The organism is Aminiphilus circumscriptus DSM 16581 (assembly GCF_000526375.1).
GTDB classification, from domain to species: domain Bacteria; phylum Synergistota; class Synergistia; order Synergistales; family Aminiphilaceae; genus Aminiphilus; species Aminiphilus circumscriptus.
Genome location: NZ_JAFY01000007.1, coordinates 458,617 through 689,302, shown reverse-complemented (window position 1 = coordinate 689,302; position 230,686 = coordinate 458,617). Strand labels below are relative to the sequence as shown.

Here is a 230,686-nt window from a genome sequence, read left to right as displayed (position 1 = left end):
CGGGCACGACGGCAAGAAGCGTCCCCAGAAGTACAAGAAGGCCGAGGAAACCGGTTTTTCCCACCATTTGCCACACGGGAATCCCCACAAAAGATTCCAGATTGAAAGGTTCGCCGGGCATGCCCGTTCTGTAGGCGATCCAAGCGAGAGTACAGATGACCGTTGCAAGAGGGGCCTCGTAACTCATCATGAGGACCATTTCTCGCTGGGCACCTACGTTCGCGTAGGGAGAACCGCTGGAGAAGCCGCCCACCACCATAGCGACGGCGGAGAGGGCGAACAGATAGAGAATCAACACAAGATCACCCTCCCCTCCAAGAATGGGAGGAAGGGATCCTACGGGGATATAAAGGAAAATCATCATGGCGGACACGCAGGCCACCCACGGAGCTCCGTTGAAAAGCCACGCCAATGCGGCTCGAGGAACGATGTTTTCTTTTCCCATGAGTTTCAGCAGGTCGTAGAAAGGCTGAAAGACAGGTGGTCCGAGTCGATTCTGCATTCGGGCATGAACGATTCTGTCCACACCGTCGAATACCAGTGCCACCACGGAGGCGAGAAGGATCAACGCCGTTCCCGAGACGGTTTTCATCAAGAAAAGGGTCATTGCCGCATCAGCCTCCTCGTCTTTTCCCGACAGCGTTCGGTCAATTCCTGTTTAACCAACACTTCCTCGCGTTCTGCGGCACGGTCGGTGACGAGAACCCTCTCCATACAGGAAATACAGGGATCGACACTGTTGAGAATCAGGGGTGCATCAGCCAGTTCCTGTTCCCGGAACATCAGGGGCCAGGAGATGGCATTTGAGTAGGTGGGAGCCCGCACTTTCCACCACGTGATCGTTTCCGTGCCTTTGGTAAGGCGTACGACATGCGTGTCGTCTCCTCTAGGCGCCTCGATGGACCCGATTCCTTCCCCATCGGCCTGCTTCAGATAGTTCAGTAGCTTCGGCAGTTTTGGTTCCCACATAAGTTCACCGGATGGAAGACCATCGAGGCAGCGTTCGATAAGATCCAGAGACTGGTGAATCTCCGTGGCGCGGACAAAAAAGCGATCGTAGACATCCCCATGGCTCTTTCCGAGATAATCCTGGGGAACGATGGGAATCACGTCCAAATCTCCGTAGGCCTCGTAGGGAGCGGACCAGCGGAGATCAATCCTGAGCCCGGATCCTCGGGCCGTCGGCCCCAGAGCGCAATACCGCATCGCCTCCTGGAGAGAGAGAGTCCCAACATGGCGCATGCGTGCAAGCGCCACGGGGTCGTCGAACACAACATCGGTGAAAGTGGCGATGTTGCTCCGGTAATAGTCCAACATGTCCCGAATGGCTCTTGCCACTTCGGGTGTGATATCGCGGCGCACACCACCCACTGTTCCCACACCATAGTTCACGCGGTTGCCGGTCAAGGCTTCAAGGACATCCATCACCTTTTCCCGGAGCTGCATCCCCAAATGAAAGGCGGAATCGTACCCGATGGTATAACAGGCGACTCCCGCCCAGAGGATGTGGGAATGCACCCGTTCTAACTCCAGAAGAAGAGACCGGATGTACTGGGCACGGCGAGGTACGGGGATCTTCGCCGCATCCTCCACGGCGCGAACGAAGCAGGTGATGTGTGAAAATGAACAAATGCCGCACACACGTTCCGCCAGATAGATCACCTGAATCGGGTTCCGATCCCGGGCCATGAATTCGATGCCGCGATGAATAGCACCCGGTCTGATTGTTGCCTGGATGATGCGCTCTCCGTCGACATCAAGCCATGCCGTGATGGGTTCTTTGAGTCCGACATGCACGGGGCCGATGGGAACCCGATAGGTCGTCTTTCCTTGTGCCATAGGCTATTCCCCTCCCCCTGCTACGACAGATGGCGGATGTGTTCTTCCCTGGGGCCGGTCTCATCGCGCCGCATGGGCTTGATCGATGTATCCCAGTTCTCGGGAAGGAGAAGCGGCGATTGATTCGGAAGGCCCTCAAACGCCACACCCAGTATCTCCCTCGCCTCTCGTTCGCTGTATTCGACTCCTGGAATTCGTTCCCAGAGTGAGGGCATGGTGAGATCTTCTTTGGGAATGCGGACGCGTACATTGACTCCAAGGTGTTTCCCTCGCCCTGCACTGCGGAAAAGGGAAAAATGGTAGACGAAAAGAATGTGATCTCCCGAGTCGTCTGTGGAAAGCACGTGAAAGTGGGGAAAATCAAAAAAGAACAGTTCGTCCACAAGGGACAAAAATGCATCCTTTCGTACCGTGATCCAGATGTCGTGGATCAGAGGGTGCTCTTCTCTTCCGGCTTCCTTTTTCGGCCGTAGTTCGAACGCTTCGAGGCGATCCTGAAGTTTTTCCTTGAGAATGCCCAGGACATCTTCAGGGGAACGACTTTCTTCGCTGTGTGAAGTCCACGATTTACGCGTCATGAATGTACTCCTCCTCCGGTTCCGCGGAAACGACCGGAGTCTCCTTCGGAACCGTAAGCGTTTCCCGTATCTTCTCCAGCTTGAGAACGGCCTTTGCAACACCCTCGATGATCGCTTCCGGTCGTGGTGGGCATCCGTTGACATAGACATCGACGGGGATGATGTTGTCCACGGGGCCGTCCAGATTGTAGGATTTGTAAAAGACATCCCCGGAGCAGCCGCAGTTTCCAACAACGATGACAACCTTCGGGTCGGGAATTTGAGCGTAGATACGACGCAGACGATCGGTCATGTATTTCGTCACCGGTCCCGTGACGAGGAGTGCATCGGCGTGACGAGGCGTTCCGACAAGTTTCATGCCGAAACGTTCAATATCATAACGGGGTGAGATGGTCGCAACAATTTCAATGTCGCAACCATTACAGGAGCCGCTGTTGCAGTGAAAAACCCAGATTGACTTTGGCAACACTTCGAGATGTTTTTCAGGTTTCATTGCCGACCTCCTACAAGAGCGCCAAAGAAAGCATCAGCGCGGTGAAGACAACGAGGTAGCCCGTGTACTCGGTGGCAATGCCACTGTGCCACGCCGTGAGCAGTTCGTAGAATCCGGACAGCGCTTTGGTGAACCCCCAATAGGCTCCACTTGCAGGAACCGCATAATCCTCCCCTTTTTCCGGGACGTCATTGCCGCAGAAAAAGATGTCGTCTTGCTCCGTTCCCTCCTTGTAGTCCGAGCGTCCCTGGGATCGAAACCACAACACGAAGACCGAGACGATGAAAAAGAACGCCAGCCAACTCACGACATCCCAATACCCGAATCCGGAATGGATCTTGGGCCACATCAGAGACCACCCCCCATAACTGCCCGAATGTAGCCGGCTTGATCAACGAGGGCTTTGGCTGCCGGCTCGATGATATGGGCCATGGACCAGGTCGGAAAAAGAGAGAGCCCGAGGACGACGAGCGTCAGGGAGAACATCCCGAGCAGCATTGTACCCGGTACTTCCTCCACCTCGGCGAGCCGACTTCTCCGTGGTCCCAGGAACGCCGTCTGAAAGACCTTCACGAAAGACGCGAGGGTCAGCACGGAGGTGACCATGGCCACTACAGGAAGAAATGGGTGCACGGCGAAGGTGGATTCGTAGATGAGCAGTTTGGATACGAATCCGTTGAAAGGAGGAAGACCGGCAATGGCCGCGGCAGCGATGATGAACATGAACGTGGTATGTGGCATGGCGTGGGCGAGTCCACCCAGCTCGTTGAGATTCCTGCTCTTGGCTGCATAAGCGAGTGCGCCCGCCACAAGGAAGAGGAGTCCCTTGTACATGGTGTAGTTCATGAGATGAAAGATTCCACCTTGAATGGCGGTGAACCCGTAGTCCGCCATGGCTTTCGCATCTTTCAGGGCCAACAGGCCCACTCCCAATCCGAGCAGAATGTAACCGACCTGGGAGACGGAATGATATGCCATGAGTCGCTTGACATCCTTCTGTATCACCGCCATGGTCACGCCGATGAACATGGAGAGAAGCCCCAGAACGATGATGGTCCAGGGAACGACGCTACTGCCAATGCTCATGCCATAAATGGAAAAGCAAACCCGGAAAAGGCCGTAGAGCGATGCCTGGCTCACGGCAACGAGAAGGCAAGTGACACCCGCCGGAGCTTCCGCGTAGGCGTCGGGGGTCCACATGTGCATGGGTACGGAACCGCACTTCATGGCGAGCGCTGCCACGAGAAGAGCCAGCGCAGCTTTTTCCGGGAGTCCCAAATGGAGCATCTGTCCTACCGCGGCCATGTTCACCGCGTTGTATCTTCCGTAGAAGAGCCCGACAGCCAGAAGGACGAAGAGTGCTCCCACCGTGGAGATCAGCATGTACTTGAAGCTGGCCTCCACCGCTTCCGGGCGGTCCCTCCAGAAAGCCACGAGACCGAACGAGGCAACGGAGGCAATCTCGAGAAAGACGAAGAAATTGAAAAGATCACCCGTGAGTTCCATACCCAACATGCCTGTTGTAAGCAGAAAATAAAGGGCAACGAACTTGTCCAGCCCAGAAAAACGCTCCATGAAGCGAAGGGAAAAGAGTGTCCCCGCGAAAGACGCGATGCTGCCGATAACAGCCATGAGCGCACTGAATGAATCTACTTCCAGAATGATCCGGATCGGCAAGCTCATCCCCGATGGCAGAGCGAGTTTCCAGCTCTCTGCTCCGAGAACGTAGACAAACACGCCGTTCATGGATGCTTTTTGCCAGAGCAGCAGCGCAAGTGCCGCTGTACAGGCGGAGATGAGGACAAACCATGCGTTGCGGGCGTATCGACCGCTCAGTCCCAGAACAGGTGCGCCGAAGGCTCCCAGAAGGGGAACGGCAAGCACCAGAGCGGGGAGATGATCGTACCAGTTCATCCTCGCAGCCTCCTTATCTCCCTGACGTCGAGTGTTCCGTAATGACGATAGAGAACCATGATGAGCGACAGCATGAGCGCCGTGGTGGCCATGCCGATGACGATAGCCGTCAGTGTCAGCGCCTGTGGTGTTGGGAGTACGAGAACCTTGCTCTCTCCCGCAAGAGTGAAGACGGGAATCCGCCCGCCCGTTCGATAGCCGAGAACGATAAGAAACATGTTCGTCGCTGCCTCGATCACGGAGATACCGATGGCGATTTTTATCAGATTTCTTTCGAAAACCACCGCATAAAGACCGAACAGAAAAAGGAGACCCACGATGAGATAGGGAAGGCTACCGATCATGACCGGCCTCCTTTCCCTGCGTCTCTTCTTTCGGAGAAGAAAGCGACGCCTTGCTCATGTAGAGAAGGATGAGCGAGAGTCCCCCCACAACCTCAAGCCCCACTGCGATGTTCGCCAGGGCAATCGTTCCGGAACTGTTGAGAACGCCCGCATTGGGTCCGAGCGGTACCGTCGCTCCAAACAGCCCTCCCCGCTTTGCGAGGACATTGTAGAAGAAGGTCGTTCCGATTCCGAGAAACCCCGCACCGATGAAGAGCAGCAGTCCGGTTTGCTCCAGAGCGGTGTACACTCCCTTGCGTACCCATCCGAAGACCTTGCCGCCGCCATGGGCGACGAGAAGAAACGCAATGAAGGTAGCGACGACGGCACCGCCTTGAAATCCGCCTCCGGGAGAAAGATGCCCGTGGACGATGATATAGGTCCCGTACACTACCATGAACCACGCAAAGACATTACAGACGGTTCGTACGATGACGGAAAGAGGGCGCATTCAGTGTTCCCCTTTCCCCCGAAACAGGATCGCGATGGAACAGACCGCCGTGAAGAGGACAGCCGCCTCTCCGAGAGTGTCGAATCCCCTGTAGTCAAACACGATGGCCGTCACTACATTGTTGACTGCCCGCTCAGATTGTGCCGAGCCGAGGAAATAGTCGTCCATGAGAGGAGCGTTGGGTTCTCCGAAGGGATGAACGGCATCCATGGCACCCCACAGCACTCCGGAAATGACGAGCACCGCTACGAGAAAAACGATGCGATATCTCATCGAGAATCCTCCCTTCGCTGCACTGTCGTCTTTCGGATCACCCGAAGCGCGAGAACATAAATGGCCATGCTGAGCCCTGCACCGATCCCCGCCTCGGCGATAGCGACATCAGGAGCTTGAAGAATGTAAAATTCCACCGAGAGCAAGAGGCTCAAAACGGAGAGAGAAATGACCGAAGAGAGCAGGTCCCGAAACCATATGGCGAAAAAACCGGAAAGACCGATGAGACACAACACGGAGAGGTGCACGATGCTGTCGAGATGTTCGCTCACGACAGGGCACCTCCATTTCTTCCATCCTCACGAAGCCTGTCCACAACGGCGCACACAGGCCTTACACCGCTCCGATAGGCTGAGCGTGCAATGGCATGGGCTCCTGTGGCATTCGTGACCAGCAGTGCGAGGATGGTGATGATCACGTGAACACCAAGGGTCAGGAAACGCCGTTCTCCCGTTGTCGCGTATCGCAGAAACCCATAGAGGAGAACCGACAGAGACGTAAAGATCGTGCCGAAGGTAGTACACTTCGTTGTTCCGTGAAGACGGGAATAGACGTCGGGAAAACGATACAACGCGACCGTCGCGAGAAAGTTAAAAACGATACCGATGCCGAGGAGAAGGCCAATCAAAGTGTTCACGTCTACTGCCCCCCTTCGATATAGCGGGCCAGAAACAGGGTACTCACAAAGGAAAGGGCCGCATAGACGATGGCGACATCCACCATGACGACCGAATCGTACACCACGGAGAGAACGATCATAATGGCAATGGCCAAGGTGTTCATGGCGTCAAGAGCTACAACGCGATCAGGAAGCGTGGGACCGGCGATCAGCCTTCCGAACATGAAAAGGGCCATGATTCCTAAGAGGGCCGCTCCCCACGTGAACAGGACGGTACTCATTCCGCAATCCTCCTTGCCCATTTTCCAAAAGATCCGTAGAGTTCTTCCTCTGAAGGCGACGTATTCGAGACGTCAAGCCAATGAATGTAGAGATAGCCATCGCTCTCGTTCACGTCCACAGTCAGTGTGCCCGGCGTGAGCGTGATGGAATTGGCCAAAAGTGTCAACGCTCCAGGAGTTTTCAGCCTTGGGTTGACCTTGACGATCCCAGGCCTGATCTTCCCGGTGATGACGAGTTTGGCCACCTCTAGATTTGCCTTGGTCAAACCGAGGAGAAAGGGGCCGAAGAAGTAGACTAAAAAATGTCCCCAACGGAGGGGGTTCAAGCTCTGCGAAGCCCACTCGCTTTTGGAGATCCATGTGCGACTTGCAGCGAACATAACCGCCCCAAGAGCGACGGCAATGAGAATTTCTGCAACATCAATGCCATCTCCACTCCAGGCAAGAAAAAGATAGACCACGGCGGACATGAAAAATATTCCCACCTCTGTTCACCTCCTCACATATATTGTATACGCGTCAATCACCGTTGCCTTGTTATTGTACTCTTCTTTCGCTTGTGAAGGAAATCTTTATTTTTGTTTGGTGGAGAACAGAGACGCATCTTTCTTCCCAGGGCGAGGAAATCTGCGTTGCTTTCTCCAGAAGGTCAATGATGTTCCCGGCGCTGTTGCAAGGCGAAAGCCGCTTAACCTCCGCCGACGACGGGGAAAAAACGAACGTTGGCGCCATCCGGCAAAAGAAATGTTTCTGTTTCCTTTCCCGCCAGAAGTTTTCCGTCAACCCACACGGAAACCATCGGGGGGGCCGGCGCTTTCGCTCTCAAGAGATCGCCGACGGTCATTCCTTCATACCACGGCAAAGGCTCGTTGTTGACAACAATCACACCGTTCCACCTCCTCACACCGGAGAGCGGTGACTTACCGAAAAAGAGAACGTCACGAACTCGTCAGTTATTCTACACGTCTTTTTCGGGACATGCCAGAAAAACGCCGTTCTTTCGGGCTCGCTGGAGTCCTTGTGCGGGAAGTGTTCTCTTGCGGAAGGTTCGTTTTTCGCCGCTGCGCGGCAAAATCCGGCGCTCCGTCGGCTCGCCTCCGGGGAGTCGCCGGAATGAGGCACTTCGGACTATCACCGATGAGGTCAGCACGTCCGGCTTTCATGAGCGCCTCCTTCACAAGATCGTAGTTGCGAGGATTTGTATATTGGAGAAGAGCCCTTTGCATTGCTTTCTCATGGGGAGATTTTGCCACATAGACCGATTCGCCTGTGAACGGATGGATCTCGGTGTAGTACATACATGTTGAAAGGCTTCCCGGAGTCGGTATGAAATCCTGCACCTGCTCCGGAATATGACGGATGTCACGGAGAAACTCCGCCAGTTCCACAGCGGCTTCCAGATCTGATCCGGGGTGACTGGAGAGGAAATAGGGCACGAGGAATTGTCGTTTCCCAAGTTTACGATTCATGTGCTCGTATGCTTCCTTGAACCGGAGAAAGACTTCTTTGCCCGGTTTTCCCATGAGACGGAGTACTTTCGAAGAAACATGTTCCGGGGCTACTTTCAGTTGGCCGCTCACGTGGTGGGCGCAAAGCTCCCTGAGGAATGTTCCGTCGGAATCGGCCATGACATAGTCGTAGCGAATCCCCGAGCGTATGAAGACCTTTTTTACTCCGGGAAGCGCACGAAGGGCGCGAAGCAGGTCAAGATAGTCTCCATGCTCGACGAGGAGATTCGAACACGGAGACGGCGCGAGACATTTTCTTTTGCCGCAGGTACCCGAGGGTTGCGGGAGTCTGCAGGGGGAGTGTCGGAAATTGGCTGTGGGACCACCCACGTCGTGAATATATCCCTTGAATGTTTTGTGCTTGATGAGCTTTCCCGCCTCTTTCAGCAGGGAGGCATGGCTTCGTGTCTGAATGATCGAGCCTTGATGGGAGACAAGAGCACAAAAAGCGCATTCGCCGTAGCATCCTCGATGTCCGACCAGACTGAACCGCACCTCCTCAATGGCGGGAACACCTCCTGCAGGCTCGTAAACAGGATGGGGTTCTCGTGTGTAGGGCAGTTCATAGACGGCATCCAGCTCTTTTGTCGTCAGGGGAACGGCCGGAGGATTTTGCACGACGAGCCGACCTCCTCCGTGGGGCTGAACAAGACGCCTGCCTTCCAGAGGATTTCGTTCTCCATACTGCAAAGCAAAAGCCTTCGCAAAAGCTTTTTTGTCGCAACGCACCTCTTCAAAAGAGGGGAGTTCAATACAGGGTTTTCCGGTTACCCTCCCGGAGGAAGGCATGGGGAAACACGTGCCTGCCACATGGTGGATTTTTGATATCGGCACTCCCCTTTCGAGAAGCGACGCGATTTCACGGATCTGCCGTTCCCCCATTCCGTAGACAAGCAAATCCGCCCGGCAATCCAGCAGGATGGATCGGCGAATCGCATCGGACCAGTAGTCATAATGAGCGAGACGTCGAAGGCTGGCTTCGATACCTCCGAGGATGAGAGGAATCTCCGGCCAGAGTTCGCGAATTCGGTTGCTGTAGACAATGGACGCCCTGTCTGGACGATATCCTGTGTGCCCGCCCGGAGAGTAGCTGTCTGTGCGACGACGTTTTTTTGCCGCGGTGTAGGCATTGAGCATGGAATCCAAATTGCCTGCCGTTACCAACACGGCGAGTCGAGGTTCTCCCATGCGAAGGAAGTCCTCCGAGGAGCGCCAATTGGGCTGGGGAAGGATACCAACGCGAAATCCGTCTTTTTCGAGAACGCGGGAGATGATGGCCCCTCCGAAACTGGGATGGTCCACATAGGCATCGCCGGAAACAAGGAGGAAATCCAATCGATCCCATCCACGGGCATCCATGTCACTCCGTGAAATAGGGAGAAAATCACACGTAGATCGACTCTCTGAAGGCAATATATATTCCCTCCCGTCTCTTGAAACAGGCATTCCGAAAACATTAAATATTTAACATGGTATACTAAAAAAGGGGTAGGACCCGCTTGAATAAGCGAGTCCTACCCCTGAAAACGTTTGAGTAGTGTGCTGGAAAAGGGGTACATTACATCAACCAGGGGAATTTTCCCTGAAGGGTCCGTCTTCCCTGTGACTCGCAACCCCTAGATACACCATTTGGTGGAGATGATCGGATTCGAACCGACGACCCCCTGCGTGCAAGGCAGGTGCTCTCCCACTGAGCTACATCCCCAAAAAGGAAGCGGATTTCCTTCGAGCAAGCCCAAAAATGGTGGGCCGGAGTGGATTCGAACCACTGACCTCACGGTTATCAGCCGTGTGCTCTAGCCACCTGAGCTACCGGCCCCAACAGAACACAGCGAAGAATGCTTCGAGAAAACCGTGCATATCTCCTTAGAAAGGAGGTGATCCAGCCGCACCTTCCGGTACGGCTACCTTGTTACGACTTCACCCCCCTCACCAGACACACCTTCGACGGCTCCTCCCTCCGAAAAGGTTAGGCCACCGGCTTCGGGTGCACCCGACTCGGGTGGTGTGACGGGCGGTGTGTACAAGGCCCGGGAACGTATTCACCGCGGCTTGGCTGATCCGCGATTACTAGCGATTCCAGCTTCATGGAGTCGGGTTGCAGACTCCAATCCGAACTGGGAACGGCTTTCTTAGGATCCGCTCAGGGTCGCCCCTTCGCTTCCCGTTGTGCCGCCCATTGTAGCACGTGTGTCGCCCTGGACATAAGGGCCATGATGACTTGACGTCATCCCCACCTTCCTCCGGCTTGTCGCCGGCAGTCCGCCGAGAGTTCCCGCCCGTAGCGTTGGCAACTCGGCGCAGGGGTTGCGCTCGTTGCGGGACTTAACCCAACATCTCACGACACGAGCTGACGACAGCCATGCAGCACCTGTGCACGCTCCCTCACCGAAATGAGGGTCCTTCACCTTTCAGTTCCGTACTACGTGCATGTCAAACCCAGGTAAGGTTCTTCGGTTTGCATCGAATTAAACCACGTGCTCCACCGCTTGTGCGGGCCCCCGTCAATTCCTTTGAGTTTCAGTCTTGCGACCGTACTCCCCAGGCGGAATGCTTATCGCGTTAACTCCGGCACGGATGCCCGACGGCACCCACACCTAGCATTCATCGTTTACGGCTGGGACTACCGGGGTATCTAATCCCGTTCGCTCCCCCAGCTTTCGCACTTGAGCGTCAGTATCCGGCCAGGAAGCCGCCTTCGCCACTGGTGTTCCTCCCGATATCTACGCATTTCACCGCTACACCGGGAATTCCACTTCCCTCTCCGGTACTCCAGTCCGACGGTTTCGTCCGCAAACAAGGGTTGAGCCCTCGCCTTTCACAAACGACCTGTCGGTCCGCCTGCGTGCCCTTTACGCCCAGTGATTCCGGACAACGCTCGCCCCCTACGTATTACCGCGGCTGCTGGCACGTAGTTTGCCGGGGCTTCCTCGTGTGGTACCGTCACTCGCTTCTTCCCACACAACAGGAGTTTACATCCCGAGGGACTTCTTCCTCCACGCGGCGTCGCTGGGTCAGGGTTGCCCCCATTGCCCAATATTCCCCACTGCTGCCTCCCGTAGGAGTCTGGACCGTATCTCAGTTCCAGTGTGGCCGGTCGCCCTCTCAGGCCGGCTTGCCGTCTTCGCCTTGGTAGGCCGTTACCCCACCAACCAGCTGATAGCCCGCGAGTCCCTCCGGAAGCGGATCGCTCCCTTTCACCTCTCGGCTTATGGGGTCTTAGCAGTCGTTTCCAACTGTTGTCCCCCTCTTCCAGATAGGTCCTCACGCGTCACTCACCCGTCCGCCACTAACATCCGGCTTCAGCAAGCTTCCACCAAATGCCCGTCCGACTTGCATGTGTTAGGCACGCCGCCAGCGTTCGTCCTGAGCCAGGATCAAACTCTCCAGAGTTTTCCTGAATTGATTTTTCGATTTTATGCGCGGTTGTGTCTCCGTTTTCTTCGCCATGTTCTGTTGACAAGGTGCGCCGCCCTTTATTGCAGACGGCAACGGGTACTATAACATGCGGACTTGTGTTGTGCAAGTCCGGTTTTGGAATGGATATGCTATAATCCCCTCCGTATCCGAGACAGAGTTCCAGCGCTATCACCATGGAGGTTATCGGTTCCGATGCGAAAAAAAGAGAATACCCGTTCCGCGTCCGACGAGCGATTGGCAGAAGTTGAGCCGAAGAAACGGCGAGGGTGTCTTGCCACGTTGTTTCTCACGTGTCTTCTGCTCGCCACTCTCGCCCTCGCGGGAGGCTCCATATGGTTTGCCCTGTACGTTCAGAAGCTGAGCGCCACGCTGCCATCCACAGAAGAAATTCTGCAACGGAGGCCGAATGTGGCCTCCGTTGTCTTCGACCGCAATGGCAAGATCATTACTCGCCTGTACCAGGAAAACAGAACTCTTGTCACGATCGATAAAATTTCGCCCATCATGCAGAAAGCCGCCGTCGCCGCCGAAGATGGCAGCTTTTACGATCATCGCGGAATCGATTTTTGGGGCATCCTCAGGGCGTTTTGGGTGAATTTCACGCAGGAGCGCGTGCGTCAAGGAGGGAGCACCATCACGCAGCAGTTGGCGCGCAACCTCTTTTTGACACAGGAAAGAACCGTCGAAAGAAAAATCAAGGAGGCCATTCTCGCCGTTCGTCTTGAACGGCTTTTCACCAAGGACCAGCTTCTGGAGATGTACATGAACACTATTTACTTCGGCCACGGCGCATGGGGAATCAGTGCCGCGGCCCGTGTCTATTTCGCCAAGACACCGCAGCAACTCAACCTGGGAGAGGCCTCAATGCTCGCGGGACTCATTGCCGCACCGGAGTATTACAGCCCGCTTCGCAACATGGAACGGGCACGAACGCGACAGGCCTACGTGCTCCGACGTCTCCGCGAGCTGGGATGGATCGCCGAGGAGGACATCGAGAAAGCAAAAAATACAGAATTTCATTTTGCATCACTCAAACAACCTGGTATTGAAGCGAGCCCCGCGCCTTATTTCGTCTCATATATTCTCTTTAAACATTTGCTTCCCCAGTATGGCAGCGATAGGGTCTATCAGGGTGGTCTCCGAATCTACACCACGGTGGATCTGGAGCTGCAACACATGGCGGAAGAAGCGGTTCGGAAATTGAAAAGCGAGGGAGCTCTCGTGGCTCTCGACCCCACCACGGGAGAAATCCTTGCCCTTGTGGGAGGAAAGGATTTCGTACAATCCAAGTTCAACCGGGCTATCCAGGCTTTCCGGCAACCTGGTTCAGCCTTCAAACCCTTTGTCTACACTGCTGCCTTGGAAGAAGCAATCCGTCCGGTAGATCGGATTGTGGATGCGCCCATTTCCTTCGACAACGGATGGGAGCCAGGAAACTATGATGGAAAATTTCACGGGGAACTTACCCTCATGGAGGCTCTCGTGCACTCTTACAACACCGCTGTGGTGCGCGTTGCGGAATTCGTAGGTCCGTCGAAGATAGCCGATCTTGCCCGGAGGATGGGAATTACGTCTCCTCATCTGCCGCTTGATCTTTCTCTCGCATTGGGAACCGCCAGCGTTACGCCCCTGGAGCTTGCCGCCTCCTATGCGCCTTTCTCGAACGGCGGATTTCGTCTTACACCTTATGCAATCAGAGAGATTCGGGGAAGCTCCGGAGAACTCCTCGAAAGTTCCGGCGCTTCTCTGGCGCCCGCACTGACGCCGGAAGTGGCGTTGACGATGCGTTCCATCATGGAATACGTAGTTCGAAGCGGAACGGGTGGTCCGGCCCGAGTGAAAGATTACCCGGTTTTCGGCAAAACCGGGACAACGAACGACTTCAGCGATGCCTGGTTTGTCGGAGGTGTTCCAGGATTGATCGTTGCCGTCTACGCTGGTAACGATGATCATAAAACGCTCGGGAAACAGGCGACGGGAGGAAGAATCGCCGGTCCCATCTGGCAGGATTTTGTCTCAAGGGCGGTGGCTTTTCTTGATCTTCCGAAGATATATCCCCAGGTGGAAAACGTGCAGGCTGACAAGGTCCGTCTTTGCAAAACGACGGGTTTTCGGGCCACGGGAAATTGTCCCACCTACGAAATCTACCTGCCTCTCGACATGATTCCCGCCGCCCTGTGTCCTCTCCATGGAGGCGATCTCATGGAAGCGGAAAACGACCCTCTTGCACCAAGACTGCTGATCGTGGAACGAGACCGGCCTCTGCTGGCCCAATATGGCCTGCAGAGACCGCAGGAAATTGCGGTTCAGGAGTTACCCGTTCCTTCGTTCATTCCGGTGTTGCCCCCGGACGTCCCATTGCCTCAGCCTGCAGCGAATCCTTACGACAAGGACCCGAGTCCAAAAGATCAAGTGGAAGCACGCTACCAGGAATTACTCAAAGAATATGGGCTCGGAGGAAATTGACCTCTCTCCGGGAAGAAACGCCTCGAAATCAGGATTCCCTGTTGTTCGAACGTCGTCCCTTTTCCAGCGGCCATGGAGAAGGGACGACGTTTTTATCAAAGAGGAACAGGGCATAGCGATCGCTCATGCCCGAGAGGAAGTCGAGAAGGGAAATAATGTGCTGTCCTTCCTCCATGGTTTGTTTCTCTCGCTTGTCCTTCAACAGCATCGTAAAGAGCGTTTTCAAAACATGTTCGACCCGAGGTTCCTCCAGCTTCGCCCGCTCGTCCGCATAGACTCGACAATAGAGGAACGATCTGAGTTCCTCGACGAGGTTCAACATGGAATCGCTCATGGCAACCCCCTCTGCACCGCTGCATGCCACGACATCTTCCACGATGCTCCCTATCCGCTGTCCGTGCGTCGCGCCGAGATCCCGGAAAACGAAAGAAGGAATGTTCTCTGGATAAAGCAATTCGGCTCGAAGCGCGTCGTCAAGATCGTGGTTCAGGTAGGCAATGGAGTCCGCAAGACGAACGACGCATCCTTCATGCGTAACAGGCATGTCCGACCACAATCCGTCCCGGAGCGAGATCTGTCCCTTGGAATGGCGAAGAATACCGTCAAGAACTTCCTGAGTGAGATTGAGACCTTTCCCGTCGTTTTCGAGATGGACGACGACGCGGAGGCTTTGAGAAGCGTGGTGAAACCCTTCTTTCACACCGTGATCTCTCGCCAATTTGTCAAGCACCCGTTCTCCCATGTGGCCGAAGGGAGTATGCCCCAAATCATGTCCCAGGGCAATTGCCTCGGTCAGGTCCTCGTTGAGGCGCAAGGCTCTGGAGAGCGTTCTCGCAATCTGGGAAACCTCGAGAGTATGGGTAAGCCGCGTTCGGAAATGATCACCTTCCGGCAAGAGCAACACTTGTGTTTTGTGCTTGAGCCTTCGAAATGCCTTGCTGTGGACAATCCTATCCCGGTCTCTCTGGTAGCAGGTGCGTAGAGGACAGGGTTCTTCCTGACGGGCTCTTCCCCTCGAGTCGGCACTTTTCGATGCCCAGGGGGCAAGGATGGATTTTTCCACATCCTCCCACCGTTTTCTGATGTTCATGGGCTTTTCTTCCTCCTTGCCTACGACAGGACCCGGGGAAATCCCCGGGTCCTGTCGTTCGGTTGTTATGCGCGAACAGGGGCAATCGCAAAACTCATTTCGCACGGCACTCTTGCCCCAAAAGCGCAACATGCCACGTTCCGCAACTCACTTCTTCGGGGCGCTATCCGCCAACGCGGCATGAGCGGCGGCGAGACGGGCTACAGGGATTCTAAAGGGAGAGCAACTCACGTAGAGAAGCCCGAGTTCATGACAGTAGGCGATGCTCTCGGGATTACCACCATGTTCGCCACAGATTCCGATTTGAATGTCCGATCGAACCCGTCTTCCGTCGTCCACGGCGATGCGCATAAGTCTGCCCACGCCGGTACGGTCGAGAACGTGAAAAGGGTTTTCCGGCAAAACATGGAGTCGCACGTATTCGGCGAGAAATTTTCCTTCCGCATCGTCCCTGGAATACCCGAAGGTCGTTTGCGTCAGATCGTTCGTCCCGAAACTGAAAAATGAGGCGTATTCCGCCAGTTTGTCCGCAATGAGTGCCGCCCGGGGGACTTCGATCATCGTCCCGACCAAGTAGTGTACGGAGGTTTTGTGCTTTTCCATGATTTCGGCGGCGAGGTCGTCCACCATCTGCTTGAGTCGTCTCATTTCCTCCTGTGTTCCGATGAGAGGAAGCATCACGTCGGGAAGAACATTCTTTCCCTGTCTGACGAGTTCGCAGGCGGCATCGAAAATGGCGCGGATTTGCATCTCGTATATTTCAGGGAAGATGATGCCGAGGCGACATCCTCGAAAACCCAGCATAGGATTGACTTCTTTCAAGGAAAGCACTTTCGCCAGGGTTTTTTGGATCTTTTCCGCTTCTGCGTCATTCTCGGGAGAGGGTGCCGCCGTGAGTTCTCGAAGACGATCTCGAAGCTCGTTTTCCTTGGGAAGAAACTCGTGAAGCGGCGGGTCCAGAAGACGTATCGTGACAGGGTATCCCTCCATCGCGTCCAGGATACCCAGAAAATCCTCGGTCTGCATGACCCGCAGTTTATCGAGGGCTCGCATGCGCTCTTCGCGGGACGCGGCGATGATCATCTCCTGCATGACCGGCAGGCGCTCTCCTGCCATGAACATGTGTTCCGTGCGGCACAACCCGATACCCTTCGCACCGAAACTCCGTGCCCTCCTGGCGTCTTCGGGCGTATCTCCATTCGCCCAGACTTGCAGGACTGCATGTTTGTCCGCCTCGGCGAGAAGTTTCCGGAAGTCCTCATCGAAGGAAGGCTGAACGAGGGGGATCTCGCCGATCATTACCCTTCCATGAGAACCGTCAACAGTGATGATATCCCCTCTGCGGACGATTTTTCCACCCACACGGAAGCAGTTCCCCGCCAAATCGATCTCCAGAGCCTCGCAACCGGAAACACAGGGTTTCCCAAGTCCTCTGGCGACGACGGCGGCGTGACTTGTCATGCCGCCGTGGCTCGTCAGAATTCCCTGCGCGGCGAACAGCCCATGGATGTCATCGGGAGTGGTCTCAGGGCGAACGAGAATGACCGCCTTGCCGTCTTTGCCGAGCTGCTCTGCCTCGTCGGCATCGAAGACGACGCTCCCCACTGCCGCTCCGGGTGATGCGGGAAGACCTTTGGCGAGAACATCGAGAACGGCATCGGGATCTACCTGACGGTGAAGCAGTTGCTCAACCTGTTCCGGTGTAACCCTTGTCACAGCCGTAGCACTGGAGATGAGCCCTTCCTCGAGCATGCTCACCGCAATGCGTACCGCTGCCTTGGCCGTGCGTTTTCCGTTCCTGGTCTGGAGCATATAGAGCTTTCCCCGCTCCACGGTGAACTCAATGTCCTGCATGTCCTTGTAGTACAGCTCCAACTGGTTGGCTATCGCTCTCAGTTCCGCTGCAATTTTGGGCATTTTGCTGTCGAGTTCCTCAATGGGCTCGGGCGTCCGAATGCCTGCGACCACATCCTCCCCCTGAGCGTTTATGAGAAATTCACCGTAGAGTTTTTTCTCCCCCGTAGAAGGATTTCGGGTGAAGCACACTCCAGTACCACAATCGTCCCCGAGGTTACCGAAGACCATGGTGACAATGCTTACGGCCGTACCGAGTGTGTCCGGAATTTTATTGATTCTCCGATAGGTGATGGCTCTCTGTGTGTTCCAGCTCTTGAAAACGGCCTCCACGGCTTTTCTGAGCTGCTCCCAGGGATCGCTCGGAAATTCGCGTCCGGTGGATTTCTTGACCACCTTCTTGTAATTTTTGATGAGTTCTTCCAAAGCATCCGCCGGAATCTGATGATCGTGTGTGAGATTCCGTTTTCGCTTGGTCTGGTTCAACAAAAACTCGAATTCGCCGATTTCAATGCCGAGAACCACGTCGGAAAACATCTGAATGAACCGTCTGTAACTGTCCAAGGCAAAACGCCTGTTGCCCGAGGCGACGGCGAGACGCTCCACCGTGTCGTCGTTGAGACCGAGGTTCAGGATGGTATCCATCATGCCGGGCATTGAAACGGGAGCACCCGAGCGAACCGAGACGAGTAACGGCATCTCTCCGCCGCCGAAGGTCTTTTGTGTCACCTTTTCCAGGCGGGCCAACGCTTCTTGCACTTCGGGCCATATAAGATCCATCAACCCTTGTTCATCGGACCAGTATTTCTTGCACGCCTCGGTAGTGATGATGAACCCTGGGGGTACAGGAAGACCAAGTTGCCACATCTGTGCCAAATTGGCCCCTTTTCCGCCGAGGAGAGCTTTCATCTCCGCGTTGCCTTCGTGGAAATCGTAGACGTATTTGCCTTGTGCATTCACCATGAACACGACCTCCTCTCGAATTTACGTCGCTTCACTCCCTCAGGTAATCGAGAATTTCCTGCGCCGTTTCCTCGATGGCCCTGTTCGTGACATCGAAAGTCCGGCAGCCGGCCTTTCGAAAAACACTCCTGGCAAAGGAAAGTTCCTCCTCCACTCGTTCCCATTGCGCATAATTGGAAACTTCTACATCGAGGCCCAGAACGCGTAACCGTTCTCTGCGAATGTTGATCAGTTTCTCCGGCTGAATCGTGAGCCCCACGATTCGTTCCGGCGGCAAAGAGAAAAGTTCTTTTGGCGGATCCGCCTCCGGGACGAGAGGAATATTGGCAACCATGACACCCTTGTGTGCCATGTACATGGAGAGAGGTGTTTTGCTGGTCCTGGAAACACCGATGATCACGAGCCCCGCGTTTGTGAGGAGTTCTGGACTTTTCCCGTCGTCACATTTGATCGCAAACTCGATGGCCTTGACCCGTTTGAAGTACTCCTCATCCATTTTTCGCAGTAACCCAGGTGTTTCCATAGGTGCGGTTCCGATTCGGCGTTGGAGAACATCGAGTATGGGACCGAGGACATCCACTACGTCCACACCGAGTTCCCCGGTCTTTTCCAGAAACAAGCGCCGCAATTGATGATCCACGAGAGTGCAGATGACCACGGCTTGCTTCTCCTGAGCGTTCCGGATGACCTCAAGCATTCGCTCTTCGGTGTTTACATAGCGAAAACGCGAGAACTCCGTCGCATCCAGGTTGAACTGCGTCGATGCAGCACGAGCGACATGTTCCGCTGTCTCTCCAGTAAAATCAGAGACCACAAACAGAGGAATCGACATCTTTTTGTCCCCTTTCCCTTGTGGCAGGAGGAAGCGGAACGCCTGTTCCGCTTCCTCCATATTGTATCAGTAACTTGCCTGAAGCACTCGAAGGCGTGACACTTCTTGTTTGTTTATTTTTTCAATCGGCTCAAATCTCCCACATGCAGGAAGAGTTCGTGGCACCGCGAGAGAAGGCAGAGCCTGTTGCGACGGAGTTCCTCGTCCTCCGCCATGACGAGCGTTTCCTCGAAGAAGGTGGTGATGGCCGGCTCCAACCGGGAAAGGACATGTGTCAACTCGTTCCATGCACATGCCGCAAGCGTGCGTTCCACCTCGGGGGCGATCTTGACAACCGCTTCGGCAAGTGCACGTTCCGCAGGTTCACGGAGAAGCGCTTCGTTCCATTCGGGAGGCATCGCGGTGGTCTTGGAGAGAATGTTTCGCACCCGCACAGCGGCGGTAACGAGCCCATCGAACCACGCTTCTTGCTCGACTGCGGCAAAACTTTCCGCGAGACGCAACGCCTGAAGCGGGCGTTGCCAGGCAACTTGCATGGCAATAGTGACCGTCGCGTGGGAAAAGCCTTTTTCACGAAGCTGCACAACGGTCCGCTGCCTCAAGAATTCGTAGACACGGTCGATGGTTTCCGGAGAAATATCCAGGCAGGAGCCCGCTTCAAGCACCATTTCTTTCATGTCCACATCGAGCCCCATTCCCCAGAGCAGTTCGTTGATGCATCTTGCGGCACGCCTGAGCCCGTAGGGATCCTGGGAACCCGTCGGTTCGAGTCCCACCTTGTGACAAGCCACGATGGTGTCCAGACGATCCCCGATTCCCAGAAGAGCTCCAAGGACATCCGTAGGCAGTCGATCTCCCGCAAAGGCTGGGAGATACTGTTCCTGAAGCGCTCTGGCTACTCTCTCGGCTTCTCCGCTGCGGCGGGCGTACTCTCTTCCCATGATACCGCGGAGTTCGGGGAACTCGTAGACCATATGTGTCACCGTATCAGCCTTGGAGATGGCCGCCGCTTTGTCGAGCAGCAGAAGATCTTCTTCTCCGAGCCCGAGGCGCCGACCGATTTCGAGTGCAAGCGCACGGGCACGTTGCACTTTGTCGTACACGGACCCGAGACGTTCCTGGTAAAGAATGGTCCGCAGTTCCTCCACACGATTTGTGAGGGGGCGTTTCTGGTCCTCTTTCCAGAAGAAGGAGGCATCGGAGAGGCGTGCGCGGAGAACACGCTCGTTTCCCTCTCGCACCACGTTCATGTTTGAGGCTCTGTTGTTGCTGACACCAATGAAGAAGGGCTTAAGCTTTCCCTCCGCGTCACGAACAGGAAAATAGCGCTGATGGTGTCCCATGGTGGTGGTGAGCGCCTCGGCGGGAATGTCCAGGTAACTCTGATCGAAAGTTCCGTAAAACGGGACGGGATACTCGACGAGAAAGAGATTTTCCTCGATGAGTTCCTGGGAGAGGTCGGCCTTTCCGCCGATCTCTTTCTCTAGAGCCGCGATTCCGCTGAGCATTTTTTCCTTGCGCTTGCGCTGGTCCACGATCACGTAATTGTCGTAGAGAATGTCCATGTACTCCTTCGCGTCAGGGACCTCCAGTGTTTTCTGCCCCATGAAGCGATGACCGTGGGTCGTTCTTCCCGCCGTGTACTTTCCGACGACAAGGGGAATCACTTCGGATCCCCAGAGGCAGAGGAGCCAGCGCACGGGACGCGCAAAACGGAAAGAGGGATCATCCCAGTACATGTTCTTGGGAAAGACGATCCGCTTCACGATATGCGGCAGGACATCGAGAAACACGTCTCTGGAAAGGCAACCTTCCGTCCTCGTCACCGCAAAAGCGTAGTCGACTCCTCCCACGTTTTTCTGAATGAGGTCCTCGACGGCAACGTTTCTGCTCCTTGCAAATCCCCGCGCTGCGTTCGTAGGATTTCCGTTGGCATCGAACGCCTGATTCCAAGCAGGTCCCCGCAGTTCCTGAACCGTATCCTGCTGACGCTCCGGAACTCTTCGGAGGAAAAGGACGATGCGTCGTGGTGTGGCAAAACTCTCCATACCTCCCACAGAGAGATGAGCGGCGTCCAATTCGGTTTCGGCGAGCCGAAGAATTTCTTCCAGAACCCAACTCGCGAAGCGTGCCGGGATCTCTTCCGTGCCTATTTCAAGCAGCAAATCGCGTTCCGCCATGGAGGACACCCCTTTCTACCGGGCAAACTTCGTCGTGAGAGGATATCCCATCTGCTCGCGCTGCACGACATAGGCTTGGCAACACTTGCTCGCCAGCGCACGAACCCGTCCGATATAACCGGTCCGCTCCGTGACGCTGATGGCGTTCCGGGCATCCAACAGATTGAACGTGTGGGAACATTTCAAGACGTAGTCATATGCGGGGAGGACGAGTCCCTTTTCTATCATGCGTCCGGATTCTTTTTCGTACATGGAGAACAGCTGAAAAAGCATGGAAGCGTCGGACTCGTCGAAGTTGTACGTGGAATGTTCGACCTCGCCCTGGTGATGCACGTCGCCATAGGTAACGTCGCCGACCCAGGTCAGGTCGTACACGCTGTCCACCTTCTGGACGAACATGGCGATTCGTTCGATGCCGTAGGTCAGCTCGGCGGGCACGAGATCCATATCGATACCGCCTACCTGCTGAAAATAGGTGAACTGAGTGATCTCCATGCCGTCGAGCCACACTTCCCAGCCCAGCCCCCATGCGCCGATAGTGGGCGACTCCCAGTCATCCTCGACAAAACGAATGTCATGTTCCGCGGGATCGATGCCCAGCGCACGGAGACTGTCCAGATAAAGATCCTGAATATTTTCCGGAGCAGGCTGGATGATCACCTGATATTGATAGTAGTGCTGCAGGCGGTTCGGGTTTTCCCCGTAGCGGCCGTCCGTGGGGCGTCGGGACGGTTCGACGTAGGCGACCCGCCACGGTTCGGGACCGAGCACACGCAAGGTGGTGGCGGGATTCATCGTACCGGCTCCAACCTCAATGTCGTAGGGTTGCTGAATGACGCACCCCTGTTCCGCCCAAAAACGTTCCAAACGCATAATGATGTCCTGAAAGTTCATGCCCTGCCCCTCCCGACTCAAAAATCCTTCGCGTGCACATTTCCCTCGTCGAGAAACATCCCGGAGATCGCACGTCAATAGGTCCGCCGAAGTATCGATTCAAGTATTCTGTTCGCGTTGTCCCATTCTTTCGGAAAATTCTGCGATAACTGTACCTGGAGAAAATCGTCTCTCGGAAGAATAGCAGCACTCCGCAACTCCTGCAAGAAGAGAGATGGAAGGAAAACTTTCATTCCCGCCGAAGCCGGACAAAGAGGACAAAGGATTCCCTGTTCCGTGAGAAGCGCGGGTGAAGACGATGACAGAGATCTTCCGCAACCGCTGCAGATCCGGAAATCGGGAGCTCTGCCCCATAAGTGTAACCAGCGCCACAAAAACCGCCACTCCAAAGGGGAAAAGAGGCGAGGCCCGCCGTCCGCGAGAATATGGAGTGTCCAGTAAAAGTGAGCAAGGAGATCGTCACAGGGATGTTGGGGGAGAACCAGTTCGGAGATGAGCCGGTTCCATGTGAGAGCGCGCCGTAACCCCCTGCCCTCCGTCCGGATCGGCCAAAGGTCGTCCTTCACGTCCATCTCGCGAAGATAATAGCGCGTGGGTCCTTTGTAGAGATGGAAAAGACCCCATACCAAAGGTTCCGTGGCGCCTCCCAATCGCGAGTGGCCTTTTCCTGCTCCCATGGCGGTTATCCAGAAGGGGCCCATGCCTTTGAGAAGAACATAGAGAGAACGGTTTCCCTCAGGGGAATCCTGTCTGCGAAGGACCACTCCCGAGGCCGAGACAAAACCCTGCATCGTCTTCGTCCGAAACGCTACGATTCATAGCCGAATCTGCGGAGGTCCTGAGGAGAACGTCGCCACTTGGGGCGGACCTTGACCCACAGATCGAGATACACCTGGAAGCCAAGACGCTTTTCGAGTTCCTTTCTTGCCAGAAGACCGATATGTTTCAGTTTTTTCCCGCGCTCGCCGATGACAATTCCCTTGTGGGTTTCCCGCTCCACATAGAGAGTGGCCTGAATGTAGGCAGTCGTCCGTTCGGGATATTCCTCGGGCGTCTTGTATTCCTCCACCACAACGGTGATTCCGTGGGGAATTTCATCCCGAAGGGCGAGAAAAGCCTTTTCCCGGATACATTCACTGGCGAGGAAGCGCTCGGACTGATCCATGAGCATGTCCTCTGGATAGAGCGGAGGCGCTTCCGGCAGGAGTGCTTCGATAGCTTCGAGCAACGCGTCGAGATTGTCTCCCCGCGTAGCGGAGACAGTTACGACTGCCTCGGGAGAAAGCGAGGACCAGGCGGAAACGATCCGGTCGAGATCTTTCTGTTCGGAGAGAAGATCGATTTTGTTCACCACAAGAATACGGGGAGTGGAAATCCCCTGAAGGACTTTCCGGAGAAGTTCCTCTTCCGCTCCCCCCTCGGGTCTTCCCGCGTCGAGAATCAAACAAACGCAATCAGCATCTTCAACGGCATCCCGTGCCCGTTGCATCATGTACTCTCCCAGGGCGTGATGGGGCTCGTGAAAACCCGGCGTGTCCACAAAGACGACCTGCGACCGTTCGGTGGTGAGAATGCAGCGTAACGAGTGCCGTGTGGTCTGAGGAACGGGGGAGACAATACTTACCTTCTCCCGGAGAAGTCGGTTGACGAGCGAGGATTTACCCACGTTCGGTCTGCCAAGAAGAGCGACGAATCCCGAGCGGAAAACCTTCTTATCGTCGAGCATCGTCGTTCCTCAGGGAAAAAGCGAAGGGGAGCAATTCCGCCAGAGAAAAGATCCGGAAGGATGCTCCTTCTTCAAGCACGACGCGAAGGGAGGGGTTGAATTCCGCGAGCACTTGCCTGCAGGCACCACAAGGCATGCAGGGAATTCCTCGGCGGCCGACCACGGCCACAGCCACGGGGAGATCGCCTCCGGCGACCCTCCAGGCGGCGATAGCCCCTCGCTCCGCGCAAATAGTCATGCCAAAACTTCCATTTTCCACATTGCACCCGAAGAAGAGACGCCCGCTTTCCGTGACGAGAGCGGCACCGACATGAAAATGTGAATATGGAGCGTAGGCTTTCTCGCCGGCTTCAGCGGCGTAGTGAAGCAGGTGCTCCGGTGTAATCGCGGAAACGGTTCGGAACGGATCTTCGGAAAAATTACCGAAGTCATGTCCGGCGATCATGCATCTTCTCCTTCCTGCTCTTTCCGACGGACGAAACGCAGCACTCGGATTCGGTGATCCTCCACTGCCAGAACATCAATGTTCCAGGGGCCGTAGGCAAGTCGTTGTCCTTCCTCGGGGAAACTCCCGGAGAGGGAGAGGACGAGTCCCGCTACACTGTCCGCATCTTCTGAATGGAACACGTAGGAAAGGCCGTCGCTCAGATCCTCCAGATTCACATGGCCCTGGACAATGTAGCTCCCGGCTCCATCCTGCTGGATTGCCGGTACTTCCTCGTCGTATTCGTCCTGGATTTCACCGACGATCTCTTCAAGGAGATCTTCCAATGTAACCAACCCGGCGGTTCCACCGTATTCATCCACCACGATAGCCATGTGGACGCGTTTTCTCTTCATGAGGTCGAAAAGCTCTGCAATACGGATGACTTCCGGAATGAACAGCGGCTCGCGTCGGATATCGAAGACGGAGATGTCTGTCTTCCCCGATGCGAGAGCATCAATGATCTCCTTGACGTAGAGAATCCCCACGATCCGGTCGAGGTTTCCCTCATAGATGGGGACCCTGGAATGACCGTTTTCCCGAAAGATCGTCACGGCCTCGGCGACACTCATTTCCTTGGGAATGGCCACCATATCCGTTCTGGGAATCATGATCTCGTAGGCCCTGGTCTCCTCGAAAGCAATGACTCCTGAGATCATGCGTCGCTCGCCTTCTTCAAGGGCGCCTGATTCCTGCCCCATGGCGATCATTTGCTCGATTTCCTCCCGTGTGACAAAGGCGTGACGCGGCGAGAGATCAATTCCCGTCATACAGCTGATGAGACCCATGATTCCCGAAACGGCCCAGACGAGGGGGCTCAGAAGAATGTATGCAATCCTGACAAGAGGGAGCACGTCGGTGAGCACTTTCTCGGAATGGCTCATGGCGAAACTTTTGGGAAGAATTTCACCGAAGACCACGATGAGAAACGTCACGGTCAGGATGACAAGCACGATTCCCCAGCCTCCGAGAAAATGCATCGACAGTACAGCGGCTACGGCACCTGCGGCGATGTTGACCAGATTGCCGGAAATGAGCGTCACCGTAAGCACGCCGTGCACGTTCTCAGCCAACCAGCGGAGGGAACGTCTTCGGCGAGGATGTCTTTCCTGCAGGGTCTGCAGCTTCGCCTTGCCTATGGAACTCGTCGCCGTTTCCGTGGCACTGAAAAGAGCAGAAAGCAGGAGGAACACGAGGAGAAGAAGCAGGCCTGCGGCCACGTTTCCGCTCACTGGAACATCAGGCCCCCTTTATGTCCGGATCGGACTCGCCGCTTCGGCTTTTCTCCAGAAGCAGCTTCAATTCGTTCGCATACCCTTCCTGAAGACTCCACATGTGACGCTCCTTTTCCTCCGTGTCATGATCGAATCCGATCAGATGGAGGAATCCATGGACAATAACGAGGATGTATTCATCCAGAAAGGAGACTCCACGATCCGCAGCATTCCTCTCCACCTGTTCCGCGCACACCAAAATATCACCGAGCGGCAGTTCCGGCCATGCCTGCAAAGGGGGAGAAAAAGCTCCGGAATCTTCCCAGAAAGGAAAAGACAAGACGTCCGTCGGGCCTTCCTCGGAGCGATACTGAACGTTAATCTCTGCCATCTCCGCCTCGGAGAGGATATTCACCGAGACCTCCACGCTTCCATGTCTGGTTAATTGGGGAGTGAATTCCGAGATGGCACGACGGAAGAGTGCACCGAGGAGTTCCCTTTCATTTCCGGAAAGACGATACCGGGAGGGAAGATGTTCTTCTCCGGCAATTTCCACTCTCACCATAAGACTAGGCCCCCTTCACGACAGACATTTTTTCTTCGGCAAGTGTTCGGACCTGGCGGGAATGGTACATGGAACGGAGCGTTGCTACAAAAACCTCCCGAATGAGTCGGAGATCTCGGAGCGTAAAGTCCACATTCATGAGTTGTTCTTCCCGAAGTTTCGAATCCATCACATCCTGAACAGTGCGTTCCAGATCGCGAACATCGGTGATACTGCCACCGGCGGCGCGCACGGCGGCCTCCACGGAGTCGGCGAACATGACGAGTCCCGTCTCTTTTGATTGAGGTCGAGGACCGGGGTAACAAAACTGTTCCCTCGGAACCGTATCGCCTTTGCTGACGGCCTTGCGGTAGAAATAGGACAGGCACGTCGTGCCGTGATGTTCCAGAATGAATCGTTTCACGAGTGCGGGCAAGTGATATTCACCGGCGAGTTCGTAACCGTCCCGCACGTGGGAGATGATGACGAGCGAAGAAAGAGAGGGGGCCATTCCATCGTGGGCATTTTCTCCGTACATTTGATTTTCGACAAAAAAATGCGGTCGTCGGAGCTTGCCGATGTCGTGATAGTATGCACCGGCTTTCACGAGGAGACTGTTCAGTCCAAGCCTATCCGCAGCAGCCTCTGCAAGCGTTCCAACCATCAGAGTATGGTGATATGTTCCGGGAGCCTCGATCTGAAGACGCTTAAGAAGCGGGCTGGAAGGATGACTTAGCTCTATCAGGCGAAGCGGCGAAAGAACGTCGAAGAGATTTTCCCAGAAAGGGAGTGTGGCAAGCACGAAAGCACTGAGGAAAGCACTTGCTCCGACAAAACGGAGAAAAAATTCCAGGGAAAACGTCTCCCGGTTGCTCCAAAAGATGAACAGTTCGATACAGGAAGCGAGTATTCCCAACAGAAACAGTTCCCGCCAGAGCTGTACCCGGTTCTGGATCTGATGAAATCGGAAGTAGCCTATGCCACTCACCACTGCGGAGACCATGACGATAAGAGCCATCTGGTTCAGCGACATGCCCGCTGCAACGAGCGCGCCCAGGGCACTTCCGCCGAGGGCGAGATGAAAGGCGAATCCCGCCGGCAAGGTAAGATACGTCCATCCTGCAAGGGCAAGCGAACTGAGACCGCCGACTCGAAAATAGACCGCAGCGATTTCTATGACCCACGCGAGAGCAAGTAGAAGGAGAACATAAAGCCATTGTTTCACATTCTCCGGGCTTCCCCTGGACTCGGGGAGTCCGGAGGAAAGCCAGAAGCTCCACAAAAACGCGACGACCACTGTGAGCAACAGGTGTCGATAGGGAAAGGCGGATTCGGTGTACCCCTGCGCCTTGAGAAGACTCGCCGTGAAAGGAGTGATGCGCTCCCCTTTCTCAACGATGACATCACCCACCAAGAGCGTTCTCTCGATGGGTTGTACCGAGTCCTCCATCTCTCGACGGAGCTTCCAGGTGAGATTGAGATCCTTCTGTTGCGTATGGAGCAGCAACTGATCCAGGACTTGGTAAACGACATTTTTCTCCGGCCATTCCAAATCCGACTCATCCAGCCTGTCCCAGATCAGCGTGGCCCGCTGTTCTTCCTGGAACGTCTCGTTGAGGAGCGCCATGCCGATTCGCCGTATTTCCTCCAGAATCTTTCCTCTCCGAGTCTCGTTGAGGGACTCCAGCACGTCGATCAGAGAAGGGGAGAGAATCTGCAGAAGCGATTCCCTGTTGACGGAAATCGCCTCGAGGTTGTGCAGCGCATCATTGAGGAGACGGGGGTTCTGGACGAAGACACCGACAACGCGCTCGGAAATTCTCTTTTTCATTGCCTCCGTGGTGACGGCATCGAAATAACGCATTGAATTTACGGCGAGAAACGTTCTCGGTGCGGGAGAACCAACGGTGAAGCCGTAGCGGCTTCCCTCGAGACGCCAATTCAGAATCGAGAGAAGAGCCGCCAGAAGCACGATCATACTCCTCACGGCCCAAAGCACGCTCGTTTTTCGCTTCAGGGAAGGCGCAAAATCTCCGCCTCGGTTATGTCCGTTCTTGTCTTTGTTGTTCGTAGTTTTCATAGGCCTGCACAATCCGCTGCACGATTTCGTGGCGAACCACATCGCAATTGGTGAGCATACAGAAGTCGATACCTGCGATGTCCCTCAAAATTCTCTGCACGCTGACGAGTCCGGACTCCTTCCCTTGAGGAAGGTCCACCTGGGTGATGTCGCCTGTGACAACCGCCTTGGAGCCGAACCCCATGCGCGTGAGAAACATCTTCATCTGCTCCGGCGTGGTGTTCTGCGCTTCATCGAGAATGATGAAACTGTCGTTCAGCGTTCTCCCGCGCATGTAGGCGAGCGGTGCTATTTCGATGACGTTCTTTTCCACGTAGCGATGAAATTTTTCCGGAGAAAGAAGTTCATAGAATGCATCATAGAGAGGACGAAGGTACGGTTCGATTTTCTCTTTCAGGTCGCCCGGGAGAAATCCAAGGCTCTCGCCCGCTTCAACGGCAGGCCGGACAAGGACGATACGGTTCACCATCTGAGCCTTCAGAGCCGCCACGGCCACGGCCACGGCGAGGTAGGTTTTCCCCGTCCCCGCCGGTCCGATTGCGAATGTCACGTGATTCTCGGCAATGACCCGGATGTACCGCTTCTGACCGAGCGTTCGGGGGCGCACAGGCTTTCCCCGGGCGGAAAAGCAGATGATATCGTCCAGGAGCGACGCAATGTCCGGGGCCTCTCCCTGGGCGAGGACATCCATGGCGTAGCGGATCTCCGAAGGAGTGATCCGCTGTCCTTTGGAAGCCGCAAGAAACAGCTCCTGCACAAGCTCCGCCACCATTCTCACCACATCCGCGTCGGGGCCCTGGACAAGAATCTGTTCGCCTCGCGAAACGAGGCGAACAGGATAGCGTTCCTCAATGAGCCGGAGGTTCTCGTCGTTTTGTCCAAGAAAACGAGTGAGAACCTCCTTCGTTGCGGAGGTGGTCCAGAGAAACGAACCATTTTGCTGGACGATGTCGGTGACCGTGCTGGCGCTCAAGAGAACGAATTCCCCCTACTCTCGCGTCACTGTCATGATTTCCGGGATTTCCTGCTTCAACACAGCCTCGACTTGCCGCCTGAGCGTTTCCTGGGCAAAAGGACATCCTCCGCACGCTCCGGTGAGCCGGACAGTGACCTGTCCGGCCGCATCGTCAAAGCCCACGAAGTCGATATCCCCACCATGACTCTGCAATGCGGGACGGATTTTCGCCCCAATGACTTCAAGAATTTTCTCCGTTGTCGTCACGTTGTTTTTCCTCCCCGAGTTGCTTTTCTATTGATTCCATGTGTGTTTAGAAAATGTTTCCTGATATTCCGCATCCAGGTTCGCTACACCGGATAAACGGCGTTCTCCACGGTTCGTTCGAATCCAAGATCGCGTTTCATTTCCCTCGCGTATTTCAACATGAGAAAGTCTTTCGCCACAGAAGGGAAAAGAACATAGCTCAACACGTCCTCTGGCTGCAAAACGAAGGGAGCGATGATTTCTCGCGCGGCGGCCATCTCCGGTTCGAGCTTTTCTCCGGGGCGACAGGTGATGGGGATTTCTTCGCCGATGACGAGTTTTTCGATTTCAGGGTCCACCGCTGCGGGAGGGCGTCCGTAATAGCCGAGAAAATACATTTTCACTTCCTTGGGAACGACCTTCCATCGTTTTCCTACGAGGACGTTCACCGTCGCCTGGGTTCCCACGATCTGGCTCGTGGGAGTCACAAGGGGAGGATAACCCATTTCCTTCCGCACGAGAGGCACTTCCCTGAGCACGTCGTCAAGCTTGTCCAGCGCGTTTTGTTCCTTGAGCTGGCTCACCAAATTAGAATACATGCCTCCGGGAATCTGGTAGAGAAGGACGTTCACGTCCACACCCTGGAGTCCCATGATAAGCTTGCTGTACTTCTGTTGCATTTCTTTGAAGTACTTCGAAACCGGAACAAGTTTCTCCAGGGTGATACCCGTATCGAGTCGGCCTCCGCTAAGGGCGGCGACCATTGTCTCGGTGGCCGGCTGACTGGTGCCCATGGCAAAAGGCGAGATGGCACAGTCCACCACATCTGCCCCGGCCTCGAGACCGGCCAGGTAAGCCATTGCAGCCATCCCACTCGTATAGTGACTGTGAAGCTGCAGGGGAAGCCCCGTCTTGGCCTTGATGGCACTCACGAGCCGCGCCGCATCCACAGGGCTGATGAGGCCGGCCATATCCTTTATGCAGAGGGAGTCTGCACCCATCTGCTGCAACGCGACGGATTGTTCGGTGAATCTCTCCAGGGAGTGGAACGGAGAGATAGTGTAGGAAAGGCAAAGCTGCAGGTGCGCACCTTCCTTTTTCACCTGGTCCGCGGCAATCTCCATGTTTCTGAGGTCGTTCAAAGCGTCGAAGATGCGGATGATGTCGAGGCCGTTTCCGACAGCCCGCTTGACGAACTCCCGAACGGTATCGTCCGCATAATGTCGGTACCCGACGAGATTCTGGCCACGGAGGAGCATCTGGAGCTTCGTCTTCTTGAAGCGCTTGCGGAGCATCCGCAACCTCTCCCAGGGATCCTCGTCGAGAAAGCGCATGCATGTGTCAAACGTTGCGCCTCCCCACACTTCAAGAGAGTGATATCCAACCTCATCCATCAGTTCCGCCACGGGGAGCATATCCTCCGTACGCAACCGTGTGGCCATGATGGATTGGTGAGCGTCACGCAGTGCAGTCTCCGTAATGCCCTTTTTCTGCGAATTCCGAACAGCGGGTTCTGGCGTTGCAGTCTTTCCTGTTCCCTCGTTCTTGTCTCTCTGTGCCTCTCGTTTTCTTGCGTCGTATCGTGGAATCCCGTTCTTGTTATACTCCAACCATCTTCCCTCCCAACTGAGTTCCCTGCGATTCGTCAACCCACATGCTGTTTCGCACGTTGCCAGAGGCTTTCCAGATCTTCGAGCGAGTAGTTTTTCCACGAACCGCCTTCTTGCGCCACCGCCTGTTCCATGCGCATAAAACGGCGGACAAACTTGTCGTTCGCCTTCTGAAGAACCATCTCGGCGTTGAACCCAAGATGCCGACCAAAGTTTACCACAGCGAAAAGGAGATCTCCCAGCTCTTCCTCTATCTCCCCGGTTTTTCCATTCCTGAAGGCGGCCAAAAGCTCTTCCGCTTCCTCACGGACTTTTTCGAGAACGGGTTCGGGGTCACCTTCGGGCCAGTCGAAACCGACTTTCGCTGCTCGTTCCTGGATCTGAAATGCCCTCAAGGCCGCAGGCAACCCCTGAGGGATTCCGGCGAGAACGGAAGCGTTGCGTTTGGAGGCTCTTCGTTCACTCGCCTTGATACTCTCCCAGTTCCGGCTCACCTCCGCACTGTCTTCCACGGTCAGCTCGCCAAACACGTGAGGATGACGACGCACCAGTTTTTCCCCGATATGACGTGCCACATCCTCTATGGTGAAAAGCCCTTTCTCTTTGGCGATCTGCGCGATGAACACAACTTGGAGAAGGACATCGCCACATTCCTCGAGAACACCCCGAACGTCTTCTCCGTCAATGGCATCGATGAGTTCGTATGCCTCCTCGACGAGATAGGGGCGCAGCGTTTTCCAGGACTGCTCGCTGTCCCAGGGACAGCCCCCGGGAGATCTCAGTTTCTCCATGATGGCGACGAGTTCGTAAAATGTACCGTCGCCACCAGTCATTTCGTTCATTTTCCGTCCCTCCCCTGTCCACTCCCATGTATCTTGCACATTGGCAAGTCATCATGCCTTGTCGTTCCCTGAGCTTCAGGCGCCGGATAGTTTCTCCAAACAAGCTTCCAGATCGAGAACGCCCTTGGGAGCTCCCGGTCCTTCGAGTTCCCCCGCCCTTCGCTTCCATCCTCTGAGTTCCGATGCCAGGCAGTCCACCGCCTCCGGATTTCCGGAGACGCTCGTCCGTTCACGGGACGAACGGACGTATTGTACCCCGAACCGAGTGCCCAGTACACGAACCTTCGCCAGGGCAAAGAGAACGCCAACGCTCTCCGGAAAAGAACCGAAACGGTCTTTGGTCTCTTCCTCGAGCGCGGAGAGATCGGACACATCTCCCGCACGGAGAAGTCGCCGATAGAGAGTGATGCGAACGCCTTCCTGGGGGATGTAGGAAGCGGGAATGCCCGGATAGTCGATCATTTCCACGCGGGTTTCTCCCTGCTCGATACCTCGGATACGGGCTATATGTTTCTCTAGCAGTGAGCAATATAGATGAAACCCGATCCGTTCGATGTGACCGTGCTGCGCAGGTCCGAACAGGTCCCCGCCGCCTCGGATCTGCAAATCCTTTTCCGCAAGCTGGTATCCCATACCCAAGGCGTCGAGGCTTCCTATGGCGTCAAGACGTTCCGTCGATTCCCTGGTCATGGCGATACCCTCGGGATGGAGAAAGAAAGCGAAGGCCTGTTCGTTTCTGCGACCGACCCTACCGCGCAACTGATAGAGCTGGGCCAAACCGAAATCCTGGGCATTGTCCACGATGAGGGTGTTGGCTCTCGGCATGTCGAGTCCGCTCTCAATAATGGTTGTGCACACGAGAATGTCCGCCTCGCCTTCCGCGAAGGCAAGCATGGTCTGTTCGAGTTCCCGATCGGGCATCCTGCCGTGTGCTACGAGAAAGCGTGCCTCCGGGAGAAGGTTACGCAGATGTCGAACGCACCTAGTGATGGTGCTTATCCGGTTGTGCACGAAAAAGACCTGCCCGCCTCGCGCAAGCTCACGAAGAATCACTTTTTTCACGAGGTCATCATTCCAGGGACTCACGATGGAAATCACGGGATGCCTAAAACGCGGTGGCGTGGTAATGAGCGAAATGCTCCGCAGGTTCTGCAGCGAAAGTTGCAGTGTTCTCGGAATGGGCGTGGCAGACAAGGTCAGAACATCCACGCAAGGGTAACGCTCTTTCAGGTTTTCCTTGTGCAATACGCCGAACCGATGTTCTTCGTCGATGACGAGGAGACCGAGATCCTTAAAGACAAGATCCTTGAGGAAAAGTCGATGAGTTCCGATGAGAATATCCACCTGGCCCTTGCGGACACCTTCGACGATCCGGCGCCCCTGGGCAGCGCCAACAAATCGGGAGAGGCAGGCCACGGAGACCGGAAATGCCTGAAAACGCGAGGTGAACGTGGCAAAGTGCTGTTGGGCCAAGACCGTGGTAGGCACGAGCACGGCCACCTGCTTTCCAGATTCCACGGCCTTCATTGCAGCCCGCAATGCCACCTCGGTCTTGCCGAATCCAACGTCACCCACAACGAGACGATCCATGCACAGAGGACTCTCCATGTCCCTCTTCACGTCCCGGATGGCCTTGAGCTGATCCGCCGTTTCGTCGAAGGGAAACGCCCGCTCGAAACGGGAGAGCATTTCTCCGTCGGGAGGAAACGAAAACCCCTTCGCGAACTCGCGTTCCGCGTAGATGCGCACAAGTTGTTCCGCCGCTTCGCGCGTTCTTTCTCTCGCCCGCTCCAGGGCCTTTTTCCACGTGCTCCCCTTGAGAGAATCGAGACGTGGAGGAGTTTCTCCCGAAAAGGCGTGGGAGGTAATTCGGGGAAAATGAGTCATCGGAACCAAGAGGCGTTTTTCGTTGGCGAACTCTAAAACCATATATTCCTGGGCATTGTCTCCGCTCCCGAGAGCCTGCATGCCCCGATAAACAGCGACACCGTATTCCTCGTGAATGACGAATTCTCCGGGAAGAAGGCGATCCTTCCATTCCCGTGGAACACTGTACCAGGCGTTCCGACGGAGTGTTGGGGAGACACCGGACAACTCCGTATCCGTCAGAACGACAAAGGCGTTTTCGTCATCCACAAATCCTCTCGAGAGAGGCTTCCTCCGTATTTCGAGCCCCCGCTCCTTCGCCCATTCCAGAACAATTTCCGAGGCCGAATAGACATGTATCCGCATGGCGTGTTCTCTCCATGCTGCAACCTGCACCTCTACGTCGTCCCATCTTCCACGGAAGGACGGCACTTCCCGAACGCGCCAGCGAAGATCACCCTGTCCGAGTATTCTGGAGAGACGAAGACGCCGGAAAGAACTTAGGCGTAAATAGACACTTTGCCACGTGGGAAGAGGCGGCAGTTGGACCTGCTCTCGAAGCCCGTCCCAAAGCCACAGGTAGGACTCTCCCTGTTTTTCAAGTTCCTTGGGCTCCACAAAGAGAACAGAGAGGTCGGAGGGAAGTTCGGAGAAGAGAGACTGGTGCTCCGCCGACGTTGAGGAAATTCCCTGGAGGAAGACAGAGGAAAGGTTTGCAACACTCCGCTGATCTTCGGGAGAAAAGTGGCGCAGGCTCTCCAGAGTGTCGTCGAACAGTTCTATGCGAACGGGAAATCTCTGTATTGGGTCGAATACGTCGATAATGCTCCCCCGCAGGGCAATCTGCCCGGGAGCCCACACCAGATCGACCCGTCGGTACCCTTCACCCAAGAGCCACTGCAAGAACTCTTCGCGATCTACAGTGTGTCCGACATGGAGTTCCCATTGGGATTCTCCGAAAAGAACCGGGCCCATAAGGCTTCCCGGTGTGGCCGCCAGGAACCCACCTTTCCTCCTCCATGTGCGCAGCAACTCGCCGCGTTGCACAAGAAAGGGACGATTCGTCGCTCCCTCCGTTGTCAGAGGAAGTTCCCGAAGATCAAAGACGGGAACATCCTCGAAAAGCGTTTCTCTGTCCTCGCAGAAATGCCCCTGCAAGCGGCTATCCGGAAGCACCACAAGGCACGCAACATTATTCGGACCGCACATCCAGGAAAGTGCCGCGTCCGCTACCGGCGCGTGAACGGAAACGCCTTTCGACCAACAGACGGCATCGAGCGAAAAAAGATCCTTCGGCGAACCGCCACGAAGACTGGACCCGTGCATCGTTGCGTCCGGGTTCTCTCAGAAAGACATCGTGGCGAGGATGACCTCGCCACGATCAAGGGAAAAGGACATCGAACCTTCGTGCATGTGTCCCTCTCAGACAAGCCTTCTCTGCATTTTCATTTCGGCGGATGAGCGTTGATGGTGCTCATCGCCTTTTCGAACCCCTTCTCGATCAGGAATTCCACCGCATCCGCCCCTTTGAGGATGAACGAAGAAAGTTCCTTGCTCTCGTCCGGACGAAATCGTTCCGTGACATACGAAACAAGGTTCGCTCCCGGAGGGAGAGGCCCCACTCCCATACGCAGTCTGGGAACATTGAGAGTTTTCAATGCCCCGAGAACCGAGGCCATGCCGTTGTGCCCTCCGGCGGATCCTCTTTCGCGAAGGCGCAATGTCCCGAAGGGCAATGCAACGTCGTCGAAGACGACGAGAAGTTTCTCCAACGGAAGCCGAAGGTAGCCTATAAGCTCACCCACAGCTTTGCCGCTCAAGTTCATGTAGGTCATGGGCTTGAAAAGCAAGACGCCTTCCCCGTGAAGTGTTCCCTTCCAAAGCGCTCCATGATGCCGTAATTGCGGCGCACCGAAATGGTGTCGGGAAACAAGCTCGTCCACAACCATCCATCCGGCGTTGTGTCTCGTGAAGGCATACTCGATTCCCGGATTGCCCAATCCTGCGACAACCCACACGAGAGATTATTCCTCTCTGGCTTTGCCCTTCTGTACGACCTCGACTTCCATGCTCCCCGGGGTTCCAGGCGCAGTCTCCTCCTCAACCCTGGGTTCCACGACAAGCACAAGGACTTCGTTTGGATCCGTCAACAGGGAAGCGCTTTCCGGCAACGCACACTGTTTCGCGGAAATGCTCTTGCCAAGCTGCAATTGTGCCACATCCACCTCGATGGCATCGGGAATTTCCCGGGGAAGAACCTCGATTTCCACTTCGCGGGCAACGACTTCCAGCACGCCCCCCGCCTTGACGCCCACACAACTTTCCTTGTTGACGAGCACCACGGGAACGACGACGCGCACCTTCTGTCCCTTGAGCATTTGGTAAAAATCGACATGAAGGATATGGTCCGTCAGCGGATCACGCTGCAGATCCCGGATGAGCGCCATTTCCACTTTCCCATCGGGCATGGTTGCGTCGATACGCAAAGTTTCCCAGTGGGAATGGCGGAGTTGCATCATGAAAGGCCGCTCCTCCAGTTTCACGGGAAGTCCCTCGGGGTAGTCGTGTCCATAGAACACGGCAGGAAGATAGCCGATCTTGCGAAGCTTTTTGTTCGTTTCTTTCCCGGTCGTTTCCCGGGTTTCCAGGTTGAGGGAGACAAAATTGGACATTGGGTTTTCCTCCTTATTTCTCGTATGTCTCTTGCCCTACGGCGCTGCAGGTGATCGACCCGCCGCTACCGGAACAAAATGCTGACGGAATGGTCGGAATGGATTCTGCTGATTGCCTCCGCCACGAGAGACGCGATGGAAAGCTGGATAATCTTATCCAACTTCTTCTCCGGTGGCAACGGTATGGTGTTCGTGAAAACGACCTGGTGGATGGGGGAATTTTTCAAGCGTTCCACCGCCGGTCCCGAAAGCACGCCATGGGTGGCACAAGCAAAAACCTTTTCAGCGCCTCTTTCCAGCAATGCCTGAGTGGCCTGTACCAGTGTTCCGGCCGTGTCCACAATGTCGTCCACCAGCACGACCACTTTATCTTTCACGTGTCCGATAATCTCGAGAACTTCGCAGTAGTTCGCCACCTCGTGGGAACGTCTTTTGTCGACAATGGCCAGGTCTGCGTTGAGGTGCAACGCAAACTGGCGGGCACGCACAACTCCTCCGATATCCGGGGAGACAACGACGACGCGATCCTCGCTCAAAGCGTCCCGGAGTGTTTCCTTGAAATAGGAGGAAAGGAGCGGGATCCCCGTAAGATGATCCACGGGAATATCGAAAAAACCCTGAATCTGTCCCGCGTGAAGATCTGTGGCCACAAGTCTGTGCGCTCCCGCAGTCTGTATAAGGTTTGCCACGAGTTTTGCCGTGATAGGCTCCCGTGCCTTGGTTTTCCTGTCCTGGCGAGCATAGCCGAAATAGGGGGTGACAACATTCACACGATAAGCGGATGCTCGTTTGAGGGCGTCCACCATGATGAGAAGTTCCATCAGATTTTCGTTCGTCGGGGAACAGACGGGCTGAATGACGAACACATCGGCCCCGCGGACGCTTTCTTCAATGGAAACTCCTATTTCTCCGTCGGAAAAACGAAAAATCTTCGAAGCGGCCACGGGAACCCGCAAATGGTCCCCAACTTCCTGTGCAAAGGCGGGGTTTGCGGAACCGGTGAGGATTTTTAGCTCCCTCAGGCGTGTGACCATCAGCTTTTACCTCCTTCCGTGGCGTCGTTTTCAGACGATCCTGCTTTGCGCGCTCTCCATCCCGGAATGTTTCGCTGACGAGCTCTGCCGATGGCCAAAGCCCCCGCGGGGACATCTTCAGTGATGACCGACCCTGCGCCTGTCATGGCTCCTTCGCCCAGTTCGACGGGAGCGACGAGCATGGTGTCACTCCCAATAAAACAGTCGTCACCGATGATGGTCCTGTTCTTTTTCACACCGTCGTAGTTGCAGGTGATGGTACCGGCTCCGATGTTCGTCCCTGCCCCCACGTGCGCGTCGCCGATGTAGGAAAGATGAGGCACTTTTGCATCGTCTCCGATGTCGCTCTTTTTGATTTCCACAAATTTGCCCACTAAGGCGCGATCCCGTATGGTCGTGTCATCCCGGAGAAACGCAAAGGGGCCTATGCGGGAATTCCCCTCGACGCGGCTATCCTGAATGACTACGTATGCCACAAGAGTACAGCATTTTCCCAACTCCGAATCCCGAACCACGGAGCCCGTACCGATTCGGCTTCCCGCTCCGATGTGCGTCTTCCCCAAAATCTGGACGTTCGGCTCGATGAGAAGATCCTCCGCAAGCGTCACTTTCGGCCCGATCCACACCGACGCAGGATCGACACAACGGACACCTCTCCGCATCCATGCACCGAGTATACGGTCGCGAAGGCGTCGCTCCGCATCCGCCAACTGCACGGGGTCGTTGACGCCGAAAAGGTCCTGGGGAATGGGCCAGCAAACCATCACTACCGGGAGCTGTGTCGCACCAAGACGATCCACCACATCCGTAAGGTAGTACTCGTTCTGGGCATTGTCCGGGCTTATCAGGGCAAGTTCCTTCTCAAGAAGAGCGGTGTCGAAGACATAGATTCCACTGTTCACGTCCCGGATCGCCTTTTCTTCCGGAAGAGCGTCCTTTTCCTCGACAATCCGTATCCGCCCATTCTTTTCTACGACACGTCCATATCCTGTCGGATCTTCGAGACGCATAGTGAGAAATGTGCACGCCGCGTTTCTGGAGATGTGTTCCCGGCAAAGGGAAGTCAACGCTTCCGGAGGAAGAAGAGGCAAATCACCGGGAAGCACGAGAAGATGACGAAACTGTTTCCACCAATCCTGCGCGACTGAAACAGCATGACCGGTTCCGCGTTGTTCTTCCTGGTGAATGCCCGTCACTTCCGGAAACGCGTTTTCCAGAAAGGCACACACACGGGAAGCTCCGTGTCCAAAAACGACACCACAGCTTTCCAATCCCGCTCCGCGGACCGCAGCAAGAGGATAGGAAAGCAACGCTTCTCCCAAAAGCGGTAAAAGAACCTTTGGGGTGTCGCTTTTCATTCTCGTTCCCTTTCCGGCAGCCAAAACAAGAGCGGCGATGTCCGGAAAGTCTTTTTCTCTCATATGCCATACCCCCATTTCAGTGTGGGGTTTTTTCTTCCGTAACAACGTTGTTAGCACACGACAACAAAAGCGCCATGCGCACACCTCGGCCCACAAAAAAAGAGGGGCCAATCCACACGGAGCCCCACGTTGCCGCCACAAAAAGACATTTCCGGAAAAAGCACCGGAATGGCTGGGGTGGCTGGATTCGAACCAGCGGTGGAGGATCCAAAGTCCCCTGCCTTACCACTTGGCTACACCCCAACACAAGCGGTAGCAATTATATCCACAACACGCGCGCCTGTGTCAAGTCCGTTGCGGAGAAATTCTTCGAGGCGTTTTGCATCAACCTGAAACACTTGCAAAAGTACTCGATAATGCGTATGATGTCAAAAAGAAAAACTTGGCATACAGGAGGTGCACCATGTGGGCCATAGAGGAAGGGATTCAGCGCCTTAAGTCGAGCGGGGGCAAGATCACGGCTCAGCGCATCGCCATTTTGAAGCTCCTGGCCGGAAGAAAGGATCACCCCTCGGCAGACGTCATCTGCAACGAACTCCGGCAATTTTTCCCCACGATTTCCTATGCGACGATCTACGGTACAGCAGAGTTGCTCGCGGATTTGGGCCTCATCAATATTCTCACGATCGACGACAAACGGATCCTTTTCGATCCGGAAACGGCGTTCCATGCACATTTTCGCTGTACCAACTGTGGTGTCATCATAGACGTTCCTTTCGATGCGGGGAACATAGGAGCCTTTTTCCCCCATCTCCATCACAAGGTCGAGAACTCGCAGGTGTACCTCTATGGAACATGCGAGCAATGTCTTTTGGGTGATACGGCACAGAAAGGCACACATCTTTCCATTCATTGACGCCAGCGGAAATGTTGGATCACCCCCGGACGAAAGCCCGAAAAGAGCGTTCTCTGCAAAATACGGGATTTTCTTGTTTGTGATTGTCTGTCAATGCTTTACAATGAGGTCCGGCTATCCCGCCGGCCCTCTTTTTTTGCGAAAAGATCGATCGTTGCATCGGGAATCACATGAGGAAATTCGAATGTTTTTGATGGGAGCAGAGAACATGTCACAATTCGTAGCCGTCGCTGTAATGTTATATGGTCCTTTCCTCTGGTGTCACGCAAGAAAAGAAGCCTATGAACAATATGGCCTTGTTCCCCGTTGCTCCCGGCGTATGTGCGGGGAAGTCGCCTTGGTGTGTGTGATGACGTTGGCACCTCTCACGGTGATCGCCCTCCATTGGCCAGGGCAGGATTTGCCTAGACACGTCGCTTTTTCCGCCTTCCTCGCTCAATTCGCAGCAGGCTCCATGGCGGCAATCACGGAAGAAATCTTTTTCCGGGGATGGCTTCAGACGCTTTTTGTCCCCTTTCTGAGTCGAACGACGCGTGTGGTGACGGTTGCCGCTCTCTTCGCTCTCTCACACATGTTGTTTCGGCCGGATCCCTTTTTTCTCACGACATTCTTTCCCGGCCTGATCATGGGAGCGCTTCGGGAACGCCACGGAAATATTTTCCCCGGCATGCTCTTTCATGGTCTCGGCAACCTCTGGTCGATCTGGTTTTTCCCCTTGCCATGACGTCTCCTCGTGCGAAAAAGCCATGAGCCCGACAAAACATGTCAGCATCATCTCGGATGATTCAAAGTTCCGAATCCTCCTCGTGTCGGCACTGAAAAACAGCGGCATTTCATGTCACGAGGGACAAAGTTTGACAGAACTCTCGCTCAGCTCGCAGGAGATGCCCGAGTCGTGCGACGCGGTCCTCTTTCCATGGCGCGGGGACACGGAAGAAGATTACGGCCAGATCATTGCAGCGATCAAGCTCAACGATGCCTTTGCCTCCGCTCGTTTTTTCGGTTTCAGTGAGGAGTGGCGCACGCTGCGTGCTCGAGTGCGAGCGCGCATGCAAGGTCTCGACGATCTCCTCGCTCTTCCTCCGAATCTCGAACAAGTTCTCCAAATTCTTTCGCCCAAAAGCCACGATGCCGAGCAACCGCAGGAAAACGCCGAAACTACGGCGGAAGTACCGACAAAAACGCTTCCAAGCGGAGAAAAAAAACCTGAAAATCGCTCCGAGACGAAACACTCTTCCGGCTCTCCGAGAGTTCTTGTTGTCGATGACGCATCGGTCATTCGCGTAGGTCTTCGTCATCTTTTGGAAAAAATAGGCTGCGTCGTTTTCGAGGCCGAAAATGGCGCGGAGGGGTTGCGCTTCATTCGATCCCAGGTTCCGCCGAATCTTGTTCTCACGGATCTTATCATGCCCGAAATGGACGGTTTTCGTCTTATGGCCCGAGTTCGGGAACTCCCTGGGGGAAAAGATATCCCTTTCATCGTCGTCTCCGGTTATGGAGATAAGGAAAAATTGATCCAAGCCTTGCGTTTCGGTGCGGTTGATTTTATCGTGAAACCTTTTCGCCCTGAAGTTGTGAAGCTCAAAACGCAACGTGCGCTGCACCGTTTTGGGTATTTTGCGCCAAACACGTGAAAAACGACTGCCAGCGTTCTCACGCCGGCAGTCGTTTTTCACGTGCGTGCGAAACCGAGTTTCATTATTCCACGGTAACGCTTTTCGCGAGGTTCCTCGGCTGATCGATTTCGCATCCGCGCAGGACTGCCGCGTGATAGGCAAACAACTGCAACGGAACAACCGCCAGAAATGGAACAAATTCTTCATCCGTCCAAGGAATCCAGAGAATGTCCTCCACGTGATGGGGCAGGAGAGCATCGCCGTCGGTCCCTACGGCGATGATGGCACTGTGTCGTGCCTTCGCCTCCTGTATGTTCGAGAGTGTTTTTTCGTAAAGACTGTTTCTGGGTACAATCACAAGGACAGGAACGTCCGGCTCCAGTAATGCGATTGGGCCGTGTTTCATCTCGCCTGCCGCGTAGGCTTCTGCATGGATGTAGGAAATTTCCTTGAGCTTGAGCGCGCCTTCGAGAGCGACGGGATACGTGTTGCCTCTTCCGAGATAGAGGAAATTACGTTTTTCCGCATATTTCCGTGCAATTTCCTTGATGGCATCCTGTCTGTTGAGAACAATTTCAACTTTATAGGGAAGGTGGAGCAGCTCTTCCGCAAGGCGTTTCGCTTCCGCGGCGGACAACGTTCTCCTCGCCTCGCCGAGAAAGAGTGCGAGAAGATACAGTGCCACCATCTGCCCCATGAAGGTTTTTGTGGCGGCAACACCGATCTCGGGCCCTGCTTTTAGCAGAAGCACATCGTGCACTTCCCTCGCCAGCGTGGAACCTCGGACGTTTGTGATCGCCAGACAGTGCGCACCTTCGCTGCGAGCTTTCCTTTGGGCTGCAAGCGTGTCTGCCGTCTCTCCCGACTGGGAGACGAACACCGCCAGCGTGCTGGGATCCGCCTTCATCCTGCGATAACGATATTCCGAGGCGACGTCCACAACGATATGACAGTCCGTCCATTGTTCCAATGCCCTTTGGGCCACAAGGGAGGCGTAGTAGGACGTTCCGCAGGCGACGATGTGCACATTCTTCCACGAGTTGATTTTGGAGGCATCCCAGTCGAGATCGTTCGAGAGATCGATACGCCCCTCGGTGATGCGTCCCTTCAGCGTAGAACGAAACACCGCTCCTTGCTCGTTGATCTCCTTCAGCATGTAGTGGGGATATCCGTCCTTTTCAGACATGGAGACGTCCCAATCGACGATCGCAACATCCCGGCACACTTCCTCGCCACACTCGTTCCATATTTCCACGCCCTTCGTGCACACTCTAGCGGTGTCTCCCTCTTCGAGGTAGACCACGTTTTTCGTGTAGGGAAGGAGTGCCGACACATCGGAGGCACAAAAACATTCCTCGACCCCAAGGCCGAGAACCAGAGGTGAGCCGCGACGCACGCAGTAGAAACACTCTGGTTCCTGAGCGTCGATGATGGCTAGGGCGAAAGAACCGTTCAGCCGCTGCTGCAGCAGCGTAAGAGCGGTGGGCATGTCATCCGTCTCGGCGCGAAGGTGCGCGAGAAGCTGTACGATCACTTCCGTATCCGTTTGAGAAAAGAAGCAAACACCCTTGGCGTGAAGCTCTTCCTGAAGATCGAGATAGTTCTCGATGATTCCATTGTGAACCAGAGCAAAACGTCCCGCTCCATCCGCATGAGGATGTGCGTTCGTCACCGTCACGCCGCCATGGGTAGCCCATCTCGTGTGTCCGATTCCCTGACACCCCGTGAGATTTCTCCCCCTCGCGACCTGTTCGAGGTCCGAGACCTTTCCGACTTCCTTGACGATCTCCAAACCCTTTTCCGTCCGTACCGCCAAACCGGCGGAATCATATCCACGGTACTCAACCCGTCGTAGTCCATCCAAAAGGACCTCGGCGGCCTTGCGAAAACCTACGTAGCCAACGATTCCACACACTTCGCACAACATCCTCTCACAACACAACGGAAACAAGGAGGATGATCCGGCTTTTGTCGCGAAAATCACTTTTCGCATTTGTACCGGATCTTGCTGGGCTCCTCCCGAGCCCACGGGGACATCCGCCGAAAATTCGATTCTTCCCCGACCTCGTCAGCCTGCAAGTCCTGAGGACAAGACGGGCTCAGGCGCTTGACACGCACAGCGTGGAAACAGAAAAATAAAAATTTTTACGCTTTACTCCTTATCGGACATTCCCCCCTTCTTCGAGCGCCGACAGAACGATCTGCCTTGTCTCGGGATCTTCCATGGCCATGATCGTCGTGGCTCGAAGCCACCCGGCTTTGGTACCGCAATCGAGGCGTTTTCCCCGATAGACGAATCCCCAGACGGATTCCTTGTCGAGAAGAGCCCGAATTGCGTCGGTGAGTTGGTACTCTCCGCCCGCCCCAGGGTTCAGGTCGTGCAGTTCTCGAAAAATCCCGGGCGAAAGGACATAACGCCCCATGATTGCAAGACGACTCGGCGCCTGGGAGAGAGGCGGTTTTTCCACCATGTTCCGTATTCTGTACACTCCCTCTCCTACGGGATCGGCATCCACGATCCCGTAGCGTGACGTGTCCTCAGGTGTGACCTCCTGCAGGGCAAGGACGGAACCACCGAATGTACGGTGTACGGAAATGAGCTGCCCGAGTACGGGTGGTGTTCCGAGCATGACATCGTCGGGAAGAATGACACCGAAGGGTTCGCCTTCACAGACCTGTTCGCCGCAGAGAACCGCGTGCCCCAGCCCGAGAGGTTCACACTGGCGGACATAGGAAAACCTGGCCATATGGCTGATATCTCGAACCATGTCCCTGAGATCGAACTTGTCTCTCGCCTCGAGAAGCTGTTCCAGTTCCCAGGACCTGTCGAAATAGTCTTCGATGGCCCGTTTCCCTCTCCCCGTGACGAACACGATGTCCTTGCAGCCGGAGCGAACAGCTTCTTCGACGCCGTAATGAATGATTGGTTTGTCGATGAGAGGAAGCATTTCTTTGGGAATTTCCTTCGTAGCCGGAAGAAAACGCGTACCGAGCCCGGCTACTGGGAAAAGGCATTTGCTGACCTGCATTTGCGTCGTCATAAACATTCCTCCAATGGCAACCGCAGTTTTCAAGGATGCTGATCGATGTTCCGGGTGCCTCTGCCCTTTGCGGCGGGACTGTTGAAACAACCTTCTCCGATTCACAGCCGCATTCTGTTGACTGTCATCCTGTCTTGTAAGGGATTTTTCTCGCACGTTCGTGAAAGAAAATACAAACGCCGTATTCCTCTCACGATTTCATCGTCATACATAAAAATTTAAGAAATCTCTGAATAAGGCTGCGTCAGCCCCGCAAGGCGCCTCGCAGAGCCTGATGCGACCCGAGTCAAGAGAAAGCGAAAGGCCTTTATTCAGAGCTTTCCTAAAACGCTGCCCGAGAGTCTTCCCGAGAAAATGATTTCCGGAGAGACTCTTTTTTCGGGAAAGGCGTCTCGTTTCATGCAGCAGAAAGAGCAAAAAAAACGGACCGCTCCCAAGGATTCCTTCTATTCGAGAGAATCAATGTGGCGAATGACTTGTTCCACACCGATACAAATGTCCTCCAGCATTCCCTTTTCCTTCGCTTCCACAAGAATACGTACAAAAGGTTCGGTCCCGGAGGATCTGACGAAAACTCTACCCAACCCACGGAGTTTCCGCTCCGCTTGGGAAAGAACGTCCTGAAGGCGCGCATCCTCCATGGTTTTCTTCTTGTCGCGAACCTTGACATTCTTCAGAAGCTGGGGATAACGGTCAAATCGGTCCACAAGGCTGGACACATCCTCGCCAAGTTCGGAAATCGCATGAAGAAAGAGAATACCCGTACAAAGTCCATCGCCTGTGGACACGTGTTCCCCCGAAATGATGTGCCCGGATTGTTCGCCTCCCAGAGCAGATCTCTGGTAACGCATTGTTTCCACCACATACTTGTCGCCGACGGGGCAACGAAAGACGGGAATTCCCTCCAGTGCCAAGTGCTCTTCAAGGGCCATGTTGCTCATCACGGTGGCGACAACACCTGCTCCGAGAGAATTCTTCGCTTTCAGCCAACGAGCCAAAACCCAAAGGAGGATGTCTCCGTCTATAGTTCTCCCGAATTTATCGACGAGCAGGACTCGGTCGGCATCACCGTCCAAGGCGATCCCGAGAGCGGCCCCCTTTTCCTTGACCGATTCCGCAAGATGCGGAAGGTACATGACGCCCACGCCATCGTTGATGTTGAGGCCATCCGGTTTCGCACCGACCAGAGTGACGGGTAGCCGGCATCGTCGGACGAACTCTTCCGCAACGGCAAAGGCTGCACCATGAGCGCAATCGAGGACGAGAGGACTTGCTCCGGATACGTTGATGCCGTTTGCCAGGGAAACGAGCCACTCCACATAGGCGTCCCCGTACCGCTCCGACTCGTGCGTGATCTCTCCAACAGAAGCACCCGTGGGACGCCATTGGTCGAGGAGATGATCCTCCAGGAATTCCTCAATGGTCGCCTCGTCGTCATCACTGAGCTTAAATCCATTCTTGTCAAAGAATTTGAGCCCATTGTATTCAGCGGGGTTGTGTGAGGCACTGATCACCGCACCCCCTTGAACACGCTGGCTTCGAATGGCAAAGCTCACCCCGGGCGTTGGAAGGATTCCAGCGACGCTCGCTTCTGCACCGGCAGAAGTCAAACCCGCCAATACGGCAGCCTCCAGCATTGAACCGGAACGACGCGTGTCCCTTCCCACAATCACGTGGGGACGCGCAAAGCCGTTTTGTGTCAACCACCATACGTAAGCCCTGGAAAGACTCATGGCCATTTCTGGGGTCATGGCACCTCTGTTGGCAACGTCTCTAACACCGTCAGTACCAAAAAGACAGCGTACTTTTCCTGATGCGGTTAACACGACATCTCATCCTTTCTCGGGAGAGAGTTTCAATCAACGATCGCATAGGCAGTAACGTTCGGAGGACGGATCTCCACGATTTCCAACGCTCCGCCTTTACTTCTGGCCCGTACGGGAACGGTGGCCCGCCTTGAAACGAGGTTCGTCACATCCACATAGGCTTCGACTTCCGGAAGATTCTCCAGCGCGGAGGGAAGCCCTTTGACAACAACCTCGACTGTTCCCGGTTCGACTCTCCAGTTCGGATAAATGCTTTTTCCACTGATGCCGACCCGCACTCCGGAAATCATACGGGTTTCACTCTTAGGAGAAATCGTGACACGAATCGTGGCCGAACGAATCGGCAATAACCCTTCATTGTCGTTTCCTACCGGGGGGACGATGTCTATGGAAAAAACTGCTGTCTCCTTCATTCCCGAAATATCGAGGGGCATCAGGTCAATTTGGTCGATCAGATCGAGCTGAGCCGATGGCCCCTGAAGAATCACGGAGGGGGGGTCAACAGTGATGGATGTCACGGAAAAATCGGGATCGACCTCACCGAGAATATGCATTCGCAAAGGAACTTCACGACGTGGAAGATCACGCTTCAAGGTGTAGGAAAAAACAACGCTCTTTGGAATCACCGAAAGATGTTCCACCCGTCCCGAGAGGGGAAGGCGAACAGGAAGTTCCAGAAAACCTTCTCCACGTATCAACTCCTGTGGTGTCGTCACCACGGTCACTTTCTGGATTTTCTGCAGCAGTGCCTCGTCTCCGCGAAGAAGCACTTCCCTCGGATCGAGATCCGACGACTCCAGAGACACTCCCTCCGGGAAAGTTCCCTCCATGTTGAGCGACACGGGGAGTGTTTTTTCGATGAGCCGAAGAACCTGCACTTCCGCGTAAGGAGGTGTCACCGTAGTGATACGTACCCCCGACGGCGCGAGGGACGTCACGGGAAGCGTATGACGTCCTGGGCCGAGATCTCGCAGATCCACCGTGGCGATGAGGTTCTGCGGAGTCATGGCGGCGAGAATATTCCTCGCTCCGGTGACCTGCACGTTGACTTTGTCGGGCGCATCCGAAAGAGTCAAGCCGACTCCGAGATTTCGGTACTCCAGGGAAACCTCGAAGGTCTTCACCGTCTCCGCATTCCGTTCCCCCGCCGCGTAAAGCCAGATTAACACCGCGATGACCACCGAGGCGATCCGAAGAAAAAGCCGCGAGTTGAGCATTGCATCAATGCGCTCAAGCATCCTCATGTTCATTTTCTCCTGACAATTGCTGCAGCAACTCCAGACGAACCCGCTCGAAAAAGGACTGTTTCTCTTTCTTGCCCCGGAAATAAGAGAAGAGAAGTTTCCGTATCTGGGGTTCCTTCATTCCCCTGGAGATGTGACCGTTGATTGCCATCGAGATTTCTCCACGCTCTTCGGAGACGACGAGAGAGATGGCATCGGAAATTTCCGTGACACCCAGCGCCGCTCTGTGCCGTGTTCCGAAGGAACGGGAAAGATCACTCTTTTCCGTTAACGGTAGATAGGAGGCGGCGGCGAGGATCCTGTCCTTGTCGAAAATCGCGGCGCCATCATGAAGTGGGTTGTTCGGCCAAAAGATGGAAACCACTTCTTCCTGGGAAATCTCCGCGTTGAGGCGCACTGCTGAGCGCCAAATGTCCCTGAGTCCCGTTCCTCGCTGGAAGACGAGCAGAGCACCGATCTTTTGGGATTGAAGATATAGCAGAGCCCGTGTCACCTCGTCCGCAAGATGTTCCGCCCGCTCTTCCGCCATGCGGCGCTGCCAGAGATTGCCTCGACCCAATTCTTCCAGAAGGCGGCGTAGCTCAGGTTGAAAGATGATGGGAATCGCGATGAAGACGACTCCCAGGAGTTTGCTCAACAGCCAGGAGAGGGCGCTCAATTGGAGAACTTTCGCCACGGCGGCTATGCCGCCGAGGATGAAGAGTCCCTTCATGAGTTGCATGGCTCTCGTGTCGAGAAGAAGTAACAAAAAACGATAGAGGATGAAACTGATGATGGCGATGTCGAGAACATCCAGCCATCTCACGAGAGAGAACATGTCATTCGCACCTTTTTCGCAAAATCCGCAGAGACCTGCGGTGGTTCATTCGAATCGCTTCACGACATAAGAAGAGGTAGCGGCGGCAAGCATCGCTCCATAGGACATTTCGAAGGAGAGCACCTCTCCGAGCCTGGGTACCGGCATCATATCCTCAACGTCCAGGAGAAGGTGATCACTGGAAGCCCCGAGAACATGAACCCCCCTGTCCGTGGGAAGAAGTCCTTCGGGAACGACATCCTGACGTCCCGCAGCCACAATTGCTCTCAACCGAAGCCCCGGTCCTCGAAAACGGGAACATTGCCGAAGGCATCGGCGCCTATCGTCCCGATGGGAACGCTCGGCTTTCTACGCAGCTCGATGATTTCCGCTTCGAAGAGAATTGCGTTACGATGCATCCCCGGAAGATATCTGTTCCTCGACACATCCCGCCCGAGAAGAATGGCCTCGCCGACCCGGAGGTGATTTATTCCGGCGGGCATGCGCTCCTCCTCGAGAAGATACAGAGAGGACGTACCTCCTCCGGAAACGAACGGCACTGGTGAGGCGAGGAGGTGTTCCAATTCACCTTTGAGTTCCACCAGCCGCGTCAGATTGAGCGGCGTGGGGAGCACGCCGCCGAAACAGCCCAGATTAGTTCCGATGCCGGTGCACTGCACCCACCGGCAACGACGGAGCACCTGGGCGAAACGTTCCATCTCATCAGGCCAGACTCCCTCTCGCAGATCGCCCACATCCACCATGAGGAGAACTTCCAGTTTGCGTCGTCGCTGTTCGCATAACAGGTCCAGCCGTTCGATGGTCTCGATCATGGAGACAAGGGTCCCATTCGCGAACTCGATCACCTCCTTCAGCTCACTGAGCATAGGGATACGAAGAAGATGCACTGGAACGGGAACGTTCGCTTCCTTGAGTCTACGAAGATTCGCCACTCTGCTGTCAAAAAGAGACGCGCATCCCCCTTCGATCATTGCAAATGCCACTTCTGGAGAGCCACACACGCCTTTCGTCACTCCCGCAAGGTGAATGCCGTGTTTCTTGCAGCGCCGCGCCACTTCCCAGGTGTTGCTCCTGATTTTTTCCAGATCGATGCGCAATGTGGGTGCCATGAAAAGGCCTCCTCGGTCAGCATGAGACGTGCCGTCACGAATCGTCACTCGCCTCGCAATTTTCGCAAGAGTTGCAGGTTTCCCGCATCCCCCCGACCGCTTTTCGGCGTTTCGAGCAGGCAGGGAGTGTTTTGCCATCTCTCGTCATTCACGATGAACGAGAAAGGCGTCAATCCCAAAGCGCCGTCGCCGAGATGCTCATGACGATCTTTCCGCTCGCCCTTGTCGTTTTTGCTGTCGTTGAAATGCCAACAAGCGACTCGCCCCGCTCCCACCAGTTTCTCCACCGCATCGAGATATCGCTTGTATGCCTCGAGACTACGTAATTCATATCCTGCGGACAGGATATGACAGGTGTCGAGGCACAGTCCGATTCTGGCATCCCAATCCAGCTCTTCAAGGAGAACACGAAAATCCTCCAACCTTCCCCCGAGGGTATTCCCCTGTCCCGACATGGTCTCCAGGAGAATCTGTACGTTGCACCGCACGCTCTTTTCGAGGACACTTTTTAGCCCATCCGCGACGGAGACGAGGCCGTCCTCTTTCGAACGGGTCTTGCTGCTGCCGGGGTGCAGGACCAGTTTCCCGATTCCCAAATGGTCACAACGTTCCATTTCAAGCAAAAGCGCGTCAACGCTGTCTTTGTGCACGCTTCCCTCCGCAGCGAGGTTGATGAGGTACGACGCATGGGCAACGACTTCCTTGATGGAACTTTTTCTCCACGCGGAGAAAAAACGTTCGCACTCCTGGAATGAAAGAGGTGAAGCCTTCCACTGGAGCTGGTTTTTGGTAAAAATTTGGATCGCTTCGCACCCTAGCGCTTCTCCGCGCTCAAGGGCACGGAACAAACCTCCGGCGATGGAGACGTGAGCTCCAATCAGTGCCACGACGAAAGGATCTCCCCGGTGCATAAAGGACGCAGGAGACTGTACAGCATTCGGGCGGAGGCTCCCCAAAGTTCTTTTTCCTCTGTGGCGGCATAAACGGGATAGAAATGCCTTCCCGATCTTCCGGATCTCCATACGAATCGCGTTGGGCGAAGACACGACGAAAGCGGAAGAAAATGCACGGTCTTCACTTCCTTTGTCGCCGGCCGAAGCGTTTTAAGGGAAGAAATCCCCGTCACCTCTCCCCAGAGAGGAACAATGACGAAATCGCTGGAATAGGCAAACTCGAAAGGAAGAACACCGTAGAGGCGGACACTGGAACGTCCGATCGCAAGCTCTTCCTCAAGTTCCCGCAATGCCGTATCCTCCGGAGAAAAATCTCCCGGGTCCTTTCTCCCTCCGGGAAAGGCAAGCTGTCCGGCGTGTGCTCGCAAACCATCGCTTCGCTCTTCAAGGAGAAGGAAAAGTTCCCCCCGGATCCGAACAAAGGGAAGCAGCACGGCACTCAGCGGAAACGGGCCGAGCGTACAAAGCTCCCAGGGAAGCGTCGACACAGGGGGATGTACCGCCCGCAGACGAGCGAGAAGATCCCCGGGAGACGCCTCCTCCGTGAAGGCACCGTTCTCGCGTGTGACACCGGCGTGGGCTTCTTGCCATCCTTGCCCCGGTGAGCGCTTCATGCCCCACAGTGTCCCGTCGTCAATGCAGTTTGACCCGCCCCTGGTAAACGACTCCTCTGGAACCGTCAACCGTGAGAAGAACATTATCCTGCAGGACTTCCATGGCTTTTTCCGCACTCACCACGCAGGGGATGTTCAGCTCCAGAGCCACGATGGCCGCGTGGCTGGTCAGCCCGCCTTCCTCGGCGATGATCGCCGAGGCTTTTTTCATGGCAGGTAGATAGTCCTTGTCGGTTTGGCGCACCACGAGCACATCCCCCGGCCGCATCTTCTCCAGGGCTTCCTTGGGCGTCGTGGCCTTGCACACGTGTCCCACAGCTTCCTTGCGGATGAGGGAAAGCCCTTTCACAAGAATGCGGCCGATGGTGTGCACCTGAACCATGTTGGTCGTTCCCGGAATGCCCACGGGAACGCCGGCGGTGACCACAACAAGGTCGCCTTCATTGACAAGGCCCTCTTCGAGTGCGGCCGCGAGCCCTGCCTCGAGAGCCTCTTCCGCCGTGGGGGCTTCCTCCTTCAGAACGGAATAGGCTCCCCAGACGAGCGCAAGCTGTCTCCACGTCCTGACGAGAGGAGTCGTGGCCAAAAGGGAACACGCGGGCCGATACTTGCTCACCATGCTCGCGGTGCTGCCGCTCCGGGTAAGACAGATAATGCTCCGGGCCTTCATGTCCTTGGCAATCTGCACGGCGGCGTGGCTCACTGCATCGGGAACAGAGGTTGTCGCCACGGGAATCGTGCTGTGGCGAGACCATTTCTCCATCTCCCGCTCGACTCTGGTGACGATTTTCGACATGGTCTCCACGGCCAGGACAGGATATTTCCCCTTCGCCGTCTCTCCCGAAAGCATCACTGCGTCGGCTCCGTCGAGAACGGCGTTGGCCACGTCGTTCGCCTCGGCTCTCGTCGGGCGGGGATTCCGGATCATGGAGTCGAGCATCTGGGTAGCGACGATGACCGGTTTTCCCTGGGAGCGGCAGATGTCGATAATGCGCTTCTGTTCGAGAGGGACATCCTCCGTGGGCATCTCCACACCCAAATCCCCCCGGGCGACCATCATGCCGTCGACGACTTGGGCGATTTCCTCCAGGTTTTGCACCGCCTGTTTTGTTTCGATCTTCGCGATGATCTTCATGTGTCCCTGAAATTCCTCAATGATCCGACGGACTTCCATGACATCAGCACGGGTGCGCACGAAAGAGACGGCGATAAATTCCATCTCGTGAGCCACGCCCCAGCGGATATCTTCGATGTCTTTTTCCGTCAGGGTCGGTACCGAGAGTTCCGCGTCCGGAATGTTGACTCCCTTTCGCTCTCCCAGCTCTCCGCCCACGAGAACAACACAGTGTACCTCCGTCTCGTCGATCTTTTCGACCCGAAGATGCAGGGTCCCGTCGTCGATGAAGAGATCCTGCCCCACCTGCAGTTCGTCCGCAAGCTTTGCATAACTGATTCCCACGCAGGACTCGTCTCCCTCCGATCCGTCGTCGGGAATCAGAAGCATTTTCTTTCCAGGGACCAGGTTCACGGATTTTCCGTTCTTCAGCCTACCCGTACGGATTTCAGGCCCCTTTGTATCCAGAAGCGTCGCTATGGGACGTTTGAGTTCCCGCTCCACATTTCTGACCTGGTCAAGGTTCAAGCCATGTCCCTCGTAGGATCCGTGACTGAAGTTGAAACGCGCCACGTTCATCCCTGCCGCCGCCATGGCACGCAAGGTATCGTAATCACCGCATGCGGGCCCAAGGGTGCAGACGATCTTGACTTTTCTCATTTTTCTCTCCCTCCGCTCGTGACGCTCCCATGTTTTGTAATGATGAGGGCCTTCCCGCGAATCTTCATGGCAGACGTGTGTTCCGTGAACTGGGAAACCCAGACTTCGCCCTTGTCCAGCTTTTCCGTATGAGTAAACCGTGTTTCCTGTCCCCGTGTCAATCCGATGACGGTAACACCGTCCTCCAGGGCATGGACAAGGACGAAATCGCTCAAGACAGACTCGGTTGCCGCACCCGTCGTCTCCTTCTCCCGCATGACACAGCCACCTCCACCAGAGAAACCCGACTCAAACTACTCTACTACACACGAACCTCCACCGCGCCGTCGAGCATTTCGCTGAGACGTGTCGCAAAGGGCTCCTGGGCAGCCACCTTCACGTCCTTCAACCTGATCAGCGTGGATCTTCCCTGCTCAGCGATTTCGAGGAGAACCGGATTTGGCCCGGGATTCCCCTTGAGTTCCCGAACCAAGTCGCGGATACGGGTCGCATCCAGACCAAAGGAATCAACGTGCAAACGCATCCACGGTGCTCTTTCCCGTTCGGCCTGATCCAGGAGGAGAACCTCGTCCGCAAGCAGATTCAAGCCACCTCTATCCTGGATTTTTCCTAGAACGAGCACGTAGTTCCCGGAAACGGCCAAAGCTTTTGCTTTCATCCAGGTTTTTGGAAAGCATACCACTTCGATCTTCGCATTCGTGTCTTCTATTTCAAGGATACCCATGGGCTCTCCCCGTTTCGTGTACTTCTCCTGGGCCGCTACGATCATACCACCCACGGTTGCGGGAACATCCGGAGACGTCCAGTGAGCAAGGTCTTCAATGGTGCAGGTGGCGTATCGGAGAAAGCGCGCCATCTCCTGCTCAAGAGGATGACCGGAAAGATAGAGCCCCAGGGTCTCCTTCTCGAATTCGAGGAGTTCGTTTCTGGAATACTCGTCGAGATTCGGAAGCGGAGGTTCTTCAGGAGCTTCGTCCTCCGGGGCGATCTCGAAGAGCGAACGCTGCGCTCCCTGCTTTTCCTGAGCCTGAACATGACGAATGAATTCCTCGAGCACCTGGAGAAGCTGCCTCCTGTTGCCTCCAAGCCCATCGAAGGCACCGGCCTTGACAAGGTTTTCGACGATGGATCTGTTGACGACGCGAAGGTCCACACGGTTGCAGAAGTTCCAGAGGGAGCGAAACGGTCCTTCCTTGAGACGTGCTGCGAGAATCGCCTCCACTGCCGTATCTCCCACCCGCGCCACCGCACTCAAACCAAACCGTATCACCTCGTCAACCACGGTGAAATTCGCTCCAGATTCGTTGACATGAGGAGGACTCACTTGCACACCTGATTCCCGCACAGCCCGGACATATCGGGCGAGCACGTCCATCTTCGACCCAATCTGGCTGGACAGAAACGCCGCGAGGAATTCCGCCCGATAGTGTGCCTTGAGATAGGCGGTCTGATAGCTGATGAGAGCGTAGGCTGCACTGTGAGATTTGTTGAATCCATATCCGGCGAAGACCAGAATGATGTCGAAGATTTCCTCCGCCTTTTCTCGGGAGACGCCCTGAGCTACACATCCCTCGACAAAAGCTCCCTTTTGTTGCAGCATAACGTCCTCTTTTTTCTTTCCCATGGCCCGTCGCAACAGATCCGCTTCGCCGAGGCTGAATCCCGCGAGTTCTGAAGCGATTTTCATGACCTGCTCCTGATAAAGGATCACCCCGTATGTTTCCCTCAGAACCTCCTCGAGACGTGGATGCAGATATTCCACTGGAGCCTGTCCGTGCTTCCGTTTGATGTACTGGTCCACCATGCCGCTCTCCAGAGGTCCCGGGCGGTAGAGGGCCAACACGGCGATGATGTCCTCAAACGTATCTGGTTTGAGCCGTTTCAGGAGTTGCCGCATGCCGCCCGATTCAAGCTGGAAGATGCCCATAGTGTCCGCCGCCTGAAGCAACCGGAATGTGGCGGCATCGTCCAGGGGTATTCGGTTCACGTCGGGAACGGTTTTCCCGTTGGACGCGATGTTCGCCAGCGTGTCCTCGATAAGGGAGAGGGTCCGGAGGCCGAGAAAGTCCATTTTGACCAGCCCGAGCTTTTCCACCGGCTCCATGGCGAACTGTGTGACCACCTGATCGTTCCCTATGCGCCGAACCGGCACGATATCCGTGATGGCTGTGGGAGCGATGACCACTCCCGCCGCGTGCTGTGAGCAATGCCGTGCAAGACCCTCGATGCTTCCCGCCACGTCGAGGAGGTTGGCCACAGCGGCATCCGCCTTCCTGAGCGCAGCCAGGTCCGGAGACTTTTCAACTGCCTCGGAAATGCTCTTCACACCGTCCGGGATCAGTTTCGCCACCTTGTCCGCCTCGGCATAGGGAATGGCGAGCGCTCTCGCCACGTCCTTGACGGCGGCCTTGCTCTTCATTCGGTCGAAAGTGATGATCTGCGATACGTTCTCTCTTCCGTATTTCTGCACCACGTATTCCAGGACCTCGTCCCGGCGTTTGTCGGAGATATCCGTGTCGATATCGGGCATGCTGATGCGCTCGGGATTGAGAAAACGCTCGAAAAGAAGTGTGTATCGTATGGGATCGAGTTCCGTGATCCGCAGTGCGTACGCGACAAGCGACCCCGCAGCGGAGCCGCGTCCGGGGCCGACGGGGATGCTTCGCTCTTTCGCCGCATTGATGAAATCGGCCACAATCAGAAAGTATCCGGCAAACCCCATCTGGTTGATGACGCCGAGTTCGTACTCCAGTCTTTTTTCGTACTCAGCTCCGGGTCCCTCGGGAAAGCGTGAAAGCAGTCCTTCCCGGGCAACGCGCTCCAAGTGGGATTCAAGCGTCTCACCTTCAGGGAGCGAAAAATGCGGCAACTGGTACTGTCCGAAGACAAAGGACACGGAACAGCGCTCGGCGATCTCCACGGTGTTCTTCAACGCATGGGGTAGCTCGTCTCCAAAGAGCATCCACATTTCCTCGGGGGATCGAAGATAGAAATCCGAAGCACCGAAACGGTACCGTCCTGGGTCGTTGATGGTGCTGTTGGTCTGTACGCACAGCAGCACCTCGTGCCAGGAAGCATCCGCCGCGTTCAGGTAATGCGCATCGTTTGTGGCGATGATGGGAATGCCCGTCCGTTCCGACACGCGCAGAAGCCCTTTGTTTGCCAGGGCCTGTTCCGAGAGGGCATTGTGCATGAGTTCCAGGTAGAAGTTTCCCTCTCCCAGAATGTCCTGATAGAGGGATGCCCTCTCGCATGCGCCCTCTTCATCGCCTTCGAGGAGAAGAGAGGGGATCTCTCCGGCCAGGCAAGCTGACGAACCGATGAGTCCTCGGGCGTATCGCGCAAGCAGTTCGTGGTCGATACGCGGCTTGAAGTAGAAACCGTCGGTGTTGGCGATGGAGACAAGCTTGACGAGATTGTGGTATCCCTCCTGGTTTGCCGCCAGGAGGAGCAGATGATGATTCCTCCCTCTTTTGTCGCGGCAAGTATACCCTTGGGGATCCACGTAGACTTCGCATCCGATGATGGGTTTGATATTCTTTTCCAGGCACTTTTCGTAGAATTCGACGGTACCGTACATTGCGCCGTGATCCGTGAGTGCCACGGCCGGGCTCTGGAATTCGGCGGTTCGCCTGGCAAGATCGGTGCACCGGATTGCCCCGTCGAGGAGGCTGTATTCACTGTGCACATGAAGATGCACGAAAGGATGCTTCACTCCTCGGTCACCTCTTCCGATTTTTCCTCTTCTTCGTTTCGAACCATCAGGATCTCTCCCTGGACCCACGCCAGGAGTTGCCGAACCGGATCATCCGCTTTCTCCTCCTGCGCCGGAGAGGAAACGTCTTTTTCCGGAGCAGGATGCGTGAGGGTCTGGGATACGGTGGACGGAACCGAGAACAGTTGCCCTGTTCCCTCCGGAGAAGAGGTTTCCGGAGACAAGGGCCTTTGTTCCAAAAACGTCTCCTTCGTGCCGCAAAGGAGTGAGATTCGGAAGTCCCCGATGAAACGGTTGATATGTCGCAACAGGGTTGCCGCACCTCGTTCGGAGGCGAGAATGGAACAGGAAAACTCCGCTTTTTCAGGAAGGCAAATCTGAAGAATGCCGTCGCCGCAACGGACAGAAGCATTTACGAGTGCCGCGGCAAGAGCGGGGTCCTTTTGCGCCAGGTGTCGCAGCAATCGCTCCCATGCCTGGGGCGAGCAGTCGGGTGGTTCGTCCGGATCTACCTCGGACAGCACGTTGTCTCCGACAAACACGGGGACGGTGTCATTTGCGTCGGATTGTCGAGAAATTACCACAGTCTCCATCTCTTCTGGAAGAAAGGGAACTCCCTCGGGGAAGTTCTCCGGCTCGACGTGTCGTTCTTCCAGAGGCAAGGATTTTGCCAGGAGTGACATGTTTTTTTCCTGTCGAGGAAGCGTAAAAGGTCGGCCCTGCTCGGATTCTGAAAAATGAGACATTTCCCCGACGAGAAGAGCCACCAGGAGATCTCCCCGAACGCCCATACGCAACCTGGGAAGCCAGCGCGCACAGAAATGCATGCCCCTCCACAGAATTTCCGCACGCCATCGGGGCGCACATTCAAGCACGAACGCAATTTCCTCTTCGGACAAGGAGTTCTTCTCCAGAGCTTTTTCCCCCCAAGAACGGACCACCCACAGATCACGAAACAGAAGAAAAAGGCTTTCAAAAAGGCGTTCCGGATTCGCTCCTCTTCCGAGGAGTCCTTCCAAAAACGACAGTGCATCTCCGGGAGTTTTCTCCAAATGGACGAGGACACGCTCCAATTCCCTTCGGCTCCCGCCACCGAGAACTCCTTCGATGGCATTCAAAGAGAGGCTTCCCTCTCCGAGGGCGATGACCTGTTCCGCAAGAGAAAGTGCATCGCGCATCGCTCCATCCGCCTGCCTGGCTATTTCCCAGAGACAGGGTTCTTCGAAGGGGACGCCCTCTGCAACGGCAACGGAACGAAGGCGCCGCACAAGGGTATTCCCATCGATCCGGTGCAGGGGAATATGTTGACAACGGGACCGGATTGTCACAGGCACCTTATGCGGCTCCGTCGTGGCCAAAATGAACAGGACAAAGGGTGGGGGCTCCTCCAGGGTCTTGAGAAGGGCGTTGAACGCCGCTTCCGTCAACATATGCACTTCGTCCACAATATATGTTTTCCGCTTTCCCCCAAAAGGAGCGAGACCGACATGAGCTTTCAGTTCACGAATCTCGTCGATCCCTCGGTTTGAAGCACCGTCGATTTCGACGACGTCAAGGCTGTCGCCTCTTGCGATTCCCCGGCAGGATTCGCACTGGCCGCAGGGTTCCGGACCAGACGAAGGATCACTGCAGTTCAGGACCTTTGCGACGATTCTGGCAAGACTCGTCTTGCCGCATCCCCTGGGACCGGAAAAGAGGTAGGCATGAGCCAACCGTCCTTCCGCAACGGAACGCTGAAGAACGCCCACAGCGGCATCTTGACCGGCCACATCAGCGAATCTCTGTGGCCGGTATCTCCGGTAGAGCGCCATGTGCGCCATGTTTATTCCCCCATTCGCGCACGAATCTCCTTTTCAGTGTAACACGGAGGGACGATCAAGCTGAAGATGCGGAAATGCTCACCTGAGATAGTTCCCGAGGGGGTGTTTTCGTTGGGCCTCCCGGAGGGCCTGAAGCAATCGTTCCCGTACCTGGGGAAGTGGATCCGCTCCTACTGGTAGGGGTTCTTTCAAAAAGAGAGAAAATCCTATTCTGAAAACGGAACTCCCATCTTCTTCGAGCAGGTGAATGTCGTACGGTGGAAGTTCGAGCTGAAGATTTTCGTCGAGCACCTCAACGAGAGCGTTCATTTCTTTTTTTGAGAGAACCCCCTCAGGAACAGACCAGATCAACGTTTGGTCGAGAAAGAGCGAGGAGCGTCCTTCCTTGTCGATCCACCGCGGACGAAGGAGACGCAGGGGAATCTTTCGCTGAAGTTTCCACCCATTGTTCCGCATGGTCTCAATGAGATAGTTCACGCGATCCTCTACATCGGGATGGCTCTGAAAAATACCCGGGTCTACGTAGGGACGCTTGAGTTTTTCCTCGGAAAGACGTTCCATGACCGTAACCATGCCGGAGGGTTCGTAGCCGGCATGGAAGAGGACGGCAAGTCCCTCCCGGTCCGCTTCTTCCTCGAGGTCCCTGCTGTAGTTGTTCATAATGGCTACCTGGGCAAGGCCGGCCATCAAAAGAGCCGCTCCTTGTCCTTTCGATGCAATGACGACGGCGAGAGAAAGCAGGTTCAATCGTTCGTTCCGGGCAACCTGAATCATTCCATGACGTCGATCGGTATGAATGAATTCATGCGCGAGAATGGCCGCCAGCTCGTGATCGCTCCGGACAAAGTCGAGCATCCCTGTAGTGACGAAAACGATGCCTCCGGGAAGAGCAAATGCGTTGGGTGTTTTGTCTTCGATAAGGCGAACCTCAAAGGGAAGAGTTCGCTCCAGATGGGGGATCAGTTTCTCCGCAATCATGGATACATGGGCAATCTTTGCGGGATCGACGATTCGGTTCCAGTGTCCCTCAATTTCCGCAGCGACTTTTTCGCCCAGTTCAAGCTCTTTCTTCACTTCCGGTCCGGATATGGAGGAGGTTCCGCCGGTGTCCGCGAACGTTACTGCGGGAAGACAGAACGCAAGAAAAACGGCGAACCACGAAAAAACGGAGCGGAACGAAGTTCGTCCGCAGGATCGCCATATAAAGGAAACATGCCGAGAGGGGAACGAAAACACCTGCGGAAAAAGGGAGACAATAAACATCTTCATCTTCACGGAAGCGTTTTTTTCGAGGCGCTATCGAAGCTGTTCCTTGGTTGTGCGATGGAGGAACCACTCTTCAGGTATCCCTGAAATGCCTGTTTGCCCTGTTGCATCTGAAGCATCCGTCTCCGCAGATCCTCAAGGTGATTCTCGAGAGTTTCCTGGACGCTGCGTTCTCGCTCAAGAGTCCCCGCGGCAAGAGAGCGAAGTTCGTGGATGAGGGCTTTGATTTCCTTATACGCACTCTCTCCGACACGCTTCGCCACGGCATCCCAAAAAGCGGGACTCTCCCGACCGCCGTGCACGTCCAAGAGAGAAGAAAACCCTTTCCAGGATTCCTGGAGGATCTCCTGACGGGAAATAATGCTCTGCTTTTCCTGCAGAACCGCAAGCAGAGCACTCCAGTTCTCTTCCTGAACGTAGTGCTCTTCCTTACCAACCATGCCGTCCAATTCTTCGTACAGCGCTTTTTCCAGGAGAAGCAATTCGTGAAGTTGCTCCTTCAATTCATCCGGCAAAGTTCACCCCTCCTTGATGTCCGCTCTGGGAACCTGCAGAAACCGGAGAGGTGCGGACTTCTTCCTGTTTCACCAAAAGCTCTTCTGCCTTCAGTTTTTCAATGGCTTCCGCCCAAGTGTTGCGCAATTCCTGGAACATTTCTCGAACGGCAATTACTAGAAGAACGTCTTTGCGTACATTCGCGTCCACAAGGCGATAATACATAAAATCATAGAGTCGCAGAAGATTCTGTGCCACTTCTCCGCCCGCTTCGACATCAAGCGTGACCATCAGTTCACGAAGAACTGCCTGAGCACGTTTGAGGCTCTCGTTCACAGTCTCTATCTCGTTTTTCCGAAGGCCCTCCTCGGCGGCTTTGCACGCATTGATACCGATGTCATAGGTTATCAGAAGCAATTGTTCCCGCGATGCGGTCTGTATTTGGTTGGCCCTATACGCTTCCTGAGCCTTCTGTACCTTTTTTTCATCGTTCATGCCCCATCCCTCCCTTGTTCATTATCGGTGGTTCCAGGGGCACGAATTACCGTGGTCAAACCCCTCACACAGATCATTTCCCGTCTGCCATGAGCCGTTCCAAAAGATCCGCCCTGTTCGCCACACCGACAAGGATTCCCTCACGGAGCACGGGAGCCCTCTTGATGTTCTGCTGTATGAGGGTCATGGCAACGCTGAAATCACTGTCCTCTTCCTTGAAGGTAGCAACTTTTTTGACCATGAAGCGCTGGACGGGCTCGCGGCTGATGCGACGCAGACGTGTCTGAAACTGGTCGAAATCGGGGATGAAGGAAGAGTCCTGGAGATACTCGAAGTACCCCGGCAAAGCCGCTTTGATGATGTCCTTTTCACTGATGAAACCGAGAACGTGTCCCTCCTCATCGACTACGGGAACTCCCGTCAGTCGATGTCGCGACAGTACTTCGATGGCTTCGGAAACCGGAGAATCCGGTGCGATAGCGGTGAGATCTCGATCCATCACATCGCCGATCCGCATGATGTCCCTCCTCGTGACGTTCCCGTCCGGACTAGCACGTCAAGAAAGCTTTTCCACTTCGATTCTGTCCATGAGAACCTCCACAGCCTCACGGCTCCGAACCCCTTTTTCCACGTGTAGAGAATCCTCGTAGGCGCAGGCCATGCTGAAGCGCACACACTCCTCCGCGGACATCCTTTCGTCGTAGGCGACGACAAGTCCTGCCATAAGCGCATCGCCCGCGCCGAACATGGAGACGAAATTCCTTCGATCCAGTGCCGCCAGGTAGATGCCTTCCGGTGTGAAGAACACGTCACCGTAGCTTCGGTACGAGGTAACCGCGTACTCCACCCCTTGGTCGTGCACCTTCGACACGATCTCGATCAGGTTGTCGATGGAGGTCAGGGGGATACCCGCCACACGGGCCATGAATCGGTGGTCTATCTTGGCAACGGTCGGCCCAGCTTCGAGAGCCGCCATGAGCGGCGCGCCCGCCGCGTCGATGAAGGTGGGAATTCCCTTACCCTTCGCGTTTCTGACGAGTTCCCGGTAGAAATCCTGAGGAACTCCCGGTGGAAGGGAACCGCCTATCGAGACAAGGTGAGCGCGATGAAGCATTCTGTCGAAATTCGTCACCAACCGCCCCAGGGCATCTTCGGGAATATAGGGACCGAGTTCGGCGATGCCCGTCTCGATGTGGCCGATCTCGTCCACAATATAGACGTTCGTCCGCGTTTCCCCGGGAACGTGGACAAAATTCGTGGTGATTCGATGACGGCGAAGAACATCTCTGACATACTCCCCCGTGAAGCCGGCCAAAAAACCCATTGCCGCCGACTCGCAGCCGAGTTGGCTCAGGATCATGGAAACATTGATGCCTTTACCTCCGGGAGAACGATCAACATGAGTCGCTCTAGACCAACCTCCCGGTCGGAACTCCGGGAGAATGTACTCTTCGTCAACGGCGGGGTTCAACGTTACGGTCACGATCAAAACTGCACCACCTCCAAAACAGGAATCCGCGGTGTGCGATGATACTCCCCGATCTACGAGAGCACGGACCGAAGATCCGCCACGGAAGAAAACGTCCTGGAACTCGCCACGCTCCCTTTCCGCAACTCCACGAGGAGGGGCAGCTGGGCAAGTCCAAGTTTCTCTACCATTTTGGCGTTTCTGTAACCGTCCACGAAAACAATGTGTTTTCCCGATGAGGCGATCCATTTTTCCACGTCATCGACGAGTCGCATCTGCTTCTCGTCAACGCTGGAGAAAAAGAGCGCCACGACTCTCTCGGGTTCGAGAAGAAGACCGCGCAGATGTACCTGTTCGGAGATATAGGCGTAGGCAGCCATAGCGGCAACTGCACCGTCCCCCGCCGCTGTCACGACCTGCCGCAGGTATTTATCTCGGACGTCTCCCGCCGCAAAGAGCCCCTCCATAGAGGTTTCCATCTTTTCATCCGTGAGGATCCATCCCTGTTCCGTGGTTTTCACGAGTCCCTTCACACACTCCGCATTCGGCACCATACCCGTAAAAACAAATACGCCCTCAACGGGAAGTTCCGAGACCTCGCCGGATTTCACGTTCCGAATGAGGAGCTTTTCCACCATGTCCGATCCCTGAATGCTTTCCACAACGCTGTTCCAGACTGGAACGATCTTTGGATTTCCCAGTGCCCTTTCCACCGCCATCTTGTCGGCACGGAAAGAATCTCTCCGATGGATGATGTAAACCTTCGACGCAAATTGTGTGAGATACACCGCTTCTTCCACTGCAGTGTTCCCTCCGCCTACCACGGCAATCTCCACGTCCTGGAAAAAGGCTCCATCACACACGGCGCAATAACTCACGCCACGTCCGGCAAATTCCGCTTCGCCGGGACATCCGAGCTTCTTGAACGTAGCCCCCGTGGCGAGAATGATCGCCTCCGCCTCGATTTCCTCTTTTTCCGTCACAAGAACCTTCGTCCCGTTCCGAACTTCGATTCCCGTGACGGTCGCATCCCTAAATTCGGGAGCAAACTTCTCTGCATGGCGACGGAAGGATTCAGCGAGTTCCGCTCCGGTGGCGTGAATTACGCCCGGCCAATTTTCAATCTCGTCGGTTATCGCAATCTGGCCCCCGGGGATCCCCTTTTCAAGCACAAGGACATCAAGCCCGGAACGCTTCCCGTAAATGGCGGCCGTCATGCCTGCAGGACCGGCACCGAGAATGACGAGTTCACGCTTTTCCATGACAATCGACCTCCCAGTCGCTAACACAAAATGAACTGCTCTTTTCAAGCATGCAGGAAACGGAAGAACACTTTCCTGTCGCGTCTCTCACACGACAGACTACGAAGGTATTTTACGCCATCTTCTCCCCTTTACGCCATAAAAGAACGCGGATATGACCGTTCAGATCGGGTCGGCTTCCACAAAAAACAAGCCCATCCTCAAGATCGCGAAGAGGCGCCACCTGCTCCTCCCCGCCGATCTCCAGTAGAAGCCACCCCCCAGGGCGGAGAAGCCTTGACGCTACAGGCAACAAGAAACGGTAGGCGTCAAGGCCGTCCACTCCCCCATCAAGCGCCGAATGAGGTTCGAAATCGCGCACCTCTCTCATGAGAAAAGGGATTTGAGCAGTGGGAATGTAGGGAGGATTGCCGAGCACCATGTCCATGCAGGCGGAGGGAAGTGCATCGCAGGTGGAGGAATGGAGGAGTGTCACTGCCGGGAGGAGACCATGGCGCCGGAAATTGTGCCACGCCATGACCACTGCACGAGGCGAAGCCTCGAGAGCGAAGCCTCGGGCGGTGGGGCATTCGAGAAGAAGCGTCGCGGCGATACAGCCGCTTCCCGTTCCCCAGTCGAGAAATGTCCCTCGCTCGGGAAGCCGTTTCAGTGCCTCTTCCACAAGAATCTCCGTTTCCGGCCGTGGAACGAGACAGCCCGGATTCACCGCAAATGACCTTCCATAAAACCCAGCCTCTCCAAGGACATATGCCAAAGGTTCTCCTCCGGCTCGCCGCCGCGCCATGTACAGGATTCGGGCGACATGGACCTCGTCGAGCAATTCCCTGGATCGGCTCCATATCTCGGCTCTGGAATATCCCAAAAGCGCACAGAACAAACGGTCCGTATCGAGGAGAGGAGTTTCCGTCACTCCGTTTCGGAAAAGAAGCTCCGCAACCTTCCGTCGCAACGTCTCCAGAGTCTCCGCCACGCTCGCGTTCTCCCACTATTGGTTGATGTGTTGCAGTTTCGCACTCTGATCCGCCAGGATAAGTGCGTCGATCATCTCCAGTAAATTCCCCTCCAGGATCTGATCCAGTTTGTAGAGCGTCAAGCCGATGCGATGGTCGGTGACTCTGTTCTGCGGGAAATTGTAGGTGCGTATCCGCTCCGACCGATCCCCGGTCCCGACCTGTCCCTTCCGGTCCGCCGCCTGTTCCACCTGCTTGCGCTGCAGCTCCGCGTCGTAAAGTTTGGCCCGCAGAAGGCGCATAGCCTTGGCGCGGTTCTTGAGCTGAGAGCGCTCATCCTGACAGCTCACGACAACCCCCGTCGGGATGTGCGTGATCCGAACCGCTGAATCGGTCATGTTGACGTACTGCCCACCGGCTCCGCTTGCACGGAACGTGTCGATGCGCAGGTCCTCCGTGCGGATCTCGATATCCACATCCTCCACCTCGGGGAGAACGGCCACGGTTGCCGTGGAGGTGTGAATTCTGCCGGAGGATTCCGTAACGGGAACACGCTGCACCCGGTGCACACCGCTTTCGTACTTGAATTTGCTGTATGCTCCAGTTCCGTCGACGCGAAAAACCACTTCTTTAATGCCTCCGATGCCCGTCTCGCTCTGGGTGAGAATTTCGACCTTCCATCCCTGCAGCTCTGCAAAACGGCAGTACATGCGCATAAGATTCGCGGCGAACAATGCCGCTTCGTCACCGCCGGCACCTCCGCGGATCTCCACGATGACACTCTTTTCGTCGTTGGGGTCCTTCGGCAGGAGAAGAACCTGCAGACGCCGTTCCAAATCCTCGATGTCCGATTCCAGCGCGTGCACTTCCTCCTTGGCCAATGCCTCTATCTCGGGGTCTCCGCTCTCGGAGAGTTCACGAGCTTCGCAAAGCTGCTGTCTCTTGGCCTTGACCTCCTTGTAAACGGCGACGACTTCTTCCATCTCGGCGTGTTTCTTCGCCATGCGCTGCAACTCCTGGAGATTGCCCGTAACTCCAGGATCGGCCATGCGCAATTCAAGCTCCTCGAAGGAGCGAACCACGTCCTCAAGTTTGCCGTTGAGATCCATGATTATTCCTCCGGCCTTTCCGGAGCGGCAACGGGAAAACTTTCCTGTTCTTCGAGAGCCGCGTGCAACGAGGCAACACCCACGGCAATCTGCTCCAGATCCGGCTCACGAGTCGTGAAATACTGCAGCAGAAGAGCTGGTTTCATGAGCAGTTCTCCTGTCCGTCCGGAACGACAGCTCCACTTGATCAGTTCGTAGGAAATACCGATGACGGGGGGCAGCAGGAACACTCTGGACAGGGCCCTCCACCACAGGGGACCGCCTCCGGCGAGAGAGAAAACCACAACGCTCACCGCGACGACGATGAGAAGAAAGGACGTGCCGCAGCGCTGATGAATGCGGGAATAACGCGCCACCACCTCCGGAACGAGGGACGCGTCGTGTTCGTAGGCGTTGATCGTCTTGTGTTCCGCCCCGTGGTACGCGAAGATCCTGGCCATGTCCTTCCAAAGACCAACGACACCCACGTATGCGATGAAGACCAGCGCTCGTACCAATCCCTCCACGAGGTGTTTCAGCAATCCCGACGCGCCGAGCAGCGGCGCGACACGGTCCGCAAGCCATACAGGAAACGCCACGAACAGGCCCACCACTGCGAGAAGCGCCACGACAACGGAAAGGATCATCTCACGGGGCGTGATTTTCTCTTCCTCGCCCAGAGCGACCTGGGCCGATTGGGATAATGCCCTCATTCCCACGGTGAGCATTTCCGCCATCGTGGCCATACCCCGAAAGACGGGATACTTCCAGATGCCGGTAGCCGTCCAGGGAAGATTTCTCCAGGACGTGCTCCAGAGTTCGCCCTCGGGACGACGTACGGAGAGTCCCCATTTATGGGGTCCTCTCATGAGAACGCCCTCGATGACGGCTTGCCCGCCCACGGGAATCCGCTCCGCACCGAGGGCGAGCAGGTTCGACAGGGTCAAGACGACGGTATTTGCAATCTTAAGCATCTTCATGTTCAAGCAACTCCTCCATCGATCCGAAGGGGTGTCCACAGGAGTGTCTTTCGCGGCAGGCTCCGTCGACGACACAGGAGGGACCCGCAAGAGTGAACAAAATCGGCGCTACGGTACGGACACACCGGAGCATTTCCCTCGCCAGGTGCCGGATCTCCCACTGAGCGCGATGGCAGAGGCGAAGGGTGAAAAAATGGTGCAGCTCCCTCGCGTTCATCGTCATGACAAGCTTCGTCTCCCATCCGTGGGGGAGTACATAGCGCGCATCCTCACGGGAAATACCCAATTCCAGGAGCCGCTCGTAGCGTCGGTACCCCTCTTCAACGGCACCACGAAACACGGACGAGGCCTCTTCGGAGGATGCCACGGAAGGAGGAACCACCACTGCAGCATCGCTCATCTTCACATACCGCTGGCTCTGCTGACTGAAGCTGGCGATGCGGTGGCGCACGAGCTGATGGGAGCAAACTCTGCTGATGCCGTCCACGGCAAAGGTGAAGTTCGCATGTTCAAAAGGCGACATGTGCCCGCTCTGCAAAAGGCTGTCCACGAGGCGAACAGCTCGGGTGCGGTCGGGAAAACCATCGATGAGTTCGACTGCGGAACATTCGCTGTAGCAAATCCTGGCAGAACCTGCCACCACCATGTCCGGAGAAGGGGTATGAGCCAAAAGCACCACGTGAATGGACACGTCCGCACCTCTTCCATTCTTTCTGCACACAAAAAAACGTCCGACCATAGAAGAACAGGGGGAGCTGAGGCTCCCCCTGTTCCCCGGATTTCGCTATTCCTGTTCGGGGGCAAGAAACTTGGCGTATTTCTTCTGGAACTTTTCCAAGCGTCCCGCCTCGACCACGCGTCCCTTTTTACCCGTGTAGAAAGGATGGCACGCGGAGCACACGGCCACGCGGAGTTCTCCCTGGGTCGATTTCGTATCGAAGCTATTACCGCACGCACACCGCACCGTGCACGCCTCATACTTGGGGTGAATATCCTTCTTCACGTCCTACACCTCCAGCCGTTATCCGTTCGTTTCCACAGAAGAGGACTTTAGCACAACATGTCTTGAAACGCAAGATCACACGTGCATGATTCCCAAACCGCATCGTTCGTGGTGGGCCACAGCATGATACGCCGAATCTCCCATCACGGCCACCGCGAGCCAGGCGCCATTCCGAACGATGGCGATCTTCGCCCCGATGCTGGCTTCGAGCATGCTCGTGGACATGAACCCGTTCATTGCCTCAAGGGCTGCATGCATGAGCGCGTGCATCTCACCGCTCCGCTTCTCCACAACGTTCGCATTGAGAGCAGCACCGACGACAGCTCGGGTGATCTTCTGCGGCAGATCGCCCGCTAGCCCTCCCACTTCGGTGGCAACGGCCCTCCATCCCCACTTTTGCAGTTGTTCCCGAAGCCGTGTTTCCTCCACAGGTGATGTGGTGGCCGCCAAGAGTAGAGCTGCTCGTCCTGCCTGACTCTCATCGGTTATGGTTAAGCTCAGATCAAGTCGCAACATCTGGCCGTTGCGTTCCACTTCTTTTGCCTGAACCGACTGGTTTTCCACATCGTCACGCCCTTCTATGCGACCTGGCTTTCGCAGTGCGAGATCGAATGGACGCACCGCATCCCTTGCATTATTATATCTCCCAAAGCGCTCGAAAGGGCACATTGTTTTGCAGACCAAATCGAATTGGGTGACTTGATCGAACGCCCTCGCCATTCTATACTTTTCCTGAAGATCGAAAGGGGGTGGGGGTCCCGGCGAAACAACGGCTGAGCGAATCAGCCTCGTGGAGAAGGCAACCATTGTCGGGTACACAGAAGAGGGGAGGAGATTGTTTCATGCGCAGGTTCGGATTTCTTGTACTTCTCGTAGTGATTCTCACGGCGGCTCTCTCCGGTATGGCCTTCGCTAAGGAGTTTCTCTCCATCGCGACCGGAGGCACCACGGGAACCTATTACCCGCTCGGCGGCGGCATTGCGGACATCATCAACCGCAACGTCCCTGAGCTTCAGGTGACATCCGAGACGGGAAACGCCTCCGCGGCGAATCTCAACCTCATCGGTACAAACCAGATTGAAATCGCCTTCGCACAAAATGACCTTGCCTATTGGGCCTGGAAGGGCGAAATGATGTTCAAGGAGCCCTTCCAGAACATCCGCGGTATTGGCTGCCTCTATCCCGAGCACATCCATTTCATCACTCTGAAAAAGAATCCCGTGAAGGACATTATGGACCTCAAGGGAAAACGCGTTTCCGTTGGAGCTCCCGGCTCGGGCGTCGAGGGTGACGTGCGGGCTATGTTCGACGTTGCTGGGTTGAAATACGATGACATGAAGGTCGATTTTCTCGACTTTGCCAACACGACCCAGCGCTTCAAGGACGACCAGCTCGACGCCGGATTCGTCGTGGCGGGATTCCCCACCTCCTCCGTCATGGATCTGGCCACCACGACTCCCATCGACCTCGTCAGTTTCAGCGAGGACTACATCAAGGCACTGCGTGAGAAATATCCTTTCTTCAAGAAGGACGTCATTCCGGCGGGGACCTATTCCGGGGTGGACCACGACACCGTGACGCCTGCCGTGGTCGCCATGCTCGTCTGCCGAGAGGATCTGAGTGAGGACCTGGTCTACACCTTCACGAAGACGCTCTGGGAGAATGTGCGTGATCTCGACGCCGTGCATGCGAAGGCGAAGCTCATCACTCTCGAAACTGCTCTGGACGGACTCTCCGTTCCTCTGCACCCCGGTGCGGCGAAATATTACAAGGAAAAGGGTATCGCCATTCCGGAGATCAAGTAGAACTGCCTCTTTGCGTGCGCAGTCAAAAACAGAAAAGGGAAAAGGCGACGGGGGCATCCCCGTCGCCTTTTCCCTTTTCTGCATCTCACCCGAGCCACTGTTTCCGGCGCAGGCGATCCAGGCGATTCGCTTCCGCGTCCAGTTCCACTCTGCTCCGTTCGACCTCGTCCCGCTCCTGTCGCAGAGAGGCCGAACTCTCTCGTTCTTCGCCTCCTGGAAGGTTTCGTCGTTCCGCATCAAGAGCAATGCCACGGGAACGTTCCGCCGCCGCCTTGCGACCGGAAACCAAGGATTCCTTCTCGCGTGCTGCGACTTCCCGCTGCTCCTCGAAGCGTTCCGTCCTCGCCCGGGCGTCCTCGAACCGCTCTTTTTTCCGCTCCGTTTCCAGGCGCCTTTTCCGATTGGCCTCCTGTCCCTTGCGAACGGTCTCGTGATGGCGGGTCATGATGTTCTCCCGTTCCTCCGCCACTGCGTCCTGGGTTTTCTCGAGAGCCCGCCGCAGGTTCTCGGCGGTCTGTGCCCGATCCGAAGCGGTTCCTTTCCGTTCCGTCTCTTTGGAAGAAGTGATATCCACAGAATCGATGCGCATGTTCATCACCTCCCTCGGAACAAAGTGTAGCACAAAATCGTGTTTTACCGAGGTGTGAAAATCTCACGGATCAACCACTCCGTTTTCTGTGAGCGCTGATCTGTTCGAGGGAAACTCTGGTCAGCTCCGACCGGGGCAACACGTGCAGAAGCTCCCATGCGAGATCCAAGGATTGTCCGATATCGCGGTCCTCGTCCTTTCCCTGGGCAAGAAAACGTTTCTCGAAAGCCTCGCCGAACTCCACGTAAGACTTGTCGATCTTCCCCAATTCGTCAGCTCCCACGACTCCGGCGAGAGCGCGGACTTCCTGAACCCGGCTGTAGGAAGCGAAAAGCTGGCTTGCCAGGTTCGGGTGGTCGTCCCTGGTGTAGTTTTTCCCGATGCCGTCCTTCATGAGCCGGGAAAGACTCGTGAGCACATCGATGGGAGGATAGACGGACTGTGCATCCAGTTCCCGGGAGAGCACGATCTGCCCCTCGGTGATGAATCCCGTCAGGTCCGGAATGGGGTGTGTGATGTCGTCATTGGGCATGGAAAGGATGGGGAGCTGCGTGAGGCTTCCCTGGGCGTCGCGAAGAACGCCCGCCCGTTCGTAAAGGGACGCGAGATCACTGTACATGTACGCTGGGTAGCCCTTCCTGCTCGGGACCTCCCCTCGGGCCACGCCCAGCTCGCGCAGAGCCTCGCAGTAGTTCGTCATGTCCGTGAGAATGACCAGGACGTGCATGCCCAGGTCGAAGGCGAGGTATTCCGCCGCGGAAAGTGCCATCCGTGGTGTCGCGATCCGCTCGATCACGGGGTCGTCGGCGAGATTGAGAAACATTACGAGGTTGTTCGTCTTACCTTTTTCCACGAGTTCACGGACAAAAAAAGCGGCGTCATCGTGTTTGATGCCAATCCCCGCGAACACGACGGCGAAGTTCTCGGCTCCAACGAGTCGCGATTGCACGGCGATCTGTACGGCAAGCTGATTGTGCGGCAGGCCGTTTCCGGAAAAAATGGGAAGTTTCTGTCCCCGAATCAGTGTGGTCAGCGTGTCGATGGCGGAGATTCCCGTGTGGATGAAATCCCTGGGATATCGGCGCGCCATGGGGTTCAGCGGAAGGCCGTTCACATCCCTGGACACGCCTCCATAGACGGGACCACAGTCGTCCCGGGGCTCCCCGAGCCCGGAAAAAGTGCGCCCGAGAATGGATGGCGCCAGGGTGAGACTCAATCCTTTTCCGAGAAAACGGGAACGGGTGGATTCGGGGACGAGTTCGTCCGTACCGGAAAAGACCTGAACCAAGGTCGCCCTCTCGTCGAGAAGGACAACACGCCCCAATCGCTCCTTGCCGGAGGGAACGATGATGCTCACAAGCTCGCCGTACCCCACTCCGGACACACTTTCGACGAGCACAAAGGGCCCCTGAATCTTCTTCAACCCCATATATTCTCTCAATGCCATGACGGTATGCCTCCACTGGTGGCCACGCGCTCGGCCCCAACCTTTTCGAGCTGCCGATCCAGCTTGTTTCGGATCTCGTCGAAGTTCCCGATTTTTTCCAGGGGAACTTCTCGAAGATGCGTCAACTGCACCACTTCTTCGAGATCACGGAACAAAGAGAGGGGAACACCGCGCTGCACAAGCTCCGAGGCTTTCTCGTGAAAATGAAGAATCAGGTCGAGCAGTGCAAAGCCGTTCTCGGGAGGATAGTAGGAATCGGTTCCGAAGGCGCTTTGCTGCAGGTACCCGTTCTTGAGAAGGAACGCCGTGAAAGCGATAAGCTTCTGATCGTCGGGGAGGACATCCTCTCCGACAAGGCGAATGACCTGCTGGATTTTCTCCTCCTCCGCGAGAAGCCTACGGGCCTCCTCGCGGCAGGCTCCCCACCTGGAATCCACATGAACGGCAAACCACTCCTCCACGTCCTCCGCGTATTCACTGTAGGATTCGAGCCATCCGATGGCGGGAAAGTGGCGTGCGTTGGCGAGACGCTTGTCGAGTGCCCAAAAGCAACGGATGAAACGCTTCGTGTGCCGAGTCACAGGCTCAGTGAAATCTCCTCCCGGCGGCGAAACGGCACCAATGATGGAAATGCTTCCTTTCTCGCCTCCCATGGTTTCGACACTTCCCGCCCGCTCGTAGAATTCGGCGAGTCGGGTAGGAAGGTATGCGGGAAATCCCTCCTCCGCGGGAATCTCCTCCAATCTTCCTGAAATCTCGCGGAGCGCCTCGGCCCACCTCGACGTGGAGTCCGCCATAAGAGCCACATCGTACCCCATGTCCCGGAAGTACTCCGCCATGGTGATCCCCGTGTAGATAGAGGCTTCCCGAGCCGCAACGGGCATGTTGGACGTGTTGGCGATAAGAATCGTCCTTTCCATGAGGGGTCTTCCGGACCGCGGGTCCTCGAGCCGGGGAAATTCCTCCAGCACATCGGTCATCTCGTTGCCCCGTTCTCCGCAGCCGATGTAGACCACGACTTTCGCCTCACACCATTTGGCAAGCTGGTGCTGGGTCACCGTTTTTCCCGTGCCGAATCCGCCGGGAATGCACGCCACACCACCCTTCGCCAGAGGAAAGAGGCCGTCGATGACGCGCTGTCCCGTCACGAGGGGCTCCCGCGGCAAAAGTCGGGAACGCACGGGTCGGGGAGTCCGCACCGCCCAGCGCTGCAGCAGGGGGATATCCCTCTCCCACCCGAGGGGAGATTTAACCCTTGCCACCACGGCATCGGCGCGGCACATTCCCTCCTTCGCGATCCAGGAGAAGGTCCCTTCGATTCCCGGAGGAACCATGACACGATGCTCGAAGAGAGGAGTTTCCTGAATGACGCCGAGGAGCATGCCTGGAAACGCGAGGTCTCCCACGCGTGCCTGAGGGGCGAAATCCCAGGAAAGCGCCGGATCCACCTGGGGAATCGAAAGTCCTCTGCCGAGATAGAGCCCCTCCCTGTCGAGAAGGGTGCGGAGCGGTCGGGCAATGCCGTCGAAAATCTGCCCGATCAAACCAGGCCCCAGGGAGACGGAAAGCGATTCCCCCGTTCCCGTGACGGGTTCCCCCAGGCGTACTCCCTGAGTGTCCTCGTAGACCTGAATGACTGCCTCGTCATCGTCCATGCGGATGACTTCTCCGATGAATCCACCCTCTCCGACGCGAACCATCTCGCGCATGGCGAAATTGCGCATGCCCCTTCCCCGGACCACGGGGCCATTGACCGACGTGATGTATCCCCTACGTTCCATAATGGCCTCCACGGTACCTTTCTACAGGAGCGGCAGCAGACGCTGTGCCAGGGTCTCGGTCATCTCCTGCGCTTTGACGTGCCAGTCCGCGAGAACATGAACCTTGCCGTCCTCGGAAACCAGGAAAATTCCTCCCGAAATCGGGGCGGGTTCTGGATCGAAGGAAACCGTGACACCTTCGATGCCTGAAACGGCCTTCTCCAGGGCTTTCCCGTGTACCCCATCCGCTGAAGCCAAGCGGAAACGGAAGGAACCCCCGGTGCCGAGATGCTCCAGTGTTTCCTTCAAAAGTCCAAGGAGAATGCTGTCATAATCCTCCCGCTCCCGCAGGGAGGCCAACTCCTCCTCAAGCATGCCCTGGGCATCCTGGAGAAGACGATTCTGAACCCGCAGGCGCTCCCGAACCCGCTCGCGCTCCGCAGCGGCGATCTGCCGCCTTCGGATCTCCTCCGCACGGGAGCGTGCGTCCCGCAGCAGGAGATCCACCTCGGTGTCGAGCTTCTCCGCTTCCCGAGAGTACCATGTCGCGATATCCTTCTTCACGGTCTCAAGAAGAGCGTGACTTTCCATATGTGCCCTCTCCACGATGTGGTCTCGAAGACCCGTAAGTTTGTCCGCCTGCAGATCGGTCATTCCATCCTCACTCCTATGGCGTCCTTGACATATCGGGTCAGGAAATCCGCTCCCCGGTCGAAACCGTGGCGATCGGGGATTTCCACGATCAGGGGAAGACCTCCATGTTCCCGAAGCTGTTTCATCAGGTCCGGCACCGCAGCGGCTGCCTTTTCCGTGAAAACGAGAATTCCCAGGTCCCTGTCCTTCTCGATGAGTTCCCGTACGACTCGCCTCGTCTCATCACCGCTGCGAACCAGAACACCATCAATACCGGCAATGCGCATCCCCACCAGCGAATCGTGGTTGTCGCTCACGAGAAACGCACGCATGAAACCCTTACACCTTTCCAAGGATCAACAGGGAGACGATGACTCCGTAAATGGCGATCCCTTCGGCGAGGCCGAGGTAGATAAGCGTCGATCCCAACAGTTCCGGTTTCTCCCCCACGACACCGAGGGCAGCCGCTCCCACCACCGCAACGGCGATACCGGCACCGATGCAGGCCATTCCCGTCGCGAGGCTCGCTCCGAGAAAGGCCCATCCCGAGGCGGCCTGCACGGTGCCGGTTGCGCCCGCTTCCGTAGCGGCCCCGGCACCAATCGCGAGGAGGGATCCGGAAAGGAGCAGAGCAAGAGAAAAGGCCAGACAACCGAGAAGGATTCGCTTCGAGTCGGGAACCTGTCTCTTTCTCAGAAAACCTCCCACAACCAGCAGAAACGCAATTCCCGAACCCGTCAATAACAAGCCCATGATGTTCACGAAACATGTCTCCTTTCGAACTCATCTCGATGAGGAAAAGGTATTTCAGATCCTTTGAGGGGTGGAAAACCGCCTACCTCGCCTTCAAGCGCGACAGATCTCTTCCCGCCCATCCCACGGGCCGGAAGGGGCTTCCTCCGCCCCGGTAGAACTTGCTGAAAAACTCGTAGTACTCGAGTCGAAGCGTCTGGATAAAGACAATGAGTCCCTCGAGACCGACGATGAGAAGATTGCCTAGAACGAGGAGGAGCACTTTGAGAATCGGCCCCCCCGGAACGTTGTGCACCATGTCCGCAAGCATGAAGACAGCGAGGGAAAGCCCTACGTGATTCAATGCAAACGCGGCGAGCCGGACGAAAGATGCGGTATTGCTCAAAAAGGAGAGCAGACCGTGAAGCACCTCGAAGACATGCACTACCGGGGATTCCTCCACCGCAGTACTCCGTCGCCTCAGCAACGTCCTTGCGAGAACATCCCGCAGGAAGATCACGAGAAGCAAAATGAGCAGAAGCGTTCCTCCGATCCACTTCGGGAAGGGCAAAGGCGTCCCGGAGAACGCGCTGAAGGCCATGAGTGCCGCCGACCAGTAGAAGACCAGTCCGGCAAGGCCCTGACCGTCGAAAAGCAGCCTTCCGAAATCTCCCTCCCGGTAGCGGGCCACCATGTTGAGGAGCATTCCGAGGGTGACGAAACCGACACCTGCGCCGAGAGAAAGCTTGAGCAGCCTGTCCATGTGTTCCATCGGAGAAAACCAGAGCGGTGGCAGAATTCCCTCCATGCCGAAAACGCTGCCGTAGAGAAAACCGAAAAGAACTGAGGATACCCCGGCTGTTTTGATGACAGCCCCGATCGCTTTCGTCACCACACGCCGCTTCATGAGGAAGTGTCCACCCAGGGCCAGGAGCAGGCCATGTCCCACGTCTCCAAACATGAAACCGAACATGGCACAGAAACTCAGCGCCACAAGAAAGGATGGATCCATTTCTCCGTAGGAGGGAAGACTATAGATGGCCACGATCTCCTGGAAAGAGCGCACAAAGGGAAGATTCCGCAAAAGCGTGGGTACACGGAAACCAGAGGCGAGCGCGTGCGTCGTCTCCTCCACGAAGACCGCCGTTTTCGGCGCCTCCGCGGCGATGACCGAGAGGACCTCTTCCCGAATGTCCTCGGGGATCCATCCCGAGAGGAGGTACATGTCCCCGATTTCCCCACGTCCTTTGCAGAGGTCGTACACGCGTTGCATTGTGTAGATCTGATTGAAAAGAGCGACGAGTTCCTGCCGGTGATCGAAAAGAAAATTTCGTGCGGCTTTCTCCAATCCCTCGACGGCCTTCCTCCTGTTCACGATGAGCCGGTTCACGCGATTTTCCTCGGCGGAACGGAGCTTTTCGATCATTTGTGTCAAGGGGAAAACCTTGAAATTGACGGATTCGAGAAGTTTTGCCGCCCCGTCGCGATAGCCTGGGATAGCGAAACAGAGAACCCACATGTCGCCACCCTGCACTCTGAGGGGAACGGGTAGGAACGGGACATCCTCAGATGTTTCCAGAAGACGTTTCCCGTTCTCCTCGGAAATCCTTCCAAAAAAAACCGCCATGTGCCGCATCGTCGCAAGATCCTCCAGGGAATGCGACACCGCATGGAGCGCATCCAGGAGTACCTTTGCGGCTTCCAACTCCTCCACTGATTCCGCTAGTTCCCGCTTCCTGCGCTCCCAGAGATCGAGTTTTCTCACGGCGGTCTCCACCATGCAGCGAGCCTTTTCCAGGGTAAAGGAACGGTCCGACAGAATAGGCGCAGGTTCCGGCAACGCTTCCCCCGCGGCATGCCACACCGACGCAACCTTCGTCAGCAGCGTATCGTAGGGATTGTCCGTGGGCGTGCCCACTCGGGCCCGCATCTTGCGATCGGACACGAGCAAATCGAGAGGAATCGGTTGAAAACCACCCCGAAGTACCATCTGTCTGGCGACAACTTCCGTCTCCTCTTTCGGGCCGGCCAGAGTGAGGGCCAGCATCTTCACCACCGCCACGCGCGCTCACCTCCCGGAACGATCGGACGCACCATGAAGAGCAGTGCTTCTCGTCTATCGAAGTCGTACCGTACGTCCTCGATGATCGTCTTGAGATCCTGAATCTCGTACCTCCGAAGAAAAAGGTAGGCCACCAGGGAATGAAAGCCGATCCCGCTTCTCCGGAAAAGCTGCCTCGCCTGCCGCCAGAGATGTTGCTTTATCCTGGTTTCCAGTTCAAAATCCTCCTTGGGGAGCGACTCTCCGAGTGCTCCACCATAACAGGAGTGCCGAAGCAAGTCCCAAAACGCCTCTGGGCTCTCGGCACGGGAGAGTTTTCGCAAAAAAGCCAAGCCGAGTCGATAGCGCACGGGGAGCAGACGATTCAACATCTCCTCGAAATGCATGTCGAAAAAACGGGCGGATCGATGAAGCCACGACACATTCAACAAGTCCACCATGGTCCCCACGAGGGAAAGAATGCCCGCCCCGTTGCAGGAGTCTACTTTTCCTGCGGCTCGGAAAAGGGCGGACAAAACATGGAGATCCACCGCAGTTTCCGCACTGAAAAGGGAACCACCCTCGTCGGAGAGTTTGGCCAAAGGTTCCCGTAATACTCTGTAATAACCGCTCCCCGAGAGCGCTTCCAGGAATTCCTCGTAGCTTCTGGAGGACAGTAGCGTCTCACTCGAGAAGGACGGCTTCGGAATCAGAGCAAAGCGTTGACGTAATTGTTCTCGATCCTGTTTCCTGGAGAAGAGGGAACGCATGGTTCTCTTGAGCAGATCCGCCTCGTAGAGATCAATCCAGCAACGCACATACGCCCGCTGTCCCCCCGTGAGATAGCCCAAAAAAGTCAGAGTCTCTCGCAGAGGAAGCATCTCGAGGACATCCTCCAACTCCGCCCTGTGGATCTCCGGAGAAACGGAGAGGAGATATGGAGCGAATCCGGGAAGCGACTTGAGGTACTCTACAATCTCCCGTACCGTATCACAGTGCAGGAGTCTCCAATAGGACTCGTCGGTCAGCAATCTTCCGAAAAAGACATGAGCCTTAGCTCCTACGGCAGTCCGCTCTCCCAGGGAAAGAAAACCCGTCAACCGGCCTCCCTCCCTTCGCCAGATACTGGGAGGCGATCTCCGCAACAAGGGTTTTGACAACACCTCTGCCGTTCTCCTCGAAACGCCTGGTCAATGCCGCCGCCTCTTGTTGCGCCATCGAGAGAATCTGCGCGGATTCCACGTCGGCACTGCTTCGGGCGGACTCGACGATGGCCTTAGCTTGTTCTCTGGCCGCCCGAAGACGATGCTCCCGTTCCTGGGCAAATTTTTCCCGGACGCTCTTGGAAATGCGGTCCGCTTCGTCGCGCCCTTCCTCGATGAGATGGTTCGCCTCGCTTTCCGCTCCCAAAAGAACAGCGAGCACTTCCTGCAACGCGCTCAAAATCGACTCACCTCCCCGATGTTCGTGTTCGGACCGGGTAATTCCGTTGCGCCACCTCCTCGAATGGGAAAAGACGACAACGAAAACACCCTCACGAAACACCTCTCTTCCGGAACAGCGCTAGCCTGCGTTTTCGGAACGCTTGGCCATTTTCATGCGGACGAAGTCCTCCCGATCACTTTCTTCGAGTGCGTTCGAAATGGCCGCGATGCTCTCGCCATATCCGGGTATAACCATTTTTTCCAGCGCGTTGACGCGCCGGTGGGTCTTTCTGATCTGCACGGCCAGACGATACACACCGTTCTCTATTTCGGCCAGGCGGGCGAGAAGAGCGAGCACTTTGCGAAACTCCACAAATGCCCGATCCATGCTTGCCGAGGTGTCCCAAAAGGAGTAACAAGGCCTCGGCGCACCGTCCATCGGATCGATCTCGGGGATTTCCACTCCCATGACGGAACGAAGACGCACGATGAATCCCTTCTCCTCGGGAATAGCCAGAGCAATTTCCTCAACCGTCTCAATGCCCAACGTGATGTTGGCCTTCTGCAATGCTTTGTATGCACCGTCAAAGACCTCCGCGACCCTGCTCTGGAGTTCCTTGGCCTCATCGATGTGGCGGACGAGTTCCATCATGAGAACCTGTCGCTTCTGTTCAAGCAGATCGTGCCCCTTTTCCGCGAGCTTCAGGGCACGAAGAGCCTTCATCATGCTTCCTCTGGTGGGTGGCAGTTTCTCTTTCATGAAGCCGTGAAAAGAAGCGTCACCGCAAGGTCAGGAACGTCGCCGGAGGCGCCACCAGAAGGAGGTGGGGCTTTCCCGGACGATTTCCATGCCGATCTTCTGCAACACCCTGTGGGAAGGGACGTTATCCTTCGGCGTCTCCGCAATGAGTGCCGTCACGCCCGCGTTCTTGAACACCCAGGTCGCTACAACTCGCATCGCCTCGGTCATGAATCCCTTGCTACGATATGGGGACGCTGTGCTGTAGCCGACCTCGACCTCGCCCAACTCGTTCGGAGCCCCCTTAAAACAGAAGCTCCCCACTATGCTGTTCTCTTCCTTGTAGATGATCTGCCATTCCGTGTACCAGTAATATTCTTCGGGGCAACGCTTCGTTCCGGCATACATTTTCTCCCGGGCACACCGCAGTTCCTCGTTCGTTTCCACCCGGTTCGACGCGACGCCCAAACGGCGACAGAAGTCTTCAGGGTTCTCAAGTAACAACCGGAGATGTTCTCCGTCGAGAGCCACCAGACGCAAGCGTTCGGTCTGCAACTCGATCATGCGTGTCGCCTCCTCATGGTATCGTCGGAAGATAGGCCAAGGGATCGACGGATTTTCCGCCTTTCAGAACATGAAAAAACAGGACCCGCTCCTGCGTTTCCTCTCCTCGCGCCGCGGTTCCGATGCGCTGTCCCTTCGTCACGGACTCACCCGCCCTGCAGTGGAGCACTTCAAGATTGCCGTAAAACGTCGTCAATCCAGCCGCATGAGCCAGAAACACCGTATTGCCGAACCCCTTCATCCACCCCGCCTGAAGCACCTTACCTTCGGCGGCGGCGTAAACGTCGTTCCCTTCGGAGAACGCGATGGCAATGCCCGAACCGGAGGATTCCGCTCCTGCTTCCTTGAGTCCCTCTTCGAACGTGCGTACCACACGTCCTTTTGCAGGCCAGGACAGTGGTTTCACTGTAGAAGCGCTTGTCTGGCCTGTCATTCCGGAAGAGATCTCCACGCGAACCGCACCGAGCGCTCCCTTGCCGACTTCGGTTTCTCTCTTTTCCGGGGCTTCAGGGACCGGAAGTTCCGTCGCCGCCGGGGGTGTTTCCAAGGACGACGTTGTCGCATTCTGAAAATCCACCGAAATTGCCGAATCTTCCCCGGGAGGGATTCTCAGGATCAAGCCCACGGCCAACGGGACCTCGGCAACCAGAGCGTTCAGCGACGCGATCTTTTCCACCGAAACGCCATAGCGTCTTGAAAGAGCATAGAGCGTTTCACCTCGTGCAACGACATGCTCCCGCCACAGTCGAGCGCCATGAGATTGTACACCCTGATCGAGGGGAGTGCCCACTGTCGCAGTTTCTTCCTGCGAAGAAAACGACTCCGACATATCATTCCTGGACGTGAGGAGCGGTTCTTCATCTGCGGATTCTACTCGTACCGGTTCCTCCACGTCCACATCCATACCGGCACCAACGGCACTTCCCGCCATTTCACCGGGAAATACCGTCGAAGCCTGCGCTCCGTCCACTGCTGACGCTACTACGCTTCCCTCGTTTCCGGGGAACTTTTGGGAGAAAAGTTTTCTCCGCTGCACTTCCACAAGAGTTGCCACAAGCAGGGAGCGATTCCGTGGGACAAGCAGAATCATTCCTTCACCAAGAGCGGACACGGTCTCGTTCAGGTCGTTCGCCGCCAGCAGTTCCGCCGCTTCCAGACCGTACTGTTCGGCAATACTCTCCAGAGTCTCCCCGGCGTGAACCCGATGCTCCATCCAGGGCAATTCTCCGGCCCAGAGGAGTGTCGCCGCGAAAAGCACACTCACCACAGTACCCACGCATCCACGTAGCCGACGTGTCACAACGGACTTTTTCACGGTCGTACTCCTTTCAAAGACATGGCTTGTCCTGCCATTTCTTCAAGATCGCCTCCTTTGGAATCTCATACGGCGCAGAGTGCAACGGACAAGATCCATCGTCCGGAGAAAACGCGAGGACGACGAAAGGGCAAAGGAAAGGACCGGATATGCCGTGTCCTTTTCTTTGCCCTTTCAAGAGCAAGGTGTTTGTCGCTCATTCATTTCACGCTCGAATACGGCCCCTGGGGCGAACGCCGAAGAAGCATCCGCAGTGTATTCCGCGCAGCGTTCCATTCCGCGTCCCTTCTTGATGCGCCCTGTCCCTTGCCGAAGGACATCCCTCCAGCACGCACTTCCACCTCGAAAAGAGGAGCGTGCTCTGGCCCGGACATGCCGAGGAGATGGTAGCGGTGATCCATGACGCGACGTTCCGCGAAAAGGAGCTGGAGTTTCGATTTAGGATCGATGGTCTCCTCGCTTTCCAGTGTCCTCAGAACAACAAGAAAACGCCGGATCACCTGTTGTGCCGCCGCGTATTTCCCGTCAAGGAAGACGGCGCCGAAGACCGCCTCCGCAGCATCCGCACAGATGGAGGGATTCTCCCGTCCGCCCTGGCGCTGCAATCCTCTCCCGAGCCGAAGGAGATGAGGAATCCGCATCTTCATCCCCCACTGGGCGAGTGTCCTCTCACAAACGATCCGAGCACGCTCCTTCGTGAGTTCCCCTTCGTTCCACCGGGGGAACTCGTCGTACAGAATTTCGGAAACGGTCAATTCCAGCACCGCATCCCCAAGGTATTCGAGCCGCTCGTTCCAGAAAGCCATCCCCGCCTCATGGGCGAAAGAGGCATGCGTGAGCGCCTCCACAAGAAACTCCCTATTCCGGAAACGGTGGCCAAGCTGGTCCTGAAAGGCATCGAGCCCTCTCAACCACCAGTCGTCACGGGTTCCGTCGGCGTACATTCGCTTTTAGTCCATGTAGCGTGAGAAGGCAAGCACGCAGTTGTGGCCACCGAAGCCGAAACTGTTGGAGAGGAAGCGCTTCACGTCCTTTCGAACGGCATTTCTGCCAACGACGTGAACGGGACACTCCGGATCCTGTTTCTCCAGGTTGACCGTGGGATGCACGATCCCCTCAACGAGGGACTGGATGCCCGCAATGGCCTCAAGTGCCCCCGCAGCACCCAAACCGTGCCCGACCATGGACTTTGTGGAGTTGACGAGAACGTTCTCGTTCCTCTCCCCGAAAACTCGGGCGATAGCCAACGCCTCGGTTTTGTCGTTCAACGGCGTGGACGTGCCGTGGGCATTGATGAGATCCACCTGTTCCGGCGACCATCCGGCGCTTTCGAGAGCGAGCCGCATGGCCCTCACGGCTCCCTCTCCATCGGGGCTCGGCGCCGTGATGTGATAGGCGTCGCAAGATGCCCCCACACCGACGATCTCTGCCAGGATGGTGGCATTCCGTGCCTTGGCGTGTTCGAGTTCTTCCAGCACAAGGATTCCAGCGCCCTCCCCAAGAACGAACCCGTCCCGCTGCACATCGAAGGGTCTCGATGCATGTTCGGGGTCGTCGTTCTTTGTGGAGAGAGCCTTAATGGCAGCGAAGCCCGCAACACAGATGGGTGTGATGCCCGCTTCCGCACCGCCGGCGAGAATGACGTCCGCCTCGCCCCGGCGCATGGCGTGGTAGGCTTCGGCAACGGTGTTGTTTGCCGTAGCACACGCCGTGACGACACAGATGTTGGGCCCCTTGGCGCCGTAGCGGATGGCTACATATGCTGCGGGCATGTTGCTGATCATCATGGGAATGAAAAAGGGACTCACCCTGGAAGGACCTTTTTCAGTGAGATCCTTGTATCCCTCGTTGGTAGTGGTGATGCCACCCTCGGCACTTCCCACATAGACGCCGAATTTATAAGGATCCAGGCTCTTTACGTCGAGGCGTGCGTCGTTGACGGCCATTTCCGCCGCTCCGACAGCGAACTGAATGACCCGGTCCGTTCTCCGGATCTCCTTGCGCTCCATATAGAGCTCGGGATTGTAGTCCTTGACCTCCGCCGCGATACGCACGGGGAAATTTTCCCCATTGAACAGCGTGATGGGACCGACGCCGCTCTTACCCTCGCAGAGAGCCCGCCAGTAGTTTTCTCGCCCATGTCCGATAGGACTCACTACACCCAAACCGGTGACAACGACTCTCCTCAATCCGAGTCACTCCTTCGCATTCCTGTTTCCAGGATGCCCGATGTTCGTACATCCACCACAATCCCTCCGAGAGAGCGACACGACGTGTCGCTCTCTCGGAGGGATTGTTGCTCTCTATTCCTCGATTCCTAGCTTGTTCTTGATGTACTCCATTGCTTCACCGACATTGGTGAGCTTTTCTGCATCTTCATCAGGGATTTCGATGTCGAACTCCTCCTCGATACCCATGATCAGTTCGACAATATCGAGGGAATCCGCTCCAAGATCCTCCACAAAAGAGGCCTCGGGAGTAATCTGCCCTTCTTCGCAGTCCAGGCGATCTACGACGATTTCCTTGAGACGGGTTCTGACTTCCTCCATGTTCATTTCGTTCACCTCCTTTTTTACCATCTCAGCACATAGTCATTCCGCCGTCAACGGCGATGACCTGTCCGGTAACGTACGCGGCATCCTCGGAGGCGAGAAACGCCACCACTCTCGCCACATCCTCCGGCGTTCCCGCCCTTCCGAGAGGAATACGCTGCAGCATTTCCCGCTTGACATCTTCCCCCAAGGACGCAGTCATATCCGTCCCGATAAATCCGGGTGCCACGGCATTCACCGTGATGTTTCTTCCCCCGTATTCCCGGGCGACGCTTTTCGTAAACCCCAGGATCGCCGCCTTGGAGGCGGCATAATTCGCCTGTCCAATGTTGCCGACAAGTCCGATGACGGAACTGATGGAGATGATCCTTCCCCAGCGGTTTCTGCTCATGTCCCGAAGGGCTTCGCGGGTACACAGAAAGACGGAGCGAAGGTTCGTCTCGAGAACTGCATCCCAGTCTTCATCCTTCATGCGCAGAAGAAGCGTGTCCCTGGTGATGCCCGCATTGTTCACGAGGACGTCCACAGGTCCGAGATCGGCCTTGATCTCCGCGAAGAGTTTTTTCGCCTGCGTCGCGTCAGTGACGTTTGCCTGGTAGGCGGCAATGCGCACTCCCACCTCGTCGGCGTTTCGAACAAGCTCTTCCGCAGGTCCTGCGGAGGTATTATAGTTGATCGCCACGGAAAAGCCGCGGCGGGCCATCTCCAGGGAGATCGCCTTGCCTATGCCACGGGCACCTCCCGTGACGAGGACAACCTTCGGGGACGCTCCAGAAGAAAACGATTCCGACCGTTTTCCCACGTCATCGCCCTCCCTTCAGAAGCTCGGCGAGGGCACGGCACTCGCCTGAGTTCCGCACATTCAGAGTAACCGCGTTTTCAAGGGTCCGCTTGACGAGGCCCGAGAGCACATTTCCCGGACCGAATTCAATGAAGGTTTCCACACCAAGACGTTCCATCGTATAAATTGATGCGACCCATCTCACGGGGTTGAAGGTTTGCCGATACAGAGCATCTCTTATGGCGTGCAGCTCCTCCACAGGTTCGGCATTCACGTTAGCCACAACGGGACAGGAAGGACGATGCCAGGAAACTTCCTTGAACGCGCTCTGAAGCATGCGCGCCATAGGTTTCATCAAAGAGCAGTGGAACGGAGCACTCACTTTGAGAGGAATCGCTTTTTTTGCCCCCCTCTCTTTTGCCCGCTTCACCGCCTCGTCTACCGCTTCCCGGTGTCCGGAGATCACCGTCTGGCTCGGTGCGTTGTAGTTCGCGGCCTCACAGATCCGACCCTCTTCGGAGACCTCGCGACAGACGGCTTCCGTTTCCTCCGCAGAAAGGCCCATAATGGCCGCCATGGCACCCACACCGAGAGGTACCGCTTCCTGCATGAGCTTTCCTCGAAGATGCACGAGCCTCACCGCATCCTCAAGGGTGAGCGTTCCCGCGGCGACGTGCGCGGTATATTCGCCGAGACTGTGTCCCGCAGAGCAGACCGGAGCCGGTGTGACACCTAATTCCTCGACGAGAACGGAATGCAGAGCGATTCCAACGGTCATGATGGCAGGCTGCGTAAACTCCGTCTTCTGCAGTTCGCTTTCCGGGCCGTTGAGGATCATGTCGCTCAGAGGAAAACCCAGGGCTCCATCGACAACCTCGAATACCCGGCGTGCCGCGGCGAATTCCTCCAAGAGCGTTTTCCCCATGCCGACCTCCTGTGCGCCTTGCCCGGGGAAAAGAAACGCGTATTTCATGATCGACCTCCCGTCTCTCCTTTAAAACCTCACAACATCAGCGAGCCAGACGCCCCAAAATCTCACGAGCCTGTTCGAACATTTCTTCAATAATCTGCCCGGCAGGCTTCACATCTTTCACCAGACCCGCGATCTGCCCGGCCATGACGGATCCCCATTCCACGTCACCTTCCACGACGGCCTTGCGCAGGCGTCCCGCCCCAAGACGCTCAAATTCCTCCAAACTGGCGGACGCCCTCTCCAATTCCTCGAACGCCTGGGAAAGTTTGTTCTTCAGGCAGCGGACGGGATGCCCCGTGGGACGCCCTGTCACCGTCGTGCTCCGGTCTCCCGCCTTGAGAATCATCTCCTTGTAGTTGCGGTGAGCCGTGCATTCAGCGGCGCAGACAAATCGAGTTCCCACCTGCACACCCTCCGCGCCAAGGGCCAACGCAGCGACGATTCCGCGGCCGTCCGCGATTCCCCCCGCGGCAATCACGGGAACAGAAACGGCGTCCACCACCTGCGGCACCAGGGACATGGTGGAGGTTTCGCCGATGTGCCCCCCCGATTCCAAGCCTTCCGCGACCACCGCGTCCGCACCTTGCTTGACTACTCTCTTCGCGTGCGCCACCGAGGCGATCACGGGAATGACAACGGTTCCCAACGGTTTCAGGCGATCGATGATTTTCCCGGGAGCGCCTGCTCCGGTGGTGACCACGGGCACCTTGTGTCGTTCTGCGAGAAGCAGTGCGTCCTCGGCCGTCGGAGAGAGGAGCATGATATTCAGTCCGAAGGGTTTGTCCGTGAGTGTGCGAACCTTGGCGAGTTCCTGGTCCAGGATCTCCGGCGGCACGTTCGCCGCGGCAATGATGCCGAGACCGCCTCCGTTGCTCACCGCAGCCGCAAGCTGAGCATCCGCGACCCAGGCCATTCCACCCTGGAGAATGGGATAGTCAATACGAAGCAGCTCGTTCAGTTTCGTGGAGAATCGCATCACCCTTCACCTCACACTTCAAGGAGAATCGCACCGTAGGTCATGCCCGCTCCGAAGCTGTTGATGACCATCTTTTGTCCTTTCCGGATCCGACCGTCGTCGAGGGCTTCGCAAAGAGCCAGAAAAACCGACGCGGCCGAGGTGTTTCCGTACCGGTCCAGATTCACCACGGCACGCTCCGGGGAAACGCCGAAGCGCCTGAGAATGCCATCCATAATACGCCAGTTCGCCTGGTGAAAGATCCACCAGTCCACGTGTCCCGGCTCGACCCCCGAACTCTCGCAGAAGGACTGAAGGAACGGAGGCAATTCCCTGTTGACGAACTTGAAGACCTCGTTACCTTTCATATGCACAAAATGAGCTCCCTCTTCGAGGGTCTCCTTCGAGGCGGGTCTTTCCGAACCACCGGCAGGAAGACTGATGAGGTCATGTTTCGTTCCGTCCGCCCGAAGCGACGCGGCAATGAATCGGCCGTCTCCTTCCCGGCGGGGGCCGAGTACGCACGCTCCGGCTCCATCCCCGAAAAGAACGCAGGTGTTTCTGTCCTGCCAGTTGATGAGACGGGAAAGCGCTTCAGCCCCGATGACCAGAACATGCCTCCAAACGCCTGCGGCGATTCCAGAGACGGCAACGGTCAAGGCGTACACGCACCCGGTGCAGCCCGACTGCACATCGAAAGCGCCCGCCTTTTTCGCTCCAAGCTTCCCCTGAACCTTCGCGGCGGTACAAGGGAAAATCGTGTCGGGGGAATTCGTGGCCACAATGACCATGTCCAACTCTTCCGGAGCGAGTCCCGCCCGTTCGAGAGCGATTCTGCCTGCCTCGACAGCCAAATCGCTCGTCTGTTTCTCCGGAGCGACGATATGCCGCTCTCGGATTCCTGTGCGTTCCAGAATCCATTCGTTCGACGTGTCCACCATTTGCTCCAGTTCCTGATTCGTCAGAATGCGTTCGGGAACATGCATGCCGATTCCCCAAAGGCTCACTGCTTTCCCGGAGAACAAACTCATGGAGCATCTCCTCTCTGGAGCAATTCCTCCCGAATCATGGCAACGCCTTTTCTCTGGGCAAAATCCCTGGCAACCCGGAGAGCGCTCGAAATCGCCATGGCTTTCGACCTGCCGTGAGCTTTCACAACTGCACCATCCACCCCGAGCAACGGAGTACCGCCGTACTGTTCGTAATCGAAACGACGCCACATATCCTTGAACATCGGAATCATGAAGACCATTCCGATCTTGGGCAACAAACGTCTGCTGAGTTCTTCCCGGAGAAGATCGTACACGCCATGAACAATTCCTTCGCCAAACTTGAGAAGAATGTTTCCGGTGAACCCGTCACAAACGACCACATCCGCCGCGCCTTTTGGGACGTCTTTTCCCTCCACGTAGCCGACAAAGCTGTGGAAAGAGTTCTTCCGCAGGAGTTCCCGGGCCTCCATGACGACCTCGTCTCCCTTGATCTCCTCCTCACCGTTGGAGAGCAGGGCGATTTCAGGACGTTGTACGCCCATGATGCATCGCATGTAAACTTCGCCCATGACGGCGAATTGATAGAGATGTATGGGTTTGCACCGCACGGTGGCTCCCACGTCGAGCAACAGGGACACCCGGTTCAGAACCGGAAGAGGTGCGCCAAGTGCAGGTCGTTCGATTCCTGGGATACGCCCCACCACAAGAACGCCGCCGGCAACGATGGCTCCGGTGTTCCCCGCGGAGACACATCCCTCCGCCTCCCTGGAACGCACCATTTCCATGGCGATCCGCATGCTCGACTGCCGCTTCTTGCGTATTGCCACCGAGGGAGATTCGTCCATGCCGATGGTCTCTTCCGCATGAACGATATGAAGCCTCTTCTCATCCTTGTGACCAATTTCCTCCAGGGTTCTTTCCACCACAGGCCCCTGCCCGACGAGGGCGATTTCCAGATCCTGAAACTCTCGACAGGCCAGAACGGCACCCCGACAGATTTCCGTCGGAGCGTGGTCTCCCCCCATCACATCAAGAGCCAGATGCATACTCTCCACCTCTCTCCGGCTAAGGCTCCGACATTGTTTGCGTTTCAGAGGGAATCACCGGGTTTCGTGGTCTCCGCCTCGGGAACGACCACAACAATGAAACGCCCGAGAAATTTCTCCACCTCGTCGACACGAATGCGCACGCTCACGACGAATTTATTCCCCTTGAATGTGCCTACCTTCGCACGAGCCACAAGTTTGTCTCCGACATAAACAGGCGCTCTGTACCTGACCCTGGCGGAACCCATGATAACCATGTCCGCCCCGATGACCGCAATGGCCAGGGAACTTGCCATCGCATAAATATGATGATCACTCAGGAGGGAAGTGTGCCGGAAAGCCATGGACCCATCGGTCTGAAGAATGGAAAGTCCCCATACGTTGGGTTCGAGGTCGACAAGTTCACCCACGACCTCATCATACCGAAGGGATCTGAGACGACTGGTGGCCTTTTCCGCCATCAGTCGCGTCCGCTCCCGGAGTTCGGGAATGCCGAGCAGGGCTCTGTCCAGCCGTATCGTGCTCACGCTGGCTCTCAAAAGACCTGCGAGTTCCTCGTCGGTGCGAAGAGGATCCGAATCCAAAAGGGAGAGAAGCTTCTGATGTCGAAGCTTTCGGTACACCGACCGAACCAGTGCGACCCCCTCCTTTTAGCATCAGGTATTAACAGTAACCGCCACTGAGAAAGTATATGGGGGAACCCGCTTTTTGGTCAAGATGGGGAATGTGATTTCCAGCAAAGTGGCGCATTCTTCCTTGGAATACCTTGGAGCCCCGACACGCTGGACCCATTTTCGTGGCTCCATGAACCATAAGGCTCTTCGCAAAGGAGCATCGCTGCAACGAGGATTTTTCCGGGGAGTTTTTCGAACGGAGGTGTTTCACAGAAGCTCTTCTCAGGAGGAGCACTTTTTACGATAAAGATGCTCGACAGACCGGGGAAAGGACCAAAGGAATTCTTTCTCGGAGGGATAATGGTTTTTCGGAAGAATCACTTTTGTAGTGCAGAGATACCTCGCGAACCAGCTCCGGGAAAACAAAACAGCCCGAAACAGAGAACAAAAGCGACGCACTGTCCATATCACGTCCGCTCTCTGTTCCGGGCTCAGAAAAAAGAAGTGCGTCTTACGCTTCTTCCTTGCCTTCTGCCACTTTGCGTCCTCTGTAGTGGCCGCAGGCACGGCAGGCGCGATAGCTCAGCACGGGCTCCCCGCAATGGGGACAGGTTCCCGTGGAGGGCATACTCAGATCTCCCAGCCAATGGGCCTTCCGGTTATGGGTGCGCGCGTGCGACACCCTCCTTTTCGGTACCGCCATCAGTGTTCTCCTCCTTCGGTTTCGTTCTTCTCCTGCAACGGAAACAACGCGGCAAGCCGGGGATCCATATCGCGAACACACGCACACGACCTCTCGTTCAGGTCGGCACCGCACCGAGGACAGATCCCGAGGCATCCTTCGTCACAAAGGGCCTTGGCGGGCAACGATTCGAGAAGTGTCTCCCAGACCTGCTCCCGAATATCAATGACATCGGTCGTCTCACGGAGGATGACAAAGCGCTCCTGGTCCGTATCGTCCTCTTCTTCGCTTTGATCACCTTCAGGCCGCAGTTTATAAAAATACACGAAATTTTCGTTTATGGCAAGAGAAACGAGACGAAGACACCGAGCACATGGAACATATGCGGCCCCCTCGACATGGAGGTCCACTTGCGTTGCGTCGTCCAGCCGGAAGACCAACGCCCTCACGGAAAATCCCTCTGGGAAACGATATTCCTGCCCCCAATAGAAAATCTCCATGGGGTTTCTCAAATCCCAGGAATAGTGTTTTTCTTCTCCCGGGGTCTTTTGCCCTGAGGAAACACGAAAATTCCATGATTCCGGCATGGCCTCCCACATCATCGCGCATACCACCTCGCCGATGTCACGTCGGCTTTTTTCAGGAAACCAACGACAGGGTGTCTCTCGCGATGACAAGTTCCTCGTTCGTGGGAACGACGAGAAGCGCCACCCTGGAATCGGGCTTGCAGATGAAAGCTTCTTTCCCTCGCACAGCATTCTTGGATTTGTCGAAGAGGGCTCCGAGGAATTCCAATCCCTCGCACACCATCTCCCGGACAAGAACCGAGTTCTCCCCGACTCCGGCGGTGAAGACCACCGCATCCAGTCCTCCCATAGCCGCCGCATAGGCGCCGATATATTTCTTCACGCCATAGCAGAGGATATCGAGCGCGAGTTTCGCCCGGCGGTTTCCGCCCGCCGCGGCGTCCTCAACATCACGGAGGTCACTGCTGATGCCGGAGATTCCCAGCACACCGCTATCCTTGTGAAGCACGTGACTCATGGCCTTGGAGTCCAGTCCTTCTTCCTGCATGAGGTGAAGCACTGCCACGGGATCAACGTCACCGCACCGGGTTCCCATGAGCACCCCCGAGACGGTGCCGAACCCGAGCGTCGTGTCCACCGATCTGCCCCCGTCCACGGCGGCGATGGAACTGCCGTTGCCGAGATGGCAAGTGACGATCTTCAGATTTTCGAGAGGTTTTCCAAGCATCTCCGCCGCGCGGTGCGCCACGTACAGGTGACTCGTTCCGTGAAAACCGAATCGCCGCACGCGATACGTCTCGTAGTAGTGATAGGGAACCCCGTAGATAAAGGACCGCTCCGGCATGGTCTGATGGAAAGCCGTGTCGAAAACGGCGATCTGCGGAACCTTGGGAAGGATTTCCATCATGGACTTGATGCCGAGGAGATTCGCGGGGTTGTGCAGAGGCGCGAAGGGCGTGCATTCGTCGATGGTCCTGAGGACATCCGCCGTGACGACCACGGATTTGGCGAATTTTTCACCGCCGTGAACGACCCGATGTCCGACGGCACGAAGCTCTTCAAGGCTCTGGAGGGAACCGTGTTCGCCATGGAGCAGGCAGTCGAGAACCGCCTTAATGGCGACTTTGTGGTTCGGGAAATCACTGTCGGAAACCACTGAATCCATACCGGTCTTGGTATGCTTGATGCGTCCACCCTCGATACCGATACGCTCCACAAGCCCCTTTGCCATAACCTCCTCACCAGTCATGTCAAAGAGCTGGTACTTGAGGGAAGAGCTGCCGCAGTTCAAAACGAGGACTTTCACGCGATTACCTCCCTTGACCTGAGTAACCCCGGACACGTATGGTTTCTCCGGGGGGAATGGATATGAAAAAGAACGTCGTGGGCATTATCGCCGAATACAATCCGTTGCACAATGGCCACACCTATCATTTGACGACAGCAAGAGACATGAGCGCCGCCGATGCAGTTGTGGTAGCTCTTTCCTCTCATTTCGTGCAGCGGGGAGAGCCGGCTTTTCTTGACAAGTGGCAACGCACACGCATGGCCCTGAGCTGTGGCGCGGACCTCGTTCTCGAGCTGCCTTGCCTTTTTTCCTGCGCGAACGCCGGAATCTTCGCCAATGCGGGCGTGGACATTCTCGCCCGCACAGGACTCGTGACGCATCTGTCCTTCGGCATGGAAAATCCCTGTTCGGAATTGGATACTATCGCAGCCATTTTAGTTCAGGAACCCCCGCTCTTCAAGGAGAAGCTGCGGTTCTTCCTCGACGCAGGATATTCCTTCGTCGAAGCACGAAGCAGGGCGGTGGAGGCACTTCTCCCCCAGGGGAAAGGCTTTCTCGGAGGCGCAAACAATTCCCTCGCCGTAGCCTATTCCTGTCGCGTCCTCTCCGGACAGTACGGGCTGGTCCTCGTTCCCGTGCTTCGCAAAGGCAAAGGATACCACGATCCCACACCGGACGCTCTGGCCAGCGCGACAGCGCTTCGGGAGATGGCACGGCGCGACGACCGGGAAGCGCTTCGCCGGGCCATGCCCGCACCCTCCGCGACCCTTTTGCTGCAGTCCCTGGACGAGGGACGGACCACCGCGGACCGCACCGCTCTCTGGCGCATTCTCCGGTCCCTCCTTCTCCGGAGCGGAGCGGGAGGAATCGCTTCCTCAGCGGAATTACGGGAAGGACTGGAGCACAGAATCCTCGACGCGGCACAACACAGCACGTCCTGGGAGGAGCTGGTGAACGCCTGCGTCACCAAGCGTTATCCCCGGGGGCGCATTCAAAGACACCTCATGCACATCCTGTTGGGGGTGGATCACTGGGAATACAAGGCGGCACAACGCCTCGGCCCCGCCTACATCAGAGTTCTCGGAGCAAACCGCACGGGACGGGCGCTCCTTCGGCGTATGCGAGATTCCGCCTCGCTTCCGGTGCTCTCGCGAGCTTCCGCTCCCGGCACGGCCTATGCCCGAAGAATCATGAATTTCGAACACCGTGCGGCGGAAATTTGGGAAAATCTAATCCCAAATCCACAAATCAGAACGGAAGCGACATCCCGCACCATCCTCCTCTGAGCGTCGGAGGACCGGTGTGGGAGCGCCGCTACCGCATGTCCAACCCGGGCGGAGGAAAACGCTCGCGAAGGCGCCTGTAGACCCCCGGAGGCACCATACCCTGGATCGACCCCCCAAAATGAAAGACCTCCTTGACGGATCGGCTGGACAGATAGGAATATTGGGCTTCCGTGACGATGAAGAACGTCTCGATCTCCGGAGCAAGCTGGCGGTTCATCTGGGCGAGTTGAAATTCGTATTCGAAATCCGAAAGGGCTCGAAGCCCCCGGATGATGATTCGACTCCGCTCCTGGCGCATGAAATCCACGAGCAATCCCTCAAAGGAAGAGACGTGCACGTTCGGGATATGGATCAGGGCTTCCCTCGCCATGGCTTTCCGTTCCTCGATGTTGAACGTTCCTTGTTTCTGAGTGTTAAAGAGAACCGCCACCACCAACTCGTCGAACAACGCAGCGGACCTCTCGGCAATGTACACATGCCCGTTCGTGATGGGATCGAAGGATCCCGGATACACGGCTTTTCTCATCGTCTCTCAACTCGTTTCCGACTCGTCCCGCCGCAGAAAGGTGAGCACGGTCTCGCCGTAGGTGCGACTTTCCGCGCTCCACCCGGGGGAAGTTTCAGGATAAGGTTCTCTCGCCGAATGCTCCACCACGAACAATCCACCGGGAAGGAGCAGTTTCGTGATCTGTGCCTGGAGCTCGAAAAGGACGGGCATCCATCCGTTTCCGTAGGGCGGATCGGCGAAAACAACGGCGAAGAGACTCTTCCTTTTCGCAAGGAAAACAAGTGCTCTCCGAACGTCCATGCAAAGAACTCCCAGTTCCGTTTCGCCTCCCAGGTTTTCCCGGAGACGTTCGCATCGGTTCCTGAGCACCTCCACGGCCACGACGGGACGGGCTCCACGCCGCCAGGCTTCGAGAGCAATCTGTCCCGTACCGGCAAAGAGGTCGAGGAAGCCTCCTGCCGAGACTTTATCTCCGAGAATGTTGAACAGCGCCTGCAGGACTTTCCCCGACGTAGGCCTGACCTCCTTCACCGGTCCAGTCCCCTTTCCCGATCGTGTCAAGGGAGATTCTTCGTCAGAAATCTCGCCGCCTCTTCGAGGGAAAAGCGGACTGCGGGCGTTCTGAAGGGCGTCGCCGTGTCGTCGATCTTCATGAGAACACGGTCGTTTCGACGGACGGCGCGAAGGAAAAACCGCTGTTCAAATCCGTCGTCATTGGCGATGACCTGCACCAGCACACTGCTATCGTTTCCCAGAAAAACTTCCCTAAAGATCCAATGAGCTTCGTTTTGGTGCCCCTCCCTCCCTTCGAGCGCACGGAGACATTGCCAAAGATCGCCTTCGAACACAACTTCGACGTGCAGCGCTCTCCCCTCCTCCACGAGACGCTCCCCTCTCCAGGGAGCGGTTTTCTCCACCACCACGGACAGAATGTCCTTGCCCAGGGCCCGCCACTTTCTTTCGTATTTGGTCGCCACGGGCCGATCGGACGCTTCAGCGTCCTCAAGTCGGCCACACAGGGCCGGATGTTCTCCGAGGAAAGCCATGGCCTCCCGGGCATACCATGCCTCGTCCGTGACGAGATGGAACGTTCCTCCTACGCAAAGGACAGCCGCAAGCGCATCGGCGAACCTCTTGGATGTGACGCGCCTCCGAGCGTGCCGACTTTTCGGCCAGGGGCAGGGGAAATTCATGAAAACCCTTTCTACTCCATTGTCCTCGAAGCATTCCCGTAACAGGAAACGTGCGTCTCCCAACAGAAGCCGGACATTTTCCGCTCCCAGGCGATGGAGACGCCTTGCGGCCTTGTCAAGGCATGTCAAGGACACTTCCATGCCCACCATCGGCTGGTGCGGACACGCCCCGGCAAGGTGTTCGAGAAATTCGCCGTTGCCGAATCCGATCTCGACCCAGGGCAGACGCCCTTGAAGCTTTTCGGGCCAATCGAAATACGGCTGCTCCGAAAGCATACGATAAAAACCACTCAGATAGAAACCCACGACGCCACCTCCCCATTCCGGAGCCGCTCACATTATACCCGGCTTTTTTCAGGAAACCACACGGACATGTCGTTGCATCCTCCGAAGACCACGGGGAACTTCACCCGTATCCTGTTTCAGGGATGACCTTATCATCCCTGTCCCACCGCAAGAGGCAATTCGGTGGCTTGACCGAACTGGATTCGTGCGCTAGAATAGCTCGCGTTTCGGGATGTAGCGCAGCCTGGCTAGCGCACCTGCATGGGGTGCAGGGTGTCGGAGGTTCAAATCCTCTCATCCCGACCACTGAAAAGAAAGGGGGAGCCGAAAGGTTCCCCCTTTTTCTTTCCGTATGGAAGCGGAATGGCGGGACAAAAGTCTCCCATTTCCGGAGGAGTGACGGGGAAGGTGGAAATGTGCTCGTGAAAGGCAAAGGAAAGAGAGTTTCGTCTTTCGTTCCGAATACGGACATAGGCCAGAATTTCCTCAAGGACCGGAATATCCTCCGCATTCTCGCCGAGGAAGCACAGCTTGCCCCGGAGGATCTCGTTCTGGAAATCGGTCCCGGGATGGGAGTGCTCACGGAAGAACTGCTCGCCGGACCATGTCGGGAGGTCATTGCCATCGAACTGGACCGGAGGCTGGCCCCCTATCTGGAACCCCTGGCGCAGCGCCACCCCAGGCTCCGTCTCCACTGGGGCGACGCTCTCCGCTTTCCCTACGGAGAGCTGCCCGAAGGACCAAACAAGGTCATCGCCAACGTCCCCTACTACATCACGACACCCCTTCTCTGGACACTCCTCGAGTGCCTGAGCGGACGTGGATTGCGGACACTGCTCCTCATGGTCCAGAAAGAAGCGGCGGAACGCCTCGTCGCCTCTCCGGGCACAAAGGCACGGACACCCCTCGGTATCACGCTCGAAGCTATGGGACATGTGGCACTCCTTCGGAACATCCCTCCTACGGCATTCTTTCCGCGTCCCTCGGTGGACTCCAGCCTGGTCCGGATCGTTCTGGAAAAAGAGTACGCATGGCTTCCCGGCGATTCCCTCTGGAGGTCCCTTCTTCGCAACGCCTTTGCCCAACGGAGGAAAATGTTGCGCACCACGCTCCTTGGCATTGCCGGCAAGGACCGCGCACACGCCGAGGAGCGCCTCTCGTCCCTGGCGATAGCCCCCACCGCAAGAGCGGAGGAATTGGAAACCGGCCAGTGGCTGGCTTTGCACAACGACCTTAAGAAAAGGCATCTCGCCATGTAAGGAAGCTCTGAGAAAACTCTGAATAAAGACCTTTGGTTTTTCCTTGACTCGGGTCGCATCAGGCTCTGCGAGGCGCTCTGCGGGGCTGACGCAGCCTTATTCAGAGATTCCATAAAATAAAAAACGGCAGGCGAACCTGCCGTCACGGACAGTATGCGCGCACAGCCGGATAAGAAAGGCGAAAAAGGACTATTTCTTCTTCGCAGCCTTCGCGGCCTTGGCATCCACCGCGTCTTTCAAGGCCTTCCCGGGACGGAATGCGGGAACGTTCTTCGCGGGAATCTTGATGACCTTCTTGGGATCCTGGGGATTTCTTCCCTGTCTCGGGGCACGGTGACGAACCTCGAAGGTTCCAAAGCCCACGAGCTGCACCTTGTCGCCCTTCGCGAGAGCGCCCTGAACGGCCTTGAAGACCGCCTCCACCGCTTCGGCTGCCGCTTTCTTGCTCACATTCGTCGCTTTGGCAACCTCCTGCACCAGGTCATTCTTCGTCACCGCGCAACACCTCCTGTACAAATTGACAGGAACCTTTGCGAACACCGCAACGGCTCCTGTTCCCGCCTATTATTACCAGCTTCTTTGCTGATGGTCAAGAGGTTATTATTCCTTTCTCTCGCTTTTTCGCCAGTGAATTCGAAGAGGAACGCCATCGAAGCAGGCAAGCTGGCGCAACTGTTTCTCCACGTGCCGGTGAAATTGCTGGGTGACGATATTCGGATCGTTGACGAAAAAGGCGAAGGTAGGCGGTGCTGTCCGTACCTGGGCACAGTAATAGATCTTGAGAAATCGCCCAGACCCGTCGCTGGGAAGGCGTTCGAACGCCATCAGGTCCCGAAGAAGTCGGTTCAGCTCGGATGTGGAAATGCGGCGACGCCGGTTTGCGTGCACGACCGCTACGTGCTCCGGAATCTTGTGGAGGTTCCTTCCGGTCTTCGCGGAGACAAACACCGTGGGTGCATGCGCCGCAAAGGTAAATTCGTTTTTCAGAAATTTGCGCATTTCGTCTCCCAGAGCTTCCCGTTTCGGCGCCAGATCCCATTTGTTCACCACGAGAACGAGCCCTTTGCCTCGGTCCAGCACCCGGCCGGCAAGCCGTTTGTCCTGATCCGTCGCCGTCTCTCCTCCTTCCATGACCAGCACCGCCACGTGGCACCGGTCGATGGCCTCGAAACTGCGGAGGTTCGAGTAATATTCCACGTCGGAATCGACGCGACTCTTTCGCCGCAAGCCTGCGGTGTCTATGAAGCGATAGAGGACACCACCGATATCCACGAGAGAATCAATGGCATCCCTCGTCGTTCCCGGAATGGGACTCACGAGGGAACGCTCCTCTCCGAGCAAAGCATTGAGGATACTCGATTTTCCGACGTTCGGACGCCCTATGAGCGCAACGGAGATCTCCGGTTCCTCGACCTCCTCCTCGCTTCCCGGTTCGGGCAGAAGCGAGACCACCGCATCGAGAAGGTCCTCGACATTCCGCCCGTGCATGGCGCTGACGGGGAAAACTTGTTCGAAGCCGAGTCCGTAGGCTTCGTACATTTCCTTCTCGTGAACGGGGTCGTCGATTTTGTTGCACACCACGAGAATCGGAACCCGGCTCTTCCGGAGGAGCGAGGCGATCTCCCCGTCCACGGAATTCGGCCCGTTCCTGCCATCGATGACAAAAAGAATGACATCGCTCTCCTCAATGGCCGAACGGACCTGGGCAAACACGCCCGGAGCAAAGGGGAGATCCTCCTCGAAGACGATGCCGCCCGTATCGACCACGTAGAACCGGCGTCCGTTCCACTCGGTCTCTCCATAGAGTCTGTCCCGGGTCACGCCGGGAAGATCGTCGACAATGGCGGCACGCCTTCCGACGATCCTGTTGAAAAGCGATGATTTCCCTACGTTCGGGCGCCCTACGACAGTTACGACAGCCATGTGTTTTCCTACCTCTCGTTTCTACGTTTTCTGTTGCCTTTTCGGCATATCGGTACGTTCATTCACGCCACAGGGTGATTCTCGGAAAGTCGCCTTGACGCGACTGAAGGTGGAAGAGCGGAAAGAGGGCGCGAAAGAGGCGATGTCCTTCCTGCACGCGAAGCCACACCATCCGCCCCGATGGATCCGGGTCGAGAGGGGCAAACCCTTCGGCCTCCAATCGATCCACCAGGCGCTCCTTCTCCATCGTCTCGGGCAGCTCGAGACAGAGCAAGGTTGTCCACGGGGGAAGGTTTAAATCCTTTCGTTCCTGAAGCTCCCGTCTCCAGAAGACATCCCAGCCGACCTTCAGAGCCCCCAGCCATGGAAGGGAAACGTTCCTGCTCTGGACGACAACGAGACGGTGCTCCGCTCCTTCTCCTCTCCAGCAGGACTCCCAAACCATCTTGAAGGCCTGGAAGCGCGCATCATAAAAGGGACGACGCGCCTCTCCGTCCGCGTCTATCCAGGAAACGCACCCGACTGGGAGTGCATCGCAAAGCTGCAGCGCATAGCGAGTGCCCACCACGAGTCCCCCGCGGCGCATTTCCTCCAGAAGAGCGCGCAAGTGGCGCTTCTCTCCCGAAAGCCCGCTGTGCCAGAGCCGGACAGGAAAAGCTCCCTTCCACAGTCGTTCCGCAATGGGCAACAACGCCTCCAGGCCGGGACGTTTCCCCACCAGGAGAAGGTTGCGGCATGCCGGACATTCCCGAGGAAAGAGTTGCTTCTCTCCACACAGGGAACAATGGAGGCTCTCGCCCTCCACTCTGCACACAGTACCGCATCGGGGACAGTGAAAGGAGCGGCCGCATTGGTCGCAGACGACTTCTCCGGCATATCCCTTCCGGTCGAGGAGCCAGAGAACCACCTTGCCCGCGGAGACGGCTTCGAAGGTTCTGCGCACGAGAGTTCCGCTGAGACGGAGTCCTCCTTCCACCCCTGTCACGTCATGGCGCTTTGCACGTCCCACATCCACGAAAATGAGCCGTTTTCCGGGTTTGGAGGAACAAGAGAGCCTTCCGCGAAGAAACACTCTGGACGAAGGCATCCTTCCCCCCAGAAGGAAAAGGGATTTCCAGAGCTGAGCACGCCGAAAGGCGACGGTCCTGACATGAAAGGCGGGAGTGCCGGGGCCAATGTGGCCGCCGCTCGCCTCCTCATCAACGAGAATGACCTCCGGCCGGAAAAGGGGTGCGAACACAGCCCCCCGCGCTCCCACGACAAACGTCGTCTCGCCGCTCCGGACCTTCCGCCATGTTTCCGCGAGGCGCTTTCCACCCAACGAAGGCCACAGGACGCCCTTTTCGCGCATCGATTCGGGAAGAGCCGTCCAGAAATCTCGTGCCTCTCCTTCCTCGGAAAAAAGAGCGAGCCCCGAGGGTCCTGCGGGATTTCTGCCCAGAATCTCTATGTAGCGTTCGAACCGGAAACGTTTTTTCTCCCGGTAGACGAATTCCTCTCCACCCGTCCGAGTATTCTCCGGCAGAGGCATTTCCGGAAAAGAGAAGATCTCTCGTTTCATGAGAAACGCCGGAGAGACCACGGACAGGGCAAGAGGCATACCGCAAAAAAAGGCCGTTCCCATCCATGCGGTGAGGTGCCAGAGCTCCCACCCCAGGGACGGAACATCATCGAGAACGGCTTCGACGGACCGGAGGCGCACTTTTCCGGGAAGAGGGCCGTCTCCGAAGACGGACGTCTCTTTTCCGACGAAGCCGATCCGTTTCCCTCGTCCTACGGGGACAAGAACGCGCAGCCCCTCCCGGAGGGGCGTTTCATGCAGATAGGAAAGCGCATGCCACCAGGGGCCGGGTACGTGGACGGAAAGGGTGGCGGTCATGCCCCTTTTCCGCGAAGTCGTTTTCCGACCTCGTCCCACAGGGAATCCGCCACGGATTCCTTGTTTCCGGAGAATTCGGCGACAACGCCGCTTTTGTCGATGACAACCACGCTGTTGTCCTCCGCGCCGAAGGCGTTACGCTGTCCCGAAACGGGGTTGGCGACGATCATGTCCAACCCTTTTCTGCGCATCTTGGACTGCGCATGGGCGATGAGGTCGTCCGTCTCCGCGGCGAACCCCAGCAGAAACTGGTCCGCCCGCTTGCGGCTCCCCACGGCGGCGGCGATGTCCGGGTTCTGTTCTAGGTCCAGGCAGAGGCGCTCCCGCGATTCGCGCTTGATCTTCCGCGTCTCCTGCTGTGCCGCCCGGTAGTCTCCCACCGCCGCGGCCTTCACGATCACCGTCGCCCACTCGAGCTTTCGCAAGACCGCATCGTGCATTTCCAGGGCGGAGGTGACGCGAACGCATTCCACTCCCGGCGGAGGATCGAGCGGAACGGGCCCCGTCACCAAACAGACTTCCGCGCCACGATACCAGGCTGTGCGCGCCATGGCATACCCCATCTTTCCGGAACTCGGGTTGCTGAGGAAACGGACGGGATCCAGAAATTCGAGGGTTGGTCCCGCCGTCACGAGAACACGCACGCCCTCCAGGTCGCACTTGGGAGAGAGCGCACGCCACAGCTCCTCCAGGATGACCTCCTTGGAGGGAAGTCGTCCACGTCCCTCGTAACCGCAGGCCAAATACCCCTCCTCCGGCTCGATCACCCGGTATCCCAATTCGCGACAGCGGGTAACGGAGGCCTGTGTGGCCGGATGATCCCACATGTGCACGTTCATAGCCGGAAAAAGGACCACCGGGGCGCGCAGCGCGAGAAGCGTCGCTCCGAGGAGCGTTCCCGCCTCTCCCTGGGCTATCTTGCGCAGTGTATCCGCCGTGCAGGGGACGACGCCGCAGGCCTCAGCCCGTTCGGCAAGGCGGATATGGGGAATTTGCGGCCCCCCGTCGTCACTCAAAAAATCGCGCTCGAGCCATACCCGCCGTTCCGACAGAGTGGCGAGCACCATGGGGCTCACAAAACGCTCCGCCGCTTCCGTGAGGATACAGTCCACCTCGTTGCCTCCGTGCCGCAGGGCACGAACGAAATCCGGGACTTTGTAGGCGGAAATGCCCCCGCTCACCCCGAGAAGAATCCGCCGCTTCTCTTTCCACGCCGTCACGACCTCGCCCCCTTCACGCAGTCGAACGCTCCCGTGCCGTCTCAGGCGGACGGCGACTTGTCGGCGCTCCGAGGTGCGCTTTCCTCCTCGGGAGAAAAGGAAAGAACAAGCGAGCCCGCAGCGAGCTCCCGTATAGCCGAAGAGATGTACTTCTCTCCTGACTCCTCCAGAATATTGCGTCCCTTGCTCTCGCTGAGTTGTCTCGCCCGCTGGGCGAGGACGCGAGTGAGCAGGTATTTGTTCTCGATGGGCAATTTACTGAAAAGCTCGTCCAAATCGCAAAAAATCATGACTGAACCTCCTTGGAATTTCTGTAACTCTCCACGAGAGCAATGAGTTCCTCCGCAGCACGTTCGACATTGTCGTTCAAAATCACGTGATCGTACTTCGAGGCCATTTCCATCTCCGTCATGGCGTTTCTCAAGCGAAGGGAAAGGTCTTCGGGCGTCTCGGTACCCCGCTCCCGGAGTCGATCGGAAAGCTCATCCACAGAGGGGGGAGCGATGAAGATGAGCACCGCATCCGGACAGGCGTCACGTATGGAAAGCGCCCCCTGAACGTCGATCTCGAGCACCACGTCGCGACCACGCTCCAGCTCGCGTCGCACATCCTCGGCACGGGTTCCGTAGTGATGGTCGTGCACTAAAGCCCACTCGAGAAATTCTCCGCGATCGCGGGCTCGGTTGAACGCCTCTTCCGTGACGAACCAGTAGTCGATGCCGTCCCGCTCGCCTTCTCGGGGATGTCGTGTCGTGCAGGAGACGGAATAGGCAAGTCCGGGAACCCGGTCGAAAAGGATTTTCCGAAGGGTTCCCTTTCCGGCGCCGCTCGGCCCGGAGATGACGAAAAGTATCCCTCTATTCCTCCTCGCCATCGTCCCCTCCCACTTCGAAGCGATGGGAGAGGGTTTCTGGCTGAAGCGCGGACAGGATCACATGATTGCTGTCCGTCACGATGACCGCCCGGGTCTTTCTCCCCTGCGTGGCGTCAACGAGCCTGCCCGCTTCTCTCGCTTCCTCTTTTAGACGCTTGATCGGGGCGGAGGCGGGACTGATGATGCCGACAATGCGTTCACCCACCACCATATTGCCGAAACCGATGTGAACCAGACGATATCCCATGTCTCTCACTCCGCGTTCTGAATCTGTTCTCTCAGGCGCTCGAGATCACTCTTCGCCTCGACCGCAACCCATCGCAACTCCGCGTCCGCGACCTTGGACGCAATGGTGTTGATCTCTCTGTTCATTTCCTGCAGGAGGAAGTCGAGCTTCTTGCCGCTCCCCTCCTCGCCATCGAGAATCTGCCGAAATTTTTCGAGGTGGCTTCGGGAGCGGGAGATCTCTTCGGCGATGTCCCATCGATCGGAGAGAAGAGCCATCTCCTGAAGCAAACGTCCCTGATCGGGAAGAGGACCACACTCCACCGCAAGGAGCGTCACCCGCTCCACCATGGACCGGAAGGCATTGTCCCTCATTTCCGGCCAGCGTCGCTCGATGAGATCAATCCGTTCCTCGAAGAGGCGCAAATGGCCCCTCACATCCTCCTCGAGGTGTTCGCCCTCGGTTCGTCGCATGGCATTCCATTGTGCAAGGGCATCGTCGAGGGTGGAACGCAGGGCTTCCTGGATGGCCTCGTCCGAAGTGTCCTGAGAATCCACCGCGCTACCCACAACACCGGGAAGGGCGAGAAGGCTCTCCCAGCGAAACTCCCCAGGAAGGTCCAGAGACGTGCGCAAAGCATTAATCTTGCGGACGTAGACTTCGAAAACCTCCTCGTTGACGAGGGCGCTCTTTGCGGTCAAGGCGAGGCGAAGCTCCACGCGAAGCTGGGCTTTCCCCCGGCGGAACGCCTGACGTACCCTTTGTTGCAGCGCATGTTCGGCATGCGCCACTTCCCGGGGAAGGCGAACGCTCACTTCCTGGAACCGATGATTGACGCTGGATATTTCGACGGCAAGGGATCCCCATTCCCCCTCGCATTGGGCACGCCCGAATCCTGTCATGCTGCGCAGCACACTACACACTCTCCTCCCAGGGCTTCTCGTTCAAACGTGCAGCAATCCTTCGGAGAAGAACGTCGAGACCGTCTCCCCGGAGAGCGCTCACGGAAACCACCGTCTCTCCTGCTCCGACAAGCCTCTCCTGAATTCTTTCCAAAAACACGGAATCGACGAGGTCGACCTTGTTGAGCACCAGTATTCTGGGCACCGTTCCAGCGCCGATGTCGAAGAGCATCTGCTGTACCGTCTGGAGCGTCTCCGTCACGTCCGGGGAAGCCACCTCCAGTACGAGCAGCACAAGATCCGCCGATGCAACTTCTTCGAGGGTCGCACGAAACGCTGCCACCAACGCCGGTGGCAGCTTCCGAATGAATCCCACCGTATCTGCCATCAGGATTTCCCGCCCTCCGGGGAGCGTCACGCGACGCACCGCCGTGTCCAGGGTGGAAAAAAGCTGATCCCGAGCGAGAATGGAACCATCTCCAGAAAGAGTTCGTAACAAGGTAGACTTTCCACTGTTCGTGTATCCCACAAGGGCGACTGTGGGAAATCCGGAGCGGGAACGTCGTTTCCGCTGATATTCCCGGCGCTGCCGCACCACTTGGAGTTTTTTGTCGATATCCCGAATGCGCCTCTCCAGTTTGCGTCGATGCCGCTCGAATTCCGTCTCTCCGGGACCCCTGGTCCCGATGCCTCCACCCGTCCGGGACATCTGCTGTCCAAGCCCCTTCAGAAGGGGAACCTCGTAACGGCACCGGGCGAGTTCCACCTGAAGTTTCGCCTCCGCGGTGTGCGCCCTGGCCTGAAAGATCGTGACGATGACGCCGGGACGGTCCTGGATCTCCAGACCGGTTCGCTTCTTCAGGTTGAGCACCTGACCGGGCGTGAGAGCATCGTCGAAGACGAGGACACCCGCATCAAGAGAGCGCGCCATCAGTGCCGCCTCCTCCGCTTTCCCCTGACCGATAAAAAAGGCGGGATCGGGAGCCGCTCGCCTCTGGACCACCGTTCCCACCACGCTGATTCCCACATTTTCCAGGAGAAGTTGGAGTTCTTTTTCGAGAAGCACTCGCAGATCTTCTTCTCCGGGGCGTTCGAGAAAGACTGTGAGCGCTCTCCGCTTGGAGAGGGAACTATCCTCCGGCACGGGAATCCGCCTCCATGGAGCGCAGGCGCCGCTCGAGCTCCTCCAGTATCCACTGACGCCGCTCCTTCTCGGAACACCCCTCCGGCGCCTGATCGGGATAGATCGTCTCTCCGTACACGACCCTGAGCTTGCCCGGTCTGGGGAATCCCGCTCCGGGGGGCATAGCATGAAATCCCCCGTCCACGAAGACGGGAAGCACCGGCGTCATGGTCCTGCTCGCAAGCAATGCCACACCGCCCTCCAATTTCTGCAGCCGACCATCCTTGGAACGGTGGCCTTCGGGAAAGAGGACCACACTTTCTCCGGCCTCGAGAAGCTCCAGAAGAATTTTCAACACGACCCCCGCACGCTGGCTGTCCTCCCTCGCCACCGGAACCGCTCCCACGGCGGAGACGACGAAACCGATGAAGGGAACCCGAAAAAGTTCCTCCTTCGCGAGAAACCGGAGCCTTTCCGGATAGGAAACGCCGACGGCGATCGGATCGAGATGACTGCAGTGATTCGAAGCGATGATGAGAGGTCGCCTCTGCGGCACACCCTCGAGACCCGAAACACTGCACCGATGATACAGGAGAAGATAGAGCTTGCAGAAAAAACGAACGAGAAAATACTTGATGGTTTTCATGGAGAGGACCTCACGTGTTTCGTCGTGCGGCGATCATATCGAGGAGGCGCTGTACCACTTCTTCAATCGAAAGACCGTCCGTATCCAGGATCACCGCATCGGGCGCCGCTCGCAGCGGCGCCACCTCCCGCTCCGAATCGATCCGGTCCCGACGGCGGACCTCCTCGAGGACCTCCTCAAGGGTACAGGACTCCCCTCGTTCCCGAAGTTCTTTCCATCGGCGCAATGCCCGCTCCTCCTGGGAGGCGGTGAGAAAGATCTTCAGCGTCGCCCAGGGAAAGACCACCGTTCCCATGTCTCTTCCGTCGGCGATGAGACCCAGCTCGCCCGCTTGGTCGCGCTGCAGGTCCAGGAGCTTCCGCCGTAGGGACGGCAGGGCCGCATAAGCCGAGACGACCGCATCGACCCTGGGCGAACGGATGAACTGCGTCACATCCTCTCCGTTAACCAAAACCGCGCTCGTCTTCAGTTTCACCGTCACCGCCGCCAGCTCGGCGTCGAGGACAGGCCCCTCCATGGAAGGAACGTTCTTGCGATGCAGAAAAAACGCGAGGGCACGATAAAGCGCCCCCGTGTCGAGAAAGGGAATTCCGAGCTTCTCGGAAAGTTTTCTCGATACGGTGCTCTTGCCGGATCCAGCTGGTCCGTCGATGGTAATGAGCATTCCCATGAATGACGTCACTACTCTCCTACCTGAAATTCCTCGTCCACCTGGGAAATCAGATCGACGATCTCGGACATGAGTCCCTCCACATCGAAGATACCGAGACGTTCCAGCGCGTTCTCCGACAGATAATACTGAAGACCGTCCGCACCCACGCCGATGCCGAGCATGAGACAGAGCGCATTCGCCACGTGGATCACATCCACGATGGAACGGATGACACCCTCTTGTCCCTCGTACGCTTCCGGCTCGTGATGGTATCTGGCCGAAGCCATGTACGACTCCGGAAGGTTCCACTGTTCGAGAATGAGCCCGCCCACGAGAGCATGGTCGAACCCGAGCACCTGGCGCTCCGCGTCCATGAAGGGAACCTGCTCCTCCTCCACGAGGCGCACGATGATCCCGTAGCCGAAACGGACGAAATCGTTGAGCACGATCTTTCCCAGATCGTGCAGCATACCCGCCACATAGGCCTCTTCTTCTTCCACCTTGCACTTTCTAGCGATGTGTTTCGCCGCGAAAGCGACACTGAGGGAGTGTTTCCACAAAAGCCCCCTGTCCAAAGCGTAGCCGGAGAAGGAACTGTCCATGAACTTGTAGACCGACGCGGCGAGCACGATGCTCTTGACGGTCTTGAACCCGAGAAGCGCGATCGCTTCGGTGACGCTCACGATACGGCGGGGCAATCCATAATAAGCGGAATTGGCAAGCCGCAAGATACGGATGACGAGTCCCTCGTCCTTGGAAAGACGATCGGCGACATCCGATGCGCTGCTCTTCGGATCGTCGAGTTTCTTCAACGTGTCCACCACAAACTGGGGCAACGAGGGGATATCCTTCACCCGTTTCAGGACCCTGCGCTGAATCAGTTCGCGGGTTCGTTCGTCAAGTCCCTGCATCCTCTCCCCTCCCGGCGAATAGGCATTTCGAACTAGATCCTACCACCTAGAGCAATCATACGACACAACTCTTCCCGGGTAAACAGCCGCCATGCCCCCGATTGAAGTTCGGCGAGTTCGAGTTTGCCCACGGCGACGCGGACAAGACGCCGAATCCGCAATCCCAAGGCTCTGGCCATGACGCGGATCTCCCGCTTCTTTCCCTCCTGGAGATCGACCCGAATCCAGAAGGACTTCTCAGAACCCCAGAGTGGCTCTACGAGAACGGGCACGACGACCCTGCCCTCCATGAGGATACCTTTTCTCCACTGCTGCAGCGTTCTCGCGTCCACCGGCGCGGTCAGGCGCACGTGGTAGCGTTTGATCACACCGAAGGAGGGATGCATGATTTCCTGGGCAAAATCGCCGTCGTTCGTGAGAAGCAACAGTCCTTCGGATTCCTTGTCCAACCGCCCCACCGGAAAAAGTCCCTGTCCAACCAGAGAGGGCGGCAAAAGATCCATCACGGTTTTTTCGAAGCGATCCTTACAGGCGCAGACCACGCCAGGTGGTTTGTGAAAAACCACGTAGAGCTTTTCCGTCGGGGAGGCGACGACGCCATCCACCAAAACGAGATCCGTTCCGGGAAGCACGCTCCTTCCGGGTTCCCGCACCACCTCTCCGTTCACCCGGACTCTTCCTGCGAAAATCAGCGCGTCCGCGGTCCTTCGAGACCCTACGGCACAGGAGGCGAGATACTTGTTCAGCCGCATGGCCGTCCCATTCGAACGGAAAGAATGCACGGAGTCATTCTCCTTCGCTCTCCGCCAAAAAGGCGGACGTGCCATTAGTCGTTTCTTCGGCATTCGCGAGTTCGTCCTCGAGTTCCTCCCGGGAGGGGAGATCCGCGATGGAATTAAGCCCGAAAAGCTCCATAAAGCGGTCCGTCGTCCGGTAGAGAAGCGGGGTTCCCGTCCCCTTCTTTCTTCCCGCCACGCGGACAAGCCCGTGTCCCAGGAGGGTCTCCACCACGCGATCCGATCTCACACCCCGGATCTCCTCAATCTCCGAACGCGTCACGGGTTGATTGTAGGCGATAACCGCCAATGTTTCCAAGGCAGCCTTGCTCAGGCGTATCCTGTTGCTCCCCGCCACATCGCGGAACCGGAGAAGCTCCTCCTCAAGATCGGAAGAGGTGACCATCTGCCATCCTCCGGCCAGAGGCAGAAGGGTCAACCCGTGTCGTTCCGCTTCGTAGTGGCATCGCAGGGAGGAGAGGGCCGCTTCAACGGAAGCCGGGGAACTCCCCGTGGTCTCCGCGAGTTCCGCCGTGGAGACCGGTTCGGAGGCGACAAAGAGAATCGCCTCGACGGTGCGTTCCAGGGCTGTCAGAAAAGGCTGCACAGGCTCTCCTCCGCTACAGAGCGACGACGGTGACATGACCGAACAGTTCTTTCTGAAACATGCGAAGTTCCCCCAGACGACTCAGCTCCAGAAGTGCAAGCAGACAAAGCACCAACACCGATTTCGTCGGTGCAGGGGTGAGCAACTCCTCCAACGTCACTTCCCCGCGCTCGTCGAGAAGATCCCGAATTTCCTGCATGCGCGTCTCCACCTGGGTCTCCTCGGGAACCGCCATGGGGACGCCTTCCCAGGCAAAATCCTCGTAGCCTTCTTCATCCCCCTGAGCACCGCCCCGTTTCCGGTCGAGCAGGCGCCACCAGAGACGGGAAAGCGCATAGAGATCCCCCAGATCGTAGATGGGCGGCCCTTCGTCGGCTCCCGGGCGGGAGAAAAAGGCACTGCGCACCCGAAACCGCTCGCCGAAAACCTCCGCCGCCTTCCGGTAGGGACGGTAGCGGGAAAGGGCTCGGACTAGGTCTTCCGGAGCATCGTCCTCATCCCCGGGAAGCACCGCCGCCTTCTGCTCGGGAAGGAGCGCATGCACCTTCCCGAGCAGAAGGCGTGCCGCAAGAGAGAGGAATTCCGCCAATTCCTTGATGGTCGTACGTTCCGTCTCGGAAAGGTACTTCCCATAAAGGGAAATGACCTCCCAGACGCGAATGGTGGAAACCTCGATGGAACGGGATTCTACAAGTGCACACAACACATCCAGCGGTCCGGCGAACGAACCCGTCACCACTTCATAGAACATGGCATCCACTCCTGTCGCGTCGTTCTCGGCTCAAGAGAGTGGAGACCACTGAAATTTCCAAAAAGGCTCGCCGCACCTGTTCCTACAGGACAAGCCCCATGGCCTGCTTCACTTCGTTCATCGTCGCCGCGGCGACGAGACGGGCCTTCTTCGCTCCCTCCGCCAGGATGTCCATCACTTCGTCCCCGTGGTTCTCGTAGTGATGCCGGCGCTCCCGAATCGGATCGAGCAGAGTGTTCACGTTGTCCCGGAGCACTTTCTTACAGTCGATGCAGCCGATTCCCGCAGTGCGGCATCCCTGGGCAAGCTCCTCGCGGCAGACCGCATCGGAGGTAAACACCTTGTGCAGATCCCAGACTGGACATTTTTCCGGATCTCCCGGATCGGAGCGGCGCTCCCGGGCGGGGTCGGTCATCATGGTCCGAAGTTTCTCCCAGATGACCTCGGTAGTGTCAGAGATGTTCAGGGAGTTGTCGTAGGATTTGCTCATCTTTCTTCCATCCGTTCCCGGCACCTTGGGAAAGGGTGTGAGCAGAATGTCCGGCTCGGGGAAAACCTCGCCGAAGAAATTGTTGAACCGTCGCACGATCTCTCGGGTAATCTCCAGATGCGCGGACTGATCCTCTCCTACAGGCACCTTATGCGCCTTGTAGAGAACAATGTCTCCGGCCATGAGGACAGGATAACCGAGAAACGCATAGTTTCCCAGGTCCTTGTTTTTGAGATTGAGGATCTGGTCCTTGTAGGTGGGACACCGTTCAAGCCATCCCAAAGGCGTGATCATGGAGAGGGCCAGATGGAGTTCCGCGTGCTCCGGCACGTGGGATTGAATGAAGATAGTGCTCCGTTCGGGATCAAGGCCGGAGGCGAGCCAGTCGAGAAGAACCTCCCGGCAGTTGCTCCGCACCCTGCTCACGTCGGCATAGTCCGACATAAGGGCGTGCCAGTCCACGATACAATAGAAACACTCATAGTCGTCCTGCATGCGAACCCAGTTCGTCAGCGCTCCTGCCAGATGCCCGAGATGCAGTTTTCCCGTGGGGCGCATGCCGCTGAAAACACGTTCCTTCACTTCCGATCACCTCTTGTTTTCCGCCGATTCACAGCGGTTCTCCGATACACACATCTCTTCGAATCACCTCATGACGCTTACGCGGAAAACATCCGCCGCGGAAGAGGAAAAACCTCTGTCTCAAGGCCTGTCATCTCCCGGACCGCCATGGCGAGATGTTTCATGGACCATTCCTCCATCTCGCCATGATCGACCACGACGAGATCGAGCCCGTGCCACAGGGCGTCCAAACGATCATGATACTTGAGATCACCCGTTACGTACACGTGTGCTCCCGATGTGCACGCAGCTTTCCAGAATCCGCCGCCGGAACCTCCCAGAAGGGCCACCCTGGAAACGACACGGCGAGGATCTCCGTACGCTTGAACCCAGGAGATATCCCACGCTTTCCGGAGCCCCGCGCAAAAATCCCGCAGAGGTACTGCGGCATCAAGGGAACCGACGGCCCCATCACCCCACAGTTCGGCCTCCGTTGCCGGCAGGAGGGGCCTCACATCCCGCAGAGAAAGCGCGCTCGCCAAAGCAACGTTCACGCCGATGCGGGAGCGATCCCAGTTTGTATGAAGAGCGACGAGGGCGACGCGATGAGCCAGACTCCTTTCAATGATCCGCCCCTCCCGCGTATTGAGGAGCACGTTTTTCAAGGGGTGCAGAAAAAGGGGATGATGACTGAAAAGCAGCGAACACCCCTTTTGGGCGGCGCGCTCCACGATCTCCTCGGTGACATCCACGGCCACGGCGATTCGTTTCACGGACCAGGAAGGTGACCCGACGAGAAGCCCCACATTATCCCAGGATTCCGCTCCCGAAAAAGGTGCGATCCAATGCACTTCCTCCAGGATTTCGTCCACCCGCTTCTCCATCGTCTCCCGGCACCTCCCCGGTCATACAAAAAAAGCCACCGCTCGGTGGCTTGGCATTCATGATTCTGGTGGGCCCACCTGGACTTGAACCAGGAACCTTCCGGTTATGAGCCGGTGGCTCTAACCACTTGAGCTATGGGCCCGCAAGGGCGCACAGAAAGCGGCTTTCCCCAGGGGAGCCAGAAAAGCCGTCGATCCGTCACTTCTGCTCTATATGGATACACCCGACAGGGCAACTGTCTACAGCTTCGGTGGCACACTCCGCACCTTCGGGACGAATGACTCTCGCCTTTCCCGCGTCCTCATTCAGTTCAAACACGTCCGGGCAGATCTGAGAGCACACGCCACATCCGATGCATTCGTCCGCATCAAGCGTTACGACCATGATCATGGTCACCTCCTTCCGCGGGACGATTGTAGCGCAGGTCATGATTCGCGTCAAACCGGATCCGGACGCGCTGTAGAGCGATTCAGCGGGATGCCACGTCAACCCTTGCCACGCCCTCCACGTTGGAGAGGCGAAGCAACGCCGTGTATTCCGGAACAGCTTTCTTTTGAGGTTCCGCAGAGACCAGGAACACGCCCATCCCCGTGACCTTCGCTCCGAATTCTTGGGCAACCTGGAGCATTCCCGCAGCAGTGCTTCCTCCACGCATGAAATCGTCCACGATGAGCACCCGGGAATCGCGTTCGAGATGGCGCATTCCCATATACATGGTCCGCACATCTCCTCCTGCAGTGGGATAGTGCACCGCCACGGCGGGCCCGTCGCTCGCCCTGTTGCGGAAGCGACACACTGCCAGTGGAACCCCCAGGGCATAGGCCGTGAACATGGCCAGGGGAATCCCTTTGACCTCGGAGGTCATGACCACATCCACCTTCGTTCCCTGAAAACTTCCGGCCATGATATATCCCAGGTTCAACGCGTAGAAAGGATGAAAGATCAGGTCACTGTAGTAGATTAGTCCTCCGGGAAGCAACCGGTCCTTACCGGAGAGAATGACCGCCAGCTCTTCGAGGAAGGTTTTGCGTCGTTCCTCGCTCATCTCGGGCACGAAGGCAGCACCTCCGTTCCTGCCGCGATCCACCATCATGCGTCCGAGCCCCTCCTGACGAAAAGCCGCATCGATGATCGCCACGTCGTCGCTGACGACGGTTTTCGACACGTCGAAATCCGTAGCAACTTTCGTGAGCGACAGTTGGCGGGACGGGGAAAACAAAAAGCGGGAGGCAATACGGACGAGGCGCTCCGTGCGTTGCCCTCTCATGTCTCTCATTCCTCCAATACGATCAAGGTATGCACCCATGCCCACTCTCCGGCACGAGCACACAAACCCTTCGTCGCCTCCCTCGCCGGAAAGAGAGCGAAGGCCGTACTGCCGCTGCCGCTGACGCCCCAGGCAAAGGAGCCCGTTGCTTCCGCGACGGCAAAAAAGCGTTCGTACTCGGGGTGCCGCCTCCGCAGCGGAGCAAGAAAATCGTTTGGCAGCAATCCCACTCTCTCATGATTCCGGAGGCGCCCGCAAAGAAGATCGAGCTCCTGCCGGGCCACTCCCTCGTCAAACCACGCGCCCTCCGCTGAAGGAATCTCGCAGAGCACATCCAGCTCCCGGAACATGTCCCTCGTGTCGCAACGCCATCGGGGAAGAAGCAGAACGACAGCACATTCCGAAAGGTTCGGAAGCGGGATCAAGACCTCTCCCACGCCCTCTCCACGGGCGCACCGCGCATCCCCTGCCAAAAAGGGAACATCCGCCCCTATCCGGGCCAGTGAACCGCCGAAAGTGACGCCCTTGCGATCCCGGAGCCAGCGCACCAGCGCCACCGCATTGCCGCTGCCCGTTCCGAGGCCACTTCCGGGAGGAACCTGCTTCCAGAGGTCCATTTCCAGGGCCGGAAGATCAGGTATTTCTTGCCTCGCCTCCCGAAGAACCCGAAAAAGAATGTTCTCTTCCGCCACAACCGCATTGTGCACGCGAAGGACATCCGGGCTCTGGACATTATGATGCTTTATTTCTCGAATTGTCAAGGTTTCAAGCGGTCCGATTCGAAAAAAAGAGGTTACAAGAAAATGATATCCATCCCCTCTTTTTCCGGTGACACGCAGCGTAAAATTTATCTTTCCGTAAGAGAAAAGTTGTTCCTGCATGATCGTTCTCCTTCGTTCCCCGCATCGCTGAAAAAACGCCGAAAGGGGACGCGGATGCGGACACTTTTCATACGACGAACCCGACGCCGAGGCGTCGGGTCGGAAAAACGCTGTCGTTACAAAAAAGCACAAAAAACCCTTTCAGGGTTTCAGAGACAAAGAAAACCCCGAAGACAAAGTCGGGTTTTTGCCCACACTCCTCATTCCCTCCAGAACAAATCAGACGATCTTCTCGTGCTGGGGGAGAATCTCCAGTTCCACCTCGTGCGTCAAAAGTTCGACGTAACTGAAGGAAACCGTACTGTTCTGGGACTCCACAAACATGGTAAACAGCTTGGGATAGGTTTCGATGATGACTCCCTGGCGCTCCTCCACTTTGCGGCGTCCTTTCGAGGCCTTGTACCGAACTCGCGAACCCTTGTGCAGAGTTATCCGCTCTCGAATGCTCGAAAGGCTGCAGCCCATGTGCTTCACTCCCTAATGGAAATTTGGATCGATTTTACCATAAAATTCCAGATTACGCAAAGTTGCATGTCATTTATTACACTTGAGAAAAACCGGCTCCGCGCCGATCTCTTCTTTGGAAGCGCGCAGTGGCTTGCCATCCCGTTTCAGCCTCGTGGCATAAAGCCCACTTCCGAAGATGGCATATATAAAAAATTTATTATTATTTTCTTTTTATTTATTTTTGCCTTCTTGCCTGAGATTTTTCTTTCGAAGGATTCGTTTGTCACCCACGCGACGCGTGTACCCCTGGGCGTCGAAATGTTCGAGAATGGGAAGCACGTATTTCCGACTGCTTCCGGTGAGGTCCCGCACCGACGCGACGGTGATATCAGATTCCACCGTACCGAGCAGTCCGAGAAGGCGCTCCTCCACCACCCGGTGAAGAAGCATGCCCTCGGAAATCACCGCCACAAGCCCCTCCTGGCGCGCCACATCCATGAGAATGCGCAGGTCCTGCTCGGAGAGATGCAGTGCGTGGCGCACTTCCTCCAGAAGCGGGAGTTGAACCACACCGGAACGTGCGCACAGTTCTTCGAGATCGCGTAATTGCCGCCGTAACTCCTCAGGATCCCTGTAGATGAACCGGGGCGACCTGACCCGCCCCTCTTCCAGCAAAATCGTGCTATTTTCGAGGAAGAGGGAAAGGATCTCCTTCGCGGAACGGACATCCTCGCCGGGGAAAAGGCGTGCCACAAGCTGCTCCAGGGGCATTCCCCGCAATTGGGGCATAGTCGCATGGAATTCGTCGAGCGTCTCAAGGAGAAGCGTCTCGATCTTCTTCAGCTGAACCGTAGAGACATAGCTCTCGTCATTGCCCTTCCCCAGAACGACGATGCGTTTCCCCCGGACAAGCTCTTGCGCCAGGGCGCGCACTCCCTCTGCAGTCTGCTGGAGCAAGACCATGGCCTCCTTCAGGGAGATGCGGGTTCGCTCGTCCGCGAGAAGAGCGAACAACGTGCTTCCTCCGGGAGCGGCAAGGAGCGTTTCGATCCGTCCCGCCACGGCGGCCCTGGCCTTTCGCCCCCGGGGTTTGTTTCCGTAGGGATAGAGGATCTCGCCTCCCGCGATGGTCACGAGAGGACTGTAGAAGCGCACCACGAAACGCTGATGCAAACAGGCAACGATGCGCTCTTCGAGGACGAGCTGTGCGGGAGCTTCTTCGCCGGGTTCGATCTGGCGCCGATCCAACAAAGCCACCCGGGCGAGCGTGTCCGAGGTTCCTACGTGAAGGTGGACCCGTTGCCAGTGCTTCACCGGCTCCATTGAGGAAGCAAGCACCCGGAGGACCACGTCCAGACAGGAGGTGGGAACGAACATGCCGGGCGAGCAAAGCACGTCTCCGCGGTTGATCGCATCCACGGGCACTCCCGAAAGATTGACGGCGATCCGTTGCCCCGCCCAGGCCTCTTCCACGAGACGGCCATGCACTTGAAGAGTGCGTACCTTGCCAGCCCGTTCCGAGGGAAGAAGGACCACATCACTCCCCGAGCGCAACGTACCCGTATAGGCCGTTCCGGTCACCACTGTTCCGAATCCCGAAATGGGAAACGCCCTGTCCACGGGCAAAAAGAATCCTCCGGAACGATCCCTGGGGGGAACACGCTCCACGAGAGATTCCAGGGCCTGGGTGAGAAGGTCCAGGTTCTCGCCGGTGTGCGCCGAAACGGCGAAAACCGGTGCGCTCTCCAGAAACGTTCCCCGGAGAGCCTCCGCCACGTCCTCCCGGACGAGTTCCAACATCTCGGGGTCCACGAGGTCGGCCTTCGTAAGGGCCACCACGCCGTCCCGGACACCGAGGAGGGAGAGAATCGCCAGGTGTTCCCGCGTCTGGGGCATGACTCCTTCGTCCGCGGCAACCACGAAGAGCACCGCGTCCACGCCAGAAGCGCCCGCCACCATCTGCCGAATGAAACGCTCGTGCCCCGGCACATCCACGATGCTCACCACGGCTCCGCCGGGAAGACGCAGAGGGGCGAATCCAAGTTCGATGGTGATGCCCCGCTTCTTCTCCTCCTGAAGCCGGTCGCAGTCGATTCCCGTGAGGGCCTTCACAAGGGTGGTCTTGCCGTGGTCGATGTGCCCCGCCGTCCCTAGAACGAAGGGAACTTCCCGCTCACCGGCGTTCATGGTTCTCCACCTCCTGTAATTTCCCGGAACGCAGCGAGGAGGCACTCCTCATCCTCCCCCGAGAGCGTTCGGAGATGCAGGCAGACGAGTTCATTCTGAACGTTTGCCACGACAGGGTAAACGCAGAGGCGAAGGCGGGCCTGGAGTGCTGCGGCGCTCCAACCCGGCAGGCTCACCGCAACGGCAAAGCCGTCAATTCCCCGGGCGGGAAACGCGCCACCCCCCACGGCGTCCTCAACGGACAGTACACGGCAGGAAGCCGCCGGAATCGCCTCGCCAAGCCGAGCGGCAAGGCATTCCGCCCGCTCCCGCAAGATGTCTCCATCCACACAGAGCATGGCCAGGGAGGGAATTTCCCGCCACCGGTCCGTCAAGTAAAGGCGCAGCGTCGCCTCCAGAGCAGCCAGGGTCATTTTGTCAACTCGCAGCGCCCGAGCGAGGGGATAGCGGCGAAGTTCGTCCACGAGCTGTTTCCGTCCGACTACGGCGCCGATCTGAGGACCGCCGAGCAGTTTATCCCCCGAGAACGTGACGAGATCCACGCCTTCGGCAATACAGTGGCGCACCGTGGGTTCTCCGGAAAGACCGAAGGGGGAGAGGTCCACCAAAACGCCGCTTCCGAGATCCTCCAGAAAAACGAGTTTCTTCTCCCTCGCCAGCGTGGCGAGTTCCTCCCGTCCCACCTCGGCGGAAAAGCCCACGATGCGGTAGTTCGAAGGATGTACCTTAAGGAGCATGCGCGTTGCCTCCGAGACGGCCTCGGCATAATCCCGGAAATGAGTGCGGTTGGTCGTGCCCACCTCCCGCATTTTCGCCCCAGAGAAGGCCATGATGTCGGGAATGCGGAAGGAACCGCCGATTTCCACAAGTTCACCACGGGAAACGACCACCTCCCGATCTTTTGCCAGCGCGGCGAGACAAAGAAGCACTGCCGCCGCATTGTTGTTCACCACAAGAGCAGCGTCGGCACCGGTAAGCTGGCAGAGAAGCCACTCCACATGAGAGTCCCGGTGCCCCCGTTTTCCTCCGTCGAGATTGTATTCCAAGGTGCTGTAGCTCCGGGCAACGGCCGTCAGCGCCTCGATGGCCTCGTCGTGCAGACAGGATCTCCCCAAATTGGTGTGCACCACCACCCCTGTGGCGTTCACCACAGGGCGAAGGCTCGGTGCGCATTTCTCCAGGCATCGCCGCCGCATCTCCGCTTCGAGATCCTCCACGGAGAGCACTGTTCCCTCACCCTTTCGGAGTGCGTTGCGGTATTCACCGATCACGTCGGAGACGATGCTCTTGATGCTGTCCCTGCCCAAACCAAGGGAGGCCTCTTCTGCCCAGGGCGTCTCCAGAAAACGTTCCATGGGGGGTATGGCGCGAAGCAACTCCCGAAGTGTATCCTTCACGGTCTCACCCTCTCATCGGTTATACTCTTCTTTAGAGGTAATGATACACCAAAGCTCCACGAAGCCGTCGCCGGGAAACCATCAACGCAAGCGGCGAAGGGTTGTCTTATCGCGCTTGAAGCACTCCCCAAGGGGGAACACAGGATTTTTCTATCATAATTGAAGAAGGAGATGGGAAACACATGCAGCACATCGACGCCCGCGGCAAAGCCTGCCCTCAGCCGGTGGTTCTGACGAAGAACGCCATCGCGGCCGGTGCCACATCCCTTGAAATTTTTGTGGACAACGCCGTTGCCAAAAACAATGTCTCCCGGTTTCTCGAAAAATCGGGCTATCGGGCAGAGATACACGAAGAGGGAACGGATTTCCGCATCGTCGGCGAAGGGACACCCCCCGCAACGGCGACGGAAGTACTTCCCGAGCTTTCGGATACCTCCACCTGCGGCAATGCCTCCCTTGCAGTCCTTCTCACCTCAAAAACACTGGGAAAGCGGGATGAAGCGCTTGGAGACGTGCTGATGAAGGCGTTTCTCGGGACACTGTCCCAAGGATCCACGCTTCCGGAGACCATCGCTCTGATGAACGAGGGAGTCATGCTCGCCCTTCCAGAGAGTTCAACCTCGGAAAGCCTCGAAGAGCTCCAGGCGAAGGGAACGCAGATCCTCGTCTGCGGCACCTGCACAAAGCACTTCGGTATCACCGAGCAGATCCGGCTCGGGACGATCAGCAACATGTTCGACATCGTCGAAGCCCTACGGCAAGCGGGGAAAATCCTTTCCGTGGGTTGAGTTGACGGATTGCGTTGACCTGGCGCTCCCCGCAGCCGTTCCGACCTAAGGTCGGAACGGCACCGCGCCAATGCCGTAACTGACTGGGCGAGGCTTGCCCTCGGAGAGTAGGGAAACACGTTTCCCCTTCACGAGAAGCTCCGAGGACCCTCCGCCGTCGAGGTTCAGCGCGTAGTCCACGTGCAGCTCCCGGAGGATTTCCGAGACCTCCCGAAGAGTGAATCCCACGCTGTGGAAGGGATTTCTTCCGTCCCCCACGAAGAAAACCCACTGTCCGTTCCCGGTGAGGCCGATGACGCTCCGGGGATGGCGCCGCAGCGTCACGGAGTCAGAAAGATTTTCCGGATCGTTCTGAATTTCCCCTCCAAAAATAAGAAACGGCCCTCCCTGGATGATGTGGTCCATCTTTCCCCACAGGGGATCACCTTCGTTGAGCGTCGTCTCCACGCGCACCGCGTCTCCGGGGCGCAGGGCGGCCACCGTCGGGGCCTGGGCTCCGTACCCCGCAAGCACCCTGGCCCCTGCGGGGATGTCACCGCCGCTGCCCTGGCGGACTTCCAAGCATCGCCCGTCCCGGATCACCGCCTCCGCCGCGGGAACGCCTCCCGACGAGGGCGTCCGCCGCCCGAAATGCGGCGTGTACAGCACCAACGCGTCTCCCTTGGTGAAGCGGTTCACCGTAGCGAGCTTCCGTTCTCCGAAGGCGTCGGCGAGCACGCGCCCGGAGAAGTCCGTGGGACCGAAGGTGGCCAGATTGTCCCGGTTCCACCCGAGACAGGTCCGCCCCCGCATGGGTTCGCTCACCAGCGTGCCGTCCACCAGCAGCGTGCCGATGGGATAGCCCCGGCCATATCCCGTGGTGGTGAAGAAACCTCCGTTGATGGCGGCCACTGCGTTCCCACCCGTCATGGCGGCGAGCGGAGCGAGCGTGGAAAGTCCCTCCGGAGGAAGAAGGGGGCGTATTCCGAACAGGCCGGGATCGATGATCAGGGCAACCCAGAAGCGGGGAGAGGAGAGGTTCTCGTAGCTCGGCAGGCAGGGAACGAGCCGCGCCTCCTTTCCCGCCTTCGCCCCGGCCTTCCGGAGGCGTTCCGCGTCGAGAAAAGAGTCCAACATGTCCGACCGGAGGCGCCACTCGTAGTTGTGGTTCTCCACCTTCATCTCCGGCCCTGCTCCCACAAGGGTTTTCCGTAGCTGCTCCGCCTCGTTCTTGCCGTCGAACCCGTCGATGACCGTCCTCCAGCGCGGCGAGCGCGCCGGAGCACCCTCGCGGTGCAGAAGCAGCCGCATTCCCTCCGTCGGGGCAAGTTCGACCCGCAGCACAAAACCCTCTTCCGCCTGGGCAAGAACTTCCAGAAAGCGTTTGGCCTCGGCAGGAGAGATCTTCTGATCCGGAGAAAGCCGCTTCGCGTTCCCCTCAAGCAGCGGAGGGACCATCAGACGGGCCACCGCCACAGCACCGCGGTCGGACGGGGAGAGTCCTTTCAGGTCCTCGTAGGGAAGCGACGCCTCCGCCAGAAGTCCTGCCTCGAAGCGGAGTCCCAGACTGTGCACGAGCATACGGAGCGCCTCTCTCCGGGTCACCGCTCCTCCCGGCGGCTGGTCCGAGTAGGGAACCGCATCGATGTTTCGGGCAAAGGCCACCGCCTGGGCTGGGCTCTTCGCCTCCCCGGAGGCGAAGAGCCCCCGCGCTTCCAGGATGCCCTGCACAAAGACATCCCTCCGGACACCTCCCGATTCCGCCTCCGCCCATGCTCCCTGCAACAGCAGAAGAACCGCGAGGAGAACCGTCAGCACTCCCCGAAGCCCCGTCATTTTTTCTCCGGCACATTTTTCTCCTGACGTTTCGAAACGATGCACGATTCTCATGTCCCTTCTCGAAGTGTCACGTCAACGGCGGCAGAACCGGCCGGACAAGGAACCCTCTTCCGGAGAAGCGTCTCCTCGTCATCGGCGAGGACCTCCGTCCACAACGCATTGGCGACCCGCATTCCCCCGGGAGAAAAGGCGATCCGTCCGGACTCCCTTCGGAGAAAACGTTCTCCGAAGGGTTCGAGGCACCGGACAAGCCGTGCCGCCTCATCCGGGCCATGGCGGCGGGCGAAACTTCGGAGCCGCACGCCTCCTGCGGTCCGCAGCGCGAGCACCGCCGCCTCTCCCGCTCTTTTTCTCCCCTCCAGGCGCTCTTCCACGGACACGGCACCCTTCCTTCGGGCCTCCGCCACGTAGCGCGCCACGTCATTCCCGTTGCCGTAGCGGATCCCCTCCAGAAAGCCCCAGGCGGCGGCCCCCAGGCCAAGTACATTTCCTCCCCGCCAGTAGGCCAGATTGTGGCGGCACCATTCTCCGGAAGCGGCGAAACTGGCGATCTCATACTGCCCGTACCCCTTACGCCGCAGATACCACTGGGCGAACCGGTAGAAGGCATAGCCGTCGGGAAGGGGTTCCGAAGGAGGGCACACTCCCCAGACAGAGTCCTTCTCCAGGGAAAGCTGATACAGGGAGAGATGTCGTACCCCAGAGCGGAGAAGCTCCTGCAAGGTCCGGTGCCATCGGTGGAGGGTCTGGAAGGGCAGACCGAACATGAGGTCCACGCTGGTGCGGAACCCCGCGGCGAGACAGGCCGACAGGGCGTCTCTCGCCCGGGCCGCCGAATGAGGTCGCCGAAGCCACGCCAGATCTTCCTCGTCGAAACTCTGCACGCCCAGACTCACCCGGGAGATCCTCCAGTCCCTCCAGAGCCGGAGCGACGCTGCGGCGAGGCTCTCCGGATTCGCCTCCACGGACACCTCCGCCCCGGGAAGAAAGCGGAGCCCCCCCTCCAGGATGCCGATCAGGCGCTCCCATTGACGCGGAGCAAGGAGGGACGGAGTTCCGCCCCCGATGTAGAGAGTCTCCGCGCAGAACATCCTTCCGGCCGTTTCCGTCCAACGGGCAAGTTCGCCTTCGAGCGCCTCCAGATAGGCATCGATGATTCCCCCGGAGGCGGGCACGAGGCTTGTGAAGGCACAATAGGGACACTTGCGAACGCAGAAGGGAATATGCACATAGACGGAGAGCGGAGCATCGGAGGCGAGGGCGGCGGCGTTTCGCAGAAGAGCTTCGTCCCGGAGGGAAGAGGCGTTCCATCCGCCCCTTCCTCCGTCATCGCAGAAAGCGGATCTACTCCTCCGCATCCTCACTGACCTTGAGAAAGGCGAGAAACGCCTCCTGGGGAATGGAGACCCGCCCGATCTGCTTCATCTTTTTTTTGCCTTCCTTCTGTTTTTCCAGAAGCTTCCTCTTTCGGGTGATGTCACCACCGTAGCACTTGGAGAGAACGTCCTTGCGCAGGGGCTTGATGTTCTGCCGGACGATGACCTTCTTTCCCACGGCCGCTTGGATCGGCACCTCGAAGAGCTGCCGAGGGATGAGTTCCTTCAGCTTGCGCACCACCGCCTGCCCTCTGTGGTAGGCCGCGTCCTGGTGGCAGATGAAGGAGAAGGCGTCCACGGGCTCATCGTTGAGGAGCACGTCCACCTTCACGAGATTTCCCTGCCGGAATCCCACGTGCTCGTAGTCGAGGGAGGCGTATCCCCGGGAGACAGACTTGAGCTTGTCGTGAAAGTCGAGGATGAACTCCGCGAGGGGGAGTTCGTAGACAAGACGCACCCGCTCGGGGGTGATGTACTCCATGCTTCCGTACACACCCCGCTTGTCCTGGCAGAGCTGCATCACCTTGCCCACATAGTCCGTGGGAAGGAAAATGGAGAGCTTGATGTAGGGCTCCCGGATCTCCTCGATCTTGCCCAGGTCCGGGAAATCCGACGGACGATGGGCCTCCAGGATCTCCCCGGAAGTAAGGACCACCTGATAGCCCACGTTGGGCGTGGTGGCGACGAGATCCACGTTGAACTCCCGCTGGAGGCGCTCCTTGGCGATGTCCATGTGCAGGAGTCCGAGAAAGCCGCAGCGGAATCCGAAGCCGAGCGCAGCGGAGGTCTCGGGAGTGAAGTCGATGGCGGAATCGTTGAGCTGGAGTTTCTCCAGGGCGTCCCGGAGCTGGGGATACTCCTCGCGTTCCACGGGATAGAAGCCACAGAAGACCACGGGCTTGACCCGCTTGTACCCCGGAAGGGGTTTCGCCGCAGGGCGCCTCGCGTCGGTAATGGTGTCTCCCACGCGGGCCTCGTGAAGAGTCTTCACGTTGGCGATCACGTAGCCTACCTCGCCGGGGCCGAGTTCCTCCGAGGCGCGCATGGAGGGAGTGAAGAACCCCACCTCCTCCACCTGGTCAGAGATGCCGTTGGCCATGAAGGTGATCTGCTGGCCCGAGCGGATGCTGCCGTTCACCACCCGGACGTAGCAGATGACACCCCGGTAGTTGTCGTACACGGAGTCGAAGATGAGCGCCTGCAGGGGTGCCTCCGGGTCTCCCTCGGGAGCGGGAACCCTGCGGACCACCGCGTCGAGCACCTCGGCGATGCCGACGCCGCTCTTGGCGCTGACGAGCAGCGCCCCTTCCGTGTCGATGCCGATGACGTCCTCCAGCTCCTTGAGTGCCCGCTCGGGCTGGGCCGAGGCGAGATCGATCTTGTTCACCACGGGGAGCAGCTCCAGATCCTGCTCCACCGCAAGGTAGGCGTTGGCCACGGTCTGGGCCTCCACGCCCTGGGCGGCGTCCACCACGAGAAGCGCGCCCTCGCAGGCCGCGAGGGAACGGGAGACCTCGTAGGAAAAATCCACGTGCCCGGGGGTGTCGATCAGGTTGAGGATGTACTCGCATCCCTCGCGGTCACGGTAGTGCATCCGCACGGGAACCAGTTTGATGGTGATCCCTCGCTCGCGTTCGAGTTCGAGGGTATCCAGGTGCTGCGCTTTGAGAAAACGCATGTCCACGGTCGCCGTCAGTTCGAGCAGACGGTCCGCCAGAGTGGACTTCCCATGGTCCACGTGGGCGATGATGCAGAAATTGCGAATGCGGCCGGTCTCCAATCCTCGTCACCTCTACTTTTCAGTGCCCATCATTGTACTTGAGGGACGGAGATTCCGCCAGGGTGCCTCTCGGAGTTACCCGCGAACTTTGGCACACGCAAAAGCGACTCCCTCCACCCGGAGAGATCGAACAAAGAAGATCGGCCCTCCGAAGAAAAAGCGAAAGAAAACGGAGGGAACACAAAGGCAATCTCATTCGACGCGATTGCGTCCCCTCTGCTTCGCCGTATACATGTTCCGGTCCGCCTTCTCGACGACAGCCTCGATGGAGTCTCCGTAGTTCTCGATCTGAGAGACACCGATGCTCACGGAGACCCCCTCGGCGGAGAAATACTTCTGCTCCGCCACGGCGTTCCGGAGACGCTCCGCAAGCTCCCTCGCTTTTGCTGCGGGCGTGTCGGGAAGGAGCAGCACAAACTCGTCGCCTCCCCAGCGGGCGAAGGCGTCATAGCTGCGGATGTGCTCCCGAACCGTGGCGACGATCTTCTTGAGGATCATGTCCCCCAGATGGTGCCCGTAGGTGTCGTTGATGGTCTTGAAGTGATCCACGTCGAACATGATCAGGGAGAGGGGCGCCTTGTTCCGGGCGGCCTTCTTCAGCTCGTTCGCCGCGACCTCCGCGAAGAAATGCCGGTTGTAGGCCCCGGTGAGCCGATCCCGGGTCGCCATTTTCTCGAGTCGCCCCGACGACGCGGCCAGGAGCACCGCCGCGAAGAAGAGCAGAAGAAAGAACAGGGAGATGAACACCAGCAGGAGACGATAATACTGCCTCATGACGCTGAACTGGTACTCTCCCTCGTAGCTCATGAGATACCCCAGGGAGTTGTTCGCCTTGTCCTCCAGCGGGTAGAGCGTCAGACTGAAGCCCTGATCCGCCGCAGTCCAGTAGAGCGTGTCCGCCTCCCGTCGGGCGACGGCACTCACCAGCTCCCGGACTCGTCCCTGTCGGTCCCCCTGAAATCCCACCTCGGCGACGAGATCCGCGTATTCCTTTCCGAAACTCTCGCTGATGAGAAGGTCCGGAAAGAAGGCGACCGCACGAAAGCGCCCACCCTCGCTCTGGTGCACGCCTTCCAGGACACCTCTCCAGAGCACGAAAAAGCTCTTCGTGCCGAACATGGCCTGCATGGTCCTGGAGATGGCCGGAAGGGAAAGGCCGAAATGGACGCTTCCGAGGAAATCCGCTCCCCGGAAGAGGGGAAAGGCGAAGACATAATGCACGCCCGTCCCGGTCCGCTGGAAATCGCTCACGGGCTTCCGGTTCACGTGGAGCTTCTGTAGAAGCTCTCGCTCCCGGAGTGTCGTCTCCTCCATCGGCACGCCGCTCCCCAGAGCGAGCAGGGGCTCCCCCAGGGCATCGAAGAAGCGGAGATCGTCGAAACCCTCCTTCTGCAGCTCCCGGAAGAGCATATGCAGTGTCCGCTCCAAGGCAAGACACAGTTCCCGGCGGTTCGGCCCTCTTTTGCCGACGCGCTCCAGAAGCTCCAGAAAAGAAGCGTTCCGGATCAAGTCGCTCTCGCAGACGTGCTCCGCCAGCATCTCGTAACAGCGGAGTGCCGCCCCCGTCTGGACGGAGAGGGTGCGGACCTTCTCGAAGGTGTACTCCCGCTCCTTCACGCGCTGGTTCGACACGATGAGCGAGACGGAGAACACATAGCCGATGGCGATGCAGAGCAGTCCGAGAACCGTCCAGGTCTTTCTTCTCACGCGTTTTCCCTCCCCGGAGATCCGGCTCGGTTCCTTTTCTCCCTGGGCCGATCTACCCGGAGAAATCCTTTTTTGCTAGAATCTGCGGAAGCCCTGTCCATTCATCAGATGAAGGAGTGAGCTTCTTGAAGAGCATCCGCCCGCCCCGTCCGCTTCTTTCCGTTCTGTCCGTCCTGCTCTCCATCCTCGTGTTCGCCGCCGTCACTCCGGCCTCGGAACCCTACGAAAAACTCTATCCCCTTTTTCCGGACCTTCCCGGCTGGGAGGCCGACGCCCCCCAGGGCATGAGCATGTCCGCGAACGGCCAGAAGGCCACCACCGCCTCCCGCACCTACCAGGCCGAGGGAAAAAGCTTCACCGTCACCGTACTCAAGGGATACGGAACCGGGGCCGTGGCGGGAGCCTACCAGGACGTGCAGCTCGAAACCGACGAAGTGTCCGTCACGTCCGGAGAGATGCGAGGATTCCGCATCTTCCAGACCTGGCAGAAGAAAGAGAACTCGGGCAACCTCCTCGTCTCCCTCGCCGGGGAAAACACCGACGAGATCCTCAACTTCGACTATACCGGCATGAGCCGCGATGAGGCAATGCCCCTGATCGACCGTTTCGACTGGAAGGCCATCGCGCAAACCACGAGAGAACTCCCCTAAGGGAACGGAGAGTCGCCCTCCGAAACACCGCGCACGCAACCGTAGCCACGTTCGCCTCTCTGCGGGGCCCCTTTCCAGGCTAGGGACATGCCGAAAAAGGGCTCCTCAAAAAAATGGCTTTCGCGGAATTTCTTCTCCGTGTGACCTCCCGCTCCCGTCCGAACCCGGACCGGTGGCGCGGGCACGCACGGTTTTGCGCTGCGGACCTCCGCCGCTGCAACGCCCTCCGGAGAGCAGCACCGTTCATGCGAGGTCACACGCCGGGCTCGCGCTTTCCCCGGGGAATCTCCACGAGCCATTTCCAGGTCTTCTTCGGCATCCGATTTCGCTGGCGCTCCGGGCTCTTTCGGTTCTCCACCGCAGCAACGTCGAAATACGTTCTCCAGAGGTGCTGGTAGTGCGCCTCGCGGGGGCCGAAGTCCGTCACGCCGGGAAGGTCGCAGGGGGTGAGGTACCACTCCTCCTCGTCGTAGACGAGAGCCTCTTTTCTCCCCACATCGTGAATCATCCATTTCATGGAGGGAAAGCGGCGGGCGAAGTGATCCCCCAGAAGAGGCAGCAGGCGACACGCGGGTTCTATGGGCGCGTAGAAAAACGTTCCCGCCTCGCGGAAGCGAACAAGCCCCAGAAAACGCTCCCGTTCCCGCTCCACCCGGTTCGCCATGCGCATCACCGCAGCAACCCCGGGGTCGCCCAGATCGTCCAGAAGACGCTCCCCGAGCTGCCCGCCCCGGCGGACGAACGCGAAGAGGCGCATCTCTCCGTCGCGCTCCTCCGAGAGATGCGCCAGATAGAGCAGCCGCACCGCCCGGGGAGTCATGCGCCGTTCCATGGCTTCGTAGAGAGCGTCCGCTTTCGCAGGGTCCGCCTCCACCTCCACGGTCTCGGCAAGAAACCCCTGTGCCGCCACGCCCCGGCGATGAATGGCCAGAGGCTCTGCCTTGTCCCGGAACAGTCCGTGAAACACCGTGAGCAACCCCTCGAAACTTCCGTCGTACACATACACGCGCACGTCGCTTCTCCTCCCGAAGGTATCGCGCCCTAGACGGGCATCTCCGCAGGAGAGAAAAGTAGAAGCTGCCTCCGCCGCATCTCGTTCCGGAGCGCGGCGCGCTCCTTCGTCCTGTCGCAGAGGAGGTTCCGCAGCCGAACCGGATCCCCCACGGGCTGGGCGAGAGCGCGCCCGTTGCAGAGGAGGAAAAATCGGCCCCGTTTCAACACCACGCCGAGCCGCCGCAGGTGTTCCTCCTCAAGGCGGCGCACCTTGCGTGCCGTGAGGATGCGCTTCGCCGAGGTGACGCCGATTCCGGGAACGCGCAGCAGCATCTCGTAGGGCGCGGTGTTCACCTCCAGAGGAAACAAGTGCAGGTTGCGAAGCGCCCAGGCGACCTTCGGGTCCACCGCGGCGTCGAGCTGGGGGTTCGCCTCGTCGAGCAGTTCCTCCGGATGAAAACCGTAGAAGCGCAGCAACCAGTCCGCCTGGTAGAGACGGTGTTCCCGCAGCAGGGGCGGTGCCGCCAGGGCCGGCAGGCGCCGGTCGTCCGAAACGGGAACGTAGGCGGAGTAATAGACTCTCTTCAGGGAATAGCGGCGATAAAGTCCCTCGGAAAGGCGGAGAATCCGGAAATCGCTCTCGCCGGTGGCGCCGACGATGAGTTGGGTGCTCTGCCCCGCCGGGGCAAAGAGGAGCGAGCGGGAGGAGCCTTTTCCCGACGCGGCGGCCTCCCGAATGGATTCAGAGAGATGCGACATGGGAGCCAGCACGGAGTGTTTCGATTTCTGCGGCGCCAGAAAACGGAGGCTTTCCTCCGAGGGAAGCTCAATGTTCACGCTGACCCGGTCCGCCAGAGCACCCAAGCGACTCGCCAGTTCGAGAGAGGCACCGGGAATGACCTTGGCGTGAATGTAGCCGGAGAAGCGGTGTTCCCTCCGGAGAAGCGTGATCGTGCGGAGCATCATTTCCATGGTGTAATCCGGAGTGCGGTGCACCGCGGAACTCAGAAAGAGCCCCTCGATGTAGTTTCTCTTGTAGAACTGCATGGTCAGCTCCGCCATTTCCTCGGGAGTGAAATGGCTCCGGGGAACGTCGTTGCTGCTTCTGTTCACGCAGTAGGCACAGTCATAGACGCACTCGTTGGAGAGGAGCACCTTGAGGAGCGAAACGCAGCGACCATCCTCGGTCCAACTATGGCAGATTCCCGCTGGACCGGCGTTTCCCGTCCCCCCCGTGTTCTTCCTGGAACTTCCGCTGGAGGAACAGGAGACATCGTATTTCGCCGCACCGGCGAGAACGGTGAGTTTCTCCGAAAGTGTCATGGAAACTGTCATGGCCCCTTCCGTCCCTTCGAACTCCCCCACTGATGCAGCGAAGGTCATGAAAACCCGATGCGGAAAACGTTGTGCAACCTCTCAAAACGGGACTTTTTTCCCGTTGACCGTCGGTCATAATGTGGTAACATAAGAGAGTTTTTGTGGCATGCACTATTGACGTTTACGTTGAATCGGAGGTAGACAACTATGTCAGCAAAATGGAAAGACGCGCTCACCGATAACCTCTGCACGGCAATCCTGACCCTGAAGAACGTGGAAGAGGTCTATCAGTTCCTTACCGATGTGGCCACCATCTCGGAGATCCAGGCATTCTCCCAGCGCCTGGAAGTGGCTCGTCTCCTCAATGAAGGCAACACCTATCCCGTCATCGCCCAGAAAACCGGGGCAAGCACCGTCACGATCAGCCGGGTGAAGAAGTGCCTCGACTTCGGCGCCGACGGTTACCCCCTCGTGCTGCAGCGCATGAAAGAGGCGAACGGAGGGAAAAGCGAGAACTGAGACCTGCTCCCCCTGCGCCCCCCAAAGGAGATTCTTCCAGAAATGTTCTCTCGGAAAAGCCGGCGCAATGCCGGCTTTTCGCGTTTCCTCCGGCGATTCCTCCGCAGTGGGCATGACCATCCGGCGACTCCATTGTACTCCGAAAAGGATTTCCTTTTTCAAAAAAGGAAAAGACGCTTGATTTCCTTTTGAAAAAAGGATAATATCGCAATTATCCTCAACAAAGAAGGTGATCTCCCTGGATGGAACGGATCTCAAGATCATTGCCGCCCTCCTGGAGGACGGACGGAAGAAATGGACCGACCTCGCGGGCGCTCTGGGGCTCTCTTCCCCCAGCGTCGCCGAACGGGTCCGCAAGCTGGAGGAAGCCCGAATCATCCGGGGCTACAGCGCGCTCGTAGCCCCGCAGGCCCTTGGACTCTCCCTCTCCGCCTTCATCGAAGTGACGCTCCGCCACCCCAGGTACCGGACACTCTTCCTCGATCTGACGGCGAACACACCGGAGATCCAGGAATGCCATCACGTCGCGGGGGATTTCGATTTTCTGCTGAAAGTCCGCTGCAGGGACACGGAGCATCTGGACCGGCTCATCAGCGAGGACATCAAATCACTGCGGGGCGTCCTCCGCACCAGGACCACCATCGTCCTCTCCAGCGTCAAGGAGACCCTCGCTCTGCCGCTTCCTCCGGAGGAGCAGCCATGAGCGCCGCTCTCTTCCTCAAGACCTTTCTTCTCGGGCTCTCCATCGCCGCTCCGGTGGGCCCCATCGGACTTCTCTGCATCCAGCGAACGCTCCGAAGCGGCATGTCGGCGGGCTTCGTCTCCGGGCTCGGCGCAGCCACGGCGGACGCCTGTTACGGAGCCGTGGCCGCCTACGGCCTGGCCGCGGCGTCGCAGTTCCTTCTGGAGTATCGGCGTCTTCTCGCCTTCGGAGGAGGCGCTTTTCTCCTCTACCTCGGGCTGGGCATTCTCCGCGCCCGGAAAGTCGCCTCCGAGGAATTCGCTTCCCAAGCAGCCCCCGAAGGAGTCTTTCGCATCTGGGGCACCACGTGTCTCCTCACTCTGGCCAACCCCATGACCATCCTCTCCTTCACGGCACTGTTCTCGAGCCTCGCCGGAGAGACGAGCTGGGCCAGCGGCAACGTCCCGCTGGTCATGATCTCGGGGTTCTTCTCGGGGTCGCTCGCCTGGTGGCTTTTCCTAAGCGGTTCCGTCGCCCTGCTGCGCCGAGCGATCTCTCCCGCAACGACCCTGATCATCAACCACCTCTCCGGAGCAGTGATTCTCCTTTTCGGCGCATACGCTCTCGGCACGGCTGTGCTACAATGACCCCTTCCGAAAAGGCACCTCCGGCCGAAACAGGCCGGACGCCTTCCCGGAAGGGTGGAATATCCCGTCGGAACACCGGAACGAAACCGTCACACCCCCGTCATTCCGGTGGTCTATGCTGACGCCGCAAGGCGGACGGGACGAAGAGCGGAACAGAGAACGCTCTGCGCCTGCCCGGCGGTATTTCCCCCCACACCATATGATTCTGGAGGGCACACTCTTGAACGACATGACCCTTTTCGGCGCCGCACTGGGCTGTTTCGTCCTCGGCGACATCTTCTGCAAACACGGCATCCTGCGCCGGGCGGTGCGGACCCTTCCGCTCCCCCATCACAATTTGCTCTTCCTCGTCATGGTCCTGGCGGGCATTTCCCTTCTTCTGTGCACTCTGGCCGGAACATGGGGACAGTGACCGGGGACATCTTCTCCCGTCTCATACTGCGGAACTGCACGTAAAGAAAGAGTCCGCCGATGATGGCGCTTCCCACGTCGGCCGCCGGAACGGAGAGCCAGATACCGTCCGTCCCGAACAGTCCGGGCAGAATGAGAAGAGGCGGCACGAAGCAGATGACCTGACGGGCGATGCCCAGGAACAGGCTCTGTCGCGCCTTGCCAAGTCCCTGGAAGGTGAAGGAACTCATCACGCCGATCCCCGCAAGGGGCATGCCGAGGTAACAGAGGCGCAGCCCCCGTGTGGCGATGGCCAGCAGCTCCGGGTCGCTCGTGTTGAAGAGTTTCACCAGCGGAGCGGTGAAGAGCATGATGACCACGAAGCTCGCACAGAAAAAGGCCGTGGTTCCGACGATAGCGAGGCGTACCGTCTCGATCACCCGGCGATAGTTGCCCGCTCCGTAGTTGTATCCCACCAAGGGTTGCAACCCCTGGCCGATACCGATGGCGGGAAGGAAAAGCAGCGAATCCAGACTGAAGAAAATTCCCATGGCGGAGATGTACAGATCGCCCCCGTAATCCCGGAGAAGCCGATTGATCCACCCCACGAGGAGCGTGAAGCTCAGCTCCATGAGAAAGGGTGCTATCCCGATCTGAAAAATCCGCACCAGGGTGGCCCGCTCCGGGACGAGGTGCGCCAGGTGGACCCGCACGCTTCCCCTCCCGCTCAGAAAAAACCACACCGAGGCGACGGCCGCGAGATACTGGGAGATCACCGTCGCCCAGGCCGCCCCCTGGATGCCCATGGAGAAGCCGAAGATGAAGAGCGCGTCCAGGGCGATGTTGGCCCCGGCGCCGAGAAAGGCGACCATCATGGCGTAGGCGGGATATCCCTGGGCACGAATGCAGTGGGACAGGACGATCGTGGCGAGTGTCGCCGGCACACCGAGACTGACGATGCGCAGGTATTCCAGTCCCGGACCGATGATGTTCTCCGTGGCCCCCGAGAGCGTGAGCACGGGCTCCGCGAGAAACCGTCCCGCCACGACCAGAGGCAGTCCAAGGATGAGAACGAGGAACATGCCGTTGCCCAGGACCCGGGAGGCTATGTCCGGCTTGCCCTCGCCCAGGCTGATGGAGATCAGGGCGGAACTGCCCACGCCGATGAGCAGTGAGAAGGCGATGCCTGCAATGACGTAGGGAAAGGCCACGGCGATGCCCGCGATGCCCAGGGCCCCGACGGTCTGCCCCACGAAGATGCGGTCCACAAGATTGTACAGAGCGTTGGCGAGCAGGCCCGCCACCGCCGGCAGCGAAAAATGCAGGAGAAGCCGCGGAATGGGCTCTTCTCCCATGCGTATCGAGCGATCCATAGCGTATCAACCTCACAATTCACAGTCCCTCGGGGCGTTTCGAGCCGCATTCGCGGCACCGAACCCCGGAGGGAACACGTTCCTCCACTCAGGCGTCGGTCAACAGGTGCTTTCCCGACGTGGTGGTGTCCACCAGATACAAGGCAGGCACGCCCGCCAGGCGGGCGTCGGCCATCTTTTTTTCCGCGTCGCACTCCCTGTCGTCGAGCAACGGAGCCAGCCCCTGCTGGGACAGCTCCTGCAGAAGGCGCTCGGCGGTCTCATGGTCCTCGGGGAGCACGGGCACGATCCATGCATCGAAGGGCGCGTATCCCTCGGGCCACTTTTCTCCCCCCTGCTCGGCAAGGGCCGACAGAAGAGAGATGCCGAAGACGCACCCCGTCCACGCAAAAGGAAAGCTATGCGTTCCCGCCTGGTCCCGACAGGTCAGCGCCGTTTCCGAGGGGGAGACAGGGACGTCGAAATGCCCCAGAACGCGCCAGTTCGCCTCGGAGAGCGGCTCTCCGCACAGAGGACAGGGGGAATCCTTCTCGAAGCGCACCAGGTCCGCCACAAAGGGAGCCGAAAAATCCCGTCCCCAACAGGCACCGGTGAGATGGAAGTCCGGCTTGTTCGCTCCCACCACGAGATCACAGGCCCCCACCACGCGGGAATCCGCCACAAGCGTGACCGCCTCACCCAGTCCGATGGGGCCGAGGTACCCCGCCACGCCGGTGATGCATCGGGCAAGATCCTCCGGGGTACTGCGACGGATCTCCGACGCATTGAGGGCTCGCCGGAGCTTTTCCAGGCTGATCGCCATGTCCCCCCGAACGAGAGCCGCGGCGACCCGAAGGTTCTCCCCCATTCCCGTGGAATAACACATGGTCTTGAGCGTCCGCGAGGGAGGCACGTCGAGTTGACGGCACAGTTCCGCAATAGTGTTCGCTCCGGGGGTGTGCGCCTCTTTCAGGGGCAACTCCCCGTGTCCGGGCGCACTCTTTGCCGAAAAGGCCTCCTCCTCCGGAGCGATGGACTCGGGCAGGCCGCCCCAGCCGCAGGCGGAGCAGCAAATCCCCGGCGCGGACTCCCGCGCCTCCTTTTGCGCCGGAACCGCGATGGAGAGCCTCCAGGCATCGTCCCTCCGCTCCTCCAGAACGCGGCACCCGAGGTCGGCGAAGACCGGCTCCTCCCGCACCGCCTCTCCCAGCGCACGGACAAAGGTCTGGGCCTCGGCGAAGGTCTCGCCGTATCCCGTGAAGACCAGATTTCCCTCCCGCTCTTCAAGAAAGGCCCGGGCGACTTCGCCGAAAACCCTGACGAAACGGTCCGCGATGGAGAAGGGGCCGGCCCCGAAACACGCTGTGGGCTGCACTCCCGTCTTTGCAAAGAGCGCGAGAAGTTTTCCCAGGCTGCGGCGCAGCGCAAGCGTGCCGAAGGGCAGAAGAAGAATTTCGTCACTCTTGGCGTTGTACACGGCGAAACCACCCTGCACAAGCCGGATCAGCCCCGCGTCCCTGATCTTTCCGGGCTGCTTGTCGGACAGGGGAATCAACAACTGCGACAGTTTCATGCGCAATCCCTCCCGAAGATGGCCTTGGTACGTCTTTCCTTCCTTAACTTTCGGAGCGGGCATCTTCGCGAATGTTCATGATTTTTTTCGCGGAACAACTCCGACCGTCGGAAGAGCGCCATCATAGCATTGTGTTTCAACCGATGCAATCATGCAACTCCTCGTTGCGTGGCCGGACAGTGCTCTGATCACCCCTGAGCGGGACGATGAATATGTCGCCCATAACGAACAGAGACGACGTATTCATGGAGACGAAAAAAGCGGAAACAACGAGGTGACGGAGACACCGCTCCATCGAAGATGAAAAAACAGCGCCGGGACGGCTGTCCCGGCGCGCTTGTCTTTTGTTCGTTGTTCGTTTTCCTTTCCTCTTTTCCTTTGTGTCTTTTTTTCTCCTTCTTCTCTAGCGCCTCAGCAGCAGGGCCGTCGGAACGGCCAGAAGGAACAGTACGGGAAGCGCGCCGCCGAAGGCGCTGTTTCCGCCCCCCGCTCCGATGTCGCATCCACCACCTCTGCGTGTCCACCCCTGTCCGGAACCGCCGCTTTGTTCGTGTCCTTCAAGCTCAAGAAACACGCGTTCCTCATCATCCGCAGAGAATGACAAATGGCGTTTTTTCTCTGTCCCGTTTTAGGGATGACGTTCTTCCTGTCTCGTCGTAAAAAACAACGGCTCTGCCTTGACGACGGAGAGGATGGGGTGTAGGATCTCTTCGCAAAACAAACGTTTGTTCAATTTCGTCAGACCGAGGAGACGCCATGAGACGAACAGGAAGAACCCCAAAAAATGGCAACAAAGAAGAAGAAGAAAAGAATCGTGAAGGCGGAAACAGGAACGGATTGGACAACGATACCGGCGGAAACGGGGTCAGAAACGAGTCCGGCAGCAGAACCAGGGCACTCACAGCGAAGAAAGGGCGGAGCCAAGCCACTGTGCTTTCAGAAGGCACCACGCCGCAGGACACGGGCGCGAATGCCCGAGAGCGCATTCTCGCCACGGCGGCGGCACTTTTCGCCTCTCGGGGACATGCAGACGTGTCCATTCGGGACATCACTCGCGAGGCGGGCGTAAACAACGCCATGATTTCCTACTATTTTGGCGGCAAAGAGGGGCTCTACCGGGAGATCATCCAGGAACAGATCCGAACGGTGCGCACCGCCCTACACGGGCTCGGCGAAAAAACGCTTCTTCCGGAGGAATGCCTCCGGCGCTACGTGAACGGCCTTGTGGGCCTCCACCGGCGGACCCCAACCCTTGCGGGGCTGATGCACCATGAATTGCTCCACCCTTCGCCGGTCTTCGAAGAAGTGGTGCTCCCCTTCATCACTGAGCTTTCAAAAATCCTCACCAAGGCCGTTGCGACGGAACAGGAACGGGGAACGTATCGGAGGGACATTCTCCCTGCGGAGGGGGCGTATTTCCTCGTGGCCATGACGAACTACTATTTTCTCTTCCGCTCTTTCATCTCACGAATTTTTCCCTCCCTGGAGCACCTGGAGGAACACCTGGAGGAAGAGACACTGCGACTCTTTCTGGAAGGGATGAGAAAACGATGAAAAAATCGAGCATGGCTCTGCTGGCGATCCCGCTTGTTGCAGCGGTCTTCCTCACCGCAGGCGAGGAGCTTCGCCACGCTATGGAAACACTTTTCCTGCGCGTCGAGAAGGACAACAGCAAGCCCCTTCGAGCAACGGGCATCGTGGAGATGCAGACCGTGCACATTGCCTCAAAATTAAGCGGGACCATCGAAAAACTCTTCGTCTCAGAGGGAATGCACCTTTCCCCAGGGGATCCTGTAGCACGCCTCTCCCGACCAGATTTGGCGGCCCAAGTACAGCGAGACAAGGCAGCCCTGGCAAAAGCCAGAGCACTGCTGGAGGATCTCCTCCAAGGAACGCGCCCGGAGGAAATTGCCCAGGCCAAGGCGAGTGTGGATGCTGCCCAGTCACGCTTCGACAAAGCGAAGAGCGACTATGCTCGCTTCGAGCGACTCCACAAGGAGCAGGTTATCGCGGACAAGCAGTTCGACGAATACCAGAACACCCTGCGCGTGGCACAAAGCGACCTCGCCGCCGCCCGCGAACGCTACGCCTTGACCGTAGCGGGCCCACGGACAAAGCAGATCGAGGCGGCACGCCACGAGGTGGATCTTCTCAGTGCTGCCCTGGCCACCTCCCGTTCAATCCTGGCGGACACTCACATCGTCTCCCCCGTGGCAGGCGTGGTTCTCTCAAAGGGATTCGAGGAAGGGGAATTCGTGCTCCCCGGCGGCGTGGTGGCGGAGGTGGGCCGCTACGAAGACTGCTGGATCCGACTCTACATACCTTCTACCCTACTGGGACGAATTTCCTTGGGAGGAACTGCGGAGGTTCGGGTTGATTCTTTTCCGGAACGAATTTTCCCTGGCTTCGTCTCGGAGATCGCCCAGGAGGCGGAGTTTACACCCCGGATGAGCCTGCATCCGGATGAGCGGGCGAACCTGGTCTTTCGGGTGAAGGTCTCCGTCCCAAACGAAGACGGCGCACTCAAGTCGGGCATGCCCGCGGACGTGGTCTTTCCATGATTCGCGTCGAAGGGCTCTGCAAATCCTTCGGAGCCGTCCAGGCAGTCCGGGAGGTCACGTTCGACGCGGCGTCGGGAGAACTGCTCGGCATCGTCGGCCCCGACGGCGCGGGCAAGACCACCCTGCTGCGCCTGATGGCGGGACTCCTCGCCCCCGACGCGGGGCAGGTACACCTCGCAACTTCGGAAGAAAAGACCACTCCAATGCGGGGCTACATGCCCCAGCGTTTCGGCCTCTACGGGGAATGCACCGTGGAGGAAAACCTCCGCCTCCTGGGGAAACTCTACGGAGCCACGGAAGAGCAGATCCGGCAAAGGAGCCGGGCGATTCTGGAGCGAACCCGCCTCTTTCCCTTCCGGGATCGCCGGGCGGCGGCCCTGTCCGGGGGCATGAAACAGAAACTCGCCCTCGCGGCCTCGCTGCTGCACGATCCGGAGCTGCTCCTCCTTGACGAGCCCGGGACAGGGGTGGACCCGGTCTCGCGCCGGGAGATCTGGCGGATTCTCTACGACCTGCACGAGGAAGGAAAAACCCTGGTGCTCTCTACGCCCTATCTGGACGAAGCGCAGCTCTGCACCCGCGTGGTCTTTCTCCATCGAGGGCGGCTCGTCGCGCTGGGAACACCCGGAGAACTGTGCCGCACTGCCTCATGGCGGATTCTCCGCCTGCGGTCGCGATCCCGGCTGGTGGGGCGAGCACTCTCCAGCCTGGAGGGAGTCCGGAACGTGAATGCCTTCGGGGACGCCTATCACATCGCCGTGGAGGCAATCGGCCCGGCACGGTCGCGCATTGCCGCTGCCCTGGCCGATCTCGGTCTGGATCCCTCTTTGGAACTGGAGGAACTCTCCCCCACTCTCGAGGATGTCTTCGTGGAACTCACCGAGGGAAACACGGAGGAACGCGCCGGAGGCGCCCCGTCGTGATCGCCGTGGCGCTGGAGCACCTCACCAAGCAATTCGGCAACTTCGTCGCCGTGGACGATGTCACGCTCTCCATCGAGGAGGGATGCATCTACGGTTTCCTCGGCCCCAACGGATCCGGCAAGAGCACCACCATCCGCATGATCTGCGGGCTCCTCTCCCCCACATCGGGAACCGTACGGGTCCTCGGCACGGAACTCGCCGGAAACGGAGGAGCCGGCGGCGGGAGCGGGACGTCCTTGCGCCGCCACATGGGGTACATGTCACAGAAGTTCAGCCTGTACGGGGATCTCACCGTCCGGGAGAACCTGGACTTCTACGCAGGAATGTACAGTCTTTCGGGAACAAAACGAAAGGAACGCGTGGAGGCCATGCTCGCCATGGCCGATCTGGATGGGCAGGAGAGGGTTCTCACGTCGGCGCTCTCCACGGGGGTCCGGCAGCGCCTCGCCCTTGGGTGCGCCATGCTCCACGAACCGAAGATTCTCTTTCTCGACGAACCCACGAGCGGCGTGGACCCGGGGTCCCGGCGGCGCTTTTGGGAACGTATCTACGATCTCGCCGAGGGTGGCACCACCGTGATGGTCACCACGCACTTCATGGACGAGGCGGAGCACTGCGACCGTCTGGGGTTCATCTTTCAGGGGAGACTCATTGCGTCGGGAACGCCGGAGGAGCTGAAGCGCCTCCCCGGCGGAACGCTCTACGCCGTCCCCTCGGAGGCGCCCATGGCATTGCTGCAGGAACTGGAGCGCACCGCACCGTCGGGCCTGCTCGACGCCTATGTGTGCGGCAACTCCCTGCACGTCCTGGCGGAGGGCAGCCTTCCCGGACTGCTCGACACCCGGGAACACCAAGTGATCTCTCCATCGCTGGAAGATGTATTCGTGTTTCTCGTGAGAAAAGGGAGGTCGACCGGAGAATGAGACGTCTCGCCGCACTGCTCGTCAAGGAATTCATCCAAATGGGAAGGGACCGCATCACGCTGGCGATCATGGTGCTCATCCCGGTAGTGCAGCTCATGATCTTCGGCTTCGCCATCAATACCGAGGTGAAGCACTTGCGCACCGTCGTCTTCGACCAGAGTCGGTCACAACAAAGCCGAGACTTGCTCGACGCCTTCACCGCGTCAGGTTACTTCGATCTCACCAGCGAGGCTCAAAGCTTTGAAGATGTGGAGGACGCCATCCAGAGCGGCCGCGTCGCCGTGGGCATCATCGTGCCCCCGGATTTCGCGACCATCCGGAACAGGGGACTCCCCGCCCCCGTGCAGGTGCTCGTGGATGCCTCGGACTCTATGTCCTCCGCCTCGGCGATCAGCGCCGCCCAAATGCTCGGGATGGTGCAGCGCTCCACCCGGACATCCCTCGGCGTGGGAGGGAACACGGCCGCTCTACCCCTCTACGACGTGCGCATCCGCCCCTGGTACAACCCCGATCTGGTTTCCTCCCACTACATGGTGCCTGGTATCCTGGGAACCATCCTCACCATGACCATGATCATGCTCACCGCCATCGCCATCGTCCGAGAACGGGAGCAGGGCACGCTGGAGCAGCTCCTTGTCACCCCACTGCGAACGTGGGAACTCTTGGCGGGAAAGATCCTCCCCTACGTCATCGTGGGCTATGTACAACTCACCCTGGGGCTGCTCGTGGGCAGGCTCGTCTTCGCCGTTCCTCTGGAGGGGAGCCTGCCGTTGCTCTATCTCCTGTCCCTTCCCTTCATCGTGGCGAGCCTGGCCTGGGGCGTTTTCATCTCCACCGTGTCGAGAACGCAGATGCAGGCCATGCAGCTTTCCTTTTTCGTCATGCTTCCGAGTATCCTTCTCTCGGGGTTCATGTTTCCCCGGGAGGCCATGCCCGCCTTCTTCTTCCAAATCAGCCGTCTCCTCCCCCTTACCTATTTTCTCCAGATCGCCCGGGGAATCCTGTTGAAGGGAGTTGGCATCGAACACCTGCGGGGACAAGTACTCTCCCTGATGGGACTCATCGCTCTCTTTACCATCGGAAGCCTGCTCAAGTTCAAAAAAACGCTGGAGTAGCGGTTTTCGCAGGGAAGGTCCGACCACCGGGGGCGTCTCTCCGGGGAGGGAAGTCGCGCCGCCGGAAATGCCGGAGCGGGAGCCCCCCTCTTTCGCCTCCTCCGGTTTGATCGTACAATGCCCTCGTATGCTGTGGACATTCGCCCGGGCGAAGGGGCGAAGGAATCCGCAGCCGGGGAGGGACGCGATCCGTGCGGGCGAAACCCAGACTGGTCACCATCACCGCCACGGCGGTGCTCATACTGCTTCTGGTCCTTCTGCTCCCGGTGTTTCTTCTGGGCATCCTGCACGTGGACCTCGTGGGCATCGCCCGTACCCTCCACTCCTTCTTCCTCCGCTGGCAGGGGCTTCTTCCCCATGTCCTGACCCTCTACGCCGTGCTCATCGGCGTCATCGTTCTTCTGGAGAACCGAAATCCCGACAGGACTCTCGCGTGGATTCTCGTGCTGGTGCTCCTTCCCGTGGTCGGGCTCCTTCTGTACCTGTTCCTCGGCCCGAGGATCGGCAAGGGGAAAATCCACGAGGAATATGCCCACCGACACCCGAGTAGGCGAAGAGCGGCCATGGAGAAAAGGGCGACGGAGCAGCTCCGCTTCCTGAGGAGCCGGACCCGGCTGAAGGAAAAGCTCGAACCGCTTCCGTGGAAAACCATGACGCTCCTGCTCAACATCTCGAAGAGCCCCGTCACCATCCGCAACCACGTGACGGTGCTCACCAACGGGAACGCCACCTTCCAGGCCCTGTTCCGGGACATCGCCTCGGCAAAGCGGACGGTACACCTGGAATACTTCGCCATCAGCAACGACGGCATCGGAAGAAAGCTCAAGGAGCTGCTCGAAAGGAAAGCCCGGGAGGGCGTGACCGTGCGGCTTCTCTACGACGCCGTCGGAAGCTGGAAGCTCGGCCCCGAGTACGTGCAGGACCTTCGGGATGCGGGCGTGGCGGTGTCTCCCTTCCTTCCCGTGTCGTTCCCCGTGCTGCGCCGGCGGTTCAACTACAGAAACCACCGGAAGATCGCCGTTCTCGACGGCCGGGTGGGCTTCGTCGGAGGGCTCAACATCGGCGACACCTACCTGGGCAAGAATCGCCGCCTCGGCTTCTGGCGGGACACCCATCTGCGCATCGAGGGCGAGGGAGTGGCACAGCTCCAGACGGTCTTCGCCTCGGACTGGCTCTTCTGCCGCAAGGAGACCATCCCCGAGGAGGAACTCCACCCCGAGAGCGCCTCCTCCGCCGCTCCGGCCACCCTTCCGCGGACGTTCCTGCAGATCGTGTCCAGCGGCCCCGACACGGACTGGTCCGCCATCTTCCAGGGCTACTTCTCCCTCATCACCTCCGCCAGAAAGCGTCTGTGGATAACCACGCCCTACTTCGTTCCCGACGGAAGCATTCTCATGGCCCTGAAGACCGCCGCCCTCAACGGCGTGGACGTGCGCCTGCTGCTGCCGTCAAAACCGGACCACTTCATCGTCTACTGGGCCACCCGCTCCAACCTGGACGAGCTGCTCGCCTCGGGCGTGCGGGTGTTCTGCTACACCGGGGGATTTGTCCACGCCAAGATCGTCCTCGCCGACGGCGTCGCCTCGGTGGGCACGGCCAACATGGACATCCGCAGCCTGGAGATCAATTTCGAGGTGCAGTCCTTCATCTATGACAGGGCCATCACGGCCCGCCTGGAAAAGGACTTCCTGAACGATCTGGGGCAGTCGAAGGAACTCGATCTGCACCGGCGGCGCCACCGCCCGCTGTACGAGCGCTTCCTCGAATCGACGGGACGCCTTTTCTCCTCCCAGCTCTGACACGGTGCCCGGCGTCCGGCTCCCAGCCCGACCACTCGCCCATTTCCGATGGGAAGGTCCGCCTTTGCACCCTCGTTCCTGAGCTTGGGCACCCCCTCGCCCGCACACCCGTTTTCGGGGGAGGAAGCGCTCTCCTCCATTCTCGCCTCCTGTCCCATTCTCCGGTCCTGCGGGACACCACAGCCCCTCCGTATCTTTTCGGCCTGCCTTTGGTTTTCTCGTGCAGATCCTGTCGAAATTTCACGGCGAAGCGTGCACGAATGCACCGAACCCCCAAAAGAGAAACGCCTCCCGGCGCGAAAAACCAACCCGAGAAATACAGCATTTGCAAGTGCTGAAACTCTTTTTCTCCATCCGTGGGGTAGGGCATGGTGTGCACCAGGGGTAGGGTATGGTGTGCACCAGGGCAGGGCATGGTGTGCGCCAGGGGGTCTATCGCGTTGGTTTCGTGCGATTTCCCCCCATTCACGTGGGGAAGAAGCTTTCAATCCAGTACAGAAGGCAACGGCTCGCGGTTTACTTCCAACTTGTGTGGGGAGGCGGTCAACAAAAGAAAAAAAGCTCTCTTCGCTTGGCCGGGCCGGCATCGAGTTCACCGGGGGTCCAAGCGTTGAGAGCTTCCTTGGAGTGAATTATAAAGATCGATGTCGATCTTGACAAGATTTGGCTCGGCGATTACGGTTGCTGTATTGAAGAGCGTTGCTTGCGGGGTCCCGTACGCCGGCGGCACCAGATGCCCGGCCGACCGTCCCCACACGAGGCTCTTTTTCGTATTTATGTACAGAAGCCTTCTCCCCGGTCCGGGCACGTTCGCTGCCCGGACCGGATGAGCGACGTACTCCGTCGCCTTTTACTCCGCCTGGAGGGCAAGCTCCCCGAAGGTGACGCTCGCCTTGGAGTACTGGGGAAGCGATCCCGCGTAGAGCGCGGCGGTCTTGACGGTGGAGATGGAGACGAGGCGCGACGAGTCGCCTTTGTCCGCCCGGAGGATGAGTGTGTCGTTCAGGTAGCCCGCGACCTCGCCGGTGTTCACGTTGTAGTCCATGCGCAGGGTGAAGGGAATCTGCGGATAGGTGATGGTCTTTTTCTTCAGATAATCCACCTCGTCCCGGTTGGCGATGCCGATCTGCACGCTCCCGTTGTCCTTGCCGGTGGAGGCTTCCTGACGAATGGCGAAAAGCAGGTCGATCTCTCCGTTGCCCAGGGCGATTCCCGCGATGCCTCTTTCCTGAACGGAGGTCACTTCGGTGGAAATGGTGAAGCTGTTCCGGAAGTTGGCGTTCTTGGGAAGGGAAAAGTACTCGAACCAGTTGAAGTCCGCCCGTTTCACGAGAATGGTCATACTGCCGGAGCCGGATGTGACCAGGGCATCACCGTGGTCCTCCGCGTCCTGGTCATCCAGGGGAAAGTAGATGTCAAGGGCCTGTCTCGCCTCGGAGGGAACGAGGGGCAGCAGTCCCACGAAAAGGGCGCAGAGAAGACAGAGCATGACTCCACGTCTCATTGGTTTCGAACCTCCTTCACTCGTGTCGTCCGTCGCGGCGCTCCCCGCAGGGCACCTTGCTCCCGGAGACGAAAGGCGCTGCCTGCAGGGTCCCGCCGTGGCTCCGCCGGAGGCGGGACGGATCAGTTGGCCGTGAGAAACTCGATTTTATAGGAGTAGTTCTTGAGAACGTTCGTGAAATCGATCTGGAACGACCTGGTGCTGTTGCCCTCGAACCTATCCAGACAGAACATGAAGGTGTCCACGGTCTTGCCGTTCACGTCGAAGAGATGGAGATTGAAGCAGGCGTGCTGATAATACTCTCCCGTGGTGCTGGTGATGTTTCCGGAGCAGCGGAAGATATTGCCCGTCAGGGGCACGATGGTCACGTCGCCGTAGAGGAATCCGCCCCCCGCATCCTCCTGCGCGAAGGCGCCTCCCGCCAGCAAGAGCAGCAACAACACCGATACGAGCGATGTTCCCCATGATTTTCTCACAGTCGCCACCTCCATGTTCGCTGTTTGTCCGTCGTTTTCCCTTGAGACATCATTCCGCGGTACAGCTCTAAATCATCTAAGGGCTCCATTCTACTCTTTCTCTCGTTGGCTTGAAAGAGCCCAGGGTCCCGGGCAAAAGCGGCAAAAAGCCCGTCGGGGCGGAGGAAACGGCGCGGCAGAACACACAGGGCGGAGGAGGTTTCGTCATTCCGGGCGGCACCGTGCGCTCCGGACCAGGTTGCGCCCGCCGTTCTTCGCTTCGTAGAGCGCCGCGTCGGCTCGCCGGAGCAGCGCCCGTTCGTCCTCGTCGCCACCGAAACCGGCGACGCCGATGCTCGCCGTCACGAACACCTTCTCCGACAGAAAGGCCTCGCTCTCGAACTGTCCCCGGATCCGTTCGCAGATCTCCTCCGCGGCCTCCCGAGACGTTCCGGGGAAGAGGAGCAGAAACTCCTCGCCGCCGAGGCGGGCCGTCACGTCGTAGGAGCGGACCAGCCCGCGGAGGCGCTGTGCGGTTTCGCGGAGCACTTCGTCTCCGCCTCCATGGCCGTAGGTGTCGTTGATCTCCTTGAAGCGGTCCAGGTCGAGAACGGCCACGGAAAGGGGGGTCTTCTCCCGTCGCGACCGGGCGCACTCCTCCTCCAGGCGCTCGAGACCGGCCCGGCGATTGAGCAGCCCCGTGAGGACATCGTGGCGGGCGTTGTAGCGGAGCATCTCCTGAAGTTCCACGATGCGCCGCCCCACGTCGAGGCGGACTTTCAGCTCCTGGGGGTCGAAGGGTTTCACCACGTAGTCGTCCGCACCGGCCTCAAGCCCCCGCACCACATGTTCCTGTTCCCCCTTCACGGTAAGAAGGATCACGTAGCGATAGGGGTCCTTTTCGGAGCGGGAACTCCTCAGGCGGCGGCAGATCTCCGGCCCCTCAAGGCCCGGCATGAGCCAATCCATCAGGGCGAGGTTCGGACCATCCGCGGCCTCGAGAAGACGCAGTGCTTCCTCTCCGTCGGAGGTGCTCACCACGGCATACCCCCATTTCTTCGTCAGGCATTCCAGCATGGTACGGGTGGAAGCGTCATCCTCGGCGATCAGAATTTTCACGGCTTCCTCCTTTCGTGCCCTTCTTCTTGTTCCTGTCTCCACCCCTGGTCGGACATCCTGTCCAGAAACCGCCGCATGGCCTCGGCAGCGCGGTCGAGTTCCTCCCCGAGTTGCCGTATCGCGCTCTCCCTGAAGTCCTGTTTCTTCAAAAAATGCGTTTCTTCGATCCGTGCCGAAAGGCGCTCCACTCTCCCGGCGGCGACGTTCGCCGCCGAGCCGCGAATGGCATGGACGAGGGCATGCAGGACCGCCGGCTCCCCCGATGCCGCGGCTTCGCCGAGGGCGATCCGGAAGCGGGCCGCATCCCCGAGAAACACCCGGATCACCTGCTCCGCAAGAACGCCGTCCCCCTCCACCCGGGCGAGCAGGATCTCCGGATCGAAACGCTCCGAGTCCGGGGCATTTTCCACGGCATCCGTGCCCTGCAGCAAATCCACGCCGGCGTCGCCCGAGTGCACCGAAAGCCCTTCTCCGCTCGTCGTGCTCCTCCGGGGCACAGTCCCGTCACCTCCAAAAAGGAGCTCCCGGGCGAACACCCGGCGGAGCGACTCCCCCAGTTCCCTGGAAGAGACGGGCTTGACGAGGTAGTCGTCGATGCCCAGCGCCAGATGGCGCTCCCGGTCCCCTTTCATGGCCTGGGCCGTGACGGCGATGACGGGAAGGCGCCGCAGATGAGCCGGCGAGGCGGGATCGCGCAGGCGGCGCACCACCTCTGTTCCGTCCATGCCGGGCATGCGCATGTCCAGGAGCACCGCGTCGAACGCTTTCTCCGACAGCGCCCGGAGCGCCCCCGGCCCGTCCTCCGCGGCGACGCTTCCACACCCCAGTTTCCGGAGCAGCCCCTGGAGCACCACTCGATTGGTGGCGTTGTCGTCCACCACGAGAAGGAGCCGCCCTTCCCCGTGAAAAAGAGGGGGAACACTCGCAGCCCAGGCCTCCGCCTCTTCTCTTTCCGACGCCGTTTCGCCTTTCCGCTCCGGCGGGAGCGCGGAGGACGGGCCGGGAACCCGGAGAGGCAGGGAAACGCTGAACACCGACCCTTGTCCGACGCGGCTCTCCACGCGAATCTCGCCTCCCATGAGCTCCACGAGCTTCCGGGAGATGGCGAGCCCGAGTCCCGTACCGCCGTACCTGCGCGCCGTGGAGGCATCCGCCTGAACGAAGGCCTCGAAAAGATGTTTCCGGTTTTCCTCGGAGATGCCGATGCCCGTGTCCCGCACCGCGAAATCGAGACGGGAGCTATGGCCGTTTCCTCCCGGTACGGCGGCGGGGCTTTCGAGTGACACCTCCAGGGCAATTTCCCCACGCTCGGTGAACTTGAGGGCGTTGCCGAGAAGATTCCGCAGCACCTGAGCAAGGCGCAGGCGGTCTCCCAGAAGACGCTCGGGAAGGAAGGGGTCGGCGAGGACGCGAAACGCGAGCCCCTTGGCCTTCGCCAGGGAGGCGGTACTCCGCACCAGCTCACGGAGGAAGCCCCGAAAATCGAAGGGGGCCTCCTCCAGCTCCATCCGCCCCGCCTCGATCTTGGAGATGTCCAGCAGGTCGTTGAGAAGTCCCAACAGAGAGATGGCCTCACCGCGGACGGTCTCGACCATGGCGCGCTGCTCCGTATCGAGGAGCGTGTCGTCCAGCAGCTCCGCCATACCGAGGATGCCGTTCAGCGGCGTGCGGATCTCGTGGCTCATGTTCGCGAGAAAGAGATCCTTGGTACGGTTCAGACTCTCCGCAAGGCCGTAGAGTTCCGCGTCCTGGAGCTGACTCGCCGTGGCGTTGCACACCACCGTCAGAAAGGCCCGGGCGATGTCGGGAATGCCCGCGGGGTCCTCGCCGAGAACGCCGAAGAGAAGCCCCACGGTCCGATGGTTGGGGGTCATCATGGTGTGGAGCAGAAGCGGCTGCTCGCCTTCGGAGGAGGTGACGATGACGGGCTTGTTGCGGTCGATGGACCACGCCACGGTGCCGTCGTCGATGAGGAGCTGCAGTTCCCTTTCGAGAAACGGCAAGGTATCGCCGGGATCGCAGTAGGTGCAGGTCATGTCGAGACCGTCGCTGCTGACGAGGTGAAAAGAGACCGCGTCGAGGCGGACGAAGGAGCGCACTTTCTGGGACGCCTCGTGCAGCACCGCCGCCGGGTCCAGGGCCTTGTCCACCGGCAGCAGCGGGCCGCCGGAGCTAAGGGCCGCGTCGAGAATACGCAGGGTGGTGCGGCGCTCCTGTTGGAGGGAGCGCACCTGCTCCTCCAGGGACGCCGCCTGTTCCGAAACGCGGCGAAGCTGTTCCCGAAGCTCCCGGATCGTCTCTTCCGGCGAATCCCGAACCGTGTCGTCCGTCATGATCCGCTCCTTACGCCCCCGCCTCGCGCTGGGGGAAGAAGATGTTCATCGTCTCCTGCATCTGCCGTTCGCCCTGGACGAGAAGGGATTCGAGGGACGCCGGGGAGAGTTCCAGGGTCTTCCAGGCCTCTTTCTCCAGCATGGGAACGAACCAGGAGCCGCTCGTCCCCATGCGGAGGGCCAGGGCGAACACATCCGCCGCGTGAATCACCGCCGCGTCCTCGGGATGCTCGCAGGCGAAGGGATCGTGATGGCCGCCCACCAGATGTCCGATGGTCTCGGGAATACGCCACTCCCGAAGCAGAAGCTGACCCAGGTGGGCGTGGTCGAAGCCGAAGAGACGTTTCTCGATGCGGAAGAGAGGGATGCGGGCGTAGACGGCGAGCCGGAGCGCAAAGGTCATGAGCTCTGGCATCTTGCGGTAGAGCACCAGCCTGCCGATGTCGTGAAGAAGCCCCGCAAGGAAGTAGCGCTCCTCCGAGGGCTTGCGTTTGGCGTAGGCGAGGATGCGCGAGAAGACGCCGCAGGCGAGAGAGTGCTCCCAGAAGGAGCGCATGTCCACGTACCTCTCGGGGACATGGCGGAAGAAGTTGATGGTGGACACCGCCAGGGCGAGGGTGGTGAGTTCGTTCACGCCGATGATGGCGATGGCCCTCGGAATGGATTCGATGGGTGTGGGAAAACCGTAGAAGGAGCTGTTCACCAGGCGGAGAAGCCGGGCGGAAAGGCTGGGGTCCTTGCTCACCACCTCGCCGATGTGCGCGGCGGAGCTGACCGGCGACTCCAGCACTTCCTTGATCTTGAAGTAGATATCGGGATAGGAGACGAGCCGGACCTCGTTCCGGACCAGCGTGTAGGGAGAGATGGGCTCCAGGGGAAGCCCATCCCGCAGGGGCATCTGGGGAGGACGGTCACCCCGCTCCGGAAGCTCCGGGAGGGAGATGCCTTCCTTCAGCTTGCGGGCCGTTCGGAGTACGCAGAGCCGCCGCAGCTCCCGCATGCAGTCGTCCCCGTAGGCCGCGGGGGGAAAGTAACTGTCAACGATCTCGTCGCTCCGGCGGCGCAGTTCCTCCTCGTTCAGGGCGAACTCCTCCGGAAGGGTGATTTCCTCCCCGCCCTTCTCCACATCCACCTCCGACACGCCCCAGACCTTGAGCATGCGGACATGGGCACTCCTCACCACGGCGCCCCTGGCGAGAATCATCCGCCCGTTCGGCGCGTGGAGATCGTTCGCGAGGACCATGCCCTCCGCAAGGGCGTTGACGGTGATCAGCGCCACGGACACCGCCGCCCTTCCATGGGGGCTTTCATTTCGGATCCTCCGGCGCTTTCGAGGCCGACGCTTCCGGATCCTCCGGCTCCACTCCCTCCAGCAGGGGAACGTAGCGGCAGAAATCGTACCACTCGTCCTCGTGGAGATTTCCGCTTTTTCGCCGCACCAGGAGGCGCTCGCCGAAGAACGGCCCGGCGAGGGGGACGACGAGAACCCCTGTCCCGGAAAGCTGTTCCATCCAGGCAGGTTCCACCTCCTCCGCCGCGGCGGAGACGACGATGCCGTCGTAGGGCGCGCCGGGCGCCCATCCGAAGCGTCCATCCGCTGTGCGGATCTCTCCGGCGAGCCCCAGGGAATCGAGCCGCTTTCGCGCCACAAGGGCCAGGGCTTCGATGCGTTCAAGACCGATCACCCGCATGCCCATGGCGGCGAGCACCGCCGTTTGGTAGCCCGACCCGGCACCGACTTCGAGCACATTGCCTCCCTCGGGAAGGCAAAGAAGTTCCGTGACCCGGGCCACCATGTAGGGCTGGGAGATGGTCTGCCCGTACCCGATGGAAAGCGGCCGGTCCTCATAGGCGGCTCCGGCGACAGCCTCGGGCACGAAAACATGCCGCGGCACGGAACGCATGGCGGCGCACACCCGCGGATCCGCGATACCCCGTGCCTCTATCTGCCTCCGGACCATGAGGTCCGCGGCCTTTTGCCACCCGGCTTCGTCGCGGTGCATTCCGGACCCCCCTTCCCGGAGTCCTTTATCCCACATTTTTTCAGGCTTGTCGCAAACTTTTCCCCAACGCATCCCATGCATTCCCGAACACCCGGCACCGCCGAAGGCACTGCCCCCCGCGGGGGAACGCCGCGCCGTTCGCTCCTTCTAGAAAAAGCGCGCCGCGCCCGTCGCATCGGCGGACGCCTCGATCCATGCGGAAACGCGTCCCATGCGGAAGTCCAGGAGCGTCTCCACGAAGTCTCGTTGCAGCAGGGGATTTTCCGTCCACCCGAAGAGATGGCTCGGGCAAGCGCAGTCCGACGACCCGAAACCGGGAACGCGCCACGCCGCGAGCGGAGCCAACGCCTCCGCCAGAGCGCACTCCAGGTCCTCCCCGGTACGGACGGGAAGCGCCGCGACGAACGCCGCATGTTCCCGAAGCCAGTCGATGTGCCAGTGCAGCGTCTTGCGGCGCCGACGGTGCCGCGCCGTCCGCGCCGCAAGGTGCCGCACCGCGGAGCCGACGTACACGTAATATCCTTCCCGGAAGAGCAGCGCGCCGAGTCGGCCCGTCTCGATCTCCCGCGCCTCGGGAAGGTGCAGCACCAGGAGGTAGGCCCCGCCGTCCCGGCACTCCGCCTCGGCGACATCCCAGGGAATGGCGAGCTGCCGCACGGGACCATCCCGGTCGAGGGCGGGAATGCCCCCGCGCTCCCGCCAGTCCACTCCGACCGCCGTGATGTCGAGGGCGTGCCGCGCCTCCAGAAGCGCCTTGGAAAAGGCGTAGTCCGTGTGGTAGTCCGGCAGAAAGAAGCGCACGTCCCCGGACTGAACGACGAAAAGAACGCCGCAGCGGTATCCCTCCCGGGTGAGTTCCGTGAGTTCCTCCACATGTTTTCGCCCCCGGGCGGTCTCCGCGTCCGGAAACATGGCGAGTTCCCGGTGAAACAGGGTGCAGGACTTGACCTCCAGAAGAAAGGGTACCCCGTCCTTGCGCAGAAGAAAATCGAAGCGACTGTTTCCGAGGGAATACTCCGCCTGGAGCACCTCCGCCCCTTCCAGGCCGGGAACGAGGTTGTTCCGCAGAAGATACGCCGCCAGGGCGTTGGTGCGGATGGTGTCCACCATGACCCAGCTCTCTCCCCTAGCCACGGCTAGAACGCGACAGGCCAACTTACCCCCCTGGCGCGGAGCCAAGAGAAGCGGTGCCCCGGGAAGGAGAAGCTCGCGGAGTTTTCCCGGATTCGGCAGGTGAGCCCGCAGGGGAAGTCCTTCCACAAGACACTCCACCTCGAAACGATTGTGCCGCCGGAGAAAAGCTCCCTCCACACCGTGCCCCTGTGACACAAGGAGAAAAGGTTCCGCGCCGTCGTCGCGGAACCTGCGGAACCGTTCCTCCCGGAAGGGAACATTCCCGGGAAACTTCCCCATGAAGTCAGGCATGTTCCGGCGCCTCTTCAAAAGATGAGGTTGAGCAGCATGACCAGGCCGAAGAGAATACCCATGAACCAGAGAAGCGCCCTGGAGAGCACCCGGGAAAGGACGTTCAGCGGCCACGGAGCGATCTTCGCCCAGTCGGCGCACTTGGCCTCCAGAGAGAGACTCGGCACGGCGAGGAGAACGAACAGGTACATGACCAGAGTGTTCACCAGGCCGAAGATGCTCACCACGAGGGCGAGCAGCAGGATGAGGAAAATCGCCAGGGCGTTCCCCACCCCGCGGAGATATCGGGAAGTTTCCGAGAGAGATGCCACTGCGTCGCGCTCCTTCCGCCGGAACGGACAGGGATTTCTGTCCGGATAAAGCCGCCATGCCGTAGACCTACGGCCCCCGGAGACAATTCGTCCGCGAAACCGGAAAGATCCGGCTGGATGCGTTTTGTCCGCGCCAGCGACATTTCCAGGGCGGCGAAATTGCCCCCTGATGCACTGTACCTTGCCGCCGCCCGACACGTTCCGAGGACGTGCGTAGTGCTGCTCATATGTTGATCATACCCCGTTCTTTTCGTAACGATTGTAGTCCCCGCAAGAACCGTGCGTCAAGGCGCACGAGGCGTTCCACGAAACCGGACAACGCGAGCGTTACTTTTCACGTTCACGGGAGCAAGAGATGCAACACGTCACCCGGAACACCCACGGGTGGTCTCCATTCATGGTTGCATGCGTCAGTCGTACAAAAGAGGTGCGAAAGATGGAACATGTCGTTGCAGAAATTTCGGCGGTACGGACGGCGACGGGTGACGCATCGCTTCGATTCGGAGCGACACCGGGTGTTGCGGTTTGAACGACGCCATGGGAGGAACGTGCGCAAGGACCTTTACCTTTATGCGGAGCACGAAAAACGGGGGACAGCGCAGGCCGCCGAGCCGGAGTGCCGTCACGCTCCGGGATGTTTTTTTCCTCACGCACCACACCCCTCGACCGGGTTGACGAAAGGGCAGTGCTTTCGTACAGTCTCGCTGAGAGGCGAAATCAGACGGAACATTCCGCACCCTTGGAGAGATCGCACCACGCCGGAAGGAGGAGCGCTCATGACAGAAAGAGCAGGCACGCCGGTTTCCCGGGATTCGCTCGTCAACATACCGCGTCTCATCGCCGCCTACTACACGAGACGTCCGGATCCGGACAACCCCGCGCACCGGGTCGTCTTCGGCACCTCGGGTCACCGGGGATCGTCGTTCACCAACAGCTTTAACGAGGGACACGTGGCGGCCATCTGTCGCGCCATCTGCGAGCTTCGGAGAGATCGCGGCATCACCGGACCGCTCTTTCTCGGAATGGACACCCACGCCCTCTCCGAGGCGGCGTTCGTCACCGCCGTGGAGGTATTCGCCGCGGAAGGGACGGACATCATGATCCAGGCCGGCTTCGGTGCCACACCCACGCCGGTGATCTCCCACGCCATCCTCACCTTCAACAGGGGACGGCGGGACGGGTTCGCCGACGGCGTGGTCATCACCCCTTCGCACAACCCGCCCGAAGACGGAGGAATCAAGTACAACCCACCATCGGGCGGCCCCGCGGACACAGAGACCACGAAACGCATCCAGGACAGGGCTAACGAACTCCTCGGCTCGGAAAAGACCCGGGGCATTCCCATCGAACGGGCACTTAAAGCCGATACCACGCACGTGCACGACTACATCATCCACTACGTGAGGGACCTGAGAAATGTAGTGGATCTCGACGCAATCGCCCACTCGGGGCTGCATCTGGGCGTGGACCCCATGGGCGGCTCGGGACTCGCCTTCTGGGAGCCCATCGCAGATCTCTACGGCCTGCACCTCGACGTGGTGAACCCCTTCCTGGACCCAACCTTCTCCTTCATGACCCTCGACAGGGACGGAAAAATCCGCATGGACTGCTCTTCCCCCTGGGCCATGGCGCGGCTCGTAGAGATGAAGGACGACTTCGACATCGCCTTCGGCAACGATCCTGACTACGACCGCCACGGCATCGTCACTCCCGACGGAGGGTTGCTGAACCCCAACCACTATCTCGCCTCCGCGGTGTGGTATCTCTTCCGGAACCGGGAGCAATGGAACCCCGCGTGCCGAATCGGCAAGACTCTCGTGACCAGCTCCATGCTCGACCGCGTCGCGGCGGCTCTCGGAAGGACGGTTCTCGAAGTTCCCGTGGGGTTCAAGTGGTTCGTGGACGGCCTGCTGGAGGGCACCTGCGCCTTCGGCGGCGAGGAGAGCGCGGGGGCGTCCTTCCTGCGGAGGGACGGAACGGTCTGGACCACCGACAAGGACGGGTTCATCATGGACCTTCTCGCGGCGGAAATTACCGCCCGGAGCGGAAAAACCCCCTCCGAACTCTACGGCAAGCTGGAAGAGCGCTTCGGCGCGTCCCGTTACGAACGGCAGGACATCCCTGCCACGGCGGAACAGAAGAAGCGTCTCGCCGCGCTCGATCCCTCGGCGATCAACGTGGCATACCTCGCGGGCGAGCCCATCACCGCCGTCCTGTCGAAAGCGCCGGGAAACGGCGCACCCATCGGCGGCATCAAGGTGACAACCGAAAACGGCTGGTTTGCCGCCCGCCCCTCCGGAACGGAGGACCTCTACAAGATCTACGCGGAGAGCTTCCTCGGCGAAGAACACCTGCAACGCCTTCTCGAGGAAGCCCGGGCGGTGGTGGCGCGGGCCTTTTCCGGCGCCTGACGCCCCGGTACGGAAGGACGCACCGAAAAAATCCTTCCGTGACCATTTGTCGGGACCTTTGCCGGGGCACTTCCGGCGCGTCATTGTCCGGGTCCGAACGAACGAAAGAAGCGCAATGCGGCAAGAGAAAAGGGAGGGAACACGCTTCCTTTTCTCCTGCCGCATTTCAGTGTCATCCATACGTGGCGACGAAGAGACGCCCCGTCGCTCCGGGACGTTTTCTTCTCTCCCGGGAAAAGCGCTCTTCTCTCAAGATGTCTTTTTGTCGGCTTCTCCGAAAAGATGCGGATTGTTTCCCATGACCAGGAATCGCGGTGGCATTTTCGCTATCAGCAACGCAACAAGAACGGCGCTCGCCACCTTGTCCACGAGATTGCCCGTGATGCGGGGAAGAAAGGCTGCGGTAAAGATCTTGTGCCCGCTCTGGTACAGCCAGAGGAAGAAAAAATCCGTCCCGCCGCCGGTGAGACCGCCGTAGATCCAGACGGCAATGGGCGTTCCGATGAGCGGGGCAAGGACGGCAAGACACAGCCCCACACCGACGGAGACGGGAAGAGTGAAACGGATCTTTCGGGAGACCACTCCCACGAAGAGTCCGATGGCCATGTTCACCAGCGCGAAGGGAATGTCGCGGGGATTGGTGAGAATGCCCTGGACGACGTTCGTCACCAGCCCGATGAGAACACCGTAGAACGGTCCAAACAGCACAGCGCCGAAGATGGTTCCGATCGTATCCAAAAACAGCAGCGGAATCTGGAGCGACTGCACCAGCGTTCCGAAAACGAGGTTCATGACGACACACAGGGACGCGAAGATCATTTGAAACGTACTTTTGCTCATGGTAGAAAATTCCTCCTCGGCAAACGTATCGCTGCGTCGCGGCGTCTCTTGCCCCGGAAGAACAGGACACCGATTTCCCTCCTACGCCTCGCTGGACATTCCGTCGGCATCGTGACGGAATTTCCGTCTCACCTCCCGCCACGTCGTTCCCTCCGAGGACTCCTCGTCCACTGCGGAAAAGGGAAGGAAGATTCCTCTCTCCGACAGCAGGACACGCAATTCCGCCATGAAGATCCCCTCTCCCCGGCAACGCCGCAGAGCGTTTCGGGAGCGCTCGACAAAGCCTCCGATGGAGATCTCCCCTCCCTCGTATCCCGAACAGGAGAAGAAGACGCCGCAGGATGGACTCCCGTCCACGCCGACAACTCCTTCAACGCTGTGACCGGAACGCAGGTGGCTCTCCAACTGGTCCATCGTACCGGTAAGAAGACATCGGCAGTGGCGCCGAAAGGCGGTCGTGTCATACTGTTCGCGGGTCATGCCCCAACGTGCTCCGCCCAGGAAGGTCGCTTCCGGACACGGAAGCTGTATCACGCCGACTCCTTCCTCAAAGAGGGGAAGGACGAAAGAAAGGAGCGCTCCAGGGTACTCGGCGAGACCCTTCACCTTGGCATCCGCATTCAAAAGACAGTGGGCAAGAACGACGACGGATCCGTTTCGGCGCATTTGGACATTCCTCTTTTCCTCCATCCGAATCCCGAAGAACGATGCATCCTCCGGGGTGTCTTTTCTGCGAAGTGCATTTCCCTCCGAAAGCGGAAATGTTCGCCAAGAACATAAAGGCATAGTCTTTATTCCATATACCTTGTCCTTCGTGACTTTGTCAATCACCGATATCGGACGATTCCGCAAAAGGGCGGCCCCGGATCCCGGGACCGCCCTTTTGTCCATAATCATCGCAGAGAGCGACACCGCCGCACCTCAGGTCGTCATCGCTTCTCCGCGCCGTCTTCGTCGCATCGCGGCCCTCCCGGAAGGTGCTCCAGAAAATCCCCAAGGAGCTGCTCCACCACCCACCGCTTGTACTCAGGGGTGCTGCGGGGTGCCACCTCCTCGGCGGCGCGGCGGCACGCCTCTCTGCGCGTCGCCGCATCGGCAGTGCGTCCAAGGAGAAACCGTCCGGTCCGTTCGAGGAGACGCACCGTCGGCGCGGCGCTTCCCACGGCAATCCGGGCGTGGACGATGCGCCCTTCCGCATCGGTGTCGAGGGAGGCCGCCACCGTCACTCTGGAGATGGTGAGAGCGCTTCGGGAACCCACCTTGCGGAAAGACTGGAAATTCCGATAGCGTTCCGCCTGCTCCCGTCCCATCCGGAAGGGGACGAGAATCTTCGTGAGCAGTTCGTCCCCGGCAAGAACGGTCTTCCGGTAGGAAGTGACGAACTCTTCAAGGGGGATGGTCCTCGTGCCCCTGACACTTTCAAGCACCACAGACGCGCCGAGGACGAGCAGGGCGGGCGGTGAATCCGCCGCGGTGGAGGCTCCGGCAAGGTTGCCGCCGATGGTGGCCCTGTTGCGAATGGCCGGCGCACCGAAGGAAAGCGCCGCCTCCGCGAGGGCGGGGAAAGATTTCCGAACCACCGCGTTTTTCGCCACTGCGTCCATGGATGTCCCCGCCCGGATCTCCAAAAGATCCTCCCGCTCGAAGATGCCCCGGAGATCCGGGATGTCCAGGATGTTCAGAATGCATTCCGGAACCGCCTCTCCGTTCCCAGGGACCATCAGATCCGTCCCCCCGGCGAAGAGCGTGGGAGGCGCGTCCGCATCGGCGAGCATCCGGAGGGTCTCGTCGATGCTTTGGGGAAACAGGACCCGTGGAGAGTCCCCATCGCAGGGAAACGGCGGTCCGTCGGAGCGGAAACCGCGTTTCTCTCGTGTTCCTTGCCCGTCCGGCGTCGTCGCCTCCTCCGGCGATGCGGCGGCGCACTTCTCCACCGCCGCCACGACCCGTTCGTAACCGGTGCAGCGGCAGAGGCTCCCCGAGAGACCCGCCCGGATCTCCTCCCGGTTCGGGTGGGGGTTCTCGTTCAGCAGCGCCCGGGACGCCAGAATGAGGCCAGGGGTGCAGAAACCGCACTGCACCGCCCCTTCTTCCAGAAAGGCGTTCTGGAGTGGATCGGGGTTTTCCTTCGACCCCAGCCCTTCGATGGTGACGACCTCCCGCCCGTGGAGCTGAAAAGCGGGGACAAGACAGGAATTGACGAGCATTCCGTCGAGAAAGACCGCGCAGGCGCCGCACTCTCCCTCGCCACATCCTTCCTTCGTACCCGTAAGTCCCAGGTCCTCCCGCAGGATCTTCAGAAGAGAGCGCAGCGGCGGCACCCGGAGCATCTGTTCGGTTCCATTCACCAGCAGGGAAATTCTCATGCCCCGTCTCCCTCCGATTCCTTCGCGCAGTTCCGTTTTTCCCTCGCCGCAAGCCTCTCCAGGAGTTTCGCCGGTGAAAGAGGTATTTCGTCGCAGAAGACGCCAAGGGCATCCTCCAGAGCAGCCAGAAGCGCCGGAGCGCCTCCGTCCATGGGAAGTTCCCCCAATCCCTTCGCGCCGAAGGGGCCGTGCCGGGTGGGCAGTTCCTCGAAACGCACCGAGAACTCCGGCGCATCCACTGCGGTGGGAATAAGGCAGGTGGCCATGCGGTCGTTCCGGAACCGGCCTCCGCCGTAGCCCATGTCCTCCAGATAGGCGTAGCCCAGAGCCTGGAGCGTTCCTCCTTCGGCCTGTCCCGCAGCGAGAACGGGGTTCACCGCCCGGCCGATCTCAAGCACCGTGGTAACCTTCCTCGGACGGATCTCCAGCGTCGTCGCGTCCACATCCACGCAAGCGACATCGGCCCCCCAAGAATAAGCCTTGTAGGCATCCCCGGAAAACGCCTCTTCATTCCAGGAAAATCCCTCCGGAGGAGTGTAGGTCGCCTCCGACACAAGAGGCCCACCGCTCTCGCGCACATAGCGGGAGAGGAGGGTCGCCATGTCCCCGAACCGCTCCTCCCCGGCAAAGAAATAGCCGTCCTTGGAGTAGACCTCCCGGCCCGCCGTGTCGAACCACTCCTTCGCCGCCGCTTCGAGACGCCGGAGCATGGTCCGGCAGGCGTCCAGAAGCACGCGTCCCACCACGAACACCGTCCGGGAGGCCACGGTGGGACCACTGTCCGGAACCAGCCCCGTCTCGGGAGGGACGTGGCGCACCTTGCCCAGGGGGAGCGCAAGTGCCTGGGCGACAATCTGGCAGAGCACGGTGGACGCTCCCTGTCCCATCTCCGTGCTGGAGACGAAGATTTCCACGTTTGCCTCTTCGTCCGCGGTGAGCCGCACCCGGCCGGCGATGCGTTCTTCTCCGCTTCCTGTGAACCCGCCACCGTGGAGGAAGAGGGAGAGCCCCACCCCGCGCCACACGCGCCTTCCCCGTTCGTCCCTGCAGGATTTCGGAGCGGCCTTCAGTGCCTCGTAATCGGAGAGCGCCACTGCCTTTTCAAGAACCAGGGACGCTCCTGCCTCCTCCTCGAGAACCTGACCAAAGGGAAGCGTGTCTTTTGTCCGGAGGACGTTCTTCCGTCGAATTTCAAGAGGCGAAATGCCTAGCTCCGCGGCGATGCGGTCCATCTGGCGTTCCATGGCGAAGAGGCTCTGGGGGGCACCGAATCCGCGGAAGGCTCCGTTGGGGGGAGTGTTGGTCCCGAGTGCCCATCCCCGAATTGTCGCGGCGGGAACGCGATAGGCACCGCAGGCATGGAGCATGCACCGGGAGAGCACCACAGGGCTCAGCGTGACATAGGCTCCGCCGTCCAGGTAGATGTCAATCTCCGCGCCGAGGAGCGTTCCGTCCTTCCGCACTCCCGTACGGTGAAAGATGAGCGAGGGGTGGCGCTTGGTGGTTACGCCGATGTCCGTCCGCCGGTCGAGAATCATCCGCACAGGCTTTCCCGAGGCGAGTGCCAAAAGCGCCGCCTGTACGGCAAGCACCGATGGATAGTCCTCCTTCCCTCCGAAGGCGCCTCCCGTAACGGCCTGACGGACCACCACCCGTTCGGGGGGAAGGGCAAGGGCCTTCGTCAGTGCCCCGTGCACGTAGTAGGGGCACTGCAAGGACCCCGTCACCTCCACGCCCCCACTCTCTCCGGGAAAGGCGATCATTCCCTGGGGCTCCAGATACATGTGCTCTTGGTGCCCCGTCCGGTAGACTCCTTCCACGACGAGATCGGCTTCCTCAAAGGCCGACGCAGTGTCCCCGCCGGAAAATGCGTAGGAGGCGAGCACGTGTTCCCGGGAGAGCGCAAGGCGCTCCTGGGCTTCGTCGAGAGAGAGCAGGGCGGGAAGTTCCTCCACGTCCAGATGCACCGCCGCCATCGCCGCCGCGAGAATCGCCCTGTCCGGGGCGGCCAAAAGCGCCACGGGCTCCCCGAAGAACCGGATCTCCTCCGCCGCGACGATGGGATGGTCGTCCCGGATCATGTGCACCACGTTCGGTCCGGGCAGCGTCCGGGCCGTCACGACGGCGACACGGCTCCAGTCGAAGGCGGGATCGAAGCGGATTTCCCGGAGACGCCCCCGGCAAACGGGAGAGCGCACCACATCACCAAACCATGCTCCGGGAACAGCAATGTCGTCGGTAAAACGGGCCGTCCCGGACACCTTCTCCCATCCCTCGATGCGGGAACAGGACACGCCCACCGGCGAAAACAGTCGGTCTTCCACGGGCAGACCTCCTTCTGCACTTGGTCTCGTTCGCCTTTACGAGAGCACCCCACTAAAAGGGGATACCCGAGCAGGCGTCCTTCCACGATGGTCTTGGATAGGTCGTGTCCCTTCGGGCAGCCCGGATCTTGCCTTCGTGGGCCAGGTTCCGGGCCGCCCTCCAGGTGGCCTTGTTCCTTCTCCGTTCAGTCCCGGAACCGTGGCGAAAGTTTCTAGCCGTCCGCTCCCGAGCCATCCCCGCGCCTGTCCCGGAGCGCCAGCGCGCCGGCGGGACAGAAATCCCGACAGAAACCGCAGCCGATGCAGGATGCGGCATGGATGGCCGCCTTGCTTCCGTCGAAGTAAAGCGCTCCCGACACGCACCGGAAAAGGCAGGCCCGACAGGCCACGCAGCGCTCCCGGTCCACCGCCATGACCGGAACGCCCTCGATCCGTTTCCGCTCCTTCAGGCGGCGCCCGTAAAGCCCGCGGATCTCCTCCACCGAGGCATACCCGTGCTCGTCGAGCCACGTGTCGATCTCCATCGCGATTTTTCCGTACACGCCGTGCCCCTGTCGGATCGCCGCAGAGCACACCTGTACCAGCGAAGCTCCGGCAAGGAGAAATTTCACTGCGTCTACACCCCGCTCGATCCCTCCCACGCCGATGACGGGTTTGTCCTGCACGGTGGCGAGGCGATAAACGAAATTTAGGGCGAGAGGAAGAATGGGCGGCCCCGACAGCCACCCCTGCCCGCAGGAGGAACCGAGGAGAGGTGAGACACTCTCCACATCCATGTCGAGGGCGGGGCCCAAGGAGTTGATCGCCACAAAGGCATCCACCACGGGCGAAGCCGCCTTGGCAAGGGTCTCCAGGTCCGGCACGGAGGGAGAGAGCTTCATCCAAATGGGGACCTTCGTGCTCCGTCGAAGCGCCTTTGCGACGTCGAGCAGGGGATCAAGCTCCTTTCCCACATAGTGGATGGAGAACTCCACCGCATCGGGGGCCACCTCGCGCTCGAGCAGCTCGCCGAGAAAGGCCACTTCCTCCGGGGAGTACCCCACGGAGGCAATGAGAGGAAGCCCCGCCTCCTTCGCCTTTTTCAGCTCGGGAAGCATCTCCAGGGGAGACACCTCCGCCCAGGTCTCGCAGTTGAGCAAACCGAGACCACTCCGTCTGATGGAGGGACGCGGATCCGATGCGGCGCGCACCGAAACGGTCTTCGCCACGATGCCCCCCGCACCGCCTCCCGCAGCGGCGAGCATCTGCTCCCCCGTGCGCACGTTGGGTCCCGCCGCAGGAAGCACGGGATTACGGAAGTGGAGACCGTTCACGCACTGTGCCAGATTCGCCATGAGCATTCCTCCTTCATACGATAGCCTTGCCCCGGGGAGTGACTCTTTTCCAGCACGTTCCTCATGCCGCGAATGCCGCATATCGGACGCATGCCCCGTCCGGGGAAATCCCTTGCCTCAGGCGTGGCGGGAAAAACGTTCTTCCAGCGCTCTCGCGGCGGCCATCGCCTCCGGCAGGAGCGCCTCTTCGTCCAGAATCGTCACCCGTCCGTCCCGGAAGAGGATTCGCCCGTCTCCGACGGTGAGAAAGGCCCGTCCGTTCCTGGCTCCGTAGATAAGATGCCCCGGCAGGTTCGCTTCCGTCACGGGCGTCAGGGGAAGGTACTCAGGTACGGTCAGATCCGCTCGCCTACCCGGTTCGAGCCCCCCCGAATCGGGAAAGAAGCGCCTCAGGACATCGCGGCTCTCCGCGAAAAAAATCCGTCCCAGTTCTCGGAAATCCTCCCGGGAACCTTCTCCGAGGAGGCAGGCGGAACGGAGGGTCTGAATCATGTCACAGCTCATACCATCCGTACCAAGAACATAGCGGGAAAGCTTCTTGCGGTTGAAGCGTCCCACCCCGTTGTTCGCGTTGGACTCGGGATTCCAGATCACCACGGGCTGGTTACATTCCAGGTGGGCCAAATCCACGTCGGAAACATGCACCAAATGAGCCAACAGCGATCGTGCATCCAGAAGGCCAAAACGATGGAGCCGATCCACCGGACCAGCGTACCCCAAGTCGCGACAGAAGCGCAGGTCCATCTCATCCTCGCCGCAATGGATGTGAATAGGCATATCCTCCGGCTTGACCTGCCGGACCCAGGCGAGGGTTTCCTCGCTGAGAGTGAAATTGGCGTGCAGGCCGAAGGCTCCCCGAACTAGGGGATCGTCCCGGTGCCGTCGCCAGAAATCGAGGTTCTCCTCCGCGTGCTCCCGCGTCCCGGGAGCACCAGCGTGCGCCGCGCCCGTTCCGTAGGGCTTTCTCGCGTTTACCCGGTCGGACATTTCGTAGCAGATGAGCCCTTTCATACCCAGCGAACGGAAAGCGTCGGCGAGAATGTCCAGGCTTCCCCGGACACAGCTCATGGAAGCGGAATGATCGAAGACGGTGGTCACACCGTGACGAAGGGCATCACACAGTCCCAGCAGCGCCGACAGGCGGAGCGTCGGCGCGTCCAAGACATCGTCGAGAGGCCACCAGAGGCGCTCCAGGATAGCGGCAAAATCCGGCGTGGCACCAAGCGGGGCCAATCCCACGGCGAAAAAGGAATAGAGGTGATGATGAGGATTGACGAATCCAGGCAGGATAAGCCGCCCTCCCACGTCGCAGAACTCCTCCCCCTCCAGAAGCCGGGAGCGGATGGAGGCGACATCCCCCACCTCGACGATCCTTCCATCCCGAACAAGCACCGCCCCCCGGTCGAGAAAGAGACCGCATCCATCGGCGACCACTCCATTTCCGATGGCAAATCCCCGGACAGACACAACCGACCTCTCGTCTTCGGCGGAAAACGTCGCCGTGCTCATGCTTCCTCTTCCTCCGCCCCGGGAGACATTTTCCCACCACACTTCTTTGGAGCCTTCGCCCGAAGGGCCTGCAACACTTTTTCCGGCGTGAAAGGAAGATCGAAAAGACGCACTCCCGTTGCATCGTAGATGGCGTTCGCGATGGCCGGAGCGGGACCGTTGATGCCGATCTCCGAGACGGACTTGGCACCGAAGGGCCCCGTCTCCTCGTGGGAGGAGACGACAATGGTGCGAAGGCGCGGCACATCCCCGAGGGTGGGGATCTTGTAGTCCCAGAAGGAGGGGTTCCGCATCCTTCCCGTCTCGTCGAAGCGATACTCCTCCCAAAGGGCGTAGGCGATGCCATTGAGAGTCGCTCCCTCCACCTGCCCCTCCACAAGACGGGGATGGATGGGCTGCCCGCAGTCCACTGCGGAGACGAAGTCGAGCACAACCACCTTTCCCGTCTCCAGGTCCACCTCCACCTCCGCGAACTGGGCCATGAAGGGCGGAGGCGATTCGCTCCCCACGTAGGAGGCCTGAGCCTGGATCTGGAACTGGTCGTGGCCGTAGAGGGTCTTCACCGCCACGTCCCCGAAGGCGACACGTTTGTCCGTCTGCAGATCACGGACAGAGCCGTTTTCGAGGCAGAGGTCCTCCTTCTGTGCGCCCAGCATGTCCGCCGCCACGGCCAAAATCTGGGCCGCGCAGCTCTCGGCGCACTTCGCCACAGCGTTTCCGGAGACGTAGGTCGTGGACGACGCGTAGGCCCCCACATCGAAGGGAGTCACGTCCGTGTCGCCCGAGAGGACCAGGATCTTCTCCACGGGAAGTCCGAGGACCTCCGCGGCGATCTGGGCGAGGATGGTGTCCGCACCCGTGCCGATGTCCGCCGCGCCGACGAGGAGATTGAACGAGCCGTCCTCGTTCATCTTCATGGACGCCGCCGCCATGTCGATGCCTGGAATACCCGATCCCTGCATGGACACCGCCGCGCCGACTCCGCGAACTCTTCCTGGCGCGGGCGAAAGACGTTTTCCCCGCTTTTCCCTCCATCCGATGGCCTCAGCGCCCCGATCGATGCACTCGTCGAGCTTGCAGGAGTGGATGATCTGGTCCACGCCCTCCTTGCCTTCTCCAAGGGCCCGGAAGACCGGGGAGGTCTCCCCCTCCTGGATGTGCCATCGCTTTACGTAGTCTAGGAAATCCTGGCCGACCCGCCGCGCGAGAATATCCACGTGCTGGTTGAGTCCGAAAAAGGCCTGGGTCGCCCCGTACCCGCGATAAGCACCACCCACGGGAAGCGTGGTGTACACTGACCGGCCCAGGAAATGCAGGTTCGGAATCTTGTTGAACAAGGGAAGGCTCTTGCCTCCCGCCACGGAAACCACCGTGAGGGCGTGGGAACCGTAGGCACCTGCGTTCATGAGCGCGTCCATGGAAAGGGCCGTGATGGTGCCGTCCCGCATTATCCCCGTCTTGAGGCGGATCCGCATGGCGTGGCGCGTTCGGGTGGAGAGGAAAACCTCCTTTCTGGAGCAGACATAGGTGGCGGGCCGACCCGTCCGCCAGGTCACCATTGCCACGAGGGGCTCAACGAGAACTTCCTGCTTGCTGCCGAAACCGCCGCCGAGACGAGGCTTCACCACTCGGACCATGCCGGTGGGAATGCCAAGGAGTCGCGCCGTGGTTCGCCGGGCGTGAAAGGGAACCTGAGTGGAGGAAATGATGACGAGCCGTCCTCGCTCGTCCAGATAGGCCAAGGCACAGTGCGGCTCAAGGGCGCAATGGGCGGTGATGTGGGTGTGATAGACCTGTTCCTCCACGAAATCCGCCTCGGCGAAACCCTTTTCCAAGTCCCCAATGGTGAAGGAGATCTCCCCCGCCAGATTCCGAGCCGCGTCGTAGGTGACGGGGAGCGGGGCGTAGGCCTCGTCGCCGTGGAGCCTGGGGGCATCTTCCTCCATAGCCCGCTCGGGATCGAAGAGCGGCTCCAGGGGAACATAATCGACGACGATTTTCCCGAGGGCAGCCAGGGCCGCCTCCTTCGTCTCCGCGGCGACGAGGGCCACCCGGTCGCCAACGAAACGGACCTTGCGGTCGAAAAGGAGCGTGTCGTACGGCGAGGGTTCGGGATAGCCCTGCCCCGCCGTGGTGTGGAGAACTCCGGGAACGTTGCCGTGATGGAGGATCTCCACCACGCCGGGAACCTTTTCGGCCTCGCTCGTGTCGATCCGAATGATGTCCGCGTGGGGATGCGGAGAGAGCAGCACCGCCACGGAGAGCGCGTCGGAGGCGGGGAAATCCCCGGTGAAACGCTCGGTTCCGACAGCGAGCGCCAGGGCGTCGATCTTTGCCACATTCCTTCCCACCACAGTGAAGGCGCGCTCCGACGCCGCGCTCATGCGCCACACCTCCCTCCGCCGCAAGCGCCGCTGCAGTTATCTCCAGCTCTGCGCCGCTCCGACGCGAGACGCACCGCCTCGGCGATCTTCACGTAGCCCGTGCACCGGCACAGGTTGCCATCAAGCCCAGCAGCAATCTCCTCCTCCGTCGGTTCCGAATGCTCCTCCAGCAGGGCATGAGTCGCCAGGACCATTCCGGGCGTACAGAAACCGCACTGCACCGCCCCCGCGTCCACGAAGGACTGTTGCACCGCCGAGGGAGCGCGCAGATCCCCGAGTCCGAGGGATGTGGTGATCTCCCGCTCCATGGCCGTCGCGGCGAAGACCTGACAGGAATCCACGAGCACACCTTCCAGAAGGACGACGCAGCAGCCGCAATGTCCCTCTCGACAGCCCTCCTTGACCTCCGTGACGCCGTTCTTCCGAAGAACGTCAAGGAGGGTCGCCCCGGCTTCGAAGGTCCACAAGGCCTCTTTGCCGTTCACACGAAAACGCCCTTGCATGTTCTCCCCCCTCCCGTCAGCGGTCTTTGCCGTTCCCGAGAAGCGAATTCAGACCGCGCTCCACCCACACACCCGCGATTTCCCGAAGATAGGTCGCACTGCCGTGGGGTCTCTCGGAAAAGCCCGCCTCGAATCGGCGCCCCAAACCTCCGGGAAGTTCCGTCCCCAGGGGAAAGCCCCGAAAAGTCTCCTCGATCTCGGTCATCCGGAGAAACCGATTCCTGCATCCCACGAGCACCGCCCGCAGCTCCTTCACACACTCCTCCTCCACGAGGGCGAGGAACGTGAGCGTGAAGGCGGGATAGTCAAAACGAACCCGGACCTCCCGGTGGTACCAGAAGCGCCAGAACCGGTCGGAAAAAGAGCACCCCGTGACGAGGGTTCCCCTGTGCAGGTCCGGAGTGGACACGTAGTCCTCCAAGGGCACGGTCCTTGCCACCCGTCCCCGGAGATGGACAGAACTTCCCAGGGCAAGGAGGGGGCCCATCAGGTCGGACCAGAGGGGAAAGGAGGCGATGCTGCCGCCGACGGTGATCCGGTTGCGGAGCGGCGTCGCCGCCGCGACGCCGAGGGCGTGGCTGAGCGCGGGAGCGGCGCCGCACGCTCTCAAGGCGCGAGCCGCCTCGGAAAAGGTCGTCGTCGCACCGAGGAAGAACGTGTCTCCCTCCCTGCGCAGGCCCGAGAGACCGGTTCGGGACAGATCCACCATCCCGCGGATGCGGGAAAGATCGCCACGGCAGAGCATGGTTCCTCCACCGTGGGGAACCACACCCTCCTCTTGCACACATCGTGCCGCTTCTTCAACGTCTTCGGGGAAAAACCATTCCACGGCGTCGCCTCCCTTCTTCGATGTTCCGCGCCTTCCGTCTTCTAACCCCGCCCGCCCATAGTGAGGGCCATGACGGCCTTCGCTGTGTGCAGCCGATTCTCCGCCTCGTCGAAGACCACCGAGTTCGGCCCGTCGATGACCGCGTCCTCCACTTCGTTGCCGCGGTCCGCCGGCAGAGCGTGCATGTAGAGGCACTCCGGAGAGGCGAGGTGCATCTTCTCCCGGGTGCACTTCCAGGCACGGTTCGCCTCCAGGGCGGAATCGACCACGTCGGTGCTCTCGTTCGTCACCCAGCTCCCCCAGTTCTTGGGAAACACCACGTCCGCGTCGCGATAGGCCTCGTCCTGGTCGTGAATGACCCGGAAAGTGCCGCCGGTCTGTTCCGCGTTCTTACGGGCCTCCTCGAGGACCCAGTCGGGCAGCTCCCACCCCTTGGGATGAGCCAGCGTCACGTCCATGCCGTACCGAGGGAAGAGGAGCGCCTGGCTCAGAGGAACGGAGATCGGCTTCTTGTGGCTCGTCGCGAAGGCCCAGATGATGGAGACCTTGAGGCGGCGCAGATCCTTTCCCCGCTTTTCCCGCATGGTCATGAGGTCCGCGATGGCCTGGAGGGGGTGATACAGGTCGTCCTGCATGTTGATGATGGGCACCCGGGACCACTGGGCCATCTCGCGCAGGTAGGCATTGCCTGTCTTCCAGAAGCAGTTCCGGCAGGCGATGGCGTGTCCGAACCGGGAGAGGATGATCGCCGTGTCCTTGGGCGTCTCCCCGTGGGAGATCTGCATGGTGCTCGTGTCGAGATAGTGGGCATGCCCGCCCAGTTGGGTGATTCCCGCCTCCATGGAATTGCGGGTTCTCGTGGACTGTTCGAAGAACATGAGGAACACCGTCTGATAGGGAAGGAGCGGCGTGGGAACGCCCATGGCGAAGGAACGCTTCAGCTCGCAGGAGACGTCCAGAATCGTGTCGATCTCCTCCCTGGTCCACTCGCGGAGGGTAATGAAATGTTTTCCCCGAAACAAGGTCTGCATGCTCTTTTCCTTCCTTTCTTCGCTGGAGATAAGACATGCCTCATACGGCACATCGGCGCGAAACACGGCGTTCTTCGCCGGAATCGGGCTCGACACCGTCCCCCTTCGACCGTCGTCCAATCTTTATCCGCTGCAACGTTCCACGTACAGGGTGGGAATCAGGGCGTACATGGCTGCGGCCTTCACGAGTTCGCTCTTCCAGGTCCGCTCGTTCGGGGCGTGGGCTTGGTCCTCGTGTCCGGGACCGAAGCCAACGCAGGGAATCCCGAAGCGTCCCATGATGGCGACGCCGTTGGTGGAGAAGGTCCACTTGTCCACCACTGGCTCTTCCCCGGTGAGGTGTCGATAGGCCTCGACGAGGGTCCGGGTCACCGCGTGATCCTCGTCGATGAGCCAGGTTGGGAAATAGGCCTCGGAGGGATAGACGAGCCCGCGGTAAGAAGGAGCGGCGTAGTCGTACATACTCACCGTGGCACCCGCGGCTTTCACCGCCGGCAGGTTCCGGATCTCCCGCAGAGCGGACTCCGCCGTCTCGCCCCCGGTAAGGCGTCGATCGATGGAGATGCTGCAGCCATCCGCCACAGCGCACCGGGAGGGGGAGGAAAAAAATATCTCCGAGACGGTGAGGCTCCCCTTGCCAAGGAATTCATGATCCCGAAGGTTTTCGTGAAGCGCCCGGAGTTCGAGCAGGATGGGCGCCATCTTGTAGATGGCATTGTCTCCGCGCTCCGGCGCGGAACCGTGGCAGGAGAGACCCGACACGGACACCCGGATCTCCATCCGTCCCCGCTGGCCGCGGTGGATCTTGCAGGAGGTGGGCTCCGTGGAGACCACGAACTCGGGGCGGATGCCATCCTCCTGGACGATGTACTGCCAGCAGAGGCCGTCGCAGTCCTCCTCCTGCACCGTTCCCGTCACGAGGAGTGAATAGTCCCCCTCAAGCCCCAGTTCCTTGATGATCTTCGCTCCGTAGACCATGGAGGCCATGCCGCCCTTCTGGTCCGACGCACCTCGTCCGCCGATGCACTGTTCATCCTCGTATCCCTCGTAGGGATCGAAGGTCCAGAGTTCCCGGTTGCCCACCCCCACCGTGTCGATGTGGGCATCCATGGCGATGAGGTGTCTTCCGCTTCCCACCGTGCCAAGAATGTTCCCCATGGGATCGATTTCCACCTGGTCGAAGCCGACCCTCTCCATCTCCTGCCAGATTCTCTGGATCACCCGTTCCTCGTTGCCGCTCTCGCTCGGAATCGCCACCATGTCCCGCAGAAAGCGGGTTATGTCCGGCAGGCAAGCTTCCGCCAGCCGCCGTACTTCTTCGGCTCCGACACGCATCCGTCTCGACTCCCCTTTCCGTCGTTCCCGAACGGAAACAATTCCCCACGCCCCTTCCCATTTCGCCGGAGCGTTCACTCCACTTCCTTTTCCGCAGCACGTATTGCGTCGAGATAGCGTTCTGCCATCCGTCGTCCCTCCTCGCCGGACGATTCGGCGAGAAACGCCAGGGCGGAGGCACGGCCGATCCGGCGGAACGCTTCCGTCGCCTCTGGAGAGAGCACGTCAATCCGCATCCCCGCCTCTTCAAGAAGGGCACGCTCCTTTCCGGAGGCCTCGAGAATTCGATTGAGCCCTCGTCCCGCGACGATAGCCACCCGGGCCGCCTCATCCACCACACGCCGTTCCTCCGGAGTGAGAGACCGGTAGAAATCGTCGTTCATGACCCAGAAATAGACGCTGTACAGGTGGTTCGAGAGCGTCAGATAGCGCTGTACCGTCTGGAGCCCTCCGGCGAGCAGGATGGGAACGGGGTTGTGTTGCCCGTCCACGACTCCCGTCTCAAGAGCAGTGCGCACCTCGGACCAAGGCATGACCACAGGAACGGCTCCAAAGGCTCGCATGAAATTTTCCTGTGAAGGAACCGCCATAACCCGCATACGGAGCCCCTCCATGTCCTCCGGGGAGAGGATTGGGCGCTTGTTGTTGGAAATCTGGAAGAATCCGCCGGCCTCTCCGAAGCCGAGCACGCGAAATCCGGATTTCTCCAGGATGTCCTGCCGGAGCAGTTCGCCGAAGGGACCGTCGTAGACCCTCCACGCCACGGAAAAATCCCGGATCGCGAAGGGAATGTCCAGAACGCCCACCAGCGGGTAGAAGGGGGCCATTCCTCCGGCGGAGGCGATGTAGCTCTGCAATACCCCCGCCCGCACCTGTTCCATGCACTCCCGCTCGTTTCCAGGCTCTCCCTCGGGGAGGAGCGCCACCTGAAGACTTCCGCCGCTGCCCGCCTCCACCATACTCTTGAAGACCTGGGCCATCGCGGCAGTGGCCACCTCGAAAGGGCGCTGGGGATTGAGGTGGGCAAGCCGGATCTCTCTGGCGGAGGCATCCCGGCACAGGAGAACCACACAGAGAAGAAGCACACGGAGCGTGGTGCGGCGCACGAAAACCACGATCCTATCCCCGCAGGGTGAGCAGCCTGGCATCTATGTCGGCGACCTTCGCCTGGTGGGCTTCCCACCAGGCGGGGGATCTCTGGGCATCCAGTTCGGCCACGGTCTTTCCCTGCTGTTCCACCCAGGTGTAGTACTTCAGGTTGAACCAGCGTTCCCGGTTCAACCGGGTTCCTTCCTGCACCCAGTCCGTGCGCTGCCCCAGGAAAAGTGTCTCGTGCCGCAGCTTCGCCTCTTCCCGGGTCATTCCGCCGAAGCGCTCGTCCAGTTGCCGCATCACCGAATGGTACCGGTCAATCGCGTCGGTGCAGACCGTGACGAGCATGTCATTCTTGGAAAAACCGTAGAATTTTGCCGCCTTGATAGCACCCAGGACATTGCACACGCCGGAAATGCCAAAAATGGAGGCCATGAGGCGGATGTTCTCCTCGGAGATTCCATTCTCGCGGAGCCAAGCCATCCCCACAGGGTCCGTCAGGAGTTGCAATCCCTTCTTGCACTCCATGTCGTCCACGCAAACCAGGAGGTCCATGTTGAGGACGTTGTGGATCCACGTGACGTGTTTGTCGCCGATTCCCTGGATGTCATGGTCGCCGTAGCCATTGGAATACAGGGTCGGGCACCGGGTGGGCTCGAGCCCGACAATCCGGCAGGAGGGGAAAAGCTGCTTTAGTCGGTCCCCCGCGGCGATGGTCCCCGCGGATCCCATGGAGGAGACGAAGGCGGCGCAGCGCCCATTTCCGACACCCTGCGCGCCCAGATCCCGAACCACCTCCGCGGCGGTGTTTCCCGTGACGAAGTAGTGCCAGCGGTAGTTGGCCATGACCTCGAACTGGTTGAGAATCACCGTGTTCGGCTCTCGCCGTAATTCGTGACACTTGTCAAAGATTTCCTTCACGCTCGACTCACATCCCGGCGTCTTGATGTACCGGGCCCCATAGCTCGCGATCCGGTCGAAGCGCTCCTGGCTCATGAGTTCCGGGAGGATGACCAGGGCATCGTAGCCCATGCGGGCACCTACCCAGGCGCCACCGATGCCGTAGTTCCCCGTGGAGGGATAGACCAGCGTGTCCCTACCGGGCGCGATCTTTCCTTCGAGCTGATGTTCCAGGGTCACCGAATAGGTGGCCCCCACCTTGTGCGATCCCGTGGGGAAATCCTTGCTGTAGAGCACCACCACGGGAGCGTCGATGCCGGTGAGTTCCTTTGGTAGAACCATGGAATAGGGACGGCAGTTCTCGTCCTTCCAGGTGATGTTGAAAAGGTTCACCGGATCGAGGGGATCCGTTTTCGCCGCCTCGACAGCCCGCTTCCGGACTGCGGCGGGCATCTTCTCGGGATGGAGCATTTCCTCGAAGGTGGGACCCCAGACAAGCGCGCGTTCGTTTGCAGCCACGTTTCTCTCCTCCTCTTCCGTCCTCAGCGAGCGATGTTTCCCAGTTTCCGCAGCAGATCCTCCGGGTCCGGCTCCACCAGGATGGGTTCCGGCACGGCCTTGCGGGCGCTGTCTACATCCTTCAGGCCGTTTCCGGTGACGACGATGACCACCCGTTCGTCCCTGCCGATCTTTCCCGCCAGGGCCATCTTGCGGAATCCCGCGAAGGCGGTCACCCCCGCGGGCTCTCCGAAGACCCCTGCGGTCCGGGCGAGTTCCGTCATGGCCGAGAGAATCTCCCCGTCAGTAACTCGAACCATGTCGCCCCGGCTCTCCCGGACCGCACGCAGCGCCTTCGCCCAGTTTCGCGGAGCCCCCACGGCGATGCTATCCGCCAGGGTGTCTCCGGAACGGAAGGTCACGCGCTCCGCTCCTGCGTCGAAGGCCTCCGCGACGGGAGCACACCCCTCGGCCTGGACGCCCACGAGACGCGGCAGCGTGTCGATGAGCCCCAGGTCCACAAGATCCCGGAAGGCCTTGTACAAACCGCTGATGCAGCAGCCGTCACCGACGGAGATGAAGATCCGGTGGGGCATCCGCCAGGCGAGTTGCTCGGCGATTTCGAGCCCGCAGGTCTTCTTCCCCTCCACCAGGTAGGGATTGATGGCACAGTTGCGGTTGTACCAGCCGAATCTTTCAATCGCCCAGGTGGCCAGGTCGAAGGCCACCGCGTAATTTCCCCGGACCAGGACCACCGTGGCGCCATAGACGAGGAGTTGCGCCACCTTTGCTGCGGGCGCCCTCTCGGGGACGAAGATGTAACAGGGAAGATCCGCCACGGCGGAAAAACCCGCGAGGGAACTCGCTGCGTTTCCCGTGGAGGCGCAGGCGATGGCCTTCTGTTCGAAATCCAGGGCCTTTGCGACGCCCACGGCACTGGCACGGTCTTTCAGGGACGCCGTGGGGTTGCGTCCCTCGTCCTTCACGTGCACCTCCGCCACGCCGTAGGTTTCCGCCAGTTTCGCCGACGCATAGAGGGGCGTCCATCCCACCTGGAGAGGTGGAATGGAGGTCCGCGCCGCCACGGGAAGAAGGGACTCGTAGCGCCACAGATCCCGCCGTCCCGACGCCTCGAAGGTCTCGCCGGTCACGCGTCCCCGAAGTGCGGACATGTCGTAGCACACGTCCAGCGTTCCGTCGAGACCACAACGGGGGCAGGTATAGACGCGAGCCTCCACCTTCGGAGAGGCGCCGCAGAGAACGCACCGAAGCATGTATCGTTCCGCCATGGCTTCTCGTCTCCTTCGCTTTTCGTACCCCGGCCGGCCCGGGGAAATGCTGCTATTCCTCAGGAAATATCAGGAAATCACACCTCTTTACAATACACGTTCGCCTCCGCCTTGGGAAGTGCGACAGCGAAGAAAATCCGCAGGGAAGTGCGGGAATAAAGAAACGGCCCCCGGACGAGATGTCCGGAGGCCGCAGACAAACATGGCTACAGCGGAGAGAATTCCTCGCGGAGCAGTTCCCGGAACGAATCCGGGGAGAGGCTCCCCAAGTCCCCCTTTGTCCGCTCCCGAACGGAGAGAGAACGAGTCTCCACTTCCCGGTCCCCGAGAACAATCATGTAGGGGACCTTCTGTAACTGGGCATCGCGGATCTTCTTGCCCAGCTTCTCGTCCCGGAGGTCCTTCTCGACCCGCACGTTCCAACCACGCAGCATGGTCTCCACCTCACGGGCGTAGGGAAGATGGGCGTCCTTCACCGGAAGCAGCTTCACCTGCACCGGAGCGAGCCAATAGGGAAAGGCCCCTGCGAAGTGCTCGATGAGAATGCCGAAGAAGCGCTCCAGGCTTCCGAAGACCGTCCGGTGCAGCATGACGGGACGGTGTTGTGCCCCGTCGGAGCCCACGTAGGTGATGTCGAATTTCTCGGGCATCTGGAAATCGAGCTGAATCGTTCCGCACTGCCAGGTCCTGCCGATGCAGTCCTCCAGGTGGAAGTCGATCTTCGGACCGTAGAAGGCACCGTCGCCGGGGTTGATCTTGAAGGAAACGCCCCCTTCTTCCAGCGCCTCCTGGAGAGCCTGCTCCGCCTTTTCCCACATGACGGGATCGCCCATAGCCTTCTCGGGGCGCGTGGACAGCTCCACCCGGTACTTGAAACCGAACACGTCGTTATAGACATAGTGCATCAGGTCCATGATGCCCAGGATCTCGTCCTTGATCTGCTCGGGCGTGACGTAGAGATGGGCGTCGTCCTGGGTGAAGCAGCGGACCCGCATGAGCCCATGAAGTACACCGGAGCGCTCGTGGCGGTGTACCGTTCCGAGTTCGGCCATGCGGAGGGGCAGATCCCGGTAACTCCGGAGCTGGGACTTGTAGACCAGCATCCCCCCAGGACAATTCATGGGCTTCACGGCGAAGTCCCGATCGTCGATCTTGGTGAAGTACATGTTCTCCCGGTAGTGGTCCCAGTGCCCGGAGCGGATCCACAGGTCCCGGTCGAGAATGAGAGGGGTACGGATCTCGCAATAGCCCCGGCGCAGGTGCTCTTTTCTCCAGAAGTCCACGAGAGTGTTGATGATCACCATGCCCTTGGGGTGAAAAAAGGGGAAGCCCGGCCCTTCGGGCTGGATGCTGAAGAGATCAAGTTCCTTTCCGAGCTTCTGGTGTGCCCGCCGTTTCGCCTCCTCAATCCTCTTCAGATAGTCCTCCAGTGCCTGGGCGCTCGCGAAGGCCGTGCCGTACACCCGGGTCAGCATGGCATTCTTCTCGTCGCCCCTCCAGTATGCGCCCGCGACAGAGAGGAGCTTCACGTGTCGGAGCATCTTGGTGTTCGGCACGTGGGGACCCCGGCAAAGGTCGATGAATTCCCCCTGGCGGTAGCAGGAGATCTGCTCGTCCGGCAGATCCCGGATCAGTTCCTCCTTGTAACTCTCTCCCCGTTCCTTGAAAAGCGCGAGCGCCTCCTCCCGGGGAAGAAGGACACGTTCCACCGCGAGTCCCTCGTTCACGATGCGGGCCATTTCCTTTTCGATGCGGGGCAGATCCTCTTCGGTGAGCTGTCCCGCAATCTGCATGTCATAATAGAAACCGTCCTTGATGGCTGGACCGATTCCCAGCTTCGTGCCGGGAAAGAGGCGGCACACCGCTTGAGCCATGAGATGCGAGGCGGAATGGCGCAGGACGTCAAGCCCTTCTTCGCTCTCACCCGGAACCGGCTCGACCGTCATCCCCTCGGCGAGTGCGCTCGAGAGATCGACAAGCCGCTCCTCCACCTTTGCCGCCACGGCCCCCTTCAGCAGCCCTCGTTCCGACAGAAGCTGACCGGCCGTTCTTTGGGGCAGATCCTCCGACGGATGCTGCATGGTGCATTCAGACATGAGTCTCTCCTCCTCCGGTGCTGCGTTCCGCCCTACCCTGACGAAACCGCACCCTTCATTTCAGCGGCGGATCACTCTTCCGCTGCTCGAAGAATTGTAGCACAGAAAAGCGTCTCCCCTCGCGGGAGAAAGGCCCGGCCCGTCTTGCCTCGAAAACGACGCACCTCTCGAAGCCAGAGAGGACATCCGAGAACGGAAGCCCTCTTCCCACGGAAGCTCTGATGGCAGAGAGTTCTCCCGCCCTTGAGCCTGATCGTCTCTCGTTGTTGCGAGCTTGGCTCAGCGCTCTTCAGAGGTTCCCTACGCAGAAAGGGATCTTCCCAACGCCTCCGCCTTTTCAAGCCACTCGCTCCCCTGGATTGCTCCCTTCGCGTTCACTCCGGAAGCACAGATCTCCCCCAGGTGCATCATGCCCAGATACTCCGTACCCCTAGCGAAGGAGAAACGGAGTCCTTCGAAGCAGCCGGGGTCGTCGTCTCCCGCAGTGGCCAGAAGGATCGCCCCCTTCCCAGAAAGATTCCGGGGAGCACCGTCGGCCCCATAGGGGATCAGGCGATCCCACACGGGCTTGATCTGCGCGGACCAGCTCCACCAATAGAGAGGCGACACGAACACCACGATCTCGGCCTCGTCGAGGGCGAGATAGACGGACTGCATGTCGTCGTCGATCACGCAGGGACGGCCACTGCTCCAGCACCTACGGCAATCCACGCATCCTCCGAGGCGCAGGTCCGCGAGGCGGATCGTCAGCGCCTCTCCACCGGTTCCGCCGAATCCCCGCACCAGGGAATCCGCCAGCATTTCACTGTTTCCTCCGCGTCTCGGACTTCCGAGAAGAACCGTCATCTTTTTCATTCGCACATTTTCCCCCCATCGGAAGACTGTCGTTTTCGTTTCTTCATCGCCTCGTCCAGCGCTTCCATCAACGCCACGACGCAGGCCGTGTCGGGAGTTGCGACGCCCCGGGCGATGCCCCTGCGAAGAATCGCCCCGCTGATTGCCCCGTTCTCCGTGGGAGTTCCCCGCTCCACATCCTGCAGCATGGACGTCCGGTTCGTGCCCGTGCGCTCCAGCACCAGCAGCAGCGAGGACCATAGCTCCTCCTCGTCGAAAAACATCCCCTCAACCCGGGCCACCGCCACCCCCTCGACGAGAAGGCGACGCATCAGAGAGAGGGCGGAAGCGTTTCGGAACAGCTCTCCGTTGGAGCAGCGAAGCAGGGCGCTCACGGGGTTTCCCGCGGCGTTGAGGATTACCTTCTCCCAAACCGCTCGCCAGGGTTCACGGAGGAGTTCCACCACGAATCCTCCGGCGCGGAAGAGCGCGGCGATCCGGGAAAGATCCCTCGATGGCCTCAGGGGAGCCATGCGGGTCACTCCATCCCCGCCCCAGTGGACGACTCCCGGAGCGCTGCGCCGGGCCCCGCAGGTGGTGACGCCGAGGGCAACCCGCTCCTCACCGAGGACCTGCGCAAGGGCCTCTCCGTTGCCGAGGCCGTTCTGCAGCGACAGGACGATGCCGTCCCGGGTAAGACACCGCGCCACGAGAGGGGCCACTTCCCCGGTCTGGCCGCTCTTCACGAAGACCACCGCAAGAGGACTCTCGGCGAGCTCCCCCGGATCGTCGCTCAGGGGGAAGCGCACCCGGCACTCCTCCCCCCGGGCGTCCACGTAGAGGAGCCCCCGCTCCCGGCAGACATCGAAATGCTCTCCCCGCCGCTGGAGGGCCTGAACCCGCACCCCTGCAGCGGCCAGCGAGACAGCGAAACGCCCGCCCAGGGCACCGCAGCCGACGATGGTCACCGGTCCGAAGGCCTCGACCTCCTCTCGGCAGAGCACACCTTCGGAAACGGACTCTCCCCGCCCATTACGATCCTGATTCGGGCACATGGGAGAGCACCGTGTTGTCGATGAGCCTGGTATTTCCAATTCGGGCGGCAAGGGCGAGCACCACCGGGGCGTCCGCCGCCTCTACGGGTTCCAGGGTCACCGCGTCCCGCAACTCGGCGTACTCCACCGCCACGGCGGGATCCTCCAACAGAAAGGCTCGCACGTCTCCGAGCAGTCTGTCCGCCCGCCGTTCTCCCTGGTCGAAGAGAAACCGCGCCCTTTCGAGAGCCCGGCTCAGACGAAGGGCGGAACCGCGCTGCGTTTCCGAAAGGTAGACGTTGCGGCTGCTCATCGCGAGGCCGTCGGGCTCGCGGACAATAGGGCAGGAGACGATCTCCACGGGGACATCCAAGTCGCGCACCATGCGGCGGATCACCTGAACCTGCTGAAAATCCTTCTGGCCGAAGTACGCCCGATCCGGCTGAACGAGGTTGAAAAGTTTGAGCACCACCGTACAGACGCCCCGGAAATGCCCGGGGCGTGAAGCACCGCAGAGACCCCGACTCAGAGACGTCTCCTCGACCCAGGTAGAGGCGTCCTGTGCGTACATCTCCTCCGGCTCCGGAGCAAAGACCAAATCGGCGCCCTCCGCCTCCAGAAGACGGAGATCCCTGTCGAGGCTCCGAGGATACCTGGCGAGATCCTCCTGGGGACCGAACTGTGTGGGATTCACGAAAATGGAGACGACCGTGAAGGTGTTCTCTATCCTGCATCGCCGCACCAGGGAAAGATGCCCCTCGTGAAGATATCCCATGGTGGGAACAAGTCCCAGCGTTCCACCGCTCCGGAGGCGGCGGAGTTCCTCCCGCAAGACCGAACGTTCCGTTACACGTCGCATGCGCATCACCGTCCCTGCACGAACTCGGGAAACCGTGGAAAGGCTTCCGTTTCGCTACGGTATCATAAGGCGACCGCATTTTCCATAATGGCTTCTAAAACATACGGCATCAGCATCCATGGAAGTGTTGAGAGAGCCCATTGCCTTCGATGAAGACAACACGTAAACTCTTACTGCACTTCTCAGGCATTTTGCAGCACCGATACGATGGAGAAGGTGAAACGACATCCGCCGTCGAAAGAACTCCGACGTGAAAGGGATTTCCTCGTCGTGCGAAGGCATTTTTGCCGATTTCCGGGAAAGGCTCTCCAAAGAAACGGGGGTATGGCCATGAAGGCTCTTCGCATCCCGAATGTCTTCTCTCGCCTCTCTTCGTCTCGGGCCTCCCGATACGGAGTTCTCCTCTGCGTCCTCCTGGGGCTCCTGTGTACCGGCTGGATCGCCGTCTCCCAGAGAGAACGCTCTCATGCGCTTTTCCGGGAACGTTTCGAGCGGGACGCGGCACTCCGTGCCACCGCCGTCGCGGACAACCTCCGGGAACGGCTTCTCGAAATCAGCGCGCTGCAGCGCTTCTTCGAAGGATCCGACGTCGTCACCCCCGAGGAATTCAGCACGTTCACCACCCCAGTGCTGCACGACCGCAACGGTCTCCGGGGGTTCTTCTGGGCTCCTCTCGTGGTTTCTCCACTGCCGGACCGGCAGGAACGACGCACCATCCTTCCCGAACAGGACGTTCATTCCATTAAAATTCGCGATTGGGGTGAGGATGCCGCGGGCGCTCCGGACTCCGCCTCTTCTCGTGTGCTCACCTGCCCCGTTTTGTACCTCAAGGCCGAGCCCGAGCTTTCTCGCCTGCAGAACACGGATCTTCTCACGATTCCCACCGTGCAGGGAGCTCTGGAACGCGCCTGGGAAGGCGAACGCCTCGCCGTCTCGGGACGTTTTTCCTCCGAAGGGGACGCGCCGGAACAGTTCCTGGTTTTCGGCCTGGAACCGGTTTTTCGGAACCGTCGTCATGGAAACGACGACGCGGAAACGAGAGAACTTCTCGGCTTCGTGGGAGGAATTCTCGCGCCCTACGACGTGCTCGCGACGGTCATCACCGCGACGAAACCCATCGGCCTCTCCACCTGGGTTATTGATCTCTCCGCACCCTCGGAACAACAGACGCTCGCCTTTTGGAAACCGCGTCTGGAGGATTCTGGAAACGCCGTCGTACTGTCGGAAAACCTCCAAATACTCCGGGAGTTTCCCCTCGGCGACCGCCAATGGGCCGTGAAAATCCGCACCGAGGGGCACTACATGGCGGACAACCTGCCTCTCGGATATCTCTGGATTCCTCCCCTCGGCATGCTTCTCACCGTACTCTTCGGCTCCGTTCTCTTCCTCTCGCTTTCCCGAAAGGAACACGCCGAGTCCCTGGTGCTGCTCCGAACCGCTGCCCTCCGCACGGCGGAAGATCGCCTCCACATGGCTCTCGAAGGCGCGGACGTGGGAGTATGGGACTGGGATGCCGCATCGGGCAAGATCGACATAAGCTTCCGGGGATGTAGCACGTTGGACTACACACCGGAAGATCGTTCCTCGTCCTTTTCGGCGTGGCGCGCACTCCTCCACGACGAGGACGGGGCTCGCTTCGACGACACCCTGAACCGCTGCGTGGCAGGCGACACGGACTTCTTCGACATGGAATGCCGTATGCGTTCCCGGAGCGGTTCCTGGCAGTGGATGCTCTGGAAGGGTAAGGTGGTCGAGCGGAACGACCGTGGGAGAGCGCTGCGTTTTGCGGGCGTCCTCGTGGATGTCACGCCCCGCAAGCAGGCGGAACTTGCCCTCCGGGAAGCGATGGAACGCCTCGAATTCGTCCTCGACGCAGCCCAGATAGGTGTCTGGGAATGGGAACCCGAACAGGGAACATTCCATCCGGACAGCCGATGGACATCCATGCTCGGCTATCCTTCCTCCGAGACACCATCCACCACGGAAGATTTTCTCGCGCTCGTTCACGAGAAGGACCTCCCCCGCCTCCGTCACGCCCAGGAGATGCTCCTCGCGGCAGGAACGAATCGCATCGAGACGGAAGCGCGCCTCCGTGCAAAGGACGGTTCCTGGCGCTGGATGCTCAACCGGGGACGGGCAATTGACAATGGAGGAACGAAAGGCGGAAACATGCCCCGCCGCGTGGCGGGCATTCAGCTCGACATCACGGACAGGAAGGAGATGGAGGCGCGGCTGCAACATTCTCTGCGCGAAAAGGAGGTGCTTCTCCGGGAGGTCCATCACCGGGTGAAGAACAACCTCCAGATCATCTCCAGCCTCCTGTCCCTTCAACTCCAGGAGGTCCGTGATCCCTTCGCCCGGGAACATCTCACGGAGACACTCACGAGAATCCGCTCCATGGCCCTCATTCACGAGCATCTCTACAAACAGGAATCTTTCTCGACGATCCTCATGGCCGCGTACACGGCAGACCTAGTCCTCCACATCAGAAGTCTCTATGGCAAGGTCGGACACGAACTCCGCTTCGTCCTCGCCATTCCCGAGACGCTGCTCGTCGATCTGGACCAGGCGATCTGCTGCGGTCTCATCCTCACCGAATTGTTGACGAACGCAATCCGCCACGCCTTTCCTCCGGGACACGAGCGAAAACCCGAGGTGAAGATCACCCTGCGCGAGGAACGGGAGAACTTCCTCGTCCTCGAAGTCGCCGACAACGGAGTGGGTCTGTCGGAGACCGTTCTGACGGAAAAGGAGCAATCCCTCGGATTGCGTATCGTCCATGCCCTTGCCCGGCAGCTCGACGGAACGATAACCTTCCTGAATGCCGAAGGGTGCGTTGCCCGCCTGACCTTCGTACGCACCTCCAAAGGAAACTCCACAAAAAGCCCCCTGTAGCCGACAGACGGGAAAAGGGCCGGGACAGGGGGCGTGGTGTTCTTCGTCTTTTTTTCGATGGGTCGCAACGGAAAAGACTCTCCGCTACATAGCCGCCCTGTAAAGTTCCCGAATCGTTTCGACGCTCGCCTTTCTGGGATTGGTGCGCCCAATCTCCTCCTGCTCCGCCTGGCGTGCGAGTTCCCCGAGATCCTCGCTCTTCACCCCGAGACGCGCCAGCGACGCGGGAATACCCACGTCCTCCGCGAGCCGCCCCATGGCCTGGAGCGTCGTCTCCGCATTCTCCCCTGGAGAATGCCAGGAGCGCACGATGCCCAGATGTTCTCCCAGAAGGGAAAACTTCTCGAAGCAGGTCACGGCATTATAGCGTTCCACGTGAGGAAGGAGCAGGGCGTTGAGGACACCGTGAGGAAGATTGTACTTCGCTCCCAGGGGATGAGACATGGCGTGCACCAGCCCGAGCCCCGAGTTGTTGAACGCCGCTCCGGCGAGAAAGGCCGCGTGGGTCATCATCTCCCTCGCCTCGCGGTCGCCTCCATCCCGCACCGCCCGAGGGAGGAAGTCGAAGACGAGCCGTGCCGCCTTCAGAGAGAGCGCCTCCGTGAGAGGCGAGGCGTTGAGGGACACGAGGGATTCCACCGCGTGGGAGAGCGCATCCATACCCGTGGCGGCAGTCAAGCCAGGGGGCATGGAGAGCATCAGTTCCGGATCGTTGATGGACACGTCCGGGGTAAGGCGCCAGTCCGCCAGGGTCATCTTCACGTGGCGCTCCGTGTCGGTGATGACGGCGAAGCGGGTGATTTCGCTTCCGGTTCCCGCGGTGGTGTTGATGGCCACAAAGGGAGGCAGGGCGATCCGAAGCCGATTGGTACCCTCGTAGTCCCGGATGGCCCCTCCGTTGGTCACCACGGCACCGATGGCCTTGGTGCAATCCATGGCGCTTCCGCCCCCGATGGCCACCAGCGCATCGCACCTCTCGGCTCGGTAGAGCGCGGCTCCTTCCTCCACGAGCACGTCCGTCGGATTGGGCAAAACCTTCACGAAGGGCACCGAGGCGATTCCCTCCCTGCCTAGGTGTTCCGCCGCGAGGGCAGCGTGCTCCTCCCCGGGATGGGCCGCGGCGGCGGCGATGAGAACCCTGCTCCCGCCAAGCGTACGGATCCAGCTCCCCACCTTGGCGACGGCACCGAAATCGATGAGGTTCACCGCAGGAAGATAATAGCTTCCCGGCATGGTTCTTCCTCCTTTCTCGAAACACAGGACGACAAATATGCGGCTCTTCCGCCGTATTCTGGAATCTCTAAATAAGGCTGCGTCAGCCCCGCAGGGCGCCTCGCGGAGCCTGATGCGACCCGAGTCAAGGGAAAGCGAAAGGTCTTTATTCAGAGCTTCCTTCTCTTTCCATTACGCCTTCGCGCCCGATACGAGAAGTCTTCCAGAGCGGTTCCGAGGATGCAAGCAACGGAGGTTTCGTTTTTCCATCCTCCTGACGCCTCCTCAAAGACGCCCCGGTCGGGACCGACGACGACCCGGAGCACACCGAAGGCCAAAACGCTCTCCCGGCCAGGACAAGAATGCCGAAAATCGCCCAACTCCCCAGGAGGATTCGGAAAAAGGCCTCCCGTGTGACGAGGGAGGAAGAGCGCGTGTCGTTTCAAAACCGTGATGAGCCACAAACACTCCCTCCCGCAGGGGAGCGACGGAAAAGAAGAACACATGTTGTTTCAAAACCGTCCGAGAGGCGAGCGTTTGAAAAAATTTCTCGCGAAATCCGCATCCATGTGCCCCTGTTCAAGAAAATCCAGCGGATCCGGGAATTTTAAGCCGCATTGAAGAACCGTTCCGCCGACGGCGTCCGCTCGAAAAACCAGATTGTGCCCTTTCTTCACGGAACGCTTCCCCGTCCGCTCTTCCATGCACCCTTCCGGCAACCCGAAGAGGACCCGTCCCCGGAGGCAGGCGCCTTTTCAGTCCAACTCAATTCACCGCACCTGCCATCGCTTTTCCAGGAGCTGCAGCGCTCCTCCGGCGACGCTCGTGAGCAGGAGATAGATGCCCCCCACTAGCAGAAAGGTTTCGAAGGAGGCGTAGGTCACGCTCCGGACCTGCTGTCCCACCATGGTCAGCTCCGTAATAGCCAGGGTTGAGAGCAGGGAGGATTCCTTGATGAGAGTGACGAACTCATTTCCGAAGGCGGGGAGCATGTTCCGCACCGCCTGAGGCAGAATGATGCACCGCATGGTCTGCCCGTAGGAAAGGCCGAGGACCCGAGCGGCCTCCCAATGTCCCTTGGGAACGCCCTCGATCCCTCCCCGGACGATCTCTCCCACGTAGCCTCCGGAGTTGATGCCGATGCCGATGATCCCCGCCACGAAGGCGGGAAGGTTGACGCCGAGGGAGGGCAGGCCGAAATAGATGAGAAAGAGCTGAATCAGCAGGGGTGTTCCCCGTATAACATAGATGTAGGTCGCCGCCAAAGCTCTCAGGGGGAGGATCGGGACGACCCGGAGCGCTCCCACGAGGACGCCGATGACGACTCCCATGGAGAGTCCCAAGAGTGAGGCTTTCACGGTGACGAGCAAGCCCTGGACGAACATGTGCCCGTAGGGTACCAGAACCGAGAAGTCGAGAGTCATCGCCGCCCTCTTCCTTCCTCCGCCACGAGGGCGGTGCCGAAATGCGCGGACATGCGGTGAAGAAAGCTCTTCGTGCGCGGCATGCGGGGGTTCAGGAAGAGCGCTTCCGGAGTCCCCTCCTCGACGATGTTTCCATCGGCCATGAAGATAACCCGGTGGGAGACCTCCCGGGCGAAGAGCATTTCATGGGTGATGATCAGCATGGTCATCCCCGACGCGGCGAGATCGGTCATGACCTCGAGAACTTCCCCGACGAGTTCTGGGTCAAGGGCACTCGTGGGCTCGTCGAAGAGCATGATCCTGGGTTCCATCGCGAGGGCCCTGGCGATGGCCACCCGCTGCTGCTGCCCTCCCGAGAGTTGGGCCGGACGGGCACCGAGCTTGTCCCCGAGGCCAACCCGTTCCAGGAGCGCCGATCCTCTTTCCCGTGCTGCTTCGGGAGCGAGCCCGAGCACCCGGACGGGGGCGAGACAGACGTTCTCCAGGGCAGTGAGATGCGGCCAGAGGTTAAACTGCTGAAAGATCATCCCCACGAGATGCGCCATGGCCTTGTTCCGGAGACGCCCTCCATCCACGCGTTCTCCGTGGAGGCGGACCTCCCCCTGCTGTATCTCCTCCAGACAGCAGATGCAGCGGGCCAGCGTACTCTTTCCCGAGCCGCTGGGCCCGATGACGGACACCACTTCCTTCTCCTCGATGCGCAGATCGACTCCCTGAAGCACGGTCAGGGTACCGAAGGACTTGTGCAGTCCCTTCACCTCGACGGCGGCCACCATGAAACCATTCCTCCCCTTTGACAGAACAACGTCCACATCTTATTATGATGTGCCGAATCATGCCAGAGAGTGCATTTTTTTGCTTTTCGCGCAACTCTTGTATAGCAGGGCGTCTTCGTGTTTCCGTCTCGCGTTTCGATTTCCGCAAGGTACGACCATATCATTGAGGAGGGAAAAGAACATGAAAAAAAGTCTCGCAGTCGTATTGACCACGGCATTGGTGTTCCTCTTCGCTTTCGGCCCGGCGGCGGCGGCGATCCTCGAGAAGGAGACGATCCTCGTCGGAACGGAGAGCACCTATCCACCCTATGAATTCAGGGACAAGGACAACAATCTCCAGGGATTCGACATCGACCTCACTCATGCCCTCGCGGAGAAGCTCGGCAAAAAGGTGGAGTGGGTGGACATGCCCTTCGACAGTCTCATTCCCGCCCTCCTTTCGGGCAAGATCGACCTCATCGCCGCAGGCATGAGCGCCACGGAAGAGCGCGCCAAGCGGGTTGCCTTCACCACTCCCTACGAGATCTCCCTGAGCACCTTCATCGTCAAGGCCGGACGGGAGGACATCAAGAGCCTGGAGGATTTGAAGGGCAAAACCGTCGCCGCACAGCTGGGGACAGTTCAGGACACCTATGCCGGAACCATCGAGGGCGTCGAGGTGAAGCGTTTCCAAAAGTTCGACGACTGCGTCCGTGAAGTGGCCCTCGGTCGCGTGGACGCCACCCTTATGGACCGCCCCGTGGCGGTGAAGTTCGTCGATCAGAAGGATTTCGCGGGACAAGTGCAGCTCGCCTTCGACCAGGAGATCACCGGAACAGGGAAAGCTCTGGCGACGCGCCTCGACGAGACGGCATTCCTGGAGGGACTCAACAAGGCGCTGAAGGAGATGGACGACACGGGCAAGCTCCAGGAACTTCGGGACAAGTGGATGCAGTACTGACCCCGACATTTCGCTCTTGTTCTCCGACGGATCTTTTGGGCCTTCCGACGACAAGCCCCGGGTATTCGCCCGGGGCTTGTCGTCGTCTCGCCTCCATCCTCCTCCGCGACACCCGCAGGGATCACGCCTCAGCCGGATGCCGCGAGGCATTCTTCCTTCCGCCGCATTGCCTCTCCGCAAGGCGGAGTGGTATTGTGGTCTTCGAAACACAACTCCGGGGTTCCGGCGGAGCACTACTGGGAAGAAGGCACCCGCCCTGAAGGGGCGGAAAAGAATGCCCCGCGGGAAGTTCTTTCGACGCAACGGACTGTGCGGGAAGGTTTTCCGCACGGATTCCGCCATTCTCCCATCACGAGGAGGGTCTTTCATGAATGTGGAAAGAGTGTCCATCCGAGGTTCCTTCGGAGACGAAAAGGTCCTGCTGCATCTCGTCGGGACGGATTATCCGGGGCCGCTCGTCCTTCTGTTCCACGGCGTCCACGGGTGCGCCGACATGACCGAGGGAAACAAGTACGGGGACATAGCCCGGCTCCTCCTGAAACAGCGCATCGCCTCCTGTCTCGTGGAAACAAGCCGCCTGCGCCGGGACCGGGATACCTTCGGGGAAGACCGCGACAGTTGGGCCAAAGAGGCTTTTCGGGGCAAAACCTTCTCCCAGGACCTGTGGGACATCTTCGCCGCCTTCCGCTACGTGCGGACGTGTTTTCCCGAACGCCCCCTCTGGCCCTGGGGATTTTCCCTCGGAGGAATCGAATCGCTGTTTCTTCTGGGAAGCACTCCGCCGCACGTCCCCGGCTGCGGGGAGCTTCCGAAACCGGACGTCTCCGGCACTCCATGCCTCTTTGTCTCCGGAAGCGGCGACGCCCTCAGGCCCGAGGCGCAGGAAAGCCGGAAACTTCCCATTCTGGACTCGCTCTTCGCCCAGGAAAACCTGCACGAAGCCGCCCGGAGGACACGGGTGCAGCATCTCACGGTGTTCTACGGCAGCGAGGATGCCACGTTCCCCGAGGAATCCTGCCGGAGGCTCGCGAACCTGGTGCACTGCGAGGGCGAGAACAGACGCTTTCTAGTCCTCGATGGGTGCGACCACTCCTTCCGCACGCTCCGAGGCGTCCCGTCCCAGGAACCGATCCGGCACATGTGCGCTGTCGTCACGGCGCTTCGGGACACGCTCTCTCCGGAACTGCGCCTTCCGCCTCAAACGTAGATGTTGAAACTCTCCCCCGTGTCGAGGGGGTGAATATCCCGGAGACGCCCTTCGTCCACCACGACGGAAATGACGTATCCCGCCCGTTCCCCGTTGGTGTCGATGCGCCCGAAGGCTCCCAAGGGAACGGGCGTGGAGGCGATACTGCCGATGAGTTCCGCGAACAGGGGAAGAAACTCCAGAGCATTCATCGAAAATTCCTCCTCACGGCGGTGCTCGCAGGGAAAGAAACTTCCTCGGAGAGCGGCGTCACTCCTTCCGCTCCGTGCGGACCCGAAAGAGAGTCCGCTCCAGAAGCTCGCGGAGCGCCGCGAATGTGAACGGTTTGGCCAGATAATCGTCCATTCCGGCGGCAAGACAGCGATTACGGTCGTCTTCCATGGCGTTGGCGGTCACGGCTACGATGGGGGTGTGCATCGCTGCTCCCTGGCGGCGGCGCATCTCCCGGGTCGCCTGGTAGCCGTCCATGACGGGCATGGAACAATCCATGAACACCAGGTCGAAGAACTCCTTCTCGAACCGCTCCAGCGCTTCGACCCCATTCGCCGCGACCGTCACCTCGCACCCCATTTTCCGGAGCATTCCCTGGGCAACCGCCTGGTTTACCCGGTTGTCCTCCACGAGAAGCACCCTGGCCTTGAGTTCCGGAACGGGAGGAAGGGCACTCCGGCGCCTTCTCCGATGGCCTCCGCTTCGTTCCGCACTTCCACCGCTCTCTGTATCGGCTCTGTTTCGCAAAAGCCGTACCAGAGTGCTGTGGAGCAGGGAGGAACGAACGGGTTTGACGAGACAGACCCGGGTGTTCTCCTGCTCCCGGGTCATCCGGATTTTGTAGGCCATGGAGGCGAGCAGGATCACCGCAGGAGGCGCAGAGAGTGCAGTCTCCTGAAGTGCCCTCACCAGCGCGTCGCCTCCCGAAGGGGGGATGTCCTGGTCCACCACGAGCACGTCGACGGGAAGCCCCTTCTTCTCCGCCTCCCGGAGAGCCGCGCTCGCCTCATCCGCCGAGAACGCACTTTCACAGGACATTCCCCACCATCGCAGATACTCCTCCAGGACGAACACACCGAGGAAATCGGGGCGCACCACGAGCGCCCGCTTTCCGAGGAGTTCCGGCGTTTCTTTCTTCGCGTCGTCGCTCCTTTCATCCAGAGGGAGGGGAAGGAGCACTGTGAAGACACTCCCCTCCCTCTCCCGGCTCGACACGAAGATGGTTCCTCCCATCTGCTCCACGAGATTTCGGCTGATCGACAGTCCGAGCCCAGTGCCGGAGTGGCTTTTCGAGGCAGAGGAGTCTCCCTGAATAAATTTTTCGAAGACGTGACGCTGCGCCTCCATGGACATGCCGATGCCCGTGTCGGAAACGGTGAGACGGAACACGCCGTGTCCCTCGCTCCGCTCCGGACAGCTCACATGGAGGAACACGTACCCTTTTTCAGTGAACTTGATGGCGTTTCCGAGCAGATTGACCAGTACTTGGCGGATACGTCCCGGATCTCCCTGAACACGGCGTGGCGCAGCGGGATCGAAGAAGACGAAGAGGCCGAGGCGCTTCTCCTCCGCTTTCGCGGAGAAGAGCTGTCCAACCCCTTCGACAAGGACGGAAAAATCGAAGGGAAAACGGTGGAGTTCCATCTTTCCCGCCTCGATCTTCGACAGGTCGAGAATATCGTTCAGAATCTCCTGGAGGGAAGCGGCGGATTCCCGAATGGTCTCGATCTGATCGCGCTGCTCCACATCGAGTTCGGACATGAGCACCAGTTCCGCCATCCCAATGATACCGTTCATGGGAGTGCGGATTTCGTGGGACATGTTCGCCAGAAATTCGTCCTTCGCCCGATTCGCCGCCTCCGCCTCGGAGGCGAGACGTCTCGCCAGCGCCTCCGCGCGCTTACGCTCCGCGATTTCCTGGAGAAGCACTCGGTTCGCCCGGGCAAGATCTTCAGTCCGCTCCGTCACTCGCATCTCAAGCTGGTCCCGATACTCCGAAAGTGCCGCTTCGGAGCATTCGAGATTGTCGATCTTTCTCCGAAGTTCCTCGTTCAAGTTCCGGACCATTTGGTACAGCTCCAGGTTTTGCAGTACGCTTGCCGTACTGTTGAGCACTCCTAAAAAAAACGCGAGGGACATGTCCAGCGCCTCTTCCGGCATCGCTTCCAGAACGCCCATGAAAACACCCATGGTACGGTTCGCCGCCGAGACGGCGGAAAGGAGCAGGAGAGTTTTGCCGTCCTCGGCGGCCACGATGAGCGGCTTCCTCCGGTCCACGAGCCAGGCGAAGGTACGGTTCTCGATGAGACATTCCTTTTCCCGTTCCAGAAAGGTCATCGCGTCCGGAGGATCCGCAAAGGCACAAACGATCTCCGAACCACCCTCGGCGAAAAGGAAAAAGGCGACGGCCCTAAGAGGCAGAAGCGCTCGGATCCGCGAGACCGCCTCGGAGAGTACCGCCTCCGCACCGCCCTCCCTGTCCACGATCATAGAGTAGTCCGTGATCCTCGTGGCCGCTCCGAGAACGTTGAGAACGGCCTTCCGCTCCTTTTCGAGCCTCCGGACCCGCTCCCTCAGATGGGATACCCGTCTCCACCTCGGAGAAGTTCTTCTTTCGGACATGCTTCATTCCTCCCCGGGAAAGCCTCTCCGGGCACTCCTCACCGCACCCTCGGACGGGATCACATCAAATGCGGCGACGCTCCGAAGGAATCACCCGATCCGTTCCCAACCATCGAGATCACCCCAGGTACACGCTCCTCCCGCAAAGGTGAAACGGACCTTGACGTGCAGAAGCTCTTCCTGAGGCATGGCGAAGAGATCGTCCTCGAGAACGGCAAAATCCGCCAGGCACCCCGGCGCGAGCCGCCCCAGGTCCTTTTCGCGACCGACCGCCCGGGCAGGGGTGGTGGTGAACATGTGGAGCGTCTGGTCCAGACCAAGCTTCTGGTCCGGCAGGAAACCACCCTCGGGATTGCCCGCGTCGTCGGTGCGGTTCACCGCAGCCCAGACGCCTCGCCAGGGATTCAGGGATTCCACCGGGCTGTCGCTGGATGCGGAAAGCGGAATTCCCGCCTCCAGGAGCGTGCGCCAGGCATAGCTCCAATTTACCCGGACAAGACCGAGACGGAGGGGAGCAATGCCCAGATCACTCGGTACGAAGGAGGGTTGCACGTCCCCGAAGACGGGCAGCGCGGCGAGGCGCGCCACCTGATCCGGACGACACACCTGAAGATGGTTGATGCGGTAGGGATAAGGTAGAGGGGGCCACGAAGCGGATTCCACCGCCGCCAGAGCATCCAGGGCCTGGTCCAGAGCGGCGTCCCCAATGGTGTGGATCAGGGTCTGCAATCCCCGAGCCCGAGCCTCCCGAAGCAGCCCGATGAGATGTTCCAGGCTGTGGTTCAGAAGCCCTCTGTTGTCCGGATCGTCCGCGTAAGGCTCGGAGAGCGCCGCCGTGCGGGCGCCGATGGTACCGTCGAGATAGAGCTTGTACCCCTGAAAGGTGACCCATCCGTCGCCGAAGCCGCTCCGCAGAGGAGGCACGGGAAACTTGTCGTGATAGGAGAAGACCCGCACGGGGAGCTTGTTCTTTCGGAAGAGTCCCTGATAGAGGTCAAGTCCCTCTTCCATGCCGTAGTAGTCCGCGCCGCAGGGATGGATAGAGGTGACGCCATAGCTCGCGAGTTCCCTGCAAGCGTCGCCCAGGAGTTCCTCCATGCGCCCGCCGCCGAAGAGCTCCGCCTTCATGGTCTCCAGGAGGGGAAAGGCCGCTTCCTCGAGCAGGACGCCATCGTGGTCGCTCTCCGGAGAGCCGATGAGCCCGCCCCGCAGAAGAGCCCTGCCGTTCGCCACGTTCACGTGGGTGCATATCCGCTGCAACACCACGGGCTGGGAAAGTCCGAGGCCGTCCAAGTCCCAACGATTCGGCATGCGGGGATCGTTCCACCGGGCGTTGTTGAACTTCACTCCGTAGATCCACCTGTCGGGGGGACAGGTGGCGGCGGCGTTCCTGATCCGCTCCAGAAGATCTCTCAACGAAACCGCATCCTCGAGATCGAGGGCGAAGCGTTGTTTGGCGTACATGTTCAAGTGCAGGTGCCCGTCGGTTATTCCCGGGACGACCGACTCCCCCGACAGGTCGAGGGAACGCGCATCCCTCGCGGAGGGATGTCGCTCGATCTCATCGGTGGTACCCACCGCAACAATTCTCTCCCCGAGGACGAGCATCTCCTCCGCCCGGGGGCATCCGGCCTCGCCGGTCCATAGTCTTCCTCCCCGGATCCGTAAAGCGCGCATCGTTCTTCCTCCCTCTCCGTCGCTGTTTTTGAAAGACTTGTGCGGCATTTTCGGAAGAAATATGTTCTTCTTTACGCTCCATGGTGCCTCAAAAGAGGCAGCACCGCAAGCACTTCCGCAAAAAAGGCCATGGCGAGAGACACGCTCTTTTCGAAGCCCTCATCCCCCTTTGCATCTCCTCTCAAAATCTCCTCCGGAACCGTGGTTGTGCTCGCCTTCTTCAGAAACAGGAAGCAGCCGCTCCTTTCCATTCACAGGGACGAACCGGCCCTTCCCCCACCATTCTCTCTCCTTTCGCAGCGCTGTCCGGAACTGCCGTTTTGTCCACCTCTGCCGGATTGAGACAACAACCGCTTCTACTCTGTACTTTGTTCCAGAGAAAAACCACGCTGCGCGTGACCGAGGACATTTTCCCTATCCCGTTCCAGGGGTGACATTATCACTGTCTCGTAACAAGCAAAAAAACCGGCATTGACTTTCTCGCGATTTTTTGATAAATTTCAGCACCATAAATGTTGATCATTTCTGCACCGTACAAGAGAGGGGTTGTGTACGTGTTTCGTCTTTCCGCAGGACAAGGAAACGCGTCTTTTTATTTTTACTTTTGGTACGCCACCTGAGGGCTCCCACCTGAAACGGTCGGTGCAAAGGCGGACGTGCCGAACGAAACTCAGGCCGGGTAGCCCGAAGGAAAGGGCTCCCGGCCTTCCTTTTTTCTCGGCCCCACACCACACGGAAGAAGAAGGAGACGACGTGATGTCCACAGAACACATTTCCGAAAAAAGAGCCTACGGACAACTCACCGAAGAGGTGCTGGAGGAGATCAGGGGAATCCTCGGCGAGAAGAACGTCTCCCTGGATCCGGAGAAACGGCAAACCTACTCCTTCGACCAGGTACCGAGGGGACATTGGGAGAACACATTTCTCTCCGACGTAGTGGTTTTTCCCGAGACGACGGAGCAGATTGCGGCCCTGCTCGCCCTCGCAAATCGCCTGCGCATTCCCGTGACACCCCGGGGAGCCGGCACGGGGCTCTCGGGAGGCGCCATTCCCCTGCACGGAGGCATCGTCCTCTCCACGGAGAAGATGAATCGCATCCTGGAGCTGGACGAGGACAACCTCACCATCACGGTCGAACCCGGGGTGGTGACCGCGGAGATCACGAAGGCCGCCCGCACTGCGGGGCTTCTCTACGCGGGAGATCCCTGCAGCGGTGATGCCTCTTTCATCGGAGGCAACGTGGCGGAGAACGCCGGAGGCAACAAGGTGGTGAAGTACGGCTCCACGGGAGCCTCGGTGCTGGCCCTCGAAGTGGTTCTCGCCGACGGTTCCGTCACCTGGTTCGGCGGCAAACGCCGCAAGGACGTGACAGGCTACGACTTCGTCCATCTCCTCGCCGGTTCCGAGGGAACCCTCGGGATCATCACGAAGATCATCCTCCGCCTCCTTCCCCTGCCGACGAAAGTAGTGGATCTTCTCGTTCCCTTTCCCGACACCGACACGGCGGTCGCTTTCGTCCCACGGATCATGATCGAGGGAAAGGTCATCCCCGCCTCCATCGAGTTTCTGGACCGCAGCGCCATCCGTCTCGTGGAGGACTATCTCAGTACCCGTCTTCCCCACGGTAATGCGGGAGCCCATCTCATCATCCAGCTCGAGGGCAACGACCCCGAAACACTCGCGGACGAATACGAGCGCATCGGAGAACTCTGCTTCCGCCACGGTGCGATGGAGGTCTTCGTGGCAGACAACCGGAACGTGCGGGACAAGCTCTGGAAGGCCAGGAAGGCCGTCGGCGAGGCCATGGTGGCGGGATTCGTCCAGAGCGCCCTGGAGGATGTGGTGGTTCCCACGAGCGCGGTTCCGGAGCTGATGCGCGAGGCGACGCGCATCACGGAGACGCACGGCGTGGAGGGAATCAATTTCGGCCACATCGGAGACGGAAACATGCACGTCAACTTCGTCATCCGAAAACCCCGTTCGGACTGGCACGAGGTGATGGACCGGGCACTCCGCGACCTTTACCGCACGGTGCGCCGCCTTGGAGGGACCCTGTCGGGAGAACACGGCATCGGCCTGAAACGGAGGAAATACATGGAGGAGGTGATGGATACGGCCCAGATCGCACTGATCCGTCGCGTGAAACAGGCGTTCGATCCCAACAACATCCTCAATCCGGGAAAGATCGTGCCCGACGTGTAGAAAAAAGGCGAGTCGAGCGGAGTATGCGGAGCAACACCGTTCAAAAGTCCTCCGCGGTGCGGGAAACGGGGTTCTCTTCCGAGGCTGCGACAACCGTCGTTTTTTCGAGGAAGAGAAGTGAAAAGGATTCCAAGTTCGAGAAGAGAGCGGGAGGTTTCAAGATGAGCGTGCAGTTGACCATTCTCGTAGGCTACGTCATTCTTCTTTCATTCATATCCTGGATCGCCACGCGGATCCAGCGAAGCGGCAAGGGCGGTGCGCTGGACTATCTCCTGGCGGGACGACACCTCCCCACTCCTCTCGTGGCGGCCATGCTGACCGGCCTTGCCATCGGCGGTGCCTCCACCGTGGGCGTCGCGGAAAACGCCTACGTGCGCGGCCTTTCCGCCGGCTGGTATAACGCGGCCTGGGGAGCCGCGGGTATCCTCGCGGGGCTCTTCGCGGCAAAACATTTCCGGAAGATGAACGTCAGAACCGTTCCGGAAATGATGGGGCGCATGTTCGGGCAGGGAGCGCGCACCGTCGGCGTGATCGCCCAGCTCCTCATCCTCATGGTCATCACGGCCCTGCAGTACGTGGCGGGCGGAGCAATCCTCACGGCCCTCCTGCCGGACATCTTCACCTTCCAGACGGGTATGTTCGCCTCGGCCCTCATCTTCATCTTCATCACCGTGGTCGGCGGCTACTGGGCCGGAGGGCTCACCAACGTGGTCAACGTCATCGTCATCTACGTGGGCATCTTCGCCGCACTTCACGGCAGCAGCGCCTCCTTCGGCGGATGGGACACCATCATCGCCGCGCTCCCCGCGGGCAAACCCTGGTTCGACTGGACCTCCGGCGTCGGCACCGCGGTAGTCACCGCCTGGATGGTGGTCATGATCACCCAGGGCTTCTCCGTCCAGGCCATCAACCAGATCGCCTTCGCCGCCAAGGACGAAAAGACCGCCCGCAACGGCTTCATTCTCGGCGGCATTCTCATTCTCCCCGCGGGCTTCCTCTGCGCTCTCTTCGGCATCATCGCCGCGTCCCAGTTCCCGGGCCTCGAAAAACCGGCCCTCGCCCTTCCCTCCATCGCGGCACACATCAGCCCTCTCGTGGGAGGACTCTTCCTCGCCTCTCTCTGGGCGGCGGACATCTCCACCGCGGTGGGACTCCTTCTCGGAAGCTCCACGCTGATCGTGGAGGACATCTGGAAACGCTTCTTCCCGGGAACGATCGCCCCCGATCGGGAAGTGTTCGTCTCCCGCATGGTCGTCCTCGCCGTGAGCATCTGCACCTTCCTCATGGCCCTCACGGTCCGGGGCATTCTCGTCACCATCACCACCGCGCTGGCCATCACCGCCTCCTTCACGCTGCTCATTCTCGCCGGCATCTACACGCCTGGTCTCTGCAAGCGCATTGCGGGCTTCTGGACCATTTCGGCCTCCATTCTCGTGTGGCTCGCATGGACCTTCGTTCCCGCCATCCGGGTGGTTCCCCACCTGGCCTACCTCGAATGGCCCGTCTGTCTCGCCGTGTTCCTCCTCTGCGCGGTCCTCGGCAAGGAACCCGCCAAGAGCCTTCTCGTATCCGAGACGGCCTAACGGCGAAACCGACCCGAACGAAGTCGCTCTTCCGAACGCCGCCCCGGGGGGCCAGCGGGAACCGCCCGCACACCTCCGGGGCGGCATGCGGTACGCCCCCGCCGGGATCCGGGAGAAGGCTTTGCGGAAAACCCGGAAAGACGCTACCATCCTGAATGGACCCGATCCGAATCGACGACAGAAAGCGAGATGTAGTCCATGAGTGTTCGCATCACCTACAAAGAACTGCTGCAGTATACCCGGGAGGTCCTCAGGGCCTTCGGCTACTCCGAGGAGAGGGCAGAGCTCACCGCCCGCATCCTGGTGGAGGCGGACGCCCGGGGCGTCGCATCCCACGGCGTGGCGAGGCTCGCCTTCTACGAGGCCAATCTCCGGGGAGGACACGCAAAGCTCGACGCGGAACCGGTCATCGTGCACGAAACACCGGTTTCGCTCGTGGTGGACGGAAATCAGGGAATCGGAGCCTACGTGGCGGACTTTTCCATGCAACACGTGCTCCGGAAGGCCGAGGCGACGGGGACCTGCTTCTGCGCCGTGCGCAACTCCAACCACTACGGGATGGCCGGGCTCTGGGCGGAAATGGCGGCGGAGCGCAACATGGTGGGCATGGCTTTCACGAACACGAGACCCTGTGCCATCGCCACTTTTGGGAAACAGCACGTCCTCGGGACGAACCCCATCGCCGTGGCCATCCCCGCCGGAAAGGGAAGGCCCTGCTTCCTGCTCGACATGGCCACCACCGTGGTGGCTCACGGCAAGGTCGAGGTCTGCCACCGCAGAAACAAACCCATGCCTCTGGGGTGGGCCGTGGACGCCGAGGGGAAGGGTACCACCGACGCCACCGCCGTGGTGAATCTCTTCCGGCAAGAGGGAGAAGACATGCTTGGGGGACATCTGCTGCTCGGCGGCGAGGGGGAGGAACTGGGAGGCCACAAGGGATACGGGCTGGCGCTTCTGGTGGAACTCCTCTGCTCAGGGCTCTCCATGGGCACCTGGAGCGCCCACACCTTCAACGACCAGGGAGCCTGCATCACCCATTTCTTCGGTGCCTTCCGGCTGGACCTCTTCGGAAACGGGGACAGCATCGCGGAACACGTGGGAGGCATTCTCGAGGAAATCCGAAGGGGAAAACGGGTGGAGGGACAGGATCGGATCTACATCCACGGGGAGAAGGAGACGGAACGCCGGGCCAAGGCACTCGCCGAGGGATTCGAGCTGGACGACGCGACGGAAACCCTGCTCGGCACGTACGCGGAGCGTTACGGACTGACACCGCCTCGCTTCCTTTCCTGAAAAATCGTTTTCCGCGCCGGGAGTTCGCGGCGGGATCCCGGCGCGGAGACGTCTTTCGCGCATGCCCGGGGCATCTTTCCGCGCTCCCCCTGGAGTGTCCGACCAGCGTGGAAAAGAACCGCCCTTTCAGCCTCCGGAACACGTCGGCGGTATCACCCCCGGATGACCTTTTTCACGCCCCGGGCGGTAAACCACGCGGCACTCCGCTCCACCTGATCCCCCTGAAGCACGACCACTCCCTCCTCGACCCTGGATCCGCATCCCAACCCCTTTCGGAGCGCACAGGCGAGCCCTTCCGCGAGAGGAACGGGAACTCCCTCGACCACGGTCACGGTCTTACCTCCCCGCCCCTTCCGCTCCCGGCGAAGGACAACTCTGGGGAGGGTGCTCAGATCGGAAAACCCGCCCTCGTCACCGCGGACGGAGGACACGCCGTTTTTCGAAGAAACCGCGCCATCGGCGGTACAGGAGGCGTCCTCCCCCGGAGGGTCGGTCCGGGAACCGCCCGGCTCGCCGAAGGCGAGAGCAAAGGGATTCGGAAGGGGTTCGTCATGACCGGCAGAAGATTTGTCCGTTCTCTTCGACATGGCTGTCTCCCTCCTGCGTTGCTTCCGCGTCCGGCTCAGGACAGGTCGAGGCATCTGGCGATGTAGAGACCGGCCGCCTGAAGATCGACGATGCGGCAATTCCCTCCGCTCTCTTTCACCAGCACCTTCGGCTGCAGAAGATTTCCATCGCCCGTGAGCGCCACGGTCCCCACGGTGCCGTCGGAGAGTTCCACCACCGTGCTGGGCGGATAGATGCCCACGCCGGAGAGCAGAACGTTGCAGATCCCGGGATCGAATCCGGTTCCGCTGTTCGCCAGAATGATGCTCAGCGCCTTTTTGGCCGATACGGGCTCCTTGTAGACCCGCTTCGTGGTGAGGGCGTCGAAGACGTCGGCGACACCGACGAGCCGTGCGAGAAGGGGGATCTTTTCCCCCTTCAGCCCCTGGGGGTAACCCGACCCGTCCCAGCGTTCGTGATGACTCAGAATGCCCGAGAGCACAAGGGAATCCTCGACACCGGATTCCTTCGCGAGAGTGAAGCTCAGCTCCGCGTGGGTCTTGACGAGATCGAACTCTTCGTCGGTGAGGCGCTCCGGCTTGTTCAGAATCTCCCGGGGAATCCTCGCCTTTCCGATGTCGTGGAGAAGTCCCGTCGTGACAGCGGTCTTCGTGATGTCGTAGGCCAGCCCCCTGGAGCGCTGAACGCATTTCGCCAGATAGCCCGCGAGAAGCCCCACGTTCAGCGAATGGACATAGGTGTACTCGTCCGCGTCGTGGGCGACGCCGAGGGAGAGAAGCACCTGAGAAGATTTGTGAATCTCCTCGCTGAGCATGCGTCCCGCATCCTCGATCTCCTCCCGGGGAAAGGTCTTGGCATCGTTTCCCGAGAGCGCCCGATGCACGCCGGAGAGGCGATCCAAGACCTTGCCGCTCACTTCCCGGTCGATCTGGCGCACCGACGGATCGATGTGATCGAGGAGCGTGGTCATCTCCTCCACGGTGACCTGGGCTTCGAATTCGAGCTTGATCTCCCGGACGCCCCAGGAACGCAGTGCTCCCGTGATAATCTCCGCCTTTCTGGCGAAATTCTTCAGGGGGCGTCCTCGGGAGACGATGAGAATGCCGTCCTCGGGAGAGACGATATCGTTCACGAGCACCGCCTCGGGATAGCGGAACATCTCCTCTACAGGAACCGTTTTGGCATAGGTATTTCGTTCTTTCACGACCTTCACCTCCGCGCAAGCCCGCTCCTGGTGACGGAAAGCCGGCCTGATGGGAAGGCGCAGGAATGCTCCCCCGCGTCTTTTGCCCGCAAGCATATCGCATTGCTGCATCCTTCGCAAACACGGTAAGCGTTGGTTTTTTCGGCGCGCCTCGGAGAAAGTCTACAATGCCGCAGGAGTACCATGGGCCGATGGACTGTTTCCGAGCCTGCCCGAGCGACAAAAAGCGGACAAGCACCTTCCGGGTGCATGGACGAGATTTTTTCCGGCGGGCTTGGCGGATGTCGAGAGGAATTCCGCGGCACTAGAGGTGCGGGAGCAAACGATGTAGGATACATACATATGGGAAGCTCTGAAAAAACACCACGTCGCCCTCGGGAAAACGCGATGCGATCGAAAATCGAGAGAGGGCGATTCCTACTTGATCAGGGTTTCCTATGATTTTCCCCGATAGAGGAGGAACTTCCATGACATCCGCAACGACCCGACGTCCCCCTCTACCCCTTCTCCTCGCCGCCTATGCGGCCATCTATCTTATCTGGGGCTCCACCTATCTGGCCATCCGTTTCGCCGTGGAGACCATCCCCCCCTTCCTGGGAGGAGGCGTCCGCTTTCTCGCCGCTGGAGGACTTCTTTACCTGTTCGCGCTCACCAGGACCCCCGAGAGACCGACACGGCACGGCTGGAAACAGGCCTTCAAGGTGGGAGGGATCATGCTCGTCGGTGGATACGGAGGAGTGATGTGGGCGGAACAGGTGGTCCCCTCGGGGCTGACGGCGCTCATTATCACCGTGGAACCTCTGTGGTTCGTCCTGTTCGACTGGCTCATCTTCAAATCCGGGCGTCCGGGAAAGATCGAAAGCCTGGGGCTTCTCCTCGGCTTCGCCGGCACCATCGCCCTCGTCCTTTCCGAGGGCGGCGGGACTTCGGCGGCTTCCGGAGACGGAGACCTGCTTCTCGGCATGGCAGTCATTCTGGGAAGCACCGTGTGCTGGACCTTCGGCTCCCTCTACTCCCGAAAGGCCCGGATCGCCACGTCGGATCTTCTGGGCATCGCGATGGAAATGCTCGCCGGAGGCGTGTCGCTTTCCGCCATCGGCTTTCTCGCGGGAGAAGCCTTCCGGGTTCGTCCTGAGGCAATGACGGCGAAATCTCTCTGGGCGCTGCTCTACCTCGTGATCTTCGGCTCCCTCGTGGCCTTCACCGCCTTTCTCTGGCTGATGAAAGTGGAGAAAGCCTCCCGCGTCGCCACACACACCTTCGTGAATCCTCTGGTGGCGCTCTTTCTCGGCTGGCTCCTCGCAGGCGAGAGCATCACGGGAACGATGCTCATCGCCGCCGGAGCGATCATCCTTTCGGTGGTGCTCATCACCACCGCTCGAACGCGCAAGGAAAGTCCCCCGGATGCGGACGAGGTCGTCGCGGCACCTCTCGCCGCGGTCTCGTCAGAAGAGGGGAACGCCGCCGGATGACGTCGCGTCCCGAAGAATCTCCGAGATGACCGCGTCCGACGCCCCGGGAAAGCCCGCTTCGAGCGCCTTTTCCCGCATGCGGTCGAGACGCCCCTCCTCCCGGACCAGGTCGGTCAGAAGGCGCATCACGTCCTCGGACGTGGCGGCGAGAACGCCCGCGCCACATCGCTCGAGATACGTGGCATTGTAGACTTCCTGGTAGGGAATCGGGCTGACGAGGATCATGGGGACCCCGACGCTCAGGGCTTCACTCACTGTAAGCCCTCCGGGCTTCGTGACGAGAAGATCCGCCTCCGCCAGATACTCCTCCAGATTCTCCACGAAACCGAACGCACGGAACGAACACCCCTCTCGGGGACGGTATCCTTCGAGTCTCCCCATGAGGTCCCTGTTCCTCCCCGCCACGACAGTGACATCCGCGGGCGTTCCCAACCGGCGGAGGTCGTCAAGGATGTTCAACGCCAGGGAATCGGAGATGCCGCTCGTCACGAAGAGAATCGAGAGGGGGGAACCTGCGTCGCGGCGGAGCTGCCGCGACGCAGCGGCGCGCTCCCGGGCTTCCCGGTATTTTTTGAGGACGGGAATGCCCGTCAGGGAAATGCGCTCTCGTGGAACACCAAGCCCGCACAGATCCTCGACGACGATGGGGCTGGCTGCGAAATAGCGGTCCACGCCGGGACTCATCCACATCCTGTGCAGAGCGAAATCGGTGACCACCGTGTAGATCCGCCCCAGGTAGAGCCCTTCTTCCTTCATGCGGGAGAGCACATTTGCCGGGAAGAAGTGCGTGCACACGCAGATCTCGGGCTCGTTCTCCCGGACATAGCCGAGAAAACGCTTCACGTTCTCCAGGCTGATCCGCTCCACGAAACGGAGCATGAGACTCTTGTCCCGATCCTGATCCGTGAGTTCATACATGATTTTACAGGCCAAGTGAGCGTGTTCGCTGATAAACTTGTAGACATCGCTGTAGGACCACTTGAACAGGTCGTTGGAAAAATCAATGAGATCCAGAACGACGTTGGGAATCCGCCTGTCGTCGAGAGCTTCCCGGAGTGCCCTCGCGGCCATGCGGTGTCCGTTTCCCGCCGTCACGTGAAGCAAGTGAACGGGTTTCATGGACCTTCCTCCAAAAGAGATCCCGGCGCCCAAACGTCAGTGCTGCCGCCGGGCTCCGGGAAGAATCAAAACAGCTCCCGCAATGGTGCACAACACCATCAGGGTCGTGAGAATCAGCATAAGCCTCATTATCCATCCTCCCCCTTCGAGGTCAAGTTTCAGAAAGGTAACGGCAGAACGGGGCGCCCCCGCCGGGGAAAGCCTTCGATAACTCCGAACGTCCCCTCCGGATCCGTCACCACCCTGTGCGGAAGAAGGACGGAGATGAGGACGGCCCGGCCGAAAACAAACATACCATGCTCCCGTCGTGACGTGATGGGAGACCAAACGGAACGTGTGCCTTTTTCCATCACACCGCAAAGGCGTTTCTCCAGCGGAAATGCATCCGGGAAAAGACATCCCCTATGACATGGACCATACGCCTCGCAGACGTTTTCCGCATACGGAAGTCTCCCTAGCCTCTCCTACGTATTTTCACCGATTTCTCCAGGTGACTTTCGAAAGCGCGGCAAAAGGGCGATTTATGCTTGACTTTTTTCTTCACGAGATAAATAATGTCAGTATAAAATGCAACCCTGGAGGTGCATGCAGTGGATAAGTCTCGTTTTCTCTACGAGGGCAAGGCAAAGAAAATGTACCTGACGGACGATCCGGAAACGCTCCTTCTCGAATACAAGAACGACCTCACCGCGTTCAACGCTCTGAAAAAGGACTCTCTCGAAGGCAAGGGAACCTACACCAACCGGATCAGCGCCCATCTTCTCCGCTACCTCTCCGAAAAGGGCATCCCCAACCACTTCATCGAACTTCTCGACGACAGACACCAGCTCGTGCGACGAGTGACCATCCTCCCCCTGGAGGTAGTGGTGCGCAACGTCACCACGGGCTCCCTCTGCAAGCGCCTCGGCATCGCCGAGGGCATGACGCTTCCCCGGCCCCTCATCGAGTTCTACCTCAAGGACGACGCTCTGGGCGATCCCCTGGTCACCGAGGATCACGCCCTTCTCTTCGGCTGGGCGTCGGAAGAGGATCTGAGAAAGATCAAGGAGACCGCCACCCGGGTGAACGAACTTCTGAAGGCACTCTTCGAGAGCAGAGGAATTCTCCTGGTGGACTTCAAGCTCGAGTTCGGAAAGACCGCGGACGGAACGCTCATCCTCGCCGACGAGATCTCCCCCGACACTTGCCGCTTCTGGGACCGCGCTTCGGGAGATCGCCTCGACAAGGACCGCTTCCGCAAGGACCTCGGCAACGTTCTCGAAGCCTACGAGACCATCTGGAACCGCCTCTCGGGAGAGGGGAGGGCCTGATGCGCCACCGTGCCGAAATCATCGTGACGCTGAAAAGCGGCGTCCTGGACATCCAGGGCAAGGCGGTCTTCCAGTCCCTGCAACAGCTCGGCTATGGAGAACTGGAGGACGTCCGGGTGGGCAAGGTGATCCACCTCCTCCTTGACGCCCCAACCCCCGAAAAGGCACGGGAACTCGCCCGAGGCATGTGCGAAGACCTCCTCGTGAACGAACTCATCGAGGAATATCGGATCTCCCTGGAGGCGGCGGAGCAATGAACGTCTCCGTCGTCGTCTTTCCCGGAAGCAACTGCGACCAGGACGCGGTGAGGGCCCTCGCGTCCTTCACGGGGCGCCCCGTCGCGCAGGTTTGGCACGGAGATCCGGCACTTCCCGCCGCGACGGACCTGGTTATCCTTCCGGGAGGATTCTCCTACGGGGACTATCTCCGCACCGGCGCCATGGCCGCCCGCTCGCCCATCATGGAGGCCGTCCGCCGCTACGCCTATGCGGGCGGGCTGGTGCTCGGCATCTGCAACGGTTTCCAGATCCTCACCGAGGCACGCCTCCTTCCGGGGGCACTCCTGCCGAACAAGACGCTGACCTTCGTCTGCAAGCCCTGCACACTCCGGGTGGAGCGGACGGACACGCCTTTCACCGGAGCGTTCCGCCCGAAGCAGGTGGTGCAGTTTCCCATCGCCCACCACGAGGGACTCTTCTATCTTCCCGAAGAGGAGCTGAACGGACTGGAACAGCGCGGACAGGTGGTCTTCCGCTACGCCTCGCCGGAGGGATCCGTCGCGCCCGAGGCGAGCCCCAACGGCTCGCTCCGCAACATCGCGGGTATCGTCAACGAGCGGGGCAACGTGCTCGGGCTCATGCCCCATCCGGAGCGTGCGAGCGACCCGGTTCTGGGAGGACGGGACGGCCTCCTCGTGTGGCAGTCCGTCGCGAACTGGATCGAAGGGGGTCATTGACGTGGATTTCCGTACCGTCGGCTTGACGGAGAACGAATACAAGACGATTCTTCGGGAACTGGGGCGCACTCCCAACGAGACAGAGCTGCGCCTCTTCGGCGTCATGTGGTCCGAACACTGCAGCTACAAATCCACCCGCCCCCTGCTGCGCCTCTTCCCCACCGAGGGGAAGGCAGTCGTCCAGGGGCCGGGGGAGAACGCGGGCGTCGTGGACCTCGGAGAGGGCTTCGGGCTCGCCTTCAAGGTAGAGAGCCACAACCACCCCTCCGCGGTGGAGCCTTACCAGGGCGCCGCAACGGGCGTGGGGGGCATCATCCGGGACATTCTCGCCATGGGGGCGCGCCCCGTGGCATCCATGGACGGTCTCTTCTTCGGTGATCCGGAGTTGCGGAAGACCAAAGCGCTCCGGCAGGGCATCGTGGCGGGCATCGGCGGCTACGGCAACGCCGTGGGCGTTCCCACCGTGGGAGGCAAGACGGTCTACGACGAGGCCTACACGGAAAATCCCCTCGTGAACGCCTTCTGCGCCGGAGTCGTCCGCCTGGAGGACATGGTGCGCTCCGACACGGCGCAACCGGGCAGGCTCGTGGTGCTTCTGGGGGCAAAGACAGGAAGGGACGGCATCGCCGGAGCGGCCTTCGCGTCGGTGGAACTGGCGGAGGACACCAGCGCCAGTCGCCCCCAGGTACAGATCGGAGACCCCTTCGCGGAGAAGCTCCTCATCGAATGCTGCCTGGAGCTTCTGGAGAAACGCCTCATCGATTCCATGCAGGACATGGGCGCCGCGGGAATCATCTCCTCCTCCAGCGAGATCGCCGCCAAGAGCGGCGTGGGCATGGTGCTGGACCTGGACCGCGTCCCCCTTCGGGAAAAGGGCATGACCCCCTGGGAGATCGCCCTTTCGGAATCCCAGGAGCGAATGCTTCTCGTCGTAAATCCGGACCGCATGGAACAGGTTTTTCAGGTAGCGGCAAAATGGGGACTGGACTGCACGGTCTTCGGTGAGACCACCGGGGACGGCCGCTTCGTCATGAAGGCCGGAGGCGTGACGGTGGTGGATCTTCCTCCAGCCTTCATCGGAGGCAACGCCCCCATCATCCACTGGCCCTCCCGCGAACCACGAGACCTGGAGGAGCGGCAGCGGCTCAAGGTGGAGGAACTTTCCCCGCCGAAGGATCTCGGCGCCGTTCTCCGCTCGCTTCTGGAAGACCCCAATCTGGGGAACAAGGCCTGGATCAGCGAGCAGTACGACTCCATGGTCCAGACCAACACGGTGCTCGGGCCGGGAGGCCCGGTGAGCGTTCTTCGCGTTCTCCGCGGAGACAGATCTCCGGTCTTCGTCGCCTTCTCCATGGAGGCCGACCCCTGGAAGTGCCGCACCGATCCCAGAGGCGGCGGCGCGGAGACGCTGGCCCGCTCCCTGCGCTCCCTCTCGGTCTGCGGAGCGGACCTCCTTGGATGGACGAACTGCCTCAACTTCCCTTCGCCCCAGGATCCGGAGGTCTTCTGGGAGATGCGGGAGTGCGTCCAGGGCATGGCGGACGCCGCAAGGGCGTTTTCCTGCCCGGTTGTCTCGGGGAACGTGAGCCTCTACAACGAAACCCCCCAGAGGAAAATCCTTCCCACTCCTCTCGTGGTCGCCGCAGGACTCCTTTCCGATCTCGACGGATTTCTTCCGTGGAGCCGCTGGCGTGAGGGGGACCACCTCTTTCTCGCGGGAATGCCCAGTGCCGCTCTGGGGGCGAGCCGCTACCTCCTGCGCACCTTCGGCCTGCTGCGAGGAAAGACGCTTTCCTTCGACGCCGGGGCGGAACAGGATTTCGCCGCTCGGGCACGCCGCACCGCAAAAGAAGGGGCCGCCCGGAGTGCCCGCGCCCTTGCGGGAGGAGGCCTCGCCGTGGCCCTCGCCAAGGAGGCTATGGAGTCCGGCATCGGCGCTCGCCTGGATGTGCAGATTCCCACGCGGCCCGATGTCTTCCTCTTCGGAGAGGGAGGTCCCAGAGCACTCTACGCGGTGCCATCCGTGTCCCTTCCACTCTTCCGCAACATCTGGCGCGGCTTCCCTCTCACGGAACTGGGCGTGGCCACGGGGAACATCCTCGACGTGAAGCGGGGTTTCTCCCTCTCTCTCGCGGAACTTCGCGACAGCTGGAGGCGATGAGCCGTGTGCGGCGTCTTCGGAGCCTTTTCCACCACATCGAGACCCGTTCTGGAGGACATCTATCTCGGCCTCTACGCGCTGCAGCACCGCGGCCAGGAATCGGCGGGCATCGCCTGGTTCGATGGCCGTGAACTCTCCACCGCGAAGGGCATGGGGCTCGTCCACGAGGCCCTTCGCCAGGAGGAACTCGCCAGAACTCCCGCCTCGGTCGGGGTGGGACACGTGCGCTATTCCACCGCGGGAGGATCCTTCTTCGCCAACGCCCAACCCTTGACCGCCACCTACGCCAGGGGGCACGTGGCCATCGCCCACAACGGCAATCTCACCAACGCGGACGGAATCCGGGCGTATCTCCAGGGACGGGGAGCGATCTTTCACTCCACGTCGGACACGGAGGTCATCCTCCATCTCATGGCACACCAGGCGCACAAACCCTCGTTGGATGCGCTCCTCTCAGCCCTGCTCCGCCTTCGGGGGGCCTACAGCCTGGCGGTTCTCCTGGACGGTCGCCTCGTTGCCGCCCGGGATCCCTGGGGATTCCGTCCTCTCGTGCTGGGCCGACGGGAGGACGTCTTCTACGTCGCGTCGGAGAGCTGCGCTCTGGACATCGTGGGCGCCGAGTTCGTCCGGGACGTCGCTCCCGGAGAGGTGGTGCTCATCGGCGACGAGGGGTTCCGCTCCCTCTCAATCTCGCACAAGGCGAAGCGTTGCTACTCCTGCGCCTTCGAATACGTCTACTTCGCCCGCCCGGACAGCGTCATCGACGGCATCTCCGTCTACGAGACACGAAAGCGCCTCGGCAACTATCTGGCGAGACGGACTCCCGTCGCGAAGGCGGATTTCGTGGTGGGCATGCCCGACAGCGGTACCCCCGCAGCCATCGGCTTCGCCCAGGAGGCGGGCATTCCCTACGAGAAGGCCATCACCAGAAACCGCTACGTGGGGCGCACCTTCATCCAGCCCACCCAACGGGTTCGGGAACTCGGCGTTCGGATCAAACTGAACCCCATCGAGGCCTGCATCGCCGGAAGAGAGTTGGTGGTGGTGGACGATTCCCTCGTGCGGGGCACCACCTCCCAGCGGATCATCTCCATGATCCGCGAGGCATCTCCGAAGGGAGTGCACCTCCGCATCGCCTCCCCACCCGTGCGTTTCCCCTGCTACTACGGCATCGACACTCCCACCAGCGAGGAACTCGCCGCGGCCAGACTGGACAGACAGGCCCTGGAGCGTCTCGTCGGCGCGGACACGCTGGCCTATCTCTCCCGAGAGGACCTGCTCGCCGCCATCGGCAAGCCCGAGAATTCCGTCTGCACCGCCTGTTTCTGCGGCGACTACATGGACGAGGAGAACGGCCTCGACCTGGAGATCTCCTGAACAGAGCAGGGACCGACTTCGCAAGGAAGGGAAGGACGAACATGGACGACTACGCGTTCCCCCGCTCCCGCGTCGCGGGGGAGGAAACGTCCGGCAAGGAGAGTGCTCTGCGCTACGAGAGCGCTGGCGTGAGCATCGACAGAGGAAACGCCTGGGTAGGCGTGATCCGCTCCCTCGTGGAGCGCGGGGGAAAGGATCCCCGCGTCGCCGGAGGCATCGGAGGCTTCTCCGGGCTGTTCCGCATCGGCGGAGGAAAACTTCTCGCGGCCTGCTGCGACGGAGTGGGAACAAAGCTGGAAATCGCCCGGGAGGTCGGCAACCTCCGCGGACTCGGCCAGGACCTGGTGGCCATGAACGTGAACGACCTCGTCACCTGCGGCGCCGTGCCGCTCTTCTTTCTCGACTACATCGCCTGCGGCTTTCTCGATTCAGAGCGCTACGCCGAAGTGGTCGAGGATATCGTGAACGCCTGCGCCGCCTCGGACTGTGTTCTTCTGGGCGGCGAGACGGCGGAGATGCCCGGCGTCTATCCCCGGGAGGGATTTGACCTGGCGGGATTCGCCGTGGGCATGGTGGAGGAGGAGCGCCTGGTGGACGGCTCAGGCGTGGCATCCGGCGATCTTCTCGTGGCGCTGCCGAGTTCCGGGCTGCACAGCAACGGCTTCAGCCTCGTCCGCAGGGCCGTCGAAAAAGCGGGACTCTCTCTCGCCGCAACTCCTCCTGGACTCGATGAACCGCTGGGACAGGCGTTGCTTCGCCCCACCAAGCTCTACGTCCGGGAGGCCCTCGCTGCGGCCCGTACCGGTGTGGTGAAGGCCATGGCTCATATCACGGGAGGCGGCCTGGAGGAGAACGTGAACAGGGTCCTCGGGAAATACCGAGCCGCCGTGGACTACGGCTCCTGGAAGCGGCCGGCGGTGTTTTCCCTTCTCGCCTCCCTCGGCATCGCCGAGGAGGAGATGCGCCGGGTCTTCAACCTCGGTGCGGGATTCGTCTTCGTCGTCTCCCCCGATGATGAGGCGGATCTCCGGAAGACCCTCGCCTCCTTCCGGACCTCCGCGGGAGATCCCTTCGTCCTCGGCGAGGTCGTCCAGCAAGGTGCGGCGTGATGATGCCCTCGCGGATCGCCCTCTTCATCTCCGGAAGGGGATCGAACATGACCGCCATCGCTGAACACATCCGGGACGGCAGCCTTTCCGCGGAGATCGCCTTCGTCGCCGCCGACCGGGAGGGAGCGCCGGGCATCGAGACGGCCCGAACCCTCGGCCTTCCCACCGTTGTCTGCTCCTATGCCGAACTGGGCCGGGAGCGGGCCGAGCGAGCGCTCGCCGCGGCAGTGCACGAACACCTCGCCTCGTGGATCGTCCTCGCGGGTTTCATGCGGGTCCTCTCCGCATCCTTCGTCCACGAGTTCGCGGAGAGAATCGTGAACATCCACCCTTCCCTCCTTCCCGCCTTTCCGGGGAGCGAGGCCATTCGCCAGGCCTGGGACTACGGCGTGAAGGTCACGGGAGTGACGGTCCATCTCGTGGACGAACGAGTCGATCACGGCCCCATTCTCGCCCAGGCGGCGGTACCCATAGAGGAGAACGACACTCCGGCCCGCCTCGAGGAGCGCATCCACTGCGTGGAGCACGATCTGTACTGGCGCTGCCTTAAAGATCTCCTGGAAGGACGTTTCACAAAGACAGGAAGGAGGCGCATGCGCCGTGAACACCCGTAGAGCACTTCTCTCTGTATGGAACAAGGAAGGGATCGTCCCCTTCGCACGAACCCTCGCCGACATGGGCTGGGAGATCGTCTCCAGCTCAGGAACCGCAAAGGCCCTCGCCGAAGCGGGCATCGCCTGTACCGAAGTGGCGGATCTCACCGGTTATCCCCATCTTCTCGGCGGACGCGTGAAGACCCTGCACCCCGCCATCGCCGGAGGCATCCTCGCCCGGAGGAACCTTCCCGCGGACATGGCGGACGTGAACGCCCACGGAATCCCCCTTCTGGACATGGTGGTCTGCAATCTCTATCCCTTCGAGGAGGTGGCCCGGAGCGGCGCCGACCTGGCGGAACTTCTGGAGCACATCGACATCGGAGGCATCACCCTCCTCCGGGCGGCGGCGAAAAACTATCTCCACGTGGTGGTCGTCCCCTGCCCCGGCGACTACGAGACCGTGCTCAACGAACTCCGCGCCGAGGGAAACGTGACCTCCGCCACAAGGCAGCGCCTCGCCCTGTCGGCCTTTGCCGCCACATCCCTCTACGACGCTACCATCGTCCAGGGGCTCCAGGCGGAACTCGGCACAGCGAGCGGCCCGGAGGAACCGGTGCGCGTCCTCGGTCTTCGCGCCGCCCAGGAACTCCGTTACGGCGAAAACCCTCACCAGCGGGCAACCCTGCTTCTGCCGCCCCTGTCGGACCTTCCCTGGGAGCAATTGGGAGGAAAGCCGTTGTCGTACAACAACATCCTCGACCTCGACGCAGCTCTCCGGGGCAGCGCTCTTCTCGCGGACACCTGTGCCGCTCTCGTGGTGAAGCACACTACCCCCTGCGGAGCCGCCACCGGAAAAACGCCCTCCGAAGCCTTCCTCAGAGCCCGGGAGTGCGATCCCGTCTCCGCCTTCGGTGGCATCGTGGGCTTCACTCGTAGGGCGGACCTGGCCACGTGCCACACTCTTGCGGAACAGTTCCTGGAGATCGTCGTGGCCCCCGACTACGACGAGGAGGGGCTGGACCTTCTCAGAAAGAGCCGCCCCAATCTCCGCGTGCTCCGCTGGAAGGGCGGCCGAGTCTTCCCCGTGGAGTTCCGGAGCACCTGGAGCGGCATGCTGCTTCAGGACGACGCGCTTCCCGAACTGCCCACGCCCTCGGGCGGCGAATGGATCGGTACCCCCCGCCCAGACCTCTGGGAGGACCTGCTCTTCGGCTGGAAAATCGCGGCGCTGAGCAAGAGCAACGCCATCGCCATCGTCTCGGGCGGCTGCACCCTCGGCATCGGACGGGGCTTCACCAGCCGTGTGGACGCAGTGGACTGGGCGGTGAAACAGGCGGGAGAGCAAAGCCGGGGAGCGGTTCTCGCCTCAGACGCCTTCTTCCCCTTTCCGGACGGTGTGGAGCACGCCGCCGCCGCGGGTATCGCGGCGATCATCCAACCCGGAGGCTCCCTGCGAGACGAGGACGTGGCCGAGGCCGCCCGCAAGGCCGGAGTCTCCATGTTCCTCAGCGGACGGCGAACCTTCCGCCATTGAGTTTCAAACCCATCCAAGGAGGACGACCATGAAGATATTACTTCTCGGTGGCGGGGCCAGGGAACATGCGCTGGCAATGGCCCTGCGGGCAAGCCCTCTCACGGAGGCGCTTCACTGCGCACCAGGCAACGCGGGCATTGCCTCCCTCGCGACGCTTCACGGCGTGGACATCACGGATGCCGAAGGAGTCACGGCCCTCGCGGAGGCACTTTCCGCCGACCTCGTCGTCATCGGTCCCGAGGCACCCCTCGTGGCGGGAGTGGCGGACGCCCTCCGGAAAAAGGAGTTCGCCGTCTTCGGTCCCGGAGCAGCGGGGGCGCGTCTCGAAGGAAGCAAGGTCTTCGCCAAGCGTTTCATGGAGCGCCACGGCATTCCCACGGCACCATTCGCGGTCTGCACCACCCTCGACGAGGCGAAAAAGGCCCTCGCGGCACGCAGGGCGCCCTTCGTCGTCAAGGCGGACGGACTCGCCGCAGGAAAGGGCGCATTCCTCCCCGATTCGGCGGGAGAGGCCGAGCGGATCTGCCGGGCGCTTCTCGAAGAGCGTGTCCTCGGCGACGCGGGAGCACAAATCGTGGTGGAGGACCATCTGCCGGGATGGGAGGTCACGGTCCTCGCCGTGACGGACGGCAAAACGATCCGCATCCTTCCTCTCAGCCAGGACCACAAACGCGCCTGCGACGGAGACCGGGGACCGAACACGGGGGGCATGGGCGCCTACACGCCGGTCCCCCAGGCAACGCCGGCCCTGCTCGAGAAAATCCGGACCCAGGTCCTCGAACCCACGGTGAGGGGGCTCGCCGAGGAGGGCATTCCCTTTTGCGGCGTCCTCTACGCGGGCATCATGGTCGTGCAGGGGAATCCCCTGCTTCTGGAGTACAACGTACGCTTCGGCGATCCCGAGGCACAGGTGGTGCTTCCCGCACTTCGGGTGGACTGGGCGAAGGTCTTCGCCGCCTGTTGCCGGGGCGAGCTGCACCGCATCGCCTGGCCCGGGGAGCAGAAGGCCGCCGTGGGCGTCGTCCTCGCCTCGGGGGGCTACCCCGACGCCTACACGAAGGGCTATCCCATCTCGGGCATCGACGCGGCAGAACGGGAAGGCGTCACGGTCTTTCACGCGGGAACAGTCTTCGGAAACGCGGGCGTCGAGACCGCGGGAGGACGGGTGCTCACCGTGGTGGGCGTGGCGGAGTCGCTCCGCGAGGCCCGGCAGCGCGCCTATGCGGGGGTGGAGAAGATCTTCTTCAAGGATGTCCACTTCCGGCGGGACATCGCCTCCAAGGCGCTTTCCGCACCTCTCGTCGGCATCGTCCTGGGCTCGGCTTCGGACGCGCCCCTCGCGAAGGAGATCGCCAAGACTTTCGACGAGCTTCACATCGACTACGAGGTCACCGTCTCCTCCGCCCACCGGACTCCCGACGCCGTCGCCGCCTACGCACGAAACGCCGCTCCCCGGGGTTTGAAGGCGATCATCGCCGTGGCGGGACTTTCCGCAGCTTTGCCGGGAGTACTTGCGGCCCACACCGCACTTCCCGTGGTGGGGGTCCCCGTTGCGTCGGGAACCCTCGGCGGCATGGACGCGCTCCTCGCAGTGGCTCAGATGCCTCCGGGCGTCCCCGTGGCCTCCATGGGCATCAACGGTGGACGCAACGCGGCGCTCTTCACCGTGAGAATACTGGCCCTGCAGGACCGCGACACGGCGACGCGCCTCGACGCATGGATCGCCGAGGCGGCACGGGGAGTGGCCTTCTCGCGGGAGAAGCTCGCGCCCCTGCCGCTGGCGCCGGAGGCGGCCTTTTCTTCGGACGGAGAGGACGCGTAGACAGTGTCCGTACATCACCCCTGGCACATGTGGTCCACCGTCCTCCGGGAGACCTACGGCGCCAGGGTGCACAAGATCTCCCTCGATCTCGGAGCCGGCTGTCCCCACCGAGAGGGGCTCCAACGGAAGGGGTGCATCTTCTGTGATGCCCGGGGCGGCGGAAGCGGCGCCGCCCTCTCGGGAATCTCCCTGGCGGAACAGGTCCGAAAAGGGGCCGAGACTTGTCTGCGCCGCTTCGGTGCCACCAGGGCGATCCTCTACTTTCAGAGCTATTCCGCCACATTCCTCCCCCTGGAGGAGCTGCGCCGTCGCGTGGAGGAGGCACTGGCGGAGGCGTCCCGGGCCATCACCGTTGTGGGCGTGGCCGTGGGCACACGCCCCGACCTCGTTCCCGAGAGCGTGCTCGATTTTCTGGCCTCCCTTGCGGAGCGCCCCGTCCTCCAAAAGGACACCGTCCGGGGCAACACGGAAGGAACCTGTCCTCCCTTCCCGGAAACGCTTCAAATCTGGCTCGAACTGGGAGTCCAGACCACCGACCCCGCAGGGCTCGCCTGGCTCAACCGCGGACACGACCTAGGGGCCGTCGAAGACGCCTTTTCCCGCGCCCGACAAAGAGGACTACACCTCTGCGCCCACCTCGTCGCGGGCATCCCCGGCGAGGCACAAGACCAGCTCGAACGTTCCGCTCGTTTCGTGACCCGCCTCGGCGCGGAGGCCGTCAAGTTCCATCCGCTGCACGTCCTCCGGGACACCGAACTGGAGCGGCTCTACCGCGAGGGGACCTTCACCCCACTCTCCCTTGACGACTACTGCCGATGCCTCGTCGGCGCCCTCTTCGCCCTTCCCGAGGGGACAATCGTCCAGCGCCTCACCGCCGATGCCCACCCACCCCGGCTCATCGCCCCGGAATGGATCGCCCGCAAGAACGACGTCCTCGCCCGGCTGGAGGACATGATCGCCCGAAGGACACCGCAGCCGTAGATGGGAATTGCACAATTTCTTCCTTCGTGATACTTCTTTCGTGATGCTTCTTTTCCGGAAGAGAGACCGTGCCCGTCGGCTCGGAGTTCCACGGGACCGCCTCTTTCAAGACCTGTGACGCTCCCGATGTTCCGGTACAGGTTTCGGTCCGGCGGCATATCGGCTCCTTCTTTCGCCGAAGGAAGCACACGCTCGCAGAGGGAGGGAACGAAAGATGACCATCAAAGTTTTTGTATCCGGCGCATCGGGCAACGTGGGGCGCAGTCTCGTCCGCGCCCTGGCGGTCTCGGAGGATCTGCGACTCGCGGGAGGATGGTGTCGCGAGGCGGGGAAGGATCTGGGCACGCTGGCGGGCATCGAGCCCCTGGGCATCACCGCGTCGGGGGATCTCGCAAAGGGGCTGGAGACGGCAAAACCAGACCTCGTCATCGACTTCACCTCTGCGACGATTCTCATGAAAAATCTGGAGTGCTACGCCGAGCGAGGGCTCATCGCAGTGGTAGGCACCACGGGGCTCGACGACGAGAACATGGCCCGGGTGGAACGCCTTGTCGCGGAGAAACGCCTCCGCTGGGCGGTGATCCCCAACTTCGGCCTCGGCATCAACCTGGTCCTGGACTTCCTCGAAAAGGCCCGGAAGTTCTACCCCTACGTGACCATCCTGGATCGTCATCCGGCGACTATGGCCAACGCCCCGAGCGGCACGGCGGCCATGCTGGCGAAACACGCCGCCGCCACGGGATCCCTGGGAGAGGTTCAGAGCCGCGAGATCTTCAAGAGCGTGCTCGGCGGCAACATCGACGGCGTTCCCGTCCACTCCGAGCGCCTTCCCGTTCCGGGAGGCCATTCGGAACACGAGATCACCCTCGCCCGCAAGGATGAGATCATCCGCATTGAGGTTCGGGACTTCTCGAGCGACGTCTACGTGGACGGCGTTTTTCTCGTGGCGCGCACGCTCCCGACCCTGCCCCCGGGAACACTGCTCCGCAGCCTACGCGAGGTGAGCTGACCGAACACATCGCCCACGAAAGGGGTTGCCGCCGGAGCACTTCTTCTCCGGAACATTCCGGAAACCCCCGTAAAACGAAAAATGAGCAGACGCTCCCGGGCACAATCCCGGGAGCGTCTGCGTTCGTTCCGGAGGTGACTGTGAAGAGTATCCTGTCCGTTCCTCCCGAATCCAGGCCTTCTTCGATTCTCCGGTGCCTGAGACCTCGATTCTTTCGGAAGCTCTTTCGCAACGGGAAACCTGTGCCGTTCGGACCTCTAAGATATCGGAGGCGTCTCCGGAGATTGCCTCCAGAGATGGTTCCGACATCTTCTCCGACAGGAAAGACGGAGGCGGGACTCTCCTATTTGCCCCCCACAGCGTTGTTCAGAGGAACAGTCTCCTCGGCGGAGACCTTCATCCCCGGGAGCAGCTGCAGCGCGCCGAGGTCGGCGGGATGCTCCTGTCGCCAGGTCACCACGGGCAGCCCCCAGATCTTGATGAAGCCCACCGCGGCATCGTGGTCGAAGGCATCTCCCTCGGAATAGGTGGCGAGATCTTCCTTGTAGAGGGCGTTCGGCGACTTGACCCCCACCACCACGGCCTGCCCTTTGTAGAGGCGCAGCCGCACGACGCCGTTCACGTACTGGTTCACGTGGTCGAAGAAGACGTCCAGGGCTTCTTTGTAGGGGGAGAACCAGTTCGCCTCGTAGGTCATCTTGGCATACTGCTGTTCCATGGCGACCTTCCCCTGGAGCACGTCTTTCGAGAGCGTAAGCGTTTCGAGAGCCTTGTGGGCGGAGATCAGAACATGGGCGCCGGGGCATTCGTACACTTCACGGCTCTTGAAGCCCACGAGGCGATCCTCGAGCATGTCGATCCGTCCCACGCCGTAGTCACCGGCGATCTTGTTGAGCTTTTTGATGAGGGTGGGACCGTCGAGCGTTTCTCCATCCAGCGCCACGGGAATTCCCTTCTCGAAGGTCACCTCCAGATATAGGGGCGTGTCCGGAGTATCCCAAGGATCCTTGGTGAGGGTGAAGGCGTCGGAGGGAGGCTCGTTCCAGGGGTTTTCGAGAATACCGCACTCGATGGAACGACCCCAGAGGTTCTCGTCGATGCTGTACACACCGGACCCCTCCGCGGGAACGGGAATGCCGTGCTCCGCCGCGTAGGCAATCTCCGCGTCCCGGGAGAAATGCCAGTCCCGGACGGGGGCGATGACCTTCAGGTCGGGATGGTTCGCCTTGGCGCACACCTCGAAGCGGACCTGATCCTGCCCCTTGCCAGTACAGCCGTGAGCGACCGCAACAGCATTTTCTTCCTTGGCGATCCAGGCCAGGTACTTGGCGATGAGAGGACGGGAGAGTGCGGAGTTGAGGGGGTAGGTCCCCTGGTACATGGCATTCGCCTTCAGGGCGGGCCAGACAAAATCAGAGACGAACTCGGAGGTGAGATCCATCACGTAGGCGTTACACGCACCGGTCTTGAGGGCCTTGTCCTTTGCTACCTCGAGGTTCACGCTCTGACCGACGTCCGCCGTGAAGGTCACCACGTCGTATCCCTGGTCCTTGAGCCATGCGATTGCCACGGAGGTGTCGAGCCCTCCACTGTAGGCCAGAACGACCTTTCCCTTGTATTCCTCACATTTGGGCATTGCCATTGCCTTTTTGCTGCACGTCATTGTCGTCTCCTCCTTTGTAATTGTTGGGCACATCGTCCCGAATTCCGTTTTTTCGACTCGAAGTTCGCCAGGATAAAAAAAATGCCCGTCCCTCATAACAAGGGACGGGCATTAACCCGCGGTACCACCCTACTTGGAAGAAGCGTTGCCGATTCTTCCCTCTCGACGCCCTATAACGGAGGCTTCCGTGCTCCTACTTGGACTTTCGTCCTTTCTTCGGAGCGGGCTCGGAGGTTCTCTTCAGCCGTGTTCGCCGGGAAACGCTCTCAGCCTAAGGCGCTTCCTCTCTGGCGACGAGACGACGACCTACTCTCCCCGTCATCACCCGATTCTGGGAAATGAAGGCGGTCACAGGTCTTATGCGTCTAGCTCGCCGGAAGCCATGCAGAGCGTTCACAGCAATCCTCCTCGAAACTAAGTTGTGGAAGATTGTATCACGGAAGCGGCAATTGTCAACCCTGATTTTTCCTCGCGCCTACGGATACGAAGGCGGGCGTCATGGAGGAGGGAGGGCGTTTCGCGATTTCTCCTCGCGCCTACGGATACGAAACATGTCACGGGCTTTCCGGAAAAGGGCGGTTTCGGTGCAACCATGGGTTCTTTTCTCTCGTCTTTTCTCTCGGGGGACATGGCTGCCCCGGAGACAAAGCGCGTTGCACACATGCTTCGGAGGGCTCCCGCACAATCCGGCAGAAGGGGCGTGGTCGCCCCGGAGACAAAACGCGTTGCGCTTCCAGGGAACGGGAAAACATTCTCCGCTTCATTGCCCCATACTCGGATGACATTTTAACGAGGACGGAGGAAGCGCACAAAAGTCCAAAGCAGCGGAACGGGGTGTCACAGAAATACCAACGGTACGAGGACGGCTCGCCCCGACACTCTCGGACGTTGCGCAGTGTCTGAGATGCGATCTCTCCGGCTGATCGCCCCCCCGACGCCTCTGGGCATTACCGGGAGAGCTTCATGTCTCCGTCGCGAATGAGACCCCGTCGCCGGAGAACGGCGGCGAAGACCAGGGTGAGAACCGTGGGAAAAAGAAAATGAAGCAGGAGAATGCCAGGCCAGGCCCCGGCACCCATGACGTCCAGCGTCGCGAGCTGTCCCACGAGGCCGCTGGTGCCCATGCCCGCTCCGATACGGCTGTTCTCCATGTGGAAGAGCACCGTCGCAACGGGACCGAGGCACGCTCCGGCCAGTGTAGGCGGCACCCAGATCCAGGGGTTGCGCACGATGTTGGGCATCTGTAGCATGGATGTGCCGAGCCCCTGGGAAAGAAGCCCTCCCACGCCGTTCTCGCGGTAACTCTGCACTGCGAAGCCGATCATCTGGCAGGCGCACCCCACGGTAGCAGCGCCCGCGGCGAGCCCGGAAAGGCCGAGGGAGATGGAGAGAGCGGCGCTGCTGATGGGAAGCGTGAGAATCATGCCCATGAGAACCGCCACGAGAATGCCCATGGGAAGAGGATGGAGCTGGGTGGCCAGATTGACCGCATCGCCGAGAAGCGCCATGCCCTTTGCCACGACAGGACCGGCGGTGATGCCCACCAGTCCTCCGACAAGGATGGTGCAGGCGGGAACGAGGACGATGTCCACCCCGGTCCGCCCGGCGATACGACGGGCGAACTCAGCGCCGGCAAGGGACGCCACGAGAGCTCCCACGGGCTCCCCGATCTGGAAGACGATTCCGGATGCTCCCGGCGTCACTGTTCCAGCGCCGATCGCTCCCGCCGCGATGGCCGCGAAGAGCCCGAGAGGAGGCACCTTGACGCTGAAGGCGACCCCGGCGCCGATGGCCGGTCCCATGAGGTATTGGGCCACCGTGCCGAAACGCAGAAGCTGCTCCACCCCGAGAAGTGTGCCAAGCTGCTTGAGAATCAGCCCGATGATGAGGGACGAGAACAACCCCAGGGCCATTCCGTTCAACACGTTCACCAGGTACTCCCGAAACGCGACTGTTCTCTCTTTGGGCCGGTTCATGGCAACGCATCCTCTCGTGGACAGGGTTCGCAAAATGACTTTACAAGTGTCTTGTCACCTAGCGTTCCGCCACTATACCAGCCTCGTCGCTTTCGATCAAGTATCCCGCCTTGCGCAGGGCGGCGCGGATCCGTTCGAAGATCTTTCCGTCCCGGACCTCCACATGGTGCAGATGGAGCCCGTCCGTGAGCGCGGAGAGGGGCGTGACGCCCTCCCCGCGAACCTTCTCCATGAACTCCGCCACGTCCGCCCGGGAGGCGAGCATGAGGGCGCCCGTCATCTCACCGTAAAGAGGGTGCTCCACCACCACATCGAGGACCTTGCCTCCGTTGTCCACGATGAGGCAGAGTTCCTCCTCCATGGCGTCGTTCGTCCTGTGGCGCGTCACGAGAAGGCGCACCTCTCCTTGTGGCGCCGCGTCGCCGAGAAGCGCGTACCCCTGGGGCGTCGAGAGGACAGGAACGCCCGCGGCGCGGAGGATCGCCATGTCCTGCACGATGACCTGACGGCTCACACCGAAACGGAGGGCCAGATCGCTTCCCTTGTGGTTGGACGCATCCCGGAACAGGAGAGCCAGGATCTCCTTGCGGCGGTCCTCCCCCCTGAGAGGCATGGTCAACGCCCTCCTTCCGATCCTGCATCGTGCAGCAGCGCATCCACAGCCCGGAGCTCCTCCGTGATGGCTCTTCGGGAGACCGCGTGAGCCAGACCGTCGAGCGGTGTCGGTTCGGCGTTCACGATGGCGAGAAAGGCTCCGGAGGCCCTGGCGAGACGGGGGTACCAGTTGGCGGGGGACACCGTGAGGGACGAGCCAAGGACCAGGAAGAGCCCTCCCGAAGCAGCCGCTTCCTCCGCCTCCTCCATGGCCCGTTCGGGCAGGTTCTCGCCGAAGAGGACTACGTTGGGCCGGAGCGCTCCGCCGCAGTCGGGGCACTCGTGTCGCTTCAGAAAGAGTTCCGCCCCGTATTCCTGCCGGCACCGGGAACAGCGAAGACTGCGCAGGTCGCCGTGCAAAGGAATGACGTTCCGCGAACCGGCCATTCCATGCAGGCCGTCCACGTTTTGGGTAATGACGCACCGAACGATGCCCCGCCGCTCCCATTCCGCCAGGATATGGTGCCCCCGGTTGGGTTGCACCGCGAGGAGCGTTTCGATGCGCCACCGGTAAAATTCTCGGAACGCCTCGGGATTTCGCTCCAGAGCCCACAGCGTGGCGAACTCCCTCGGATCCCGGTCCTTCCACAGCCCCTGGGGAGACCGGAAATCCGGCAGGCCCGACTCGGTGCTCATGCCAGCTCCGGTGAAGACCGTGATGCCCTCGCCCCGAAGAATCCGCTCCGCCAGCACCGTCGCGAAGGTCCGTTCCGAATCGCCCTGTTTCTGTTCCCGTTCCTGTCGCGCATTCGCCATACGGAACCTCCCTTCTTTCGGGGCGCTTCCGAAACAGATCCGACAAGAGGAAATTGGCCGGAACCGCACGGAGGGAATTGCCCCTCGAAAAACCCTCTGCCTCAGCGTATTATGTTATACAAAGAATACTCGTAACACGTCCATATTCATTCCCGCTCGCGCAGTCCGAAACACTCGACGCGGCTCTGGAGGCCGACACATGACCTGGTTTATCGAGATCGCCAAACTCTTCGCCTTCGGGATTCCTGGCTGGTTTCTCCTTGAAAGGCTGCGGATGCCTGCCGCTCCCATCGTGGGAGCCATGTTCTCCGCGGGAGCGCTCACCATGCTCGGCGCGGGACATGTCGTCGCTCCACCGCTCTTCAACGTTCTCCTCCAGATCCTTCTGGGGCTTTTCATCGGCTTTCGGGTTACCCCGGAAACACGTCAGGTGCTCCGCATCATGGGAAAACCAGCCATGCTCGTGAGCATCTGGTGGCTTGTCGCCGCACTGCTCACGGGAGCGCTGCTCTACCGGTTTACTTCCCTCGACCTCGCAACGGCACTGCTCTCCTCCGTTCCGGGGGGTGTGGCGGAAATGAGTCTCCTCTCCCTCTCTCTGGGAGGCAATCCCGCCATGGTGGCGCTGCTCCAATCCCTGCGCCTCGCCTCGGTGCTCTTCTGCGTTCCCCTTCTGACACCCTACGTACAGCGCCGCTTCGGCGGCGGAGCGAATACCTCGCACTGTTCCCCGGAAAAGAAACCTGCGAGGCGGGAAGCGAAAGGGGCATCCACGAGAAACGGCGGAACGACACCCCCTCTCGCTGCGGGCGGTCGTCTCCTCTCGGTGTCGGTGGCCGCGGCGGGGGGAGCGCTCTTCTCCTTCCTCCACGTCCCCGCCGGAGCGTTTCTCGGAGCCTTTCTCTCCACGGGAATTCTGGGATTCTTCGGCATTCGCCTTGCGGAATTACCCCCGAAGCTCCGCACGGTCGCCCAAATCGGCCTCGGAGCGATCATCGGAAGCCGCTTCGACATGCAGATGCTCCGCTCCCTGGGAAATCTGCTCCTGCCCATCCTTTTCACCACAGTGTTCATGCTCCTCTGGGGGTTCGTGCTGGCCTTCCTCCTGTACAGACTCACCCGCTGGAACATCATGACCTGCTTCGTCTCCACCTGCGCGGGTGGGCTCTCCCAGATGGGCATCATCGCCGAGGATATCGGCGCGGATCCCGTGGCCGTGAGCATCCTCCACCTGATCCGCCTCTTCACGATTCTGATCGTCATGCCCCCGCTTTTCAAGTGGCTGCTGCTCTCCTAGCGCTCAGCCTCCCAAAACTCGTCGCGGAAACGCCCGCATCCGGGGCGATCCCGCTCAGAACCGCACTGCCAGAAAACGTCCCCTTCCAGCATGTCCCAGAAATGTCCCGTCGGCGAAGACGAGTTCTCCCCGGGAGAGAGTGGCGCAGACCTTTCCCGTTACGGCAAGCCCTTCGTAGGGGGAGAAATCGGTCCGCATGTGCAGCGTCTTCGCGGAGAGGGTCCATGTCTCGTGGGGGTCGAGGACGACCAGGTCCGCGTCGGCTCCGGGGAGAAGGGACCCCTTGTGCGGATAAAGGCCGTTGATGCGTGCGGGCGCCTCCGCGAGAAGCCGGACCAGCGCCGGAAGAGAAAGGTGTCCTTTGACGACGCCTTCGGAGTGAAGCAGGGGAAGGAGCGTCTCCACGCCGGGAAGACCATAGGGAAGGTTCCGGAACGATCCTTTCCAGCACTTCTGCTCCCGGGTGAAGGGACAGTGATCGGTGGCGACCATGTCCAGCTCTCCCGACGCCAGGGCCTTCCAGAGCGCCTCTCGGTCCATCGCCGTCCTCAGGGCGGGCGCGGCGGAGTAGAGGTGCCCCTCCTCCGTTGCATAAACCTTCTCCGTAAGGAGCAGATACTGAGGACAGGTCTCGGCGGTGAGAGAAACGCCGCGCCGCCGGGCCTGCCGCACCTCCTCCACGCCGTCCCGGGAACTCACGTGGACGATGTGCACCCGTGTCCCCGTCCGGGCGGCGATCCAGGCCACGTCATGGATCGCCGCGGCTTCGCACGAGGCAGGACGAGTCCGGGCGAGAGAGACCATGCACTCCTCCTCCGGCGAAAGTTCCTCCTGGAGGGAGGTCACGATCTCCTCGTCCTCCGCGTGAACCAGGGCGAGAGCGTTCACGCCGGAGAGGACGCCGAAGGCGTCGAGCAGGCGCCCCCTGTCGGTGCGCCGCCCCGAGGCACCGTAGGCGGTGAAAAACTTGAAGCTCCGGACGCCCATTTCCAGGGCCTCCCGGATTTCTCCGGCCCTGGAGCGTTGCCATCCGACGATCTCTCCGTGCAGCGCGTAATCCGTCACGGAGGCGCGGGCCGCCTCCAGGCGGACCCGGATGTCCTCGGCAAGAGTGGTCTCGGCACTCCCCACGGTGAAATCCACCAGGGTGGTCACACCACCGCAGAGCGCCGCCCGCGTTCCCGAGGCGAAATCGTCGCTCGACCGGAATTTTCCCACGGGAAGATCGAGGTGGACGTGGGCGTCGATACAGCCGGGAAGGACGAGTCTGTCCTCCGCGTCAAGAACCCGCCGCCCCTCCAGTCCCTCTCCGACGGCGGCGATGGATTCGCCGCAAATCGCCACGTCGGCCCGAAAGCAGTGCCGAGACGTGACCACCGTACCACCCTTGACGACCAGATCGAACATGAGGACACCTCCCGAGAATCGTTGCCTTTCCGGCGCCTCCCACTGCCTCCCTCTCTTCCGAGGCAAGGACGTTACGACGTTGGAATCTCCCGAAACACCGCAAAACCTGTCTTTCCTCCCAAAGTTGTGACTGCGACACCTGGACTTTACCGAGGCACCACAGAAATGGAACATGCTTCCTTCACCCCAAGCCATGGGAGCGTTGGTTCTCAGGTGCGCCACAATCACGAACAGAGACGAGCGCAGCCCCTCCGTCCATTCTACGTGCCCCTTGTCCAAGGTCCGTGGTCCCGAGAGTTCGGAAAAACCCAAACCCCGAAAAAAGGGTGAGGAACGGAGAGGAACATGAACGCGAGGGAAAAACGCTAGATTCCCATGACCTTCACGATCACCCGCTTCTTCCGCTGCCCATCGCACTCGAGATAGAAGAGGCTCTCCCAGGGGCCGAGGTCGAGCCGTCCCTCGGTGATGGGGACGAGCGCCTGGTGATGCACGAGAATGCGCTTCAGATGAGCGTCCCCGTTGTCCTCGCCGGTCCTGTGGTGACGGTAGTCCCGTCGGGCCGGAGCGAGCGTTTCGAGCCACTCCCAAATGTCCTCGTGGAGCCCGGGCTCGTCGTCGTTCACGAGAATTGCCGCCGTGATGTGCATAGCCGAAACCAGAACCATGCCCTCCCGGATGCCGCTCCGCTCCACCACGCGCTCCACATCCTGGGTGATGCGCAGAATCTCCCGGCGCTCCTTCGTCGAAAACCAGAGATATTCCGTATGTGCTCTCATGCCGTTCCTCCCACGTCGTTTCCGTTCTTGCCTCCGGGAACGGACACTCCGTTCCGGTCGCACTCTTCGGCGATCCAGCGAATCCGCTCGCCGCTGATGATCTCCTCTTCCTGGAGGATCCGGGACACCTCGTGGAGCGCCGTCTCGTGTTTCCGGAGAATATCGAGGCTTCTCTCCTGAGATTCCTTGACGAGCTGCCGGATCTCCTCGTCGATGCAGGCGATAGTCTCGGGGCTCAGGTCACTCCGCCCTCCTGCCATGCCCTGAAGGTACATGCCCGCCGGCGCGGCATAGCGCACCGGCCCCAGCCGGGAGGACATGCCGAACTCCGTGACCATCCGCCGCGCCACCTCGGTGACCCGCTCCAGATCGTTCGCGGCGCCCGTGGTGGCCTCGCCGAAGACCAGAAGCTCCGCCGCCCGCCCCCCAAGCATGACCGCCATGCGGGAGCGGAGTTCCTCCTCGCCGATGAGGTACCGGTCCTCCTCGGGCATCTGCATGGTATATCCCAGCGCGCCCTTCGCGGTGGGGATGATGCTCACTTTGTGCACCGGATCGGTGTGGGGAAGGTAATGGGCGGCGAGGGCATGCCCCGCCTCGTGGTAGGCCACCTTGCGCCGCACCTCCCCCGAGAGAGGAGTCTTGCGCTGGAGTCCCGCCACGACGCGCTCGATGGCGAGGTCGAAATCGGCCATGGTGACGCTCTCCCCCTTGCGGCGCACCGCGAGAAGGGACGCCTCGTTGGCGATGTTCGCAAGGTCGGCCCCGGAGAAGCCCGGGGTGACCTTAGCGAGCCGTTCCAGGCTGACGTCCTGGTCCAGGGGCATTTCCCGGGTGTGGATGCGGAGAATCTCAAGGCGCCCCGACTCGGAAGGGAGCACCACCTGCACCTGCCGGTCGAACCGCCCCGGCCTGAGCAGTGCCTGGTCCAGGATTTCCGGGCGGTTCGTGGCGGCCATGATGACCACTCCCGTGTTGGGAGCGAAACCGTCCATCTCCGCAAGGAGCTGATTCAGCGTGTTCTCCCGCTCGCTGTTGCCGCCCACGGCGGCGACGGAGGAGCGGGCCTGGCCGATGGCGTCGATCTCGTCGATGAAAATGATGCAGGGAGCCTTGCGCTTGGCCTGCTCGAAGAGATCCCGCACCCGTGCGGCCCCGACGCCGACGAACATCTCCACGAAGCTCGATCCGGTGAGAAAGAAAAAGGGAACTCCCGCCTCTCCCGCAGTTGCCTTGGCGAGAAGCGTCTTTCCCGTTCCGGGAGGCCCAACGAGCAGGACGCCCTTGGGCAACTTGGCCCCAAGGCGGTTAAACCGGGAGGGTTCCTTGAGATAGTCGATGATCTCCCGCAGCTCCACCTCCGCCTCCCCCACGCCACCCACGTTGGAGAACTTGATGCCCGTCAGCTCTCCGTGGATCTCCTGGGCCTTGCTCTTGCCGATGGACATGACCCCCGCGCCGCCTTCGGACATGCGCTTGTAGAAGAAGTACCAGATCACGAGAAGCGGCAGGAAAGGCAGCACCCAGCCAAGAAGGGCCTCTACAAGTCCCTTTGCCTGGCTCTGGGCTTCGAAGGGAACTTTCGCTTTGAGGAGCCGCTCCACGATTTGCGGGTCATCCACGCGCACCGCGTTCCGGAGTCCCGTCTTGCCGGTGCTCTCGTTTCTGAGATTGAAAAGAATTCTGTCGCCGCCAATGGAGACGTGCTCCACCTTGCCCGCTTCGAGATCCCTCAGGAAATCGCTGTAGGTCACTTCGGTCTCGCTGATGAAGAGAGGGCGGAAAATCAGGTCGTTGAAAAGCCAAACGACCAGCAGGGCTATCAGCATATACCCCATGGAGAATTTCATCTGTTTCTGCTTCCGTTTCGGATCCACGTTCCCACCTCCCCTCTTTGCCGGACCTTTTTTCTTTCTCTTTTCCCCGCTGCGCCTCTTGACTCTACATGGAGGGGACACTTCAACCGCAACAGAGACTCTTCCGAGTGGGTCATCCTAGGCATGTTCGAGCCTTCCGTTGCGAAAGCCGCACGCACCCACCTCGACTCCTCCCGGTTCACGCTCCGGAAGTCCTTCCCTTGAAGTCGAAAACTCCCGAAGAAACTGCCGCGTCGTTCCGAAAAACGCCCTGGTGGACGTCTTTTGGGGGCTGGCCCCGCTTCGTTGCGTTCACAGTGACCCCCTTTGCCTCGGAAGAACCTCTGTGCACACCATCCTGCACGCGATTCGGAGGATCCTGGCGGATTTTTTCCCGAGTTCACGGAACGACGGTGCCGGACCAGCCCGAATATTCCACGTCCCTTTCGAGACAAGGTCAGAACTTGACGGGCACGGCCTGGAAGGTCGGTTTGTCCGGCAACGGAGCGGCAACGGAGGGTTTCCGGAAGAACGCCTCCAGCTCAAGCGTCTCCGGACAGAAATAGAGGAGCTGCGCGGTATGGGTGGAATACAGGTCTCCCTGGTCCCGATTGCCCGGCTTGCCCGTGCTCGAATAGGATGCGACGGCCTTCAGCTCCGTCCCCGTCACCAGTTCCCCCGCGAGGCGGAGCTGCGTCGCCATAGAGCTCCAACGCATGGCGTTCGTGGGAAAAGGCGTGTGGTTGTCCGTGTTTCCCAGGAGAATGAAGGAGTTGACCGCCGCGATGGACTCGTCGATTCCCCAGGCGATGCCAGGATTGAAACCCGGGTTCGTCTCGGAGCCGACGGTGCGCACCCGTCTGGAGACGTTCGTACCAGGGCCCCGGAAGTTGTTCTCCAGCACCCGCGCCTCCCGTCCGTCCGCGAGAAAGATCAGGTGGTTCACCGTGTAGCTTCTCTGGGGATTTCTCATGTCGTCCGCTACGTCGCCGAGCGCTGCGGCGTTCTCCACGGCGCGCCGCAGATCGAAGGTGTAGGAGCGGCATCCCGTGTAGCTGTACTCGCTTCCCGTCTGGGAATCGAGGACAGCCGCGAAGACTCCCCGGCTGTTGAAGCCCGTGAGCATGCCGAGCATTCCCACGTACCCCACCATGGCGTAGGAGCGGGTACCGTTCTTCACGACGGTCACGGCGTTCACCCGGGAGAGCTGTTCCTGGCTTCCGGAAAACCATTCCAGGCTGCGGACGAGCTGGGTCTTTCCCGTGACAGAGCGGTTTCCCCACACGGCGAGGACGTTGCAGGCCGTGGCCCGAGCCACGTCGGGAACGAGATTGAGGAGGAAGAACTCGTCCACGGAAAGACGGCCGTCGCCGAGCTTGTTCTCCGTGATGAGGTTGTCCGCGAAGCCCTCCAGTTCCTCCAGGTAGGTGGCATCCAGGTTCTTTCGGATCTCCTCGGCACGGGAGAGGAAGAGCTGGTAGAGGAAGTCCGTCTTCTCCGCCAATTCGGCGAGGTAGGAGTCAAGGGCCGATTCGTACCCAGGCACAGTGACGAGCACCTTTCTTCCGTACTCCTGCCCCACCTCGAAGGGAGAAAAACCCTCGTTGTAGTTCAGCACGATCTCATAGTAGTTCCCCTTGTTGGTCACCGACACCGCCCTGTCCGCCGGATGCGGAGCGCTTCCGCCCCCGCCGCCTCCGCCGCACCCGCCGAGGAGAAATAGAGACAGGCCGCAAAAGAGCCCAAGAAACCACATTTTCGATGACGTTTTCACAGTTCCACTCCCTCCTTGATTTTCCCTTCGACTTTCCGGGGCACACCGCTGCTTCCGCAGAGCGCCGACGCACCTCCGCAGACAGAAGGTGCTTGGCGCGCCGGAGAAGTGTTTCGCCGAGTCAGTTACGGGAACCACTATCGAAGGTCATTATACCGTAGTATAGTTGGAAGAGTCGGGGAAAAAACAACGAGAAAAATCCGAACCAGCCGCACTCGGCGAATTCGAGCACCCGTGAACAGATCCCCGCGTTTCTTCCAGTGCACGCTTCGACCCTGAACAACCGACATTCGGCACAATGGCAATACGCCGGAAAGCAAGAAGGAGGACTCTCTCATGCGTTGTGATCTGTGCAAGGAAAAACCCTGTGCCGAAGGGAACCCCTGCGTTCCCAAGGAAAGCCGCTCCCTCTACCTGGACCCGGAATCGGCGCGTATTCTCGCCGTGGGCGCCGAGGTGGAGGCGAAATACTACGGCATGCTCTGCCGCCTGGACGAGATTCTCGAGTTCTCCCGTCGCATGGGCGTTTCCCGCATCGGCCTCGCCTTCTGCGTGGGACTGGCCGAAGAAGCCGCCGTGGTGGGAGAGATTTTCGCCCGGGAGTTCACCCTTCACTCGGTGTGTTGCAAGGTGGGAGGCGTCAGCAAAAAGGAACTGGGCGTCGTGGGGGCGCCCTGGCTCGGCGAGGCCTCGTGCAATCCAGCCCAGCAGGCAAAGGTCCTCGCCGAGGCGGACTGCGAGCTTGCAGTGCTCCTCGGACTCTGCGTCGGTCACGACATGCTCTTCCACAAGAACTGGACCCGCCCCGTGACGACCCTTGCCGTCAAGGACCGCAAGCTCGGACACAATCCCCTCGCCGCGATCTACTGTCCCTATCTGCGGAAGCACCTGGGCAAAAAACCCCGGGAGCGTACCGAGGCGGATTTCTCCTGATCCAGCGCTCTGTTTCGGTTTCCGGGAGACAGGAGAGCAAGAGCCGATTCCCGAAACGTCACTTTTAGGAAAGCCCTGAATAAAGACCTTTCGCTTTCCCTTGACTCGGGTCGCATCAGGCTCTGCGAGGCGCCCTGCGGGGCTGACGTAGCCTTATTCAGAGATTCCTTAGGCGGAAGAACCGCTTCTTCCCCGTCCCAGACGAATCGCCTCTTCCGCCGCCATTTTCTCCTTTTCATCCTCTGTCCGGAACCGTCGCTTTTTTTCGCTCCCTTCAGACGCAAAAAAACACCCTGCCGTCCGTACCTTCCCGAACACCGACCCATGCCAGCGTCTGCTACGGGCACTGTGCGCCGAAACCAACGAGGCGTGGCTGGGGTCCAGCCGCTACCGCAACATGGGACTGTTGATCGGACACAAAAAGGCATTCCTGGACAAGTGCGGCTCATCGTCGCAGGCGACCGCCGAACACCATGAAAACCTTCTTGCGCAGACGTGACACACAACGAAAACATCGTGCCTCCAGGCCCGGAAAAACACCGCTCCCCTCCTCATCCACGAAGAATGGTAGATAGTATTTGCCCTGTTCCGTCACACACACCCCGTATCGCCCTTGACGACCTAGGTGCTTTCCTGTAAAACTTGCGTCAGGAATGCTTTTTCCCGTCTCGTTGCGCAAACGCGCTGCACGATGCCGCAATGCAAACATCTGTGTGTGCAAAAAGGCTTCTCTGCGAAGGCGCTCCGAAACGGAAACGAACGATTTTTCCCGCTTGCCTCTGCGGGAAAGGATCGTGGAAGACAGATGATGGGGGACGGTACGGGAGGGAATCCGGAAGGAGACCACACCTTCCCGCGAAAATTTTCCCCGAAAGAACGCCGAACCACCGCTATCTCCCCTCGACAAAACACGGAAAGGAGGGACATTTCATGAGACGAACACCGTTTCTTCCCTCTCCCCCACCTCCGAAGGGCATGACTGCGACACGGGCGAAGTACCGCCGGAACAGTCTCGTCTGACCCTCGGATCATTTCTCGTCTCTCCGAAGGAAGAAGAAGGGCCGCAGTGTTTTCTGCGGCGCAGTTCCCCCGAAGATTCACTGCGGGAACTATTGGTGGTGTGTCCCTGATTGTCCCGTCACCGCTTCTCTTTCCGTTCGTCTTTTGAGGCAAGCCGGTCGCCCCTACGGGTTCGACGGGTACCGCTGTTCCGATGCGGTACTTCAAAATGCTTTTTATCGTCGAAACGAGGAGTTGATCGTCGTGTCCCGCATCACATCACTCGTGGGGCTCATCGTCTCCGCACTGCTGCTCATGCTCGGCGTGGGCATGATCATGTCCGTTCTTCCCGGAAAAACCATGATCGCCGCCGGATCCACCCATGCCGTGGGTTATCTCGCCTCCGCCTTCGCCGTTTCCTATGTGGCACTCCAGGTTCCCGTGGGCATGCTCGCCGACCGGTTGGGCTTCAAGCCCTTTCTCGCCGGAGGATACCTCCTCTGCGCCGGTGCGGGACTGCTCTATTGGAGCGGCACGTCCCTGTCCTTCCTCTTCGCGGGACGCCTTCTCCAGGGAGCGGGAGAAGTGCCCATCTGGGCACTGGGGCCGGCGCTGTTCGCCGCCCTCTTTCCCGACATGCGGGGAAAGGTCGTGGGACTCTACAACGCGGCCATTCACCTTGGACTCACCGCAGGGCCCTTCGCGGGGCTTCTTCTGAGCAGGGCCGCCGGAGAGGACTCCCTCTTCCTGGTCTTCGCGCTGCTGAGCGGCCTGGGAGCACTGCTCGTGCTCGTCACGATCCGCAACACGGGCCGGGGGCAGCAGACTGCGAAAACGCCGAAACCGAGCCTCGCGGTGCTCCGCAGGATCGTCGCGTCCCGAAGCGTCGCTCCCGCGCTGGCGGGCATCGCCCTCTACGGGGCCGGATACGGCCTCTTCATCACCCACATTCCCGGAGATTTCATCGCCGTCCGGGGGTTCTCCCCGGAGGGAATGGGCGTGTATTTCACGCTCTTTTATGCCACCATCAGCCTTACCCAGCTCGTGAGCGGTCCTCTCTGCGACCGGTTCGGCACCCGGCGCTTCATGATCGGCGGCTGTCTTCTCGCCGCTGCGGGAATCGGTGGTTTTCCCTTCCTCGGCGACGCCGCCGCCTTGTGCGCGCTCGGCGCCTCAGGAACGGGACTGGGCATCTTCTACCTGGCTTCCCTGGCCTTCGTCAACGAAACCGTTCCCGAGGAGATCCGGGGCGGCATCGCCGGAACCTACTTCTTCTTCTGGGGAGCCGGCTATTTCCTCGGCCCCCTGCTCTTCGGAAAGGCCGTACAGTACGGACAGGAAACCGGAGCCTTCGAAACCTTCGCGCTCCTTCTCGCCCTGGCCGCTCTGGTGCTCCTTCTCTCGGGAAGATCACTTCCGGACGAGCACGTGTTCGCGGGAGCAGCGGAGACGGAACAGGCGGAATAGGCAGGCAAAACGACCGGCAAAGAGACAGACAACGCGTTATAGAGAACAAGAACGCTCCAGACGAATGCCCTGCGGCCTCCTCCGCGCACAGGCTCCCTTGAAAAAACACCTGCAGCCGCAGGGTATTCGTCCAAGGCGTGCCCGAAAGAAAGACGTCAGCTTGAGGACTTTTTCGGAGGAGTTTGAGGCGTGTCCTCGACTCGTCGTAATCCGATCGTGTAGAAAGCGACGCAGACCATGGCAGGAAAGGCACGAGCGCACTTGTCACACCGCGCCGAAATCCGGCAAGAGTATTCGCATTGGGCATTGAGCATTGAGCGAGAACAAAGGAGGGAACCACGATGAAGGGAAAAGTCGTCGTCGTCACGGGAGGAGGCCAGGGAATCGGCCGATGCATCGCCCAAATGTTCGCCGAAGCGGGCATGGGAGTGGTCATTGCCGAAAAGGACGTGGAGGCGGGAAGCACCGCCCAGGAAGAGCTGGCCCCCCGGGGAGAAACAGTCTTTCTGGAGACCGACCTGTGCGATGAGAATTCCGTGCGGACCATGGTCGCTTCCTGCCTGGAACGGTTCGGCCGCATCGACGTGCTGGTGAACAACGCGGGGATCATGTGCGAGAAACCGCTGGAACAACTCTCGCTCCAGGAATGGAACCTCGTGCTCGCCACAAACCTCACCGGGGCCTTTCTCTGCGCCAGGGAGTGCGCCCCTTCGCTCCGGGCGAACCGGGGAAGCATCGTGAACATCGCCTCCACGAGAGCCCACATGTCAGAGCCGCACACGGAGTCCTACGCCGCCTCGAAGGGAGGACTCGTGGCGCTGACCCACGCTCTAGCCGTGAGCCTGGGGCCGGAAGTGCGCGTGAACGCCGTCAGCCCTGGCTGGATCGAGGTGCGAGATTGGAAAAAACCCTCTCTAAGGGAGGAACCGATCCTCACTCCGGAGGACCATCTGCAGCATCCCGCAGGACGAGTGGGACGCCCCGAGGACGTGGCGGCCCTCGTGCTTTTTCTCGCCTCCTCCCGGAGCGGCTTCGTGACGGGACAGGAATTTCTCGTCGATGGCGGCATGACCAGAAAGATGATCTACCGCTGAGAACATTCCGAAACACGTTTCCCGAAACGGCCGTGCACACCGGGGCAGGCTACTTCGGGGAAGTGATTTTGTCCACCAACCGTGGCCCCGGACTAAGCGGCAAACGTCGCCCCGAAGAATTCGGGGCTCGCGTTCCCGTTGGAACTGTGACAACGAATGCAATTGTAATTAACGACAATGTACTCGAAGACCGTCCGGAGCATGGTTTCGCACGTCTGGAGTCGGTTGCCGTGGATGGATTCGACCTTAAGGAATCTCTGAATAAGGCTACGTCAGCCCCGCAGAGCGCCTCGCAGAGCCTGATGCGACCCGAGTCAAGGGAAAGCGAAAGGTCTTTCTTCAGAGCTTCCCCAACGCTTTCGTGGTGCTAGGGGCGCCGGAGGGTGGCGACGCACTCCACGTGGGCGGTCTGGGGGAACATGTCGAAGAGGCGGAGCCGCAGGAAGCGAAAGCCTCCCTGGGTGAGGAGGGCCAGGTCCCGGAAGAGTGTGGCGGGCTTGCAGGAGACGTAGACGAGATTCCGGGGGGCAAGGCGGAGCAGGTTCCGGACGACCTCTTCGTCGCAGCCGCCCCGGGGCGGATCCAGCACGACGGTGTCGAAGCCGCCGGGAAGGGCGTCCCGCAGGAAGGCCCCGGCGTCGGCCGCCGTAAAAAGGACGTTGTCCAGTCCGAGGGCGCGCATGTTTTCCCGGCCGTTCTCCACGGAGCGCGTCCACTCCTCCACGGCGGTCACGGTCTCGGCCCGGTCGGCGAGAAAGGCCGTCAGGGTCCCCGCTCCGGCGTACAGCTCCAGGATTCGCCGTCCCTCCAGGGCCTGCACTTCTTCGGCCACGTGGGCGTAGAGTTGTTCTGCCTGGAGGGTGTTCACCTGGGAGAAGGAGGTGAGGTCGAAGGAGAAGAGGCGGTCGCCGAGGCCCTCGATGAAGCGCTCGCCCCCCGCGTAGGAAAGGGTGTCGCCGCCCCAGATGACGTTCCCTCGCCGGTCGTTGACGTGCACCGCCACCCGGGCCTCTTCGTCCAGCTCCCGAAGGGCGGGAGTGAGAACCCGGCGGATCCACGCCTCCTGCCGCGCATCGGGACGGGTGCGGCACACGAGGATCGCGGCGAGGCATCCCGACCGGGTGCCCCGGCGCAGCACGAGATGGCGCAGGTGACCCCGGTGGGTCTTTTCGTCGTAACCATCGAAGGGGGCTTGCGGCAGAAGGTCCCGGAGGGTTCCGTAGAGGGCCTCCAGGGTCTCGTCGAGGACGGGGCATCGGTCCACGGGGACCACCTCGTGGGAGCCACGGCGGTAGAAGCCGGTACGGAGGGCTCCCCTCCCCCGGACGACGGGAAAGGCGGCCTTGTTCCGGTAGTGCAGGGCAAGGGGGCTTTTGCGGCATTCCGGAACGTCCTCCTCGGAGGCGAGGTGGCCGATGCGGCGCATCGCCTGGAGGGCAAGGTTCCGCTTGAGTTCGAGCTGGAGCGGCTCCGAGGCGTGCTGCAACTGGCATCCCCCACAGCGCGCAAACCAGGGGCAGCAGGGCGTCACCCGGGAGGGGTGCGCCTCGTCGAGGCCGGTCACGTCTCCGACGGCGTACTGTTTTTTCACCTCCGCGATCCGGACATGGACGGTCTCCCCGGGAAGCGCCCCGGGAAGAAACAGCACGAAGCCGCCGTCGAGACGGGCGATGCCCTCGCCGCGGCTGTTCATGTCCTCAACGCGCAGTGCCGTGAGCGCCGATCCCCTGGAAAGTTCCCGCATGCGCTTCCTCCCCGTACATCCCGGCACAAAAGATCCGAGGGGCGGTGGTCGCCCACCGCCCCTTTTCTTGATGTTCTTTCGCGCACATCCACCGGTCCGCACACGCTCCGGCGACACGCCCCCGCAGGGAGCGCCGCCGCGAAACCCCGAAGTCCCGAAAGTTCCGCATGCTGCGGAAAAAAGGTGGATCCTAGAGGAAAACCCCTCTCATGCGCACTGCGTCGGCGACCCGCTTGATGGCGACCATGAAGGCGGCCCTGCGCATTTTGACGCCGTTCGCCGTGCTGTAGTCCCAGACGCGGTGGAAGTTGTCCCGCATGATCCGGAGAAGGCGGTCGTTGTACTCTTCCTCGGACCAGAAGAAGCCGCCCAGGTTTTGGCACCACTCGAAATACGAGCCGATGACACCGCCGCTGTTGGCGAGGAAGTCAGGCACGACGAGGGTGCCCTTCTTGTCGAGGATCTCGTCGCCCTCGGGAGTGACGGGGCCGTTGGCTCCCTCGATGATGAACTTGGCCTGCACCTTGTCGGCGTTCTTGCCGTTGATGGCGCCCTCGAGCGCGCAGGGGAGCAGGACGTCCACGGGGAGGAAGAGCAGGTCCTCACCGGCGAGCTTCTGCATGCCCTCCTGCTGGTACCCTTCGAGGAGCTTCTTGGGGTGGGAGCTGACGAAGTCGAAGCACTTCTGGATGTCCAGACCTGCGGGGCAGTAGTAGGCGCCGGTAATGTCGCTGATGGCCACGACCTTCGCGCCGGCCTTCACCATGGTGAGAGCCGCGTAGGTACCGACGTTACCGAAGCCCTGGATGGCCACGGTGGCACCCTCGACGGGCTTGCCGGAGACCTTGAGGACCTCCATGGCGCAGGTGGCGACGCCGAGGCCCGTCGCGGCGGTTCTGCCCTTGGATCCCCAGAGGGAGATGGGCTTGCCGGTGAAGATGGCGGGCTCGAGCTGGTTCCGCATTTTGCTGATGGTGTCCATGAACCAGATCATCTCGGGACCGCCGGTGTTCACGTCCGGCGCAGGCACGTCGGTCCAGGTGCCGACCACGGGCTCGATCCGCGCGGCGAAGGTTCTCGTGAGCCGCTCCCGCTCCTTCTGGGAGTAGTCCAGAGGGTTGAAGGACACACCGCCCTTGCCGCCGCCGTAGGGAATCCCCGCGAGGGAACACTTCCAGGTCATCATCATGGCGAGGGCCTCGCACTCGTCGAGACACACGTCAGGATGGAACCGAATGCCGCCCTTCGAGGGACCGAGAGCCGTGGAATGCTGCACTCTGTAGCCGTCGAAAACTTTCACGGAGCCGTCGTCCATCTCGACGGGGATGGAAACACACGTTCTGCGCTCGGAATGGCTCAGGATCTCCACAAGTCCCTCGTCCAGCCGCATTTCCTCCGCGGCAGCGTAGAAGTTCCGAAGAGCCGTATCGAGCAACACATTCGTTGACGTCCGTTTCTGGATCGCCATGAGGTACCCCTCCTTGCTTGTCTCGTTGGTTCCTTTCTCTCCATACCGCACCCACAACGCAAAACCGTGCCCCCTGTTCCGAGACACGGAGTTTCTCACATGCGTACCAGCTCGTACCCAGCCTCAAAGGCTTTGGAGTTCAGCTCCTCCGTTCCCTTGGGAACCCGGGCGAGAATGGCACTCCGGATCGACTCGGGGTTGTAAAGCCCCTTCTTCTCCAGAACCTTGGCCGCAGCACCAAGGGCAACCATATTGACCACGATCTCCTTGCCGAGTTTCTCCCGGGCGGTGCGCACGATGGGGAGATGCAGAATCTCCGCATCCACCGAGGGAAGATCGGTGACGAAGAAGTCGTCCAGGATAACGATACCACCAGGCGCCGTGTCCTTCACATACTCATCGCAGGCCTTCTGGGTGAGCGCCACCTGGAGGTTCGGCGCCATGGCCTTAGGATAATCGATTTCGCCCCGGGAAACCACCACTTCCGATTTCGAGGAGCCCCCACGCGCTTCGGGACCATAGGCCTGGCTCTGCACGGCGTTGATTCCCTCGTGAAGAACCGCCGCCTCGCCGAGAATGACCGCCGCGAGGATAACCCCCTGCCCCCCCGAACCGGCCACGCGGATTTCGTAACGCTCGCTCATGTCGCTACCCCCTCACCTTGGCGATGAGTTTATCGTACTGCTCTGTGTATTCGGGAATGTCCTTGTTGACGAACTCGCCGGTGATGATCTTGCCCACCAGCTCTTCCGGGGACATTTGGTCCGCCTTGGCCTTGGCGACACTCGCCTGCTTGAAGAAGTTCAGGTTGTCCACGGGGGTACTCCGCTTGTTCTTCCGTCCGAACTGAGTGTGGCAGTGAGTGACGATCTCGATCACGGAGAAGCCCTTGTGCTGGATTCCCTTCTTGATGTACTGCTCGCACAGAGCTGGCTGGGCGATGGTGGCCCGGGCGACGTAGGTGGCCCCGGCTCCCGCGGCAAGGTTGCAGATGTCGAAGGGGGGATCGATGGCGCCGTAGGGAGCGGTGGTCGCCCTGGCTCCCGGAGGCGTCGTGGGCGAGGCCTGCCCGCCCGTCATACCGTAAATGTTGTTGTTCATGACGATGGCGGTGATGCCGATGTTTCTGCGGCAGGCGTGGATAAAGTGGTTGCCGCCGATGGCGGTGCAGTCCCCGTCTCCCATGACGTCAATGACGGTCAGTTCGGGCTTGGCGAGCTTGATCCCCGTGGCGAACCCGAGGGAGCGGCCGTGGGTGGTGTGCACCGTGCAGGCGTTGATGTAGCCGGGCATACGGCTGGAGCAGCCGATTCCCGACGCGATGACCGTCTCCTCGGGCTTCTTGTCGAGCGCGACGAGAGAGCGGAGCAGGGCGTGCATGACAATTCCGTGTCCGCATCCGGGACACCAGATATGGGGGAAAAAGCGCGCCCGAAGCCATTTCATGACTTCTTCCCGAGGCATGATCAGGCCACCTCCTCAATCTTGGAGAGAATCTCCACGGGTTTGAAAAGCTCTCCGTTCACCAGGTTCTGGCGGACGACCCGTTCCTTGCCGACGACCCGCTCGACTTCAAGGACCATCTGGCCGCAGTTGAGCTCGGGAACGAGGATGGTCTTGACGCGGGAGGCGATGGCCTCCAGCTCCTTGTCCGGGAAGGGCCAGAGCGTGACGGGCCGGAAGTGCCCGACCTTGATTCCCTTCTTTCGGGCCATGCGCACGGCGCTCAGGGCGGTGCGGGCCACGCTGCCGTAGGAGAGCACCAGCACGTCCGCATCCTTCACGGACTCCGTATCGTACTTGACGATGTCGTCCCGGAAGCGGTCGATCTTCCGCATGAGGCGCAGCATCTTCTTCTCTATTTCCGCGGCGTTGTTCGTGGGAAATCCCCAATCGTTGTGGGTGAGACCCGTCACATGCCAGCGGTACCCGTCTCCCATGCCTGCCATGGGGGGGATGTCGTCCTGTTCGTCCGCCCGGTAGGGCACGAATTCATCGGGGGAAACCGTGGGGCGCTTGCGGTCCACGAGCACAAGGGTGTCTTCCTCGGGAACGATGACTTTTTCGCGCATGTGGCCAAGCACTTCGTCGTTCATGATGAGCACGGGCTGCCGGAAGCGTTCCGCCATGTTGAACGCCTCGACGGTGATTTCGTAGCACTCCTGCACGGAGGACGGTGCGTAGGCGATAGTGCCGTGGTCGCCGTGGGAGCCCCAGCGGGCCTGCATGACGTCCTGCTGGGATATTTTCGTGGGAAGTCCCGTGGAGGGACCGCCGCGCATGACGTCCACCACCACGAGGGGGATCTCCGCCATGTAGGCCAGGCCCAGGTTTTCCTGCTTCAGGGAGAAGCCGGGACCAGAGGTGGCAGTCATGGACTTGACGCCCGCGATGGAGGCACCGATGGCCGCGGCGATGCCGGCGATCTCGTCTTCCATTTGGATGAACTTACCGCCGAGGCGGGGCAGTTCCTCCGCCATCACCTCCGCGATTTCCGTCGAGGGCGTAATGGGATAGCCGCCGAAGAATCT

Annotated in this window: 210 protein-coding genes, 5 tRNA genes, 1 rRNA gene, 1 pseudogene and 1 other annotated feature (2 of these 218 running past the window's edge); of the genes and pseudogenes, 44 read left to right on the top strand and 173 right to left on the bottom strand. The window is 59.6% G+C overall.

Annotated elements, in window-relative coordinates; all coding sequences use genetic code 11:
* The 18 genes from K349_RS0114120 to K349_RS0114035 all read right to left on the bottom strand — a co-directional run.
* Positions 1-607: the 5' portion of a respiratory chain complex I subunit 1 family protein gene (locus tag K349_RS0114120; RefSeq protein ID WP_029166412.1), read on the bottom strand. It extends 386 nt beyond the left edge of the window; the window shows 607 of its 993 coding nt (coding positions 1-607); its start codon is at positions 605-607; the stop codon falls past the left edge of the window.
* Positions 604-1,839, bottom strand: a complete 1,236-nt coding sequence (locus tag K349_RS0114115; protein ID WP_029166411.1) for a hydrogenase large subunit — start codon at positions 1,837-1,839, stop codon at positions 604-606. Before K349_RS0114115 ends, K349_RS0114120 begins: the two co-directional genes overlap by 4 nt.
* Positions 1,840-1,859: 20 nt before the next feature.
* Entirely contained in the window at positions 1,860-2,417 is a 558-nt protein-coding gene (locus K349_RS0114110; RefSeq protein ID WP_029166410.1) for an NADH-quinone oxidoreductase subunit C, read from the bottom strand.
* Entirely contained in the window at positions 2,407-2,910 is a 504-nt protein-coding gene (locus K349_RS0114105; RefSeq protein ID WP_029166409.1) for an NADH-quinone oxidoreductase subunit B family protein, read from the bottom strand. Before K349_RS0114105 ends, K349_RS0114110 begins: the two co-directional genes overlap by 11 nt.
* A gap of 10 nt (positions 2,911-2,920) precedes the next feature.
* On the bottom strand, positions 2,921-3,259 hold the full coding sequence (gene mbhI / locus K349_RS0114100; RefSeq protein ID WP_029166408.1) for a membrane-bound hydrogenase complex subunit MbhI: 339 nt from the start codon (positions 3,257-3,259) through the stop codon (positions 2,921-2,923).
* Positions 3,259-4,824: a proton-conducting transporter transmembrane domain-containing protein gene (locus tag K349_RS0114095; RefSeq protein ID WP_029166407.1), complete on the bottom strand. Its 1,566-nt coding sequence runs from the start codon at positions 4,822-4,824 to the stop codon at positions 3,259-3,261. The genes mbhI and K349_RS0114095 overlap by 1 nt, the downstream gene beginning before the upstream one ends.
* Entirely contained in the window at positions 4,821-5,168 is a 348-nt protein-coding gene (locus K349_RS0114090; protein WP_029166406.1) for a sodium:proton antiporter, read from the bottom strand. The genes K349_RS0114095 and K349_RS0114090 overlap by 4 nt, the downstream gene beginning before the upstream one ends.
* Positions 5,158-5,658: an MnhB domain-containing protein gene (locus K349_RS0114085; protein WP_029166405.1), complete on the bottom strand. Its 501-nt coding sequence runs from the start codon at positions 5,656-5,658 to the stop codon at positions 5,158-5,160. The genes K349_RS0114090 and K349_RS0114085 overlap by 11 nt, the downstream gene beginning before the upstream one ends.
* On the bottom strand, positions 5,659-5,931 hold the full coding sequence (gene mbhE, locus K349_RS0114080; RefSeq protein ID WP_029166404.1) for a hydrogen gas-evolving membrane-bound hydrogenase subunit E: 273 nt from the start codon (positions 5,929-5,931) through the stop codon (positions 5,659-5,661).
* Complete coding sequence (locus tag K349_RS0114075; protein ID WP_029166403.1) at positions 5,928-6,203, bottom strand: hydrogenase subunit MbhD domain-containing protein; 276 nt, start codon at positions 6,201-6,203, stop codon at positions 5,928-5,930. The genes mbhE and K349_RS0114075 overlap by 4 nt, the downstream gene beginning before the upstream one ends.
* Positions 6,200-6,568, bottom strand: a complete 369-nt coding sequence (mnhG, locus tag K349_RS0114070; RefSeq protein ID WP_029166402.1) for a monovalent cation/H(+) antiporter subunit G — start codon at positions 6,566-6,568, stop codon at positions 6,200-6,202. Before mnhG ends, K349_RS0114075 begins: the two co-directional genes overlap by 4 nt.
* Before the next feature lie 2 nt (positions 6,569-6,570).
* Entirely contained in the window at positions 6,571-6,831 is a 261-nt protein-coding gene (locus K349_RS0114065; RefSeq protein ID WP_029166401.1) for a monovalent cation/H+ antiporter complex subunit F, read from the bottom strand.
* Entirely contained in the window at positions 6,828-7,316 is a 489-nt protein-coding gene (locus K349_RS0114060) for a Na+/H+ antiporter subunit E (protein WP_029166400.1), read from the bottom strand. The genes K349_RS0114065 and K349_RS0114060 overlap by 4 nt, the downstream gene beginning before the upstream one ends.
* A gap of 203 nt (positions 7,317-7,519) precedes the next feature.
* Positions 7,520-7,675 (bottom strand): MoaD/ThiS family protein, encoded by a 156-nt coding sequence (locus K349_RS20150; protein ID WP_420834464.1) that lies wholly within the window; start codon positions 7,673-7,675, stop codon positions 7,520-7,522.
* Between the two features lie 109 nt (positions 7,676-7,784).
* Entirely contained in the window at positions 7,785-9,785 is a 2,001-nt protein-coding gene (locus K349_RS0114050; protein WP_084460409.1) for a YgiQ family radical SAM protein, read from the bottom strand.
* Positions 9,786-9,969: 184 nt separating this feature from the next.
* Positions 9,970-10,044 (bottom strand) — tRNA-Ala (locus tag K349_RS0114045).
* A gap of 37 nt (positions 10,045-10,081) precedes the next feature.
* Positions 10,082-10,158 (bottom strand) — tRNA-Ile (locus K349_RS0114040).
* A gap of 51 nt (positions 10,159-10,209) precedes the next feature.
* A 16S ribosomal RNA gene (locus K349_RS0114035) occupies positions 10,210-11,732 on the bottom strand.
* A 219-nt stretch (positions 11,733-11,951) separates the two neighbouring features.
* Between K349_RS0114035 and K349_RS0114030 the strand changes: the two genes are divergently transcribed.
* Positions 11,952-14,225, top strand: coding sequence for a transglycosylase domain-containing protein (locus K349_RS0114030; RefSeq protein WP_029166397.1), 2,274 nt, complete (start codon positions 11,952-11,954; stop codon positions 14,223-14,225).
* A 28-nt stretch (positions 14,226-14,253) separates the two neighbouring features.
* Here K349_RS0114030 and K349_RS0114025 read toward each other — a convergent pair whose 3' ends face one another.
* The 21 genes from K349_RS0114025 to K349_RS0113920 all read right to left on the bottom strand — a co-directional run bounded on the left by K349_RS0114025 (position 14,254) and on the right by K349_RS0113920 (position 38,975).
* Positions 14,254-15,315 (bottom strand): deoxyguanosinetriphosphate triphosphohydrolase, encoded by a 1,062-nt coding sequence (locus K349_RS0114025; RefSeq protein WP_029166396.1) that lies wholly within the window; start codon positions 15,313-15,315, stop codon positions 14,254-14,256.
* A gap of 147 nt (positions 15,316-15,462) precedes the next feature.
* Complete coding sequence (gene ppdK / locus K349_RS0114020) at positions 15,463-18,132, bottom strand: pyruvate, phosphate dikinase (RefSeq protein WP_029166395.1); 2,670 nt, start codon at positions 18,130-18,132, stop codon at positions 15,463-15,465.
* A 31-nt stretch (positions 18,133-18,163) separates the two neighbouring features.
* Complete coding sequence (locus tag K349_RS0114015; RefSeq protein WP_029166394.1) at positions 18,164-18,964, bottom strand: pyruvate, water dikinase regulatory protein; 801 nt, start codon at positions 18,962-18,964, stop codon at positions 18,164-18,166.
* A gap of 113 nt (positions 18,965-19,077) precedes the next feature.
* Positions 19,078-21,144: a glycine--tRNA ligase subunit beta gene (gene glyS / locus K349_RS0114010; RefSeq protein WP_029166393.1), complete on the bottom strand. Its 2,067-nt coding sequence runs from the start codon at positions 21,142-21,144 to the stop codon at positions 19,078-19,080.
* Between the two features lie 15 nt (positions 21,145-21,159).
* Complete coding sequence (glyQ, locus tag K349_RS0114005; RefSeq protein WP_029166392.1) at positions 21,160-22,038, bottom strand: glycine--tRNA ligase subunit alpha; 879 nt, start codon at positions 22,036-22,038, stop codon at positions 21,160-21,162.
* A gap of 74 nt (positions 22,039-22,112) precedes the next feature.
* Positions 22,113-22,610 (bottom strand): DNA repair protein RecO C-terminal domain-containing protein, encoded by a 498-nt coding sequence (locus K349_RS20145; RefSeq protein WP_420834463.1) that lies wholly within the window; start codon positions 22,608-22,610, stop codon positions 22,113-22,115.
* Positions 22,611-22,846: 236 nt separating this feature from the next.
* Positions 22,847-23,764: a GTPase Era gene (era, locus tag K349_RS0113995; protein ID WP_029166390.1), complete on the bottom strand. Its 918-nt coding sequence runs from the start codon at positions 23,762-23,764 to the stop codon at positions 22,847-22,849.
* Positions 23,751-24,209, bottom strand: coding sequence for a cytidine deaminase (locus K349_RS0113990; RefSeq protein ID WP_029166389.1), 459 nt, complete (start codon positions 24,207-24,209; stop codon positions 23,751-23,753). The genes era and K349_RS0113990 overlap by 14 nt, the downstream gene beginning before the upstream one ends.
* Positions 24,206-25,480, bottom strand: coding sequence for a hemolysin family protein (locus tag K349_RS0113985; protein WP_029166388.1), 1,275 nt, complete (start codon positions 25,478-25,480; stop codon positions 24,206-24,208). Before K349_RS0113985 ends, K349_RS0113990 begins: the two co-directional genes overlap by 4 nt.
* 7 nt (positions 25,481-25,487) lie before the next feature.
* Positions 25,488-26,027 carry an rRNA maturation RNase YbeY gene (ybeY, locus tag K349_RS17350; RefSeq protein WP_029166387.1) on the bottom strand — a complete coding sequence of 180 codons (540 nt, stop codon included), beginning with the start codon at positions 26,025-26,027 and terminating at the stop codon, positions 25,488-25,490.
* A gap of 4 nt (positions 26,028-26,031) precedes the next feature.
* A complete protein-coding gene (locus tag K349_RS0113975) occupies positions 26,032-27,984 on the bottom strand; it encodes an HD family phosphohydrolase (protein WP_051464380.1) in 1,953 nt (650 codons plus the stop codon).
* A gap of 64 nt (positions 27,985-28,048) precedes the next feature.
* The gene (locus K349_RS0113970; protein ID WP_034266237.1) at positions 28,049-29,035 is read right to left on the bottom strand and encodes a PhoH family protein; all 987 of its coding nucleotides are present in this window, start codon (positions 29,033-29,035) and stop codon (positions 28,049-28,051) included.
* A gap of 39 nt (positions 29,036-29,074) precedes the next feature.
* Entirely contained in the window at positions 29,075-29,308 is a 234-nt protein-coding gene (locus tag K349_RS0113965; RefSeq protein WP_029166384.1) for a NifU family protein, read from the bottom strand.
* Positions 29,309-29,391: 83 nt separating this feature from the next.
* A complete protein-coding gene (locus K349_RS0113960) occupies positions 29,392-30,768 on the bottom strand; it encodes a pyruvate carboxylase subunit B (protein ID WP_034266234.1) in 1,377 nt (458 codons plus the stop codon).
* A 164-nt stretch (positions 30,769-30,932) separates the two neighbouring features.
* Positions 30,933-31,739, bottom strand: a complete 807-nt coding sequence (gene mazG, locus K349_RS0113955; RefSeq protein WP_029166382.1) for a nucleoside triphosphate pyrophosphohydrolase — start codon at positions 31,737-31,739, stop codon at positions 30,933-30,935.
* Between the two features lie 75 nt (positions 31,740-31,814).
* Complete coding sequence (gene mfd, locus K349_RS0113950; RefSeq protein ID WP_084460407.1) at positions 31,815-34,931, bottom strand: transcription-repair coupling factor; 3,117 nt, start codon at positions 34,929-34,931, stop codon at positions 31,815-31,817.
* Between the two features lie 119 nt (positions 34,932-35,050).
* On the bottom strand, positions 35,051-35,623 hold the full coding sequence (gene pth, locus K349_RS0113940; RefSeq protein WP_029166379.1) for an aminoacyl-tRNA hydrolase: 573 nt from the start codon (positions 35,621-35,623) through the stop codon (positions 35,051-35,053).
* A 6-nt stretch (positions 35,624-35,629) separates the two neighbouring features.
* Positions 35,630-36,277 carry a 50S ribosomal protein L25 gene (locus tag K349_RS0113935; RefSeq protein ID WP_029166378.1) on the bottom strand — a complete coding sequence of 216 codons (648 nt, stop codon included), beginning with the start codon at positions 36,275-36,277 and terminating at the stop codon, positions 35,630-35,632.
* 65 nt (positions 36,278-36,342) lie between these two features.
* A complete protein-coding gene (locus tag K349_RS0113930; protein WP_029166377.1) occupies positions 36,343-37,311 on the bottom strand; it encodes a ribose-phosphate diphosphokinase in 969 nt (322 codons plus the stop codon).
* Entirely contained in the window at positions 37,311-38,732 is a 1,422-nt protein-coding gene (gene glmU, locus K349_RS0113925; RefSeq protein WP_029166376.1) for a bifunctional UDP-N-acetylglucosamine diphosphorylase/glucosamine-1-phosphate N-acetyltransferase GlmU, read from the bottom strand. The genes K349_RS0113930 and glmU overlap by 1 nt, the downstream gene beginning before the upstream one ends.
* Positions 38,733-38,901: 169 nt before the next feature.
* Positions 38,902-38,975: transfer RNA gene (locus tag K349_RS0113920), tRNA-Gln, on the bottom strand.
* Between the two features lie 160 nt (positions 38,976-39,135).
* Between K349_RS0113920 and K349_RS0113915 the strand changes: the two genes are divergently transcribed.
* The 3 genes from K349_RS0113915 to K349_RS18250 are packed head-to-tail and all read left to right on the top strand — an operon-like array spanning position 39,136 to position 41,222.
* Positions 39,136-39,588 (top strand): Fur family transcriptional regulator, encoded by a 453-nt coding sequence (locus tag K349_RS0113915; RefSeq protein WP_029166375.1) that lies wholly within the window; start codon positions 39,136-39,138, stop codon positions 39,586-39,588.
* Positions 39,521-40,312, top strand: a complete 792-nt coding sequence (gene mrtS / locus K349_RS18880) for a Synerg-CTERM system glutamic-type intramembrane protease MrtS (RefSeq protein ID WP_084460406.1) — start codon at positions 39,521-39,523, stop codon at positions 40,310-40,312. Before K349_RS0113915 ends, mrtS begins: the two co-directional genes overlap by 68 nt.
* A 22-nt stretch (positions 40,313-40,334) precedes the next feature.
* Entirely contained in the window at positions 40,335-41,222 is an 888-nt protein-coding gene (locus tag K349_RS18250; protein ID WP_029166373.1) for a response regulator, read from the top strand.
* A 64-nt stretch (positions 41,223-41,286) separates the two neighbouring features.
* On the opposite strand, the gene glmS is transcribed toward K349_RS18250, so the two are convergent.
* The 25 genes from glmS to K349_RS17320 all read right to left on the bottom strand — a co-directional run bounded on the left by glmS (position 41,287) and on the right by K349_RS17320 (position 67,688).
* Complete coding sequence (gene glmS / locus K349_RS0113900; RefSeq protein WP_029166372.1) at positions 41,287-43,119, bottom strand: glutamine--fructose-6-phosphate transaminase (isomerizing); 1,833 nt, start codon at positions 43,117-43,119, stop codon at positions 41,287-41,289.
* A 244-nt stretch (positions 43,120-43,363) separates the two neighbouring features.
* The gene (gene galU / locus K349_RS0113895; RefSeq protein ID WP_029166371.1) at positions 43,364-44,245 is read right to left on the bottom strand and encodes a UTP--glucose-1-phosphate uridylyltransferase GalU; all 882 of its coding nucleotides are present in this window, start codon (positions 44,243-44,245) and stop codon (positions 43,364-43,366) included.
* A 446-nt stretch (positions 44,246-44,691) separates the two neighbouring features.
* Positions 44,692-46,071: a phosphoglucosamine mutase gene (glmM, locus tag K349_RS0113885; RefSeq protein WP_029166370.1), complete on the bottom strand. Its 1,380-nt coding sequence runs from the start codon at positions 46,069-46,071 to the stop codon at positions 44,692-44,694.
* A 29-nt stretch (positions 46,072-46,100) separates the two neighbouring features.
* Complete coding sequence (locus K349_RS0113880; RefSeq protein WP_029166369.1) at positions 46,101-47,315, bottom strand: CdaR family protein; 1,215 nt, start codon at positions 47,313-47,315, stop codon at positions 46,101-46,103.
* On the bottom strand, positions 47,302-48,132 hold the full coding sequence (gene cdaA / locus K349_RS0113875) for a diadenylate cyclase CdaA (RefSeq protein WP_029166368.1): 831 nt from the start codon (positions 48,130-48,132) through the stop codon (positions 47,302-47,304). Before cdaA ends, K349_RS0113880 begins: the two co-directional genes overlap by 14 nt.
* Before the next feature lie 45 nt (positions 48,133-48,177).
* Positions 48,178-48,402, bottom strand: a complete 225-nt coding sequence (locus tag K349_RS19770) for a type III PLP-dependent enzyme domain-containing protein (protein WP_245588064.1) — start codon at positions 48,400-48,402, stop codon at positions 48,178-48,180.
* On the bottom strand, positions 48,399-49,241 hold the full coding sequence (locus K349_RS17335) for an alanine racemase (RefSeq protein ID WP_245588063.1): 843 nt from the start codon (positions 49,239-49,241) through the stop codon (positions 48,399-48,401). Before K349_RS17335 ends, K349_RS19770 begins: the two co-directional genes overlap by 4 nt.
* Before the next feature lie 44 nt (positions 49,242-49,285).
* Positions 49,286-50,128: a deoxyribonuclease IV gene (locus tag K349_RS0113865; protein ID WP_029166367.1), complete on the bottom strand. Its 843-nt coding sequence runs from the start codon at positions 50,126-50,128 to the stop codon at positions 49,286-49,288.
* Positions 50,119-50,808: an NUDIX hydrolase gene (locus tag K349_RS17330; protein ID WP_029166366.1), complete on the bottom strand. Its 690-nt coding sequence runs from the start codon at positions 50,806-50,808 to the stop codon at positions 50,119-50,121. Before K349_RS17330 ends, K349_RS0113865 begins: the two co-directional genes overlap by 10 nt.
* Before the next feature lie 19 nt (positions 50,809-50,827).
* A complete protein-coding gene (gene pyk, locus K349_RS0113855) occupies positions 50,828-52,582 on the bottom strand; it encodes a pyruvate kinase (RefSeq protein WP_029166365.1) in 1,755 nt (584 codons plus the stop codon).
* The gene (gene mtrB / locus K349_RS0113850; protein WP_029166364.1) at positions 52,579-52,839 is read right to left on the bottom strand and encodes a trp RNA-binding attenuation protein MtrB; all 261 of its coding nucleotides are present in this window, start codon (positions 52,837-52,839) and stop codon (positions 52,579-52,581) included. The genes pyk and mtrB overlap by 4 nt, the downstream gene beginning before the upstream one ends.
* A gap of 44 nt (positions 52,840-52,883) precedes the next feature.
* Positions 52,884-56,297, bottom strand: coding sequence for a DNA polymerase III subunit alpha (dnaE, locus tag K349_RS0113845; RefSeq protein ID WP_029166363.1), 3,414 nt, complete (start codon positions 56,295-56,297; stop codon positions 52,884-52,886).
* Positions 56,294-58,117, bottom strand: a complete 1,824-nt coding sequence (gene dnaX / locus K349_RS18245) for a DNA polymerase III subunit gamma/tau (protein WP_029166362.1) — start codon at positions 58,115-58,117, stop codon at positions 56,294-56,296. Before dnaX ends, dnaE begins: the two co-directional genes overlap by 4 nt.
* 78 nt (positions 58,118-58,195) lie before the next feature.
* Positions 58,196-59,191, bottom strand: a complete 996-nt coding sequence (locus K349_RS0113835) for a M48 family metallopeptidase (RefSeq protein ID WP_169731357.1) — start codon at positions 59,189-59,191, stop codon at positions 58,196-58,198.
* A gap of 197 nt (positions 59,192-59,388) precedes the next feature.
* On the bottom strand, positions 59,389-59,898 hold the full coding sequence (locus tag K349_RS0113830) for a flagellar export chaperone FlgN (RefSeq protein ID WP_029166360.1): 510 nt from the start codon (positions 59,896-59,898) through the stop codon (positions 59,389-59,391).
* Positions 59,888-60,373 (bottom strand): flagellar export chaperone FliS, encoded by a 486-nt coding sequence (fliS, locus tag K349_RS0113825; RefSeq protein ID WP_029166359.1) that lies wholly within the window; start codon positions 60,371-60,373, stop codon positions 59,888-59,890. The genes K349_RS0113830 and fliS overlap by 11 nt, the downstream gene beginning before the upstream one ends.
* Positions 60,374-60,446: 73 nt before the next feature.
* The gene (locus tag K349_RS0113820; protein WP_029166358.1) at positions 60,447-60,890 is read right to left on the bottom strand and encodes a CBS domain-containing protein; all 444 of its coding nucleotides are present in this window, start codon (positions 60,888-60,890) and stop codon (positions 60,447-60,449) included.
* A 39-nt stretch (positions 60,891-60,929) separates the two neighbouring features.
* On the bottom strand, positions 60,930-61,862 hold the full coding sequence (locus tag K349_RS0113815) for a 1-phosphofructokinase family hexose kinase (RefSeq protein ID WP_029166357.1): 933 nt from the start codon (positions 61,860-61,862) through the stop codon (positions 60,930-60,932).
* A gap of 53 nt (positions 61,863-61,915) precedes the next feature.
* The gene (gene trxB / locus K349_RS0113810; protein WP_029166356.1) at positions 61,916-63,103 is read right to left on the bottom strand and encodes a thioredoxin-disulfide reductase; all 1,188 of its coding nucleotides are present in this window, start codon (positions 63,101-63,103) and stop codon (positions 61,916-61,918) included.
* Between the two features lie 112 nt (positions 63,104-63,215).
* Positions 63,216-64,073, bottom strand: a complete 858-nt coding sequence (prmC, locus tag K349_RS0113805) for a peptide chain release factor N(5)-glutamine methyltransferase (RefSeq protein WP_029166355.1) — start codon at positions 64,071-64,073, stop codon at positions 63,216-63,218.
* Between the two features lie 15 nt (positions 64,074-64,088).
* Positions 64,089-65,162 carry a peptide chain release factor 1 gene (prfA, locus tag K349_RS0113800; RefSeq protein WP_029166354.1) on the bottom strand — a complete coding sequence of 358 codons (1,074 nt, stop codon included), beginning with the start codon at positions 65,160-65,162 and terminating at the stop codon, positions 64,089-64,091.
* Positions 65,163-65,164: 2 nt separating this feature from the next.
* Entirely contained in the window at positions 65,165-66,121 is a 957-nt protein-coding gene (locus K349_RS0113795) for a DUF1385 domain-containing protein (RefSeq protein WP_029166353.1), read from the bottom strand.
* On the bottom strand, positions 66,108-66,812 hold the full coding sequence (gene thyX, locus K349_RS0113790; RefSeq protein WP_029166352.1) for an FAD-dependent thymidylate synthase: 705 nt from the start codon (positions 66,810-66,812) through the stop codon (positions 66,108-66,110). The genes K349_RS0113795 and thyX overlap by 14 nt, the downstream gene beginning before the upstream one ends.
* A 93-nt stretch (positions 66,813-66,905) precedes the next feature.
* Positions 66,906-67,124, bottom strand: a complete 219-nt coding sequence (rpmE, locus tag K349_RS0113785; RefSeq protein ID WP_029166351.1) for a 50S ribosomal protein L31 — start codon at positions 67,122-67,124, stop codon at positions 66,906-66,908.
* Positions 67,125-67,199: 75 nt separating this feature from the next.
* A complete protein-coding gene (locus K349_RS17320; protein ID WP_245588062.1) occupies positions 67,200-67,688 on the bottom strand; it encodes a HutP family protein in 489 nt (162 codons plus the stop codon).
* 278 nt (positions 67,689-67,966) lie between these two features.
* On the opposite strand from K349_RS17320, the gene K349_RS0113775 reads away from it, so the two are divergent.
* Complete coding sequence (locus tag K349_RS0113775; RefSeq protein ID WP_029166349.1) at positions 67,967-68,929, top strand: TAXI family TRAP transporter solute-binding subunit; 963 nt, start codon at positions 67,967-67,969, stop codon at positions 68,927-68,929.
* Between the two features lie 85 nt (positions 68,930-69,014).
* Here the strand turns inward: K349_RS0113775 and K349_RS0113770 are convergent, their stop codons facing one another.
* The 24 genes from K349_RS0113770 to K349_RS0113655 form a co-directional block, all read right to left on the bottom strand.
* Positions 69,015-69,518 carry a hypothetical protein gene (locus K349_RS0113770; protein WP_029166348.1) on the bottom strand — a complete coding sequence of 168 codons (504 nt, stop codon included), beginning with the start codon at positions 69,516-69,518 and terminating at the stop codon, positions 69,015-69,017.
* A gap of 70 nt (positions 69,519-69,588) precedes the next feature.
* Positions 69,589-70,965: a V-type ATP synthase subunit B gene (locus K349_RS0113765; protein WP_029166347.1), complete on the bottom strand. Its 1,377-nt coding sequence runs from the start codon at positions 70,963-70,965 to the stop codon at positions 69,589-69,591.
* On the bottom strand, positions 70,956-72,746 hold the full coding sequence (locus K349_RS0113760) for a V-type ATP synthase subunit A (protein ID WP_029166346.1): 1,791 nt from the start codon (positions 72,744-72,746) through the stop codon (positions 70,956-70,958). Before K349_RS0113760 ends, K349_RS0113765 begins: the two co-directional genes overlap by 10 nt.
* Positions 72,747-72,767: 21 nt before the next feature.
* Complete coding sequence (locus K349_RS0113755; protein WP_029166345.1) at positions 72,768-73,379, bottom strand: V-type ATP synthase subunit E; 612 nt, start codon at positions 73,377-73,379, stop codon at positions 72,768-72,770.
* Positions 73,376-73,690, bottom strand: a complete 315-nt coding sequence (locus K349_RS0113750; RefSeq protein WP_029166344.1) for a V-type ATP synthase subunit F — start codon at positions 73,688-73,690, stop codon at positions 73,376-73,378. Before K349_RS0113750 ends, K349_RS0113755 begins: the two co-directional genes overlap by 4 nt.
* A 7-nt stretch (positions 73,691-73,697) precedes the next feature.
* Entirely contained in the window at positions 73,698-74,111 is a 414-nt protein-coding gene (locus K349_RS0113745; RefSeq protein WP_051464443.1) for an ATP synthase subunit C, read from the bottom strand.
* Positions 74,112-74,193: 82 nt separating this feature from the next.
* A complete protein-coding gene (locus K349_RS0113740; protein WP_029166342.1) occupies positions 74,194-76,152 on the bottom strand; it encodes a V-type ATP synthase subunit I in 1,959 nt (652 codons plus the stop codon).
* A complete protein-coding gene (locus K349_RS0113735; RefSeq protein WP_029166341.1) occupies positions 76,140-77,231 on the bottom strand; it encodes a V-type ATPase subunit in 1,092 nt (363 codons plus the stop codon). Before K349_RS0113735 ends, K349_RS0113740 begins: the two co-directional genes overlap by 13 nt.
* Entirely contained in the window at positions 77,185-77,574 is a 390-nt protein-coding gene (locus K349_RS0113730; RefSeq protein ID WP_029166340.1) for a hypothetical protein, read from the bottom strand. The genes K349_RS0113735 and K349_RS0113730 overlap by 47 nt, the downstream gene beginning before the upstream one ends.
* 120 nt (positions 77,575-77,694) lie before the next feature.
* The gene (locus K349_RS0113725) at positions 77,695-78,315 is read right to left on the bottom strand and encodes a V-type ATP synthase subunit D (protein ID WP_029166339.1); all 621 of its coding nucleotides are present in this window, start codon (positions 78,313-78,315) and stop codon (positions 77,695-77,697) included.
* Between the two features lie 30 nt (positions 78,316-78,345).
* A complete protein-coding gene (locus tag K349_RS0113720) occupies positions 78,346-78,858 on the bottom strand; it encodes a GNAT family N-acetyltransferase (protein ID WP_029166338.1) in 513 nt (170 codons plus the stop codon).
* 13 nt (positions 78,859-78,871) lie between these two features.
* Positions 78,872-80,173: a LysM peptidoglycan-binding domain-containing M23 family metallopeptidase gene (locus K349_RS18240; protein WP_157367401.1), complete on the bottom strand. Its 1,302-nt coding sequence runs from the start codon at positions 80,171-80,173 to the stop codon at positions 78,872-78,874.
* Between the two features lie 200 nt (positions 80,174-80,373).
* Positions 80,374-81,117: a ribonuclease III gene (gene rnc, locus K349_RS0113710; protein ID WP_029166336.1), complete on the bottom strand. Its 744-nt coding sequence runs from the start codon at positions 81,115-81,117 to the stop codon at positions 80,374-80,376.
* A 6-nt stretch (positions 81,118-81,123) separates the two neighbouring features.
* Positions 81,124-82,362, bottom strand: a complete 1,239-nt coding sequence (gene fabF, locus K349_RS0113705; protein ID WP_029166335.1) for a beta-ketoacyl-ACP synthase II — start codon at positions 82,360-82,362, stop codon at positions 81,124-81,126.
* 114 nt (positions 82,363-82,476) lie between these two features.
* Positions 82,477-82,728, bottom strand: a complete 252-nt coding sequence (gene acpP, locus K349_RS0113700; RefSeq protein ID WP_029166334.1) for an acyl carrier protein — start codon at positions 82,726-82,728, stop codon at positions 82,477-82,479.
* Positions 82,729-82,753: 25 nt separating this feature from the next.
* A complete protein-coding gene (gene fabG, locus K349_RS0113695; RefSeq protein ID WP_029166333.1) occupies positions 82,754-83,527 on the bottom strand; it encodes a 3-oxoacyl-[acyl-carrier-protein] reductase in 774 nt (257 codons plus the stop codon).
* Position 83,528: 1 nt separating this feature from the next.
* Positions 83,529-84,479, bottom strand: coding sequence for an ACP S-malonyltransferase (gene fabD, locus K349_RS0113690; RefSeq protein WP_029166332.1), 951 nt, complete (start codon positions 84,477-84,479; stop codon positions 83,529-83,531).
* Positions 84,480-84,516: 37 nt separating this feature from the next.
* Complete coding sequence (fabK, locus tag K349_RS0113685) at positions 84,517-85,455, bottom strand: enoyl-[acyl-carrier-protein] reductase FabK (protein WP_029166331.1); 939 nt, start codon at positions 85,453-85,455, stop codon at positions 84,517-84,519.
* 11 nt (positions 85,456-85,466) lie between these two features.
* On the bottom strand, positions 85,467-86,465 hold the full coding sequence (locus K349_RS0113680; protein WP_029166330.1) for a beta-ketoacyl-ACP synthase III: 999 nt from the start codon (positions 86,463-86,465) through the stop codon (positions 85,467-85,469).
* Positions 86,462-87,472 (bottom strand): phosphate acyltransferase PlsX, encoded by a 1,011-nt coding sequence (plsX, locus tag K349_RS0113675; protein ID WP_029166329.1) that lies wholly within the window; start codon positions 87,470-87,472, stop codon positions 86,462-86,464. Before plsX ends, K349_RS0113680 begins: the two co-directional genes overlap by 4 nt.
* Before the next feature lie 44 nt (positions 87,473-87,516).
* The gene (fapR, locus tag K349_RS0113670) at positions 87,517-88,107 is read right to left on the bottom strand and encodes a transcription factor FapR (protein ID WP_029166328.1); all 591 of its coding nucleotides are present in this window, start codon (positions 88,105-88,107) and stop codon (positions 87,517-87,519) included.
* Between the two features lie 490 nt (positions 88,108-88,597).
* Positions 88,598-88,789 carry a 50S ribosomal protein L32 gene (rpmF, locus tag K349_RS0113665; protein WP_029166327.1) on the bottom strand — a complete coding sequence of 64 codons (192 nt, stop codon included), beginning with the start codon at positions 88,787-88,789 and terminating at the stop codon, positions 88,598-88,600.
* The gene (locus K349_RS18235; RefSeq protein ID WP_157367400.1) at positions 88,789-89,268 is read right to left on the bottom strand and encodes a DUF177 domain-containing protein; all 480 of its coding nucleotides are present in this window, start codon (positions 89,266-89,268) and stop codon (positions 88,789-88,791) included. The genes rpmF and K349_RS18235 overlap by 1 nt, the downstream gene beginning before the upstream one ends.
* A gap of 139 nt (positions 89,269-89,407) precedes the next feature.
* The gene (locus tag K349_RS0113655) at positions 89,408-90,601 is read right to left on the bottom strand and encodes an acetate/propionate family kinase (RefSeq protein ID WP_029166325.1); all 1,194 of its coding nucleotides are present in this window, start codon (positions 90,599-90,601) and stop codon (positions 89,408-89,410) included.
* A 62-nt stretch (positions 90,602-90,663) separates the two neighbouring features.
* Between K349_RS0113655 and K349_RS0113650 the strand changes: the two genes are divergently transcribed.
* Positions 90,664-91,869 carry a tRNA(Met) cytidine acetate ligase gene (locus K349_RS0113650; RefSeq protein ID WP_029166324.1) on the top strand — a complete coding sequence of 402 codons (1,206 nt, stop codon included), beginning with the start codon at positions 90,664-90,666 and terminating at the stop codon, positions 91,867-91,869.
* A 28-nt stretch (positions 91,870-91,897) separates the two neighbouring features.
* Here K349_RS0113650 and coaD read toward each other — a convergent pair whose 3' ends face one another.
* Genes coaD through trmB form a run of 3 tightly spaced genes read right to left on the bottom strand, consistent with a single transcriptional unit; the run spans position 91,898 to position 93,876 of the window.
* The gene (gene coaD, locus K349_RS0113645) at positions 91,898-92,395 is read right to left on the bottom strand and encodes a pantetheine-phosphate adenylyltransferase (protein WP_029166323.1); all 498 of its coding nucleotides are present in this window, start codon (positions 92,393-92,395) and stop codon (positions 91,898-91,900) included.
* A gap of 6 nt (positions 92,396-92,401) precedes the next feature.
* Positions 92,402-92,908, bottom strand: coding sequence for an RsmD family RNA methyltransferase (locus tag K349_RS0113640; protein WP_029166322.1), 507 nt, complete (start codon positions 92,906-92,908; stop codon positions 92,402-92,404).
* A gap of 26 nt (positions 92,909-92,934) precedes the next feature.
* A complete protein-coding gene (gene trmB / locus K349_RS0113635) occupies positions 92,935-93,876 on the bottom strand; it encodes a tRNA (guanosine(46)-N7)-methyltransferase TrmB (protein WP_029166321.1) in 942 nt (313 codons plus the stop codon).
* 207 nt (positions 93,877-94,083) lie between these two features.
* Between trmB and K349_RS0113630 the strand changes: the two genes are divergently transcribed.
* A tRNA-Pro gene (locus K349_RS0113630) sits at positions 94,084-94,161 on the top strand.
* 116 nt (positions 94,162-94,277) lie between these two features.
* Positions 94,278-95,114, top strand: a complete 837-nt coding sequence (gene rsmA, locus K349_RS0113625; protein ID WP_034266189.1) for a 16S rRNA (adenine(1518)-N(6)/adenine(1519)-N(6))-dimethyltransferase RsmA — start codon at positions 94,278-94,280, stop codon at positions 95,112-95,114.
* A 189-nt stretch (positions 95,115-95,303) separates the two neighbouring features.
* Here the strand turns inward: rsmA and K349_RS0113620 are convergent, their stop codons facing one another.
* The 24 genes from K349_RS0113620 to selA form a co-directional block, all read right to left on the bottom strand.
* Entirely contained in the window at positions 95,304-95,609 is a 306-nt protein-coding gene (locus K349_RS0113620; RefSeq protein WP_029166319.1) for an HU family DNA-binding protein, read from the bottom strand.
* A 105-nt stretch (positions 95,610-95,714) separates the two neighbouring features.
* Positions 95,715-97,037, bottom strand: a complete 1,323-nt coding sequence (der, locus tag K349_RS0113615) for a ribosome biogenesis GTPase Der (protein WP_029166318.1) — start codon at positions 97,035-97,037, stop codon at positions 95,715-95,717.
* A 58-nt stretch (positions 97,038-97,095) separates the two neighbouring features.
* Complete coding sequence (locus tag K349_RS0113610) at positions 97,096-98,916, bottom strand: primosomal protein N' family DNA-binding protein (protein WP_029166317.1); 1,821 nt, start codon at positions 98,914-98,916, stop codon at positions 97,096-97,098.
* Positions 98,913-100,136: a bifunctional phosphopantothenoylcysteine decarboxylase/phosphopantothenate--cysteine ligase CoaBC gene (coaBC, locus tag K349_RS0113605; protein WP_029166316.1), complete on the bottom strand. Its 1,224-nt coding sequence runs from the start codon at positions 100,134-100,136 to the stop codon at positions 98,913-98,915. Before coaBC ends, K349_RS0113610 begins: the two co-directional genes overlap by 4 nt.
* A gap of 41 nt (positions 100,137-100,177) precedes the next feature.
* On the bottom strand, positions 100,178-100,426 hold the full coding sequence (gene rpoZ, locus K349_RS0113600; RefSeq protein ID WP_029166315.1) for a DNA-directed RNA polymerase subunit omega: 249 nt from the start codon (positions 100,424-100,426) through the stop codon (positions 100,178-100,180).
* Positions 100,423-101,010, bottom strand: coding sequence for a guanylate kinase (gene gmk / locus K349_RS0113595; RefSeq protein ID WP_029166314.1), 588 nt, complete (start codon positions 101,008-101,010; stop codon positions 100,423-100,425). The genes rpoZ and gmk overlap by 4 nt, the downstream gene beginning before the upstream one ends.
* Entirely contained in the window at positions 100,994-101,257 is a 264-nt protein-coding gene (locus tag K349_RS0113590) for a DUF370 domain-containing protein (RefSeq protein WP_029166313.1), read from the bottom strand. Before K349_RS0113590 ends, gmk begins: the two co-directional genes overlap by 17 nt.
* Positions 101,258-101,262: 5 nt before the next feature.
* Positions 101,263-102,150: a YicC/YloC family endoribonuclease gene (locus K349_RS0113585; RefSeq protein WP_029166312.1), complete on the bottom strand. Its 888-nt coding sequence runs from the start codon at positions 102,148-102,150 to the stop codon at positions 101,263-101,265.
* Between the two features lies 1 nt (position 102,151).
* On the bottom strand, positions 102,152-103,282 hold the full coding sequence (gene hflX, locus K349_RS0113580) for a GTPase HflX (RefSeq protein WP_029166311.1): 1,131 nt from the start codon (positions 103,280-103,282) through the stop codon (positions 102,152-102,154).
* The gene (locus tag K349_RS0113575) at positions 103,269-103,907 is read right to left on the bottom strand and encodes a lysophospholipid acyltransferase family protein (RefSeq protein ID WP_029166310.1); all 639 of its coding nucleotides are present in this window, start codon (positions 103,905-103,907) and stop codon (positions 103,269-103,271) included. Before K349_RS0113575 ends, hflX begins: the two co-directional genes overlap by 14 nt.
* A 10-nt stretch (positions 103,908-103,917) precedes the next feature.
* Positions 103,918-104,589 carry a (d)CMP kinase gene (cmk, locus tag K349_RS0113570; protein WP_245588061.1) on the bottom strand — a complete coding sequence of 224 codons (672 nt, stop codon included), beginning with the start codon at positions 104,587-104,589 and terminating at the stop codon, positions 103,918-103,920.
* On the bottom strand, positions 104,589-105,470 hold the full coding sequence (locus K349_RS0113565; RefSeq protein WP_029166308.1) for an HDOD domain-containing protein: 882 nt from the start codon (positions 105,468-105,470) through the stop codon (positions 104,589-104,591). Before K349_RS0113565 ends, cmk begins: the two co-directional genes overlap by 1 nt.
* A 32-nt stretch (positions 105,471-105,502) precedes the next feature.
* Positions 105,503-106,252, bottom strand: a complete 750-nt coding sequence (locus tag K349_RS0113560; protein WP_051464377.1) for a pseudouridine synthase — start codon at positions 106,250-106,252, stop codon at positions 105,503-105,505.
* 4 nt (positions 106,253-106,256) lie between these two features.
* Entirely contained in the window at positions 106,257-106,853 is a 597-nt protein-coding gene (gene scpB / locus K349_RS0113555; protein WP_034265754.1) for an SMC-Scp complex subunit ScpB, read from the bottom strand.
* A gap of 13 nt (positions 106,854-106,866) precedes the next feature.
* Positions 106,867-107,604: a segregation and condensation protein A gene (locus K349_RS0113550; RefSeq protein WP_029166305.1), complete on the bottom strand. Its 738-nt coding sequence runs from the start codon at positions 107,602-107,604 to the stop codon at positions 106,867-106,869.
* A gap of 82 nt (positions 107,605-107,686) precedes the next feature.
* On the bottom strand, positions 107,687-108,676 hold the full coding sequence (trpS, locus tag K349_RS0113545) for a tryptophan--tRNA ligase (protein ID WP_029166304.1): 990 nt from the start codon (positions 108,674-108,676) through the stop codon (positions 107,687-107,689).
* Between the two features lie 77 nt (positions 108,677-108,753).
* Positions 108,754-109,539 carry a Nif3-like dinuclear metal center hexameric protein gene (locus K349_RS0113540; protein WP_029166303.1) on the bottom strand — a complete coding sequence of 262 codons (786 nt, stop codon included), beginning with the start codon at positions 109,537-109,539 and terminating at the stop codon, positions 108,754-108,756.
* A gap of 66 nt (positions 109,540-109,605) precedes the next feature.
* Positions 109,606-109,682 (bottom strand) — tRNA-Ile (locus K349_RS0113535).
* A 56-nt stretch (positions 109,683-109,738) separates the two neighbouring features.
* Entirely contained in the window at positions 109,739-109,924 is a 186-nt protein-coding gene (locus K349_RS0113530) for a ferredoxin (RefSeq protein ID WP_029166302.1), read from the bottom strand.
* A gap of 85 nt (positions 109,925-110,009) precedes the next feature.
* Positions 110,010-110,807, bottom strand: a complete 798-nt coding sequence (locus tag K349_RS0113525; protein WP_029166301.1) for a phosphoribosyltransferase family protein — start codon at positions 110,805-110,807, stop codon at positions 110,010-110,012.
* Positions 110,808-110,812: 5 nt separating this feature from the next.
* A complete protein-coding gene (locus K349_RS0113520) occupies positions 110,813-111,514 on the bottom strand; it encodes a 4-(cytidine 5'-diphospho)-2-C-methyl-D-erythritol kinase (protein WP_157367399.1) in 702 nt (233 codons plus the stop codon).
* Between the two features lie 393 nt (positions 111,515-111,907).
* The gene (locus K349_RS0113515) at positions 111,908-112,153 is read right to left on the bottom strand and encodes a Veg family protein (protein ID WP_029166299.1); all 246 of its coding nucleotides are present in this window, start codon (positions 112,151-112,153) and stop codon (positions 111,908-111,910) included.
* Positions 112,154-112,366: 213 nt separating this feature from the next.
* Entirely contained in the window at positions 112,367-114,322 is a 1,956-nt protein-coding gene (gene selB, locus K349_RS0113510) for a selenocysteine-specific translation elongation factor (RefSeq protein ID WP_029166298.1), read from the bottom strand.
* The gene (gene selA / locus K349_RS0113505; RefSeq protein WP_029166297.1) at positions 114,319-115,719 is read right to left on the bottom strand and encodes an L-seryl-tRNA(Sec) selenium transferase; all 1,401 of its coding nucleotides are present in this window, start codon (positions 115,717-115,719) and stop codon (positions 114,319-114,321) included. The genes selB and selA overlap by 4 nt, the downstream gene beginning before the upstream one ends.
* Positions 115,720-115,901: 182 nt before the next feature.
* On the opposite strand from selA, the gene yedF reads away from it, so the two are divergent.
* Complete coding sequence (gene yedF, locus K349_RS0113500; protein ID WP_029166296.1) at positions 115,902-116,507, top strand: sulfurtransferase-like selenium metabolism protein YedF; 606 nt, start codon at positions 115,902-115,904, stop codon at positions 116,505-116,507.
* 45 nt (positions 116,508-116,552) lie between these two features.
* Here yedF and K349_RS0113495 read toward each other — a convergent pair whose 3' ends face one another.
* From K349_RS0113495 to K349_RS18230, 4 genes are all read right to left on the bottom strand, one after another.
* Complete coding sequence (locus tag K349_RS0113495; RefSeq protein WP_029166295.1) at positions 116,553-118,376, bottom strand: phosphodiester glycosidase family protein; 1,824 nt, start codon at positions 118,374-118,376, stop codon at positions 116,553-116,555.
* Positions 118,373-119,683, bottom strand: coding sequence for a radical SAM family heme chaperone HemW (gene hemW / locus K349_RS17305; RefSeq protein ID WP_029166294.1), 1,311 nt, complete (start codon positions 119,681-119,683; stop codon positions 118,373-118,375). Before hemW ends, K349_RS0113495 begins: the two co-directional genes overlap by 4 nt.
* Entirely contained in the window at positions 119,670-121,481 is a 1,812-nt protein-coding gene (gene lepA, locus K349_RS0113485; RefSeq protein WP_029166293.1) for a translation elongation factor 4, read from the bottom strand. The genes hemW and lepA overlap by 14 nt, the downstream gene beginning before the upstream one ends.
* Positions 121,482-121,673: 192 nt before the next feature.
* A complete protein-coding gene (locus K349_RS18230; RefSeq protein WP_029166292.1) occupies positions 121,674-123,188 on the bottom strand; it encodes a GGDEF domain-containing protein in 1,515 nt (504 codons plus the stop codon).
* A 125-nt stretch (positions 123,189-123,313) separates the two neighbouring features.
* On the opposite strand from K349_RS18230, the gene K349_RS0113475 reads away from it, so the two are divergent.
* Positions 123,314-123,838 (top strand): hypothetical protein, encoded by a 525-nt coding sequence (locus K349_RS0113475; RefSeq protein ID WP_034265752.1) that lies wholly within the window; start codon positions 123,314-123,316, stop codon positions 123,836-123,838.
* 253 nt (positions 123,839-124,091) lie between these two features.
* Here K349_RS0113475 and K349_RS0113465 read toward each other — a convergent pair whose 3' ends face one another.
* Both K349_RS0113465 and K349_RS0113460 read right to left on the bottom strand, forming a co-directional pair.
* Complete coding sequence (locus tag K349_RS0113465) at positions 124,092-124,850, bottom strand: TIGR03915 family putative DNA repair protein (protein ID WP_029166289.1); 759 nt, start codon at positions 124,848-124,850, stop codon at positions 124,092-124,094.
* 29 nt (positions 124,851-124,879) lie between these two features.
* Complete coding sequence (locus K349_RS0113460; protein WP_211240368.1) at positions 124,880-126,166, bottom strand: putative DNA modification/repair radical SAM protein; 1,287 nt, start codon at positions 126,164-126,166, stop codon at positions 124,880-124,882.
* Positions 126,167-126,355: 189 nt separating this feature from the next.
* Between K349_RS0113460 and K349_RS0113455 the strand changes: the two genes are divergently transcribed.
* The 4 genes from K349_RS0113455 to K349_RS19230 all read left to right on the top strand — a co-directional run bounded on the left by K349_RS0113455 (position 126,356) and on the right by K349_RS19230 (position 128,408).
* Entirely contained in the window at positions 126,356-126,667 is a 312-nt protein-coding gene (locus tag K349_RS0113455; RefSeq protein ID WP_029166287.1) for a YerC/YecD family TrpR-related protein, read from the top strand.
* 229 nt (positions 126,668-126,896) lie between these two features.
* Positions 126,897-127,370, top strand: coding sequence for an Lrp/AsnC family transcriptional regulator (locus K349_RS0113445; protein WP_245588060.1), 474 nt, complete (start codon positions 126,897-126,899; stop codon positions 127,368-127,370).
* The gene (locus K349_RS0113440; RefSeq protein ID WP_029166285.1) at positions 127,367-127,996 is read left to right on the top strand and encodes a LysE family transporter; all 630 of its coding nucleotides are present in this window, start codon (positions 127,367-127,369) and stop codon (positions 127,994-127,996) included. Before K349_RS0113445 ends, K349_RS0113440 begins: the two co-directional genes overlap by 4 nt.
* A 220-nt stretch (positions 127,997-128,216) precedes the next feature.
* Entirely contained in the window at positions 128,217-128,408 is a 192-nt protein-coding gene (locus K349_RS19230; protein ID WP_157367398.1) for a hypothetical protein, read from the top strand.
* Here the strand turns inward: K349_RS19230 and K349_RS0113430 are convergent.
* The 3 genes from K349_RS0113430 to K349_RS0113420 form a co-directional block, all read right to left on the bottom strand.
* A complete protein-coding gene (locus tag K349_RS0113430; RefSeq protein ID WP_029166283.1) occupies positions 128,347-129,759 on the bottom strand; it encodes an MATE family efflux transporter in 1,413 nt (470 codons plus the stop codon). The genes K349_RS19230 and K349_RS0113430 overlap by 62 nt on opposite strands.
* 88 nt (positions 129,760-129,847) lie before the next feature.
* Positions 129,848-131,311, bottom strand: a complete 1,464-nt coding sequence (locus K349_RS0113425) for a YbaK/EbsC family protein (protein WP_029166282.1) — start codon at positions 131,309-131,311, stop codon at positions 129,848-129,850.
* 403 nt (positions 131,312-131,714) lie between these two features.
* A complete protein-coding gene (locus tag K349_RS0113420; RefSeq protein ID WP_157367397.1) occupies positions 131,715-131,885 on the bottom strand; it encodes a hypothetical protein in 171 nt (56 codons plus the stop codon).
* Between the two features lie 356 nt (positions 131,886-132,241).
* Here K349_RS0113420 and K349_RS18225 point away from each other — a divergent pair, with 356 nt between their 5' ends.
* From K349_RS18225 to cls, 6 genes are all read left to right on the top strand, one after another.
* Positions 132,242-132,865 carry a TetR/AcrR family transcriptional regulator gene (locus K349_RS18225; RefSeq protein ID WP_169731356.1) on the top strand — a complete coding sequence of 208 codons (624 nt, stop codon included), beginning with the start codon at positions 132,242-132,244 and terminating at the stop codon, positions 132,863-132,865.
* Positions 132,862-133,872, top strand: a complete 1,011-nt coding sequence (locus tag K349_RS0113410) for an HlyD family secretion protein (RefSeq protein WP_029166279.1) — start codon at positions 132,862-132,864, stop codon at positions 133,870-133,872. The genes K349_RS18225 and K349_RS0113410 overlap by 4 nt, the downstream gene beginning before the upstream one ends.
* Positions 133,869-134,795: an ABC transporter ATP-binding protein gene (locus K349_RS0113405; RefSeq protein WP_029166278.1), complete on the top strand. Its 927-nt coding sequence runs from the start codon at positions 133,869-133,871 to the stop codon at positions 134,793-134,795. Before K349_RS0113410 ends, K349_RS0113405 begins: the two co-directional genes overlap by 4 nt.
* Positions 134,792-135,718, top strand: coding sequence for an ABC transporter ATP-binding protein (locus K349_RS0113400; protein ID WP_029166277.1), 927 nt, complete (start codon positions 134,792-134,794; stop codon positions 135,716-135,718). Before K349_RS0113405 ends, K349_RS0113400 begins: the two co-directional genes overlap by 4 nt.
* A complete protein-coding gene (locus K349_RS17290) occupies positions 135,715-136,833 on the top strand; it encodes an ABC transporter permease (protein WP_034265749.1) in 1,119 nt (372 codons plus the stop codon). Before K349_RS0113400 ends, K349_RS17290 begins: the two co-directional genes overlap by 4 nt.
* A gap of 191 nt (positions 136,834-137,024) precedes the next feature.
* On the top strand, positions 137,025-138,632 hold the full coding sequence (gene cls / locus K349_RS0113385; RefSeq protein WP_029166274.1) for a cardiolipin synthase: 1,608 nt from the start codon (positions 137,025-137,027) through the stop codon (positions 138,630-138,632).
* 850 nt (positions 138,633-139,482) lie between these two features.
* Here cls and K349_RS0113380 read toward each other — a convergent pair.
* The 8 genes from K349_RS0113380 to K349_RS0113345 all read right to left on the bottom strand — a co-directional run bounded on the left by K349_RS0113380 (position 139,483) and on the right by K349_RS0113345 (position 147,782).
* Positions 139,483-140,136: a hypothetical protein gene (locus tag K349_RS0113380; protein WP_029166273.1), complete on the bottom strand. Its 654-nt coding sequence runs from the start codon at positions 140,134-140,136 to the stop codon at positions 139,483-139,485.
* A 122-nt stretch (positions 140,137-140,258) separates the two neighbouring features.
* Positions 140,259-140,612 (bottom strand): hypothetical protein, encoded by a 354-nt coding sequence (locus K349_RS0113375; protein WP_029166272.1) that lies wholly within the window; start codon positions 140,610-140,612, stop codon positions 140,259-140,261.
* Between the two features lie 204 nt (positions 140,613-140,816).
* Entirely contained in the window at positions 140,817-141,710 is an 894-nt protein-coding gene (locus K349_RS0113370) for a GGDEF domain-containing response regulator (RefSeq protein ID WP_029166271.1), read from the bottom strand.
* A complete protein-coding gene (locus K349_RS17285; protein ID WP_029166270.1) occupies positions 141,707-144,043 on the bottom strand; it encodes an ATP-binding protein in 2,337 nt (778 codons plus the stop codon). The genes K349_RS0113370 and K349_RS17285 overlap by 4 nt, the downstream gene beginning before the upstream one ends.
* A 10-nt stretch (positions 144,044-144,053) precedes the next feature.
* Positions 144,054-145,328, bottom strand: coding sequence for an HDOD domain-containing protein (locus K349_RS0113360; RefSeq protein ID WP_245588059.1), 1,275 nt, complete (start codon positions 145,326-145,328; stop codon positions 144,054-144,056).
* Between the two features lie 22 nt (positions 145,329-145,350).
* The gene (locus tag K349_RS0113355; RefSeq protein ID WP_029166268.1) at positions 145,351-146,046 is read right to left on the bottom strand and encodes a protein-L-isoaspartate(D-aspartate) O-methyltransferase; all 696 of its coding nucleotides are present in this window, start codon (positions 146,044-146,046) and stop codon (positions 145,351-145,353) included.
* A gap of 147 nt (positions 146,047-146,193) precedes the next feature.
* Entirely contained in the window at positions 146,194-147,471 is a 1,278-nt protein-coding gene (gene sfsA, locus K349_RS0113350; RefSeq protein WP_211240367.1) for a DNA/RNA nuclease SfsA, read from the bottom strand.
* A gap of 14 nt (positions 147,472-147,485) precedes the next feature.
* The gene (locus tag K349_RS0113345; RefSeq protein ID WP_029166266.1) at positions 147,486-147,782 is read right to left on the bottom strand and encodes a hypothetical protein; all 297 of its coding nucleotides are present in this window, start codon (positions 147,780-147,782) and stop codon (positions 147,486-147,488) included.
* A gap of 776 nt (positions 147,783-148,558) precedes the next feature.
* On the opposite strand from K349_RS0113345, the gene pgm reads away from it, so the two are divergent.
* Entirely contained in the window at positions 148,559-150,193 is a 1,635-nt protein-coding gene (gene pgm, locus K349_RS0113340) for a phosphoglucomutase (alpha-D-glucose-1,6-bisphosphate-dependent) (RefSeq protein ID WP_029166265.1), read from the top strand.
* A 249-nt stretch (positions 150,194-150,442) separates the two neighbouring features.
* Here pgm and K349_RS0113335 read toward each other — a convergent pair whose 3' ends face one another.
* From K349_RS0113335 to panC, 18 genes are all read right to left on the bottom strand, one after another.
* Complete coding sequence (locus K349_RS0113335; RefSeq protein ID WP_029166264.1) at positions 150,443-151,033, bottom strand: CD3073 family putative ECF transporter S component; 591 nt, start codon at positions 151,031-151,033, stop codon at positions 150,443-150,445.
* An 81-nt stretch (positions 151,034-151,114) separates the two neighbouring features.
* Positions 151,115-151,699 (bottom strand): CD3072 family TudS-related putative desulfidase, encoded by a 585-nt coding sequence (locus tag K349_RS0113330; protein ID WP_029166263.1) that lies wholly within the window; start codon positions 151,697-151,699, stop codon positions 151,115-151,117.
* 263 nt (positions 151,700-151,962) lie between these two features.
* Positions 151,963-153,399, bottom strand: coding sequence for an FAD binding domain-containing protein (locus tag K349_RS0113325; RefSeq protein WP_029166262.1), 1,437 nt, complete (start codon positions 153,397-153,399; stop codon positions 151,963-151,965).
* The gene (locus tag K349_RS0113320) at positions 153,396-155,723 is read right to left on the bottom strand and encodes a xanthine dehydrogenase family protein molybdopterin-binding subunit (protein ID WP_029166261.1); all 2,328 of its coding nucleotides are present in this window, start codon (positions 155,721-155,723) and stop codon (positions 153,396-153,398) included. The genes K349_RS0113325 and K349_RS0113320 overlap by 4 nt, the downstream gene beginning before the upstream one ends.
* Positions 155,724-155,935: 212 nt before the next feature.
* Positions 155,936-157,057, bottom strand: a complete 1,122-nt coding sequence (locus K349_RS0113315) for a 4Fe-4S binding protein (RefSeq protein ID WP_029166260.1) — start codon at positions 157,055-157,057, stop codon at positions 155,936-155,938.
* Positions 157,058-157,174: 117 nt separating this feature from the next.
* Entirely contained in the window at positions 157,175-158,566 is a 1,392-nt protein-coding gene (locus tag K349_RS0113310; RefSeq protein WP_029166259.1) for an amidohydrolase family protein, read from the bottom strand.
* Positions 158,563-160,950 (bottom strand): xanthine dehydrogenase family protein molybdopterin-binding subunit, encoded by a 2,388-nt coding sequence (locus K349_RS0113305; RefSeq protein ID WP_029166258.1) that lies wholly within the window; start codon positions 160,948-160,950, stop codon positions 158,563-158,565. The genes K349_RS0113310 and K349_RS0113305 overlap by 4 nt, the downstream gene beginning before the upstream one ends.
* Positions 160,947-161,453: a (2Fe-2S)-binding protein gene (locus K349_RS0113300; protein ID WP_029166257.1), complete on the bottom strand. Its 507-nt coding sequence runs from the start codon at positions 161,451-161,453 to the stop codon at positions 160,947-160,949. The genes K349_RS0113305 and K349_RS0113300 overlap by 4 nt, the downstream gene beginning before the upstream one ends.
* 16 nt (positions 161,454-161,469) lie before the next feature.
* Positions 161,470-162,282 (bottom strand): FAD binding domain-containing protein, encoded by an 813-nt coding sequence (locus K349_RS0113295; protein WP_029166256.1) that lies wholly within the window; start codon positions 162,280-162,282, stop codon positions 161,470-161,472.
* Between the two features lie 41 nt (positions 162,283-162,323).
* Entirely contained in the window at positions 162,324-163,313 is a 990-nt protein-coding gene (locus tag K349_RS0113290) for an ornithine carbamoyltransferase (RefSeq protein ID WP_029166255.1), read from the bottom strand.
* A gap of 123 nt (positions 163,314-163,436) precedes the next feature.
* Complete coding sequence (locus K349_RS0113285) at positions 163,437-164,648, bottom strand: YgeY family selenium metabolism-linked hydrolase (RefSeq protein WP_029166254.1); 1,212 nt, start codon at positions 164,646-164,648, stop codon at positions 163,437-163,439.
* A gap of 74 nt (positions 164,649-164,722) precedes the next feature.
* Complete coding sequence (locus K349_RS0113280) at positions 164,723-165,763, bottom strand: TRAP transporter substrate-binding protein (protein WP_245588058.1); 1,041 nt, start codon at positions 165,761-165,763, stop codon at positions 164,723-164,725.
* A gap of 4 nt (positions 165,764-165,767) precedes the next feature.
* The gene (locus K349_RS0113275) at positions 165,768-167,159 is read right to left on the bottom strand and encodes a PLP-dependent cysteine synthase family protein (RefSeq protein WP_029166252.1); all 1,392 of its coding nucleotides are present in this window, start codon (positions 167,157-167,159) and stop codon (positions 165,768-165,770) included.
* Positions 167,160-167,182: 23 nt separating this feature from the next.
* Positions 167,183-168,427, bottom strand: coding sequence for a threonine synthase (locus K349_RS0113270; RefSeq protein WP_029166251.1), 1,245 nt, complete (start codon positions 168,425-168,427; stop codon positions 167,183-167,185).
* Positions 168,428-168,633: 206 nt separating this feature from the next.
* A complete protein-coding gene (gene thrS, locus K349_RS0113265) occupies positions 168,634-170,523 on the bottom strand; it encodes a threonine--tRNA ligase (protein ID WP_029166250.1) in 1,890 nt (629 codons plus the stop codon).
* 300 nt (positions 170,524-170,823) lie between these two features.
* On the bottom strand, positions 170,824-171,378 hold the full coding sequence (locus K349_RS0113260; RefSeq protein ID WP_029166249.1) for a flavodoxin family protein: 555 nt from the start codon (positions 171,376-171,378) through the stop codon (positions 170,824-170,826).
* Positions 171,375-172,361, bottom strand: a complete 987-nt coding sequence (locus K349_RS17280; RefSeq protein ID WP_029166248.1) for a ketopantoate reductase family protein — start codon at positions 172,359-172,361, stop codon at positions 171,375-171,377. The genes K349_RS0113260 and K349_RS17280 overlap by 4 nt, the downstream gene beginning before the upstream one ends.
* 28 nt (positions 172,362-172,389) lie before the next feature.
* Complete coding sequence (panC, locus tag K349_RS0113250) at positions 172,390-173,250, bottom strand: pantoate--beta-alanine ligase (protein ID WP_034266145.1); 861 nt, start codon at positions 173,248-173,250, stop codon at positions 172,390-172,392.
* Positions 173,251-173,580: 330 nt separating this feature from the next.
* Here panC and K349_RS0113245 point away from each other — a divergent pair, with 330 nt between their 5' ends.
* Complete coding sequence (locus K349_RS0113245) at positions 173,581-176,145, top strand: PAS domain-containing protein (RefSeq protein ID WP_034265742.1); 2,565 nt, start codon at positions 173,581-173,583, stop codon at positions 176,143-176,145.
* An 84-nt stretch (positions 176,146-176,229) separates the two neighbouring features.
* Here K349_RS0113245 and K349_RS0113240 read toward each other — a convergent pair whose 3' ends face one another.
* From K349_RS0113240 to K349_RS0113220, 3 genes are all read right to left on the bottom strand, one after another.
* A complete protein-coding gene (locus K349_RS0113240; protein WP_029166245.1) occupies positions 176,230-177,378 on the bottom strand; it encodes an iron-containing alcohol dehydrogenase in 1,149 nt (382 codons plus the stop codon).
* A 749-nt stretch (positions 177,379-178,127) separates the two neighbouring features.
* A complete protein-coding gene (locus K349_RS0113225; protein ID WP_029166242.1) occupies positions 178,128-178,781 on the bottom strand; it encodes an amino acid ABC transporter permease in 654 nt (217 codons plus the stop codon).
* The gene (locus K349_RS0113220) at positions 178,778-179,557 is read right to left on the bottom strand and encodes an amino acid ABC transporter ATP-binding protein (protein WP_029166241.1); all 780 of its coding nucleotides are present in this window, start codon (positions 179,555-179,557) and stop codon (positions 178,778-178,780) included. The genes K349_RS0113225 and K349_RS0113220 overlap by 4 nt, the downstream gene beginning before the upstream one ends.
* Positions 179,558-179,738: 181 nt before the next feature.
* Between K349_RS0113220 and K349_RS0113215 the strand changes: the two genes are divergently transcribed.
* Together K349_RS0113215 and K349_RS0113210 are read left to right on the top strand one after the other, a co-directional pair.
* The gene (locus K349_RS0113215; protein ID WP_029166240.1) at positions 179,739-180,497 is read left to right on the top strand and encodes a transporter substrate-binding domain-containing protein; all 759 of its coding nucleotides are present in this window, start codon (positions 179,739-179,741) and stop codon (positions 180,495-180,497) included.
* 367 nt (positions 180,498-180,864) lie between these two features.
* Positions 180,865-181,704 carry an alpha/beta hydrolase gene (locus tag K349_RS0113210; RefSeq protein WP_029166239.1) on the top strand — a complete coding sequence of 280 codons (840 nt, stop codon included), beginning with the start codon at positions 180,865-180,867 and terminating at the stop codon, positions 181,702-181,704.
* Here the strand turns inward: K349_RS0113210 and K349_RS0113205 are convergent.
* From K349_RS0113205 to K349_RS18220, 3 genes are all read right to left on the bottom strand, one after another.
* On the bottom strand, positions 181,695-181,895 hold the full coding sequence (locus tag K349_RS0113205) for a hypothetical protein (RefSeq protein WP_029166238.1): 201 nt from the start codon (positions 181,893-181,895) through the stop codon (positions 181,695-181,697). The genes K349_RS0113210 and K349_RS0113205 overlap by 10 nt on opposite strands.
* A gap of 58 nt (positions 181,896-181,953) precedes the next feature.
* Entirely contained in the window at positions 181,954-184,317 is a 2,364-nt protein-coding gene (locus K349_RS17275) for a response regulator (protein ID WP_029166237.1), read from the bottom strand.
* A gap of 90 nt (positions 184,318-184,407) precedes the next feature.
* A complete protein-coding gene (locus K349_RS18220; protein ID WP_169731355.1) occupies positions 184,408-185,994 on the bottom strand; it encodes an amidohydrolase in 1,587 nt (528 codons plus the stop codon).
* A 756-nt stretch (positions 185,995-186,750) separates the two neighbouring features.
* On the opposite strand from K349_RS18220, the gene K349_RS0113185 reads away from it, so the two are divergent.
* The 3 genes from K349_RS0113185 (at position 186,751) to K349_RS0113170 (ending at position 191,072) form a co-directional block, all read left to right on the top strand.
* Positions 186,751-188,196, top strand: a complete 1,446-nt coding sequence (locus K349_RS0113185; RefSeq protein ID WP_034265739.1) for an FAD-binding oxidoreductase — start codon at positions 186,751-186,753, stop codon at positions 188,194-188,196.
* Between the two features lie 161 nt (positions 188,197-188,357).
* Positions 188,358-189,779 (top strand): sodium:solute symporter family protein, encoded by a 1,422-nt coding sequence (locus K349_RS0113175; protein ID WP_029166233.1) that lies wholly within the window; start codon positions 188,358-188,360, stop codon positions 189,777-189,779.
* Positions 189,780-189,977: 198 nt separating this feature from the next.
* Positions 189,978-191,072: an Ldh family oxidoreductase gene (locus K349_RS0113170; RefSeq protein WP_029166232.1), complete on the top strand. Its 1,095-nt coding sequence runs from the start codon at positions 189,978-189,980 to the stop codon at positions 191,070-191,072.
* Positions 191,073-191,224: 152 nt separating this feature from the next.
* Here the strand turns inward: K349_RS0113170 and K349_RS18215 are convergent, their stop codons facing one another.
* Positions 191,225-191,659, bottom strand: coding sequence for a translation initiation factor (locus K349_RS18215; protein ID WP_029166231.1), 435 nt, complete (start codon positions 191,657-191,659; stop codon positions 191,225-191,227).
* Positions 191,660-191,694: 35 nt separating this feature from the next.
* Positions 191,695-192,843, bottom strand: coding sequence for an HD-GYP domain-containing protein (locus tag K349_RS0113160; protein WP_034266134.1), 1,149 nt, complete (start codon positions 192,841-192,843; stop codon positions 191,695-191,697).
* Between the two features lie 467 nt (positions 192,844-193,310).
* Between K349_RS0113160 and K349_RS0113155 the strand changes: the two genes are divergently transcribed.
* Positions 193,311-194,315, top strand: a complete 1,005-nt coding sequence (locus tag K349_RS0113155) for an EamA family transporter (RefSeq protein ID WP_029166229.1) — start codon at positions 193,311-193,313, stop codon at positions 194,313-194,315.
* On the opposite strand, the gene K349_RS0113150 is transcribed toward K349_RS0113155, so the two are convergent.
* Positions 194,289-195,434, bottom strand: a complete 1,146-nt coding sequence (locus K349_RS0113150; protein ID WP_029166228.1) for an MGDG synthase family glycosyltransferase — start codon at positions 195,432-195,434, stop codon at positions 194,289-194,291. The two genes, K349_RS0113155 and K349_RS0113150, sit on opposite strands and share 27 nt — an antisense overlap.
* 590 nt (positions 195,435-196,024) lie before the next feature.
* Between K349_RS0113150 and purC the strand changes: the two genes are divergently transcribed.
* From purC to dapB, 11 genes are all read left to right on the top strand, one after another.
* Positions 196,025-196,744: a phosphoribosylaminoimidazolesuccinocarboxamide synthase gene (gene purC / locus K349_RS0113130; RefSeq protein WP_029166226.1), complete on the top strand. Its 720-nt coding sequence runs from the start codon at positions 196,025-196,027 to the stop codon at positions 196,742-196,744.
* The gene (gene purS, locus K349_RS0113125; protein ID WP_029166225.1) at positions 196,744-197,001 is read left to right on the top strand and encodes a phosphoribosylformylglycinamidine synthase subunit PurS; all 258 of its coding nucleotides are present in this window, start codon (positions 196,744-196,746) and stop codon (positions 196,999-197,001) included. Before purC ends, purS begins: the two co-directional genes overlap by 1 nt.
* Complete coding sequence (purQ, locus tag K349_RS0113120; protein ID WP_029166224.1) at positions 196,998-197,699, top strand: phosphoribosylformylglycinamidine synthase subunit PurQ; 702 nt, start codon at positions 196,998-197,000, stop codon at positions 197,697-197,699. Before purS ends, purQ begins: the two co-directional genes overlap by 4 nt.
* A 1-nt stretch (position 197,700) precedes the next feature.
* Positions 197,701-199,860: a phosphoribosylformylglycinamidine synthase subunit PurL gene (gene purL / locus K349_RS0113115; protein WP_029166223.1), complete on the top strand. Its 2,160-nt coding sequence runs from the start codon at positions 197,701-197,703 to the stop codon at positions 199,858-199,860.
* A 3-nt stretch (positions 199,861-199,863) separates the two neighbouring features.
* Positions 199,864-201,237, top strand: coding sequence for an amidophosphoribosyltransferase (gene purF, locus K349_RS0113110; protein WP_029166222.1), 1,374 nt, complete (start codon positions 199,864-199,866; stop codon positions 201,235-201,237).
* A gap of 41 nt (positions 201,238-201,278) precedes the next feature.
* Positions 201,279-202,346, top strand: coding sequence for a phosphoribosylformylglycinamidine cyclo-ligase (gene purM / locus K349_RS0113105; protein WP_084460391.1), 1,068 nt, complete (start codon positions 201,279-201,281; stop codon positions 202,344-202,346).
* Positions 202,346-202,960: a phosphoribosylglycinamide formyltransferase gene (gene purN, locus K349_RS0113100; protein ID WP_051464373.1), complete on the top strand. Its 615-nt coding sequence runs from the start codon at positions 202,346-202,348 to the stop codon at positions 202,958-202,960. The genes purM and purN overlap by 1 nt, the downstream gene beginning before the upstream one ends.
* A complete protein-coding gene (gene purH, locus K349_RS0113095; RefSeq protein ID WP_029166219.1) occupies positions 202,947-204,476 on the top strand; it encodes a bifunctional phosphoribosylaminoimidazolecarboxamide formyltransferase/IMP cyclohydrolase in 1,530 nt (509 codons plus the stop codon). Before purN ends, purH begins: the two co-directional genes overlap by 14 nt.
* A 28-nt stretch (positions 204,477-204,504) precedes the next feature.
* Complete coding sequence (gene purD, locus K349_RS0113090; RefSeq protein ID WP_029166218.1) at positions 204,505-206,298, top strand: phosphoribosylamine--glycine ligase; 1,794 nt, start codon at positions 204,505-204,507, stop codon at positions 206,296-206,298.
* Between the two features lie 3 nt (positions 206,299-206,301).
* Positions 206,302-207,279, top strand: coding sequence for a TIGR01212 family radical SAM protein (locus K349_RS0113085; RefSeq protein WP_029166217.1), 978 nt, complete (start codon positions 206,302-206,304; stop codon positions 207,277-207,279).
* A gap of 214 nt (positions 207,280-207,493) precedes the next feature.
* Positions 207,494-208,288 (top strand): 4-hydroxy-tetrahydrodipicolinate reductase, encoded by a 795-nt coding sequence (gene dapB, locus K349_RS0113075; RefSeq protein ID WP_029166216.1) that lies wholly within the window; start codon positions 207,494-207,496, stop codon positions 208,286-208,288.
* 343 nt (positions 208,289-208,631) lie between these two features.
* Here the strand turns inward: dapB and K349_RS0113070 are convergent, their stop codons facing one another.
* The 4 genes from K349_RS0113070 to K349_RS0113050 form a co-directional block, all read right to left on the bottom strand.
* Complete coding sequence (locus tag K349_RS0113070) at positions 208,632-209,951, bottom strand: argininosuccinate synthase (RefSeq protein ID WP_029166215.1); 1,320 nt, start codon at positions 209,949-209,951, stop codon at positions 208,632-208,634.
* A 97-nt stretch (positions 209,952-210,048) separates the two neighbouring features.
* Positions 210,049-210,282: a binding site (T-box leader), on the bottom strand.
* A 616-nt stretch (positions 210,283-210,898) separates the two neighbouring features.
* Positions 210,899-211,927, bottom strand: a complete 1,029-nt coding sequence (locus K349_RS0113060) for a PTS sugar transporter subunit IIC (protein WP_029166213.1) — start codon at positions 211,925-211,927, stop codon at positions 210,899-210,901.
* A gap of 58 nt (positions 211,928-211,985) precedes the next feature.
* Positions 211,986-212,540 (bottom strand): transcription repressor NadR, encoded by a 555-nt coding sequence (locus K349_RS0113055; RefSeq protein ID WP_029166212.1) that lies wholly within the window; start codon positions 212,538-212,540, stop codon positions 211,986-211,988.
* A gap of 2 nt (positions 212,541-212,542) precedes the next feature.
* Complete coding sequence (locus tag K349_RS0113050; protein ID WP_084460390.1) at positions 212,543-213,337, bottom strand: NAD-dependent deacylase; 795 nt, start codon at positions 213,335-213,337, stop codon at positions 212,543-212,545.
* Between K349_RS0113050 and K349_RS0113045 the strand changes: the two genes are divergently transcribed.
* Positions 213,240-214,634, top strand: coding sequence for an AbrB family transcriptional regulator (locus K349_RS0113045; protein WP_274703394.1), 1,395 nt, complete (start codon positions 213,240-213,242; stop codon positions 214,632-214,634). The two genes, K349_RS0113050 and K349_RS0113045, sit on opposite strands and share 98 nt — an antisense overlap.
* 54 nt (positions 214,635-214,688) lie before the next feature.
* Here the strand turns inward: K349_RS0113045 and hydA are convergent, their stop codons facing one another.
* The 4 genes from hydA to K349_RS0113025 all read right to left on the bottom strand — a co-directional run bounded on the left by hydA (position 214,689) and on the right by K349_RS0113025 (position 220,450).
* Positions 214,689-216,041, bottom strand: a complete 1,353-nt coding sequence (gene hydA / locus K349_RS0113040; RefSeq protein WP_029166209.1) for a dihydropyrimidinase — start codon at positions 216,039-216,041, stop codon at positions 214,689-214,691.
* 365 nt (positions 216,042-216,406) lie between these two features.
* Positions 216,407-216,820, bottom strand: coding sequence for a secondary thiamine-phosphate synthase enzyme YjbQ (locus tag K349_RS0113035; RefSeq protein ID WP_029166208.1), 414 nt, complete (start codon positions 216,818-216,820; stop codon positions 216,407-216,409).
* On the bottom strand, positions 216,817-218,697 hold the full coding sequence (gene ftsH / locus K349_RS0113030) for an ATP-dependent zinc metalloprotease FtsH (protein WP_029166207.1): 1,881 nt from the start codon (positions 218,695-218,697) through the stop codon (positions 216,817-216,819). The genes K349_RS0113035 and ftsH overlap by 4 nt, the downstream gene beginning before the upstream one ends.
* 436 nt (positions 218,698-219,133) lie before the next feature.
* Positions 219,134-220,450: a C45 family autoproteolytic acyltransferase/hydrolase gene (locus K349_RS0113025; protein ID WP_157367395.1), complete on the bottom strand. Its 1,317-nt coding sequence runs from the start codon at positions 220,448-220,450 to the stop codon at positions 219,134-219,136.
* A gap of 336 nt (positions 220,451-220,786) precedes the next feature.
* Here K349_RS0113025 and K349_RS0113020 point away from each other — a divergent pair, with 336 nt between their 5' ends.
* The 4 genes and pseudogenes from K349_RS0113020 to K349_RS0112995 all read left to right on the top strand — a co-directional run bounded on the left by K349_RS0113020 (position 220,787) and on the right by K349_RS0112995 (position 224,943).
* Complete coding sequence (locus K349_RS0113020) at positions 220,787-221,383, top strand: DUF1847 domain-containing protein (RefSeq protein ID WP_029166205.1); 597 nt, start codon at positions 220,787-220,789, stop codon at positions 221,381-221,383.
* A 298-nt stretch (positions 221,384-221,681) separates the two neighbouring features.
* Positions 221,682-221,882 (top strand): annotated as a pseudogene (locus K349_RS19760) (hypothetical protein); the annotation flags it as partial.
* A 764-nt stretch (positions 221,883-222,646) separates the two neighbouring features.
* Complete coding sequence (locus K349_RS0113000; RefSeq protein ID WP_029166203.1) at positions 222,647-223,849, top strand: MFS transporter; 1,203 nt, start codon at positions 222,647-222,649, stop codon at positions 223,847-223,849.
* A 341-nt stretch (positions 223,850-224,190) separates the two neighbouring features.
* A complete protein-coding gene (locus tag K349_RS0112995) occupies positions 224,191-224,943 on the top strand; it encodes an SDR family oxidoreductase (RefSeq protein ID WP_029166202.1) in 753 nt (250 codons plus the stop codon).
* A gap of 92 nt (positions 224,944-225,035) precedes the next feature.
* Here K349_RS0112995 and K349_RS20140 read toward each other — a convergent pair whose 3' ends face one another.
* The 6 genes from K349_RS20140 to K349_RS0112970 all read right to left on the bottom strand — a co-directional run.
* Entirely contained in the window at positions 225,036-225,206 is a 171-nt protein-coding gene (locus tag K349_RS20140) for an IS3 family transposase (protein WP_084460388.1), read from the bottom strand.
* 104 nt (positions 225,207-225,310) lie between these two features.
* Entirely contained in the window at positions 225,311-226,687 is a 1,377-nt protein-coding gene (rlmD, locus tag K349_RS0112990) for a 23S rRNA (uracil(1939)-C(5))-methyltransferase RlmD (protein WP_029166201.1), read from the bottom strand.
* Positions 226,688-226,877: 190 nt separating this feature from the next.
* Positions 226,878-228,155 carry a Glu/Leu/Phe/Val family dehydrogenase gene (locus K349_RS0112985; RefSeq protein WP_029166200.1) on the bottom strand — a complete coding sequence of 426 codons (1,278 nt, stop codon included), beginning with the start codon at positions 228,153-228,155 and terminating at the stop codon, positions 226,878-226,880.
* 95 nt (positions 228,156-228,250) lie between these two features.
* Positions 228,251-228,799 carry a 2-oxoacid:acceptor oxidoreductase family protein gene (locus K349_RS0112980; protein WP_029166199.1) on the bottom strand — a complete coding sequence of 183 codons (549 nt, stop codon included), beginning with the start codon at positions 228,797-228,799 and terminating at the stop codon, positions 228,251-228,253.
* A 4-nt stretch (positions 228,800-228,803) separates the two neighbouring features.
* A complete protein-coding gene (locus K349_RS0112975) occupies positions 228,804-229,619 on the bottom strand; it encodes a 2-oxoacid:ferredoxin oxidoreductase subunit beta (RefSeq protein WP_029166198.1) in 816 nt (271 codons plus the stop codon).
* Between the two features lie 2 nt (positions 229,620-229,621).
* On the bottom strand, positions 229,622-230,686 hold the 3' portion of the coding sequence (locus K349_RS0112970; RefSeq protein WP_029166197.1) for a 2-oxoacid:acceptor oxidoreductase subunit alpha. The gene runs 66 nt beyond the window's last position; the window shows 1,065 of its 1,131 coding nt (coding positions 67-1,131); its start codon lies beyond the right edge, outside the window; it ends in the stop codon at positions 229,622-229,624.

Excerpts from the sequence above, each read along its gene's own strand:
- K349_RS0114115 (WP_029166411.1), bottom strand. The coding sequence starts at position 1,839 with ATGGCACAAGGAAAGACGACCTATCGGGTTCCCATCGGCCCCGTGCAT.
- K349_RS0114110 (WP_029166410.1), bottom strand. The coding sequence starts at position 2,417 with ATGACGCGTAAATCGTGGACTTCACACAGCGAAGAAAGTCGTTCCCCT.
- K349_RS0114105 (WP_029166409.1), bottom strand. The coding sequence starts at position 2,910 with ATGAAACCTGAAAAACATCTCGAAGTGTTGCCAAAGTCAATCTGGGTT.
- mbhI (WP_029166408.1), bottom strand. The coding sequence starts at position 3,259 with ATGTGGCCCAAGATCCATTCCGGATTCGGGTATTGGGATGTCGTGAGT.
- K349_RS0114095 (WP_029166407.1), bottom strand. The coding sequence starts at position 4,824 with ATGAACTGGTACGATCATCTCCCCGCTCTGGTGCTTGCCGTTCCCCTT.
- K349_RS0114090 (WP_029166406.1), bottom strand. The coding sequence starts at position 5,168 with ATGATCGGTAGCCTTCCCTATCTCATCGTGGGTCTCCTTTTTCTGTTC.
- K349_RS0114085 (WP_029166405.1), bottom strand. The coding sequence starts at position 5,658 with ATGCGCCCTCTTTCCGTCATCGTACGAACCGTCTGTAATGTCTTTGCG.
- mbhE (WP_029166404.1), bottom strand. The coding sequence starts at position 5,931 with ATGAGATATCGCATCGTTTTTCTCGTAGCGGTGCTCGTCATTTCCGGA.
- K349_RS0114065 (WP_029166401.1), bottom strand. The coding sequence starts at position 6,831 with ATGAGTACCGTCCTGTTCACGTGGGGAGCGGCCCTCTTAGGAATCATG.
- K349_RS20150 (WP_420834464.1), bottom strand. The coding sequence starts at position 7,675 with ATGACCGTCGGCGATCTCTTGAGAGCGAAAGCGCCGGCCCCCCCGATG.
- K349_RS0114050 (WP_084460409.1), bottom strand. The coding sequence starts at position 9,785 with ATGCCTGTTTCAAGAGACGGGAGGGAATATATATTGCCTTCAGAGAGT.
- K349_RS0114030 (WP_029166397.1), top strand. The coding sequence starts at position 11,952 with ATGCGAAAAAAAGAGAATACCCGTTCCGCGTCCGACGAGCGATTGGCA.
- K349_RS0114025 (WP_029166396.1), bottom strand. The coding sequence starts at position 15,315 with ATGAACATCAGAAAACGGTGGGAGGATGTGGAAAAATCCATCCTTGCC.
- ppdK (WP_029166395.1), bottom strand. The coding sequence starts at position 18,132 with ATGGTGAATGCACAAGGCAAATACGTCTACGATTTCCACGAAGGCAAC.
- K349_RS0114015 (WP_029166394.1), bottom strand. The coding sequence starts at position 18,964 with ATGTCGATTCCTCTGTTTGTGGTCTCTGATTTTACTGGAGAGACAGCG.
- glyS (WP_029166393.1), bottom strand. The coding sequence starts at position 21,144 with ATGGCGGAACGCGATTTGCTGCTTGAAATAGGCACGGAAGAGATCCCG.
- glyQ (WP_029166392.1), bottom strand. The coding sequence starts at position 22,038 with ATGAACTTTCAGGACATCATTATGCGTTTGGAACGTTTTTGGGCGGAA.
- K349_RS20145 (WP_420834463.1), bottom strand. The coding sequence starts at position 22,610 with ATGGACGTGAAGGACGACCTTTGGCCGATCCGGACGGAGGGCAGGGGG.
- era (WP_029166390.1), bottom strand. The coding sequence starts at position 23,764 with ATGCTCGACGATAAGAAGGTTTTCCGCTCGGGATTCGTCGCTCTTCTT.
- K349_RS0113990 (WP_029166389.1), bottom strand. The coding sequence starts at position 24,209 with ATGATCGCCGGACATGACTTCGGTAATTTTTCCGAAGATCCGTTCCGA.
- ybeY (WP_029166387.1), bottom strand. The coding sequence starts at position 26,027 with ATGGTGAGAGTGGAAATTGCCGGAGAAGAACATCTTCCCTCCCGGTAT.
- K349_RS0113975 (WP_051464380.1), bottom strand. The coding sequence starts at position 27,984 with ATGATCGTGCTTCTGGCGGCTCTTCTCTCGATTCTGAATTGGCGTCTC.
- mazG (WP_029166382.1), bottom strand. The coding sequence starts at position 31,739 with ATGAACGAAATGACTGGTGGCGACGGTACATTTTACGAACTCGTCGCC.
- mfd (WP_084460407.1), bottom strand. The coding sequence starts at position 34,931 with ATGCACGGGTCCAGTCTTCGTGGCGGTTCGCCGAAGGATCTTTTTTCG.
- K349_RS0113935 (WP_029166378.1), bottom strand. The coding sequence starts at position 36,277 with ATGTCCAATTTTGTCTCCCTCAACCTGGAAACCCGGGAAACGACCGGG.
- K349_RS0113930 (WP_029166377.1), bottom strand. The coding sequence starts at position 37,311 with ATGGTCACACGCCTGAGGGAGCTAAAAATCCTCACCGGTTCCGCAAAC.
- glmU (WP_029166376.1), bottom strand. The coding sequence starts at position 38,732 with ATGAGAGAAAAAGACTTTCCGGACATCGCCGCTCTTGTTTTGGCTGCC.
- K349_RS0113915 (WP_029166375.1), top strand. The coding sequence starts at position 39,136 with ATGTGGGCCATAGAGGAAGGGATTCAGCGCCTTAAGTCGAGCGGGGGC.
- mrtS (WP_084460406.1), top strand. The coding sequence starts at position 39,521 with ATGGAACATGCGAGCAATGTCTTTTGGGTGATACGGCACAGAAAGGCA.
- K349_RS18250 (WP_029166373.1), top strand. The coding sequence starts at position 40,335 with ATGAGCCCGACAAAACATGTCAGCATCATCTCGGATGATTCAAAGTTC.
- galU (WP_029166371.1), bottom strand. The coding sequence starts at position 44,245 with ATGACGACGCAAATGCAGGTCAGCAAATGCCTTTTCCCAGTAGCCGGG.
- K349_RS0113880 (WP_029166369.1), bottom strand. The coding sequence starts at position 47,315 with ATGAGGATGCTTGAGCGCATTGATGCAATGCTCAACTCGCGGCTTTTT.
- cdaA (WP_029166368.1), bottom strand. The coding sequence starts at position 48,132 with ATGTTCTCTCTCGTGAGATGGCTGGATGTTCTCGACATCGCCATCATC.
- K349_RS17335 (WP_245588063.1), bottom strand. The coding sequence starts at position 49,241 with ATGGCACCCACATTGCGCATCGATCTGGAAAAAATCAGGAGCAACACC.
- K349_RS17330 (WP_029166366.1), bottom strand. The coding sequence starts at position 50,808 with ATGAAGCGCTCACCGGGGCAAGGATGGCAAGAAGCCCACGCCGGTGTC.
- pyk (WP_029166365.1), bottom strand. The coding sequence starts at position 52,582 with ATGAGAAAAGTCAAGATCGTCTGCACCCTTGGGCCCGCATGCGGTGAT.
- mtrB (WP_029166364.1), bottom strand. The coding sequence starts at position 52,839 with ATGCGGGAGAAGGAGACGACGGGTGCGGCAACCGAGTCTGTCTTGAGC.
- dnaX (WP_029166362.1), bottom strand. The coding sequence starts at position 58,117 with ATGGCGCACATGGCGCTCTACCGGAGATACCGGCCACAGAGATTCGCT.
- fliS (WP_029166359.1), bottom strand. The coding sequence starts at position 60,373 with ATGAACGATGAAAAAAAGGTACAGAAGGCTCAGGAAGCGTATAGGGCC.
- K349_RS0113820 (WP_029166358.1), bottom strand. The coding sequence starts at position 60,890 with ATGCGGATCGGCGATGTGATGGATCGAGATCTCACCGCTATCGCACCG.
- trxB (WP_029166356.1), bottom strand. The coding sequence starts at position 63,103 with ATGGAAAAGCGTGAACTCGTCATTCTCGGTGCCGGTCCTGCAGGCATG.
- prfA (WP_029166354.1), bottom strand. The coding sequence starts at position 65,162 with ATGGATCTCAACGGCAAACTTGAGGACGTGGTTCGCTCCTTCGAGGAG.
- K349_RS0113795 (WP_029166353.1), bottom strand. The coding sequence starts at position 66,121 with ATGAAGATGCTTAAGATTGCAAATACCGTCGTCTTGACCCTGTCGAAC.
- K349_RS0113775 (WP_029166349.1), top strand. The coding sequence starts at position 67,967 with ATGCGCAGGTTCGGATTTCTTGTACTTCTCGTAGTGATTCTCACGGCG.
- K349_RS0113770 (WP_029166348.1), bottom strand. The coding sequence starts at position 69,518 with ATGCGCATCGATTCTGTGGATATCACTTCTTCCAAAGAGACGGAACGG.
- K349_RS0113765 (WP_029166347.1), bottom strand. The coding sequence starts at position 70,965 with ATGGCATTGAGAGAATATATGGGGTTGAAGAAGATTCAGGGGCCCTTT.
- K349_RS0113760 (WP_029166346.1), bottom strand. The coding sequence starts at position 72,746 with ATGGAACGTAGGGGATACATCACGTCGGTCAATGGCCCCGTGGTCCGG.
- K349_RS0113755 (WP_029166345.1), bottom strand. The coding sequence starts at position 73,379 with ATGACCGATCTGCAGGCGGACAAACTTACGGGTCTTCGAGACCACATC.
- K349_RS0113750 (WP_029166344.1), bottom strand. The coding sequence starts at position 73,690 with ATGCGTGCGTTTCTCGTGAGCGACAACCACGATTCGCTGGTGGGGATG.
- K349_RS0113745 (WP_051464443.1), bottom strand. The coding sequence starts at position 74,111 with ATGGGCTTGTTATTGACGGGTTCGGGAATTGCGTTTCTGCTGGTTGTG.
- K349_RS0113725 (WP_029166339.1), bottom strand. The coding sequence starts at position 78,315 with ATGAAAGAGAAACTGCCACCCACCAGAGGAAGCATGATGAAGGCTCTT.
- K349_RS0113720 (WP_029166338.1), bottom strand. The coding sequence starts at position 78,858 with ATGATCGAGTTGCAGACCGAACGCTTGCGTCTGGTGGCTCTCGACGGA.
- rnc (WP_029166336.1), bottom strand. The coding sequence starts at position 81,117 with ATGTACGCCGACGGAACCCGTGACGACTGGTGGTTGAGAGGGCTCGAT.
- acpP (WP_029166334.1), bottom strand. The coding sequence starts at position 82,728 with ATGAACATGGAGGAAGTCAGAACCCGTCTCAAGGAAATCGTCGTAGAT.
- fabD (WP_029166332.1), bottom strand. The coding sequence starts at position 84,479 with ATGAAATACGCGTTTCTTTTCCCCGGGCAAGGCGCACAGGAGGTCGGC.
- fabK (WP_029166331.1), bottom strand. The coding sequence starts at position 85,455 with ATGCGATTCTCCACGAAACTGAACGAGCTGCTTCGTATTGACTATCCC.
- K349_RS0113680 (WP_029166330.1), bottom strand. The coding sequence starts at position 86,465 with ATGAGTTTGTTCTCCGGGAAAGCAGTGAGCCTTTGGGGAATCGGCATG.
- plsX (WP_029166329.1), bottom strand. The coding sequence starts at position 87,472 with ATGCATCTGGCTCTTGATGTGATGGGGGGAGACCACGCTCCGACGGAA.
- rpmF (WP_029166327.1), bottom strand. The coding sequence starts at position 88,789 with ATGGCGGTACCGAAAAGGAGGGTGTCGCACGCGCGCACCCATAACCGG.
- K349_RS18235 (WP_157367400.1), bottom strand. The coding sequence starts at position 89,268 with ATGGAGATTTTCTATTGGGGGCAGGAATATCGTTTCCCAGAGGGATTT.
- K349_RS0113650 (WP_029166324.1), top strand. The coding sequence starts at position 90,664 with ATGAAAAAGAACGTCGTGGGCATTATCGCCGAATACAATCCGTTGCAC.
- coaD (WP_029166323.1), bottom strand. The coding sequence starts at position 92,395 with ATGAGAAAAGCCGTGTATCCGGGATCCTTCGATCCCATCACGAACGGG.
- der (WP_029166318.1), bottom strand. The coding sequence starts at position 97,037 with ATGGCTGTCGTAACTGTCGTAGGGCGCCCGAACGTAGGGAAATCATCG.
- K349_RS0113610 (WP_029166317.1), bottom strand. The coding sequence starts at position 98,916 with ATGACCGCCACCCTTTCCGTCCACGTACCCGGCCCCTGGTGGCATGCG.
- rpoZ (WP_029166315.1), bottom strand. The coding sequence starts at position 100,426 with ATGATTTTTTGCGATTTGGACGAGCTTTTCAGTAAATTGCCCATCGAG.
- gmk (WP_029166314.1), bottom strand. The coding sequence starts at position 101,010 with ATGGCGAGGAGGAATAGAGGGATACTTTTCGTCATCTCCGGGCCGAGC.
- K349_RS0113590 (WP_029166313.1), bottom strand. The coding sequence starts at position 101,257 with ATGGGATATCGTCTGGTTCACATCGGTTTCGGCAATATGGTGGTGGGT.
- K349_RS0113575 (WP_029166310.1), bottom strand. The coding sequence starts at position 103,907 with ATGAAAACCATCAAGTATTTTCTCGTTCGTTTTTTCTGCAAGCTCTAT.
- K349_RS0113565 (WP_029166308.1), bottom strand. The coding sequence starts at position 105,470 with ATGCAGGGACTTGACGAACGAACCCGCGAACTGATTCAGCGCAGGGTC.
- K349_RS0113550 (WP_029166305.1), bottom strand. The coding sequence starts at position 107,604 with ATGTTCTATGAAGTGGTGACGGGTTCGTTCGCCGGACCGCTGGATGTG.
- K349_RS0113540 (WP_029166303.1), bottom strand. The coding sequence starts at position 109,539 with ATGGAGAAGCGGGTGGACGAAATCCTGGAGGAAGTGCATTGGATCGCA.
- K349_RS0113530 (WP_029166302.1), bottom strand. The coding sequence starts at position 109,924 with ATGGTCGTAACGCTTGATGCGGACGAATGCATCGGATGTGGCGTGTGC.
- K349_RS0113525 (WP_029166301.1), bottom strand. The coding sequence starts at position 110,807 with ATGAGAGGGCAACGCACGGAGCGCCTCGTCCGTATTGCCTCCCGCTTT.
- K349_RS0113515 (WP_029166299.1), bottom strand. The coding sequence starts at position 112,153 with ATGGGCTGCAGCCTTTCGAGCATTCGAGAGCGGATAACTCTGCACAAG.
- selB (WP_029166298.1), bottom strand. The coding sequence starts at position 114,322 with ATGAACGCCGGTGAGCGGGAAGTTCCCTTCGTTCTAGGGACGGCGGGG.
- yedF (WP_029166296.1), top strand. The coding sequence starts at position 115,902 with ATGCAGCACATCGACGCCCGCGGCAAAGCCTGCCCTCAGCCGGTGGTT.
- K349_RS0113495 (WP_029166295.1), bottom strand. The coding sequence starts at position 118,376 with ATGAGAATCGTGCATCGTTTCGAAACGTCAGGAGAAAAATGTGCCGGA.
- hemW (WP_029166294.1), bottom strand. The coding sequence starts at position 119,683 with ATGCGGAGGAGTAGATCCGCTTTCTGCGATGACGGAGGAAGGGGCGGA.
- K349_RS0113460 (WP_211240368.1), bottom strand. The coding sequence starts at position 126,166 with ATGACAGTTTCCATGACACTTTCGGAGAAACTCACCGTTCTCGCCGGT.
- K349_RS0113455 (WP_029166287.1), top strand. The coding sequence starts at position 126,356 with ATGTCAGCAAAATGGAAAGACGCGCTCACCGATAACCTCTGCACGGCA.
- K349_RS0113440 (WP_029166285.1), top strand. The coding sequence starts at position 127,367 with ATGAGCGCCGCTCTCTTCCTCAAGACCTTTCTTCTCGGGCTCTCCATC.
- K349_RS0113430 (WP_029166283.1), bottom strand. The coding sequence starts at position 129,759 with ATGGATCGCTCGATACGCATGGGAGAAGAGCCCATTCCGCGGCTTCTC.
- K349_RS0113425 (WP_029166282.1), bottom strand. The coding sequence starts at position 131,311 with ATGAAACTGTCGCAGTTGTTGATTCCCCTGTCCGACAAGCAGCCCGGA.
- K349_RS0113410 (WP_029166279.1), top strand. The coding sequence starts at position 132,862 with ATGAAAAAATCGAGCATGGCTCTGCTGGCGATCCCGCTTGTTGCAGCG.
- K349_RS0113405 (WP_029166278.1), top strand. The coding sequence starts at position 133,869 with ATGATTCGCGTCGAAGGGCTCTGCAAATCCTTCGGAGCCGTCCAGGCA.
- K349_RS17290 (WP_034265749.1), top strand. The coding sequence starts at position 135,715 with ATGAGACGTCTCGCCGCACTGCTCGTCAAGGAATTCATCCAAATGGGA.
- K349_RS0113380 (WP_029166273.1), bottom strand. The coding sequence starts at position 140,136 with ATGAGACGTGGAGTCATGCTCTGTCTTCTCTGCGCCCTTTTCGTGGGA.
- K349_RS17285 (WP_029166270.1), bottom strand. The coding sequence starts at position 144,043 with ATGACGGACGACACGGTTCGGGATTCGCCGGAAGAGACGATCCGGGAG.
- K349_RS0113355 (WP_029166268.1), bottom strand. The coding sequence starts at position 146,046 with ATGCACCGCGACGAAGCCGGGTGGCAAAAGGCCGCGGACCTCATGGTC.
- sfsA (WP_211240367.1), bottom strand. The coding sequence starts at position 147,471 with ATGCCTGACTTCATGGGGAAGTTTCCCGGGAATGTTCCCTTCCGGGAG.
- pgm (WP_029166265.1), top strand. The coding sequence starts at position 148,559 with ATGACAGAAAGAGCAGGCACGCCGGTTTCCCGGGATTCGCTCGTCAAC.
- K349_RS0113335 (WP_029166264.1), bottom strand. The coding sequence starts at position 151,033 with ATGAGCAAAAGTACGTTTCAAATGATCTTCGCGTCCCTGTGTGTCGTC.
- K349_RS0113330 (WP_029166263.1), bottom strand. The coding sequence starts at position 151,699 with ATGCGCCGAAACGGATCCGTCGTCGTTCTTGCCCACTGTCTTTTGAAT.
- K349_RS0113325 (WP_029166262.1), bottom strand. The coding sequence starts at position 153,399 with ATGAGAATTTCCCTGCTGGTGAATGGAACCGAACAGATGCTCCGGGTG.
- K349_RS0113315 (WP_029166260.1), bottom strand. The coding sequence starts at position 157,057 with ATGGCGAATCTGGCACAGTGCGTGAACGGTCTCCACTTCCGTAATCCC.
- K349_RS0113310 (WP_029166259.1), bottom strand. The coding sequence starts at position 158,566 with ATGAGCACGGCGACGTTTTCCGCCGAAGACGAGAGGTCGGTTGTGTCT.
- K349_RS0113305 (WP_029166258.1), bottom strand. The coding sequence starts at position 160,950 with ATGAGCGCGGCGTCGGAGCGCGCCTTCACTGTGGTGGGAAGGAATGTG.
- K349_RS0113300 (WP_029166257.1), bottom strand. The coding sequence starts at position 161,453 with ATGCAAGGGCGTTTTCGTGTGAACGGCAAAGAGGCCTTGTGGACCTTC.
- K349_RS0113290 (WP_029166255.1), bottom strand. The coding sequence starts at position 163,313 with ATGCAGACCTTGTTTCGGGGAAAACATTTCATTACCCTCCGCGAGTGG.
- K349_RS0113285 (WP_029166254.1), bottom strand. The coding sequence starts at position 164,648 with ATGCGTGTCGGAGCCGAAGAAGTACGGCGGCTGGCGGAAGCTTGCCTG.
- K349_RS0113270 (WP_029166251.1), bottom strand. The coding sequence starts at position 168,427 with ATGGCGGAACGATACATGCTTCGGTGCGTTCTCTGCGGCGCCTCTCCG.
- thrS (WP_029166250.1), bottom strand. The coding sequence starts at position 170,523 with ATGTCTGAATGCACCATGCAGCATCCGTCGGAGGATCTGCCCCAAAGA.
- K349_RS0113260 (WP_029166249.1), bottom strand. The coding sequence starts at position 171,378 with ATGAAAAAGATGACGGTTCTTCTCGGAAGTCCGAGACGCGGAGGAAAC.
- panC (WP_034266145.1), bottom strand. The coding sequence starts at position 173,250 with ATGCGACGTGTAACGGAACGTTCGGTCTTGCGGGAGGAACTCCGCCGC.
- K349_RS0113245 (WP_034265742.1), top strand. The coding sequence starts at position 173,581 with ATGAAGGCTCTTCGCATCCCGAATGTCTTCTCTCGCCTCTCTTCGTCT.
- K349_RS0113240 (WP_029166245.1), bottom strand. The coding sequence starts at position 177,378 with ATGCCGGGAAGCTATTATCTTCCTGCGGTGAACCTCATCGATTTCGGT.
- K349_RS0113225 (WP_029166242.1), bottom strand. The coding sequence starts at position 178,781 with ATGACTCTCGACTTCTCGGTTCTGGTACCCTACGGGCACATGTTCGTC.
- K349_RS0113220 (WP_029166241.1), bottom strand. The coding sequence starts at position 179,557 with ATGGTGGCCGCCGTCGAGGTGAAGGGACTGCACAAGTCCTTCGGTACC.
- K349_RS0113215 (WP_029166240.1), top strand. The coding sequence starts at position 179,739 with ATGAAAAAAAGTCTCGCAGTCGTATTGACCACGGCATTGGTGTTCCTC.
- K349_RS0113210 (WP_029166239.1), top strand. The coding sequence starts at position 180,865 with ATGAATGTGGAAAGAGTGTCCATCCGAGGTTCCTTCGGAGACGAAAAG.
- K349_RS0113205 (WP_029166238.1), bottom strand. The coding sequence starts at position 181,895 with ATGAATGCTCTGGAGTTTCTTCCCCTGTTCGCGGAACTCATCGGCAGT.
- K349_RS17275 (WP_029166237.1), bottom strand. The coding sequence starts at position 184,317 with ATGTCCGAAAGAAGAACTTCTCCGAGGTGGAGACGGGTATCCCATCTG.
- K349_RS18220 (WP_169731355.1), bottom strand. The coding sequence starts at position 185,994 with ATGCGCGCTTTACGGATCCGGGGAGGAAGACTATGGACCGGCGAGGCC.
- K349_RS0113185 (WP_034265739.1), top strand. The coding sequence starts at position 186,751 with ATGTCCACAGAACACATTTCCGAAAAAAGAGCCTACGGACAACTCACC.
- K349_RS0113175 (WP_029166233.1), top strand. The coding sequence starts at position 188,358 with ATGAGCGTGCAGTTGACCATTCTCGTAGGCTACGTCATTCTTCTTTCA.
- K349_RS0113170 (WP_029166232.1), top strand. The coding sequence starts at position 189,978 with ATGAGTGTTCGCATCACCTACAAAGAACTGCTGCAGTATACCCGGGAG.
- K349_RS18215 (WP_029166231.1), bottom strand. The coding sequence starts at position 191,659 with ATGTCGAAGAGAACGGACAAATCTTCTGCCGGTCATGACGAACCCCTT.
- K349_RS0113155 (WP_029166229.1), top strand. The coding sequence starts at position 193,311 with ATGACATCCGCAACGACCCGACGTCCCCCTCTACCCCTTCTCCTCGCC.
- K349_RS0113150 (WP_029166228.1), bottom strand. The coding sequence starts at position 195,434 with ATGAAACCCGTTCACTTGCTTCACGTGACGGCGGGAAACGGACACCGC.
- purS (WP_029166225.1), top strand. The coding sequence starts at position 196,744 with ATGCGCCACCGTGCCGAAATCATCGTGACGCTGAAAAGCGGCGTCCTG.
- purQ (WP_029166224.1), top strand. The coding sequence starts at position 196,998 with ATGAACGTCTCCGTCGTCGTCTTTCCCGGAAGCAACTGCGACCAGGAC.
- purM (WP_084460391.1), top strand. The coding sequence starts at position 201,279 with ATGGACGACTACGCGTTCCCCCGCTCCCGCGTCGCGGGGGAGGAAACG.
- purN (WP_051464373.1), top strand. The coding sequence starts at position 202,346 with ATGATGCCCTCGCGGATCGCCCTCTTCATCTCCGGAAGGGGATCGAAC.
- purD (WP_029166218.1), top strand. The coding sequence starts at position 204,505 with ATGAAGATATTACTTCTCGGTGGCGGGGCCAGGGAACATGCGCTGGCA.
- dapB (WP_029166216.1), top strand. The coding sequence starts at position 207,494 with ATGACCATCAAAGTTTTTGTATCCGGCGCATCGGGCAACGTGGGGCGC.
- K349_RS0113070 (WP_029166215.1), bottom strand. The coding sequence starts at position 209,951 with ATGACGTGCAGCAAAAAGGCAATGGCAATGCCCAAATGTGAGGAATAC.
- K349_RS0113060 (WP_029166213.1), bottom strand. The coding sequence starts at position 211,927 with ATGAACCGGCCCAAAGAGAGAACAGTCGCGTTTCGGGAGTACCTGGTG.
- K349_RS0113055 (WP_029166212.1), bottom strand. The coding sequence starts at position 212,540 with ATGCCTCTCAGGGGGGAGGACCGCCGCAAGGAGATCCTGGCTCTCCTG.
- K349_RS0113045 (WP_274703394.1), top strand. The coding sequence starts at position 213,240 with ATGCCCTCGCCCCGAAGAATCCGCTCCGCCAGCACCGTCGCGAAGGTC.
- K349_RS0113050 (WP_084460390.1), bottom strand. The coding sequence starts at position 213,337 with ATGGCGAATGCGCGACAGGAACGGGAACAGAAACAGGGCGATTCGGAA.
- hydA (WP_029166209.1), bottom strand. The coding sequence starts at position 216,041 with ATGTTCGATCTGGTCGTCAAGGGTGGTACGGTGGTCACGTCTCGGCAC.
- K349_RS0113035 (WP_029166208.1), bottom strand. The coding sequence starts at position 216,820 with ATGAGAGCACATACGGAATATCTCTGGTTTTCGACGAAGGAGCGCCGG.
- K349_RS0113020 (WP_029166205.1), top strand. The coding sequence starts at position 220,787 with ATGCGTTGTGATCTGTGCAAGGAAAAACCCTGTGCCGAAGGGAACCCC.
- K349_RS0112995 (WP_029166202.1), top strand. The coding sequence starts at position 224,191 with ATGAAGGGAAAAGTCGTCGTCGTCACGGGAGGAGGCCAGGGAATCGGC.
- rlmD (WP_029166201.1), bottom strand. The coding sequence starts at position 226,687 with ATGCGGGAACTTTCCAGGGGATCGGCGCTCACGGCACTGCGCGTTGAG.
- K349_RS0112985 (WP_029166200.1), bottom strand. The coding sequence starts at position 228,155 with ATGGCGATCCAGAAACGGACGTCAACGAATGTGTTGCTCGATACGGCT.
- K349_RS0112980 (WP_029166199.1), bottom strand. The coding sequence starts at position 228,799 with ATGAGCGAGCGTTACGAAATCCGCGTGGCCGGTTCGGGGGGGCAGGGG.
- K349_RS0112975 (WP_029166198.1), bottom strand. The coding sequence starts at position 229,619 with ATGCCTCGGGAAGAAGTCATGAAATGGCTTCGGGCGCGCTTTTTCCCC.